Origin of the sequence: Microbacterium sp. YJN-G (assembly GCF_015040615.1) — a bacterium.
Taxonomy (GTDB): domain Bacteria; phylum Actinomycetota; class Actinomycetes; order Actinomycetales; family Microbacteriaceae; genus Microbacterium.
Window position 1 is genome coordinate 2,393,768 of sequence record NZ_CP060402.1, and the last position, 222,859, is coordinate 2,616,626.

Annotated in this window: 222 protein-coding genes, 8 tRNA genes, 3 rRNA genes and 1 other RNA gene (2 of these 234 cut by a window edge); 68 read left to right on the forward strand and 166 right to left on the reverse strand. The window is 69.1% G+C overall.

Annotation, left to right across the window (positions count from 1 at the left end; genetic code table 11):
- Positions 1-300, forward strand: the end of a protein-coding gene (locus H7694_RS11460; RefSeq protein WP_413782943.1) for an IclR family transcriptional regulator. The gene continues 495 nt to the left of window position 1, outside the view; only the last 300 of its 795 coding nucleotides appear in the window; its start codon lies beyond the left edge, outside the window; the stop codon is at positions 298-300.
- A gap of 100 nt (positions 301-400) precedes the next feature.
- On the opposite strand, the gene H7694_RS17805 is transcribed toward H7694_RS11460, so the two are convergent.
- The 5 genes from H7694_RS17805 to H7694_RS11480 form a co-directional block, all read right to left on the reverse strand.
- Positions 401-535, reverse strand: a complete 135-nt coding sequence (locus H7694_RS17805; RefSeq protein ID WP_264674905.1) for a hypothetical protein — start codon at positions 533-535, stop codon at positions 401-403.
- Positions 536-668: 133 nt separating this feature from the next.
- Positions 669-785: ribosomal RNA gene (rrf, locus tag H7694_RS11465) — 5S ribosomal RNA — on the reverse strand.
- A gap of 110 nt (positions 786-895) precedes the next feature.
- A 23S ribosomal RNA gene (locus H7694_RS11470) occupies positions 896-4,001 on the reverse strand.
- Positions 4,002-4,370: 369 nt separating this feature from the next.
- A 16S ribosomal RNA gene (locus H7694_RS11475) occupies positions 4,371-5,895 on the reverse strand.
- The 16S, 23S and 5S rRNA genes sit together here, the layout of an rRNA operon.
- A gap of 592 nt (positions 5,896-6,487) precedes the next feature.
- Positions 6,488-7,063 carry an NADPH-dependent F420 reductase gene (locus H7694_RS11480; RefSeq protein ID WP_193596629.1) on the reverse strand — a complete coding sequence of 192 codons (576 nt, stop codon included), beginning with the start codon at positions 7,061-7,063 and terminating at the stop codon, positions 6,488-6,490.
- A gap of 107 nt (positions 7,064-7,170) precedes the next feature.
- Here H7694_RS11480 and H7694_RS11485 point away from each other — a divergent pair, with 107 nt between their 5' ends.
- Complete coding sequence (locus tag H7694_RS11485; protein ID WP_193596630.1) at positions 7,171-7,656, forward strand: MarR family winged helix-turn-helix transcriptional regulator; 486 nt, start codon at positions 7,171-7,173, stop codon at positions 7,654-7,656.
- 61 nt (positions 7,657-7,717) lie between these two features.
- Here H7694_RS11485 and H7694_RS11490 read toward each other — a convergent pair.
- The 4 genes from H7694_RS11490 to galU all read right to left on the reverse strand — a co-directional run bounded on the left by H7694_RS11490 (position 7,718) and on the right by galU (position 10,297).
- Positions 7,718-7,790, reverse strand: a tRNA-Ala gene (locus H7694_RS11490).
- A gap of 26 nt (positions 7,791-7,816) precedes the next feature.
- Positions 7,817-8,707 (reverse strand): hypothetical protein, encoded by an 891-nt coding sequence (locus tag H7694_RS11495; protein ID WP_227468086.1) that lies wholly within the window; start codon positions 8,705-8,707, stop codon positions 7,817-7,819.
- A gap of 69 nt (positions 8,708-8,776) precedes the next feature.
- On the reverse strand, positions 8,777-9,376 hold the full coding sequence (locus tag H7694_RS11500; RefSeq protein WP_193599196.1) for a GNAT family N-acetyltransferase: 600 nt from the start codon (positions 9,374-9,376) through the stop codon (positions 8,777-8,779).
- Between the two features lie 39 nt (positions 9,377-9,415).
- The gene (gene galU / locus H7694_RS11505) at positions 9,416-10,297 is read right to left on the reverse strand and encodes a UTP--glucose-1-phosphate uridylyltransferase GalU (protein ID WP_193596632.1); all 882 of its coding nucleotides are present in this window, start codon (positions 10,295-10,297) and stop codon (positions 9,416-9,418) included.
- Between the two features lie 68 nt (positions 10,298-10,365).
- Here galU and H7694_RS11510 point away from each other — a divergent pair, with 68 nt between their 5' ends.
- The 3 genes from H7694_RS11510 to mscL are packed head-to-tail and all read left to right on the forward strand — an operon-like array spanning position 10,366 to position 11,681.
- Positions 10,366-10,962 carry a 5-formyltetrahydrofolate cyclo-ligase gene (locus H7694_RS11510; protein WP_193596633.1) on the forward strand — a complete coding sequence of 199 codons (597 nt, stop codon included), beginning with the start codon at positions 10,366-10,368 and terminating at the stop codon, positions 10,960-10,962.
- Positions 10,963-10,975: 13 nt separating this feature from the next.
- On the forward strand, positions 10,976-11,248 hold the full coding sequence (locus H7694_RS11515) for an FmdB family zinc ribbon protein (RefSeq protein ID WP_193596634.1): 273 nt from the start codon (positions 10,976-10,978) through the stop codon (positions 11,246-11,248).
- A 25-nt stretch (positions 11,249-11,273) separates the two neighbouring features.
- Positions 11,274-11,681, forward strand: a complete 408-nt coding sequence (mscL, locus tag H7694_RS11520) for a large conductance mechanosensitive channel protein MscL (protein WP_193596635.1) — start codon at positions 11,274-11,276, stop codon at positions 11,679-11,681.
- Between the two features lie 181 nt (positions 11,682-11,862).
- Here the strand turns inward: mscL and H7694_RS11525 are convergent, their stop codons facing one another.
- Positions 11,863-12,048 (reverse strand): hypothetical protein, encoded by a 186-nt coding sequence (locus H7694_RS11525; RefSeq protein ID WP_193596636.1) that lies wholly within the window; start codon positions 12,046-12,048, stop codon positions 11,863-11,865.
- The gene (locus H7694_RS11530; RefSeq protein ID WP_413782917.1) at positions 12,041-15,745 is read right to left on the reverse strand and encodes an AAA family ATPase; all 3,705 of its coding nucleotides are present in this window, start codon (positions 15,743-15,745) and stop codon (positions 12,041-12,043) included. The genes H7694_RS11525 and H7694_RS11530 overlap by 8 nt, the downstream gene beginning before the upstream one ends.
- 173 nt (positions 15,746-15,918) lie before the next feature.
- Here H7694_RS11530 and H7694_RS11535 point away from each other — a divergent pair, with 173 nt between their 5' ends.
- Positions 15,919-16,446 (forward strand): methylated-DNA--[protein]-cysteine S-methyltransferase, encoded by a 528-nt coding sequence (locus H7694_RS11535; protein ID WP_193596637.1) that lies wholly within the window; start codon positions 15,919-15,921, stop codon positions 16,444-16,446.
- Between the two features lie 165 nt (positions 16,447-16,611).
- Here the strand turns inward: H7694_RS11535 and H7694_RS11540 are convergent, their stop codons facing one another.
- Positions 16,612-18,231, reverse strand: coding sequence for a cation acetate symporter (locus H7694_RS11540; protein ID WP_193596638.1), 1,620 nt, complete (start codon positions 18,229-18,231; stop codon positions 16,612-16,614).
- Positions 18,228-18,575, reverse strand: coding sequence for a DUF485 domain-containing protein (locus tag H7694_RS11545; protein WP_193596639.1), 348 nt, complete (start codon positions 18,573-18,575; stop codon positions 18,228-18,230). The genes H7694_RS11540 and H7694_RS11545 overlap by 4 nt, the downstream gene beginning before the upstream one ends.
- Positions 18,576-18,688: 113 nt before the next feature.
- Between H7694_RS11545 and H7694_RS11550 the strand changes: the two genes are divergently transcribed.
- Both H7694_RS11550 and H7694_RS11555 read left to right on the forward strand, forming a co-directional pair.
- Positions 18,689-19,534: a LuxR C-terminal-related transcriptional regulator gene (locus H7694_RS11550; protein WP_193596640.1), complete on the forward strand. Its 846-nt coding sequence runs from the start codon at positions 18,689-18,691 to the stop codon at positions 19,532-19,534.
- An 88-nt stretch (positions 19,535-19,622) separates the two neighbouring features.
- The gene (locus tag H7694_RS11555; protein ID WP_193596641.1) at positions 19,623-19,964 is read left to right on the forward strand and encodes a histone-like nucleoid-structuring protein Lsr2; all 342 of its coding nucleotides are present in this window, start codon (positions 19,623-19,625) and stop codon (positions 19,962-19,964) included.
- Between the two features lie 254 nt (positions 19,965-20,218).
- On the opposite strand, the gene H7694_RS11560 is transcribed toward H7694_RS11555, so the two are convergent.
- The 4 genes from H7694_RS11560 to H7694_RS11575 form a co-directional block, all read right to left on the reverse strand.
- Positions 20,219-20,292 (reverse strand) — tRNA-Arg (locus H7694_RS11560).
- Between the two features lie 36 nt (positions 20,293-20,328).
- Positions 20,329-20,826: an HNH endonuclease gene (locus H7694_RS11565; protein WP_193596642.1), complete on the reverse strand. Its 498-nt coding sequence runs from the start codon at positions 20,824-20,826 to the stop codon at positions 20,329-20,331.
- A 319-nt stretch (positions 20,827-21,145) separates the two neighbouring features.
- Positions 21,146-21,997 (reverse strand): M23 family metallopeptidase, encoded by an 852-nt coding sequence (locus H7694_RS11570; RefSeq protein WP_193596643.1) that lies wholly within the window; start codon positions 21,995-21,997, stop codon positions 21,146-21,148.
- Positions 21,998-22,220: 223 nt separating this feature from the next.
- Positions 22,221-22,922 carry a metal-dependent transcriptional regulator gene (locus H7694_RS11575; protein WP_193596644.1) on the reverse strand — a complete coding sequence of 234 codons (702 nt, stop codon included), beginning with the start codon at positions 22,920-22,922 and terminating at the stop codon, positions 22,221-22,223.
- Positions 22,923-23,023: 101 nt separating this feature from the next.
- Between H7694_RS11575 and serC the strand changes: the two genes are divergently transcribed.
- Positions 23,024-24,133 (forward strand): phosphoserine transaminase, encoded by a 1,110-nt coding sequence (gene serC, locus H7694_RS11580; protein WP_193596645.1) that lies wholly within the window; start codon positions 23,024-23,026, stop codon positions 24,131-24,133.
- Between the two features lie 105 nt (positions 24,134-24,238).
- Here serC and H7694_RS11585 read toward each other — a convergent pair whose 3' ends face one another.
- Both H7694_RS11585 and H7694_RS11590 read right to left on the reverse strand, forming a co-directional pair.
- Positions 24,239-24,817, reverse strand: a complete 579-nt coding sequence (locus H7694_RS11585) for a DUF3027 domain-containing protein (RefSeq protein ID WP_193596646.1) — start codon at positions 24,815-24,817, stop codon at positions 24,239-24,241.
- Positions 24,801-25,181, reverse strand: coding sequence for a cold-shock protein (locus tag H7694_RS11590; RefSeq protein WP_193596647.1), 381 nt, complete (start codon positions 25,179-25,181; stop codon positions 24,801-24,803). Before H7694_RS11590 ends, H7694_RS11585 begins: the two co-directional genes overlap by 17 nt.
- 101 nt (positions 25,182-25,282) lie before the next feature.
- On the opposite strand from H7694_RS11590, the gene H7694_RS11595 reads away from it, so the two are divergent.
- The 3 genes from H7694_RS11595 to H7694_RS11605 are packed head-to-tail and all read left to right on the forward strand — an operon-like array spanning position 25,283 to position 28,921.
- On the forward strand, positions 25,283-25,558 hold the full coding sequence (locus H7694_RS11595) for a multidrug ABC transporter ATPase (protein ID WP_193596648.1): 276 nt from the start codon (positions 25,283-25,285) through the stop codon (positions 25,556-25,558).
- Positions 25,559-25,563: 5 nt separating this feature from the next.
- Complete coding sequence (locus H7694_RS11600) at positions 25,564-27,249, forward strand: helicase-associated domain-containing protein (protein ID WP_193596649.1); 1,686 nt, start codon at positions 25,564-25,566, stop codon at positions 27,247-27,249.
- A 31-nt stretch (positions 27,250-27,280) separates the two neighbouring features.
- Complete coding sequence (locus tag H7694_RS11605) at positions 27,281-28,921, forward strand: DNA repair helicase XPB (RefSeq protein ID WP_193596650.1); 1,641 nt, start codon at positions 27,281-27,283, stop codon at positions 28,919-28,921.
- 16 nt (positions 28,922-28,937) lie between these two features.
- Here the strand turns inward: H7694_RS11605 and H7694_RS11610 are convergent, their stop codons facing one another.
- Complete coding sequence (locus tag H7694_RS11610) at positions 28,938-29,081, reverse strand: hypothetical protein (protein WP_193596651.1); 144 nt, start codon at positions 29,079-29,081, stop codon at positions 28,938-28,940.
- Positions 29,082-29,111: 30 nt separating this feature from the next.
- Positions 29,112-30,089: an alpha/beta fold hydrolase gene (locus H7694_RS11615; protein ID WP_227468087.1), complete on the reverse strand. Its 978-nt coding sequence runs from the start codon at positions 30,087-30,089 to the stop codon at positions 29,112-29,114.
- A gap of 29 nt (positions 30,090-30,118) precedes the next feature.
- Between H7694_RS11615 and H7694_RS11620 the strand changes: the two genes are divergently transcribed.
- From H7694_RS11620 to H7694_RS11635, 4 genes are all read left to right on the forward strand, one after another.
- Positions 30,119-30,655 (forward strand): TetR/AcrR family transcriptional regulator, encoded by a 537-nt coding sequence (locus H7694_RS11620; protein WP_193596652.1) that lies wholly within the window; start codon positions 30,119-30,121, stop codon positions 30,653-30,655.
- Positions 30,656-30,713: 58 nt separating this feature from the next.
- On the forward strand, positions 30,714-31,406 hold the full coding sequence (locus H7694_RS11625; protein WP_193596653.1) for a response regulator transcription factor: 693 nt from the start codon (positions 30,714-30,716) through the stop codon (positions 31,404-31,406).
- A gap of 14 nt (positions 31,407-31,420) precedes the next feature.
- Positions 31,421-33,151 carry a sensor histidine kinase gene (locus H7694_RS11630; RefSeq protein WP_193596654.1) on the forward strand — a complete coding sequence of 577 codons (1,731 nt, stop codon included), beginning with the start codon at positions 31,421-31,423 and terminating at the stop codon, positions 33,149-33,151.
- A gap of 115 nt (positions 33,152-33,266) precedes the next feature.
- Positions 33,267-33,554 carry a WXG100 family type VII secretion target gene (locus H7694_RS11635; protein WP_193596655.1) on the forward strand — a complete coding sequence of 96 codons (288 nt, stop codon included), beginning with the start codon at positions 33,267-33,269 and terminating at the stop codon, positions 33,552-33,554.
- A gap of 250 nt (positions 33,555-33,804) precedes the next feature.
- On the opposite strand, the gene groL is transcribed toward H7694_RS11635, so the two are convergent.
- From groL to H7694_RS11655, 4 genes are all read right to left on the reverse strand, one after another.
- Positions 33,805-35,421, reverse strand: coding sequence for a chaperonin GroEL (gene groL / locus H7694_RS11640; protein WP_193596656.1), 1,617 nt, complete (start codon positions 35,419-35,421; stop codon positions 33,805-33,807).
- A gap of 129 nt (positions 35,422-35,550) precedes the next feature.
- Positions 35,551-36,138: a LytR C-terminal domain-containing protein gene (locus H7694_RS11645; protein WP_227468088.1), complete on the reverse strand. Its 588-nt coding sequence runs from the start codon at positions 36,136-36,138 to the stop codon at positions 35,551-35,553.
- A gap of 56 nt (positions 36,139-36,194) precedes the next feature.
- Positions 36,195-36,452: a DUF3263 domain-containing protein gene (locus H7694_RS11650; RefSeq protein ID WP_193596658.1), complete on the reverse strand. Its 258-nt coding sequence runs from the start codon at positions 36,450-36,452 to the stop codon at positions 36,195-36,197.
- Between the two features lie 9 nt (positions 36,453-36,461).
- Positions 36,462-37,457, reverse strand: coding sequence for a DUF2332 domain-containing protein (locus H7694_RS11655; protein WP_193596659.1), 996 nt, complete (start codon positions 37,455-37,457; stop codon positions 36,462-36,464).
- A gap of 51 nt (positions 37,458-37,508) precedes the next feature.
- Between H7694_RS11655 and msrB the strand changes: the two genes are divergently transcribed.
- Positions 37,509-37,913 (forward strand): peptide-methionine (R)-S-oxide reductase MsrB, encoded by a 405-nt coding sequence (gene msrB, locus H7694_RS11660; RefSeq protein WP_193596660.1) that lies wholly within the window; start codon positions 37,509-37,511, stop codon positions 37,911-37,913.
- Positions 37,910-38,632 (forward strand): nitroreductase family protein, encoded by a 723-nt coding sequence (locus tag H7694_RS11665; protein ID WP_413782918.1) that lies wholly within the window; start codon positions 37,910-37,912, stop codon positions 38,630-38,632. The genes msrB and H7694_RS11665 overlap by 4 nt, the downstream gene beginning before the upstream one ends.
- On the opposite strand, the gene H7694_RS11670 is transcribed toward H7694_RS11665, so the two are convergent.
- Positions 38,633-39,571, reverse strand: a complete 939-nt coding sequence (locus H7694_RS11670; protein WP_227468089.1) for a DMT family transporter — start codon at positions 39,569-39,571, stop codon at positions 38,633-38,635.
- A 57-nt stretch (positions 39,572-39,628) separates the two neighbouring features.
- Here H7694_RS11670 and H7694_RS11675 point away from each other — a divergent pair, with 57 nt between their 5' ends.
- Positions 39,629-40,282, forward strand: a complete 654-nt coding sequence (locus H7694_RS11675; protein ID WP_193596661.1) for an SOS response-associated peptidase family protein — start codon at positions 39,629-39,631, stop codon at positions 40,280-40,282.
- 24 nt (positions 40,283-40,306) lie between these two features.
- Here the strand turns inward: H7694_RS11675 and H7694_RS11680 are convergent.
- Together H7694_RS11680 and H7694_RS11685 are read right to left on the reverse strand one after the other, a co-directional pair.
- Positions 40,307-40,379: transfer RNA gene (locus H7694_RS11680), tRNA-Thr, on the reverse strand.
- A 63-nt stretch (positions 40,380-40,442) separates the two neighbouring features.
- On the reverse strand, positions 40,443-41,405 hold the full coding sequence (locus H7694_RS11685; protein WP_193596662.1) for a DsbA family protein: 963 nt from the start codon (positions 41,403-41,405) through the stop codon (positions 40,443-40,445).
- A gap of 214 nt (positions 41,406-41,619) precedes the next feature.
- On the opposite strand from H7694_RS11685, the gene H7694_RS11690 reads away from it, so the two are divergent.
- On the forward strand, positions 41,620-42,723 hold the full coding sequence (locus H7694_RS11690) for an ABC transporter ATP-binding protein (RefSeq protein ID WP_193596663.1): 1,104 nt from the start codon (positions 41,620-41,622) through the stop codon (positions 42,721-42,723).
- 104 nt (positions 42,724-42,827) lie between these two features.
- Positions 42,828-44,135 (forward strand): DUF4032 domain-containing protein, encoded by a 1,308-nt coding sequence (locus tag H7694_RS11695; RefSeq protein WP_193596664.1) that lies wholly within the window; start codon positions 42,828-42,830, stop codon positions 44,133-44,135.
- Between the two features lie 144 nt (positions 44,136-44,279).
- Here the strand turns inward: H7694_RS11695 and H7694_RS11700 are convergent, their stop codons facing one another.
- The 5 genes from H7694_RS11700 to H7694_RS11720 all read right to left on the reverse strand — a co-directional run bounded on the left by H7694_RS11700 (position 44,280) and on the right by H7694_RS11720 (position 49,216).
- Positions 44,280-44,921, reverse strand: a complete 642-nt coding sequence (locus tag H7694_RS11700; RefSeq protein ID WP_193596665.1) for an NAD(P)-dependent oxidoreductase — start codon at positions 44,919-44,921, stop codon at positions 44,280-44,282.
- Between the two features lie 58 nt (positions 44,922-44,979).
- On the reverse strand, positions 44,980-45,981 hold the full coding sequence (gene rlmB / locus H7694_RS11705; RefSeq protein ID WP_193596666.1) for a 23S rRNA (guanosine(2251)-2'-O)-methyltransferase RlmB: 1,002 nt from the start codon (positions 45,979-45,981) through the stop codon (positions 44,980-44,982).
- A complete protein-coding gene (gene cysS, locus H7694_RS11710) occupies positions 45,974-47,407 on the reverse strand; it encodes a cysteine--tRNA ligase (protein WP_193596667.1) in 1,434 nt (477 codons plus the stop codon). Before cysS ends, rlmB begins: the two co-directional genes overlap by 8 nt.
- 40 nt (positions 47,408-47,447) lie before the next feature.
- Positions 47,448-48,638 (reverse strand): 2-C-methyl-D-erythritol 4-phosphate cytidylyltransferase, encoded by a 1,191-nt coding sequence (gene ispD, locus H7694_RS11715; protein ID WP_193596668.1) that lies wholly within the window; start codon positions 48,636-48,638, stop codon positions 47,448-47,450.
- A gap of 95 nt (positions 48,639-48,733) precedes the next feature.
- Positions 48,734-49,216, reverse strand: a complete 483-nt coding sequence (locus H7694_RS11720) for a CarD family transcriptional regulator (RefSeq protein ID WP_193596669.1) — start codon at positions 49,214-49,216, stop codon at positions 48,734-48,736.
- Positions 49,217-49,371: 155 nt separating this feature from the next.
- Here H7694_RS11720 and H7694_RS11725 point away from each other — a divergent pair, with 155 nt between their 5' ends.
- Complete coding sequence (locus H7694_RS11725) at positions 49,372-49,866, forward strand: DNA modification methylase (RefSeq protein ID WP_227468090.1); 495 nt, start codon at positions 49,372-49,374, stop codon at positions 49,864-49,866.
- A gap of 83 nt (positions 49,867-49,949) precedes the next feature.
- On the opposite strand, the gene H7694_RS11730 is transcribed toward H7694_RS11725, so the two are convergent.
- Both H7694_RS11730 and H7694_RS11735 read right to left on the reverse strand, forming a co-directional pair.
- Entirely contained in the window at positions 49,950-50,633 is a 684-nt protein-coding gene (locus H7694_RS11730) for a response regulator transcription factor (protein ID WP_193596670.1), read from the reverse strand.
- Positions 50,630-51,850 carry a sensor histidine kinase gene (locus tag H7694_RS11735; RefSeq protein WP_193596671.1) on the reverse strand — a complete coding sequence of 407 codons (1,221 nt, stop codon included), beginning with the start codon at positions 51,848-51,850 and terminating at the stop codon, positions 50,630-50,632. The genes H7694_RS11730 and H7694_RS11735 overlap by 4 nt, the downstream gene beginning before the upstream one ends.
- A 185-nt stretch (positions 51,851-52,035) precedes the next feature.
- On the opposite strand from H7694_RS11735, the gene phoU reads away from it, so the two are divergent.
- Positions 52,036-52,743, forward strand: a complete 708-nt coding sequence (gene phoU, locus H7694_RS11740) for a phosphate signaling complex protein PhoU (RefSeq protein WP_193596672.1) — start codon at positions 52,036-52,038, stop codon at positions 52,741-52,743.
- Positions 52,744-52,831: 88 nt separating this feature from the next.
- Here the strand turns inward: phoU and H7694_RS11745 are convergent, their stop codons facing one another.
- Complete coding sequence (locus H7694_RS11745; RefSeq protein ID WP_193596673.1) at positions 52,832-53,575, reverse strand: phosphoglyceromutase; 744 nt, start codon at positions 53,573-53,575, stop codon at positions 52,832-52,834.
- A gap of 45 nt (positions 53,576-53,620) precedes the next feature.
- On the opposite strand from H7694_RS11745, the gene H7694_RS11750 reads away from it, so the two are divergent.
- The gene (locus tag H7694_RS11750) at positions 53,621-54,448 is read left to right on the forward strand and encodes a class I SAM-dependent methyltransferase (RefSeq protein ID WP_193596674.1); all 828 of its coding nucleotides are present in this window, start codon (positions 53,621-53,623) and stop codon (positions 54,446-54,448) included.
- Between the two features lie 79 nt (positions 54,449-54,527).
- On the opposite strand, the gene H7694_RS11755 is transcribed toward H7694_RS11750, so the two are convergent.
- The 3 genes from H7694_RS11755 to H7694_RS11765 form a co-directional block, all read right to left on the reverse strand.
- A complete protein-coding gene (locus tag H7694_RS11755; RefSeq protein WP_193596675.1) occupies positions 54,528-55,622 on the reverse strand; it encodes a YgfZ/GcvT domain-containing protein in 1,095 nt (364 codons plus the stop codon).
- A 47-nt stretch (positions 55,623-55,669) separates the two neighbouring features.
- The gene (locus H7694_RS11760) at positions 55,670-56,272 is read right to left on the reverse strand and encodes an FABP family protein (protein ID WP_193596676.1); all 603 of its coding nucleotides are present in this window, start codon (positions 56,270-56,272) and stop codon (positions 55,670-55,672) included.
- Between the two features lie 210 nt (positions 56,273-56,482).
- On the reverse strand, positions 56,483-56,776 hold the full coding sequence (locus H7694_RS11765; protein ID WP_193596677.1) for a hypothetical protein: 294 nt from the start codon (positions 56,774-56,776) through the stop codon (positions 56,483-56,485).
- 54 nt (positions 56,777-56,830) lie between these two features.
- On the opposite strand from H7694_RS11765, the gene H7694_RS11770 reads away from it, so the two are divergent.
- From H7694_RS11770 to H7694_RS11805, 8 genes are all read left to right on the forward strand, one after another.
- Positions 56,831-57,508 carry a winged-helix domain-containing protein gene (locus tag H7694_RS11770; RefSeq protein WP_193596678.1) on the forward strand — a complete coding sequence of 226 codons (678 nt, stop codon included), beginning with the start codon at positions 56,831-56,833 and terminating at the stop codon, positions 57,506-57,508.
- Positions 57,509-57,548: 40 nt separating this feature from the next.
- Positions 57,549-59,711 carry an RNA degradosome polyphosphate kinase gene (locus tag H7694_RS11775; protein ID WP_193596679.1) on the forward strand — a complete coding sequence of 721 codons (2,163 nt, stop codon included), beginning with the start codon at positions 57,549-57,551 and terminating at the stop codon, positions 59,709-59,711.
- A complete protein-coding gene (locus tag H7694_RS11780) occupies positions 59,708-60,646 on the forward strand; it encodes an NUDIX hydrolase (protein ID WP_193596680.1) in 939 nt (312 codons plus the stop codon). Before H7694_RS11775 ends, H7694_RS11780 begins: the two co-directional genes overlap by 4 nt.
- 158 nt (positions 60,647-60,804) lie before the next feature.
- The gene (pstS, locus tag H7694_RS11785; protein ID WP_193596681.1) at positions 60,805-61,905 is read left to right on the forward strand and encodes a phosphate ABC transporter substrate-binding protein PstS; all 1,101 of its coding nucleotides are present in this window, start codon (positions 60,805-60,807) and stop codon (positions 61,903-61,905) included.
- 100 nt (positions 61,906-62,005) lie between these two features.
- Positions 62,006-62,989, forward strand: coding sequence for a phosphate ABC transporter permease subunit PstC (pstC, locus tag H7694_RS11790; RefSeq protein WP_193596682.1), 984 nt, complete (start codon positions 62,006-62,008; stop codon positions 62,987-62,989).
- A gap of 1 nt (position 62,990) precedes the next feature.
- Positions 62,991-64,073, forward strand: coding sequence for a phosphate ABC transporter permease PstA (gene pstA, locus H7694_RS11795; RefSeq protein WP_193596683.1), 1,083 nt, complete (start codon positions 62,991-62,993; stop codon positions 64,071-64,073).
- Positions 64,074-64,099: 26 nt separating this feature from the next.
- Positions 64,100-64,879, forward strand: coding sequence for a phosphate ABC transporter ATP-binding protein PstB (pstB, locus tag H7694_RS11800; protein WP_193596684.1), 780 nt, complete (start codon positions 64,100-64,102; stop codon positions 64,877-64,879).
- Between the two features lie 201 nt (positions 64,880-65,080).
- Positions 65,081-65,971 (forward strand): type IV toxin-antitoxin system AbiEi family antitoxin domain-containing protein, encoded by an 891-nt coding sequence (locus H7694_RS11805; RefSeq protein WP_193596685.1) that lies wholly within the window; start codon positions 65,081-65,083, stop codon positions 65,969-65,971.
- 85 nt (positions 65,972-66,056) lie between these two features.
- On the opposite strand, the gene H7694_RS11810 is transcribed toward H7694_RS11805, so the two are convergent.
- The 5 genes from H7694_RS11810 to H7694_RS11830 all read right to left on the reverse strand — a co-directional run bounded on the left by H7694_RS11810 (position 66,057) and on the right by H7694_RS11830 (position 70,892).
- Positions 66,057-66,938 carry an aminodeoxychorismate lyase gene (locus H7694_RS11810; protein WP_193596686.1) on the reverse strand — a complete coding sequence of 294 codons (882 nt, stop codon included), beginning with the start codon at positions 66,936-66,938 and terminating at the stop codon, positions 66,057-66,059.
- Positions 66,939-67,132: 194 nt separating this feature from the next.
- A complete protein-coding gene (locus tag H7694_RS11815) occupies positions 67,133-67,762 on the reverse strand; it encodes a DNA-directed RNA polymerase subunit beta (RefSeq protein WP_193596687.1) in 630 nt (209 codons plus the stop codon).
- 34 nt (positions 67,763-67,796) lie between these two features.
- Positions 67,797-68,549 (reverse strand): anti-sigma factor domain-containing protein, encoded by a 753-nt coding sequence (locus H7694_RS11820; RefSeq protein ID WP_193596688.1) that lies wholly within the window; start codon positions 68,547-68,549, stop codon positions 67,797-67,799.
- A complete protein-coding gene (gene sigK, locus H7694_RS11825) occupies positions 68,546-69,145 on the reverse strand; it encodes an ECF RNA polymerase sigma factor SigK (protein WP_193596689.1) in 600 nt (199 codons plus the stop codon). Before sigK ends, H7694_RS11820 begins: the two co-directional genes overlap by 4 nt.
- Before the next feature lie 34 nt (positions 69,146-69,179).
- Positions 69,180-70,892, reverse strand: coding sequence for a cytochrome c biogenesis protein DipZ (locus H7694_RS11830; protein ID WP_193596690.1), 1,713 nt, complete (start codon positions 70,890-70,892; stop codon positions 69,180-69,182).
- 141 nt (positions 70,893-71,033) lie between these two features.
- On the opposite strand from H7694_RS11830, the gene H7694_RS11835 reads away from it, so the two are divergent.
- Positions 71,034-71,690, forward strand: a complete 657-nt coding sequence (locus tag H7694_RS11835; protein WP_193596691.1) for a fasciclin domain-containing protein — start codon at positions 71,034-71,036, stop codon at positions 71,688-71,690.
- Positions 71,691-71,835: 145 nt separating this feature from the next.
- Here H7694_RS11835 and H7694_RS11840 read toward each other — a convergent pair.
- A tRNA-Lys gene (locus H7694_RS11840) sits at positions 71,836-71,907 on the reverse strand.
- A 175-nt stretch (positions 71,908-72,082) separates the two neighbouring features.
- Between H7694_RS11840 and H7694_RS11845 the strand changes: the two genes are divergently transcribed.
- A complete protein-coding gene (locus H7694_RS11845; protein ID WP_227468091.1) occupies positions 72,083-72,910 on the forward strand; it encodes a serine hydrolase domain-containing protein in 828 nt (275 codons plus the stop codon).
- Positions 72,911-72,928: 18 nt separating this feature from the next.
- Here H7694_RS11845 and H7694_RS11850 read toward each other — a convergent pair whose 3' ends face one another.
- Genes H7694_RS11850 through H7694_RS11860 form a run of 3 tightly spaced genes read right to left on the reverse strand, consistent with a single transcriptional unit; the run spans position 72,929 to position 74,801 of the window.
- The gene (locus H7694_RS11850; RefSeq protein ID WP_193596692.1) at positions 72,929-73,576 is read right to left on the reverse strand and encodes an IMPACT family protein; all 648 of its coding nucleotides are present in this window, start codon (positions 73,574-73,576) and stop codon (positions 72,929-72,931) included.
- Positions 73,573-74,202, reverse strand: coding sequence for a DUF1697 domain-containing protein (locus H7694_RS11855; protein ID WP_227468092.1), 630 nt, complete (start codon positions 74,200-74,202; stop codon positions 73,573-73,575). Before H7694_RS11855 ends, H7694_RS11850 begins: the two co-directional genes overlap by 4 nt.
- Positions 74,199-74,801: an isochorismatase family protein gene (locus tag H7694_RS11860; protein WP_193596694.1), complete on the reverse strand. Its 603-nt coding sequence runs from the start codon at positions 74,799-74,801 to the stop codon at positions 74,199-74,201. Before H7694_RS11860 ends, H7694_RS11855 begins: the two co-directional genes overlap by 4 nt.
- A 463-nt stretch (positions 74,802-75,264) precedes the next feature.
- On the opposite strand from H7694_RS11860, the gene H7694_RS11865 reads away from it, so the two are divergent.
- Together H7694_RS11865 and H7694_RS11870 are read left to right on the forward strand one after the other, a co-directional pair.
- On the forward strand, positions 75,265-76,932 hold the full coding sequence (locus H7694_RS11865) for a sodium:solute symporter family protein (protein ID WP_227468393.1): 1,668 nt from the start codon (positions 75,265-75,267) through the stop codon (positions 76,930-76,932).
- A 1-nt stretch (position 76,933) separates the two neighbouring features.
- A complete protein-coding gene (locus tag H7694_RS11870; RefSeq protein WP_193596696.1) occupies positions 76,934-77,071 on the forward strand; it encodes a putative transporter small subunit in 138 nt (45 codons plus the stop codon).
- Positions 77,072-77,130: 59 nt separating this feature from the next.
- Here H7694_RS11870 and H7694_RS11875 read toward each other — a convergent pair.
- The 12 genes from H7694_RS11875 to H7694_RS11930 all read right to left on the reverse strand — a co-directional run bounded on the left by H7694_RS11875 (position 77,131) and on the right by H7694_RS11930 (position 89,083).
- Positions 77,131-77,202: transfer RNA gene (locus tag H7694_RS11875), tRNA-Thr, on the reverse strand.
- Between the two features lie 75 nt (positions 77,203-77,277).
- The gene (locus H7694_RS11880; protein ID WP_193596697.1) at positions 77,278-78,897 is read right to left on the reverse strand and encodes an acyl-CoA dehydrogenase family protein; all 1,620 of its coding nucleotides are present in this window, start codon (positions 78,895-78,897) and stop codon (positions 77,278-77,280) included.
- Positions 78,894-79,520, reverse strand: a complete 627-nt coding sequence (locus tag H7694_RS11885; RefSeq protein WP_193596698.1) for a TetR/AcrR family transcriptional regulator — start codon at positions 79,518-79,520, stop codon at positions 78,894-78,896. The genes H7694_RS11880 and H7694_RS11885 overlap by 4 nt, the downstream gene beginning before the upstream one ends.
- A 119-nt stretch (positions 79,521-79,639) precedes the next feature.
- The gene (locus H7694_RS11890; protein ID WP_193596699.1) at positions 79,640-81,154 is read right to left on the reverse strand and encodes an alpha/beta hydrolase; all 1,515 of its coding nucleotides are present in this window, start codon (positions 81,152-81,154) and stop codon (positions 79,640-79,642) included.
- 32 nt (positions 81,155-81,186) lie between these two features.
- Positions 81,187-82,344 carry a DNA polymerase III subunit delta' gene (locus H7694_RS11895; protein WP_193596700.1) on the reverse strand — a complete coding sequence of 386 codons (1,158 nt, stop codon included), beginning with the start codon at positions 82,342-82,344 and terminating at the stop codon, positions 81,187-81,189.
- A gap of 155 nt (positions 82,345-82,499) precedes the next feature.
- A complete protein-coding gene (gene tmk, locus H7694_RS11900) occupies positions 82,500-83,120 on the reverse strand; it encodes a dTMP kinase (protein ID WP_193596701.1) in 621 nt (206 codons plus the stop codon).
- On the reverse strand, positions 83,117-85,981 hold the full coding sequence (topA, locus tag H7694_RS11905; RefSeq protein ID WP_193596702.1) for a type I DNA topoisomerase: 2,865 nt from the start codon (positions 85,979-85,981) through the stop codon (positions 83,117-83,119). The genes tmk and topA overlap by 4 nt, the downstream gene beginning before the upstream one ends.
- A 128-nt stretch (positions 85,982-86,109) precedes the next feature.
- Positions 86,110-86,436, reverse strand: a complete 327-nt coding sequence (locus H7694_RS11910; protein WP_193596703.1) for a helicase — start codon at positions 86,434-86,436, stop codon at positions 86,110-86,112.
- An 88-nt stretch (positions 86,437-86,524) separates the two neighbouring features.
- The gene (locus tag H7694_RS11915) at positions 86,525-86,884 is read right to left on the reverse strand and encodes a TadE family type IV pilus minor pilin (RefSeq protein WP_193596704.1); all 360 of its coding nucleotides are present in this window, start codon (positions 86,882-86,884) and stop codon (positions 86,525-86,527) included.
- Positions 86,884-87,087 (reverse strand): DUF4244 domain-containing protein, encoded by a 204-nt coding sequence (locus H7694_RS11920; protein ID WP_193596705.1) that lies wholly within the window; start codon positions 87,085-87,087, stop codon positions 86,884-86,886. The genes H7694_RS11915 and H7694_RS11920 overlap by 1 nt, the downstream gene beginning before the upstream one ends.
- An 83-nt stretch (positions 87,088-87,170) precedes the next feature.
- The gene (locus tag H7694_RS11925; RefSeq protein WP_193596706.1) at positions 87,171-88,088 is read right to left on the reverse strand and encodes a type II secretion system F family protein; all 918 of its coding nucleotides are present in this window, start codon (positions 88,086-88,088) and stop codon (positions 87,171-87,173) included.
- On the reverse strand, positions 88,082-89,083 hold the full coding sequence (locus H7694_RS11930; RefSeq protein WP_193596707.1) for a TadA family conjugal transfer-associated ATPase: 1,002 nt from the start codon (positions 89,081-89,083) through the stop codon (positions 88,082-88,084). The genes H7694_RS11925 and H7694_RS11930 overlap by 7 nt, the downstream gene beginning before the upstream one ends.
- A 391-nt stretch (positions 89,084-89,474) precedes the next feature.
- Between H7694_RS11930 and acs the strand changes: the two genes are divergently transcribed.
- Positions 89,475-91,445, forward strand: a complete 1,971-nt coding sequence (acs, locus tag H7694_RS11935; protein WP_193596708.1) for an acetate--CoA ligase — start codon at positions 89,475-89,477, stop codon at positions 91,443-91,445.
- A gap of 126 nt (positions 91,446-91,571) precedes the next feature.
- Here acs and H7694_RS11940 read toward each other — a convergent pair whose 3' ends face one another.
- Both H7694_RS11940 and H7694_RS11945 read right to left on the reverse strand, forming a co-directional pair.
- On the reverse strand, positions 91,572-92,030 hold the full coding sequence (locus H7694_RS11940; RefSeq protein WP_193596709.1) for a RidA family protein: 459 nt from the start codon (positions 92,028-92,030) through the stop codon (positions 91,572-91,574).
- Positions 92,027-92,251, reverse strand: coding sequence for a hypothetical protein (locus H7694_RS11945; protein WP_193596710.1), 225 nt, complete (start codon positions 92,249-92,251; stop codon positions 92,027-92,029). The genes H7694_RS11940 and H7694_RS11945 overlap by 4 nt, the downstream gene beginning before the upstream one ends.
- Positions 92,252-92,334: 83 nt before the next feature.
- Here H7694_RS11945 and H7694_RS11950 point away from each other — a divergent pair, with 83 nt between their 5' ends.
- From H7694_RS11950 to H7694_RS11965, 4 genes are all read left to right on the forward strand, one after another.
- Complete coding sequence (locus H7694_RS11950) at positions 92,335-94,926, forward strand: transglycosylase domain-containing protein (protein WP_227468093.1); 2,592 nt, start codon at positions 92,335-92,337, stop codon at positions 94,924-94,926.
- The gene (locus tag H7694_RS11955; RefSeq protein WP_193596711.1) at positions 94,923-95,861 is read left to right on the forward strand and encodes a metallophosphoesterase; all 939 of its coding nucleotides are present in this window, start codon (positions 94,923-94,925) and stop codon (positions 95,859-95,861) included. The genes H7694_RS11950 and H7694_RS11955 overlap by 4 nt, the downstream gene beginning before the upstream one ends.
- Positions 95,862-95,951: 90 nt before the next feature.
- Positions 95,952-96,025, forward strand: a tRNA-Pro gene (locus tag H7694_RS11960).
- A 112-nt stretch (positions 96,026-96,137) separates the two neighbouring features.
- Positions 96,138-96,911: an HAD-IIB family hydrolase gene (locus tag H7694_RS11965; protein ID WP_193596712.1), complete on the forward strand. Its 774-nt coding sequence runs from the start codon at positions 96,138-96,140 to the stop codon at positions 96,909-96,911.
- Positions 96,912-97,382: 471 nt separating this feature from the next.
- On the opposite strand, the gene H7694_RS11970 is transcribed toward H7694_RS11965, so the two are convergent.
- The 18 genes from H7694_RS11970 to H7694_RS12055 all read right to left on the reverse strand — a co-directional run bounded on the left by H7694_RS11970 (position 97,383) and on the right by H7694_RS12055 (position 119,257).
- Entirely contained in the window at positions 97,383-98,663 is a 1,281-nt protein-coding gene (locus H7694_RS11970) for an alpha-hydroxy acid oxidase (RefSeq protein ID WP_193596713.1), read from the reverse strand.
- A gap of 53 nt (positions 98,664-98,716) precedes the next feature.
- The gene (locus H7694_RS11975; protein ID WP_193596714.1) at positions 98,717-99,436 is read right to left on the reverse strand and encodes a FadR/GntR family transcriptional regulator; all 720 of its coding nucleotides are present in this window, start codon (positions 99,434-99,436) and stop codon (positions 98,717-98,719) included.
- 250 nt (positions 99,437-99,686) lie between these two features.
- Positions 99,687-100,316, reverse strand: coding sequence for a thymidine kinase (locus H7694_RS11980; RefSeq protein WP_193596715.1), 630 nt, complete (start codon positions 100,314-100,316; stop codon positions 99,687-99,689).
- 10 nt (positions 100,317-100,326) lie between these two features.
- Entirely contained in the window at positions 100,327-101,796 is a 1,470-nt protein-coding gene (locus tag H7694_RS11985) for a malate:quinone oxidoreductase (RefSeq protein ID WP_193596716.1), read from the reverse strand.
- Between the two features lie 122 nt (positions 101,797-101,918).
- On the reverse strand, positions 101,919-102,992 hold the full coding sequence (locus H7694_RS11990) for an aspartate-semialdehyde dehydrogenase (RefSeq protein WP_193596717.1): 1,074 nt from the start codon (positions 102,990-102,992) through the stop codon (positions 101,919-101,921).
- Between the two features lie 267 nt (positions 102,993-103,259).
- Positions 103,260-104,546 (reverse strand): aspartate kinase, encoded by a 1,287-nt coding sequence (locus tag H7694_RS11995; protein ID WP_193596718.1) that lies wholly within the window; start codon positions 104,544-104,546, stop codon positions 103,260-103,262.
- A 148-nt stretch (positions 104,547-104,694) separates the two neighbouring features.
- Positions 104,695-105,645 (reverse strand): DMT family transporter, encoded by a 951-nt coding sequence (locus H7694_RS12000; RefSeq protein ID WP_227468094.1) that lies wholly within the window; start codon positions 105,643-105,645, stop codon positions 104,695-104,697.
- The gene (recR, locus tag H7694_RS12005) at positions 105,642-106,235 is read right to left on the reverse strand and encodes a recombination mediator RecR (protein WP_193596719.1); all 594 of its coding nucleotides are present in this window, start codon (positions 106,233-106,235) and stop codon (positions 105,642-105,644) included. Before recR ends, H7694_RS12000 begins: the two co-directional genes overlap by 4 nt.
- On the reverse strand, positions 106,235-108,841 hold the full coding sequence (locus tag H7694_RS12010; protein ID WP_193596720.1) for a DNA polymerase III subunit gamma and tau: 2,607 nt from the start codon (positions 108,839-108,841) through the stop codon (positions 106,235-106,237). The genes recR and H7694_RS12010 overlap by 1 nt, the downstream gene beginning before the upstream one ends.
- Before the next feature lie 112 nt (positions 108,842-108,953).
- Complete coding sequence (locus H7694_RS12015; protein WP_193596721.1) at positions 108,954-111,446, reverse strand: glycoside hydrolase family 65 protein; 2,493 nt, start codon at positions 111,444-111,446, stop codon at positions 108,954-108,956.
- Positions 111,447-111,513: 67 nt separating this feature from the next.
- Positions 111,514-112,245 carry an HAD family hydrolase gene (locus tag H7694_RS12020; RefSeq protein WP_193599204.1) on the reverse strand — a complete coding sequence of 244 codons (732 nt, stop codon included), beginning with the start codon at positions 112,243-112,245 and terminating at the stop codon, positions 111,514-111,516.
- Between the two features lie 87 nt (positions 112,246-112,332).
- Complete coding sequence (locus H7694_RS12025) at positions 112,333-113,553, reverse strand: acetate/propionate family kinase (RefSeq protein ID WP_193596722.1); 1,221 nt, start codon at positions 113,551-113,553, stop codon at positions 112,333-112,335.
- A complete protein-coding gene (gene pta, locus H7694_RS12030; protein WP_193596723.1) occupies positions 113,550-115,655 on the reverse strand; it encodes a phosphate acetyltransferase in 2,106 nt (701 codons plus the stop codon). The genes H7694_RS12025 and pta overlap by 4 nt, the downstream gene beginning before the upstream one ends.
- Positions 115,656-115,695: 40 nt before the next feature.
- The gene (locus H7694_RS12035; protein WP_193596724.1) at positions 115,696-116,262 is read right to left on the reverse strand and encodes a hypothetical protein; all 567 of its coding nucleotides are present in this window, start codon (positions 116,260-116,262) and stop codon (positions 115,696-115,698) included.
- A gap of 65 nt (positions 116,263-116,327) precedes the next feature.
- Positions 116,328-116,924: a rhomboid family intramembrane serine protease gene (locus H7694_RS12040; RefSeq protein WP_227468095.1), complete on the reverse strand. Its 597-nt coding sequence runs from the start codon at positions 116,922-116,924 to the stop codon at positions 116,328-116,330.
- Between the two features lie 148 nt (positions 116,925-117,072).
- Positions 117,073-117,169, reverse strand: an RNA gene (gene ffs / locus H7694_RS12045) — signal recognition particle sRNA small type.
- 7 nt (positions 117,170-117,176) lie between these two features.
- The gene (locus tag H7694_RS12050; RefSeq protein WP_193596725.1) at positions 117,177-118,781 is read right to left on the reverse strand and encodes a DUF5671 domain-containing protein; all 1,605 of its coding nucleotides are present in this window, start codon (positions 118,779-118,781) and stop codon (positions 117,177-117,179) included.
- Positions 118,778-119,257: a hypothetical protein gene (locus tag H7694_RS12055; RefSeq protein WP_193596726.1), complete on the reverse strand. Its 480-nt coding sequence runs from the start codon at positions 119,255-119,257 to the stop codon at positions 118,778-118,780. Before H7694_RS12055 ends, H7694_RS12050 begins: the two co-directional genes overlap by 4 nt.
- A 261-nt stretch (positions 119,258-119,518) precedes the next feature.
- On the opposite strand from H7694_RS12055, the gene H7694_RS12060 reads away from it, so the two are divergent.
- Genes H7694_RS12060 through H7694_RS12070 form a run of 3 tightly spaced genes read left to right on the forward strand, consistent with a single transcriptional unit; the run spans position 119,519 to position 123,922 of the window.
- Entirely contained in the window at positions 119,519-120,538 is a 1,020-nt protein-coding gene (locus H7694_RS12060; RefSeq protein ID WP_413782919.1) for an AAA family ATPase, read from the forward strand.
- 11 nt (positions 120,539-120,549) lie between these two features.
- Positions 120,550-121,734: a DUF58 domain-containing protein gene (locus H7694_RS12065; RefSeq protein WP_193596727.1), complete on the forward strand. Its 1,185-nt coding sequence runs from the start codon at positions 120,550-120,552 to the stop codon at positions 121,732-121,734.
- Entirely contained in the window at positions 121,727-123,922 is a 2,196-nt protein-coding gene (locus H7694_RS12070; protein ID WP_193596728.1) for a DUF3488 and DUF4129 domain-containing transglutaminase family protein, read from the forward strand. Before H7694_RS12065 ends, H7694_RS12070 begins: the two co-directional genes overlap by 8 nt.
- Positions 123,923-123,987: 65 nt before the next feature.
- Here the strand turns inward: H7694_RS12070 and H7694_RS12075 are convergent, their stop codons facing one another.
- The 7 genes from H7694_RS12075 to H7694_RS12105 are packed head-to-tail and all read right to left on the reverse strand — an operon-like array spanning position 123,988 to position 131,289.
- Complete coding sequence (locus tag H7694_RS12075; protein ID WP_193596729.1) at positions 123,988-124,881, reverse strand: rhodanese-related sulfurtransferase; 894 nt, start codon at positions 124,879-124,881, stop codon at positions 123,988-123,990.
- Between the two features lie 24 nt (positions 124,882-124,905).
- Positions 124,906-125,838 (reverse strand): nucleoside hydrolase, encoded by a 933-nt coding sequence (locus H7694_RS12080; RefSeq protein WP_193596730.1) that lies wholly within the window; start codon positions 125,836-125,838, stop codon positions 124,906-124,908.
- Positions 125,835-126,860, reverse strand: coding sequence for a carbohydrate kinase family protein (locus H7694_RS12085; protein WP_193596731.1), 1,026 nt, complete (start codon positions 126,858-126,860; stop codon positions 125,835-125,837). The genes H7694_RS12080 and H7694_RS12085 overlap by 4 nt, the downstream gene beginning before the upstream one ends.
- 5 nt (positions 126,861-126,865) lie before the next feature.
- On the reverse strand, positions 126,866-128,056 hold the full coding sequence (locus tag H7694_RS12090; protein WP_227468096.1) for a trans-sulfuration enzyme family protein: 1,191 nt from the start codon (positions 128,054-128,056) through the stop codon (positions 126,866-126,868).
- Positions 128,057-128,106: 50 nt separating this feature from the next.
- Positions 128,107-129,024 carry a carbohydrate ABC transporter permease gene (locus tag H7694_RS12095; RefSeq protein ID WP_227468097.1) on the reverse strand — a complete coding sequence of 306 codons (918 nt, stop codon included), beginning with the start codon at positions 129,022-129,024 and terminating at the stop codon, positions 128,107-128,109.
- The gene (locus H7694_RS12100; protein ID WP_193596733.1) at positions 129,021-129,998 is read right to left on the reverse strand and encodes a carbohydrate ABC transporter permease; all 978 of its coding nucleotides are present in this window, start codon (positions 129,996-129,998) and stop codon (positions 129,021-129,023) included. Before H7694_RS12100 ends, H7694_RS12095 begins: the two co-directional genes overlap by 4 nt.
- A gap of 4 nt (positions 129,999-130,002) precedes the next feature.
- The gene (locus H7694_RS12105; RefSeq protein WP_193596734.1) at positions 130,003-131,289 is read right to left on the reverse strand and encodes an ABC transporter substrate-binding protein; all 1,287 of its coding nucleotides are present in this window, start codon (positions 131,287-131,289) and stop codon (positions 130,003-130,005) included.
- Between the two features lie 113 nt (positions 131,290-131,402).
- Between H7694_RS12105 and H7694_RS12110 the strand changes: the two genes are divergently transcribed.
- Both H7694_RS12110 and H7694_RS12115 read left to right on the forward strand, forming a co-directional pair.
- Positions 131,403-132,260: a MurR/RpiR family transcriptional regulator gene (locus H7694_RS12110; protein WP_227468098.1), complete on the forward strand. Its 858-nt coding sequence runs from the start codon at positions 131,403-131,405 to the stop codon at positions 132,258-132,260.
- 36 nt (positions 132,261-132,296) lie between these two features.
- Positions 132,297-132,974, forward strand: a complete 678-nt coding sequence (locus H7694_RS12115; RefSeq protein ID WP_193596736.1) for a phosphoribosylanthranilate isomerase — start codon at positions 132,297-132,299, stop codon at positions 132,972-132,974.
- A 21-nt stretch (positions 132,975-132,995) separates the two neighbouring features.
- Here H7694_RS12115 and H7694_RS12120 read toward each other — a convergent pair whose 3' ends face one another.
- Positions 132,996-135,329 (reverse strand): transketolase-like TK C-terminal-containing protein, encoded by a 2,334-nt coding sequence (locus tag H7694_RS12120; protein ID WP_193596737.1) that lies wholly within the window; start codon positions 135,327-135,329, stop codon positions 132,996-132,998.
- Between the two features lie 218 nt (positions 135,330-135,547).
- Between H7694_RS12120 and H7694_RS12125 the strand changes: the two genes are divergently transcribed.
- The 3 genes from H7694_RS12125 (at position 135,548) to H7694_RS12135 (ending at position 137,754) form a co-directional block, all read left to right on the forward strand.
- Positions 135,548-136,018 (forward strand): Lrp/AsnC family transcriptional regulator, encoded by a 471-nt coding sequence (locus H7694_RS12125; RefSeq protein ID WP_193596738.1) that lies wholly within the window; start codon positions 135,548-135,550, stop codon positions 136,016-136,018.
- 62 nt (positions 136,019-136,080) lie between these two features.
- Positions 136,081-136,168 (forward strand) — tRNA-Ser (locus tag H7694_RS12130).
- A gap of 206 nt (positions 136,169-136,374) precedes the next feature.
- On the forward strand, positions 136,375-137,754 hold the full coding sequence (locus tag H7694_RS12135) for an FAD-dependent oxidoreductase (protein WP_193596739.1): 1,380 nt from the start codon (positions 136,375-136,377) through the stop codon (positions 137,752-137,754).
- Positions 137,755-137,760: 6 nt separating this feature from the next.
- On the opposite strand, the gene H7694_RS12140 is transcribed toward H7694_RS12135, so the two are convergent.
- The gene (locus H7694_RS12140; RefSeq protein WP_227468099.1) at positions 137,761-138,393 is read right to left on the reverse strand and encodes a GNAT family N-acetyltransferase; all 633 of its coding nucleotides are present in this window, start codon (positions 138,391-138,393) and stop codon (positions 137,761-137,763) included.
- Entirely contained in the window at positions 138,390-139,037 is a 648-nt protein-coding gene (locus tag H7694_RS12145; protein ID WP_227468100.1) for a phosphatase PAP2 family protein, read from the reverse strand. Before H7694_RS12145 ends, H7694_RS12140 begins: the two co-directional genes overlap by 4 nt.
- A gap of 62 nt (positions 139,038-139,099) precedes the next feature.
- On the opposite strand from H7694_RS12145, the gene H7694_RS12150 reads away from it, so the two are divergent.
- Complete coding sequence (locus H7694_RS12150) at positions 139,100-139,435, forward strand: cupin domain-containing protein (RefSeq protein WP_193596740.1); 336 nt, start codon at positions 139,100-139,102, stop codon at positions 139,433-139,435.
- A gap of 20 nt (positions 139,436-139,455) precedes the next feature.
- Here H7694_RS12150 and H7694_RS12155 read toward each other — a convergent pair whose 3' ends face one another.
- The 6 genes from H7694_RS12155 to H7694_RS12180 all read right to left on the reverse strand — a co-directional run bounded on the left by H7694_RS12155 (position 139,456) and on the right by H7694_RS12180 (position 147,542).
- Positions 139,456-140,685, reverse strand: a complete 1,230-nt coding sequence (locus H7694_RS12155; protein WP_227468394.1) for a multidrug effflux MFS transporter — start codon at positions 140,683-140,685, stop codon at positions 139,456-139,458.
- A gap of 339 nt (positions 140,686-141,024) precedes the next feature.
- Positions 141,025-142,179, reverse strand: coding sequence for a cystathionine gamma-synthase (locus tag H7694_RS12160; RefSeq protein ID WP_193596742.1), 1,155 nt, complete (start codon positions 142,177-142,179; stop codon positions 141,025-141,027).
- Positions 142,180-142,305: 126 nt separating this feature from the next.
- A complete protein-coding gene (locus H7694_RS12165; protein ID WP_193596743.1) occupies positions 142,306-143,700 on the reverse strand; it encodes a cystathionine beta-synthase in 1,395 nt (464 codons plus the stop codon).
- A 102-nt stretch (positions 143,701-143,802) separates the two neighbouring features.
- The gene (locus tag H7694_RS12170) at positions 143,803-144,771 is read right to left on the reverse strand and encodes a carbohydrate ABC transporter permease (RefSeq protein WP_193596744.1); all 969 of its coding nucleotides are present in this window, start codon (positions 144,769-144,771) and stop codon (positions 143,803-143,805) included.
- Positions 144,771-146,108, reverse strand: a complete 1,338-nt coding sequence (locus H7694_RS12175; protein ID WP_193596746.1) for a carbohydrate ABC transporter permease — start codon at positions 146,106-146,108, stop codon at positions 144,771-144,773. Before H7694_RS12175 ends, H7694_RS12170 begins: the two co-directional genes overlap by 1 nt.
- A gap of 105 nt (positions 146,109-146,213) precedes the next feature.
- Positions 146,214-147,542, reverse strand: a complete 1,329-nt coding sequence (locus tag H7694_RS12180; RefSeq protein ID WP_193596747.1) for an ABC transporter substrate-binding protein — start codon at positions 147,540-147,542, stop codon at positions 146,214-146,216.
- A 255-nt stretch (positions 147,543-147,797) separates the two neighbouring features.
- On the opposite strand from H7694_RS12180, the gene H7694_RS12185 reads away from it, so the two are divergent.
- Positions 147,798-148,802 (forward strand): LacI family DNA-binding transcriptional regulator, encoded by a 1,005-nt coding sequence (locus tag H7694_RS12185; protein WP_193596748.1) that lies wholly within the window; start codon positions 147,798-147,800, stop codon positions 148,800-148,802.
- 52 nt (positions 148,803-148,854) lie between these two features.
- Here H7694_RS12185 and rplL read toward each other — a convergent pair whose 3' ends face one another.
- Both rplL and rplJ read right to left on the reverse strand, forming a co-directional pair.
- Positions 148,855-149,238, reverse strand: coding sequence for a 50S ribosomal protein L7/L12 (gene rplL, locus H7694_RS12190; RefSeq protein WP_193596749.1), 384 nt, complete (start codon positions 149,236-149,238; stop codon positions 148,855-148,857).
- 48 nt (positions 149,239-149,286) lie between these two features.
- On the reverse strand, positions 149,287-149,775 hold the full coding sequence (gene rplJ, locus H7694_RS12195; RefSeq protein ID WP_193596750.1) for a 50S ribosomal protein L10: 489 nt from the start codon (positions 149,773-149,775) through the stop codon (positions 149,287-149,289).
- A gap of 351 nt (positions 149,776-150,126) precedes the next feature.
- On the opposite strand from rplJ, the gene H7694_RS12200 reads away from it, so the two are divergent.
- From H7694_RS12200 to H7694_RS12230, 7 genes are all read left to right on the forward strand, one after another.
- The gene (locus H7694_RS12200) at positions 150,127-150,423 is read left to right on the forward strand and encodes a hypothetical protein (RefSeq protein ID WP_193596751.1); all 297 of its coding nucleotides are present in this window, start codon (positions 150,127-150,129) and stop codon (positions 150,421-150,423) included.
- Positions 150,420-151,547 (forward strand): hypothetical protein, encoded by a 1,128-nt coding sequence (locus H7694_RS12205; protein WP_193596752.1) that lies wholly within the window; start codon positions 150,420-150,422, stop codon positions 151,545-151,547. The genes H7694_RS12200 and H7694_RS12205 overlap by 4 nt, the downstream gene beginning before the upstream one ends.
- Positions 151,544-152,173: a hypothetical protein gene (locus H7694_RS12210; protein WP_193596754.1), complete on the forward strand. Its 630-nt coding sequence runs from the start codon at positions 151,544-151,546 to the stop codon at positions 152,171-152,173. Before H7694_RS12205 ends, H7694_RS12210 begins: the two co-directional genes overlap by 4 nt.
- A 4-nt stretch (positions 152,174-152,177) precedes the next feature.
- Entirely contained in the window at positions 152,178-152,855 is a 678-nt protein-coding gene (locus H7694_RS12215; protein WP_193596755.1) for a hypothetical protein, read from the forward strand.
- Positions 152,856-152,937: 82 nt separating this feature from the next.
- Positions 152,938-153,615 (forward strand): YqaJ viral recombinase family protein, encoded by a 678-nt coding sequence (locus H7694_RS12220; RefSeq protein WP_193596756.1) that lies wholly within the window; start codon positions 152,938-152,940, stop codon positions 153,613-153,615.
- A gap of 189 nt (positions 153,616-153,804) precedes the next feature.
- Positions 153,805-155,472 (forward strand): MDR family MFS transporter, encoded by a 1,668-nt coding sequence (locus tag H7694_RS12225; protein WP_227468101.1) that lies wholly within the window; start codon positions 153,805-153,807, stop codon positions 155,470-155,472.
- Positions 155,465-155,959 carry a MarR family winged helix-turn-helix transcriptional regulator gene (locus tag H7694_RS12230; RefSeq protein ID WP_193596757.1) on the forward strand — a complete coding sequence of 165 codons (495 nt, stop codon included), beginning with the start codon at positions 155,465-155,467 and terminating at the stop codon, positions 155,957-155,959. Before H7694_RS12225 ends, H7694_RS12230 begins: the two co-directional genes overlap by 8 nt.
- Before the next feature lie 22 nt (positions 155,960-155,981).
- Here H7694_RS12230 and H7694_RS12235 read toward each other — a convergent pair whose 3' ends face one another.
- Entirely contained in the window at positions 155,982-156,866 is an 885-nt protein-coding gene (locus tag H7694_RS12235; protein WP_227468102.1) for a LysR family transcriptional regulator ArgP, read from the reverse strand.
- Positions 156,867-156,937: 71 nt separating this feature from the next.
- Between H7694_RS12235 and H7694_RS12240 the strand changes: the two genes are divergently transcribed.
- A complete protein-coding gene (locus tag H7694_RS12240; RefSeq protein WP_193596761.1) occupies positions 156,938-157,606 on the forward strand; it encodes a LysE/ArgO family amino acid transporter in 669 nt (222 codons plus the stop codon).
- Positions 157,607-157,629: 23 nt separating this feature from the next.
- On the opposite strand, the gene H7694_RS12245 is transcribed toward H7694_RS12240, so the two are convergent.
- The 13 genes from H7694_RS12245 to gabT all read right to left on the reverse strand — a co-directional run bounded on the left by H7694_RS12245 (position 157,630) and on the right by gabT (position 170,050).
- Positions 157,630-158,418: an amino acid ABC transporter ATP-binding protein gene (locus H7694_RS12245; RefSeq protein ID WP_193596762.1), complete on the reverse strand. Its 789-nt coding sequence runs from the start codon at positions 158,416-158,418 to the stop codon at positions 157,630-157,632.
- Positions 158,405-159,067: an amino acid ABC transporter permease gene (locus tag H7694_RS12250; protein ID WP_193596763.1), complete on the reverse strand. Its 663-nt coding sequence runs from the start codon at positions 159,065-159,067 to the stop codon at positions 158,405-158,407. Before H7694_RS12250 ends, H7694_RS12245 begins: the two co-directional genes overlap by 14 nt.
- Positions 159,068-159,070: 3 nt before the next feature.
- Entirely contained in the window at positions 159,071-159,922 is an 852-nt protein-coding gene (locus tag H7694_RS12255) for an amino acid ABC transporter substrate-binding protein (RefSeq protein ID WP_193596764.1), read from the reverse strand.
- A gap of 187 nt (positions 159,923-160,109) precedes the next feature.
- Positions 160,110-160,799: a 50S ribosomal protein L1 gene (gene rplA, locus H7694_RS12260; RefSeq protein WP_193596765.1), complete on the reverse strand. Its 690-nt coding sequence runs from the start codon at positions 160,797-160,799 to the stop codon at positions 160,110-160,112.
- Positions 160,800-160,810: 11 nt separating this feature from the next.
- On the reverse strand, positions 160,811-161,242 hold the full coding sequence (rplK, locus tag H7694_RS12265; protein ID WP_193596766.1) for a 50S ribosomal protein L11: 432 nt from the start codon (positions 161,240-161,242) through the stop codon (positions 160,811-160,813).
- Positions 161,243-161,452: 210 nt separating this feature from the next.
- The gene (gene nusG / locus H7694_RS12270; protein ID WP_193596767.1) at positions 161,453-162,532 is read right to left on the reverse strand and encodes a transcription termination/antitermination protein NusG; all 1,080 of its coding nucleotides are present in this window, start codon (positions 162,530-162,532) and stop codon (positions 161,453-161,455) included.
- Positions 162,533-162,574: 42 nt separating this feature from the next.
- On the reverse strand, positions 162,575-162,844 hold the full coding sequence (secE, locus tag H7694_RS12275; protein WP_193596768.1) for a preprotein translocase subunit SecE: 270 nt from the start codon (positions 162,842-162,844) through the stop codon (positions 162,575-162,577).
- Between the two features lie 41 nt (positions 162,845-162,885).
- Positions 162,886-162,958: transfer RNA gene (locus H7694_RS12280), tRNA-Trp, on the reverse strand.
- Positions 162,959-163,153: 195 nt separating this feature from the next.
- Positions 163,154-164,878 (reverse strand): ubiquinone-dependent pyruvate dehydrogenase, encoded by a 1,725-nt coding sequence (poxB, locus tag H7694_RS12285; RefSeq protein ID WP_193596769.1) that lies wholly within the window; start codon positions 164,876-164,878, stop codon positions 163,154-163,156.
- A 136-nt stretch (positions 164,879-165,014) separates the two neighbouring features.
- The gene (locus H7694_RS12290; RefSeq protein ID WP_193596770.1) at positions 165,015-166,376 is read right to left on the reverse strand and encodes an aldehyde dehydrogenase family protein; all 1,362 of its coding nucleotides are present in this window, start codon (positions 166,374-166,376) and stop codon (positions 165,015-165,017) included.
- Positions 166,377-166,474: 98 nt separating this feature from the next.
- Positions 166,475-167,950, reverse strand: a complete 1,476-nt coding sequence (locus H7694_RS12295) for an NAD-dependent succinate-semialdehyde dehydrogenase (protein WP_193596771.1) — start codon at positions 167,948-167,950, stop codon at positions 166,475-166,477.
- Positions 167,951-167,979: 29 nt separating this feature from the next.
- Complete coding sequence (locus H7694_RS12300) at positions 167,980-168,603, reverse strand: FAD-dependent oxidoreductase (RefSeq protein WP_193596772.1); 624 nt, start codon at positions 168,601-168,603, stop codon at positions 167,980-167,982.
- Positions 168,604-168,691: 88 nt separating this feature from the next.
- On the reverse strand, positions 168,692-170,050 hold the full coding sequence (gabT, locus tag H7694_RS12305) for a 4-aminobutyrate--2-oxoglutarate transaminase (protein ID WP_193596773.1): 1,359 nt from the start codon (positions 170,048-170,050) through the stop codon (positions 168,692-168,694).
- Positions 170,051-170,144: 94 nt separating this feature from the next.
- Between gabT and H7694_RS12310 the strand changes: the two genes are divergently transcribed.
- Positions 170,145-171,650, forward strand: coding sequence for a PucR family transcriptional regulator (locus H7694_RS12310; RefSeq protein ID WP_193596774.1), 1,506 nt, complete (start codon positions 170,145-170,147; stop codon positions 171,648-171,650).
- A 31-nt stretch (positions 171,651-171,681) separates the two neighbouring features.
- On the opposite strand, the gene H7694_RS12315 is transcribed toward H7694_RS12310, so the two are convergent.
- The gene (locus H7694_RS12315) at positions 171,682-172,386 is read right to left on the reverse strand and encodes an MBL fold metallo-hydrolase (RefSeq protein ID WP_193596775.1); all 705 of its coding nucleotides are present in this window, start codon (positions 172,384-172,386) and stop codon (positions 171,682-171,684) included.
- A gap of 77 nt (positions 172,387-172,463) precedes the next feature.
- On the opposite strand from H7694_RS12315, the gene H7694_RS12320 reads away from it, so the two are divergent.
- Positions 172,464-173,045, forward strand: coding sequence for a TetR/AcrR family transcriptional regulator (locus H7694_RS12320; protein WP_193596776.1), 582 nt, complete (start codon positions 172,464-172,466; stop codon positions 173,043-173,045).
- Positions 173,046-173,090: 45 nt separating this feature from the next.
- Here H7694_RS12320 and H7694_RS12325 read toward each other — a convergent pair whose 3' ends face one another.
- Positions 173,091-174,551, reverse strand: coding sequence for an XRE family transcriptional regulator (locus H7694_RS12325; protein ID WP_193596777.1), 1,461 nt, complete (start codon positions 174,549-174,551; stop codon positions 173,091-173,093).
- A 158-nt stretch (positions 174,552-174,709) separates the two neighbouring features.
- Here H7694_RS12325 and aceB point away from each other — a divergent pair, with 158 nt between their 5' ends.
- From aceB to H7694_RS12350, 5 genes are all read left to right on the forward strand, one after another.
- On the forward strand, positions 174,710-176,380 hold the full coding sequence (gene aceB, locus H7694_RS12330; RefSeq protein WP_193596778.1) for a malate synthase A: 1,671 nt from the start codon (positions 174,710-174,712) through the stop codon (positions 176,378-176,380).
- Between the two features lie 27 nt (positions 176,381-176,407).
- Positions 176,408-178,003: an isocitrate lyase gene (locus H7694_RS12335; RefSeq protein ID WP_193596779.1), complete on the forward strand. Its 1,596-nt coding sequence runs from the start codon at positions 176,408-176,410 to the stop codon at positions 178,001-178,003.
- 170 nt (positions 178,004-178,173) lie between these two features.
- Positions 178,174-178,638, forward strand: coding sequence for a ribonuclease E activity regulator RraA (rraA, locus tag H7694_RS12340; RefSeq protein ID WP_193596780.1), 465 nt, complete (start codon positions 178,174-178,176; stop codon positions 178,636-178,638).
- A 56-nt stretch (positions 178,639-178,694) separates the two neighbouring features.
- Entirely contained in the window at positions 178,695-179,153 is a 459-nt protein-coding gene (locus H7694_RS12345) for a hypothetical protein (RefSeq protein WP_227468103.1), read from the forward strand.
- Positions 179,154-179,204: 51 nt separating this feature from the next.
- Entirely contained in the window at positions 179,205-180,407 is a 1,203-nt protein-coding gene (locus tag H7694_RS12350; protein WP_193596781.1) for a pyridoxal phosphate-dependent aminotransferase, read from the forward strand.
- A gap of 177 nt (positions 180,408-180,584) precedes the next feature.
- On the opposite strand, the gene H7694_RS12355 is transcribed toward H7694_RS12350, so the two are convergent.
- The 8 genes from H7694_RS12355 to H7694_RS12390 all read right to left on the reverse strand — a co-directional run bounded on the left by H7694_RS12355 (position 180,585) and on the right by H7694_RS12390 (position 187,181).
- Positions 180,585-180,983, reverse strand: a complete 399-nt coding sequence (locus tag H7694_RS12355) for a VOC family protein (RefSeq protein WP_193596782.1) — start codon at positions 180,981-180,983, stop codon at positions 180,585-180,587.
- Positions 180,984-181,012: 29 nt separating this feature from the next.
- Positions 181,013-182,149 (reverse strand): UDP-N-acetylmuramate dehydrogenase, encoded by a 1,137-nt coding sequence (locus H7694_RS12360; RefSeq protein WP_193596783.1) that lies wholly within the window; start codon positions 182,147-182,149, stop codon positions 181,013-181,015.
- A 16-nt stretch (positions 182,150-182,165) separates the two neighbouring features.
- Positions 182,166-182,573, reverse strand: a complete 408-nt coding sequence (locus H7694_RS12365) for a MaoC/PaaZ C-terminal domain-containing protein (RefSeq protein WP_193596784.1) — start codon at positions 182,571-182,573, stop codon at positions 182,166-182,168.
- Positions 182,570-183,031: a MaoC family dehydratase N-terminal domain-containing protein gene (locus tag H7694_RS12370; protein ID WP_193596785.1), complete on the reverse strand. Its 462-nt coding sequence runs from the start codon at positions 183,029-183,031 to the stop codon at positions 182,570-182,572. Before H7694_RS12370 ends, H7694_RS12365 begins: the two co-directional genes overlap by 4 nt.
- 125 nt (positions 183,032-183,156) lie before the next feature.
- Positions 183,157-183,951 carry a sulfite exporter TauE/SafE family protein gene (locus H7694_RS12375; RefSeq protein ID WP_193596786.1) on the reverse strand — a complete coding sequence of 265 codons (795 nt, stop codon included), beginning with the start codon at positions 183,949-183,951 and terminating at the stop codon, positions 183,157-183,159.
- A gap of 119 nt (positions 183,952-184,070) precedes the next feature.
- Positions 184,071-185,618 carry a tripartite tricarboxylate transporter permease gene (locus H7694_RS12380; RefSeq protein ID WP_193596787.1) on the reverse strand — a complete coding sequence of 516 codons (1,548 nt, stop codon included), beginning with the start codon at positions 185,616-185,618 and terminating at the stop codon, positions 184,071-184,073.
- Positions 185,618-186,166, reverse strand: a complete 549-nt coding sequence (locus H7694_RS12385; RefSeq protein ID WP_193596788.1) for a tripartite tricarboxylate transporter TctB family protein — start codon at positions 186,164-186,166, stop codon at positions 185,618-185,620. Before H7694_RS12385 ends, H7694_RS12380 begins: the two co-directional genes overlap by 1 nt.
- Position 186,167: 1 nt before the next feature.
- On the reverse strand, positions 186,168-187,181 hold the full coding sequence (locus H7694_RS12390) for a Bug family tripartite tricarboxylate transporter substrate binding protein (RefSeq protein WP_193596789.1): 1,014 nt from the start codon (positions 187,179-187,181) through the stop codon (positions 186,168-186,170).
- Positions 187,182-187,351: 170 nt separating this feature from the next.
- On the opposite strand from H7694_RS12390, the gene H7694_RS12395 reads away from it, so the two are divergent.
- On the forward strand, positions 187,352-188,626 hold the full coding sequence (locus H7694_RS12395; RefSeq protein ID WP_227468396.1) for a PAS domain-containing protein: 1,275 nt from the start codon (positions 187,352-187,354) through the stop codon (positions 188,624-188,626).
- A gap of 134 nt (positions 188,627-188,760) precedes the next feature.
- On the opposite strand, the gene rplQ is transcribed toward H7694_RS12395, so the two are convergent.
- From rplQ to H7694_RS12430, 7 genes are all read right to left on the reverse strand, one after another.
- On the reverse strand, positions 188,761-189,435 hold the full coding sequence (rplQ, locus tag H7694_RS12400) for a 50S ribosomal protein L17 (protein WP_193596790.1): 675 nt from the start codon (positions 189,433-189,435) through the stop codon (positions 188,761-188,763).
- Between the two features lie 35 nt (positions 189,436-189,470).
- On the reverse strand, positions 189,471-190,460 hold the full coding sequence (locus H7694_RS12405) for a DNA-directed RNA polymerase subunit alpha (RefSeq protein WP_193596791.1): 990 nt from the start codon (positions 190,458-190,460) through the stop codon (positions 189,471-189,473).
- Between the two features lie 139 nt (positions 190,461-190,599).
- The gene (rpsK, locus tag H7694_RS12410; protein ID WP_071644012.1) at positions 190,600-190,998 is read right to left on the reverse strand and encodes a 30S ribosomal protein S11; all 399 of its coding nucleotides are present in this window, start codon (positions 190,996-190,998) and stop codon (positions 190,600-190,602) included.
- 27 nt (positions 190,999-191,025) lie between these two features.
- The gene (gene rpsM / locus H7694_RS12415; RefSeq protein ID WP_193596792.1) at positions 191,026-191,400 is read right to left on the reverse strand and encodes a 30S ribosomal protein S13; all 375 of its coding nucleotides are present in this window, start codon (positions 191,398-191,400) and stop codon (positions 191,026-191,028) included.
- Positions 191,401-191,599: 199 nt separating this feature from the next.
- Positions 191,600-191,716: a 50S ribosomal protein L36 gene (gene rpmJ / locus H7694_RS12420; RefSeq protein ID WP_071644008.1), complete on the reverse strand. Its 117-nt coding sequence runs from the start codon at positions 191,714-191,716 to the stop codon at positions 191,600-191,602.
- A gap of 65 nt (positions 191,717-191,781) precedes the next feature.
- Entirely contained in the window at positions 191,782-192,003 is a 222-nt protein-coding gene (infA, locus tag H7694_RS12425; RefSeq protein WP_018171468.1) for a translation initiation factor IF-1, read from the reverse strand.
- Between the two features lie 142 nt (positions 192,004-192,145).
- On the reverse strand, positions 192,146-192,823 hold the full coding sequence (locus H7694_RS12430) for a DsbA family protein (RefSeq protein ID WP_193596793.1): 678 nt from the start codon (positions 192,821-192,823) through the stop codon (positions 192,146-192,148).
- A 279-nt stretch (positions 192,824-193,102) separates the two neighbouring features.
- On the opposite strand from H7694_RS12430, the gene H7694_RS12435 reads away from it, so the two are divergent.
- Positions 193,103-194,077: a hypothetical protein gene (locus tag H7694_RS12435; RefSeq protein WP_193596794.1), complete on the forward strand. Its 975-nt coding sequence runs from the start codon at positions 193,103-193,105 to the stop codon at positions 194,075-194,077.
- A gap of 86 nt (positions 194,078-194,163) precedes the next feature.
- Here the strand turns inward: H7694_RS12435 and map are convergent, their stop codons facing one another.
- The 37 genes from map to H7694_RS12620 all read right to left on the reverse strand — a co-directional run.
- A complete protein-coding gene (gene map, locus H7694_RS12440; protein ID WP_193596795.1) occupies positions 194,164-195,012 on the reverse strand; it encodes a type I methionyl aminopeptidase in 849 nt (282 codons plus the stop codon).
- A 19-nt stretch (positions 195,013-195,031) separates the two neighbouring features.
- Positions 195,032-195,628: an adenylate kinase gene (locus H7694_RS12445; protein ID WP_193596796.1), complete on the reverse strand. Its 597-nt coding sequence runs from the start codon at positions 195,626-195,628 to the stop codon at positions 195,032-195,034.
- Positions 195,625-196,947 (reverse strand): preprotein translocase subunit SecY, encoded by a 1,323-nt coding sequence (gene secY, locus H7694_RS12450; RefSeq protein WP_193596797.1) that lies wholly within the window; start codon positions 196,945-196,947, stop codon positions 195,625-195,627. The genes H7694_RS12445 and secY overlap by 4 nt, the downstream gene beginning before the upstream one ends.
- 113 nt (positions 196,948-197,060) lie before the next feature.
- Entirely contained in the window at positions 197,061-197,651 is a 591-nt protein-coding gene (gene rplO / locus H7694_RS12455; protein WP_193596798.1) for a 50S ribosomal protein L15, read from the reverse strand.
- Positions 197,651-197,836 (reverse strand): 50S ribosomal protein L30, encoded by a 186-nt coding sequence (gene rpmD / locus H7694_RS12460; protein WP_193596799.1) that lies wholly within the window; start codon positions 197,834-197,836, stop codon positions 197,651-197,653. Before rpmD ends, rplO begins: the two co-directional genes overlap by 1 nt.
- A complete protein-coding gene (gene rpsE, locus H7694_RS12465) occupies positions 197,836-198,519 on the reverse strand; it encodes a 30S ribosomal protein S5 (RefSeq protein ID WP_179410073.1) in 684 nt (227 codons plus the stop codon). The genes rpmD and rpsE overlap by 1 nt, the downstream gene beginning before the upstream one ends.
- Positions 198,516-198,875: a 50S ribosomal protein L18 gene (rplR, locus tag H7694_RS12470; protein ID WP_193596800.1), complete on the reverse strand. Its 360-nt coding sequence runs from the start codon at positions 198,873-198,875 to the stop codon at positions 198,516-198,518. Before rplR ends, rpsE begins: the two co-directional genes overlap by 4 nt.
- 2 nt (positions 198,876-198,877) lie before the next feature.
- Complete coding sequence (gene rplF, locus H7694_RS12475; protein ID WP_193596801.1) at positions 198,878-199,414, reverse strand: 50S ribosomal protein L6; 537 nt, start codon at positions 199,412-199,414, stop codon at positions 198,878-198,880.
- A 6-nt stretch (positions 199,415-199,420) separates the two neighbouring features.
- Complete coding sequence (rpsH, locus tag H7694_RS12480) at positions 199,421-199,819, reverse strand: 30S ribosomal protein S8 (RefSeq protein WP_193596802.1); 399 nt, start codon at positions 199,817-199,819, stop codon at positions 199,421-199,423.
- 145 nt (positions 199,820-199,964) lie between these two features.
- Entirely contained in the window at positions 199,965-200,555 is a 591-nt protein-coding gene (gene rplE, locus H7694_RS12485; RefSeq protein ID WP_193596803.1) for a 50S ribosomal protein L5, read from the reverse strand.
- Positions 200,555-200,914, reverse strand: coding sequence for a 50S ribosomal protein L24 (rplX, locus tag H7694_RS12490; protein ID WP_193596804.1), 360 nt, complete (start codon positions 200,912-200,914; stop codon positions 200,555-200,557). Before rplX ends, rplE begins: the two co-directional genes overlap by 1 nt.
- Positions 200,915-200,916: 2 nt before the next feature.
- A complete protein-coding gene (rplN, locus tag H7694_RS12495; RefSeq protein ID WP_193596805.1) occupies positions 200,917-201,285 on the reverse strand; it encodes a 50S ribosomal protein L14 in 369 nt (122 codons plus the stop codon).
- On the reverse strand, positions 201,282-201,596 hold the full coding sequence (gene rpsQ, locus H7694_RS12500) for a 30S ribosomal protein S17 (RefSeq protein ID WP_193596806.1): 315 nt from the start codon (positions 201,594-201,596) through the stop codon (positions 201,282-201,284). Before rpsQ ends, rplN begins: the two co-directional genes overlap by 4 nt.
- Positions 201,596-201,913 carry a 50S ribosomal protein L29 gene (rpmC, locus tag H7694_RS12505; protein WP_193596807.1) on the reverse strand — a complete coding sequence of 106 codons (318 nt, stop codon included), beginning with the start codon at positions 201,911-201,913 and terminating at the stop codon, positions 201,596-201,598. The genes rpsQ and rpmC overlap by 1 nt, the downstream gene beginning before the upstream one ends.
- Positions 201,913-202,332 carry a 50S ribosomal protein L16 gene (rplP, locus tag H7694_RS12510; protein WP_179410064.1) on the reverse strand — a complete coding sequence of 140 codons (420 nt, stop codon included), beginning with the start codon at positions 202,330-202,332 and terminating at the stop codon, positions 201,913-201,915. Before rplP ends, rpmC begins: the two co-directional genes overlap by 1 nt.
- A complete protein-coding gene (gene rpsC, locus H7694_RS12515; RefSeq protein WP_193596808.1) occupies positions 202,332-203,078 on the reverse strand; it encodes a 30S ribosomal protein S3 in 747 nt (248 codons plus the stop codon). The genes rplP and rpsC overlap by 1 nt, the downstream gene beginning before the upstream one ends.
- A complete protein-coding gene (gene rplV / locus H7694_RS12520) occupies positions 203,078-203,476 on the reverse strand; it encodes a 50S ribosomal protein L22 (protein WP_193596809.1) in 399 nt (132 codons plus the stop codon). Before rplV ends, rpsC begins: the two co-directional genes overlap by 1 nt.
- A 38-nt stretch (positions 203,477-203,514) precedes the next feature.
- Positions 203,515-203,796, reverse strand: a complete 282-nt coding sequence (gene rpsS, locus H7694_RS12525; RefSeq protein WP_193596810.1) for a 30S ribosomal protein S19 — start codon at positions 203,794-203,796, stop codon at positions 203,515-203,517.
- 12 nt (positions 203,797-203,808) lie between these two features.
- Positions 203,809-204,648, reverse strand: a complete 840-nt coding sequence (rplB, locus tag H7694_RS12530; protein WP_193596811.1) for a 50S ribosomal protein L2 — start codon at positions 204,646-204,648, stop codon at positions 203,809-203,811.
- A gap of 20 nt (positions 204,649-204,668) precedes the next feature.
- Positions 204,669-204,989, reverse strand: a complete 321-nt coding sequence (gene rplW, locus H7694_RS12535; protein WP_193596812.1) for a 50S ribosomal protein L23 — start codon at positions 204,987-204,989, stop codon at positions 204,669-204,671.
- Complete coding sequence (gene rplD / locus H7694_RS12540) at positions 204,986-205,648, reverse strand: 50S ribosomal protein L4 (RefSeq protein WP_193596813.1); 663 nt, start codon at positions 205,646-205,648, stop codon at positions 204,986-204,988. The genes rplW and rplD overlap by 4 nt, the downstream gene beginning before the upstream one ends.
- 2 nt (positions 205,649-205,650) lie before the next feature.
- Positions 205,651-206,310, reverse strand: coding sequence for a 50S ribosomal protein L3 (gene rplC / locus H7694_RS12545; protein ID WP_193596814.1), 660 nt, complete (start codon positions 206,308-206,310; stop codon positions 205,651-205,653).
- Positions 206,311-206,318: 8 nt separating this feature from the next.
- The gene (gene rpsJ / locus H7694_RS12550; protein WP_193596815.1) at positions 206,319-206,627 is read right to left on the reverse strand and encodes a 30S ribosomal protein S10; all 309 of its coding nucleotides are present in this window, start codon (positions 206,625-206,627) and stop codon (positions 206,319-206,321) included.
- Positions 206,628-207,432: 805 nt separating this feature from the next.
- Entirely contained in the window at positions 207,433-207,645 is a 213-nt protein-coding gene (locus H7694_RS12555) for a hypothetical protein (protein ID WP_193596816.1), read from the reverse strand.
- Positions 207,646-207,796: 151 nt separating this feature from the next.
- Positions 207,797-208,990 carry an elongation factor Tu gene (gene tuf / locus H7694_RS12560; protein ID WP_193596817.1) on the reverse strand — a complete coding sequence of 398 codons (1,194 nt, stop codon included), beginning with the start codon at positions 208,988-208,990 and terminating at the stop codon, positions 207,797-207,799.
- Between the two features lie 172 nt (positions 208,991-209,162).
- Entirely contained in the window at positions 209,163-211,277 is a 2,115-nt protein-coding gene (gene fusA / locus H7694_RS12565; RefSeq protein WP_193596818.1) for an elongation factor G, read from the reverse strand.
- 79 nt (positions 211,278-211,356) lie between these two features.
- Entirely contained in the window at positions 211,357-211,827 is a 471-nt protein-coding gene (rpsG, locus tag H7694_RS12570) for a 30S ribosomal protein S7 (RefSeq protein WP_193596819.1), read from the reverse strand.
- Between the two features lie 5 nt (positions 211,828-211,832).
- Positions 211,833-212,201 carry a 30S ribosomal protein S12 gene (gene rpsL, locus H7694_RS12575; RefSeq protein ID WP_091703622.1) on the reverse strand — a complete coding sequence of 123 codons (369 nt, stop codon included), beginning with the start codon at positions 212,199-212,201 and terminating at the stop codon, positions 211,833-211,835.
- A gap of 249 nt (positions 212,202-212,450) precedes the next feature.
- Entirely contained in the window at positions 212,451-216,362 is a 3,912-nt protein-coding gene (locus tag H7694_RS12580) for an SCO7613 C-terminal domain-containing membrane protein (protein WP_193596820.1), read from the reverse strand.
- On the reverse strand, positions 216,359-216,574 hold the full coding sequence (locus H7694_RS12585) for a helix-turn-helix domain-containing protein (protein ID WP_193596821.1): 216 nt from the start codon (positions 216,572-216,574) through the stop codon (positions 216,359-216,361). Before H7694_RS12585 ends, H7694_RS12580 begins: the two co-directional genes overlap by 4 nt.
- Entirely contained in the window at positions 216,574-217,050 is a 477-nt protein-coding gene (locus H7694_RS12590; RefSeq protein WP_193596822.1) for a DUF2975 domain-containing protein, read from the reverse strand. The genes H7694_RS12585 and H7694_RS12590 overlap by 1 nt, the downstream gene beginning before the upstream one ends.
- 137 nt (positions 217,051-217,187) lie before the next feature.
- A complete protein-coding gene (locus tag H7694_RS12595; RefSeq protein ID WP_193596823.1) occupies positions 217,188-217,835 on the reverse strand; it encodes a spermidine/putrescine ABC transporter substrate-binding protein in 648 nt (215 codons plus the stop codon).
- A gap of 80 nt (positions 217,836-217,915) precedes the next feature.
- A complete protein-coding gene (locus H7694_RS12600; RefSeq protein ID WP_193596824.1) occupies positions 217,916-218,410 on the reverse strand; it encodes a hypothetical protein in 495 nt (164 codons plus the stop codon).
- A gap of 31 nt (positions 218,411-218,441) precedes the next feature.
- Complete coding sequence (locus H7694_RS12605; RefSeq protein WP_193596825.1) at positions 218,442-219,560, reverse strand: ABC transporter; 1,119 nt, start codon at positions 219,558-219,560, stop codon at positions 218,442-218,444.
- Between the two features lie 197 nt (positions 219,561-219,757).
- A complete protein-coding gene (locus H7694_RS12610) occupies positions 219,758-219,904 on the reverse strand; it encodes a hypothetical protein (protein WP_193596826.1) in 147 nt (48 codons plus the stop codon).
- A 198-nt stretch (positions 219,905-220,102) separates the two neighbouring features.
- Positions 220,103-222,016, reverse strand: coding sequence for a glycoside hydrolase family 13 protein (locus tag H7694_RS12615; protein ID WP_193596827.1), 1,914 nt, complete (start codon positions 222,014-222,016; stop codon positions 220,103-220,105).
- A 184-nt stretch (positions 222,017-222,200) separates the two neighbouring features.
- Positions 222,201-222,859, reverse strand: partial view of a sugar ABC transporter permease gene (locus H7694_RS12620; RefSeq protein ID WP_193596828.1) — the 3' portion only. It continues 298 nt past the right edge of the window; only the last 659 of its 957 coding nucleotides appear in the window; the start codon falls outside the window, past its right edge; it ends in the stop codon at positions 222,201-222,203.

Consider the following 222,859-nt stretch of genomic DNA (forward strand, 5'->3'; position numbering starts at 1 on the left):
CAGGTGCGCGCCCTCTACCCGGATCGGGCTGCCTTCACGGATCGCACCGGACGCGGGCCGACCAGCCCCGCCGCGCTGCGTGAAGTGCTGCGCGAGGTGCGTGCGGGCGGAGTCGCCACCGAGGACGGCGAGGTGACGCCGGGCTTCCGGTCGGTGGCCGCGGTAGTTCGCGACCACGCCGGCTGGCCGGCGGCAGCGGTCGCCGTGACCTGGGAGGACGTGCGGGAGACGGACCCGAGGGCTGCGGTCGAGGAGACGGCACGGATGCTGCAGGCGCGCCTGGGCTACGACCGGCGCTGACCGGGTTCTCACGCCTGCGGACACGCGGTCTGCGCAGACGGCGCAGGGCGCCGCAGCTCCCGGTCGAGTGCTGCGGCGCCCTGCGATGGCGGACTCGAGGTCAGCCGCCTGCACCCTTGCGGGGCTTGATGAAGGATTCCGGTTCGCGCTTCGCGCGCTTCTCGGCCCTCTTCTCCTTGATCGACAGTTTCGGGGCTTTCTTCCCCGTGCGTGCTTGCGGCGTCTTGCCGGCCATATGACTCGCTTCCCCTCTATCGGCTGGCGGGTGGTTGACCTTCGACCATAGCCCAGCCCCGGGGGAAGTCAATTCGGGATGCACGTTAACGCAAAAGAGCCACCCAACGATGGGTGGCTCTTTCACAGAAGAAGTCCGGCGGTGTCCTACTCTCCCACAGGGTCCCCCCTGCAGTACCATCGGCGCTGTGAGGCTTAGCTTCCGGGTTCGGAATGTGACCGGGCGTTTCCCTCACGCTATGGCCGCCGAAACACTATTGACGTGTATCAGGCAACTCACACTGTGCGTGTGGTTGTCGGTTCCCGACCGTACGTCGAGAACCACAAAGTGGACGCGTTCATCTCGCAGAAGAACAAAAGTGTTATCAAGTCATCGGCTTATTAGTACCAGTCAGCTGCACACGTTGCCGTGCTTCCACATCTGGCCTATCAACCCAGTCGTCTGGCTGGGAGCCTCTCCACCCGAAGGTGATGGAAGTCTCATCTTGAGGCCGGCTTCCCGCTTAGATGCTTTCAGCGGTTATCCATCCCGAACGTAGCTAACCAGCGGTGCTCCTGGCGGAACAACTGGCACACCAGAGGTTCGTCCAACCCGGTCCTCTCGTACTAGGGTCAGATCCTCTCAAACTTCCTACGCGCGCAGCGGATAGGGACCGAACTGTCTCACGACGTTCTAAACCCAGCTCGCGTACCGCTTTAATGGGCGAACAGCCCAACCCTTGGGACCTACTCCAGCCCCAGGATGCGACGAGCCGACATCGAGGTGCCAAACCATGCCGTCGATATGGACTCTTGGGCAAGATCAGCCTGTTATCCCCGAGGTACCTTTTATCCGTTGAGCGACAGCGCTTCCACAAGCCACTGCCGGATCACTAGTCCCGACTTTCGTCCCTGCTCGACCTGTCAGTCTCACAGTCAAGCTCCCTTGTGCACTTACACTCGCCACCTGATTGCCAACCAGGTTGAGGGAACCTTTGGGCGCCTCCGTTACTTTTTGGGAGGCAACCGCCCCAGTTAAACTACCCACCAGGCACTGTCCCTGAACCGGATCACGGTTCGAAGTTAGATATCCAGAGTGACCAGAGTGGTATTTCAACAATGACTCCACGAATACTGGCGTATCCGCTTCACAGTCTCCCACCTATCCTACACAAGCCACACCGAACACCAATACCAAGCTGTAGTAAAGGTCACGGGGTCTTTCCGTCCTGCTGCGCGTAACGAGCATCTTTACTCGTAGTGCAATTTCGCCGAGTTCGCGGTTGAGACAGTTGGGAAGTCGTTACGCCATTCGTGCAGGTCGGAACTTACCCGACAAGGAATTTCGCTACCTTAGGATGGTTATAGTTACCACCGCCGTTTACTGGGGCTTAAATTCTCAGCTTCGCCTTGCGGCTAACCGGTCCTCTTAACCTTCCAGCACCGGGCAGGCGTCAGTCCGTATACATCGACTTGCGTCTTCGCACGGACCTGTGTTTTTAGTAAACAGTCGCTACCCACTAGTCTCTGCGGCCACCACACCCTTTTCCCAGCAAGTGGGTATAAGTGGATGGCCCCCCTTCTCCCGAAGTTACGGGGGCATTTTGCCGAGTTCCTTAACCACGATTCTCTCGATCTCCTTGGTATTCTCTACCTGACCACCTGAGTCGGTTTGGGGTACGGGCGGCTTGAACCTCGCGTCGATGCTTTTCTCGGCAGCATAGGATCACCCACTTTTCATCCGCATCGTGTCTCAGCCTTGATGAACGGCGGATTTGCCTACCGTTCGGCCTACGCACTTGCACCAGGACAACCATCGCCTGGCTTGGGCTACCTTCCTGCGTCACACCTGTTAATACGCTAGCCGCACCAGCATAGGGTCGTGTGCTCCACCTCCCGGTGCCACCCGAAGGTGACGATGGAAGGCTTCGGACACTTAGCATCACTGGATTGACTTGGGCGGTTCTTCGCCGGTACGGGAATATCAACCCGTTGTCCATCGACTACGCCTGTCGGCCTCGCCTTAGGTCCCGACTTACCCAGGGAAGATTAGCTTGACCCTGGAACCCTTGGTCTTCCGGAGGACGTGTTTCTCACACGTCTTTCGCTACTCATGCCTGCATTCTCACTCGTGTGGCGTCCACGGCTGGATCACTCCGCCGCTTCACCCGCCACACGACGCTCTCCTACCCATCAACACGGCTGGACCACGAAGGCCTACCAAAAATGTCAATGCCACAACTTCGGTGGCGTGCTTGAGCCCCGTTACATTGTCGGCGCGGAATCACTTGACCAGTGAGCTATTACGCACTCTTTCAAGGGTGGCTGCTTCTAAGCCAACCTCCTGGTTGTCTAAGCAACTCCACATCCTTTTCCACTTAGCACGCGCTTTGGGACCTTAGATGGTGGTCTGGGTTGTTTCCCTCTCGACTATGAAGCTTATCCCCCACAGTCTCACTGCTGCGCTCTCACTTACCGGCATTCGGAGTTTGGCTGACGTCAGTAACCTGGTGAGGCCCATCGGCCATCCAGTAGCTCTACCTCCGGCAAGAAACACGCAACGCTGCACCTAAATGCATTTCGGAGAGAACCAGCTATCACGAAGTTTGATTGGCCTTTCACCCCTATCCACAGCTCATCCCCTCAGTTTTCAACCTAAGTGGGTTCGGCCCTCCACGACGTCTTACCGTCGCTTCAGCCTGGCCATGGATAGATCACTTCGCTTCGGGTCTAGGACATGCGACTGAATCGCCCTATTCAGACTCGCTTTCGCTACGGCTACCCCACACGGGTTAACCTCGCCACATATCACTAACTCGCAGGCTCATTCTTCAAAAGGCACGCTGTCACCCCTACTAAGGAGGCTCCAACGGTTTGTAAGCAAACGGTTTCAGGTACTATTTCACTCCCCTCCCGGGGTACTTTTCACCTTTCCCTCACGGTACTTGTCCGCTATCGGTCATCTGGGAGTATTTAGGCTTATCAGGTGGTCCTGACAGATTCACACGGGATTTCTCGGGCCCCGTGCTACTTGGGATACTCTTCACGCTGCACACGACATTTCGACTACGGGGCTGGCACCCACTACGGCCCGCCTTTCAAGACGGTTCGTCTATATCGTCACATCACGTTCACCACTCGGCAGAATGGTACGAAAAGTCCCGCAACCCCGGGCATGCAACGCCTGCCGGCTATCACACACACCCGGTTTAGCCTCATCCGCTTTCGCTCGCCACTACTCACGGAATCACTGTTGTTTTCTCTTCCTGTGGGTACTGAGATGTTTCACTTCCCCACGTTCCCTCTACCCGCCCTATATATTCAGGCGGGAGTCACCAGGTCGCACAAACGCCTGGCGGGGTTTCCCCATTCGGAAATCCTCGGATCAAAACTCGCTTATCAATTCCCCGAGGCTTATCGCAGATTGCTACGTCCTTCTTCGGCTCCAGATGCCAAGGCATCCACCGTTTGCTCTTAAAGACTTGAAATCACATGAGATGAGTCAGACCCAGGAAAAGATCTGACTCGGTTTTCTTTAAGATGCTCGCGTCCACTGTGTAGTTCTCAAAGTACGGGCGGTCCCCCAACCCCGAACCCCAACCGGGGAAACAGGAAAAGGGGCCTCGAGGTTCAGTCCCACCCACCCCCCGAAAAGAGAGCAGGCCGGCCCGGTCCCTCAGGACCCAACAGCGTGCAGCAGCCCCGCTCACCAACCCCCACGTTCCAGATCCGAAGACCGTACTAGCAGAAGTCAGCCGCGCTGACCGCATGTCAAATGTTCCACCCATGAGCTCCCGTCACACACATCCGGTGTGAATCGGGCTCTGTCAGAACCGAAGTCCTGCAGTGCTCCTTAGAAAGGAGGTGATCCAGCCGCACCTTCCGGTACGGCTACCTTGTTACGACTTAGTCCTAATTACCAATCCCACCTTCGACGGCTCCCTCCACAAGGGTTAGGCCACCGGCTTCAGGTGTTACCGACTTTCATGACTTGACGGGCGGTGTGTACAAGACCCGGGAACGTATTCACCGCAGCGTTGCTGATCTGCGATTACTAGCGACTCCGACTTCATGAGGTCGAGTTGCAGACCTCAATCCGAACTGGGACCGGCTTTTTGGGATTCGCTCCACCTCACGGTATTGCAGCCCATTGTACCGGCCATTGTAGCATGCGTGAAGCCCAAGACATAAGGGGCATGATGATTTGACGTCATCCCCACCTTCCTCCGAGTTGACCCCGGCAGTATCCCATGAGTTCCCACCATTACGTGCTGGCAACATAGAACGAGGGTTGCGCTCGTTGCGGGACTTAACCCAACATCTCACGACACGAGCTGACGACAACCATGCACCACCTGTTCACGAGTGTCCAAAGAGTTGACCATTTCTGGCCCGTTCTCGTGTATGTCAAGCCTTGGTAAGGTTCTTCGCGTTGCATCGAATTAATCCGCATGCTCCGCCGCTTGTGCGGGTCCCCGTCAATTCCTTTGAGTTTTAGCCTTGCGGCCGTACTCCCCAGGCGGGGAACTTAATGCGTTAGCTGCGTCACGGAATCCGTGGAAAGGACCCCACAACTAGTTCCCAACGTTTACGGGGTGGACTACCAGGGTATCTAAGCCTGTTTGCTCCCCACCCTTTCGCTCCTCAGCGTCAGTTACGGCCCAGAGATCTGCCTTCGCCATCGGTGTTCCTCCTGATATCTGCGCATTCCACCGCTACACCAGGAATTCCAATCTCCCCTACCGCACTCTAGTCTGCCCGTACCCACTGCAAGCCCGAGGTTGAGCCTCGGGATTTCACAGCAGACGCGACAAACCGCCTACGAGCTCTTTACGCCCAATAATTCCGGATAACGCTTGCGCCCTACGTATTACCGCGGCTGCTGGCACGTAGTTAGCCGGCGCTTTTTCTGCAGGTACCGTCACTCTCGCTTCTTCCCTGCTAAAAGAGGTTTACAACCCGAAGGCCGTCATCCCTCACGCGGCGTTGCTGCATCAGGCTTCCGCCCATTGTGCAATATTCCCCACTGCTGCCTCCCGTAGGAGTCTGGGCCGTGTCTCAGTCCCAGTGTGGCCGGTCACCCTCTCAGGCCGGCTACCCGTCGACGCCTTGGTGAGCCATTACCTCACCAACAAGCTGATAGGCCGCGAGCCCATCCCCAACCGAAAAATCTTTCCACCCACACACCATGCGGTGATGGGACATATCCAGTATTAGACACCGTTTCCAGCGCTTATCCCAGAGTCAGGGGCAGGTTGCTCACGTGTTACTCACCCGTTCGCCACTAATCCACCCCAGCAAGCTGGAGCTTCATCGTTCGACTTGCATGTGTTAAGCACGCCGCCAGCGTTCATCCTGAGCCAGGATCAAACTCTCCGTAAAAAAGAAATGCATACAACCCGGGGAAAAACCAGACCGCAGCGAGTTTGAAACTGACCAAAGAGACAAAATCAACTGACTTCATCCAATGCCAGGCCCGAAGACCTGGTCTTTGATCCAAAGGAATTCTCAACCGACCCAAAGGCCGGACGAGGATAATTTGGCATTTGACAAGTGCACGCTGTTGAGTTCTCAAGGATCGGACGCACCCACACACCCACCCGCAAGAGCAGGACGCGCAGGGCAACTTCACAATCTTATCCGCCCCGCCCCGGCTGTCAAATCGACGAGGCCGTGAGGATCAGGTGCGGTTCCGCTGCCCGGAGGGCAACTTCTCCATCTTATCCGTCTCGGCCGGCTTGTCAAATCGACGTTTCCCGGCGGGACAGCCACGCTCCGCAGCACAGGGCCGCTCATCAGAGGATGAGAAGGAGGTGGTGGTTCGCTGCTTGGAGGGGAGCGAGGCCTTCCGGCCTTCCGCTCAACCGCTTGGGGCGAACAAGTAATAATTTACGTGGATCCGGGCATCCCGGCAAATCCGTGCCGCATCCCGGGCGTGTCTCGCCTCCGGGATGCGGCACGGAACGTCCCGCGCTCAGCGCACGAGCGAGAATCCGGCGTTCCAGCCGATCTTCTCCGACGCCGCGAGAGTGAGCTGCAGGAACCCGAGAGCCTCGAGCTCGTGCGCGCGCGCGAGCGCTCCGGCGTCGACGGCGGAGAGTCCGCCGGCCTCGACCGCCGAGACGAGGGCGCGCTTGGCCGACTCGTCGTCTCCCGCGACGAGGACCGTGGTTCCCGCCTCTCCGACCACGCCCGAGACGAGCGTCGCCGCGAAGTTCGTGTTGAACGCCTTCACCACGCGCGCGGCAGGAAGCGCGGCTTGCAGCTCGGCGGCGGCGGAGCTGCCGGCCGGCACGACCAGCGCATCGACGGTCGTGAAGTCGAGCGGGTTGGTGATGTCCACGACGACCTTGCCGGCGAACTGGTCACCGTAGGCACCGGCGATCTGGCTCAGTGCGGGGTACGACACCGCGAGCACGACGATGTCGCCTTCGATCTGCGCACCCGCTCCCTCGCTGCCGATGTAGTGGATCGAGGCACCGCCGCGGGCGAACACGCCCCCGATGGCCTGGCCCATGTTCCCGTTGCCGAAGATGGTGATGGTGGTCATGATGACTCCTGTCCTGTGCACTGTGGCACGGCCGATCGGTTGTCTCTTCAACCTCTTGCTCGGAGACAACATGCTTGATGCGTCAACTATTCCCGTACGATGACGACATGAGCACATCGAGGTCGTTCACCCCTGACGAGCGCCGCACGTGGGCCCCGCTCACCGCTGTGCTCGAGCTCCTCCCCCGGCAGCTGGACGCGCAACTGCTGCGCGACGAAGGGCTCACCCACTTCGAGTACGCGACGCTGTCGATGCTGGCCCTCGCCGACGAGCGCCGGATGCGGATGAGCGAGCTCGCCTCGGGTGTCAACGCCACGCTGTCCCGGCTGTCGCACGTGATCAGCCGGATGGAGAAGCGCGGCTTCGTGCGCCGCGAGCAGGCACCCGACGACGCCCGCGCGACCGACGTGCATCTCACCGCCGAGGGTCGGCGGAAGGTCATCCGCGCCACTCCCTCGCACGTCGAGAACGTGCGGGCCTTCGTGCTGGATGCGCTGGATGCCGAGCAGCAGCGGCAGCTGCACGAGATCACGATGGCGATCCTCGGCCGGCTCGACCCCGATGGGCGGATGCTGGCCAGCCGGCTCGGCTGACGCGGAACGACGCGAGAGACGAAGAGGGCCCCGGCATCAGCCGGGGCCCTCATCACGTGCGTGGACCTAAGGGGATTCGAACCCCTGACCTCCTCGATGCGAACGAGGCGCGCTACCAACTGCGCCATAGGCCCGTGAACTCAGCAAGATTATCACGTCTTCAACCGGCCGCTCGACGCGCGAGCATCCGGCGCACGTGCGCCTCGATCTCGGCGTCGTCGACCACGCCCATCCGCGCATACGGCGATTCGGCGCCGGATGCCGCGGCCGGCGCGGGCAGTGCTGTCGGGGCCGGCGGCGCCAACTCCTCCGCGCGGCGGCGCAGCTCGGCACGGCGCTCGGCGAGGCGGCGCTGCTCCTGCGCATCGATCTGCGCCCGCGCGGCCTGCGCTCGGGAGCCGGTGACCGTGACCATCGGCTGGGGCAGTGCCCTGGGCGTCCACGACGCCGGTCCCTGATCGTGCAGCGGCGGCGACACACGCTCGGCCTGCGGCGCAGCATCCGCCGGTACGACGCGCCGGGCGACGTTCCGCGCGACCTGCGCCATCCGGACCAGCACCCAGACGCCGACGACGGCGAGCACTGCTCCGCCGGCGGCCAGCATCCAGCCGCCTGACGCGATGAACTCCCAGACGCCGAACCCGATCATGGTCGCCGCGATCACCAGGCCGGCGCTGGCCGTCTGGCGCAGCCGGCGGCGCGCCTTCGCCTGGCGCACGAGGGGGTCACGGCGGGTGGCCGCGAGCTCCTGGCGCAGACGCTCCAGCTCGGCGGTCTCCTTCTCGGCCTGCACGCGCTTGGCGAGCCTCTGCTGCTGCAGCGCGGTGCGCGCGGTCAGCTCGAGGCGCACCTCGTCGGGGGTCTCGCTCGTCTCGGCGAGCACGCGCAGCGCCTGGTTCAGGCGCACCGCGTTGCGTTCGGCGGCGTAGTACTGATGGCGGCCGCGCCAGGTGGGCAGGAAGTACAGCGCCCACAGCAGCACCGCGACAAGGACGATCACGCCCCCACTCAGCACCGGCCCATCCATGAAGACAACGGTAGGCGACGGCATCCGCCCTCCCCCGCTGCGGCGAGCGCGTGTCGTGCGACGAACGAGGTCACGAGCGACTCGGCACCCGCGTCACAGCGTCGCGGGCAGGGCCCCCGCCTCGGGCGGGACCCGGCCCTGCAGCCACCGGGTCAGCACGCCCTCGGGGACGTCCTCCCTGGTGAGCGCGAAGGCGTGATGGTCACGCCAGTCGCCGTCGATGTGGATGTACCGGCGCCGCAGCCCCTCGTAGCGGAATCCGAGCTTCTGCACGACCCGCAGAGATGCCTTGTTCTCGGGCCGGATGCAGATCTCCATGCGATGCAGCCCGAACAGGGTGAAGCTCGCGTCGGTGGCCATCGCCACCGCCGTCGGGGTGATGCCGCGGCCGGCGAAGCGCTCGCTCACCCAGTAGCCGATGGTCGCCGAGCACAGCGAGCCGCGCGCCACGCCCCAGATGTTCAGCTGTCCGGCGATCTCGCCGTCGTGCTCCATCACGAACGGGTAGCCGCCGCCGTCGCGGTACTGCTGCAGCAGCCGGCGGATGCTGACCCGCATGTCGAACGTCGCGATGCCGCCGGGGATCGTCGCCTCCCACGGCTCGAGCCAGGCACGGTTCGACAGCAGCTCGCGCTGCAGCGGGCGGGCGTCGCGGCTGCGGATCAGCCGCAGCCCCACCGCTCCGTGCTGCATCGGCTCCAGGGTCTCCAGAGGCATCGGGGGATCCTTGCGTCAGAGTCCGCCGGCGAATTCCTTGAGCCACGGGCGCAGATCCGGGCCGAGATCCTCACGGTCCACCGCGAGCTGCACGATGGCCTTGATGTAATCGGCACGGTCGCCCGTGTCGTAGCGCCGCCCGCGGAAGACCACGCCGACGACACCCGGACCGTCGGGGTCTGCCGCGAGCTCCTGCAGAGCATCCGTGAGCTGGATCTCGCCGCCCTTGCCCGGCGGGGTCCGCTCGAGGATCTCGAACACGGCGGCCGGCAGCACGTAGCGCCCGATCACGGCGAGATCCGAAGGAGCATCCTCGGCTGCGGGCTTCTCGACCAGCCCGGTCACCCGGATCGTGCCGTCGCCGCTCGTGCCGTCGACCTCGGCGACGCCGTACAGGTGGATGTGCGCGGGGTCGACCTCCATGAGCGCGATCACGGCCGCGCCGGTGCGCTCGTGCGCGGCGATCATCTCGGTGAGCAGCGGGTCGCGTTCGTCAATGAGGTCGTCGCCGAGCAGCACGGCGAAGGAGTTGTCGCCGACGTGCGTGCGGGCGCGCAGCACCGCGTGTCCCAGGCCCTTGGGCTCGCCCTGCCGGACGAAGTGGATGTCGGCGAGATCGCTCGACTTCATCACCCGCTCCAGGCGGCCGTGGTCGCCCTTCTCCTGCAACCGCACCTCGAGCTCGGGCACCGAGTCGAAGTGGTCTGAGATGGCGTTCTTGTTGCGTCCGATGATGACGAGGATGTCGTCGATCCCGGCGCTGACGGCCTCTTCCACCACGTACTGGATGGCGGGCTTGTCGACGACGGGCAGCATCTCCTTGGGCATCGCCTTGGTCGCCGGCAGAAAGCGCGTCCCCAGGCCGGCGGCCGGGATGACGGCCTTCATCTTGCTCATTCGGTCAGCATAGCCGTGGCTTCGTCTCGTCCGGAGGGCGGGCGCGCCCGTGACCGTATGATCGGAGCATGCCGACCGAAGCAGAGCAGCAGAAGCGCGCGCTGCGCGCCGAGCTGCGCGAACGACGACAGCTCCTCTCGGAGGCGCAGCGCGAAGCGGCGGCATCCGGGATCACCGCCCAGCTCGACGAGCTCGTCCGCGCGCACGGCGCCCAGTCGATCTCGTGCTTCCTCTCGTCGACCACCGAGCCCGACACCCGTGAGTTCATCCGCGGCGCCGTCAGCCGCGGCATCCGCGTGCTGCTGCCGATCACCCGCGCCGACGGGCTGCTCGACTGGGCCGTCTCCGACGACACCGAGGAGATCTCGGTGGGCCTGTTCGGCCTGCCCGAGCCCACCGGCGAGGTGCTGGGCCCGATCGCGGTCAACGACGTCGACCTCATGATCATCCCCGCCGCCGCGATCGATCGCAGCGGCACCCGCCTGGGCTGGGGCCGCGGCTACTTCGACAAGACGATCGGGTCCATGGAGAAATGCCCTCCCGTGTATGCCGTCATCTATGATTCGGAAGTACTCGATTCGCTGCCGCGCGAGGTCCACGACCAGCCCGTGGATGGCATCGTCACCCCGACGCAGACCATCACCCTGTCGCCCGCGCGGAACTGACAGGAGCCGCTCAATGCCCACCTACGCCTATGCCTGCACGGCCTGCGACCACCGCTTCGACGCCGTGCAGAGCTTCTCAGAGGACTCGCTCACCATCTGCCCCGAATGCGGCGGCGCGCTGCGCAAGCAGTACGGCACCGTGGGAGTCACCTTCAACGGGTCGGGCTTCTATCGCACCGACTCGCGAGGAAATGCTGGTGCGAAGAAGGCATCTTCGGCAACATCGAAGTCGGATTCTTCGACGGGCTCCACCCCGGCGCCTGCGAAGAGCCCGGCCTCGAGCTGAGGCCTCGACACCCACAGGGGGATCCATGCTCCAGGGATTCAAGGAATTCATCACCAAGGGCAACGTCATCGACCTGGCCGTCGCGGTGGTCATCGGCACCGCCTTCACCGCGATCGTCAACGCCGTCGTCTCGGCCATCATCACCCCGCTCGTCTCGCTGTTCTTCGATGCCGACGAGACCGGCAAGATCGGCATCCAGGTCGAGGGGATCTACGGCCAGACCGTGACATTCCCGATCGGCGAGCTGATCTCGGCGATCATCAGCTTCCTTGCTGTCGCCCTCATCGTGTACTTCGTGTTCGTGCTCCCGATGAACACCTGGAAGGAGCGTCAGGCAGCGCGGAACCCCGCCGTCGAGGAGGAGACCCTGCCCAGCGAGCAGGAACTGCTCATCGAGATCCGCGACGCGCTGCGCAAGCACGACGCGCCCTGATCCGGCCTGCTCTCGGAGCGCCCTGTCCCTTCGGGGGCGGGGCGCTTCTGCGTGAGCGGGGTGTGTTTGGTGCGGGGTGCTGCTGGGGCCCTTCGACAGGCTCAGGGATCCAGCGACTCCTGGGTTGCTGAGCCTGTCGAAGCACCCATTCCGACAACTTGCGGCTGGGGCGACGCGACGCTCAGTAGTGCGGGGGGACGTCGCGCAGCATCCGCTCGTCGTTGGGGCCCTTCTCGTCCGCCGGTGCCGGCGGGCGCTCCTCACGATCGTGAGGTTCGGAGGTCGTGCCGGGGACGGCAGTCAGGCGGGCGCGGCGCGAACCGGGGACCCGTACGATGCGCTGTCGGTCGTCGCCCTGCTCAGCCATCGAGATCGAGCGGCTGGGTGTCGTGGTCGGCGCGGACCGCGCCCTCTTCGATGCCGAGGACGGTGGCGATGCGCCGCGCGACCGTCGCCGGGTCGCTGTACAGATCGAAGGCGTGCACGCGCACATAGTGCCAGCCGAGCCGGCGCAGCACCTGCGGACGCAGGCGCAGGCTCTCGCGCAGCGACTCGTCACGCGACTCGGGGTCGGACTCGATGACGACCGCCCGTCCGCCGTGCTGAGCGACCAGGGGCAGCAGTCCGCGGTAGTCGACGTCGACGGATGCGCCCAGCCGGCGCAGCTCCTTCGCGAGGGCGAGGGTGAGCGGGTCGGCGAGATCCTCCAGCCGCGCTTCCCGGCCTCGCGCGGCGAGGCCCCCGAGGATCGACATCAGCGTCGAGGCGCCGTACTCGAGGCGTCCCTCATCGAAGGCCGAGGGACGGATGCACGACACGATCACCATCGAGCGGCGGGCGCGCGTCATCCCGACGGTGAGCAGACGCTCGCCGTCCTCCCGGGAGAGGTCGCCGAAGTCGCTGAGCACCCGGCCGTGCTTGGTCAGGCCGTACCCGAGCGAGAAGATCACGCGGTCACGGCTCTCGGCGACCGACTCCTCGAGGGTGAGCACCGCGAACGGCTCGGCCGTATCGCGTCCGACGAACTCCGCCACGTCCGAACGACCGGCGAAGGCGGATGCCACGGCGGCACGAACGCGCTCGGCGTGACGCCGGCTCGCGGTGACGACCATGAGCGACTCGGTCGGCCGGTGGATCGCGTGCTCGACCACGAGGGTCACGACGCGCGCGACCTCGGCATCCGGACTCTCGACCGCACCGGAATCGGGGTCGGGGGTGCCGACACCGCGCTCGACGTAGTCGACCGTGAGACTGCCGCGGCCCAGGTACGAGCCGGCCCAGGGCAGCGAGACGATCTCGCCGCCGTAGAAGGCGTCGTTGATGAGCTCGGCGAGGTCCTCGCCCCCGGCCCGGTAGCTGCGGGTCAGCGTCATCACCGGCAGCAGCTCGGCGAGACGCTCGAAGGCCGAGACGTCGTCGAACGGCACCTCAGGCTCCCACTCGGGCTCGGGCACGGTGGCGACGGCGAAAGGCGTCGGCCGCTGGGTGACCGGGTCGCCGAAGGCCACGATCTGACGGGCACGGCGGATCGCGGGCGCGGCCTCGGTGAGGTTGACGGCCGCGGCATCCACCAGCAGCACCGCATCGAACTCGACGGAGTCGGGGATGTCGGGCACCTGGTAGGGCGACGCGATCCAGACCGGGGCCAGCACGCGCACCAGGTCGGGGGCCGCAGAGACGATCTCGGCGGTCGACGCATCGGTGCTCTTCAGTGCGCGGCGCAGGTTCGAGGCCTGGTCGGGCTCATCGACGATCGCGATGCGCCACTGGTTGGCGAGATTCCATGCCAGCAGCGGCCCCGCCATCGCGGTGTGCGCCTCGTCCACGAGGCGGAAGTCCCGCTCCAGCCGGTCGACGACCGAGGTGTTCGCACCGAGCAGCGAGCGGTCATCCTGCAGTGCGCGCTCGAGCAGCGACTGCCACCACGCGAACTCCAGCTCGTCGGCGACCCGCTCTTCGGGCACGTGCCGCACGGAGAGGTCGGCGAGCAGGGGACGCAGCCCCAGGCCGGTGAGCGAGTCGCGGATCTCGGTGCGCTCGACGAGGTTGTCGAAGACGTCCGAGCGGGCGGCGAGCCCCGACAGCGTGCGCACCAGGCGTGCTACGGGCAGGTTCGCCAGCGGCTCCTTGCGGCCGAGCGCGACGTCAAGCTCGGCGAGCTCGGCCGAGACCCGCTGCCAGGCGACGTGCACGTCGGACAGGCCCAGCGGCACCTGCGGGGCGACGCCGGCGTCGACGTACTGCTGCCACTGCGCACGCTGCTGCTGGATGCGCAGCAGCGCCTCGTGCATCTCGCCGACCTGCGCGCCGGGGCGCACGTACTCGCGGGCCAGGCGCTTGAGACGACGGCGGTTCGCGGACGACATACCAGGGGCATCCCGGCGCGAGCCGTGCGCCTGGATCAGCTCGCCGAGCGGCCGCTCGAAGACGGTGGGGCTGAAACGGTCCAGCGAATCGCGCACCCCCTTGAGCAGCTGCAGGTACTCCCCGAGCTCGGCGATGGTGCCGAAGGGACGCATCCGCGTCTGCGCGATCAGCTCGTAGCCGCGCTCGAGAAGGGCGGGAACGCTCGTGCCGTGCAGTTCGCCGGCCAGCGCGTGTGCGCGCTGAGCGGCCTCGGTGCTCTCGAAGCTGACGCCGTACCACGGCGAATCGTCGGGTCCGAAGCGGAACTCGCCGAGCTTGGCGGCACGGGTCAGGGCCGCGGCGGCCTCGCGGCGGTCGCCGGCGAGGCGCTCGAGCGTCTGCATCGACAGTCGCGCCCCGGTCGACGGCGGTACCGGCAGCAGTGCGAGCCGGGTGAGGCGGCGGGTCGCGTCGATGACGGATGCTCCGGTGCGGCCGACCGGCTGGGTCAGCGCCCGGCGGTAGTCGCGCAGCACCGTGCGCAGTCGCACCAGCGCCTCGTCGACCTCGTTCGCCTTGGGCTGGGTCGCCTTCTCGCTGCGGGTGATGGAGCGGATGAGATCGCGGCGCACATCCGCCGGCGAGACGGCCAGTCCGTCCAGGCCGATGCCGGCCAGCCGGTGGCGCACGCCGTCGAGGGTCGAGCGCCGTGCCGAGACGACCAGCACACGCTTGCCTGCACGCACGAACGCGCCGAGTGCGTTGATCACGGTCTGGGTGCCGCCGGTGCCGGGCAGCGTCGAGACGACGAGCGAGTGGCCCGCGGCGATGCGCGCGAGCACGTCCTCCTGCTCGGCATCCGCATCCAGCAGAAGCGCCTCCGAGGCGGGGGCGCGGTCGTCGGGTCCGGCGATCGCGGGCGTCTCGCGTCGCACGGTGACCTGCTCGCGATCGGCGACGTGGCCGCCGAGGGCGTTGAGCACCGGGTGATCCAGGTCGACCATGTCGCGGACCATGGCGCCGGCGACGTCGGCGAAGGTCGAGACCACCAGGCGCGGGTGCACGGCGAAGGTGTCGATGGAGCTCGTGAGCGCACGCAGATGGTCGATCACGGGCTGCGGCTTGAAGATGCCGCTGTCGTAGGCGAGCGCGGCCAGTCCCGCGCCGTCGAGGGTCAGCCCGAAGTGGTCGCGGGCTGCGCGGATGAGCTCGGGGTTGACCTCGAAGGCCCCCTGCAGCTTCAGCTCGAAGTCGGCGTGATGGCGGCGGATCGCCAGCGGCCGCAGCAGCACGGGAGCGGAGAAATCGGCCCCGCCGACCCGCCAGCGTGCGATGCCGACCGCCAGGCGGACCGCGTCGATGCCGCGCACGGTGCGCAGCTCGGTGTTGCGGGCGGTGATCCGCTCGGCGGCCATGCGCGCCGTGCGCAGGCCGACCTCGTCGCGGAACAGGTTCGACAGCAGCGTCGATCGGCCGGTGATGAACTGCGGCAGGCTGCCGGGGTGGGCCTTGGAGATGTCGATCCCGGCCTCGGGGATGTCGGTGAAGGTGAGCAGCGGCGAGGCACCACCGAGATCGGCCGCCTCGGCGCGCAGCACGGTGCGCTGCGCCTCAGAGGCGTGCGCGATCTCGACGCCGGTCGACGAGTCGCTGAAGTCGCCGAGGCTCACTGCGGCGTCTCCCGCGGCCTCGGCGTCCTTGCTCTCTCGTCGCCACACAAGTCAAAGCCTAGGCGCGACATGCGCGGGCGCCGGTATTCCGGGCCGGTGCGCGCCGATTCCCGCGCGTTCGGCGTTCGAATCCTCCTGCACAGGTGACGGGTCTGGTGCAGTTGTGCACGGATGCCGGGATCAGCGGGCCGGCGATCCCGGCCCGGAAGCATGATGGGAGCATGAGTTTTCGATACGACTTCGCCCCGACGCCCTTCGGTGACGCTCTCGCGGTGTACTCGCAGGACGGGATCGTGAGCTTCGATCTCTCCGAGTCCGAGGATCCGGGTGTCCCCTGGCTGCTGGAAGGGGTGAGCCGGCGGCTCGGGCAGGTGCCCGAGCACTCCCCCGGTGTCGCGGACGAGCTCTCCGCCCTGCTGGCGGCGTACTTCGACGGCGAGCCGATCCGCTTCGATGAGCGGGTGCCCTTCGACTGGCGAGCGGTCGGGGGGTTCGCGCGGTCCGCCCTGCAGGCGGTGTGCGCCATCCCGTGGGCCGAGACCATGAGCTACGGCGAGGTGGCGGTGATCGCGGGCAGCCCGGGCGCGGCCCGCGCGGTGGGCACGGCGTGCCGGCTCACGCCGTTCTCGGTGATCGTCCCCGTGCATCGCGTGATCCGCTCCGATGGGACGCCGGGCCACTACGGCGCGCACCCCGAGCGCAAGCGCTTCCTGCTCGACCTCGAGCGCGAAGCCGCCTCGGCCTCATGACAGGAGCGGAGCCCGGCGAGTAGGCCGCCGGACTCCGCTCCTCAATATGGGATGCTGCTCAATACCGGCCACTGGTTCTTCTTCTTGCGGTCCTTCCAGTGGGAGGGGCCCCACGCCCCGGAGGCTCGGCCGGCGCGCAGCGACGGCGCGAGTGGGGCGTGGGGATCAGTGCTCGACGGCCTTCTCGGCGCCGTAGCCGGTGAGCGAGCGCACCTCCATCTCGGCCGCCAGCGCACGCGACTCCGTCGTCCTGGCCGTGACCGTCCCGATCCACCCGAGCAGGAAGCCCAGCGGGATCGAGATGATCCCGGGGTTGTTCAGCGGGAAGATCGCGATGTCGAGGCCGGGGATCATCGAGGTCTCGGTGCCGGAGAACACCGGCGAGATCACGATCAGCCCGATCGCCGAGATGAGTCCGCCGTACATGCTCCACACCGCCCCGCGGGTGTTGAACCTCTTCCAGAACAGGGAGTACAGGATCGTCGGCAGGTTGGCGGACGCCGCGATCGCGAACGCCAGTGCCACGAGGAACGCGATGTTCTGCCCCTGAGCGCCGATGCCGCCGATGATCGCCAGGATGCCGATCACGATCACCGTGCGACGCGCCACCTTCACCTCGCCGTTGGGATCGCTGACGCCCTTGCCGTCCTTGCCGCGCTTGATCACGTTCGAGTAGATGTCGTGCGCGAACGAGGCGGCGGCGGTGATGGTCAGCCCTGCCACGACCGCGAGGATCGTCGCGAACGCCACAGCCGAGATGAATCCCATCAGCAGCGGACCACCCAGAGCCTGTGCCAGCAGCGGCGCGGCGGAGTTGACCCCGCCCGGTGCCGCGGCGATCGCCTCCGGCCCCACCAGAGCACCGGCTCCGTAGCCGAGCACCAGGGTCAGCAGGTAGAACAGGCCGATCAGCCAGATCGCCCACACCACCGACCGACGGGCCTCCTTGGCGGTCGGCACCGTGTAGAAGCGCATCAGCACGTGCGGCAGTCCGGCGGTGCCGAGCACGAGCGCCATGCCCAGCGAGAGGAAGTCGAGCGGATTCGCGCCGTACTTCAGCCCGGGGCCGAGGATCTTCTCGCCCTCAGGCGACATCGCCACCGCACCCTCGAGCAGCCCGTTGAAATCGAACTTGTGCAGCGCCATGACCCACACGGTCATCGCGATCGCACCGAGGATCAGCAGCACGGCCTTCACGATCTGCACCCAGGTGGTGCCCTTCATGCCGCCGATGAGCACGTACACGATCATCAGCACGCCCACGACGGCGATCACGATCGACTGGCCGATCTTGCTGTCGATGCCCAGCAGCAGCGAGACGAGCGCACCGGCCCCCGACATCTGTGCGAGCAGATAGAAGAAGCACACCGCGAGCGTCGTGATGGCGGCCGCCATCCGCACCGGTCGCTGGGTGAGCCGGAACGCGAGCACGTCGGCCATCGTGAACTTGCCGGTGTTGCGCATGAGCTCGGCGACCAGCAGCAGCGCGACGAGCCAGGCGACGAGGAATCCGATGGAGTACAGGAATCCGTCGTAGCCGTTGAGCGCGATGGCCCCGCAGATGCCGAGGAAGGACGCCGCGGACAGATAGTCCCCGGCGATGGCGAACCCGTTCTGAGTGCCGCTGAACGAGCGTCCCGCTGCGTAGTAGTCCGCGGCGGTGCGGTTGTTGCGACTGGCGCGGATGACGATGAAGAGCGTCACCGCGACGAAGGCGCCGAAGATGGCGATGTTGAGGACCGGATCGTTCTGGGCCGCCTCCGCGGCCAACGGTGCCCGATTCATGCGCGCACCTCCGCCTTCTCGAGCTCTTCGCGGATCTCGGTCGCGACGGGATCGAGCTTGCGGTTCGCGAAGGAGACGTACGCCATGGTGATGGCGAACGTGGTCACGAACTGCCCGAGACCGAGCAGCAGGCCGACCGTGATGTCACCCCACACCCTCTGGCTCATGAACTCCGGTGCGAACGCGGCCAGCAGCACGTACGCGAAATACCAGAGCAGGAAGAAGGCCGCCATCGGGAAGACGAATGACCGCTGCATTCGCCTGAGTCCTCGGAACCTCTCCGATTCCTGCATCGCGATGTAATCGACTCCTGTACCGGATTCTTCTTCGATCCGATCTGTCATGAGGCCTCCTTGCCGCATGTCCGCTGCCGCGTGACGGCGCCACGCGAGTGGTATGGTCGACGCTACGAACGGGCGGACGACGCCGTCACCCCCGAAAGTTGGTATTCGCTGTAATGAGCAGGCACATCGGCTCCGCCGAGCAGCTCGTGGCCGACGGAGTGCACGAGCTGGCCCGCCGCACCCGGTTCCCGGTCGCCTTCGGCGGTCTCGTGGAGCACGGCGAAGTGTCCGTGACGACGATCTTCGGCAACCGCACGCACCACCTCGACGGACTGCAGGTGCGCCCCGAACGCGGGCTCGGCGGCCGCGCGATGATCGAGCTGCGACCGCGGATGACGAACGACTACCGCACGTCTCAGCAGATCACGCACGACTACGACGTGTACGTGCTCGGCGAGGGCCTGCGCACGCTGCTGGCGCTGCCGATCGTGGTCGATGGCCGCCCGCGCGGTGTGCTGTACGCCGGCGCATGGGAGGAGTCCCAGGTCGGCGGCGTGACGACGGCTCCGGCGATGAGCGTCGCCCAGCGCGTATCCACCGAGCTGCGGATCCGCGACGAGGTCGATCGCCGGCTGGGCGAGGCGCCGACGCGGCAGATGCTCGATGCGCCGCGCCAGGAGGAGCTGCGCGAGAGCTTCGCAGAGCTGCGCAGCATCGCATCCGACATCGCCGACGGCGACCTCCGCGACCGCATCCTCGCCGTCGAGCGCCGGCTGCTCGGAGTATCCGCCCCTGCGAAGCCGGCCACGGGCGCGGCGCCGGCCGTCCGGCTCTCGCGGCGTGAGATCGACGTGCTCGCCTGCGCGGCGATGGGTTCGACGAACGCGCAGATCGCCACCCAGCTCGGATTGCGCGAGGGCACCGTGAAGGCGTATCTGGGAGCGGCGATGTCCAAGCTCGACGCCTCGACGCGTCACGCCGCCGTCGCACGCGCCCGGCGTGCAGGGCTGCTGCCCTGAAACACCCCGGACCGTCCATTTCTGCGAATTGTCCTTCGCGGGCGGATATTTCTTGCTCTGCGCTAATTCTGCACATACGATCATCTGCATGGCTCGACGAATTGTGCATCAGCTTGTTGATGATATCGATGGCACCCTGCTGGAGGTCGGTGAGGGCGAGACGGTTCGTTTCTCTCTCAACGGCACCGCATACGAGATCGATCTGACGAATTCCCATGCGGACGAGCTGCGCGCAGCTCTCGATCCGTACATCAAGGCCGGTCGTCGCGCCTCTGCCGGTGGCGTGCGCGCCTCCGCTCCCCGTCGTCGCGCTTCGCGCGATTCCGAGGTCGGCGAGATCCGCGAATGGGCGAAGAAGAACGGCTTCAAGGTCTCGGAGCGGGGACGGATCTCCGCCGAGGTCATGGAGGCTTACCACGCGGCGAATTGATTCCGCGTATTAATGATGGCCGGTATCCTATTCGGGATGCCGGCCATCATCGTCTGCGCGGATAAGAGACGGTAAGGCGACCAGTGCGGATGCAATGGAAATGGGGCGGGTTCAGGGGGAGCATTTCGTGTGCCGGGGCTCGCGTCGTGCCCTCGCGTCCCCATCGGCCACTCCACGCGCCGCGCATCACGGAGGTCGGGTCACCTTCGGCAGGTCAGAGGGCCACCCTCCGGGCGGCCCTCTCTTGCGCGTCGTGCCCTCGACAGGATTCGAACCTGCGACCTGCCCTTTAGGAGAGGGCTGCTCTATCCGACTGAGCTACGAAGGCGCACGACAAGTCTAGCCGCGCGGCATCCGTCGTCGATCACGCGGCCAGCGCCAGGTACGGCTCCCAGCGCGGGTCGCCGCGCTCCGTGCCGCGGACGGTCCAGGCGGTGCCGTGCGGAGGGCGCGGGGTGAGGCGCAGCTCCCAGCCCATCTCCTGCGGGGTGCGGTCGCTCTTGACGTTGTTGCACTTCAGGCAGCAGGCGACGAGGTTCTCCCAGCTGTCGGCGCCGCCGCGCGAGCGCGGCAGGATGTGGTCCATCGTCGCGGCCTGACGTCCGCAGTAGCCGCAGCGGTGGTCGTCACGGCGGAGCACGCCCCGGCGTGTGACCGGCTGTCGTCGTGCGACCGGCACGCGCACGTACCGGGTGAGGAGGATCACGACCGGCCGCTCGTGCGCACCGCGTTCCGACCAGACCGGGTCGCCTTCGACGTGCTCGATCACGCTTGCTTTGTCGTTCATCACGAGCACCATGGCTCTCTTGAACGAGACCACCGTGAGGGGCTCGTATCCTGCGTTCAGTACCAGCGTGCGCATCGTCATCCTCTCGATCCGGCCGGGATGGCTTCCCGGCTCTCTCGACTCACACGACGCCGCGGGTGGCAGCGGTCGCAGGGATGAGAAAAGGCACTGTCTCAGAGACAGCGCCTTTCCTGCTCGACGATGCCGAGCCGTCCCTGCGGACGATGCCGATGAACCAGACGACCGAGCGCATCCATGGTTCGGATGCTCGGTATCTGCTCCATCGGCTCTCTCCCGCCCTACGACGACGCGTACAGGCTAGCCCATCCGTCTGAACGGTGAGGGAACCGCGACCGACGAGCGGACGTCGTGTCGAATGTGGAGGATGCCGGCGTCAGCCGGCGTTGACCCGCAGCCAGCCCATCGGCTCGACCAGCGAACCGTTGACCTTGACCTCGAAGTGCAGGTGTGCACCGTAGGAGCGGCCGGTGTTGCCGACCTTTCCGATGAACTGCCCGGGGCTGACGACCTGCCCGGCCGACACGGCACGGGTTCCGTTGGTCATGTGGCCGTAGAGGGTGGAGACCCGCTGGCCGCCGACGACCGAGTCGATGACGATCGCGACGCCGTAGCCGTAGTAGCTCTCGGTCGAGATGCGCACCACGCCGCCCGCGGCGGCGAAGATCGGCGTACCGGCGTTGGCGACCATGTCGGCGCCGTTGTGGCCGCTGTTGAGCGTGCGGCTGACGTAGTACGAACCGGCCGGCAGCGGGTAGCGCACCTGGCCGGATCCGGCGGCGACGAGTCGCAGATCCGCGTCGCTGACCCGGCTGCCACCGCTGGAGGCGACCCGGGCCGCCGCTGCGGCGCGCTTCTTCGCCGCTTCCTCGGCCTTCTTCTTCGCGATCTCGTCTGGTGTGGTCGCGGAGTAGGTGCCGCGGGTGAGCGGGGCTGCGGTCGCCTCGGACGCCACGACGAGCGACTGCGCGTCATCGACGGCCATCTGCTGCAGGGTGGCGGCGCCGGCGACGGCGGGCTTGGTGGCGGCGTACGCCGGCAGTGCGACAGCGGCGACGAGAGCACCGACGGCGGCGAAGATCGCGACCGTGCGCATGGGCTTCACACCGGATCGGGTCTTCGCGGTGCGGGTGGCGCGGGTTCGCGCCGGGTTCTTCTCGTTTTCAGCTGTCTCGGTTGTGGCGATGTCTGCGGCCAAAAGAAGGTCCTCCTGCGCCTCCGCGCTCATCGGGCAAGCGCAGGCTCGTCAGCAAAGTCGATTCTCGGGCACGTATGTCACACGGCACGTTGTGCGAACTGATCACGGAGACGACGAGCCAGGGAGGCGATCCCCGTGATTTGTCCCCGGCGGGCTTCTTCGCCGACGACCTCACCGAGGTTACCGGAAGATAACGATTCTGTCACCCTGTGAACCTGGCAATCCGTCGAGGCCACCGAGAAACCGCGTTTGATCAGGCGTTCTCGCCAACGAGGAAGATGTGCGCGGCGAGTTCGACGGGCAGTTCCAGCCCTTCCTCGCGCCCCTCCATCCGGATCAGCACGTAACCCTCGTTGTAGCAGTACTCCCCGCGTGCACCCGGGACGACGCCTGCCTCGCGCAGCTGCTCGAGCAGCTCGGGGTCGACCTGCGCGGGCTCGGCGAGACGGCGCACCGTGCCCTCGATGGGCTCGCCCGCGGCATCCAGCTTCTTCACGAGACCGATGACGCCGTCGTCGAACGACCGCGAGGCGATGTCGCCGAGCTGGTCGAGGCCCGGGATCGGGTTGCCGTACGGCGACTCGGTCGGGTGGCCGAGCAGCTCGACGAGGCGCCGCTCGACCTGCTCGCTCATGACGTGCTCCCAGCGGCACGCCTCTTCGTGCACGTAGGCCCAGTCCAGGCCGATGACGTCCGAGAGCAGGCGCTCGGCCAGACGGTGCTTGCGCATGACGTCGACGGCCTTGCGGCGGCCAGAGTCGGTGAGCTCGAGACGGCGGTCCTCCGAGACGACGACCAGGCCGTCGCGCTCCATCCGGCCGACGGTCTGCGACACGGTCGGCCCGGAGTGCCCGAGCCGCTCGGAGATGCGCGCACGCAGAGGGACGATCTTCTCCTCCTCGAGCTCGAGGATGGTGCGGAGATACATCTCTGTCGTATCGATCAGGTCGGTCATGCGGGCCCTCCGGAGGTTCTTAGGCAAGCCTACCTACTCCCCTGTCGTCGCGGCGCGTCACGCGAATCGAGCGAGGCCGGAGCGCGCCCTAGAATCTAGCCATGGCGATCGAGATCCCCCGTGAACTCCTGCCCGTCGACGGCCGCTTCGGGTGCGGTCCGTCCAAAGTGCGCCCGGCGCAGATCGAGGCGCTCGCCTCGGTGGGGTCGAGCCTGCTGGGCACCTCCCACCGGCAGGCGCCGGTGAAGGATCTCGTCGCCAGCGTGCGCGAGCGCCTGGCGGCGCTTTTCCGTCTGCCGGACGGCTACGAGATCCTGCTCGGCAACGGCGGGTCGACGGCGTTCTGGGATGCCGCGGCCTTCGGCCTGATCGAGCGCCGCAGCCAGAACCTGGTCTTCGGCGAGTTCGGAGGCAAGTTCGCCAAGGCCGCCGCGGCCCCGTGGCTGGAGGCGCCGGATGTGCGCAACGCCGAGCCCGGCAGCCTGACCGCCGCCGAGATCGTGGAGGGCGTCGACGTGTACGCCTGGCCGCACAACGAGACCTCCACCGGCGTCGCGGCCCCCGTGCAGCGCGTCGCCGCCGACGGAGCGCTGACCGTGATCGACGCGACAAGCGCAGCCGGCGGCATCGACTTCGATGTCACCCAGGCCGACGTCTACTATTTCGCACCGCAGAAGAACCTCGGCTCCGACGGCGGACTGTGGTTCGCCGCGGTCTCCCCCGCCGCGATCGAACGCATCGAGCGCATCGCGGCATCCGGGCGGTACATCCCCGAGTTCCTCAGCCTGAAGAACGCCGTCGACAACTCGCGCCTCAGCCAGACGCTGAACACCCCGGCGCTGACGACGCTGCACCTGCTCGACAGCCAGCTGGACTGGATCCTCGGCAACGGCGGCCTGCAGTGGGCCGCCGCCCGCACCGCGGAGTCGTCTGGCCTGCTGTACGACTGGGCCGAGGCATCGTCGGTGGCGACCCCGTTCGTCGCGGACCCTGCGCACCGCTCCCCCGTCGTCGCGACGATCGACTTCGACGACAGCATCGACGCCGCGGCGATCGCGAAGACGCTGCGCGCCAACGGCATCGTCGACACCGAGCCGTACCGCAAGCTCGGCCGCAACCAGCTGCGCATCGCGACCTTCGTGTCGATCGAGCCGGACGACATCCGTCAACTGGTCCGCTCGATCGAGCACGTGCTGGCCAACCAGGGCTGAGCCCCCACCCGCCGAAACCCCTCCTGACTGTCGAAACCCCTCCTGAATCGCGTGATTCAGGAGGGGTTTCGGCAATCAGAGGGGGTCTCGACGAAGAGTGAGAGGTCACTCTTCGTCGTCGGAGTCCTCGTCCGACTCGTCGTCATCCGACTCGTCGTCGTCCGAGTCGTCGTCGTCCGAGTCGTCGGAGTCGTCGAGCTCGTCGATGTCGACGCCGTCCAGGTCGCCGCCGTGCAGATGCGGCGAGCCGTCCTCGTCGAAGTCCGACGCGTCGAGGTCATCGACATCGTCGAGCTCCTCGTCATCGTCATCGCCCTCGGCATCCGTGCTCTCCGCATCGGAGTCCGCCGCCGCCTGCTCGGCGAGCTCGGCCTGGTGCGCCCGGTAGTCGGCCAGGCGCTCCGCCCACGGCACCCAGTCCGGCGCGAGCAGCGCGCCGTCGCCCGGCATGAGTTCGACCTCGAGCACGGTGGGCTCTTCGCCCTCGACCTGCGCGACGCTGACCGTCCAGTACCAGCCCGGGTACCCCGGAAGCCGGTTCTCGAAGCGCAGCGAGAGCGCGCCGCTCTCCTCGACCGTGTGGCCGGCGGCCGGGCCGACCGTGGAGGGCGCGGTGACCTCGTGCAGTGCGGCGAGCGCCAGCTCGCGCGCTGCCGAGGCGAGTTCGTCAGGCGTCGAGGTCATCGGCGACCTTGCGCAGCACGGCGGCGACGGTGCGACTGCGCCCCGCCGAGGGATAGCGTCCTCGTCGCAGTTCGCCGCCCAGCTCATCGAGCATCCGCACGACGTCCTCGACGATGATCGCCATGTCGTCTGCGGGCTTGCGGCTGGCCTTCGCCAGACTGGGGGGTGCGTCGAGCACCCGCACCGAGAGGGCCTGCGGTCCGCGGCGGCCATCGGCCAGCCCGAACTCCACGCGGGTGTTCTTCTTCACGGAGACGCCTTCAGGAAGGGCCGAGGCGTGCAGGAAGACGTCCTGGCCGTCATCGGATGCGATGAAGCCGAACCCCTTCTCGTCGTCGTAGAACCTGACCTTGCCGGTGGGCATGGGAGAACCTCGCTGAGTGAAACTGGGTGGAACGTCGCACGGCGGTGCGACACCTCCAGCCTACCCGTCCTGCCCAGCGCTCACGCGATACGCTGAGGGTGATGAGCACGCATGATGACCGCCCTGAGCCGGCGGCCGGACGATTCGATCGCCTCCTGGCCTACTCGGCGCTGATCCTGGCCGCACTCTCGATCATCAGCTTCTTCGCGATCATCATCGGCACCGCCACCGGCATGGATCAGAAGGCGTTCGGCACCGGCGTCTGGCCGGTCATCGCGGCGCTGCCCCTCTTCGGCCTCCCCCTCGCGTTCATCCTGATCATGGCGCTGCTGATCACCACCTACGTCCGCAAGGGGCGCGCGGGCAAGCGGTCCTGAGCCCGATGAGCACTCACGCGCGCCCGCTGGCCGACAGGCTGGCCGCGGCGAGCGATGCGCAACTGCAACGGCTGCTGGCCGTGCGCGCGGTGCGCGCGGATGCCGATTGGTCGGACTTCTTCGACGCCGCCGAGGCGCTGCTCGAACCGGCGTCCATCGAGCGCGGCCTCGCCGTCCTCACCGGCGCCGAGGCGCGGGCGCTGTGCGATGCGATCGACGGCAGAGCGGATGCCGCGGTGCTGAGCGAGCTCTCGACCCTGGGGTTCATCGGCGCAGGCGACCGGGTGCTCGCGCCCGTGGCCGCGATCGTCGCCGAGCTGCCGCCCATCGACGACGCAGCCAGCTCAGCTGAGACACCCGCGTCGGACGGCGCCGCCGCGCGCGCCGCCGAGCGGGCTTTCACGACGATCGGGGCACTGTCCGACCTGCTGCTGGCGGCGCGCACCGCACCTCTCGCCTTGGTCGCCACCGGAGCGCTCAGCGCCGGCGAGCGGCGCCGGTTCAGCGCCGCGGTCGATCTCGAGGATCTGCGCGAGATCGCCGCCCTGTCGGGACTGGCCCGCGCCGTTGACCGGGAGCTGCTGATCACCCGTGCCGCTGAGGAGTGGCTCGCCGCCTCGTTCGCCCCGCGCTGGGCCCGGGTCGCCGACGCGTTCCGCACGGCGCTGCCGGACGGCATCCGCTCAGGTCGCGGCTGGACGCCCATGGCCGGCTGGGACCGCGCGCACCCGTGGAACCCCGGCTGGCCCGCCCGTGCGACGCGGCTGCGCGAACTCGCCTTCCTGCTCGGGCTGCGTACACCCGAGGGCGGGGAGCCGGCCTGGACCGTGCCGCTCCGCCTCGGCGAGGATGTCGACACCTCGGCGCTGGAGGCGCAGCTGCCCACAGAGGTGGATCGGGTGTTCCTGCAGAACGACCTCACCGCGATCGCCCCGGGCCCCCTGCAGCCGGGTCTGGACAACCGGTTGCGCGCCATGACCGAGCACGAGTCGGCGGCACAGGCATCGTCGTACCGGTTCACCGTCGATTCGGTGTCGCGGGCGCTCGTGGAGGGCGAGACAGCGCAGAGCATCCGCACCTTCCTGCACGAGCTGTCGCTGACCGGCGTGCCCCAGCCGCTCGAGTATCTCGTCGCGCAGACCGCGGCGCGGCACGGGCTGGTGCGGGTCGGGCCGGATGCCGCAGGTGGCACCGCCGTGTCGAGCGCGGACGAGGATCTGCTGAGCGCGATCGAGATCGACCGGAACCTGCGCCCGATGGGCCTGGTCCGCGACGGCGACCGGCTCGTCTCGAGGGTCGGCGCCGAGACGGTCGCCTGGGCACTGTCGGATGCCCGCTACCCGGCCACGCTCGTCGATCGCGACGGGAACGGGGTCGCGGCGCAGCGGCACCGGATCGCACCGGCCGCCGGCCCTACCGGCGAACCGTATGCGGCGCTCATCGCGCGCCTGCGCAGCAGGCAGGGGCCGGATGCCGATGCGGCCTGGCTGGATCGTGAGCTGGAGGCGGCCGTCCGCGCCCGCGCGGTGGTGCTCGTCGAGGTGGCGATGCCGGACGGTTCGAGCCGCGAGCTGACGCTGGAGGCGTCGGGCGTGGGCGGTGGCCGACTGCGCGGACGAGACCGCGCCGCGGACGTGGAGCGGACGCTCCCGGTGCGCAGCATCCGATCGGTCCGGGTGCTGGAGGGCTGAGCCCCCGCATCCGCCGGTAGACTGGTCTGCTATGTCTGATGGCCCCCTGATCGTCCAGAGCGACCGCACCGTGCTGCTGGAGGTCGCGCACGCCGACGCCGAATCCGCGCGTCACGAGCTGGCGATCTTCGCCGAGCTCGAGCGGGCCCCCGAGCACATCCACACCTACCGCATCACGCGGCTCGGACTGTGGAATGCCCGGGCCGCCGGGCACACCGCCGACGACATGCTCGAGACCCTCGACCGCTGGTCGCGCTTCCCTGTGCCGCCGTCGGTGGCCGTCGACCTGCGCGAGACCGTCGACCGGTACGGGCGCCTGGTCATCGAGCGCGACGACGAGGGCGTGCTGATCCTGCGCTCCAGCGACCCGGCCGTGCTCACCCAGGTCGCGAACAACAAGCGCATCCAGCCGCTGCTGATCGGCCACCCCGCACCCGACGCCTTCGTGATCGACGCGTGGGCGCGCGGGCAGATCAAGCAGGAGCTGCTGAAGATCGGCTGGCCCGCCGAGGATCTCGCCGGCTACACCCCCGGCACGCCCCACGAGATCGATCTCGACGAGGACGGCTGGACGATGCGCCCCTACCAGCGCGAGGCCGTCGACGCCTTCGCGAAGGACGGCTCGGGCGTGGTGGTGCTGCCCTGCGGCGCCGGCAAGACCATCGTCGGCGCGGGCGCCATGGCGGCGACGGGCACCACGACGCTGATCCTCGTGACGAACACGGTCTCGGCGCGGCAGTGGCGCGATGAGCTGCTCAAGCGCACCTCGCTCACCCCCGAGGAGATCGGCGAGTACTCCGGCCAGGCCAAGGAGGTCAAGCCGGTCACCATCGCGACGTATCAGATCCTCACCGCCAAGCGGAAGGGCGAGTACGCGCACCTCGCGCTGCTGGATGCCCTGGACTGGGGCCTGATCGTCTACGACGAGGTGCACCTGCTGCCCGCTCCGGTGTTCAAGCTCACCGCCGACCTGCAGGCCCGTCGTCGTATCGGCCTGACCGCGACGCTGGTGCGCGAGGACGGCCGCGAGGGCGACGTGTTCAGCCTGATCGGACCCAAGCGGTTCGATGCACCCTGGAAGCAGATCGAGGCGCAGGGATTCATCTCCCCCGCCGCCTGCTACGAGGTGCGCGTCGACCTGCCGCCCGGAGACCGGCTCGAGTACGCGGCGGCGACCGACGACGAGCGCTACCGTCTGGCAGCATCCGCACCGGCGAAGATCACCGCGGTGCGCGAGCTGATCGCCAAGCACCCCGATGAGCGCATCCTCGTGATCGGGCAGTACCTCGACCAGCTCGAGACGCTGTCGCAGGCGCTGAACGCCCCGCAGATCACGGGAGCCACGCCGGTGGACGAGCGCGAGGAGCTGTACCGGCAGTTCCGCGAGGGCGAGATCTCGCTGCTGGTCGTCTCGAAGGTCGCGAACTTCTCGATCGACCTGCCCGAGGCCTCGGTCGCGATCCAGGTGTCGGGATCGTTCGGCTCACGCCAGGAGGAGGCGCAGCGCCTGGGGCGCCTGCTGCGCCCGAAGCAGTCGAACCACACCGCGAGCTTCTACACGCTGATCGCCCGCGACACGGTCGATCAGGATTATGCGCAGAACCGGCAGCGGTTCCTCGCGGAGCAGGGCTACAGCTACACGATCATGGATGCCGTGGATCTGGCCGCCTGAGCATCGCGGCGCCGGCTCAGGAGCCCTGCGGCTCGTCCTCCGGCCTCAGCCCGCATCGCCAGCACGGCGCCGACAGGTCGTCGAGCAGCGCCCCGCACTCGGGGCACACCTTCGACAGCCAGCAGGCGCTGTCACCGCCCTCGTCCGCGTTGCTGCTCATGCCATCGAGGCTACTCCGCCCGCGCTCGCTTCAGCCCTCGCGCTTCATCCAATCCAGCGCGAGGGCCGCCACCGCCTCCGGCGCGTCGTCGACGATGAAATGCGCGGCGTCATCGACGAACGCGAGCTCGAACCGATCGGCTTTCTCGGCGCTCTTACGGCTGATACGCCGGGCCGTGCCCTCGGCGAAAGGCCCATCCTCCCGCCCGAAGACGACGAGCGTCGGCGGATGCAGCCGCATGCGCTTGTAGACGCCGGTCATCAGCCGCATCGACACCGGCACCACCATCCCGCGATACATCGCAGCGACCGCGCGGCCCACTGCCGGATCCTGCTGCACGCGCAGATACGCGTCCACGGCGCTGTCACCGAGCGGCTTGGCCGCGTAGCGCGGACCGAACAGGTAGTCCAGCGGCCGCCCAGGGCGATGCATGATCAGCCTGGGCATGTGTGCGAAGGCGGGCATCACCTTCGGTGTGAACTCCATGAACCCGGGCGGAACGGACAGCTGGACGAGCGTGCGGACGCGCTCGGGATGCACGTAGGCGAGTTGCATGCCCGAGATCGCGCCCATGTCATGGCAGAGCAGGTGCGGCCGCTCGATGCCGAGAGCGTCCAGCACCGCGAGGACATCCTCCATCTGCGTGTCCGGCCCGAACTTCTGGTCGTCGGACTTCGTCCAGCCGGAACCGCGCAGATCGGGGCAGATCACCCGGTATCCCTGGGCTGCGACGACCTGCGCGACCCTGCGCCACTCCCACCAGTGCTGGGGGAAGCCGTGCAGCATGAGCACCGGGTCGCCCTCACCCACCGAGGCGACGTGGGCCCGCAGCCCGGGGGTCTCGACCATGCTGTGCTCGAACCCCGGCGCCTCGGGTAGAGGCGGCGTCCACTCGCGGCGGACGGACGTGTCCGAGGACCCCGGTGTATCCATGGCGAGCCTCCCAGCCGACCAGCCGGTCGTCGTCGACCGTGATCGCACTCTACTATGTTCGTAGTGATTTGTCACTACGAACATAGTGAGCCTAGGCTCGTCGCGTGAGCAGCACCCGCCATCGCGCCCTCGAAGCCGCCGTGGACCTCGTCGGCACCCACGGCATTCGTGCGCTCACACACGGCCGGATCGATGCCGCGGCTTCCCTTCCCCCCGGGTCGACCTCGAATCACTTCCGCACCCGCGCCGCGCTGCTCGCCGGTGTCATCGAGTGGATCGCCGAACGGGAACGCGCGGACGCCGGCATCCCCGACATCACCACCCGGGACGAGTTCGTCTCCGCGCTCAGCCGCATGATCGCGGCGCAGTCCGGCCCTCTCGCGGCGCGCACGCGCGCGCGTTACGCGCTCTTCCTCGAGGCCGACGACGATGCGGTGCGCCCGCTGCGCGAGCAGCGGGCGGGCATGGAGGCCTGGGTGCGCGGCATCCTCTCCCGCCTCGGGGGCGAGGATGCCGCCGGCCGTACCGCCTTCCTGATGGCCACGGGCGAGGGGCTGCTGCTGCACCGCCTCACGGTCGATCCGGATGCGCCCATCGAGGCCGTCGTGGCCCGTGCGATCGACGCGGCACTGGACGCCTGAGCGCCGCATCTCCGCAGACAATCAGCCACGGCATCGGCCGGATCACCATAATGGGGTCATGACTGATGCGCGAATCCTGGTCGTCGACGACGAGCCGAACATCCGCGACCTGCTCTCCCGGGGTCTCAGCTTCGCCGGTTTCAAGGTGAAGACCGTCGCCAACGGGGCGGCCACCATCTCGGCGGTCCTCGAGGAGGAGCCCGACCTGATCATCCTCGACGTCATGCTGCCCGATATGAACGGCTTCAGCGTCACCAAGCGCCTGCGCGGCGCGGGCTTCACGGCCCCCATCCTGTTCCTCACCGCCAAGGACGACACGCAGGACAAGATCGAGGGCCTGAACGCCGGCGGCGACGACTACGTCACCAAGCCGTTCGCCCTCGACGAGATCGTCGCCCGCGCGCAGGCGATCCTGCGCCGCACGATGCAGACCGATGAGGAGTCGCTGATCCGCGCCGGCGAGCTGTCGATGGATCAGGACACCCACGACGTCTTCGTCGGCAAGGTTCCGATCGAGCTGAGCCCGACGGAGTTCAAGCTGCTGAAGTACCTCATGCTCAACCCCAATCGCGTGCTGTCGAAGGCGCAGATCCTCGATCATGTCTGGGAGTACGACTTCAACGGCGACGCCGGCATCGTGGAGAGCTACATCTCCTATCTGCGCCGCAAGATCGACCCGCACACCGAGGAGTCGGTCATCCAGACCAAGCGCGGCTTCGGCTACATGCTGAAGGTCGGGAAGTCCGCCTGAGCGCGAGCGCGGGGATGAGCACCGGTTCCGACTCCGTCACCGTGTGGTGGCGCAGGATCAGCCTGCGCGCCAAGGTCACGGGCGTCACGGTCGCAGTGCTCGCCCTGGGTCTGGTGGTGGCAGGGATCGGCACCGTGCCCATCCTGCGCGGCGCGATGATCAACAACATCAACGCCCAGCTGCCGTCGCTGGCCACGACAGGTCAGGCCGAGCGCTTCTTCGACGTGTCGATCTCCGACGGCGGGCTCGTCTTCGACCCGGCTCCCGACGCACCCCGGTCGCCCGATTTCGCGGTCGCGTTCTACACGACCGAGGGCGAGCCGCTCGCGCAGGCCGGCGGACAGGCCGCCGACCGGCGCCCGGCGTTCCCCGAGACGTTCACGGTGCAGTCCGCCAAGGCCCGCGAGGATCAGGTGCTGACCCTGGATGCCGGGGAGGGCCTGGTCTACAACGCGGCGGTGTCGGTGCAGCCGCTGCAGAGCCTTCCGGGCATCAGCTACGTGCAGGTCGTCGCCCTGCCGCTGGATGAGGCCGACCGCATCGTCGGCACCTACTTCGCGGTGTACACCACGGTGGCTCTCGTGACGATCCTGCTCGCCGCGCTGCTGATCCGCGGCCTGGTGACGCTCACGTTCCGGCGGCTGGGACACGTCGAGTCCACCGCCATGGCGATCGCCGCGGGTGACTTCAGCCAGCGCCTGACCGACCTCGAGCCGACCACCGAGGTGGGTCGCCTCAATTCGGCGATCAACACCATGCTCGACCGCGTCGACCGGTCGATCGCCCAGCGCGACCGGACCGTGCAGAACATGCGGCGCTTCATCGGCGACGCGAGCCACGAGCTGCGCACTCCGCTGGTGAGCGTGCGCGGGTACGCGGAGCTGTACCGCATGGGTGCCATCAGCGGTGACGAGGACACCGCGCGGGCGATGGAGCGCATCGAGAAGGAGGCGATCCGGATGGGCGTGCTCGTCGAGGATCTGCTGGCCCTCGCACGCCTGGACGAGGAACGCGAGCGCGAACTCCAGATCGTGGCTATCGATCTGCGGCCGGTGGCACGCGACGCCGCCCTCGACCTGCGCGTGTCCGCACCGGGACGCAAGATCACGGTCGTCGACACCACCGCCGACCAGGCCGAGCGACCGCGACTGCGGCCGACCGCCCCACCGCCGCCGCCCGCCGTCGCACCCGTCACCGCCACCGGCCGCGCCGCAGGGGCCGGCCGGGCCGCGGGAGCCCTGGGCAGGCTCCGCCGTCGTCCCAAGCCCGCCGTCGTGCCATCGATCGACTTCACCGAGGCGACAGACGCCCCGGTACGCACTCCCCCGATCGTGCTCGGCGAGGAGAACAAGGTGCGGCAGGTGATCACGAATCTGCTCGGCAACGCCCGCCGGTTCTCACCCGAGGAGAGCCCGATCGAACTCGTCGTCGGCGTCGACCGCGCGCGCGGCGTGGGCACCATCGCGATCGTGGACCACGGCGAAGGCGTGCCGCCCCAGATCCGCGAGCACATCTTCGAGCGGTTCTGGCGGGCCGACACCTCGCGTGCACGCGAGACGGGCGGCGCAGGGCTGGGCCTGGCGATCGTGGCTTCGATCATCGAGTCGCTGAACGGCTCGGTGCGGGTGGACGAGACGCCGGGCGGCGGGGCGACCTTCGTCGTGTCGCTGCCGCTCGCCCCCGCCCAGGCGACGCCTGAGCACCTGCTCGAGGAGACCCAGCCTCTGGACCGGCTCGAGTTCTGAGCACTCCCCCTGCACAATCCGCAGCGGCCGGATGTTGTGCACAGCGGCCGGGGTTCGGCCGTCGGCGGCCTCTCGCACGCATTTAGTGTCGGAAGCCCGTCGAGAGGAGAATCCCATGTCCGTCTTCACCGTCGACACCGATGCGGTCCATTCCGCGCACAGTGCCGCCCGAGCCACCATGGAGCGCCTGCAGGCCGAGTCCGCGTCACTGATGGCGCAGCTCACCCAGCTGCAGTCGTCGTGGACCGGTTCGGCATCCAACGCCTTCCAGCAGTGCAGCGAGCAGTGGCGCGGTGCGCAGCAGCACGTCGAGCAAGCGCTCGCGTCGATCAGCACCGCGCTCGGCTCGGCCGCCAGCCAGTACGCGGACGCCGACCAGTACTCCGCCAGCCTGTTCCGCTGACACTCCCCACCCCTCCCATCCCGCCGAAACCCCTCCTGGTTGCCCATACCCCCTCGTATCAACGCGATTCAGGAGGGGTTATGGCATTCAGGAGGGGTTTCGGCGCACAGCACGGACGCAGTGCACGGACGCAGTGCGGAGACGCAGTGCGGAGACGCAGTGCGGAGACGCAGTGCGGAGACGCAGAACGCCCCCTGCCGAAGCAGGGGGCGTTCTGTCTGAGACGTCTCAGACTCCGGATCTCTTCAGATCAGAAGTCCATGCCGCCCGACGGGTCAGCCGGCATGGCCGGAGCCTTCTCGGGCTTGTCGGCGACGACGGCCTCGGTGGTAAGGAACAGGCCGGCGATCGATGCCGCGTTCTGCAGCGCCGAGCGGGTGACCTTGGCCGGGTCGATGATGCCCTGGGCGAACATGTCGCCGTACTCACCGGTGGCGGCGTTCAGGCCCTGGCCCGAGGGGAGCTCGGCGACCTTGTGCGCGACCACACCGGCCTCGAGACCGGCGTTGATGGCGATCTGCTTCAGCGGAGCCTCGATGGCGACGCGGACGATGTTCGCACCGGTGGCCTCGTCACCCTCGAGCTCGAGCGTGTCGAGAACCTTGGCCGACTGCAGCAGCGCGACGCCACCACCGGGGACGATGCCCTCCTCGACGGCCGCCTTCGCGTTGCGGACGGCGTCCTCGATGCGGTGCTTGCGCTCCTTGAGCTCGACCTCGGTGGCCGCACCCGCCTTGATGACGGCGACGCCGCCGGCGAGCTTGGCGAGGCGCTCCTGCAGCTTCTCGCGGTCGTAGTCGCTGTCGGTGTTCTCGATCTCGCGACGGATCTGGGTCACGCGACCCTCGATGGCGGACTGCTCGCCCGCGCCCTCGACGATCGTGGTCTCGTCCTTGGTGACGATGACCTTGCGAGCACGGCCGAGCAGGTCGAGGGTGGTGTTCTCGAGCTTGAGGCCGACCTCCTCGGTGATGACCTGGCCGCCGGTGAGGATCGCGATGTCCTGCAGCTGCGCCTTGCGACGGTCACCGAAGCCCGGAGCCTTGACGGCGACGGACTTGAAGATGCCGCGGATCTTGTTCAGCACGAGCGTCGCGAGAGCCTCGCCCTCGACGTCCTCGGCGATGATGACGAGCTCCTTGCCGTCCTGGATCACCTTGTCGACGACCGGCAGCAGGTCCTTGATGTTGCCGATCTTCTGGTTGGCGATGAGGATGTACGGGTCCTCGAAGACAGCCTCCTGGCGCTCTGGGTCCGTGACGAAGTACGGGTTCAGGTAGCCCTTGTCGAAGCGCATGCCCTCGGTGAGCTCGAGCTCGGTACCGAAGGTCTGCGACTCCTCGACGGTGACGACACCCTCCTTGCCCACCTTGTCGATGGCCTCGGCGATGAGCGCACCGATCTCGGTGTCGGCCGCGGAGATGGACGCGGTGGCGGCGATCTGCTCCTTGGAGTCGATCTCCTTCGCGCTGGCGAGCAGGTCCTCGGTGATGGCCGCGACGGCCTTCTCGATGCCGCGCTTGAGCGAGATGGGGTCGGCGCCGGCTGCGACGTTGCGCAGACCCTCGCGGACCAGTGCCTGGGCGAGGACGGTCGCCGTGGTGGTTCCGTCACCGGCGACGTCGTCGGTCTTCTTGGCGACCTCCTTGACGAGCTCCGCACCGATCTTCTCGTACGGGTCGTCGAGCTCGATCTCCTTGGCGATCGACACGCCGTCGTTCGTGATGGTGGGGGCGCCCCACTTCTTCTCGAGCACGACGTTGCGACCACGCGGGCCGAGGGTCACCTTGACGGCGTCGGCCAGGATGTTCAGGCCGCGCTCGAGGCCGCGACGGGCCTCCTCATCGAAAGCGATGATCTTTGCCATGAGTCTTTCGTCCCTCCCGGACGTAGGCGATGGGGTTTAGCACTCAGAGTGATCGAGTGCTAACACACAGTCTGGCACTCGACCCATGAGAGTGCAAGCCGCGCGAATGCGGTGTTCGCCCAGCGCGGATCAGCCCGCGGGGGTCTCCTCGCCGGCCCCAGGCGACGTGCTCGCGCCGTTCACGCGGTCCATGCCGATCACGACGGTCAGCTGCGGCAGCTCGGTATCGTTCAGCGCCGCATAGTGGTCGCTCTGCTCGGCCTTCACGCCGCCGAGGATCTCGGCGACGCCGAGCGCGGCTGACTCGTCGGCCTCGTCCACGTAGAACACTGTGGTCTCGTCGAACTCGGTCGTCGAGCCCTCACTGCCGAACACGGCATCCGGCTGCCAGCCCTGCGCGATCAGCGTCTCGCGGACGGACGCCACCTGACCCGCCTCGGTCGTGGCGTTCAGGATCAGCACCCGGTAGGACGTGTCGACCTCGGCGACGACCCCGGGCGCCGGCTGACCGGCCGGGTCGGCCGAAGGGAACAGGTCGATGCGGCCCATGAGCACGAGCGAGACGAAGATGCCGATGACGATGAGCACCACCGCCACGGCCGCCGACCACAGCAGGGTGATCGGTCCGTTGATCCCCGGCTGCTCGGCGCGGTGCGCGCCGACACGGCCGGTGGTGCGGGGGACGTCGTCGAATCGGTCGTGCGGGGCCTTTGACACCATCCGATGGTAACGGGCGCGGTCCGGGAATCTGCCCGGAGCGATGCCGGATGCCGTCAGCCGACGAATCCGCGCATGCGCGTCTGCCGCTGCCGGCCGCGCGCATCGCGCAGCCTGCGCAGCCGGCGCACGAGCAGCGGGTCGAACTCCAGCGCCTCCTCGGTGTCGATCAGACGCCCGAGCAGCTGGTAGTACCGAGCCGGGCTCATGCCCAGCTGCGCGCGGATCGTCTCCTCCTTCATGCCGCTGTGCCGCGGCCAGGCCGCTTCCAGCGTCAGGATCGCGCGGTCGCGATCGGAGAGGTCACCGAGCATGGCATCAGGCTACGCGGCGCCGGGCCCGCCGCCCGCACGCCACTCCCACCAGCGGCCCAGCGGATCGGCATCCGCCATCACCTCGCCGTCGAGCGCGACCGCGAAGCCGGCGAAGTCAGCCGGGTCGACCGGCGGTGTCCAGCCGTCGTGCAGCGCCGGCGGGTCGATCGTGATCCAGCGTGCGCCGGTGTCGCGGATGCCGCCGATGAGCGACTCACGCGCGGGCCGCGGCAGGTAGACGAGCATGCCAGGGGTGGTGATCACGAGCGTCGCCCCCGCGGGCGCCACGGCGACGGCCTCGCCCAGGCGCTCCTCGGCATCGCCCGCGATCAGCAGCGGCGGCTCCGCGGCGACGATGCCGGCCGCGGCGGCGATGCGGACCGCCCGTTCGGCCTCCCCCGGCCAGATCAGCGCGTCCATCCACGCGCGATCCGCGGGGCGGCGCACATCCACCGGCGCCAGGTCGATGCCGGCGCGCCAGACGACCTCGGGTGTGCGCAGGGCGGGCAGCGGGCCGCGCACCACGCTGGTGAGGACGACCGGCGAGGCGCCGTCCGCCGGGTCCAGGCGGGTCCTCTCGCGGCCGTCCTCGTCGACGAGGCGGTACGAGAACCGGTCGGGATAAAGGCAGAGTCCGGCCGCCGCGCCCAGCTCGAGCAGCGCGACCGGCCCCTCGATCCCGCTGAGCGCAGGAAGCAGCGCCGACAGGCGCAGCGGCTCGTTGGTCTGCACGGTGCGGCGCTCGCACTCGGCGACGACCTCGTCGGCGTGCGCGACCACGAAATCGCGCCACGCTCCGTATGCGGAGGCGACGGGAGCGCCGAGCAGCCGGGTGACGGCGAAGACGAGGGGCGGATGCCGATGCTGCGGCGTGATCCGCTGCAGCACCGCCCGCACTTCGTCGTCGTCGGCGACGCCTGTCGCCCAGGCCTCGTACACCGCGCTGCGGCCGGGGGCCTCTTCGCGGGCGAACCGTTCGTAGCGCTCGCGCACGGCATCCGTCATGCCTCCATTCTCACCGGCCCGAACGCCCCTCCGGCGCGAGAGAATGGAGGCATGTCGTACAAGGTGAACAAGACGGATGACCAGTGGCGCGCAGAGCTCGGCGATGAGCAGTACGCGGTGCTGCGCACGGCGGCGACCGAGCGTGCCTGGACCGGTGAGCTGCTGGATGAGAAGCGCGACGGACTGTACCGCTGCGGCGCCTGCGGCGAAGAGCTGTTCCGCAGCGGCACGAAGTTCGACTCGGGATGCGGCTGGCCGAGCTTCTACGAGTCGGTGCGCCCCGAGGCGGTCGAGCTCATCGAGGACCGCAGCCTGGGCATGGTCCGCACCGAGGTGCGCTGCGCCGCGTGCGGCTCGCACCTGGGTCACGTCTTCCCCGACGGGTTCGGCACGCCCACCGGCGACCGCTACTGCATGAACTCGCTCGCGCTGACCTTCGCCCCAGAGGAGTCGTGAGCGCACTCGAGGCCGTGCTGCGGCGCACCTCCTGGTCGAAGGTCACCGACGAAGCCCCGACGCACGAGCAGCTGCTGCCGCTGGTGGAGGCCGCCGGCCGGGTGGCAGACCACTCGTCGCTGCGTCCGTGGCGGCTGATCGAGCTGCGCGGCGACGATCGTCTGGCTCTCGGGGCGGCGATCGCGGAGGCAACCGGCGACGACAAGCCGTCGTCCAAGCCGCTGCGGGCCTCACTGCTCATCGCGGTGGTCGCCTCTTACCGGCGCAGCGAGAAGGTGCCGCGCTGGGAGCAGGAGGCCGTCGCCTCGGGCGTCGCCCACATGCTGAGCCTGCTGCTCGACGAGGCGGGATGGGGCGTGATCTGGCGCACCGGCGGATACACGCGGTCGGATGCCGTCGCCCGGGCGCACGGGCTGACGCAGGACGAGGCGCTGCTGGGCTGGCTGTACGTGGGCGGCAAGCCCGCGGGCAAGGACGCGGGGCGCCGCAAGCCGGTGGACGCCGCCGGACTGCTCACCCGGATGCCGTCGAGTGCCGGCGAGCTGCCCGGCGAGCCCGGCGATGAGAAGGCCGCGGGCGAGGGCGCCGTCCGGAGCAAGAAGGCCGACAAGAAGGCGAGGAAAGCCGCGAAGAAAGCGGAGAGGGACGCGAAGAAGGCGCGGAAGGCTGCGAACAAGGCGCGGAAGGACGCGAAGCGGGAGCAGCGCGAACGGGGCTGATCAGCGCCGCCGCCGTGGCAGGGCGACGAAGACGGATGCCACGGCGACGGCGAACATCGCGGTCAGCTGCCACAGTGCCGGACGCCCGGCCGTGGGCCAGAGCAGATCGATGACGATCGAAGCGCTGAGCTGGCCGAGCACGCTGCCCAGTCCCATCAGCAGCACCCCGGTGTGCGCGACCAGGAACGCGCCGAGCATGATGTAGGCGAAGCCGAGCAGGCCGCCGGCGTACAGCCACGGCTCGGAGGGCAGCGCCTGCGGCATCCCGCGCATTGCCACGCTGATGGCCGCGGCGACGACTAGCACGACGGTGCCGGCGAGGAAGCTCACCAGCGTCGCCGTCATCGGCGATGAGACCTTGCGGGCCAGCCGGCCGTTGGCGCCGGCCTGCCAGGCGATGCCCGCACCGGCGAAGAAGGGCAGCAGGAGCAGCCACAGCGGTGCGTCGCGCAGCACGTCGCCGCTCAGCGAGATGCCCACCGCGGCGAGCGCGAGCGCTCCCCCGGCCACCCGGCCCATCGTCACCGCGACGACGCCGGAGGGACCGAAGCCGATGCGGTCGAGCACGAGACCGTGCACGGTCTGCCCTGCCACGACGCCGACCGTGAACAGCGAGACGCCCAGCACACCCGCGACGACCCCCTGGGTGGTCACCGTGAGGGCGCCGCAGGTGCCGCCGAGCAGCATCCAGAAAGGGATGGTGCGGTTCCGGATGCCGCTGACCAGCCGGCTCATCGCGGCCCGCGTGGCCGGGAGTGCGGGCGCGAGTACGACGAGGAAGACCAGCCCGGCGAGGAACGAGAGGAGCCCCGCGATGATGCCGTCGTCCACACGGACGCCGAGAACGCCGTTGATGCGCGCCTGCACCGCGGTCATCACGCCGATCGAGATGGCGCCGCCGAGGGCGAGCCAGGTCGGGAGCGGGCGGGATTCGGTCACCGGGCAACGCTACCTTGTGCCTGCCGCGATGTCGGTGGCCACGACTAACCTGCGAGCATGTGCGCGAGCTACGGACTCGATCCCCGCTTCACGGAAGCGGAACTGCTGGCGGAGGCCGACGAGGCGGTGCTCGAGGGCCTGCGGTCGTGGGCCGAGACCAATGCCGGCGAGACGCTGCGACCGACCGGCCGCAACCTGAGGAATCTCAATCCGCTCGTCACCGCGGCCGATGGGCCGCCCGAGCTGCTGCAGGCCTGGTGGGGATTCCTGATCGACGGGCAGCCGGCGCGCTTCCCTTCCATCAATACCCGCTCCGAGCGGCTGCAGGATCGTCCCGGCGGCCTGCGCACCCGGGCGATCGTCCCGACCACGGGCTGGTTCGAGATGCAGAAGCCCGAACGCGTCTGGCACCGATTCGGACTCGGCTCCGGTGTGCTGTTCGGGATGGCGGCGGTGACGCAGCGTGGCCGCACACCCGACGGCGAATGGACCACCTGCTACTCGATCGTGATGCGGCCGGCTCCCGAGCATCTCGCCCACCTGCACGACCGCGTGCCCGTGCTGGTGCCGCCCACCTTCGCCGCGGACTGGCTCACCGGCGAACCCTCGCGCGAGCTCATGGACGAAGCGCTGATCGCCGCGGCATCCCTCGACTCCCGCGTCGCCGCAGAGCCGAAGGCGGATGACAAGGGCGACGGGATGCTCTTCTGACGCACGACATGCGTGCATCTGCAGAGCCGACTGCGGGACTCGAACCCGCGACCGCCTGTTTACAAGACAGGTGCTCTACCAGCTGAGCTAAGTCGGCGAACCGTCACAAGCATAGCGACGGCGGGGAGTGCTTCCCGACATCGATCGGGAGGCGGGCGAATCAGGAGGCAGGCGTGGTCGACGGGGTGGGCGTCGGAGTCGGGTCGACCGTGCCGTAGTACTGGTCGCTGGCCGTGGTCAGCACGAACTGCGAGAACTCGGCCGGGTCGTCCAGCGCTCCCACGTAGGCCTCGCCGCCGACGACGATGAGAGCCTCGTTGCTGAGCTTGAGGTCCTTCGAGCCGGGCAGCGGCCCCTCCAGCGCACGGGTCGTGGCGTCCTTCGCCCAGCCGACGAAGTCCTGCCCCTCGATGCACGAGCGCACCTGCTTGGCGTTCTCGACGCCGACGGCGACGGCCAGATCCGCCAGCTGCACGTCCGTGCGGCCGTTGCTGTCGATCGCGGGCTGGTCGGTGAGCAGCTCGTGGTTGTAATCGAAGAACCGGTCGGGCGAGTACGTCACCACGCAGGCGGCGGCGGATGCGGCGCGAAGCGAGTACTTCGTGCCGTTCGAGCTCGCCGTCAGCAGGGCCACCGGGTGGTAGGTGACGGTGACCGCCCCCTCCTTGATCCAGCCTGCGAGCTGACGGGCGTTCGCGCGCTCGAACTCGGATGCGCCCGCAGACAGGTAGTCGACGTAGATGTGGATGGGGGTCGGCTCAGCCGCACCCTCGGTGGGGGTGGGCGTCGGAGTGGGCGTGGTCGCCGTGCCCGCCTCGCTGGGAGTGGGGGCCGGGGTGCCCGGCGCCACGGCGCTGCCCGCAGCAAGCGTGACATCGCTGACGGTGACGCCGTCGTCGGTCATCCCCGTGGGCTTGAGCACCGGCTTCGAGATCGACGAGCCGACAGCGAGCGCGACAGCCGCGCCGATGGAACCGACCGCGACAGCCGCGACGACGCCGATGATGACACGGCGCATGATGCGCGCTCGCGACTGCTGGGCGTGCACGCGCTGCGCTTTCTCCCGCACCGCCTCGCGCGAGTTGCGAGCAGCAGGGACGTTCGGCGTTTCGTCGCTCGACATCGTTCCTCTTGAAGATCGGGTGGGACGGGTGATCCCGCGGCCGCGATGAGCGCGGCACCGGGTTCGATGTTAACCAGGGAGGCTGAGAAATACCCAGACGCGCCCGGGCATGCAATACTGATCTCGACCCGACGATGGGTCACGGTGGGCGTCTGCTCACCGCTTCCATTCACAACGGATCGTCCGGCACGTACCTGCCGGTGAAGGAGAAACAATGGCAACCGTTACGTTCGACGACGCCACCCGCCTCTACCCGGGCGGCACCCGCCCCGCGGTCGACAAGCTGAACATCGAGATCGCCGACGGCGAGTTCCTCGTTCTCGTCGGCCCCTCCGGTTGCGGTAAGTCCACGTCGCTCCGCATGCTCGCCGGCCTCGAAGAGGTCAACTCCGGCCGCATCCTCATCGGCGACCGCGACGTCACCGACGTGCCGCCGAAGGACCGCGACATCGCGATGGTGTTCCAGAACTACGCGCTGTACCCGCACATGACCGTCGCCGAGAACATGGGCTTCGCGCTCAAGATCGCCGGCGTCGGCAAGGAGGAGCGCGCCGCTCGCGTTCTCGAGGCCGCCAAGCTGCTCGACCTCGAGGAGTACCTGAACCGCAAGCCGAAGGCCCTCTCGGGTGGTCAGCGTCAGCGTGTGGCCATGGGCCGCGCGATCGTCCGCCAGCCGCAGGTGTTCCTCATGGACGAGCCGCTGTCGAACCTCGACGCGAAGCTGCGTGTGCAGACCCGTACCCAGATCGCTTCGCTGCAGCGTCGCCTGGGCGTCACCACGGTCTACGTCACCCACGACCAGACCGAGGCGCTCACCATGGGTGACCGGATCGCCGTGCTCAAGGACGGCATCCTGCAGCAGGTCGGCACCCCGCGCGAGCTGTACGAAACCCCGAGCAACGTCTTCGTCGCCGGCTTCATCGGCTCCCCCGCCATGAACCTGTTCGACGTTCCGCTCACCGAGGGCGGCGTGCAGTTCGGCTCGAAGGTCGTCTCGACCGAGCGCTCGGCGGTCTCCAAGGCGCACGGCGCCACGGTCACCGTCGGCATCCGCCCCGAGGACATCGTGGTCGCCCCCGAGGATGGCCAGGGCATCTCGGTCACCGTCGACCTGGTCGAGGAGCTCGGCGCCGACGGCTACCTCTACGGCCACGCCGACATCAACGGCAAGCGCACCGACCTCGTCGCGCGCGTCGACGGCCGCCGTCACCCCAACGCGGGCGACACGGTCGTGCTGGCCCCGGTGGCCGGCCACGTGCACCTGTTCGACATCGAGTCGGGCGAGCGCCTCAACGAGCAGCCGATCGTCTCCGCCTGATCACCGGCAACCGCGGCGCGGGTCGACCTTCCTCTGGTCGCCCGCGCCGCGGCGTTTCCGGATCACCGTCACCGGCAGTGCGAACCGCACCCCGAGGAGCAGACATGAAGAAGCAGTCGCTGCGCATCAGCGCGAGCACTGTCGACCCCGGCCTGCTGACGCTGCCGTGGTCGACGCCGCTGAGCCGATGGCCCTCGGAGCACATCGTGTCTCTGCCGAAGGGCCTCTCGCGGCACCTCGTGCGCTTCGCGGACCTCTCCGGGCGGGTCGTCGCGGTGAAGGAGACCACCGCCGAGATGGCGCAGCGCGAGTACGAGATGCTCGGCAGCCTCGCGCGTCTCGACGTGCCCTGCGTGAGCCGCGTCGCGGTGATCGCAGGACGGGTGGATGCCGACGGCAAGCCGCTGCCCGCCGCCCTGGTGACCTCGCATCTGCGCTTCTCGATGCCGTACCGCGCCCTGTTCACCCAGGTGCTGCGGCCCGACACCGCCAACCGCCTGGTCGACGCCCTGGCGCTGCTGCTCGTGCGGCTGCACACCGCCGGGTTCTACTGGGGGGACGTCTCACTGTCGAACACGCTCTTCCGCCGTGACGCCGGGGCCTTCGCCGCGTACCTCGTCGACGCCGAGACCGGCGAGCTGCACGAGGAGGGACTGACCGACGGTCAGCGGGCCTACGACCTGGATCTGGCGCGCACGAACATCGCCGGGGAGATCATGGACCTCGCCGCCGGCGGTCGCCTGGAGCGTGGCGTCGACGCGCTGGAGATCGCTGACGGCATCGTGTCGTCGTACCGGTCGCTGTGGGATGCGCTCACCGGCGAGGAATCGTTCTCCACCGCGGAGGCCTGGCGCATCACCGAGCGTGTCGAGAAGCTCAACGCGCTCGGGTTCGACATCGACGAGATGTCGATGGAGACGACCCCCGACGGCGCGCTCGTGCGGATCCAGCCGAAGGTGGTGGATGCCGGTCACCACCAGCGCCGGCTCATCCGGCTCACCGGGCTGGACGTCGAGGAGAACCAGGCTCGGCGCCTGCTCAACGACCTCGACGAGTTCCGTGCCCGGTCGAGCAAGAACCTCGCGGACGAGGAGCTCTACGCGCACGAGTGGCTCACGCGTGCGTTCGAGCCCGTCGTGCGGGCGATCCCCTACGACCTGCGGGCCAAGCTCGAACCCGCCGAGGTCTACCACCAGGTGCTCGAGCACCGCTGGTACCTGTCGCAGGCGCAGGGACGATCGGTGCCGCTGGCCGAGGTGCTGACGAGCTACATCGACGGCGTGCTGCGGCATCGCCGCGACGAGGCCACCATCATGGGCCCGCCCACCGAGACCATGGGCCTGCCGGTGATCACGGGAGCCGTCGAGGTCTCGTCGGACACGGCCGCGATCGACTGGCGCGACCTGGTCTGATCCCCACGCCCCACTCCGGTCGTCGCTTCGCGCCGTCCGGAGCCTCGGGGGCGCGTGGCCCCTGCTCAAGCCCGGCACCTTGCTGGCCGGGCCCCTTCGACGGGCTCAGGGACCCAGCGGGGCGTACCGTTCAGCGAACGAGGGTCAGTAGCCGACGGTGAAGCGCTCGCGACGGTGGTTGCCCTGCTCGATCTCGTCGATGACGGCGATCGCGAAGTCGGCGCCCGAGATCGTCGAGCTGCCGTCCTCGGCGCGCACGAGCACGTCGCCGCCGTCGCGGTACTTGCCGGTGCGCTCGCCCTCGGCCCACGGCCCGAAGACCTCGGCCGGGTGGATGAAGAACCAGTCCAGGCTCTCGTCGGACGCCTGCAGCAGCTCGAGCGAGTCGATGCCGACCTGAGCCTCGTGCCGGTACTCCTCGGGGAAGCCCTGGTCGAACAGGCGGGGTCCGCCGGCCGCGATCAGGCTGCCGCCGGCGCCGCCCACGACACCGAGACGCGTGGAGGTGCCCGACAGCTTCGCGACCAGGCCGCGGAGCGCGCCGAGGACCGCGTTCTCCATGTCGCCGCGCGGCGAAAGCGCCGAGACGACGGCATCCGCACCGTCGAAGACGTTCCCGAGCGCGTCGAGGTCGAGCACCGAGCCCTGCACGTACTGCACACCGTCGATCGGGGCATCCGGCGTCGTGCGTGAGATCACCACGACCTCGTGTCCTCGGCTCACCCCCTCGCGAGCGATGTGGGATCCGGCGTAGCCGGTGCCTCCGATGACGACGATGCGGGCCATGTGAGTTCCTTTCGTGCGCAAGCGCGGTTCGACAGATGCAAGTGCGCCGAGGCGGCTGCTATTCCCGCCCGGCCCTCACCGTGGAGACCTGGTACAGCGCCACCGATGCGGCGATGCCGGCGTTCAGCGATTCGGTCGCCGCCGAGATCGGGATCGAGACGATCTGGTCGCAGGTCTCGGTGACCAGGCGCGAGAGGCCCTTGCCCTCGGAGCCGACGACGATGACGACGGGGCGGTCGGCGAGCTCCAGGGCGGGCAGCGACACATCTCCCCCGCCGTCGAGGCCCAGCACGAACACGCCCTGCTTCTTGAACTCCTTGAGCATCGACGTCAGGTTGGCGGCGATCGCCACCGGGATGCGGGCGGCCGCACCGGCACTGGTCTTCCAGGCGGCCGAGTTCACGCTCGCCGACCGACGCTGCGGCAGGATCACACCGTGCCCGCCGAAGGCAGCGGTCGACCGGATGATCGCACCGAGGTTGCGCGGGTCGGTGATGCCGTCGAGGGCGATGAACAGCGGTGTCTGACCGCGGTCGATGACCTCTTCGAGCAGATCCTGCGGGTGCGCGTACTCGTACGGGGGCACCTTCAGCGCCACACCCTGGTGCACGCCGTCGAAGCCGGCCATCCGGTCGAGCTCCTGTCGGGTGACCTCGAGCACCGGGATCTCGCGGTGCCGGGTGATCGCCAGCATCTCCTTGACGCGGTCGTCCATCTCGACGCGCTGCGCGATGTAGAACGCAGTCGCCGGGATCTTCGTGCGCAGCGCCTCGAGCACCGAATTGCGGCCGGTGACGGTCTCGGTGTCATCCGACGCCTTCGATCCGCGCGCCTGACGGTTCATGCTCGACTGCGGCTTCTGCCCCGGCTTGCCCTTGCCGCCGGCTGCGGCGTAGCGTTCCGCGGCGGCCTTGCGCTTGCCGGCGACATGCCAGCTGCGGTCCTCCGCCTTCGGCGTCGGGCCCTTGCCCTCGAGCGCCTTGCGGCCGAGACCGCCGGTGCCCTTGGAGGCACCCTTCTTCTTGCTGTTGCCCGCTCCGGGGCGGCCAGGCTTAGCCATCGATACTCCAATGTGTTCCGTCCGGAGTGTCCTCCAGAGTGATTCCTGCCGCGCCGATCGCATCGCGGATGCGGTCGGCTGCGGCCCAGTCCTTGTCGGCGCGCGCCTGCGCGCGCTGCTCGATCATCGTCTTCACGAGGGTGTCGAGGGCGGATGCCGTCGTCCCCTCGCCCTGTGCATCCCGCCACTCGGGCGCGAGCGGGTCGATCCCGAGCGCTCCGGTCATGGCTGTCACGGCATACATCGCCTCGTGCACGGCATCCGCGTCTCCCCGATCGAGCGCGGCGTTGCCGGCGCGCACGGTCTCGTGCAGCACGGCCAGCGCCTGCGGCACTCCGAGGTCGTCGTCCATGGCGGTGCGGAAGCCCCCCGGGAGCACGTCGAGCGTCGTCACGCCGGACTCCGGTGCGCCGGCGCTCTCAGACCCCAGGGTGCGCACGGCGCGCTCCAGGAACGTGCGGATGCGCGCCAGCGCACTCTCGGCCTCGGCCCACGACGAGTCGGTCAGATCCAGGCTCGAGCGGTAGTGCGCGGCCGCGAGCGCGTAGCGGACCACCAGCGGGTCGTGCTGCGCCAGCACGTCTTCGGCGAGGGTGAAGTTGCCCAGCGACTTCGACATCTTCTGTCCGCCGACCGTCACGAGTCCGTTGTGCACCCAATAGCGGGCGAAGCCGTCGCCCGCGGCGGTCGACTGCGCGAGCTCGTTCTCGTGGTGCGGGAAGCGCAGGTCGAGTCCGCCGCCGTGGATGTCGAATTCGGCGCCGAGGTACCGCTTCGCCATCGCCGAGCACTCGATGTGCCAGCCGGGGCGCCCGGCACCCCAGGGGGATGACCACACGGCATCCGCCGGCTCGCCGGCCTTGGTGCCCTTCCAGAGGGCGAAGTCCTGCGGGTTGCGCTTGCCGCGCGGGTCCGCGTCGGCGGCCGCCTCCATGGCATCCACCGACTGATGGGTCAGCTCGCCGTAGGCGGGCCACGAGCGCACGTCGAAGTACACGTCACCCGAGCCGTCCGGCGCCGGGTAGGCGTGCCCTCGCTCGATGAGCGCGGTGATGAGCTCCTGCATCTGCGGGATGAACCCCGTCGCGCGCGGTTCGTACGTCGGCGCGAGGATGCCGACGGCGGCATACGCCTGCGAGAACTCCTGCTCGATGCGATAGCCGAGCGCCCACCACGGCTCGATCTCGGTGGCGTTGGCGATGACCTTGTCCTCGATGTCGGTGACGTTGCGCACGAAGGTGACGCGACCGTGGCGGAGCTCGAGCCAGCGGCGCAGGAGGTCGAAGCTCAGCGCGGCGCGCACGTGCCCGATGTGGGGGCCCGACTGCACGGTCGGCCCGCACACGTACATCGTCACGTTCGAGGGGTCGAGCGGAACGAAATCGCGCAGTTCCTGCGCGCGGGTGTCATACAGGCGGATCGTCACCGCACAAGACTACCGGGGGCGCGTGCTGTACGCCTGGGGGTCAGGATCGCGGGATGATCAGGGCGACGGCCGTCACCGCGATGCCCTCGCCGCGGCCGGTGAAGCCGAGACCGTCGGTCGTGGTCGCCGACACCGAGACGGATGCTCCGCCCAGCGCATCCGAGAGCGCCCGCTCGGCCTCTGCGCGACGCGAGCTGAACCGGGGACGGTTGCCCTGGAACTGCACCGACACGTTGCCGATCGCGAAGCCCGCATCGGCGAGCATCCGCGCGGTGCGCGCGAGGAAGACGTCGGCGTGCGCCCCCGCGTACTCGGGGTGGGAGGTGCCGAAATGCTGTCCGATGTCGCCGAGTCCGGCCGCACCGAGCAGCGCGTCGACGATGGCGTGCGCGACGGCGTCGCCGTCGGAGTGCCCGGACAACGGCTGCTCCCCCGGCCACTGCAGCCCCGCGAGCCACAGGTCACCGTCGCCGCCGAACGCATGCACGTCGGTGCCGACCCCGATGCGGGGGATCACGGGAGCGGATGCGGTGGAGCCGCCCAGCAGCAGTCTCGCCCGCTGCAGATCGGCCGGCGTCGTGATCTTGAAGGCGAGCGCGGAACCCGGGATGCGGTGCACGGCGCCGCCTGCGGCGGCGAACAGCGCGGCGTCGTCGGTGTGCTCGTCTCGGGATGCGAGGGCGCGCGCATAGGCCTCTTCGAGCGCCGCGCGCGGGAAGCCCTGCGGCGTCTGCGCAGCTGCCAGCACGGAGCGGTCGACGGCGGCGACGACGGCATCCCCGTCGATCTGCTTCAGCGTGTCGATGACCGCGAGCGCGGGGATCACGCCGGCGTCAGCGGTGACGGCGTCCGCGACTGCGTCGATCTGCGAGGGCGGCGTCAGCGCCCGGGCGGCGTCGTGCACGAGCACGATCCGGATGCCGTCGGCGAGGGCGGCGAGACCCGCCGCGACCGACTGCTGCCGCGTCGCGCCCCCGGTGACGACGGAGGCCCGCCATCCCCGCCCGCTGCCGGCATCCGCCAGCTCATCTGCCACCACCTGCTCGTGGCCTGCCGGGGCGACGACGATGACCTGCATCGGGTGAGCGGCGAACACGCCATCCAGCGCGTGGCGCAGCACGGAGCGGCCGTCGATGTCGACGAGCGCCTTCGGCGTGCCGGCGCCGAGGCGGGTGCCTGAGCCGGCTGCGACGATGATGATCGCGGTGGTGGGGGCCTCGTACTCGGTCACGCACACACGCTATCGCGCCGAGGACGGGTCGCCGGAATGCGAAGAGGGCGGATGCCGCAGCATCCGCCCTCTTCGAACTCCGGTGTCTTGGTGACTCAGGAGGCGAGCACCTCGTCGAGCAGGACGCCCGCCTTCTCCTCATCGATCTTCTCGGCGAGGGCGAGCTCGGAGACGAGGATCTGGCGAGCCTTCGCCAGCATCCGCTTCTCACCCGCGGACAGGCCGCGGTCCTGGTCGCGGCGCCACAGGTCGCGCACGACCTCGCTCACCTTGATGACGTCGCCCGACGCGAGCTTCTCGAGGTTCGCCTTGTAGCGACGCGACCAGTTGGTCGGCTCCTCGGTGAAGGGCGCGCGCAGAACCTCGAAGACGTGGTCGAGGCCCTCCTGGCCGATGACGTCGCGGACGCCGACCAGATCGACGTTCTCGGCGGGGACCTCGATGATCAGGTCACCCTGGGTGACGTTGAGCTTGAGATATTTCTTCGTCTCGCCCTTGATCACCCGTTCCTTGACCTCGATGATCGTCGCAGCGCCGTGGTGCGGATAGACGACGGTTTCGCCAACCTCAAAAAGCATAAAGACGTGTCCTTTCGGCAATCTCCAGGATACCACAGCGGATATGCACTAAGGTTCGCGCCGATGTGTTCGTACGCGCACTTCACCGGGTCCCGGGCGGCGGGCGCCGACCCACTAGACTGATCCCGGACACCCGTCGCACCTCAGGAGGATCCGTGATCTCGCGCTCTGCTGCGTCCATCGCTCCGCGTCTCTTCGCCGCTGTCGCCCTCGGCGCCACCGTGGCACTCGGCGCCACCGGCTGCACGTTCATCACGCACCAGGCGACGACGAACCAGTACCCCGCCTCCGACGGCGTCAACGTCGAGTCGACCGGTGGCCCCGTGCTGGTGCGCAACGCCCTCGTCGTCGCCACCGACGACGGCTCGGCCGGCAACCTGGTCGCGGCCCTGATCAACGAGAGCAGCGACAACGCGACCGTCACGATCGACGTCGCGGGCGAGCAGTTCGACGTGCGGGTCCCTGCCAACGAGCGCGTGAGCCTCGGCGCCGAGGACGAGCCGCTGCTGATCGAGAACCTCGATGTGAAGCCCGGCGCCACGGTCGAGGTGCTCTTCCGCTCCGGCGACGACGACACCGAGCCGCTGCAGGTGCCGGTGCTCGACGGCACCATGCCGTACTACGAAGACCTCGTGCCCGACGCGAGCTGATCGCGGCGCACAGCGCACGAGAGGAGGCCGGTCCCCGCGGGGACCGGCCTCCTCTGCATCCGGCGCGAGCGTCTCGCGCGCCCTCAGGCCTCGAAGCGGTACCCGAGCCCACGCACGGTGACGAGCATGACCGGTTCGCTGGGGTTCTGCTCGATGCGCGAGCGGATCCGCTTGATGTGCACATCCAGCGTCTTCGTGTCGCCGAAGTAGTCGCTGCCCCACACCCGGTCGATCAGCTGACCGCGCGTGAGCACGCGACCGGCGTTGCGCATCAGCACCTCGAGCAGCTCGAACTCCTTCAGAGGCATGTTGATCTCGCTGCCGTCCACGGCGACCGTGTGCCGGTCGATGTCGAGGCTGACCCGGCCGCCGTCGAGCACCCGCTCGTCGACGTCGGCCTCGGCCTGGGCGACGCGGCGCAGCACGGCCCGCATGCGCGCGAGCAGCTCGCGCGAGGAGTACGGCTTGGTGATGTAGTCGTCGGCGCCGAGCTCGAGCCCCACCACGATGTCGACCTCGGAGTCCTTGGCCGTGAGCATGATGATCGGCACGCCCGAGGTCTGCCGCACCTGCCGGCACACCTCGGTGCCCGGCATCCCGGGGAGCATCAGGTCGAGCAGGATGATGTCGGCGCCGCGTTCGCGGAACGCCTCCAGCGCACCGGGGCCGTCCTCGCTGATCTCGACCTCATAGCCCTCCCGCCGCAGCAGGTAGGCCAGCGGGTCGGCCAGGTCGGGCTCATCCTCGACGAGCAGGATCCGGGTCATGCGATGTCTCCGTTTCGGGGGGTTCCGCGCAGCGCTTGCTCGCTGCGGGCTCGCTTCTTCTTGGACTTCTTCTTGGACTTCTTCGAGTCGGGCTCGGGTGCGTCGATGCGCGGCAGCCGCATGGTGAACGTCGAGCCGCGGCCCGGTCGCGACCACACGCGCACCTCGCCGCCGTGCCGCTGCGTGGCGTGCTTGACGATCGACAGGCCGAGCCCGGTGCCTCCGGTGCGCCGGGAGCGTGCGTCGTCGGCACGGTAGAACCGCTCGAAGACCCGCTCACGATCGGCCTCGGAGATGCCGATGCCCTGGTCGGTGACGGCGATCTCGACGACGTCGCCGTCGATCTTGACCCCGGCGCCGACGCGGGAGCCACGCGGTGAGTAGACGATCGCGTTGGCGAGCAGGTTGCCGACCGCCTCGACGAGCACCTGCGCGTCACCGCGCACCCAGGCGCCGCGGTCTCCGCCGCGCTGCAGCACGACGCCGGCGGATTCGGCCTGCACGGCATGCGCCTCGATCGACGCGGTGACGACCTCGTCGACCGATACGGGTTCGTTCTGCGCGAGGCTCTCGGCCGCCTGCAGTCGTGACAGGCTCATGATCCGCCCGGTGAGCTGGCCGAGGCGCCCGGCCTCGGCGGTGATCCGGGATGCGAAGACGCGCACCTGCTCGGGGTCGTCGGCGGCCGACTCGATCGCCTCGGCGAGCAGGCTCACCGAAGCCACCGGCGTCTTGAGCTCGTGACTGGTGTTGGCGACGAAGTCGGTGCGCATCTGATCGAGGCGCTCGCGCTCGGTGACGTCGCGGATGATCAGCAGAGTCAGGCGGGCGCCGACCGTGCTGGCGCGCGCCGAGACGAGCCGCGGGTCGAGGGAGCCGCCGGCGGCGATGCGCAGCGTGTCGGTCTCGCTGATGCCGCTGCCTCGCACGCTGCGCACCAGCTGACGCAGCTCGCTGTTGTCGAGCACGGCGCCGGTGCGGATGCCGAAGCGCGAGGCCGCCTTGGTCGTGGCGACGACGAGTCCCGAGGCGTCCAGCACGCAGGCGGCGTCGTCCATGCTCGCGAGCACCTCGGTGATCCCTGCGGGGATGGCGGTCGACGTCTCCTGTGCGGCCTGCATGCGCACGCGGTACGCCCAGCCCACCAGCAGCACGACGCCCGCACCGATCACGACGCCGATGGCGAGGGCGAACAGCGCGAGCTGAGGCGTTGGCATGCCTCAAGAGTAGGGCCCGCCGGAACGGCCACCTGTCGTTCAGCCCGCCGTCATGCGGTGCGGGGGCGAGTATTCACGTTCTCGGCACCATTCGTTAACCTTCGATGGGGACAATCGACGCCGACCCGCGCGCGCGGGTCTGCTCGGCATCCCGCGCCGACCCCCCGACGAAAGGTTGCGCCGACATGCGCCAGGTCTTCCACCAGTCCCTCGAGGAGCTGCAGTCCCGTCTCGCCGAGATCGCCGATCTGGTGACGATCTCGATCGAGAAGGCGACCACGGCGTTCGCCGAGAGCGACGTCGCGCTGGCCGAGGAGGTCATCGCCGATGACGCGCGCATCGACGAACTCGCGGTCGCACTCGACGAGCAGGCGATCGAGATCCTCGCGCGTCAGCAGCCGGTCGCCCGCGACCTGCGCATCGTCATCACCGCCCTGCGCGTGAGCGCCTCGCTGGAGCGCATGGGCGACATGGCCGAGCACATCGCCCAGCTCGCCCGTCTGCGCTTCCCGGAGCGCGCGGTGCCCAAGGGCCTGAAGGGCACGTTCCGCCACATGGGTGAGCTCGACGTCGAGATCGCGCGCACCCTCGCCGACCTGCTGCGCACGCAGGATCTGCGCTTCGCCGACGCCATCCGCAACGCCGACGACAAGGTCGACGAGCTGCACGCCAGCGTGTTCGAGAAGGTGCTCAGCGACAACTGGAAGGGCGAGGCCACCGCGACCGTCGACGCCACGCTCGCCAGCCGGTACCACGAGCGCTTCGCCGACCACGCGGTCGCCGTCGCGAAGAAGGTCGTCTACCTCGCCACCGGTGACTGGGCGGTCGAGGAGGAGGACATCGCTCTCGCCGCCGAGGCGCAGGGCGCGGCACCCGAGGCATCCGAGAACTGACCGCCGAAACCCCTCCAGAATGCCGAGACCCCTCATGATCCGCGCGGATCATGAGGGGTCTCGTCGCTGTTGAGGGGGTTCGGCGGGGTTACTTCTTGCCCTGCGCGGCGACCGCGGCGGCGCCGGCGGCAGCAGCCTCGGGGTCGAGGTAGCGACCGGGCGCGGTGGGCATGTTGTTCTCGTCGAGCTCGTACACCAGCGGGATGCCGGTGGGGATGTTCAGGCCGGCGATGTCGTCGTCGCTGATGTTCTCGAGGTGCTTGACGAGGCCGCGCAGCGAGTTGCCGTGCGCGGTGACCAGCACCGTCTTCCCGGCCTCGAGGTCGGGCACGATCGCGTCGTTCCAGTACGGCAGCAGGCGGTCGATGACGAGCTTGAGCGACTCCGTGCGCGGGACCTCGCCGTCGATACCCGCATAGCGCGGGTCGTTCACCTGGCTGAACTCGCTGTCGTCGTCGAGCAGGGGCGGCGGAACGTCGAACGAGCGACGCCACAGCTGGAACTGCTCGGGGCCGAACTCCTCGAGCGTCTGCGCCTTGTCCTTGCCCTGCAGGGCGCCGTAGTGACGCTCGTTGAGGCGCCACGAGCGAGTCACCGGGATCCACAGGCGGTCGGCGGCGTCCAGCGCGATGTTGGCGGTCTGGATGGCGCGGCTGAGCAGCGAGGTGTGCAGCACGTCGGGGTGCAGTCCCGACTCGGCGAGCAGCTCGCCGCCGCGACGGGCCTCTTCCTTGCCCTGCTCGGTCAGGCGGACATCCACCCATCCCGTGAAGAGGTTGAGCTTGTTCCATTCGCTCTGGCCATGGCGGAGGAGGATCAGGGTGCGCGTCATGGCCCCAGTTTATCGAGGCGGCTCGCGAGGCGTGACAATGGAGTCATGAGAGGAACGTCGCCTGTCGGACAGCCGACCCGGGGGACGACGGGGACGAACCGGCTGCGACGGAACGACCGGTGGATCGCGGCATCCGACGCCTTCCGGAAGGCCGGCGACCCCCTGGTCGTCGACCTCGGCTATGGGGCGAGCGGGGTGACGGCGTTCGAGCTGGCGACCCGGCTGCGCCGGGTGAGGACGGATGCCGAGGTGCTCGGCCTCGAACTCGATCCGGCGCGCGTCGCCACGGCCCGCGCGCAGCTCGACGAGGTGCGCGCCGGGCAGACGTCGTTCGCCACGGAGCTGCCGGTGTCGTTCGCACGCGGCGGGTTCGAGGTTCCCGTGCCGGGCGGGCGCAGGCCCGCGGTCATCCGCGCGATGAACGTGCTGCGGCAGTACGGCGAGGACGATGTCGCGGCGGCGTGGCGGCAGGTGGCATCCCGGCTCTCCCCCGGCGGGATGCTGTTCGAGGGCACCTGCGACGAGATAGGCCGTATCGCGAGCTGGGTGGATGTGGCATCCGACGGCATCCCGATCTCGTTCACGATCTCACTGCGTCTCGCAGGGCTCGAGCGTCCGGGCATCGTCGCCGAGCGCCTGCCCAAGGCGCTCATCCACCGCAACGTGCCCGGCGAGCGCATCCACGCGCTGCTCACCGCGCTCGACCGGGAATGGGAGCGGACCGCGCCGCTGTCGACGTTCGGCGCGGTGCAGCGCTGGCTCGCTGCGGTCGCGGCGCTGAAGGCGCAGGGCGTTCCCGTGCAGGGCTCGAAGCACCGCTGGCGTCTGGGCGAGCTCACCGTCCCCTGGGCCGCCGTCGCGCCGGCGACCTGATCAGCCCCGCGCGTCTATATGTCACCAAGTGCCGAAATCCGGTGCGAATTACGGTACTTCGTGACAAATAGACGGAAGGTCAGTGGGCGTTGCGGGGGTCGTCGCCGAGCGGGCGGCGGGACAGGCGCGTCAGACGGGGCACGTCGGCGGTGGCGCCGGCGTCGGCGGGGACGATGACCTGCTGGGTCGCGGCGATGTCGACACCCTCCGAGCGGACGATGAGCTCTCCGACCGGCGCGCGGCGTGAGAGCACCGCCAGGGCGATCGGCCCGTCCTCGTGATGGATGGCGGCGGAGGTGATGTGGCCGACCTCGGCGTCACCGGCGAACACCGCATCACCCGGCGCCGGCAGCACGACGTCGCTGCCGTCGAGCAGCAGGGCGGCGAGGCGACGCGGCGGATGCCCGAGGTTGTGCACCTTCGCGACGGTCTCCTGCCCGCGGTAGCAGCCCTTGCTCAGGTGCACCGCGCTGCGGATCCAATCCGCCTCGTGCGGGATCGTGCGCTCGTCGACCTCGTGCGACCAGCGCGGACGCCAGGCGGCGATGCGCAGCGCCTCGGCGGCGAGCGCACCGGCGAACGGCTCGGTCAGCGACGCCGGATCCTCGACGACGGCGACGCTCCAGGCGTAGTCCGCACCGGGATGCGCGTCGACCGCCGCGTACTGGTGGCCTCCCGGCTGCACCTCGCGCCACGGGTCGCGCCAGATCAGCGGCACGCCGTTCGGAGCCGATGCGGCGACACGGGCCTCGGCGTCTCCCCCGGCGAAGAATCCGGCGAGCACGGCATCGGCGCGCACGGTCACCGTGACACGCGAGCGGAACACCATCCGCTGCAGCCAGGTGGCGAGCTTCTCGGCATCCGCGTCGTCGGCGATCAGCCAGACCGACGCGCCGTCCTCGAAGACGGCGGCGGCGTGCTCGACGCGGCCCTGCGGGTCGAGAACGAGCAGCTCGGTGCTGTCGCCCGGAGCCAATCGCGCGACGGACTGCGAGGTGATCGAGTCGAGCCAGCTCAGCCGGTCCTCTCCCGCGACCTCGATGAGCGTGCGGTCACCGAGCGGCACGATCGCCTGTCCTGAGGCGAGCAGGCGCTGCTCGATCATCGGGTTGCCGAAGTGGCTGATGACGTCGCCGTCGCGCACGGCGCCGGGGACGGATTCGAAGACTGTCATCTCAGACCTCTGCCATTCTCAAGACCGGACTCGGACCCTGGGCCGGGTCAGACCCTCGCCAGGCGTGCCGACGCGTGCGACTTCAGCGGCTCGCCGAATGCGGTGATGTCCCACGCCCACAGCAGGTGGCCGTCGACGAGACCGTACATGCGGGTCGCGGCCGTGTACGGCTTGGAGCCGGCGGGGCGGATGACGGCATCCGTCGCGATGTCGATGCGCGGGCCGGCGATGCGACCCAGGTACAGCTCGAGCGTGCCGTCGGAGTGCGCCACCGACGCCTCGATCGGGAAGCCGTCGCCGGTGCGCAGCCGCTCCACGTCGTCGACGGTGCGCTCGGCGCCCTGCGCCGCCGGCGGCAGCAGGGCGGGGCCGGGATCGGCATCCGTGCGCGGGCGTGCAAGGCGCCAGAAGCCGGTCTCGGCGAGCAGCGGGACGGGCTGGTCGCCGCCGTCGGCGCCGAGGAAGGATGCCGTGGCCGCGTAGTTCAGGAACGGACCGCCGTCGTGGCTGAAGCTCACGCGGTGCGTGAACTCGCCCTCATGGCGCCGCTCACCGGCGGTGTACTCGATGACACCGGTTCCCTCCCAGACTCCCAGCAGCCACGACAGCGGCGCGAGGTCGACCGGAAGGTCGACGGGCAGCTCGATCACGTCGGATCAGCGCTGCCCGCGGAAGAGGTTGACCAGCACGACGCCCGACACGAAGGCGATCGCAAGGCTCGCCAGTCCCAGCAGGCCGAGGAAGAAGATCTCAAGTGCGACGACGTCCATGACACCACTCTACTGTCTCGGCGGGCGCAGGCGGGCTCGGCGGGCACAGGCGGGCGTCGTGCGGGTCTCGAGACGGTCTCGGAACCGGCGTCAGACGGCGGTCACCAGCGCGGCGAGTCCGAATACGGCCGAGACGACCCCCATCACCACGAGTGAGCCGACGACACTGCTCGCCACGCGCACCGTGAAGCCTTGTGCGCGGCCGTATGCGAGCTGCACGGCGAACGACAACAGCACGATGGCGCCGAAGGCGATCAGCAGCCAGATGACCCTGTCGGCCTCGGGAAGCAGGATGCCCAGGGTGATCGCGACGACCACGGATGCCACCCACACGGCGATGACCCCGTGGAAGGCGTTGCGCGGCGCGAGGGCGGGTTCCGACATGGGGCCATCGTACTTGTCGACAACGGAGGTTTCGCTGGCAACTAGCATTGTCGCGTGGCCCAGCTGATCGAACTCAGCCCCGCTCCCGGCACGGAGCCGGTTCTCGGCGCGCTCGAGCTGCTGCCCCACGCGGTGCGACGGCATCCCATCGATCCCGGTCATCTGCTGTCTCTGCCCGAGGCCGACGCCATCCTCGTCGACGCGCGGAACGACCTCGTCGCCGCCCGGGCCGCCTGCCGGCTGATGCGCACGGCCGGAGTCGAGGCGCCCGTGCTGCTCGTGGTCACCGAGGGCGGGCTCAGCGCCGTCTCGGCCGACTGGGGCTTCGCCGACGTGCTGCTCTCGAGCGCCGGTCCCGCCGAGATCGACGCCCGCATCCGCCTGGCGCTCGCCCGCGCGCAGAGCGACGAGCCGGCGCACGTGCAGGCCTCGGGCATCACGATCGACGAGCAGTCGTACTCGGCGAAACTGCACGGCCGGCCGCTGGATCTCACCTACAAGGAGTTCCAGCTGCTGCACTTCCTCGCCACGCACCCCTCCCGCGTCTTCACCCGCGAGCAGCTGCTCAGCGACGTCTGGGGGTACGACTACTTCGGTGGCACCCGCACGGTCGACGTGCATGTGCGGCGGCTGCGCGCGAAGCTCGGTGAGTCGGAGCAGATCATCGGCACGGTGCGCAACGTCGGCTACCGCTTCAACCTTCATGACGAACATCAGCAGGACGACGACTGACTTCACACATCGGTCACCGCCGGGTGCAAGGATGTACCCCATGATCGAACCCGCACTTGCCGACGCCGGACTCGGGGATGCCGAGGACGATGACTTCGATGCGCATGAGGCGCCGGATGCCGATCTGCCCGACCACCGCTACCACGACCGCGAGCTGAGCTGGCTGGCGTTCAACCAGCGGGTGCTCGAGCTGGCAGAGGACGCGTCGCTGCCCGAGCTGGAACGCGCCAACTTCCTCGCGATCTTCGCCAGCAACCTCGACGAGTTCTTCATGGTGCGCGTCGCCGGGCTCAAGCGCCGCATCCTCACCGGCCTCGCCATCCCCACCAACGTGGGACGGGCGCCCGCCGACGTGCTCTCGGACATCTCGGCCGAGGCGCACGCCCTGCAGCTGCGCCACGCAGACGTGTGGACGCACCAGGTCAGGCCGGCACTGTCGGATGCCGGTATCGAGATCGCCGAATGGCACGAGCTCACCGATGCCGAGCGGAACACCCTGGGCGACTACTTCCAGGCGCAGGTCTTCCCCGTGCTCATGCCGCTGGCGGTCGATCCCGCCCACCCGTTCCCGTACATCTCGGGGCTGTCGCTGAACCTCGCGATCCGCATCCGCAACGCCCGCACCGGGCGGCAGGACTTCGCGCGCCTGAAGGTGCCGCCCATGCTCCCCCGCTTCGTCGAGGTGCCGGGTTCCGGTGAGATCCTGCGGTACATCCGCCTCGAGGAGCTCATCGCCAACCACCTCGACGACCTGTTCCCCGGCATGGAGGTGCTCGACCACCACGCGTTCCGCCTCACCCGCAACGAGGACGTGGAGATCGAGGAGGACGAGAGCGAGAACCTCATCCAGGCGCTCGAGGCCGAGCTGCTGCGGCGCCGGTTCGGCCCACCGATCCGCCTCGAGATCACCGACGACATGGATGACGTGACACTCGAGCTGCTCATCAAGGAGCTCGACATCACCGACCAGGAGGTCTACCGGCTGCCCGGTCCGCTCGACCTGCGCGGACTGTTCGACCTGGCCCGCATCGACCGGCCCGACCTGCGCTATCCGCCGCACCTGCCGACGACCGCCGTCGCGTTCCAGCCGGGCGACAGCAACGAGCGCCCTGACATCTTCAAAGCCATCGGCCGCGCCGACGTGCTCGTGCACCACCCGTACGAGTCGTTCGCGACCAGCGTGCAGGCGTTCCTCGAGCAGGCGGCGCGCGACCCGCAGGTGCTCGCCATCAAGCAGACGCTGTACCGCACCTCGGGCGACAGCCCCATCGTGCAGGCCCTCATCGACGCGGCCGAGGCGGGCAAGTCGGTGCTGGCGCTCGTGGAGGTCAAGGCGCGCTTCGACGAGGCCAACAACATCGTGTGGGCGCGCAAGCTCGAGAAGGCCGGTGTGCACGTCGTCTACGGCCTGGTCGGCCTGAAGACCCACTGCAAGCTCGCCCTCGTGATCCGCGAGGAGGACGGCGTGCTGCGCCACTACTCGCACGTGGGCACGGGCAACTACAACCCGAAGACCAGCCGCATCTACGAGGACTTCGGCCTGTTCACCGCTGACCCGCAGATCGGCAAGGACCTCACCCGGCTGTTCAACGAGCTCAGCGGCTACGCGATCGAGAAGAAGTTCAAGCGCCTGCTCGTCGCGCCCCTGCACCTGCGCAAGGGGCTGCTGCGTCACATCGACAACGAGCGCCGCAACGCCGAGGCAGGGCGTCCGGCCCGGGTGCGGATCAAGGTCAACTCGATGGTCGACGAGCAGATCATCGACGCGCTGTACCGGGCCAGCATGGCCGGCGTGAAGGTCGAGGTCTGGGTGCGCGGCATCTGCAGTCTGCGCGTGGACCTGCCCGGTGTCAGCGACAACATCACCGTGCGCAGCATCCTGGGTCGTTACCTGGAGCACTCCCGGATCTTCTCGTTCGAGAACGACGGCAACCCGATCGTCTACATCGGCAGCGCCGACATGATGCACCGCAACCTCGACCGCCGCGTCGAGGCACTGGTGCGCCTGTCGTCGCCGGATCACATCCGCGAGCTGCACGACCTGTTCGACCTGGCGATGGACCCCAACACCAGCTCGTGGCACCTCGTCGGCGGCGGGGTTTGGGAGCGTGCGGGGGATGCCGACGGCGAACCGCTGCTCGACATGCAGGACCGCACGATGTCGCTGGTGCAGCAGCGCCGCCGCAAGCGAACGGTCCGATGACCGACACCGCGGTCTTCGCTGCGGGTGCGGTGGTGTGGCGCCTGGTCGAGGACAAGCTTCGCGTGCTGCTGATCCATCGCACGAAGTACCGCGATGTGACCCTGCCCAAGGGCAAGGTCGATCCCGGTGAGATGCTGGCGCAGACCGCCGTGCGCGAGGTGCACGAGGAGACCGGCATCCGGGTGTCACTCGGCGTTCCGGTCGGCGTCAGCAGGTACTGGATGCGGCCCAAGCGGCAGAAGGTCGTGCATTACTGGGCGGCAGAGGCGACGGATGACGCCATCCGGGCGTCCACGTTCGTGCCCAACGGTGAGATCGCCGCCATCGAGTGGGTGAGCCTGAAGAAGGCGCGCGCGCGGCTGAGCTACCCGGTCGACGTGGAGATCCTGGAGAACTTCGCACGGCTCGTCGACGACGGGGTGCTGCACACCTTCCCGATCATCGCTCTACGACACGCGAAGGCCCTGTCACGGGCCGACTGGGACGGTGAGGATGCGGCCCGGCCGCTCACCGAGCGCGGGATGCGGCAGGCGAAGGCGATCGTCGGCCCGCTGCGGGCCTTCGGCGTTCGACGGATCGCCACCAGTGATGCGGCGCGCTGCCGGGAGACGGTCGCGCCCCTTGAGCGCCGGCTCGGCCGGGTGGCGAAGGTCACCCGCAGGATCAGCCAGGATGCCTGGGAGGCGGGCGAGGCCGACGTGCGCGCGGTGGTCGGGCACCGGGTGCGCTCCCGCAAGCCGGCGGTGCTGTGCAGTCACCGTCCCGTGCTGCCGACGATCCTCGCCGAGCTGGCCCTGGCCACCGGCACCGTCCGCGGATCGTACGTCGACAGCGCGAGCGCGCTCGACGTCGCCGGGTTCTCGGTCGTGCACCTGTCCGCCACCAATCCCGGCTCCGGGATCATCTCGATCGAGACGCACACGCCGAAGGTGTAGCGCGATCGGAGAGGCCGGCCGACGGCATCCGGGACTCTGGCCAGGATCTGTTCACCTTCCGTTCACCCGCGCGGGAGAGTCTCGTTAACCGGCGCTCCTAACGTCACTGTGTGCCCTGCACCGGGCCTCACACATTCCCCCGATCGAACGGATCCACAGTGAAGATCTCCCGCATCGCTCGTATCAGCGCCGTCGGCGCTGTCGCCGCACTCGCACTCGCCGGCTGCGCCGCGAACGAGCCGGCCGCCCCCGCGTCGTCCGAGGAGCCGTCCGCCTCGACCCTCGAGGGCACGCTGACCGCTTCCGGCGCGTCGTCGCAGGGTGCTGCGCAGCAGGCCTGGGTCGCCGAGTTCCAGAAGGCGAACCCGGGTGTGACCATCAACTACGAGCCCACCGGCTCGGGCACCGGCCGCGAGCGTTTCGCCGCGGGCGCCAGCGACTTCATCGGCTCGGACCGCGCGTACAAGCTCGACGAGTTCGCCGCCGGCTTCAAGACCTGCTCCTCGGACGCCATCGTCGAGGTCCCGCTGTACATCTCGCCGGTCGCCGTCGCGTTCAACCTCGAGGGCATCGACGCGCTCAACCTCGACGCGAAGACCATCGCGGGCATCTTCGCCGGCACCATCACCAACTGGAACGACCCGGCCATCGCCGAGCAGAACGCCGACGCCGAGCTTCCCGACCTGGCCATCTCGCCGGTGCACCGCTCCGACGACTCGGGCACCACCGACACCTTCACCTCGTACCTCAGCACGACCGCCGGCGACGTGTGGACCCACGAGCCCGACGGCGAGTGGCCGATCCAGGGCGGCGAGGCCGCACAGGGCACCTCGGGTGTCGTCCAGGCGATCAAGGCCGGCAACGGTGCGATCGGCTACGCCGACGCCTCGCAGACCGACGGTCTCGGCCAGGTGCACGTCGGCGTGGGCGGCGAGTACGTTGCGTACTCCGCCGAGGCCGCAGCCGCGCTCGTCGAGGCATCGCCGCTGGAGGAGGGTCGCGGCGCCGCCGACCTGGTCTTCGCCGTCGACGCCGCCGCCGCTCCGGCCGGCTCGTACCCGATCGCCCTGGTCAGCTACCTGATCGCCTGCGAGCAGTACGAGGACGAGAACACCGCCAAGCTCGTGAAGTCGTACTTCGAGTTCATCGCCAGCGAAGAGGGCCAGAAGGTCGCCGCCGACAACGCCGGCAGCGCCCCCATCTCGGAGGGCCTGCGTGAGAAGGTCCTCGCCGCCATCGACACGATCAAGGTCGGCTGAGATCACACCATCCTGAAACCCGATGCCCCCGCGCCCGATCCGGCGCGGGGGCATCGGGGGGTCAACCCCACTCATCCGAAAACACCCGAAAACGGAGAACATGAGCACGACGACCACCCAGGCGCCGCCGGCAGCTCCGGCCCCGCCCGCGCCCCCGGCACCCATCAAGGCCAAGCAGCGGCTCGGCGACCGCGTCTTCTCGGGCACCGCGCTGGCGGCCGGGATCATCATCCTGGTCGTGCTCGCGGCCGTGGCCGCGTTCCTCATCGTGCAGAGCATCCCGGCGTTCGCGCCGGACACGAGTGACAACCACATCCTCGCCGGTGAGTCGTTCTGGGAGTACGTCGGCCCGCTCGCGTTCGGAACCGTCTGGGCGTCGCTCATCGCCCTGCTCATCGCGACCCCGATCTCCATCGGCATCGCCCTGTTCATCTCGCACTACGCGCCGCGCCGCCTGGCCGGCGTGCTGGGCTACATCATCGACCTGCTCGCCGCCGTGCCCTCGGTCGTCTTCGGCCTGTGGGGCGGCCTGGTGCTCGCACCCATGCTGCAGCCGATCTACGCCTGGCTGAACGCCAACGCGAACTGGATCCCCATCTTCGGCGGTCAGGTCTCGTCCACGGGCAAGACGATCATGACCGCCTCGCTCGTGCTCGCCGTCATGGTGATCCCGATCATGACCGCCATCTGCCGTGAGGTGTTCCTGCAGACCCCGAAGCTGCACGAAGAGGCCGCCCTCGCACTCGGTGCGACCCGCTGGGAGATGGTGCGCATGGCCGTGCTGCCCTTCGCGCGCGGCGGCATGGTCTCGGCCGTGATGCTCGCCCTGGGCCGCGCGCTCGGCGAGACCATGGCGGTCACCATGGTGCTCTCCCCCGCCGCGGTCTACAGCTTCCTGGTGCTCACCGCCACCAACCCGACGCCCATCCCGGCGAACATCGCCCTCGCATTCCCCGAGGCGCATGACACCGGTGTGAACACGCTCATCGCGACCGGTCTGATCCTGTTCATCGTGACCTTCGCGGTCAACGCGGTGGCGCGCTGGATCGTCTCGCGCCGCGCCGAGTTCTCTGGAGCGAACTGACATGACCACGATCACCGCTTCGCCCGCCTCGGCATCCCTCACCTCCGGCCGGCTCGCACGCTGGGCGCCCTGGGCGCTGCTCGGCGGCAGCCTGCTCGTCTCCTTCGTCGTGTTCGGTGTCGCCTCGATCGGCGGCGACCTCGCCGACTTCAACATCGCGGGCGCCGTCATCGTCGGCGTGCTGCTCTACATGGTGCTGATCACCGTCGTCTCGGCCATCGCCGAGAACCGCCGCAACGCCATCGACCGGCTCATGACGGCGCTCGTCGCCACGGCCTTCACGATCGCGCTGCTGCCGCTGATCTCGCTGCTGTGGACCGTGGTCGCCAACGGCATCCAGCGCTTCGACGCGGAGTTCTTCAGCTTCTCGATGCGCAACATCGTCGGCGAGGGCGGCGGCATCGTGCACGCCATCTGGGGCACCGTGCTGATCACCCTGATGGCCACCGTGATCGCCGTGCCGGTGGGCCTGATGACCTCGATCTACCTCGTCGAGTACGGCCGCGGACGCATCGCGAAGGGCATCACGTTCTTCGTGGACGTCATGACCGGCATCCCCTCGATCGTCGCCGGTCTGTTCATCTACTCGGTGTTCGCGCTGCTCGTGCGCCCCGGCATCTCGATGGGCTTCATGGGTGCCCTGTCGCTGGCGGTGCTCATGGTGCCCGTGGTCGTGCGAGGCAGCGAGGAGCTGCTGCGCATCGTGCCGAACGAGCTGCGCGAGGCCGCCTACGCGCTCGGCGTGCCGAAGTGGCTCACGATCCTCAAGGTCGTGCTGCCCACCTCGATCGCCGGCATCACCACCTCGGTCATGCTCGCCATCGCCCGCGTGATCGGTGAGACGGCGCCGCTGCTGCTGACCGCCGGCTTCACCGCGAGCCTGAACACCAACCTGTTCAGCGGGCAGATGATGACCCTGCCCGTGTTCGCCTACAACTCGTACATGAACCAGGGCATGGCCGCCGACGCCTCGGTGGCCCGTGCGTGGGCCTCGGCGCTCACCCTGATCCTGATCGTCATGCTGCTGAACCTCGTCGCGCGTCTGGTCGCGAAGTGGTTCGCCCCGAAGACCGCCGGCCGCTGAGCCGCATCCGACCCGAAGGAACCCGAATGTCCAAGAGCATCGAAGTCAACGACCTCAACGTCTACTACAGCGATTTCCTCGCCGTCGAAGGCGTCTCCCTCGAGATCCAGCCGCGCAGCGTGACCGCGTTCATCGGCCCGTCGGGCTGCGGCAAGTCCACGTTCCTGCGCACGCTGAACCGCATGCACGAGGTCATCCCCGGCGCCCGCGTCGAGGGTGAGGTGCTGCTCGACGGCAAGGACCTGTACGGTCCGGGCGTCGACCCCGTGCTCGTGCGCCGTCAGGTGGGGATGGTCTTCCAGCGGCCGAACCCGTTCCCCACGATGTCGATCAAGGAGAACGTGCTCGCGGGCGTGAAGCTCAACAACGCGAAGATGTCCAAGAGCGACCAGGACGCCCTCGTCGAGAAGTCGCTGATGGGCGCGAACCTGTGGAACGAGGTCAAGGACCGTCTCGACAAGCCCGGGTCCGGCCTGTCGGGCGGCCAGCAGCAGCGTCTGTGCATCGCCCGCGCGATCGCCGTCTCGCCCGAGGTGCTGCTGATGGACGAGCCGTGCTCGGCTCTCGACCCGATCTCGACCTACGCGATCGAGGAGCTGATCGGCGAGCTGAAGAACGAGTACACGATCGTCATCGTCACGCACAACATGCAGCAGGCGAGCCGCGTCTCCGACAAGACCGCCTTCTTCAACATCTCCGGCACCGGCAAGCCCGGCAACCTGATCGAGTTCGACGACACCAGGACGATCTTCACCACCCCGTCCGTGCAGGCCACCGAGGACTACGTCTCCGGCCGCTTCGGGTGATCTCGGCCGGCCCTCGTGCCGGCTCACTGATGCCCAATGCCCTGCACGGCGTGTCGCCCCGTCGACACGCCGTGCAGGGCATTCATCGTCCGTGATCCGGCACCCCGACTTCTCCTGCACAGCCCGCGATCCCCGGCGAGTTATCCCCCATTGCCGGTTCTGCGCATCCGGGTGGGGTGCGTGCTGCCCGATGCTCGGACGATGTCATTCGTCCGCGCCGCAACCGCCTTCGCCCGCCTCGGCCCCATCGCACGAGCAGCTGATCTGCGCGCACGGGGCGTGACGAAGCGGGAGATCGCTCGGTCGGTCTCGACCGGCGAGATCCGCAGAGTGCGGTACGGCGTGTACGCCACCATCGATGCCGATGATTCCTGGGTCCATGCCGCTCAGCACGGCGGCACCCTGCGCTGCGTCACGGCGGGGCGGATGCTGGGACTGTGGATCCTCGAGGACACAGACGACCTGCATCTCTGGTTCGGCCACGCCGGCAACCCGCGCTCGTGCGAGCGGCACCCGTGCGAGCCTCGCCCGCATTGGGATGATGGTGAGAGCACGCTCGGCAAGCTGCCGCCCGTGCGCAACGTGCTCCTTCAGATCGCGCTGTGCGCCGGTGAGGAGACGTTCTTCTGCGCGTTGGAGTCCGCCCTGCGCAGATCCATGCTGCGAGTCGGGGACCTCCCGTGGCTGGCGGCGCGCGTGCCGCGTGCACTGCGCTGGCTGCTCGGCTTCGCACGGGCGGATGCCGACAGCGGGCTGGAGTCGCTCATCAGGCTGCGGCTGCACAGACTGGGGATCTCCGTGCGCACGCAGGTGCAGGTCGCCGGCGTCGGCGAGGTGGACATCGTCATCGGCGACCGCCTGATCATCGAGGCGGACGGCAAGCAGAACCACGACGACGGTGCGGGCGATCCGTCGCAGCCCCTGAGCTCGCTGCGGCATAAGGATCTGCTGCGTGATGCCAGGGCCGCTGCCCGCGGTTTCGAGACGCTGCGGTTCGACTACGCGATGATCGTACATGACTGGCCGACGGTCGAGGCTGCGATCCTGGCGAAGATCGCCGCAGGTGCGCATCTCTTCCCTGCCGCGTGCTGAATCACTGATGGTGCGACGCGCTCACGGCGCGTCGCACGGCCGACACGCCGTCCGCCCGCGCGGGCATCAGTGATCCGGCACCGGCTCAGTGCGGGGAGAGCAGGAAGGCGTTCAGCTCGTCGGTGAGGTCGGGGTCGGTCGGCAGCGGCGCGCCGTCGACGGCGGTGATGGGGGCGGCGAGACGGATGCTGGAGACCAGCCACGCGGCATCCGCCTTCATCAGATCCGTCGCCGAGAGGGTGCCGTAGCGCGTCGTGAATCCGCGCCGCTCGAGGTGCTCGAACACGGCGAGCTGCGTGGTGCCGTGCAGGATGCCAGCCGACGGCGCGGTGGTCAGGAACTCACCGCCCGACCGGATGATCAGGGATGCCGTCGGCGCCTCGAGCACGAACCCGTCACGGGTGACGAAGACCGCGTCGTCGGCTCCGCGCCGGCGGGCCTCGCGCAGCGCCGCCATGTTGACCGCGTAAGAGAGCGTCTTCGCCCCCAGCAGCAGCCACGGCGCCCGCTCCCCCGCCCCCAGGTCGTAGCCGCGGTCGAGGGTGGCCACGCGCACGCCGTCACGACGGACGGCGGTGAAGTCCGGGGCGGCGGCGACGGTGGCCCACGCGGTGGGCGCCGGTCCGTGCTCGACCCCGCGGCTGAGGATCAGCTTGATGACGGCCTCACCGGCAGGAGCGTGCACGGCGACCGCCGCGATTGCCTGCCGCCACTGCTCGAGGTTCGGCGCGGGCAGTTCGCAGATGCGAGCCGAGTGCGCGAGCCGCTGCAGATGCGCCTCGGCCTCGTTCGCGTGCCCGTCGATCACGCCGATCGATTCGAAGACGCCGTCGCCGCGCTGCGTGCTCAGCTCTCCGATGCTCAGCGCCGGAGCCGACACGTCCACCGGGGTGAAGGTGCCGCTGTAGTCGTCTCGGGTGTCGGCGACCTCGGCGGGCGCGATCATCAGGGCGTAGCGCTGTGACATGTCCACAGCTTAGGGCGGCGGGGAATACCCCCCCATGCACGACGCGTTACACTTGATCGGCCGGGCCGCATAACCCCGGGCTCCAATATTTGCCGCTGCGAGCGGCCTTCCGCCGAGAGGCGTTCTTGCGGCCCGGCTTCTTCATACCCGGGCCTCCGACTCAGGTCGGGTCGCTGCGCAGGTCAGATCGCCGCTCAGGTCAGGTCGCCGCGCCGCCACGAGCTGCCGGCCGCCGACAGGTCACCGGCGTAGGTCGCGAGCCGCAGCGCCCGGCGGGTCAGCTCGCTGGCACGATCGGGCTCGGTGGGCTCGCAGTCGTCGGCCACGTGCGTGGCTCCCGACGCCTGCACCCGGCAGTACGCCGCGGCACGATCGAGGGCGACCGAGAAGTCCCCGCGGAACACACCGCGCAGAATGGCATCGACCAGCTCGGCGAGCTCGTCGGGGGTCGCCGGGGCGGGGGCGCCCGCGATCGCGGCATCCGCGGTGTGCAGCTCGACGCGACCGCGCTCGTACAGCATCGCGGTCAGTGCCGGATCGGCACGGATCGCCGTCTGCAGCAGGTACAGCCGCCACAGCGCACCGGGCAGCGATCGCGCCGGTGCATGCGACCAGAGCTCGGCGACCTCGTCGATGCCGTGCTCGGAGGCGAAGGCCAGCAGCCGCTCGGTGATCACGCCGGAATCGTCGCGCCGGGCGCGCTCGAGCAGAGCGGATGCCGTGGCATGCGCCACGCGCGACTGCTCAGCCGCGTCCGCCGTTCCGACGATGTTGTCGAAAGCGCTCGTGGGCCGGCGGACGGGGCGATGGAACTGCTCGGGCATCCGTCCAGGGTACGCCCGGATGACCCGCTGCGGATCACGCCGTCGGGATCACGATGATCGGCTCGGTGGTCGGCGCGCCGGTTGGCGAGCCTCCCGCCTGTTCGACGGTCACCGCGATGACATCCCCCGCGTGCATCGGCACATCCAGCAGCGCCGTCGCGTCGCCGTCGTCCGCGTCGAACACCCCGGCGGGGATCGGGGTCTCGCCGCGCACGAACCACAGCTCGTACGTGCGGTCCTCGCCGAGATCGTCGAGTCCGGATGCCACCAGCACGGCCTTGCCGAGTTCACCCGACCAGTGCGCGGTGGCGGTCGCCCCGGACTCGAGACGCACCTCGGTCTGCTCGGCATCCGGTGCCGACCGGATCTCATCCAGCGCGACGACGGATGCCGGGCGCTGCAGCTGGGCGACGATGGCCGTCGTGGCCACGCCGGCTCCGGCCAGCAGCGCGAGTCCGGCCGCGAGGGCGAACAGCATCCGTCCCCATCGTGCGCGCTCGGGGCGGCTCTGCGGTTCGGCCGGTTCGGCCGGTGCCCCGCCGGAGGGCGGCTCCGCCGTCTGGGGGGTGCTCGCGATCCGGGCGAGCAGCTGCTCGCGCGCGGCCGCAGGCGGTGTCACGTCCTCGAGCGCGTCGGCGAGCGCCGACGCCGTGTCGAGGTCGTCGTCTGCGATCGCGCGCCATTCCGGATGCGCGGCGAGCGCGTCGCGGTAACGCCGCTCATCGGCATCCGACAGCGCACCGAGGGCATGGCCGGCGGTGAGCTCGGCGAAGTCCCGCTCGTTCATCTCGTCACCCCCATCTCGGCACGCAGCCGTGTCAGTCCGTCTCGCATCCTCGTCTTGATCGTCCCCAGCGGCACCGATGTCAGCGCGGCGATCTCGCTCTGACTGTAGCCGCCGTAATAGGCCAGGATCAGCGCCTCCTGCTGCGCCTCGGGCAGCGTCGCAAGGGCCCTGACGACGCGTTCGCCCTCGATCCTCGACTCCACCGTCTCCTGTACGACGTCGCGCTCCCCGCCGAGTTCGCGCACGCCCGCGCGCACGTCGCGATCGGCGCTGGACTGCGACGAGCGCACCCGGTCGACGGCCCGGCGATGCGCGATGGTGAAGACCCAGGATCGTCCCTGACCTCTGTTCGGAGCGAACCGCGAAGCGGATTGCCAGATCTCGAGGAAGACCTCCTGCAGCACCTCTTCGCTCTGCGAACGGTTGACCACGACCTTCAGGATCAGCGCGAACACCCGCGGCGAGAGCATGTCGTACAGCGCGGCGAATGCGTGCTGATCGCCGCGCGCGACGCGGAGGAGCAGGTCGGCGGCAGGATCACCGTACGACCCGTCCTCGGGTACCTCGACGCCATCGATCACCATCTCGACAAGCATGCCGCATCCCTCCCCCGTGCGAATACCACCGCAGTCATCCGAAGGTGAACGAGTACACCCGCACGCCGGGGTCGACCTCGATCGTCAGCGTGCCGGTTTCGGCGGCGCCGTCGACGACCGCGTACGAGCGGGGTGTGCCTCCGACCTCGATGGTGCGTTCGGCGCCGTCCGCATCGCGGACGGTGATCCGGCCGGTGCCGGCGAGGACCATGCGCACCTCCCCGGCACGATAGGAGAGCCGGATGCCGCCGGAGCCGGAGCCGGAGCCTGCGGGCGTCGCGTACTGAGTCTCGATCTGCCACGCGCCGCGCAGGGCGAAGCTGTCGGCGGGCTGCTGATCGGGGAACTCGAAGTCGCCGGGGCCTGCCGGGTAGCCGCCTGCGCCGCCGTAGTTGACCTCCTTCGCCGAACCGAGGAAGGTCTCGCGGGTCGTGGAGCCGACCTCGGGCGTGGAGTCGGCCACCTCGGTCGGCGCCGGAAGCGACACCTCGGGATCGGCGTCGACGAGCAGCCGGCGGATCATCTGCTCAGTCGCGGCATAGTTGCCCTCGCCGAAGGAGATGTGGCGCACCGTGCCCTCGGCGTCGATGAGATAGTGCGCCGGCCAGTATCTGTTGCGGTACGCGGTCCAGGTGGAGAGGCTGTTGTCGAGCGCGACGGGGTACTCGATCCCGAAATCGCGAGCTCCGGCGCGGACGTTCTCGGCCCGCTTCTCGAAGGCGTATTCGGGCGAGTGGATGCCGATGACCTGGAGGCCTGCATCGCGGTACGCCTCGTCCCAGGCCACGACGTGCGGGATGGAGCGCTGGCAGTTGATGCACGAGTAGGCCCAGAAGTCGATGAGCACGACCTGACCGCGCAGGTCGTCGAGGTCGATCGCACGTCCCTCCGGCGTGTTCAGCCACTGCTCGATGCCGCGGATGGCGGGGGCCGTGCCGCACTCCTCGAGCACGGTGGCGCCGTTCGTGCAGTTGTCGAGCTCACGGTTCTCGTCGGTGACCAGGCCACCGAGGTCGAGCGCGTCGCCGTGCTGCTCGGCCAGTCCCCGCTGCAGCCCGGACGTGTAATCGGGCAGCAGGCGCTGCAGCTGCTGCGGCAGGTTGAACACCAGCCCGATCGCCAGGGCGATCATCGCGATTCCCGCGGCGATGCGCAGTCCACGCTCGCGGGCGCGGAAGGCGCGGATCCGCTCGACCAGCCCACGGCCGGCGAGAGCGAAGGCGAGCAGGGGGACGGCGACCCCGACGGCGAAGGATGCCGTGAGCAGCACCGTGCCGATGCCGATCCGGCCGCTGCTTCCGGCGACGATGATCGCCGCGAGCACGGGGCCGGCGCACGGCACGAACACCGCCCCGAGCGCGAGCCCGACGCCGAAGCCCGAACCGCGGTTCTGCACCTCTCTGCGCGGGATCCACTGGAACGGCCTCTCGAGCAGCTGCTCGAGCTTCGGCACGATCAGGGCGATGCCCAGAAGCAGCAGCACGGCGATCCCGGCCCAGCGGATGACATCCTGAGGCAGGCGCAGCAGCCCCAGCAGCAGCGAGCCCAGGAGGGTGACCAGGCTGAAGCTCAGCATCAGTCCGAGGATGACCAGGTACGGCCTGCTGCGTGCCGCCGGTGCCGCCTCTCCGTCGAATCTCGCGGACTGGGCGCCGCCGGTGAGGAAGATCACCGGCAGCACGGGCAGGATGCACGGTGAGATTCCGGTGATGAGGCCGCCGAGCAGCCCGATGATGATGAGGTCCATGACCCGCCCTTCCGTCACGGGAGGTTCGGGGTCGGGGGCCGGATCGGATTGATCCGGATTCTCTCCGATCCGATTCCGGATGCGCTCCGAACAACCCTCGACGCCGCGGGAGGTCCGCGGCCCGGAACCCCGGAGGTTGAAATGCTCAGCACCAAGAAGAAGATCAGCGCCGCTCTCTCGCTCGGCCTCGCCGGCGTTCTCGTCCTGGCCGGCTGTTCGATGAGCGGCGAGCCCGAGACGCCCAAAGCGGAGCCGACGGCCCCCGAGACCTCGGAAGCAGCGCCCGAGACCATGGACCCGGCGGCGAACCTCGTCGGCCCCGGCTGCGAGGCCTATGCCGAGCAGGTTCCCGACGGTGACGGCTCGATCCAGGGCATGTCTCAGGACCCGGTCGCAGTGGCCGCGTCGAACAACCCGCTGCTCACCACGCTCGTCGCCGCGGTCAGCGGCCAGCTGAACCCCGACGTGAACCTGGTCGACACGCTCAACGGCAGCGAGTTCACCGTCTTCGCACCGGTCGACGACGCGTTCGCGGCGATCGACCCGGCGACCATCGAAGGGCTCAAGACCGACACCGACACGCTGACCTCGATCCTCACCTACCACGTGGTGCCCGGGCAGATCGAGCCGGCCGACATCGCAGGGATGCACAAGACGGTGCAGGGTGCCGAGGTCGAGGTGACCGGCTCGGGCGAGTCGTGGATGGTCGACGACGCCAACGTGATCTGCGGCGGCGTGCAGACCGCCAACGCCACGGTCTACCTCATCGACTCGGTGCTGATGCCTCCGATGCAGTGACTCCGATCCGCGTCCCATGGGAAGCGCCCGTCGATGCCCGTCGACGGGCGCTTCCCTGCGTGCGGACGCCTCCAGCCGGTGTCGGAGAGCGCAGCTATGGTCAGCGACACGACGTTCGAAAGGAGACGGATGAGCGCCGAAGATGTGCCCCCGGGGAATTCCGACATCCCGACCCACCGGTTAAAAGCCGGTTGCTCTGCCTCTGAGCTACGGGGGCAGATGCCGGATCAGAAGCGGTGCGGCACCTGCCAGAAGTCTAAACCACGGTCGGATTTCAACCGGAAGGCCGCCCGCTCGGATGGACGCACCGGGACCCGGTGGATCGGGTATGGGAGGATTCCAGAGCGGCAGGATGCTGATGCCCTGCCGACCACGGCGAACCCGGAGGAAGCATGACCGCCATGGACGACGCGCTCGCCCTCATCGACGGCTGGCCGGTCGAGAACGCCGCAGTCGCCGTGGTCTCGGCCGACGGCGCGATGCTCTCCGCCCGAGGCGATCAGCGGCGCCCCTACCGGCTGGCCTCGGTCACGAAGCTGCTCAGCGCCTACGCGGTGCTCGTCGCGATCGAGGAGGGCGTCTTCGAGCTCGACGACCCGGCCGGCCCGGAGGGGTCGACCGTGCGGCACCTGCTGGCCCACACCTCGGGCCTGGACTTCTCCGAGGACAAGGTCCGCGCCGAGCCCGGCACCCGCCGCATCTACTCCAACCGCGGCTTCCAGGTGCTCGCCGACACCCTCGCGGAGCGCTCGGGCATCCCGTTCGCCACCTACCTGCAGGAGGCCGTCTTCGCCCCGCTCGGCATGAGCGCGACGCGGCTGGAGGGCTCTGCGGGCGCCGGCGCCGTCTCCACGGCATCCGATCTCGTCCGCTTCGCCGCCGAACTGCAGCATCCTGCGCTCCTCGCCGCCGAGACCCTCCGGCTCGCGACCCAGGTCGCGTTCCCCGGCCTGGGCGGCGTGCTGCCGGGATACGGCAACCAGCGGCCGAATGACTGGGGACTCGGGTTCGAACTGCGCGACGCGAAGGACCCGCATTGGACCTCTGACGCGAACTCGCCGGCGACGTTCGGGCACTTCGGGCAGACCGGCACGTTCCTCTGGGTCGACCCGCAGGCGGGCATCGCCTGCGTCGCCCTGGCCGACCGCGACTTCGGCCCCTGGGCGATCGAGGCGTGGCCTCCCCTGTCGGATGCCGTGCTCGCGGCCGCGCGCGGCTGAACCGGCATCCTCCCCGTGTCAGCGGGGCACGTCGATGACGCGCTCGACGCCGGTCTCGCGCGCCTGCACCGTGCCGCCGGAGACGGCTGCGACCTCGGCGGCGAGCGCCGCGACGGCATCGCCCGGGGCCCACACCTCGAATCGGGCGGCGTCGTCCCACGCCGTCTCACCCAGCACCGCCTCGTGGCGTGCGACCCAGTCGCGCAGCACGTTGTCGAAGCGGCCGGCGTCGGCATGCGGCACGGGGACGACCACCTGGGCGAGCACTCGCCGGTCGACGAGCGCCGCGAGATCCAGCGCCTCGGACACTGCAGACGAGTACGCGCGCACCAGCCCGCCCGCGCCGAGCTTGATCCCGCCGAAGTAGCGCGTCACGACCGCGACGACATCGGTGAGCTCGCGGCGGCGCAGCACCTCGAGCATCGGCATCCCCGCCGTGCCGGACGGTTCGCCGTCGTCGGATGACCGGGCTCGGTCGCCGCGCAGCCCGGTGACCTGCGCGCTGCAGTTGTGCCGCGCGTCCCAGTACCGCTTCTTCACCGCCGCGATGATCTCGTCGGCCTGCTCCGACGACGACACCGGCGCCACATGCGTGAGGAACCGCGACTTGCGGATCACTAGCTCGTGGTCGACCGCCGCGGCGATCGTGGACGGATACCCGCTCACTCCGGCAGCCGCCCGATCGTACCGCTCTCGAGCTCGCCGCCGGTCAGCTCGACGAGCCGGCGCAGCGTCAGCAGGTTCCGCGCCGTTCCGGCCGTGCCGAGCGCCCGGTCGAGGACGGCCCGGGTGAGCTTCGTGCTCGCCGCCCCGCCGGTGCCGTAGTCGATCCACAGGTCCTGCCCCTGCAGGGCGACTCGCTCGCCGGGAAGCAGCTTCCCCTGCAGGGCTTGCACGGCACCGGCCTGCGGCTCGGACTCGAGGAACATGATGTGCAGCATCCTGTCGGCGGCGGCATCCGGGAACGGGTTCTCCGCCAGTGCCCGGACCAGCTCGTCGTGGGTGCGGGCGATCACGGGGGTGTCGACGTCGAAGGCCTCTCGGATCAGTGCCCGCACCTGCGCGCACACGGCGCCGAGCCCGCCAGGCCCGTCAGACCCATCGGGCCCGCCGGCTCCGTCCGGCAGATCGCACAGGACGTTGCCGCTGGCGATGTACGTGGACACCCCGGTCAGGTCGGTGCGCTCGGCCAGCAGAGCGCGCAGCTCGGCCATCGGCACGCGATTGCGGCCCGAGACGTTCACGGCGCGCAGCAGCAGCGCGCACCGCGCCGGCATCCCCTCGCCTCTCACGCGTCGGAGTCGACGGATCCGGCCGTCCCGCTCGTCGCGAGCTCCGCGCCGGCGTGTGCGAGCTCGGCGAGCGCCGCGGTGCTGGAGTCCTCGCCGACTCCCGCGACGAGGTCGGTGAGGATGCGGACGTGCATACCGTGCGCGATGGCATCGAGCGCCGACGCCCGCACGCAGTGATCGGTGGCGATGCCCACCACATCCGCCTCGGTCACCCCGCGCGCCGTGAGGATGGCGCCGACGGTCTCGCCGTCGTCGGAGACGCCCTCGAACATCGAGTAGGCAGGACGGCCCTGGCCCTTCCGCACATGATGGGTGACGGCATCCGTCGTCAGCAGCGGATCGTAGGCGGCGCCTTCGGTGCCTGCGACGCAGTGCACCGGCCACGAGTCCACGTAGTCGGGCTCGGCGGAGAAGTGCCCGCCGTTGTCGCCCTCGGCATCGTGCCAGTCGCGGGAGGCGACGATCACCGCGTACTCGCCCGCCCGGGCGGCGAGCAGTTCGGTGATGCCGGATGCTGCCGCGTCGCCTCCGGCGACCGCGAGCGCCCCGCCCTCGGTGAAGTCGTTCTGCACGTCGACGATGAGAAGTGCTCTGCTCATGCTCCGAGCGTACGCCGCGCGCGCGCATTTGACTTGCCCGCCCAGGTTGTTACCGTGGAGAGGCGGGCCGGTCACGCTCGCAGCGCTGCCGCCGTTCGCGAGCGCGCGCCCGCCTGGTGCTGATGCATCACTGGCAGGCGCGCCACGACTGCGCCTCGTCGTGAGCAGCGCCTGCGCTCCTGCCGGTTCCGTTCGGACGCTCTGCCGTCCGAGCATGCGCGCATCCCTCGACGGCGAGAGGGACGATCCGCGCGTGCCAGCTGACGAAAGGAACCGTATGCCGGCCTGCGCGAGACCCGCCCCTGACCTGCCCTTCTTCTCCCGACCTCTCAAGGCCACGCTGCCCTCCCGTTAGCGCTCTCCTGTCGCCCGCTCGCCGGCATCGATGCCGGCTTCTTCGACAAGAGAGAAAGAGAACGTGGAAAACCTGCAAACACTGGCGGGACCTGTCGTGGTCCTGCTCATGCTGCTGTTCTTCGGCGGCAGCCTGTACATGTCGTTGCGCATCCGCAAGCGCACCGAGAACGCCGACGGCTACATGACCGGCGGCGGACGCATCGGCTTCGGCATCTCGGCGGCATCCATGACCGCCACCTGGATCTGGGCGGCCTCGATGTATGCCTCGGCGACATCCGGCTACACCTACGGCATCTCGGGCCCCATCCACTACGGCCTGTGGGGCGCGCTGATGATCCTGCTGATCTACCCCTTCGGCCGCCGCATCCGCCAGGTCGCGCCCCGCGCGCACACCATCGCCGAGGTGATGTTCGCCCGCCACGGCCGCTCCAGCCAGCTCATGCTCGCCGGGTCCAACGTGCTCGGCAGCATCATCAGCCTGACCTCCAACCTCATCGCCGGCGGCGCGCTCATCTCGATGCTCTCGCCGTTCACGTTCACGCAGGGCATCATCGCCATCGGTGCGGGCGTGCTGCTGTACACGCTATGGTCGGGATTCCGCGCCTCGGTGCTCACCGACTTCGCGCAGGTGTGCGCGATGCTCGGCGCGGTGATCGTGATCATCCCGGTGGTGTTCTTCGCCGCCGGCGGTCCCGGCCTGTTCGAGGCCGGCGCCGCTCACGTGACCCCGCAGCAGGCGGACTTCTTCTCGTCCGACGCGTTCTTCAACCAGGGTGCGCCGTACATCGCCGCGGTGCTCGCCTATGCGATCGGCAACCAGACCATCGCACAGCGCCTGTTCGCCGTGCGCGAGGACCTGATCAAGAAGACGTTCATCACCGCCACCTTCGGCTACGGCGCCACGATCATCGGCATCGGGATGCTCGGGGTCATCGCCCTGTACGCGGGCATCACGCCAGCCGGCGGCGACGTGAACAACCTCATCCCGCAGATGGCCGCGACCTACCTGTCGCCGCTGCTGCTGTGCGTGTTCTTCGTGATGATCATCGGCTCGCTGTCATCCACGGCGGATGCCGACCTGACGGCCCTGTCGTCGATCGTGATGGCCGACATCTACGGCCAGAACATCGCCGGCAAGAAGAAGGCGAACCCGCGCACGATGGTGCTGATCGGCCGCATCACCATGATCGTGGCGATGGTGGCCGGGCTGGGCTTCGCGGGCAGCCAGCTGAACATCCTCGACCTGCTGGTGTTCGTCGGGGCGCTCTGGGGCGCGCTCGTGTTCCCCGTGATCGCGAGCTTCTACTGGAACCGGGTCACCAACCTCGCATTCTCGGTGTCGGTCGTGGTCGCGCTGGCCGCGTTCCTGCCCGTGCGCTTCGAGTGGATCCCGCTGGCGGGCCCGCTCGGCCTGGTCTCGGACGTGCTGGCGACGATCGGCATCGGCGTGGTGCTGGGCCTGATGGCATTCGGGTTCTTCGGCAAGCGCGTCGCGCTGATCGTGGGCACCGTCGCGACGCTGGCAGCCGCGCCGTTCTCGATCGGCTTCCTGCACACCTACCCGGTGCTGTCGGGGTCGCTGGTCGCCTACGCGGTCTCGACGATCGTGTGCGTGGCCCTCACCCTGCCGAGCAGGAAGCCCGACTTCGACTTCGACGTCATCAAGCAGCGCACCGGCGACTTCGACTCGATCGACACCGACGAGCTGAATCTCGAGCTCGCTCAGCTCACCGATGCCGAGAAGCCGCTGCCCGCCGAGAACGAGAGGAACTGACATGGACACGTCGACCATCGCACTGACCGCCTACGTGCTGGTGTGGCCGGTGATCGTGGCGGGAACGCTCACGATCATCGTCCGCGCCTTCGTGAAGGAGGCCAGGAAGGCCAAGGCGGAGGGCCGCTCGATCATCTGATCGGCGCCGCCCGCGACACGGCGAAGGGCCCGGGATGCTGCATCCCGGGCCCTTGTCTGAGCCACCTGTCAGGATCGAACTGACGGCCTTCCCATTACGAGTGGGATGCTCTACCACTGAGCTAAGGTGGCGTGCGCGGTGAACCGCGGCACGATGAACGATCCTACTATGCCGAGGCCGTCACCGCGAAACCGGGCGGCCGCTCTTCAGGCCCGGGCCGCGATCGCGGTGGCATCCGCTCCGGCGGGCAGCTCGCCGAACAGGAACCCGCCGGCCTGCTCGCCGAGCCGGGATGCGACGAACCCGTCCGCCACCGCCGCCGGTGCGTGCTGCACGAGCAGGGCACCCTGCAGTGCGAGGGCCAGTGCGCTGACCAGACCGCGGGCACGACCTTCGGGTGCAGCATCCGACCCCACCGAGCGCACCAGCGCGCGGGTGCAGTCCAAGTGCGCGTCGAGCCGGGCATCCGCGCCACGCGCCTGCGACACCTCGGCATAGAAGGCCTCGAACGCCGCCGGTTCGCGCTGCAGCGCCCGCAGCACGTCGAGGGCGATGACGTTGCCCGACCCCTCCCACACCGCCATCACGGGCTGCTCGCGGTAGCGCATCGCCAGCGGGAAGTCCTCGGTGTAGCCGTTGCCGCCCAGGCACTCCAGCGCCTCCGCCGCATGCGCGGGGCCGCGCTTGCACGCCCAGTACTTCATCACCGCGGTGCCCAGGCGCGCGAAGCCTGCATCCTGCGCTGTCGCGTCGTCATCGTAGGCGCGGGCCAGGCGCAGCGCGGCGGCGGTGACACCCTCGGCCTCGAGCTGCAGGTCAGCGATCACGCCGGTCATCGCGGGCTCGTCGATCAGCATCCGCCCGAACGCGGCGCGGTGGCGCACGTGCCAGGCCGCCTCGGCGACCGCCTGGCGCATTCCCGCCAGCGACCCGAGGATGCAGTCCAGCCGTGTGCGGGTGACCATCTCGATGATGGTGCGCACTCCGCGCCCCTCCGCACCGACCAGGTGCCCGAGCGCACCCGCGTATTCGACCTCGCTCGAGGCGTTCGACGCGTTGCCGAGCTTGTCCTTCAGCCGCATGATCTGCATCGCGTTGCGCGTGCCGTCTTCGCGCAGCCGTGGCACGAGGAAACACGACAGGCCGCCCGGTGCCTGCGCGAGCACGAGGAACGCGTCCGACATGGGCGCCGAGCAGAACCACTTGTGGCCGGTCAGTTCGTACCGGCCGCCGCCGATCGGTGTCGCGACCGTCGTGTTCGCGCGCACGTCTGATCCGCCCTGCTTCTCGGTCATCGCCATGCCGAACAGCGCGCTCGGCTTTGCGGGGATCAGGCGGCCGTCGTACGACCGCGACAGCAGCCGCGGCATCCACTCGGTCGCCAGCGCCGGATGCTGGGCGATGACGGGGACGACGGCATGCGTCATCGACACCGGGCAGGCGTGCCCTGGCTCGATCTGCGCGTACAGCATGAAGGTCGCCGCCCTGGCCACGTTCGCACCCGGACGGGGCTCGGCGAACGCCGCGGTGTGCGCGCCGTCGGCCACGGCCGCCGAGATGATGCGGTGATAGGCGGGGTCGTAGTCCACCTCGTCGATGCGATGACCCCAGCGGTCATGCGTGCGCAGCTCGGGCTTGCTCCGGTGGGCGCGGCGCGCGTCGTGCTGGAACTCCTCGGTGCCTACGCGGATGCCGGTGGCGTGCAGCGCCTCATCCGCCCAACCGGTGTCGTATCGCGCGACGCCCTCGACGAGGGCGGTGTTGGCCGCGTACTCGTCGATGTCCACGCGGGCGGGCGCCTGGTTGACGACCGCGTGGGTGCTCATCCCCGGCTCCGGGAACCCGGGTCGGATGCCGCAGGCGCGCCGACCGCGCGCAGGCACAGTGCGGTGATCGCCGCGACGACGGCATCCGGATCGTCCTGTTCGATCGGGACGGGCGCGATCGGGCCGGTCAGCGCCTCGCCGATCGCCCCGACGAGTCCCGCGGCGGTGATGCGGGCATCCTGGGCGGGGAATTCGCCGTCGCGCACTCCCTGCGTGACGATGTCGGTGAGGATGCCGACGTACCCGCGCCGGTAGGCGAGTCGTTCTTCGTTGATCGCCCGGCCGACGGGCTCGGCCAGCAGCGCCCACGCCAGCCGTCCGCCGCGCAGCGCGCGGGTCGCGAAGGTCTCGATGAGAGCGACCAGGCGGCCGGTGGCATCCCCGGGTTCGGCGGTCGTGATCGCCTGGTCGACCGCTGCCATCTCGGCGCCCGCGCAGCGGCGGAACACCTCGGCGAGCAGTTCTTCGAGTCCCGCGGCGTAGCTGTACAGCAGCCCGGCGCTCATCCCCGCCCGTGCCGTGACGGCCTTGACCGACGCCGCTCCGAAACCCGAGTCGCGCACGATGGCGGTGGCCGCCTCGACCAGCTCCTCGCGCCGGTCCGCCTCACGATGATGTGACATCCGCGCCTCCTCGCACCGGATCATCCGACACCGGAATTGAATCACGGTTCAATCAGGCGCGGCAACGCCGCGTCGTCGCCCAGCGGCTGCCGGTCAGCGTTCAGCCGGCCTGCCGCGACTCACTCGCAGCGCAGGCCGTCCTCCGGCACGGTTCCGTCGATGAGGAACTGCTCGACCGCGTCATCCACGCAGGCGCTGCCCTTGTTGTAGCCGGTGTGGCCCTCGCCCACGCGCGTGACGAGCACGCCGTTCTCGAGCTGCTCGGCGAGCGACTCGGACCACTGGTACGGCGTGGCCGGGTCGTTCGTGGTGCCGACGACGACGATCGGGCCCGAGCCGGATGCCGCGATCGCCTCGCGCACGCCGACCGGCGGGTACGGCCACACCTCGCACGGGTCGGGCCCCTGCCAGTACGGGGCGAAGGTGGGCGCCTTCTCCTCCAGCACCTTCAGCGCCGCGTCCTCGGCGGCCTTGTCGTCCTCGACGGGGTAGTCCATGCAGTTGTAGGCGCGGAACGCCTCGGCCGAGTTGTCGAGGTAGGTGCCGTCGGTATCGCGCGCGTTGTAGGTGTCGGCGAGCGCGAACATCACCGACGCGTCGCCCTGCAGCGCCGCGGTGAGCCCCTGGGTCAGATACGGCCAGCTCTGCTGGCTGTACATCGCGGTGATCACGCCGGTGACCATGGTGTCGACGGTGAGCATCCGGCCGTCGGCGTTCGGCAGCGGGTCGCGCGCGACGGTCGCGAGCAGGGCGCGGAAGTCGGCCAGCGCGTCGTCGACGGTGCCGTTGAACGGGCACTCACCCGTGTCGAGACAGTCAGCGAGATAGGCCCGCAGGGCCGATTCGAAGCCGATCGCCTGCGTCATCCCGACCTCGAGGCCGGGGACCGCGGGGTCGATGGCGCCGTCGAGCACCAGGCGCTGCGCCCGCTCGGGGTACAGCTTGGCGTAGGTGGCACCGAGGAAGGTGCCGTACGAGAACCCGATGTAATTCAGGGTGGTGTCACCGAGCACCGCACGGATCAGGTCCATGTCGCGGGCGGAGTTCACCGTGGTGATGTGCGGCAGGATGCCGCCGCTGTTCGCCTCGCAGGCATCGGCGTACGCCTGGTTGCGGGCGGTGAGCTCGGCCTCCCACTCGGGGGTGTTGCGCGGTTCGTCGATGACGCCGTAGTTGTACTCGTCCATCGCCTCGTCATCCAGGCACTGCACGGCCGTGGAGCGGCCGACGCCGCGAGGGTCGAAGCCGATCACGTCGAAGTTCTCGATCAGCTCGGGGCCGACCGCGTAGGTCAGGCTGTCGGCGACGAAGTCGAAGCCGCTGCCGCCAGGGCCACCCGGATTGATGAGCAGAGACCCCTGGTGCTGACCGGTCGCCTGGTGGCGCACGATCGCCAGCGAGATCTCGCCGTCGGCCGGGTTCTCCCAGTCCAGCGGTGCGGTGACGTCGGTGCAGTCGAATCCGGCGCCGCACGATTCCCAGGTCAGCTCCTGGGAGTAGTACGGCAGCAGCTCTTCGCTGACCCCGTCCGCGTCGGGTGTGCGCGTCACCGAGGCGGGCGCGTCGGGGATCTGTGCGTACAGGCAGCCGGTGAGGGCCACGGCGGCCGCCGCCAGCCCCGCCAGCACGGTCATCGTTCGGCGCGCACGGCGCCCTGCTCGGTGGATCACGGGGTCCTTCCGCTGGAGATGGTCACCAGAAGACTCTCGGTCGCCAGCAGCGGCGCGACATTGCGCTCCAGCGACTCGCGGGTGCCGGCGATGGCGTCGAGGGCGATGAGGGTGCGCTCGATCGGCCAGGCTGCGGCCACGGCGTCGAGCTCGGCGCGCAGCTCGCGGTTGATCAGCTCGCCGTCGCGGCCGAACTGCAGCATGACCACGTCGCGGTACAGCGACTGCAGGTCGGTGAGCACGCGATCGATGCCGTCGCGCAGGCTGCGGGTGGCGCGCTTGCGCTGATCGTCCTCGAGGGCGGAGATCTGCGACCGCAGCGCCGGAGGCACCGCCTGCCCATCGGCCACCCCGACCGTGCGCAGCAGGGCGGCCCGCTCGGCGGCGTCGCGCTCGGCGGTCAGCGCCTTGGCGTCGTCGGTGGCGGCCTGGATGATCTGGCCCGCGACCTCGACGGCCGTGCCGACACCGCGGACTCCGAGTACGGCGCGCAGTGTGTCGTCCCGGCGCCGTCTAGCCGCGTCGTCGGTGGCGAGGCGCTGCGCCATGCCGATGTGCCGCTGCGCGTGGCGGGCGGCCTGCTCGGCGGTGGCGTCGTCGACGCCCGTGCGCAGGGTGATCAGTCGGGCGACGTCGTCGACTTCGGGCTCGCGCAGGCGCAGCGCGCGCACGCGCGAGCGGATGGTCGGCAGCAGATCGGCCTCACTCGGGGCGCACAGCACCCAGACGGTCTGCTCTGGCGGCTCCTCGAGCGCCTTCAGCAGCACATTGGAGGTGCGCTCGACCATGCGATCGGCATCCTCGACGACGATGACGCGGTACCGGCCGGCGGACGGGGCGAAGTACGACCGCTCGACGAGCGCGCGTGCCTCGGCGATCGTGATGATGACCTTGTCGGTGCGCAGCGCGGTGACGTCGGGGTGGGTGCCGGCGAGCACCTGACGCATGACGGCCTCGTCACCCGGATGCTCGGCGACGAGCGCCGCGGCGAACGCGTGCGCGAGCGTCGACCGGCCGGAGCCAGGCGGCCCGGTGATCAGCCAGGCGTGCGAGAGCGCGGCCGGATCGGATGCCGCGTGCCGCAGCGTCTCGACGGCGGCATCCTGCCCCCACACCTCGCTCCACGGGAACGGAGCGAGCTGCGTGGTGGTCATGGGGTACAGCCTATCCGCGGCATCCGACGCCCCGTCGCTATGCCCCTCTCCCCACACGCCGAAACCCCTCGTGAGTGTCCACACCCCTCATGAATCGCGCAAATCACGAGGGGTCTCGACAACCAGGAGGGGTTTCGGCGGAGGTGGGGGAAGGGTCAGAGGAGGGGTGTGATGCGGGTGCGGACGAGTTCGGCGATCTGCTTGGGGGGCAGCGTCGCGTCGATGGTGAGGAAGCGTCCGGGCTCGGCGTCGGCCAGCCGCAGGTAGGCATCGCGCACGCGGGCGTGGAACTCCTCCTTCTCGGCCTCCAGCCGGTCGAACGGCTTGTCGTCCGCGTCGAGCCGATGCCGCGCCGCGGCCGGGTCGATGTCGAGCAGCACCGTCACGTCGGGCAGTGCGCCTTCGGTCGCCCACAGCGACAGGTCGCGCACCTGCACGGCATCCAGCACCCGTCCCGCACCCTGGTACGCGACCGACGAGTCGAGATAGCGGTCCTGGATGACCACATCGCCGCGTTCGAGTGCCGGGCGGACCACCGTGGCCACGTGATGCGCACGGTCGGCCGCGTACAGCAGCGCCTCGGCGCGCGGGGCGATCTCACCGCGGTGGTGCAGGACGATGTCGCGGATCAGCGTGCCGACCTCGGAGCCGCCCGGTTCGCGGGTGTGAAGCACAGTGCGTCCCTGGCCTGAGAGCCACTCCGCCAGCAGCGCGGCCTGGGTGGTCTTGCCCGAGCCGTCACCGCCCTCCAGGGTGACCCAGAGACCGTTGGTCACGACGAAGTCTGCTTCTTCGCCGCGGCGTTGGCCGCGCGGGTCGCCGCCGCCTTCTTGGCTGCGGCCGAGCGGGCCGCTGCCTTTTCGGCATCCGTCGCCGCCGCCTTCTTGGCAGGTGCCTTCTTGGCGGGCGCCTTCTTGGCGGGCGCCTTCTTCGTCGCGGCGGCCTTGGTCGTCGTGGCCTTCTTCGCACCCGCGCGACCGCGCTTGGGTGCGGGCCCCTTGGCGCGCTTGTCGGCGAGCATCTGCACGGCGATCTCGAAGGTGATGTCGTCGGGTGTCTGCCCGCGCGGGATCGTGACGTTGGTCTCGCCATCGGTCACGTAGGCCCCGAACCGGCCGTCGCGGATGCGGATGGGCTTGCCGCTGACCGGGTCGGCGTCGAACTCGGCAAGCGCACTGGATGCCTTGCGGGCACCGTACTTCGGCTGCGCGTACAGTTCGAGCGCCTTCTCGAGGGTCACGTCGAAGATCTGCGATTCGCTCTCCAGCGACCGCGAGTCGGTGCCCTTCTTCAGGTACGGCCCGAAGCGGCCGTTCTGCGCGGTGATCTCCTCACCGGAATCGGGGTCCTTGCCGACCACGCGGGGCAGGCTGAGCAGCTGCAGGGCTGTGTCGAGGTCGATGGTGTCGACCGACATCGAGCGGAACAGGGATGCCGTGCGCGGCTTGGGAGCCGCCTCCTTCTTCGCGCCTCGCTTGGGCTTGGGCGCCACGACCTCGCCGGTGGTCTCGTCGACGGCATCCTCGTCGGAGACCGGGTCGTTCTCCTGCACGTACGGGCCGAACCGGCCGTCCTTGACGATGACGACCTTGCCGTTCTCGGGGTTCTCGCCGAGAACCCGGTCGCCGGCCACGGGCGCGTCGATGAGCTCCTGCGCCTTCTCGGCGGTGAGCTCGTCCGGGGCGAGATCCTCCGGCACGTTGACGATGCGGGGCTTGGCCTCGGGGTCGGCGGGGTCGACGACCTCGAGGTAGGGCCCGTACTTGCCGAAGCGCAGCGTGGCGGTGTCGGTGATGCGGGTGGAGTTCAGGGCGCGGGCGTCGATCTCGCCGAGATTGTCGACCACCTGGCGCAGTCCGACCTGCGAGTCGGAGCCGTAGTAGAAGGACTTCAGCCACTCCACCCGGTTCTGCTCGCCGCGTGCGATCGCGTCGAGGTCGTCCTCGAGCGCCGCGGTGAAGTCGTAGTCGATCAGGTCGGCGAAGTGCTGCTCGAGCAGACGGACGACGCTGAACGCGAGCCACGTGGGCACCAGCGCCTGGCCGCGCTTGGTGGCGTATCCGCGGTCGATGACGGTGCCGATGATGCTGGCGAAGGTCGACGGACGGCCGATGCCGTGCTCCTCGAGCGCCTTCACCAGCGACGCCTCGGTGTAGCGGGGCTTCGGGGTGGTGCGGTGGCCCTTGGCCGCGGCATCCGACACCGCCAGCCGGTCGCCGACGGCGACGGCGGGCAGCGACTGGTTCTCGGCGGAGTCCTGCGCGTTGCGCTTCTCGTCGCGCCCCTCTTCGTAGGCCTCGAGGAAGCCCTTGAAGGTGTAGACGGTTCCGGATGCCGTGAACTCGAGCTTCTTGCCTGCCGCAGCCACCTCGATGGTCACCGTGGTGGTCTCGTACTTGGCGTCGGCCATCTGGCTGGCGACGGTGCGCTTCCAGATGAGGTCGTAGAGGCGCTGCTCCTCGCGGTCGAGGCCGGAGGCCACCGACGCCGGGGTGCGGAAGGTCTCGCCGGAGGGGCGGATGGCCTCGTGCGCCTCCTGCGCGTTCTTGCTCTTGGACTTGTAGACGCGGGGTTTCAGGGGCACCGCGGCGTCGCCGTAGAGCGCGACGGCCTGGCTGCGCGCGGCCTGGACGGCCTGCGTGCTCAGCGCCGTCGAGTCGGTGCGCATATAGGTGATGTACCCCTTCTCGTAGAGGCGCTGGGCGACGCTCATCGCCTGCTTCGCGCTCATCGAGAGCTTGCGTCCGGCCTCCTGCTGCATGGTGGAGGTGGTGAAGGGCGCGTAGGGGCTGCGGGTGCCGGGCTTGGCCTCGACCTTGCTGACGGTGCCGGTGGCTGCGGCGTCGACCGCGGTGGCGAGGGCTGTCGCGTCGGCCTCGGAGAGCACGACGACGGCCTTCTTGAGCTTTCCGGTGTCGTCGAAGTCGGTGCCCCGGGCGAGCTGTCCGCCGTCGACGCGCACCAGGCGCACGCCGAACGCCTGCCCCTGAGCGCTCGCGGACGAGGCCGCCTGCGCTTCGACGTCCCAGTACTCCGCCGAGACGAAGGCCATCCGCTCTCGCTCGCGGTCGACGATCATGCGGGTGGCCGCGGACTGCACGCGCCCGGCCGACAGGCCCGACTTGACCTTGTACCAGAGCACGGGAGAGACGTCCCAGCCGTAGAGCCGGTCGAGGATGCGACGGGTCTCCTGCGCGTCGACGAGCGCGAGATCCAGGTCGCGGGTGCGGCCGACGGCCGCCTGGATGGCGTCCTTGGTGATCTCGTGGAAGACCATCCGCTTGACGGGGACCTTCGGCTTGAGGGTCTCGAGAAGGTGCCACGCGATGGCCTCGCCCTCGCGGTCCTCATCGGTGGCGAGCAGGACCTCGTCGGCGGTCTTCAGCGCGCGCTTGAGCTCGGCGACGGTCTTGGTCTTGCGGTCGGAGACGACGTAGTAGGGGTCGAAGCCGTTCTCGACGTCGATCGAGTACTTCCCGTACGCCTGCTTGTCGGCGGCGGGGATGTCCTTCTTGTCGGCGAGGTCGCGGATATGGCCGACCGAGCTCAGCACCTCGTAGCCGTCGCCGAGGTACCCCTGAATCGACCGCATCTTCGTCGGGGACTCGACGATGACGAGCTTCTTGCCTTGTGCCAAGAGTGCGTCCTTTCTCCGAAGCACACCATACACACCGCCGTCCTGGAGGAGTCACAGGGTCACAGGGTCCACGGGGACGCGAGGTCTTCGGATGCCGGAGGGGACGGCGGCGAGGGATCATCGTCACCTCATCCCCCGGGTTGCCTTGCACGGGCGCGGGATGCGGCGACCAGACCAGCGTACGCGCTGCGCACCTCGACGGTCGCCGCGAAGTCGTCGAGAGTGCACGCGGACAGGCGTCCGCCGGCCGCCGCGGCGACCCGCGCGGCGAGCGCGCAGGGCTCCTCGCCGGTGACGATCGCGCCGGAGGCCGCGTCGGCGGCGGCCAGGGCGGCGGCATCGGCGGCCCCTGCTGTGCGCTGGGCGGTGACGGCCGCACCGCCCACGGCCGCAAGGCCCAGCGACAGGCTCGCGGCGACGGTCAGGATGCCGGCGGCCAGTGCGGTGCCCGCCATGATGGTCCTCCTCTCTCTTCCGGGATTCTCTGTTCGGGGATGCTCTGTTCGGGGATGCTCTGTCCGGGGCCGTGGTCTTCGGCGCCGTTCACAGTCCGCCCTCCAGCGCGCAGCTCTCTGCGCGCAGCGGGATGCTGATCAGTCGCCCGAACTGCACCTCGGCCGACGCGGCCGCGCAGACCAGGCCGTCCGCACGGTGCGCGCTCAACCGTGCTCCGCCGACTGCCCGTTGCACGACCCCGGCCGCCCGGTCATTGCTCTCTCCTCGCCCGAGCAGCCGGGCGGCATCGGCCGCGGCATCCTGCAGCGCCACCTGCTGGGCGGCGGCACTCAACGCACCGGCGCCCAGCATGAGGGCGAGCAGCACCGCGGGCAGGGCGACCGCCAGCTCGGCGGCGACCGACCCGCGCTCCCCAGCGGCATCCGGCGGCGAGGGCCGGCGCCGCATCACGACACCGTCAGCGCCCGCCGCACGAGGTCCGTGAGGATGCCCCGCACCTCATCACTGCGCATGATCACCACCAGCAAGCCGGCGAAGGCGACCGCTGCCATGGTGGTGATGGCGTACTCCGCGGTCGCCGCGCCGGATTCGTCCGCGAAGAGCCGCGCAGCGCGGCTGCGGGTCAGTTCGGGCAGCTCGTTCCCTGTCATGTCATTCCTTCTCTCTCTTTCTCTCGCGGGACGTCTCTCGTCCCGTGTCTCACGTCTCCGGCGATTCACGTCGGCGGCTCGCATCAGATCGGCAGCGGAGTGGAGCCGAGCACGCTCAGCATCAGCGGCGCCACGCCCAGCAGCAGGAAGGCGGGCAGGGTGCACGCGCCCAGCGGCAGCAGCAGTGACGACGAGAGCCGTGCCGCGCGCAGACGCCCCTGCACGCGCGCCTCGTGCCGCTGCTGCGCCGCGGAGGCTCGCAGCAGCGCACCGGCCGGCACTCCGGCGCTGCGCGAGAGCTCCAGCACGGTGTCGACGGCGCGGCGATCCTCCTCCGGCGCGGTCGAGGCGTGCTCGACCAGGCGCAGGGCGCGAGGGATCGCAGCGCCACCGGACAGGGCGACCGCGACCAGTTCGGCGTGCATGCCCGGGGTCTGCGGCCGAGGCTGCGCGGAGCGGACCAGGCGCCCCGTCCACAGCCGGGCCAGCAGCACCAGACCGATGCCCGCCACCAGGCACGCGATGCCGAACGGGTTCGTCACCAGCACCCCGACCGTGTCGAACCCGAGCGCGAACCCCAGCAGCAGTCCCGCGAACGGCAGCCACAGCAGAAGGCGCGCCGTCCCTGCAGGCTCGGCCAGCGCGATGCGCACATCGTCGGCCGCAGATGCGGCATCCTGCAGCGCCTCGGCGAGCGCGCGCAGCACTTCGGCCAGTGGTGCGCCGACGATCGAGGCGATCTCCCAGGCGGCGGCGACGTCCGACCAGGTGCCGCCCTCTTCGGCGATGGCGGTGGCCGGTTCCGCGCCGTCCGCGCAGCGGCGGCTCACCCGCACGGCAACGGGGTGGCCGGTGTCGGCGAGGTGCTGCCACGCAGTCTTCGGCCGCGCACCCGCCTGCAGCAGAACGGCCAGGGTGCGCACGGCGGATGCCGACTCGGCGGCCGCCGTCCCGGCATCCGGCTCCCGGCGACGCAGCCGCAGCCGCAGCCGGGTCACCATGGCGTCACCTCCTCGACAGTGAGGCGGTCACCGGCGAGCGCGAGCCGCCCGGCGTGCGCGATGTGACGGCGGCCATCGGCCGCCCGCTCCAGGTGCAGCACGATCGTGAACGCGCTCACCGCCTGACGCGCGAGCGCAACCGCATCCATCCCCGCCAGCGCTCCCAGCGCCTCCAGCCGGGCGGGCACGTCTGCCAGGCCGCTGGCGTGCAGCGTGCCGGCGCCGCCGTCGTGCCCGGTGTTCAGCGCCGTCAGCAGTTCGCGCACCTCCTCGCCACGGCATTCGCCGACGACCAGGCGGTCGGGCCGCATCCGCAGCGATTCCCGCACGAGGGTGGTGAGGGTGATCCGCCCCGCGCCCTCGAGGTTCGCCTGGCGGACCTCGAGCGACACGTGGTGCGGATGCCGAGGACGCAGCTCGGCGACGTCCTCGATCGTGACGATCCGCTCCCGCTCCCCCGCCTGCGAGAGCAGCGCGGTCAGCAGCGTCGTCTTGCCCGTGCCCGTGCCGCCGGTGATGAGGATGTTGGCGCGGTCGGCGACCAGGCGCCCCAGCCAGCTCCGCTGCGCCGGGGTGAAGGTGCCAGAGGCGGCGAGTGCGTCGAGGTCGGCGCCGAGCACCCGCGGAACCCGGATCGACAGCGCCGTGCCCGACGCCGCCACCGGCGCGAGCACCGTATGCACGCGGATGCCATCGTCGAGCCGCACATCCACGCAGGGCGACTGGTCATCGAGATGCCGGCCGCCGGCGGCGACCAATGCGACCGCGAGATCGCGCACCTCCCGCTCCGACGCATGCCACTGCGTGACGCGCTCGGCACCCTCACCCCGGTCGACGAACAGGCCGGTGGCCCCGTTGACGAAGATGTCTGTGACCCGCTCATCGCGCACGAACTCGGCGAGCGCACCGAAGGCCGGGTCGACGCTCTGCGGGACGGCCGGGTCGGCATGATGCGCCGCCGCGGTGCGCGGGCGGAGGACGAAGGGCTCGGGCATGCCACGACGCTAGGTCGCCGCCGCGACACCGCCGGGCCCGGATGCCGGGGACTGTGCACAACTGCGGAAGAAGCGTGACTGTGCAGGGGGAAGACCAGGCGCCGTATCGCCGCCGCCCCCGCCCCTACCCCGCGGGAGAACGTGAAGGGCGGCACCTCACGGGGGGAATGAGATGCCGCCCACGCGCAGGCCCGCAATCGGGGGTGTCGGGCGCGCTGAAGCCAGAATCAGATTCGGCTGAGGTCAGTGTATGCATGGCGATGGATCGACGCAAACGACACGCACTACCGACTTTCGACAGTAGGCCCGCCCCGCGAAATGCGGCTAGATTCACCGTGTCACGTGCGTGTTCCCGACACGACCATCAGCCCGCGCAAAGGAGCGAAGAGCCATGAGCAGCCAGATCGACCACCTCCTCGATGAGTCGCGGAAGTTCCCGCCGTCCGAGGAGTTCGTCGCCCAGACGATCGACGACCCCGCCCTGTACGAGCGCGCCCGCGCCGACCGCGAGGGCTTCTGGGCCGACCAGGCGCGCGAGCTCCTGCACTGGCACAAGCCGTTCACGCAGGTGCTCGACTGGTCGAACCCGCCGTTCGCGAAATGGTTCGACGACGGCGAGCTCAACGTCGCCTACAACTGCCTCGACCGTCACGTCGAAGCAGGCCTGGGCGACCGCGTGGCCATCCACTGGGAGGGTGAGCCGGGAGACTCCCGCCGCATCACCTACGCCGAGCTGACCGATGAGGTCAAGCGCACCGCGAACGTACTCGCCGACCTCGGCATCGGCCACGGCGACCGCGTCGCCATCTACCTGCCGATGATCCCCGAGGCTGTCATCTCGATGCTGGCCGTGGCGCGCCTGGGCGCCATCCACTCCGTCGTGTTCGGCGGGTTCAGCGCCGACAGCCTGCGCTCGCGCATCGACGACGCCGGCGCCAAGCTGGTCATCACCGCCGACGGCGGCTGGCGCAAGGGCAAGGTCTCGGCGCTCAAGCCCGCCGTCGACCAGGCCCTCAGCGACCGCAACGGCGAGGGCGAGCAGCAGACCGTCGAGCACGTGCTGGTCGTCAAGCGCGGCGGCAACGACATCGACTGGGACGACGAGCGCGACATCTGGTGGCACGACGCGGTGCCCGCGGCATCCGCCGAGCACGAGGCTCAGGCGTTCCCCGCCGAGAACCCGCTGTTCATCCTGTACACCTCCGGCACCACCGGCAAGCCGAAGGGCATCCTGCACACCACCGGTGGCTACCTCGCCCAGGCGGCGTATACCCACAAGTACGTCTTCGATCTGCATCCCGAGACCGACGTTTTCTGGTGCACCGCCGACATCGGCTGGGTGACCGGGCACTCCTACGTCACATACGGCCCGCTCGCCAACGGCGCCACCCAGCTGATGTACGAGGGCACCCCGGACGCCCCGCACCCCGGTCGCTGGTGGGAGCTGATCGAGAAGTACGGCGTGACGATCTTCTACACGGCACCGACCGCGATCCGCTCGTTCATGAAGCTGGGCCGGCAGATCCCGCAGAAGTTCGACCTGTCGAGCCTGCGCCTGCTCGGATCGGTGGGCGAGCCCATCAACCCCGAGGCGTGGATGTGGTACCGCGAGGTCATCGGCGGCAACCGCACCCCGATCGTCGACACCTGGTGGCAGACCGAGACCGGCGCGATCATGGTCAGCCCGCTGCCCGGCATCACCGCCACCAAGCCCGGTTCGGCGCAGGTGCCCGTCCCCGGCATCTCGATCAGCGTCACGGATGACGACGGCAACGTCGTCGGCAATGGCAACGGCGGACTGCTCGTGATCACCGAGCCGTGGCCCGCCATGCTGCGCGGCATCTGGGGCGACCCGGAGCGGTTCAAGGAGACGTACTGGGAGAAGTTCGAGAGCCAGGGCTACTACTTCGCCGGCGACGGCGCGCGCCTGGACGAGGACGGCGACCTGTGGCTGCTCGGCCGCGTGGACGACGTGATGAACGTCTCGGGCCACCGCCTCTCGACCACCGAGATCGAATCGTCGCTCGTCGCTCACGAGGCGACCGCCGAGGCCGCCGTGGTCGGCGCCTCGGACGAGACGACAGGGCAGGCGGTCGTCGCGTTCGTCATCATCAAGCAGAGCTACCTCGAGGCGCACTCCCCCGAGGGCCTGGCCACGCTGCTGCGCACGTGGGTGGGCGAGCAGATCGGCCCGATCGCCCGTCCGCGCGACGTGTACGTCGTCGGCGAGCTGCCCAAGACCCGTTCGGGCAAGATCATGCGCCGTCTGCTGCGCGACGTCGCCGAGGGCCGCGAGGTCGGCGACACCACCACCCTCGCCGACACCCTCGTGATGAGCACCATCACCAGCCAGGTGAAGTGATCCCACCCCGACCCCGCCGAAACCCCTCCTGAGCGCCGAAACCCCTCGTGAATCACGCGATTCACGAGGGGTTTCGACACTGCTGAGGGGTTTCGGCGCTCAGGGGAGCGCGTCGAGGGAGACGCGTCAGGCGAGGATGAAGGTGACCTCGACCTCGACGGGGCTGTCCAGCGGCAGCACGGGCACGCCGACGGCGGCGCGGGCGTGCTTGCCCGCATCGCCGAAGATCTCGCCCAGCAGCTCACTGGCGCCGTTGATGACGCCCGGCTGGCCGGTGAAGGACGGGTCGGACGCCACGAAGCCGCCCACCCGCAGCACGCCGGCGATGCGGTCCAGGCCGCCTGCGGCCTGCGCGGCCGCCGCGAGCGCGTTCAGCGCGCACGTGCGGGCGTAGCCCTTGGCGGCATCCGCGTCGACGCCGGCTCCGACCTTGCCGGTCTCGGGCAGCGCGCCGTCGGAGAAGGGCAGCTGACCCGAGGTGTAGACCAGTCCGCCGTGCACGACGGCGGGAACGTACGCCGCGACCGGCGCGGCGACGGCGGGCAGCTCCAGCCCGAGCTCGTCGAGGCGTGCCGCGACGCTCACTGCTGGCCGCCTTCGAACTGGCGCGACGCCTCGGCGGCTGCCGCGAGACCGGCGTTGGCGGCGCCCTCCTGAGTGACGGGGCGCTTGAAGTACGCGACCAGTCCGCCCTCGGGACCCTGCACGACCTGCACGAGCTCCCAGCCCTGCTTGCCCCAGTTGTTGAGGATGGCCGCGGTGTTGTGGATCAGCAGCGGCGTGGTCAGATACTCCCACGTGGTCATGGCACTCCTGGGTGTCGACGACGGTCAGATTCGGATGCTGCCGTCGAGGCTTCTATTCAGGGAACTCCCCTACGATCAAGCGTATGCCTCAAACGAATCGCACGGTGAAAGGTGTGCTCGGCGGACTGCTCGGCCTCGTCGGCCTGAGCGCGGTCGCCGGCGTGCTGGCGACCGCGGCCGTGACCCCGGCCATCGCCATCGCCGGCGTCACCGGATCCCAGGCCCTCTCGATCTTCGAGGAGCTGCCCGACAGCCTGACCCCGGGCACTCCGATGGAGCCCACGATCTTCTACGCCACCGGCACCGACGGCAAAACGTTCGAGCTCGCCCGGTTCTACGAGCAGAACCGCGTGCCGGTGACCTTCGACCAGGTCTCCCCCGTGCTGTACGACGCGATCCTCTCCAGTGAGGACAAGAACTTCTACTCGCACGGCGGCGTGAACCTCGGCGCCACCATCAAGGCGGTCATCGACAACGTGGCGGGCACCTCGTCGCGCGGTGCGTCGACCATCAGCCAGCAGTTCGTCAAGAACGTGCTGATCCAGAAGTGCGAGCAGGACGTCTCTCCGAACGAGGAGGACTACCAGGAGAAGCTGCGCGACTGCTGGTACGAGGCCACCCAGGCCACCGGCGCCGAGGGCATCGAGCGCAAGCTGCAGGAGATGCGCTACGCGATCCAGATCGAGAAGGACTTCTCGAAGAACGACATCCTGCTCGGCTACCTGAACGTGGCCAACTTCGGCGGTCAGACCTACGGTATCGAGGCCGCGGCGAACTACTACTTCAGCACCACCGCGAAGAACCTGACCCTCGAGCAGGCGGCGACCCTCGCCGGCGTCGTGCAGAACCCGAACCGGTTCCGCTTCGACCGCCCCGGCGGCTCGTGGACCGACGGTGACGGCAAGGCACGCAACAGCGAAGAGGACGGCTACGCGGATGCCAAGCTACGCCGCAACTACGTGCTCGACCGCATGCTCGCCGATGGCAAGATCACGCAGGAGCAGCACAAGGCGGCCACCGAGGCCGCCGTCGTCCCGCAGATCCAGCCCACCGCGCAGGGCTGCGGTGCCGCCGGAAAGCAGGGTTACTTCTGCCAGTACGTCAAGTCGGTCATCGAGGGCGACGAGGCGTTCGGCGACACGCGCGCCGAACGCCTGGACACGCTGCGCCGCGGCGGTCTGAGCGTCTTCACCACCCTCGACATGCGGGTGCAGCAGCCGGGCAACGACGCGATGGCGCAATACGCCCCCGTCTACCTCGAGGGCAAGAGCTTCGGCGCCTCCGGCGTGACCATCGAGGCCGACACCGGCCGCATCCTCGCGATCGTGCAGAACACCACCTTCAACGAGACCGACAGCGCCGACAAGGCCAAGGGCGAGACGAGCCTCGTCTACGCCGCAGACAAGGACCACGGCAGCGCAGAGGGCTTCCCGGGTGGTTCGACGTACAAGCTCTTCACGCTGGTCGAATGGCTCAAGCAGGGCCATTCGGTCAACGAGGTGCTCGACGGCCGCGTGCGCACGTTCACGGACTTCACCCGATGCGGCGATCCGATCAAGAACGACGACCTCATCAAGAACTTCGGCAACAACCGCGGTCGCGTCTCGAACGTGATGGACTTCACCCGCACCTCGCTCAACACCGGCTATCTCGCCATGGCGCAGCAGCTCGACCTGTGCAAGATCAACGAGACGGCGACCTCGATGGGCGTGCACTACGGCAACGGCAAGCCGGTCACCGAGCCCGCCGGCCCCGGTGACGCCCCGAACGACCCGTACCCCACGACCCTGGGATCGAAGTACATCGCGCCGATCCAGATGGCGGGCGCCTACGCGACCGTTGCGAACAAGGGCATCTACTGCACCCCGAAGGCGATCGACAAGATCGTCGGCACCGACGGCAAGGAGATGAAGCTGCCTGAGTCCTCCTGCACGCAGGTGCTCTCCCCCGAGGTCGCAGCCACGGCGGCGTACGCACTGCAGGGTGTGATGAACGGCGGCACCGGTGGCCCGGCCAACCCCTACGACGGCACGCCGCTGATCGGCAAGACCGGTACCCACGAGAACGCCGGCACGGCGATGGCCATGTCGAGCACCAAGGCGGCCACCTTCGTGTTCGCCGGCAAGGTGTCGGGCGCCGATTACCGGCTCAACCGGGAGTACTTCGGCGGTCGGGCTTTGAACACCGTCCGCTACACGGTCTCGAAGGCGCTGCAGCGCGCCGCCGACGAGTTCTACCCCGGCGGCCGGTTCCCCGAGCCCGACCGCGAGCTCACCCGCCGTGTGATGCGCGACCTGCCCGATGTCGTCGGACGCTCGATCGAAGAGGCCACCGACATCATCCAGGATGCCGGGTTCTCGGTGCAGGTCGGCGACCCGATCGACAGCACCGTGGGTGCGGGTCTCGTGGCGGCGCAGACGCCGGGTGCCGGCCAGGTTCCCAGCGGCACCACGGTCACGCTGAGTCCGAGCACCGGCAAGGCTCCGGCGGTCGATGTGCCCCCGGTGACGGGCGCCAAATTCGCAGCGGCCAAGAAGTCGCTCGAGGATGCCGGATTCACCGTCAGCGGTGATGGCTGCAAGGGTGGAGACACCGTGACCGGGCAGAACCCGGCCGCCGGTGCGGCCCCGCCCGGAACGGTCATCACGCTGACGTGCGAACCGGAGGACGATTGACCCCCCGACGCTCCGCACACCCGGCCCTCATCGCGCTCGGCGCGGTGGGGGCCGCCGGTGTCGCGGCAGCAGTCTGGGGCATCGGCATCGAGCGCTACCTCTTCACCGTCCGCGGGGTGAGCGCGCCGGCGCTGGCGCCGGGCAGTGCACCGATCCGCGTGCTGCACCTGTCCGACGCGCACATGGCTCCCTGGCAGCATCGCAAGCAGGACTGGCTGGCGTCGCTCGCGGCGCTCGAGCCCGACCTGGTCGTGAACACGGGTGACAACCTGGGCCACCGCGAGGGCCTGGACGGCATCCGACGCGCGTTCGCTCCGCTCGCCGGCATCCCCGGGGTCTTCGTGCACGGTTCGAACGACGTTCTGGCGCCGTCGCCGCGCAACCCCCTGCGGTACTTCGCGGGCCCGTCGAAGCGGGTGCACTCGCCCGAGATGCTCGACACCGACGCGATGGATGACTTCTTCACCGGCGAGCTGGGATGGACGTCGCTGAACAACGCGGCGGTCCGGATGGACGTCGCCGGCAGCAGCATCGACTTCCTGGGCGTCGATGACGCTCACCGCGACTGGGACGACCTCGGTGCGCTGCCTGCTGCCCTGGACGCGCTGGGACCGCGCCCGGAGGGCGCCTCGGTGCTCGGGGTCACCCACGCGCCGTACCGCCGGGTGCTCGACGGGCTCGTCGACCTCGGAGCGGATGCCGTGTTCGGCGGCCACACGCACGGCGGCCAGGTGTGCCTGCCCGGGTTCGGCGCCCTGGTGGCGAACTGCGACATCCCGCTCAAGCAGGCCAAGGGGCTGAGCACCTGGACCCACCGCGGTCGTACGGTGCCGCTGAACGTGAGCGCCGGCTGCGGGCACTCGATCTACGCACCGGTACGCTTCGCATGCCGCCCGGAAGCGACGCTGCTGACGCTCACCGCACGTTCTGCCTGAACCGGTGCGGAGCGGCTGCAGTGCCGCGCCCGGGAGGCTGCCGATTCGTCGTTGCGGCGCTTCGCATGTAGACTTGAACGGTTGCGAAAACGGGGTGTGGCGCAGCTTGGTAGCGCGCTTCGTTCGGGACGAAGAGGCCGCAGGTTCAAATCCTGTCACCCCGACAGTGAATGAGAAGGGATCCGCCGAAGGCGGGTCCCTTCTCTCATGCCCGGCGCCGTGCACGGCTGTCCGGCACCGGGCATCCTGAGCGCCCTCGACTATCCTGGACTCATCATGACTGCACCGCGCCTGGTCGCCTTCGACCTCGATGACACGCTTGCGCCCTCGAAGGGCCTGATCGACGACCGCATCGCCGCTCTGCTGCTGGCGCTGCTGCAGCGCGTCGAGGTCGCCATCATCTCCGGCGGCAACGAGACGCAGTTCCGCACCCAGGTGGTCGCGCAGCTCGAGGACGCCTCGGCATCCGATCTGGCCCGGCTGCACCTGCTGCCCACCTGCGGCACGCGCTACCTGCGCCACGACGGCACCGGGTTCAGCACGCTGTACGCGCACGACCTGACCGTCGCCGAGAAGACCGGCGCGATGGTCGCCCTGCGCGAAGAGGCCGAGCGCCTGGGGCTGTGGGAGAGCGAGCCGTGGGGCGAGATCCTCGAGGACCGCGGCTCGCAGATCACTTTCTCGGCGCTGGGCCAGCAGGCCCCGCGCGAGGCGAAGCACGACTGGGATCCGACCGGTGAGAAGCGCATGCAGCTGCGGGATGCCGTCGCCGCGCGCCTGCCCGAGCTCGAGGTGCGCTCGGGTGGATCGACGTCGATCGACATCACTCGTGCGGGTATCGACAAGGCGTACGGGATGCAGCGGCTGGCTGAGCACACCGGTATCGCCCTGTCCGAGATGCTGTTCTACGGCGACCGCCTCGACGAGGGCGGGAACGACTACCCGGTCCTTGAGATCGGGGTCCCCTCCGTGCCCGTGGAGGGCTGGCAGGACACCGCCGACAAGCTCGACGCGCTCCTCGAGACGCTCCCCGCGCCCGTCGGGCACTGAGGTCTTCTGCGGGCGTCCTGCTTGAGGGCGCCATATCCCGCGGGCATGTCCCACTTCTTGCGGGTCACGTCCCCGCACACCCGCAGCAAGTGGGACACGCAGTTGTGCCGTGTCTCAGAAAGGGCGGGTCCGGAGCATCCAGACCCGCCCTTTCTGAGACATGCGACCTCGTGTGGGCCTTCGCAGACGGCATCCGCGTACGGCATCCGGTACGGCACCCACGTGCCGGCATCCTTGGACGGCGCGCGTACGGCGTCCTCCAGCTGCTGACGGCATCCACTGGCCGCCGACCGCATCCACCGGCATGTCCCACTTCTTGCAGGTCACTTCCCCGCACACCCGCAGCAAGTGAGACATGCCGCCGGGCCGTGTCTCAGAAACGGCGGGTCCGGAGCATCCAGACCCGCCGTTGCTGGGACATGCGACGTGGTGGACGGCACCGGCACGCGGCATCCGCAGGCGTAACAGCTGTCAGCGCACGACCGACTCTGCAGCATCCGCGGCGACGGGCACAAGGCGCGACAGCTGCGTGACGTGCTTCGGCTCGAGCTCGGCGAGCGACGAGACTCCCAGCAGGCGCATCGTGCGCTCAATCTCGGTGCGCAGGATGGCGATGGTGCGGTCGACGCCCTGACGTCCGCCGGCCATCAGGCCGTAGAGGTAGGCGCGGCCGATGAGGGTGAAGTCGGCCCCCAGGGCGACGGATGCCACGATGTCGGCGCCGTTCATGATGCCGGTGTCGACCATGACCGTGAAGTCGTCGCCGACGGCCTTGCGCACGTGTGGCAGCAGGCGGAACGGGATGGGCGCACGGTCGAGCTGGCGGCCACCGTGGTTGGAGAGCACGATGCCGTCGACGCCGGCATCCTTGAGCCGCACCGAGTCCTCGACGTTCTGCACGCCCTTGATGACGATCTTGCCGGGCCACAGATCGCGGATGACGGCCAGGTCGTCGTAGCTGATCGTGGGGTCCATCGCGGCATCCAGCAGCTCGCCGACGGTGCCGCCGGTGGTGCTGAGCGAGGCGAACTCGAGCTTGGGGGTTGTGAGGAAGTCGAACCACCACCACGGCCGCGGGATGGCGTTGATGATCGTGCCGAGGGTCAGCTGCGGCGGAATGCTGAAGCCGTTGCGCTTGTCGCGCAGGCGCGCACCGGCCACCGGGGTGTCGACGGTGAACTGCAGAGTGTCGAAGCCGGCGGCGGCGGCACGGCGGGTCAGCTCATAGGAGATCTCGCGATCGCGCATGACATACAGCTGGAACCAGTTGCGGCCGGGTACCGGTCCCTGAGGCTCGCGAAGGGTGGCGGCCTTGACGCCCTCGATCGAGGTGGTGCCGAGCGTGGACAGGGTGAACGGGATGCCGGCGGCAGCTGCCGCACCCGCGCCCGCCACCTCGCCCTCGGTCTGCATGAGACGCGTGAAGCCGGTCGGCGCGATGCCGAACGGCAGCGCCGAGGGCCCGCCGAGGATGTCGACGCTGGTGTCGACGGTCGGCGCGGGCTTGAGGATGCCGGGGTGGAACTCGACGTCCTCGAACGCCTGTCGCGCGCGCGCCAGCGACAGCTCGCCCTCGGCGGCGCCATCGGTGTAGTCGAAGGCCGCCTTGGGGGTGCGCCGCTTGGCGATGTCGCGCAGGTCGTAGATCGTGAGCGCGGCGTCGAGACGGCGCTTGCGGCCGTTGAGCTCGGGCTTCTTGAACTTCATGAGCTCGAGCAGCTCGGCGGGGTTGGGCACCTGGCGCTGGACCATGGCGTTCCTCTCGTTCGGATGGACGGGCCGCACAGGCCCTGATCTGGTGGGTGTCAGTGCGTCTCGGGCACGAGGCCCGCGGCGCGGTAGTAGCCGGTGATGTGCGCGCGGATGTGGACGCGCGCGGCATCCGTCCTGCCCGCATCGATCGCGTCGACGATCTCGTGGTGCTCGGCGCGCAGTCGCGCGGCCATGGCATCCCAGTCCTCGATGCGCGCCGACCCCTCGAGCACGTACGACTCGATGGCGGTGCGCAGCCCCGCCATGGTGGCGGCGATGACCGTGTTCCCCGACGCCTCGGCCAGGGCGTAGTGCAGCTCGGCATCGAGGGCGAGGAACTCGGGCGCGGTGAGGCCGTCGGCATCCATCGCGGTGAGGATGCCGCGCACGCCGGCCAGGTCGCGCGCGGGGTCGGTGCTGAGTCGCTGCGCGACGGCGTCTTCGAGTACGAGACGGGTCTGCACGACATCCGCCAGCGGGAAGCCCTGTGCGGCCACTTGCAGGCGCAGCAGGGTCGACATGCCACCCGAGGGCGCCGCGATCACGATCGCGCCGGCCTGCGGTCCGGAGCCGGTGGCCGTGCGGATCAGGCCCATGACCTCCAGCACGCGCAGCGCCTCGCGGACGCTCGACCGGCCCACGCCGAGGTCGGCGGCGAGGTCGCGTTCGGACGGCAGCCGGTCACCGGGGCCGAGCACGCCCTCGAGGAGGTCGCTCTCGATGCGTGCGAGCACGGTGCGCCAGGCGCGCTGCGTCTCCGTCGTCTGCGGCATCCGTCCTCCTGTGGTCTGACCACAGAATAGCCGGTGTGGTCAGACCACGCAAACCCTTCCTTCCTCCCCACCACAAGTTGGGCAGGCCAGAACAGAGAGGGCGTAGGAGCGTTCCCGGAGCGAGCATCGGGGAGGGACCCGCGAAGCGGGAGGGGCCACCCGCTCTGCGAGCGGCGGGAACGCTCCGGAGCCCGTGCCCCAGACTCAGCGCAGGGAACACCCCTCCCCTCCGCCCCGCCTGATGCCGGCCTCAGCCCAGCTCGCCGCCGGACTCCTCCAGGTAGCAGTTGCCGCACAGCGACTCGTACGTCACCGACGCCCCGTCGATCGCCACCTGGTCGCCGGCGAACACGAAGCGCCCGTCGGCGACGCGGCCGTTGAACACGGCCTTGCGCCCGCACCGGCAGATCGTCTTCAGTTCCTCGAGCGAGTGCGCGATGGCCAGCAGCCGCGCCGAGCCCGGGAACGCGTGCGTGCGGAAGTCGTTGCGGATGCCGTAGGCCATCACCGGTATGCCGTCGAGCACGGCGATGCGGAACAGGTCGTCGATCTGCTCCTCAGACAGGAACTGCGCCTCGTCGATGAGCAGGCAGGCCACGTCGACGGGCTCGGTCGGAAGCAGCTCATCCTCGCCCTCGCGACGCACCCGCTCGCGTTGCTCGGCGAACAGGGCCCTGGCATCGTCATCCGGGCCGATCAGGAAGTCGACCTCGCGAGTGACGCCCAGGCGGCTCTCGATCTGCGAGGCGCCCTTGGTGTCGATCTCGGGCTTGGCCAGCAGCACGCGCTGCCCGCGCTCCTCGTAGTTGTAGGCGGCCTGCAGCAGTGCGGTCGATTTGCCCGAGTTCATCGCACCGTAGCGGAAGTACAGCTTCGCCACGGCCGGTCCGTCAGGCCGTGAGGGACAGGGCGGATGCGGTGGCGCTCATCGACTTCTCCGCAGCATCCGGGTCGTCGTTGAGCGTCTCACCCATCGTCGGGATGAGCTCGCGCAGCGCGGGCTCCCACCCGGCGTACTGCTCGGGGAAGCAGCGCTTGAGCAGCCCCAGCATGATCGGCACGGCGGTCGACGCTCCGGGGGAAGCACCCAGGAGTCCGGCGATCGAGCCGTCCTCCGAGGCGATCACCTCGGTGCCGAACTGCAGGATGCCGCCCTTCTTGGGGTCCTTCTTCATCACCTGCGCGCGCTGGCCGGCCTGGATCAGCGTCCAGTCCTCGTCCTTCGCAGTGGGCATGAACGTGCGCAGCCCGTCGACCTTCTTCGCGTGCGTCTTGACGAGCTCGCCGAGCAGGTAGGTGATGAGGTCGGGGTTCGCGAGGGCGACGCGCAGCATCGGCCCCAGGTTGTGCGGGCGCACCTGCGAGACGATGTCGAGCAGCGAGCCGTTCTTCAGGAACTTCGGGCTGAACGTGGCGAACGGGCCGAACAGCAGCGACGACTCCCCTTCGACGACGCGGGCGTCGAGGTGCGGCACCGACATCGGCGGTGCGCCGACGGATGCCTGCGAGTACACCTTCGCCTTGTGCTGGGCGACCACGGCGGGGTTGCTGGTCTTGAGGAACTGCCCGCCGATCGGGAAGACGCCGTAGCCCTTGATCTCGGGGATGCCGCTGTTCTGCAGCAGCTTGAGCGCCCAGCCGCCCGCGCCCACGAAGACGAAGCGGGCCTTGATCTCGCCGGGGGTGCGGCCGATGGTCTGGCGGTACTTGATCAGCCAGGTACCGTCCTGCTGGCGCTTCAGCGAGCGCACCTCGTGGTCGGTGTACACCCGGGCGCCAGTCGAGGCGAGGTGGTCGAACAGCTGATGGGTGAGCGCGCCGAAGTCGACGTCGGTGCCTGAAGGCACGCGCGTGGCCGCGAACGGCTCGCCCTTGCGGCGCTTCTGCATGAGCAACGGCGCCCACTGGTTGATGACGCGCGAGTCCTCGCTGTACTCGATGCCGGCGAACAGCGGCTCCTTCTTGAGCACCTCGTAGCGGGCCTTGAGATAGGCGACGTCCTTCTCGCCGCGCACGAAGGTCATGTGCGGCGTCGAGTTGATGAACGTCGAGGGCTCGTCGAGCACGCCGCGGGCGATGAGGTTCGACCAGAACTGGCGGCTCTGCTGGAACTGCTCGTTGATGCCGATCGCCTTGGCCGGGTCGAGAGGACCGTCGGTCTGCGGCATGTAGTTCAGCTCGCACAGCGCGGCGTGACCGGTGCCGGCGTTGTTCCAGGGGTTCGAGCTCTCCTGGGCGACGTCGCTGAGTCGCTCGTAGGCGACGATCTTCCAGTCCGGCTGCACCTCGCGCAGCAGCGTACCCAGCGTGGCGGACATGATGCCCCCACCGATCAGAACGACATCGACGGTTTCGGTCACCCGACCATCCTAGTCGCCAGATCCACTCCCCCCTTCGCCCGCCACCTTCCGTCTATTCGTCACGAAGTACCGGAATCCGGGCCGGATAACGCGACGAAGTGACGAATAGACGCAGAAACGGGTCAGGCGGAGGCGGGGACGAGGCGGCGGGTGAGCTCCTCGGCGATCTGCACGGCGTTCAGCGCCGCGCCCTTGCGCAGGTTGTCGTTGCTGATGAACAGCGCGAGACCCTTGCCCTCGGGGGCGGACTGGTCGGCGCGGATGCGGCCCACGAAGCTCGGGTCCTTGCCAGCGGCCTGCAGCGGTGTCGGCACCTCGTCGACGACCACGCCGGGAGCGGATGCCAGCACCTCGTACGCCCGTGCGGGAGTGATGTCGTTCGCGAACTCGGCGTTGATCGAGAGGGAGTGGCCGGTGAAGACCGGCACGCGCACGCAGGTGCCCGCCACGCGCAGGTCGGGCAGACCGAGGATCTTGCGGCTCTCGTTGCGGAGCTTCTTCTCCTCGTCGGTCTCGTTGTCGCCGTCGTCGACGACTGAGCCGGCCATCGGGATGACATCGAACGCGATCGGGGCGACGTACTTCTCCGGCTGCGGGAAGTCGATGGCCGAGCCGTCGTGCACCAGGCGCAGCGTGTCGCCCTGGGCGAGGACGCCCTCGACCTGTCCGAGCAGCTCCTCGGCACCGGCGAGGCCGGAGCCGGAGACCGCCTGGTAGGTGCTGACGATGAGGCGCTCGAGGCCGGCCTCGGCGTGCAGCGCCTTCAGCACGGGCATGGCCGCCATGGTGGTGCAGTTCGGGTTGGCGATGATGCCCTTGGGGCGCACGTCCATGTCATCCGGGTTGACCTCGCTGACCACCAGCGGCACCTCTGGGTCCATGCGCCAGGCGCTGGAGTTGTCGACGACGACCGCGCCCGCGGCGGCGAACTTCGGCGCGTAGGCGCGGCTCGCGGTGGCACCGGCGGAGAAGAGCGCGATGTCGATGCCGGCGGCATCCGCGGTCTCGACGTCCTCGACGATGACCTGCGCACCGCCGAACTCGATGGCCTTGCCGGCCGAGCGTGCCGAGGCGAACAGCCGCAGCTCGCGGATCGGGAACGCGCGCTCGGCGAGGATGTCGCGCATGACGGTGCCCACCTGGCCGGTGGCGCCGACGATGGCGATCGAGAATCCTGAGTCGGAGATACGGGTCATGAGGGTCCTTGGCGTGAAGACGATGCGCCAGGCTCAGCTCCAGGGTGCGGTTGCTGCGCCTGGCGCCGATGTCAGGGTTGCGGTGAGTCTACCTGCTCCCGGGCGGGTGGGGACGCGTGGTGACGAGGTCGCGGTCGGGCGCAGGGACGGATGCACGATGCGGGAACGGATGCACGACGGATTCGGCGATCCGGTCGTGCAGGTGTTCCCCGGTCGTGCAGGTGTGCCCCGGAGCACGGAGCGCGGAGCGCCTGAGCGTGGAGTGCCTCAGCGGCCGGTGCCGGCGTGGACGACGGCTTCGATCTCGCTGTCGAGCCCGTAGGCGCTGTGCACGGTGCGAGCGGCCTCGGCGAGGTCGTCGCCGCGCAGCACGACCGAGATGCGGATCTCGGAGGTCGAGATCATCTCGATGTTGATGCCGCCGGCGCTGAGCGCCTCGAACAGGATCTCCGACACACCCGAGTGGGTGCGCATGCCCGCGCCGACCACCGAGAGCTTGCCGATCTGGTCGTCGTGCAGCAGGTTCTCGAAGCCGACCTCGGACTGCTCGGCGGCGAGCGCCTTGATCGTGCCGGGGGCGTCGGCCTTGGGCAGCGTGAACGAGATGTCGGTGCGCCCGGTGGAGGCGGCCGACACGTTCTGCACGATCATGTCGACGTTGGCACCCGACTTCGAGACGATCTTGAAGATCTCGGCGGCCTTGCCCGGCACGTCGGGCACGCCGACCACGGTGATCTTGGCCTGGCTGAGGTCGGTGGCGACGCCGGCGACGATGGGTTCTTCCATGGCTGCTCCCTCGGATGCGCGAGGGTTCTTCATGCCCTCGGCCAGAACGTAGGTGCCCTCGGCCGACGAGAACGACGACCGGGCGTGGATGAGGACGCCGTGACGGCGTGCGTACTCGACGGCGCGGATGTAGAGCACCTTGGCGCCGTTGGCGGCGAGCTCGAGCATCTCCTCGCTGGAGACGTGGTCGAGCTTGCGGGCCCGCGGGATGATGCGCGGGTCGGAGGTGTAGATGCCGTCGACGTCGCTGTAGATCTCGCAGACGTCGGCCTTGAGAGCGGCGGCCAGCGCGACGGCGGTGGTGTCGGAGCCGCCGCGACCGAGGGTGGTGATGTCGCGGGTGTCGCGGTTGAAGCCCTGGAAGCCGGCGACGATGACGATCGCCCCCTCGTCGAGCGCCTCACGCAGCCGCACCGGGGTGACGTCGACGATGCGCGCCTTGCCGTGGTGGGAGTCGGTGATCATGCCAGCCTGGCTGCCGGTGAACGAGCGGGCCTCGAAGCCCATCGAGTGGATGGCCATCGCCAGCAGCGCCATCGAGATGCGCTCACCGCTGGAGAGCAGCATGTCGAGCTCGCGCGGTGCGGGGATGGGAGCGACCTCGTGTGCGAGATCGAGCAGCTCGTCGGTCGTGTCACCCATGGCGCTGACGGCGACGACCACGTCGTGCCCGGCGCGGCGGGTGTCGACGATGCGCTTGGCGACGCGCTTGATGCTCTCTGCGTCGGCGACGGACGAACCGCCGTACTTCTGCACGATCAGGGCCACGATCACTCCCGGGGACGATGGGCGGATCCGCCCACGCACATTCTACGGACGCGGCCTATGCCGTCGCAGGCATGTGACGGGTGGCTCACCTCTGCACCGGCCGCGCGGCTCAGATCAGTCCGCAGCGGCGCGCCGGAAGCGCTGCCGCTCAGCCTTCGACAGGCGGTGCGCCCGGGACCGTGAGCTCGGGGTCGGTGCGATTGCGCGGCGGCCGCAGGCGCCCTCCGGTGGCGGCGAGCCAGCATCCGGCCAGCACGATCGGGAACCCGAGCAGCAGACCGGGGGTGATCGGCTCGGCGAGCACGAGCGTGCCGAGGATGATCGCAACGACCGGGTTCACGTAGGTGAACAGCGGCGCGCGCACCGGCCCGACCTCGCGGATCAGCGCGAAGAACGCCACGAACGCGAGCGCGGTGCAGATCACGCCGAGCAGCCCGAGCGAGATCGTCGAGCGCAGGGTCGGCAGGTCATGCTGGGTGAGCAGCGCCGCCGGCAGGTATGCCAGGCCGATCGCGAACAGCGCGAGGGTGATCGTGCCCATGGAGGGGACGTCGGCGAGTTTGTGGGCGATGATGAACGGCGCGATCGCATACAGCACGGCGGTGAGCAGGATCTCGCCGATCGCGAAGGCGCTGGCCGGTCCGCTCGGGAAGAGTCCGGGGCCCGCGACGACGACCGCGACGCCGACGAAGCCGAGGAGCAGTCCACCCAGGCGCACCGGTGCGAGTGCTGAGCGGTCGCCGCGCAGCAGCGCGATGATCACCGCGAACAGCGGCACGGTGGCCACGAGCAGCCCGGTGAGCCCGGAGGGCAGCTGCGTCTCGGCGTGGCTGAGCAGCAGGAAGGGTCCTGCCATCTCGACGATGCCGAAGGCGAGCACCCAGGGCCAGTGCCGCCAGGCGGCTTTCAGTGCGCCGCTGCGGATCGCGAACGGCAGCAGCACCAGGGCGCCGAGCAGGGTGCGGGCCGAGACGACGGCGGGCGGCGAGTACGAGGCGACTGCCTCTTTGATGAACAGGTAGGTGATGCCCCAGACCACCGACATGACGGCGAAGAGGATCCAGCCCTTCCGGGTGAACCCGGCGTGCTGCGCGGTCACAGGCGGCGACGGCCCTCGAAGGCGCGCCCCAGCGTCACCTCGTCCGCGTACTCGAGGTCGCCGCCGACGGGCAACCCGGATGCCAGCCGCGAGACGGCGATGTCCATGCTCGTCAGCAGCCGGCTGAGGTAGCTGGCGGTCGCCTCGCCCTCGAGGTTGGGGTTGGTGGCGAGGATGACCTCCTGCACCGTCCCGTCTGCCAGGCGCGTCATGAGCTGGGCGATGCGCAGGTCGTCCGGTCCGATGCCGGCGATCGGGCTGATGGCGCCGCCGAGCACGTGGTAGAGCCCGCGGAACTCGCGGGTGCGCTCGATGGCGGCGACGTCCTTCGCATCCTCGACGACGCAGATGAGCTCTGCGCCGCGGCGCGGGTCACGGCAGATCGCGCAACGGTCCTGCTCGGAGACGTTGCCGCAGATCTCGCAGAAGCGCACGCGGGCGCGGACCTCGGTGAGCAGTTCCGACAGACGGGCGACGTCGAACGACGGCGTCTGAAGGATGTGGAATGCGATGCGCTGTGCGGACTTCGGGCCGATGCCGGGGAGCCGGCCGAATTCGTCGATCAGCTCCTGGACGATGCCGTCGTACATCAGTTGAACCTCGTCTGGGGCTGGAACGGCTCTTCGCGCAGGAACCTCGCGCCGAGCACCTGGCGGATCACGGCCTCACCGCGGCGCTCGACGCCGTCGTGAGCGGACGGCCGGGCACTCGCCACGGGCGCGGCGGGTGCCGGGCGTGACGCGGATGCCGCCTGCAGCGCGGATGCCTTCTGCTGAGGCGCGGCGTGCTGGGGCGCTGCCGCCTGGGACGCTGCAGCCTGGGGCGCGGCGGCCTGGGGCGCTGTGGCGGACGGCCGCTGCGGCGGCACGGCGCCACCCGGCTCGTCGTACTCGGGGTCGTAGGGCGGATCGTCGTCGTACGGCGGGTAGTCGTCCGGCGGCGGGGGCGCATCGACTGCACCGTCGCGCGGCAGCGACGGGGCGGACGCCGCTTCGGCATCCGCCGGTTCCTCGTCGACGGGGAACTGCTGCTGCACGGGTGCGGGAGGCGCGGCCACGGCGACTGCCGGCTCGGGTGCTGAGGTCGGGATGGGCGCGACGGCCCACTCGGTCACGGCGGCTGCCGCGGGTCGCGAGGCCGCCGCCGGGCGCGAGGTGGCCGCGAATGCCGACGGTGCGGATGCCGCGGAGTCGCGTTGCTGCCGCTCCGCTCCCCCGGTCTGCTCGGGGGCGCTCATCGGATTAGCCCAGCCGGCGGCCGGCGCGTCGTCGCCGTCGTCGGATGACGACCGATCCGGCGCCGAACCCGGGCGGGGTCCGCGCGGTGCGGCCGAGCCGCCGCCACCGCCGCCCGAAGGAGGCAGCGGAGCAGGGCGGTACTTCACGGTGACACCGAGCTCCTGCTCGATCGCCGTGCGCAGGTGGTCGGACGGGCCCTGACCGGGCACCGTTCCCTTGAAGCGCGGAACGTCGGACGGGCTCGCGAACCCGAGGGTCAGCACCTCGCTGTCGACGTCGTAGGCCAGCGGCTGGGTGCCCGTGGCCACCAGCCACGAGGCCCGGCTCACGCTCTCCAGACGCGTGAGCACGGCGGGCCAGGATGCCGCGATGCGCTCGAACGTGACCGGCCCCGCAGGTTCGGGTGCGGGCTCGGGCTGCGCAGGGGTGGTGCGCTCCCCCGCGCTCGGCGCGGAAGCGGTGAGAGCCTTCGTCGTCGCGGGTTCGTCCGCGGGTGCGGGGGTCGCGGTGTCACCCACCGGTGCCGGCGTCGACGGAGCGGATGCTGCGGACGGATCGGCTGCGGGAGCGGAACCCACCGGCGCGGCATCGGCCATCGAGGACGGCGCGGATGCAGGAGCCGGCACGGACGTAGCGGGAGCGGATCCCGCGGGCGAGGATGCCGCGGGCACGGGAGCCGCAACCGCCGTGGACACGGATGCCGCGGCAGGAGCGGGTTCGGAAGCCGCCGCCGGTGCCGCACCACGCCCGGCCCCCGTCGACGGTCCGGGAGCCGCAGGCGCCGCCGCGCGTGCAGGGACGCCCGCGTTCGGCGCGGCCGGCCGCGCAGCATCCGACGGCGCACCCGCGAGGACACGGGCGACCATGAGCTCCAGGTGCAGCCGGGGCGAGGTGGCTCCGGTCATGTCATCCAGCGCCTGGCTGACCAGATCGGCGGTGCGCGAGAGGCGAGCGGAGCCGAAGCTCGCAGCCTGCGCCTGCATCCGCTCCATCTCATCGGCGGGCAGTCCGCGCAGCACCGCCGAGGCGCCGTCGCCGACGGCCTCGATGACGATGAGGTCGCGCAGCCGTTCGAGCAGGTCGTCGACGAACCGCCGTGGATCCTGCCCGGTCTGCACGACGCGGTCGACAGCCGGGAAAGCGGCGGCGGCGTCACCCGCGGCGAGCGCGTCGACGATCTCGTCGAGAAGCGCGGCATGCGTGTAGCCGAGCAGCGCGACGGCGCGCTCGTAGGTGACCAGAGTCTGGGCGCCTGAGCCCGTCGAGGGATCGGATCCGGCGATGAGCTGGTCGAGCAGTGAGAGCGTGTCACGCGGCGAGCCGCCGCCGGCACGGACCACCAGCGCCAGCACGCCCTGCTCGACCTGCACGCCCTCTTCGCCGCAGAGCTTCTCGACGTACTCGAGCATCGCCGCGGGCGGCACGAGCCGGAACGGGTAGTGGTGGGTGCGGGAGCGGATCGTGCCGAGCACCTTGTCGGGCTCGGTCGTCGCGAAGATGAACTTGACGTGCGCCGGGGGCTCTTCGACGAGCTTGAGCAGGGCGTTGAATCCCTGCGGGGTGACCATGTGCGCCTCATCGAGGATGAAGATCTTGAACCGGTCGCGGCTCGGGGCGAAGGTGGCGCGCTCGCGCAGGTCGCGGGCGTCGTCGACGCCGTTGTGACTGGCCGCGTCGATCTCGACGACGTCGAGCGATCCGCCGCCGGAGCGCGAGAGCTCGACACAGCTGGGGCAGACGCCGCACGGGGTGTCGGTGGGGCCCTCGGCGCAGTTCAGGCAGCGGGCGAGGATGCGCGCCGACGTGGTCTTTCCGCAACCACGAGGACCCGAGAACAGGTAGGCGTGCCCGACGCGGTCACCGCGCAGAGCGGTCATGAGCGGATCCGTCACCTGGGACTGGCCGATCATCTCCCCGAAGGTCTCGGGCCGGTAGCGGCGGTAGAGGGCTGTCGTCACCCGTCCAGCCTACGGCGTGCCGCCGACATCGTGCCCCGCCCACCTCGGCATCCGCGCTGCCCCTCCCCGGCATCCGGCATCCCTGTCGGTGAAAGAGAAACAGAAAGAGAGGCTAGTCCTCGAAGACGCCGATGATCGGGATCGACGTGGTGGTCACCGGCACGGTGGGCGACATGAGGGTGCCGTCGTCACGGCGGGCATCCTCGAACTGCTGCAGCGTCGGCCGGCCCGGGCGCACCGGACCCTGATTCGCCAGCGCGACCGTGGCCGGGGCGCCGGCCCCGGCGCGGTGCGACGCACCCCGCACGCGGAACGTGACCGGGTCGCCCGAGCGCACCTCGACGTGCAGCACATCGCGGGTGACCGTGACGAGCAGGCTCGATCCCTGCCACTCGAGCGCGTACGAGAGCTCTGGCCAGTCGGCCGGAAGGCGCGGGTCGAAGCTCAGCTCGCCGTCATGATCGCGCATGCCGCCGAAACCGCTCACCAGCGCCGTCCACACGCCACCGGCGGAGGCCACGTGCACGCCGTCCGCCGCGTTGTGGTGCAGGTCGCCGAGGTCGACGAACAGCGCCTGCTGGAAGTACTCCAGCGCGAGGTCGCGGTAGCCGACCTCCGCAGCCATGATCGACTGCACGACCGCCGAAAGCGTCGAGTCGCCCGTGGTGAGCGGGTCGTAGTAGTCGAAGTCGGCGAGCTTCTGCTCGGCGGTGAAGTGGTTGCCCTGCAGGAACAGCGCCAGCACGACGTCGGCCTGCTTGAGCACCTGGAACCGGTAGATGACCAGCGGGTGGTAATGCAGCAGCAGCGGCCGCTTGTCGGCCGGCGTGCCCTCCAGATCCCACACCTCGCGCTCGAGGAACATCGCGTCCTGCGGGTGGATGCCGAGGCTGTCGCTGAACGGGATGTGGATCGCCTCGGCCGCCCTCTCCCACGCCTCGCGCTCCCCGGCGTCCAGCCCGGTGCGGTCGACGAGCGCGGCGTACGCCTCCGGGTCACGCTGCTGCATCTCACCGACGATGCGGGCCGCGAAGCGCAGGTTGTAGCGTGCCATCACGTTCGTGAACAGGTTGTCGTTGACGACCGTGGTGTACTCGTCGGGCCCGGTCACACCGTGGATGTGGAAGGTCGAGTCGCCGTTCGTGCCGCGCCAGAATCCCAGCGTCGCCCACAGCCGCGCCGTCTCGACGGCGATGTCCGCGCCCTCCCGGCACAGGAAGTCCTCGTCGTCGGTCGCGCGCACGTACTTGCCGAGTGCATAGGAGATGTCTGCGTTGATGTGGTACTGCGCGGTGCCGGCGGCGTAGTAGGCCGAGGCCTCTTCGCCGTTGATCGTGCGCCACGGGAACAGCGCCCCCGCCTCGTTCAGCTGCGCGGCCCGGCGACGCGCGGCCGGCAGCATCAGCACCCGCGCGCGCAGCGCGTTCTTCGCCCACAGCGGCGTCGTGTAGGTGAGGAACGGCAGCACGTAGATCTCGGTGTCCCAGAAGTAGTGCCCGCTGTACCCCGATCCGCTCAGGCCCTTGGCCGGCACGCCGCTGCCGTCGGCACGGGCCGACGCCTGGGCGAGCTGGAACAGGCACCAGCGAGTCGCCTGCTGCAGGTCGTCGTGGCCGCCGATGCGCACATCCGAGCGCAGCCAGAACGCGTCCAGCCATTCGCGCTGGCGCTGGAACAGCGCATCGACGCCCTCGACGCCGGTACGGTCGAGCGACCGGCGGCACCGGTCGACGAGTTCGCGAGGCGGCACACCGCGCGAGCTGTGGTAGCTGACGATCTTGCTGATGCGGATCGGCACCCCGGCCTTCGCCTGCACGCGGAACACGTTCTTGGCGATGTCGGGCTCGATCAGCGTGCGCGAGCTGTAGTCGTTCTCGGTCTCGATGACGTGGTCGGCGACCACGGCCACGGTCATGCCGGAATCGGTCACGCGATACGACAGCGCCGAGCGCATGTCGTCCTGCCAGTACTCGACCGGCTGCAGCACGCGCGCCGTGATGCGCTCGGCCTTGCGCGGGTCGAACCCGGCCCTGCGCTCGGACTTCGATGCCATCGGGTCGCCGGCGTAGATGCCCGCGCCGTCCTGGCGGTTCAGCATCTGACAGCTGATGGTCACGGGCGCGTCGGCGTTCTCGACGGTCACCTCGAGCCGCAGCACGGCCAGGTGCCGCTCGTCGAAGCTCACCATCCGCTCGTCGCGCATCCGCACCCGCTTGCCCGAGGGCGTCACCCAGACGACGGTGCGCTCGAGCACGCCGGTGCGCATGTCGAGCACACGGGAGTACTCGTGGATCTCGGTCTCGCCGAAGGTGAGCGGCTCGTCGTCGATGTAGACGCGCATCACCTTCGCGTCGGGTGCGTTGACGATCGTCTGACCCACCTCGGCGAAGCCGTACGCCTGCTCGGCGTGCCGGATCGGCCAGGTCTCGTGCAGCCCGTTGATAAACGTGCCGTGCTCGTGAGCGCCGCGGCCCTCGACGTGGTTCCCACGCAGGCCGAGGTAGCCGTTGCCGACCGTGAAGACGGTCTCGGACACGCCCTCCTCGTCGTAGCGGTTCTCGATGAGGCGCCAGGGATCTACGGGGTAGCGGTCGCGGTCGATCATGCGTTCTCCGGGGCAGGGATGGGGCAGGGGCGGGGCGTGCAGAGGTGGGATGCAGAGGTGCGGGGATTCAGTGCGCGGCGCCGGGCAGCAGACGCGCAAGATCATCGACGATACCGGTCGCGCCGGCCTCGCGCAGCGCATCCGGGCCGGCGCCGCGATCGACGCCGACGACGTCCGCGAAACCGGCCGCCGCGGCGGAGGCGACGCCCGCCACCGCATCCTCGACGGCGACGGCATCCGCGGGGTCGACGCCGAGCATCTCGGCACCCTCCCGGAACATGTCGGGCGCCGGTTTGGAGGCGAGATGGTCGCGTTCGGCGACCACGCCGTCGACGACGATGCGGAAGAACTCGCGGATGCCGGCGCTGCCGAGCACCTCTTCGGCATTCTTCGAGCTGGAGACGACGCCCATCGGCACCGCCGCATCCTGCAGGCTCTGCAGCAGCGCGAGCGATCCGGGATACGGGGCGATCCCCTCGCTGCGCAGCGCCGCGGCGAAGGCCGCGTTCTTGCGGTTGCCGATGCCGCACACGGTCTCGGCCTCGGGCGGGTCGTCGACCTGCCCCCAGGGGATCTCGATGTTGCGGCTGTGCAGCATGCTGGCGACGCCGTCGTAGCGCTTCTTGCCGTCGACATAGGCGAAGTAGTCGGCGTCGGTGTACGGCTCGGCGACGCCCCAGCGGGCGAGCACCTCGTCGAAGACGCGCTGCCAGGCGCGCATGTGCACCTCGGCGGTGGGCGTGAGTACGCCGTCCAGGTCGAAGAGCACGCCTGCGGCGCGGTGCAGGTCGGGGAGCATGTCAGTCACGGGACCTCCAAGAGCGAACGTGCAGCCTCCAGCCTAGTGAAGATGCCCGTGCGCAGAAGGGGCAGTTCGGTGGCCGCCTCAGATGGCGCTGAGCGTCTGCCGGGCGATCTCGAGCTCCTCATCGGTGGGGACGACGAGAACCTCGACCGCGGAGTCGTCGGTCGAGATGCGCCGGATGCCGCCGCGCTGGGCGTTGCGCTCCGGGTCGATCCGGATGCCCATGAAGCCGAGGGTCGCGAGCGCGTCGGCGCGCACCTCGACGGCGTTCTCGCCGACGCCCGCGGTGAACGAGATGACGTCGACGCCGCCGAGCTGGGCGATGTACGCACCGACGTACGCGCGCAGCCGGTGGATGTACACGTCGTAGGCGAGGGTCGCCGACTCCTCCCCCGCATCGCGGCCGGCGAGGATGTCGCGCATGTCGCTGTGCCCTGCCATGCCGAGCAGGCCGCTGCGCTTGTTCAGCAGCGTGTCCAGCTCGTCGGTGGTCAGGCCCGCCCGCCGGGAGAGGTGGAACAGCGCCGCCGGGTCGATGTCGCCGGAGCGGGTGCCCATCACGAGTCCCTCGAGCGGGGTGAAGCCCATCGACGTCTCGACCGAGCGTCCGCCGCGGACGGCGGTCATCGAGGCGCCGTTGCCGAGGTGCAGCACGATCTGGCGCAGCTCGCCCAGGTCGCGACCGAGGAAGGCCGCCGCGGCCTCGGAGACGTACTTGTGGCTGGTGCCGTGGAACCCGTAGCGGCGGATGCGGTGGTCGCGGGCGACCTCCGCATCGATCGCGTACGCGTAGGCGGACGGCTCCAGGGTCTGGTGGAAGGCGGTGTCGAACACGGCCACGTGCGGCACGTCGCCGAACACGGCCCGCGCGGCCCGGATGCCGGCCAGGTTGGCGGGGTTGTGCAGCGGGGCGAGCACCGACAGATCGTCGATGTTGATCTCGACGAGGTCGGTGATCAGGGTGGGCTCGAAGAAGCGCGCCCCGCCGTGCACGACGCGGTGCCCGACGGCGACCGGCGGGTTCTCATCGAGGCTCGGTCCGTGCTCGGCGAACTGCGCGAGCATCACCGCGAACGCCTCATGGTGGTCGGCGATGGGCCGCTCAGCGGAGTGCTTCGCATCGAGCATGGTCAGCACCGGCTGCCCGGGCTCTGCGACGACGCGCACCGTGTGCCCGACGATGCCGCTGTCCTGCCCGATGCGCTCGATGAGCCCGGCTGCGAGCTCGACCTCGCGCTGCGGGTCGATCAGGCTGTACTTCAGCGACGACGAGCCGCTGTTGATGACGAGCACGACGCTCACTGCTGCACTCCCTGTGCCTGGATCGCGGTGATCGCGACCGTGTTGACGATGTCCTCGACGAGCGCGCCGCGCGAGAGGTCGTTGATGGGCTTGTTCAGGCCCTGCAGCACCGGCCCGATGGCCACGGCGCCGGCCGAGCGCTGCACGGCCTTGTAGGTGTTGTTGCCGGTGTTCAGGTCGGGGAAGACGAACACCGTCGCCCGCCCCGCCACCTCGGACCCGGGCAGCTTCGCGGCGGCGACCGCGGCGTCGGCGGCCGCGTCGTACTGGATGGGGCCCTCGACGGGCAGGCCGGGTTCGCGTTCGCGGACCAGGGCGGTCGCCTCGCGCACCTTGTCGACGTCGGCTCCGCTGCCGGACTCGCCGGTGGAGTAGGACAGCATGGCCACCCGCGGGTCGATGCCGAACTGGCGGGCGGTGGCCGCCGACGAGACGGCGATGTCGGCCAGCTGCACGCTGGTGGGGTCGGGGATCACGGCGCAGTCGCCGTACACCAGCACCCGGTCGGCGAGCGCCATCAGGAACACGCTCGAGACGACGTCGACGCCCGGCTTGGTCTTGATGATCTCGAACGAGGGCCGGATGGTGTGCGCGGTGGTGTGCGCGGCACCGGAGACCATGCCGTCGGCGAGCCCGAGGTGCACCATCATCGTGCCGAAGTACGACACGTCGGTGACGGTGTCGGCCGCCTGCTGCAGCGTGATGCCCTTGTGCGCGCGCAGCCGCGCATACTCGGCGGCGAACCGCTGGACGTACTCGGGGTCGGTGGGGCTGAGCACCTGTGCTGCGGCGATGTCGAGGCCCAGCGCGGTCGCGCGGGAGCGGATGTCGGCCTCGTCACCGAGGATCGTGAGGTCGGCGACCCCGCGGGCGAGCAGGATCGCGGCGGCGCGCAGGATGCGGTCGTCGCCGCCCTCGGGCAGCACGATGCGCTTGCGCTGGCTGCGGGCGCGTTCGATGAGCCCGTACTCGAACATGAGCGGGGTGACCACCGACGACTCGGCGAGCCCCATCTCGATGGTGAGCTCGGCGATGTCGACGTGGGTCTGGAACAGTGCGAGGGCGCTCTGATAGCGCTGCGCCGCCTCGAGGCTCATCCGGCCGCGCGTGTTCATGATGCGCACCGCGGTGTCGTAGGTGCCGAAGTCGGTGGCGATGATCGGGATGCCGAGTTCGAGGCCATCGATGAGCTGCAGCACCGGATCGGGCAGCTCGAACGGCCCGTTCAGCACGATCCCGGCGATGTCAGGGAAGGTGCCTGATGCCGAGGCCAGCAGCGTCGCCAGCAGCGTCTCGCTGCGGTCGGCGGCGATGACGACGACCGCGCCGTCGGCCAGCCGCGGCAGCACGTTGACCATCGACATGCCGGCGATGACGATGCTGTACGCCTCGCGCTCGAGCAGCTCATCCGCGCCGCGGACGACCCTGCCGTCGAGGGCGCGCAGGATGCCGCGTATGGAGGGGGCGACGAGTGAGCGGTCCTCGGGGATCGCCCACACCGGGGTGCGCTCGTCGCGGAGCCCGTCGACGATGGCGGTCAGGTCGTCGGGTTCGGCACGGTTGACGATGATCGCGAACAGCTCGGCGCGCTCGGCGGTCAGCTCGCCCAGGGCGAGTGATGCCAGCTGCTGCACCTGCGCGGGTGTGCGGGCGGTGGTGGTGCCCAGCTGCTCGGCGTGGTCCTGCTGGTCGCGGCCCGAGATCACCAGCAGCACCGGCACGCCCAGGTTCGCGGCGATCCGCGCGTTGTAGGCGAGCTCGGCGGGGCTGCCGACGTCGGTGTAGTCGCTGCCGACGACCACGACCGCATCGCACTGGGCCTCGACGGCCTTGAAACGCGACACGATGGTGCCGAGCGCCCGTTCGGGGTGGTCGCGCACGTCGTCGTAGGTGACGCCGATGCAGTCCTCGTAGTCGAGGTGCACGCCGTCGTGCGCGAGCAGCAGCTCGAGCACGTAGTCGCGCTCCTCGGTGGAGCGTGCGATGGGCCGGAACACCCCGACGCGCGGCGAGACGCGCATCAGCGCATCCAGCACGCCCAGCGCGATCGTGGACTTGCCGGTGTGTCCTTCGGCCGAGGTGATGTAGATGCTGCGTGCCACGGTTCCAGCCTAATGACCGCACCCGTCGGCGGAACCGGGTCTATTCCGCTCGGCACGCACCGGAGAGGGAATCGACGACGGCGGCCGCATCATCGGCGAATCGGGCGTAGTGCTCGCGATCGGAATTGATCTGAACGCTGTGGATCGCGTGCGAGGGCGGCATCCGCTGCCAGTCCGGAATACGACCCAGACGGGTGAAGAACAGGGATGCCGCGGTGGCCGGGTCCATCCGCTGCTCGACGGTTCCCCACCAGGCCTGCTGCTGGAACAGGCCGATGCTCGAGGTGCGGCTGCCGTCGGGATTGGTGACGCCCGAGGTCTCCCAGTCGCCGTAGTCGATGTTGCGCAGCGAGCTCTCGCCCATCGCCGCCATCACCCCGATGATCTGCCCGTCGCGCTCGAAGCCGAGCTCGCGTGCGGTGCGGACGATCGTCGCCGCGTTCTCGAGCTGCTCGCCGCGCCAGCCGTCGATGCCCAGCGCCGGGAAGGATCCCGGCTCGTCGAGGCAGAAGGCGTCCGGGCGCGGCGCGGTGATCAGGCCGATCACGGCGAGCACGGCGGATGCGGCGAGCGCGGCGGATGCCGTGATCACGGCGATCCTCAGCATCCGTCTGCGTTCCCTGCGACGGCGGGCGCGGCGCCGGACTCGCGCCGCGCGCGTGCGGCGCTCGCTCACCGGCGTCGTTCGCCTCCCCGGCCGGCGAAGGCCATCAGCCCGCCGCCGACGGCGCCGAACAGGTGCGCCTGCCACGACACGCCGGCGGCGGCGCCGAAGATGCCGGTGAACATCGTCGCCCCGTACAGCACGACGACGATCACGGCGATGGCGGCGTACGCCAGCCGGTGCGCGATCCGTCCCGGTGCGATCACGCGCAGCACGACGTATCCGAAGTAGCCGAAGACGAGGACGGACGCGCCGACCGTGAGGGTGCCCGGCGTGTTGACGAGCCAGGTGCCGACGCCGCCGACCAGGGCGACCACGGCGGTGACGAGCCAGAAGCGGCCCGCGCCCTCGACCGCCACCAGGCAGCCGAGCACGAGCAGCGGCAGCGTGTTGCCGATGAGGTGCGCCCAGTTCGCGTGCAGCAGCGGGCCGATGATGAGCCCCGGCAGGCTGCCCGGATCCCAGGAGCGCAGTCCCCACACGACGAAGGTGCCCGGCAGCAGTGCGTCGGCGATGTGGATGCCCCACATCAGTGCGAGCAGCAGGATCGGCGCGCCGAAGCGCGTCAGCGCCGAGGTGCGCGGGGCGGGGGCGGGTGCGGTCACGGATCGATCCTGTCACGCCCACCTGTGCCCGGCCCTCGCTGGGTCCCTGAGGCTCTCGAAGGGCCCCAGCGAGGGCCGGGCACAGGTGGGGTGCTTCGACAGGCCCAGCAACCCATTACTCCCCGCGGCCCGGCGTCGCGCGGGCAAAAGAAAAGACCCTCCGCGCACCCGACAGAGCCCGGTTACCCTTGCTACGTTTCCGTCCTGGGGGAATTGGCCTGGATGCCGTCACGCGGAGAGCCGTCGAACAGTCTACCCCGACAGCGGCACCACCCGCGTCGCGCGCCCTGGCTCTGCGACGACGAGCGCCCGCTGCGCGGTCACCTCGCCCAGCCGCGTGATGACGGCCGCGGCATCCGTCTCCTCCCCGACCGCGCCGTCCTCGGCGGTGTGCCAGACGGTCACGCGAGCGCCGGTCTCCGCGCGGATCCGCGCGGCGAGCAGCTCGGAATCGGCGCCCGCCACGAGGACCACCCGCTCGACCCGGTTCGGCTTCGCGGTCGGCGGCGCGGCGGCCCGGTCGCGTCGCCACACCGTGAAGTGGTACGCGAAGACGAGCACGGTGGCGCTGAGCAGGCCGAACGGGGCGCGGATGCGTTCGATCAGCCCTCCTGGTGTGCCGGCGTCGCCGCGTGCGCCGAGGATCACCTCGAAGACGCGGTAGCCGATCAGCAGCAGCGTGACCAGCGCCACCACGGCGCTCGCACCGAAGACGACCACGAGGTACACGCGCCGTGCGATGTCGCCGGGTTCCTCCGCCGTGGCCGGACGTGCGGATCGCCAGATGAGCCACCACGCCGGTGCGCCGATGATGAGCGCGCTGATGCCTGCCAGCAGCAGCGTCCGCGGGTCACCGCCGACGAGAGCGGTGTCCAGGCTCGCCAGCAGCGCGTTCACGATGACGCCGAATCCGCTCGCGGCACCGATCAGCGCCACCCCCGAGACGGCGAGGCGTGCGGCTCCCTGTGCGCGCGCTCCGCGCCCTGGGAGCAGCCGCGTGTGCGCCACGCAGACGATGGCTCCGACGAGCGCGGCGCCGGTCGCGGTGCCGAGCGGCGCGATCAGCTGAGCGACGGGGTCGTCGTCGAACAGCAGGCGCAGCACGATGTGCAGCACGGTGCCGAGGCCGAACAGGGCGGCGGCGGCCGACAGGGCGACCACGATCACCAGCAGTACCTCGGCGAAGGCGCCGGGAGCGGTCCGGGCGCCTGCCCGGCCCCAGTGCCACCACCACACCAGCGCCCCGGCGATGCCCCAGACCAGTGCCTGCAGCACGGCGAGGTGCCACGGCCGGGAGTCGAACAGCTGCGGCGTCACCGTCGTCGCGGCCTCCGAGACCAGCACCGCGATGACCGTGGCGGCGCCGAAGGCCGCGACGGCGAGCCCGTACGGCGCCGACAGCTCGGCGCCGAGCGCCGGCAGGCGCGTCGGCGCCGTGGCCGGGCTGCGCAGCATCCGCTGATGCCATCCCCAGACCCCTGCCCACACGATCGCCGAGGCCACCGCGCCGGGTCGCCATTCGCCGTCGATCCCGGATGCCGCGGCCGTCGCGGCGGAGCTGACGGCGACGACCAGCGATGTCAGCGACATCGCCGCAAGATACAGCGCCCACACCAGCGACGCCCTCTCGGCGGAGTCTGCGAGCCGGCGGCGCTCCCACCACCACAGCATCCCGGCCAGCGGCGCGGCGATGAGCACGAAGGCGAGTGCCCTGGCCAGGCCCGCGGTGTCGGCCACGAGCACGGTGCCGAAGCCCAGAGCGCGCTCGATCAGCCCCGAGAGCCCGATCGCCGCGATCGTGACGAGGGCGAACAGCAGCGCGAAGACGATCAGGCGGCGCAGCACGTTGGCGGTCATGGCATCCCGCTCTCGGCGCAGATGACGAACTGCCAGGGCACGACGTCGAGCTTCCACAGTCCGTCGACCCGGGTGAGTGCGAAGACGGCATCGCTCTGGTACTCGTCGGGTCCGAACAGCCCGCCCCCGATCACCTCCGTGACGATCACCTCGACGCGCGCCGTGTCGCCGCGATCGGAGGTCCTCACCAGGGTGATCCGGTGGTCGGCCCCGCTGGTCTCCAGTCGATCGCAGTCCTCGGCATCCTCCGGCACGAGATGGCCGAGCGCCTGGTCGATGTCGCCGTCGACGACCGCCTGCGCGTAGCGCTGCACGACGCCTTCGGGCGAATCGGCCGGGTACGACTGCGCACCCTCGCGCGTGAACACCACGACGAGCGCGACGATCACCACCAGGACCACCGTGGCGATCAGCGCGATCAGCACAGCACTCGACCGCCGCACCTCGCGGCGGGGAACCGCCTCTTCATCGTTCATGCGCTCATGATCCCGCACGCGCCCGAAGCGGATGGGTCCGAGGTCCCATGGAGATCCCGGGTCGGATCGGATGATGCCGAGCCGGCCACCGAGGTGCCGCGGCGGGCGCCTGCGCCGCCACGCCCGTCGCGTCGAGCGCCCGGACCATGCCCCGATCGAGCAGAATCTACCCGCGTCACCCTCGCCGCTGCACAGCACCGCTCACGCCTGCCGCCGGGGTACTCCGATCCGGCCCGCGCACGGCTTGAGCGGGTTACGATCATGTCACGCACCGACGCGCACGAGAGGGCCCGCATGCACGAGCAGTCGACCGCTGAACTGATCACCGCCGAGCAGTTCGCCGAGCAGACGACGCGGATCATCGACGCGGTCTCGTCCGTGATCGACGGCAAGCACGAAGCGGTGCGCAGCGCCCTGATCTGCCTGTTCGCCGAGGGGCACCTGCTCATCGAGGACGTGCCAGGCGTCGGCAAGACGATGCTCGCGCGCGCCCTCGCCGCGAGCGTGGACGCCACGGTGCGCCGCATCCAGTTCACTCCCGACCTGCTGCCGGGTGACGTCACCGGCGTCGCCGTGTACGACCCGGTCGCGCGCGAGTTCGAGTTCAAGCGCGGTGCGGTGTTCGCCAACATCGTCATCGCCGACGAGATCAACCGCGCCTCGCCGAAGACGCAGTCGGCGCTGCTGGAGGCGATGGAGGAGCAGCAGGTCACCGTCGACGGTGCGACGCACCGCCTGCCCGACCCGTTCCTGGTCGTCGCCACCCAGAACCCGCTCGAGATGGAGGGCACCTATCCCCTGCCCGAGGCGCAGCGCGACCGGTTCATGATGCGCATCTCGATGGGGTATCCGGATGCCGCCGCCGAGACCCTCATGCTGCGCCAGCGCGAGCTGTCGAACCCGCTGGCGTCGATGACGCCTGTCACCGATGCGGCGACCGTGCGGCACCTGATCGCGTGGACCCGCCGCGTGCACGTGGCCGAGTCGCTCGAGGAGTACGCCGTCGCGCTCGCGCAGGCGACCCGCGCCGACCCGAGCCTGCACCTGGGTGCGAGCCCGCGCGCCACGCTGCAGCTGGTGCGGGCGGCGAAGGTGCGCGCGGCGCTGGAGGGACGCGAGTTCGTCGTGCCCGACGACCTCACCGAGCTCGTCATCCCGGTCTTCGCGCACCGGCTGCTGGCCGCGCGCGGCGTGCACCGGGCGGGCACGCAGCCCGTCGAGGCGGCGCTGCACCAGATCGTCGCCCGCGTGCCGGTGCCGTTCGCCGGCTCGCGCGTCTGAGCAGCACGGCCATGCGACGCCGGCCGCTGACCGCACGGGGATGGGGATGCCTGCTGTCGGGCATCCTGCTCGTCGTCGCCGCCAACGTCATCTCGGCGCGTCCTCTGCTCTACCTGGGCGTGCTGCTGGCCGCGCTGCCGCTGGTCTCGCTGCTCATCGTTCGCCTGCCGCGCCGGCGCGGCACCGTGTCACGGCAGATCGAGACCGATCTGCTGGCCGTCGGCGAGACCTCGCGGGTGAACGTGCGCTTCGAGCTGGTCGGTCTCGGCACCCCGAACGGGTTCTGGCGCGACACACTGCCGCCCGCCGTGCGCGGCGACGCCGAAGGAGACTATCCGGGCGACTCGTGGGTGCTGCGCTACGACCTCGAGGGCGTGCGGCGCGGCATCTCGACGCTCGGCCCGCTGACGCTGCACACCATCGACCCGTTCGGCCTGGCCCAGCGCGAGCAGGAGTTCGGTGAGACCCGCGCGATCACCGTCATCCCGCAGACCGTCGCGCTCGCCCCGCTGCCGACCAGGGTGGGTGCCGCCGGCGGCACCGCCCGCACCCGCTCCAGCCGCATCGGACAGGGCGCGGACAATCTGATCCCTCGCCCGTACGCGTCGGGCGACTCGCGTCGCCGCATCCACTGGCGCGCCACCGCGCACCGGGGCGACCTGATGGTCCGCCAGGAGGAGGAAGAGGCCAGCCCCGACGCCATGGTGGTGCTCGACCGCGCCGCCTCGCGGTGGGAGCGCCAGGGCGAGGAATCGGATGCCGCATTCGAGGCGGCCGTGTCGCTGTGCGCATCCGCCGCCCTGCGACTGGCGCAGGACGGCTACAGCGTCGACGTCGTCGACAGCGCGGGCTTCGCGCTGGGCGAGCTGCGCGGGCACGAGGACGACCGGGAGGACTTCCTCGTCGCGCTGGCGACGGTGAGCCCGCGCGGCGAGCCGCGCGATCTGCGCACCCTCGTCGGACCGAATCCGCCCGGGCCGCTGGTGCTCATCACCGGACGGCTGGACGAATCGGATGCCGAGCACCTGAGCACCGCCGGCGCCGCCGCCCCGCTGCTGTTCGCAGCATCCGCAGGTCCCGGCGCACTGTCGGCGGCGACCGCGCACGGCTGGCACGCCGCGTCGCTGACGGCATCCGATGACCTCTCCGAGGTGTGGGAAGACGCCCTGCCCGTGGCGAAGGCGGCTCATGGCTGACACCACCGCGCCGCGCGCACGCATCCGTCCCGGCCCGGTCGGGCCCGGGGTGCTGGCCGCGGGCGCCACGCTGGTCTCCGTGTGGCCGTACACGACCGCGGTGCTGCCGGGGCTGTGGACATTCGTCGCCGGCGCGGTCGTGATCGTCGTGGCCCTCACCGGCATCCTCGTGCGCCTGGCCACACGTGCCGTGCGCGACAGCATCCGGAACCCGGTCGTCCTCGTGCTACAGGTGCTCGCCGCGATCGTCGCGTGCACCGCGCTGCTCGTCGGCGAGACCGCGGTGGTCGGGCTGATCCCCACGACGATGTCGGTGCAGCTGATCGGCATCCGCCTCTCGCAGAGCATGAGCGAGATCGGCGAAGGCGTCGCACCCATCGCGGGCACCCTGCCGATGGCGACGCTGCTGGGTCTGGCATTCGCGGTCGTGGCGATCCTCATCGATCAGCTCGTCGCCCGCAGGCAGGTCGTGCTGGCCGTGGTGCTCACCTCGGTCGTCGGCGTCGCGCCGATGCTCATCTCGTTCAGCGGGGTGAACATGGCGTGGTTCCTGCTGCAGGCGATCATGATCCTCGTGCTGCTGCGCTTCGGCGCCCGCCACGACCGGGATGCCACCAGGGAGTCCTCGCAGCTGGTGGCGGCCTTCACCGGCGTGGTCGCGGTCGCCGCGGCGCTCGTGCTCGGCCCGATGCTGCCGGTGGCATCCGCGCTGCCGGGCACCGGGCCGATGCTGACCGTCAGCGCCGACCTGCGCCTGGGCGATGACCTGCGCCGACCCGAGGGGATCGAGGCGCTGACGCTCGTCACCTCCGCCGCCGCGCCGCCGTATCTGCGGATGGCCACGCTGTCGCGCTTCGACGGCGACGTGTGGCGGCCTGACCGCGCCGATCGCGTGCCGCTGCGCCAGGGATTCGGCGAGCGCGAGTGGGACGACCCGATCCGCACCGTCGAGAGCACCGTGTCGATCCGCGTCCTCGGGTTCTCCAGCGACCGGCTGCCGGTGCCGTACGCCGCCGAGCGGCTCAGCGGCACCGAGGGCGTCTGGTCGGCGGTGCCCGAGAACCGCACCGTGATGAGCCGCTCGCAGGATGCTGCGGGCGCCGACTACACCGTCTCGGTCGCCACCGCGGCACCGACGCTGGAACAGATCCGCGCCGCCTCGGCGGGCGGGATGCGGATGCCGCCGCTGCCCGACGAGCTGCCGCCGATCATCGCCGAGCTGGCGCGCGAGGTCACCGCGGGCGCGACCAACGACTACGACCGGCTGATCGCCCTGCAGGACTGGTTCCGCGGAGAGTTCGAGTACTCGCTCGACGCCCCTGTCGACGCCGGCTTCGACGGTACGGGGGCCGAGGCGGTGGCGACCTTCCTCGAGGAGCGCACCGGGTACTGCATCCACTTCGCCGGGGCCTTCGCGCTCATGGCGAAGACCCTCGACATGCCGGTGCGGATCGTCGTCGGCTACCTGCCGGGCGGCGCCACCGATCAGCGCCGCGACGACGACATCGTGTACTCGGTGTCCAGTGATCAGCTGCACTCCTGGCCCGAGGTGCACTTCCGCGACATCGGCTGGGTGCCGTTCGAGCCGACCGCGACGCTGGGTGTGCCGACCGACTTCATCGCCGCGGCCGCCGGCGGCGGCAGCGGCAGCGGTCCGGATGCCCCGGCTCCGACCACCGCGCCGACGACGGGACCGTCGGCCACGCCCACCAGCACCGCGGGAGCCGACCGCGACTCCGGCGGCGGGGGCGGCGGCGCCCTGCAGACGCTCGACCCGACCCCGGTGCTGGTGACCGTGCTGGGCGCACTGGCCGTGCTGCTGCTGCCCGCGCTGGTGCGCGAGCTGCGCCGGGCCGTGCGGCTCGGGCGCGCCCGCACCGGCGATGCCGTGGCCGCCTGGCGGGAGCTGACCGACACGCTCATCGATGTGGGCCTTCCCGCACCGCCGGCGCAGACCGCGCGGGCGCGCGCCGAAGACCTGGCGGCCAGGCGCGGAGTGGATGCCGAGGCCCTCGCCCCGCTCGTGCGGTCGGTGGAGTTCGCCAGCTACGCGAAGACGCGGCCGCACGCGGGTGACCTCGCCGCCCCGCTGCGCGTGGTGATCAATCACCTGATGGACGACCTCGACAAGCCGCGCTGGGTGCTGACCCAGCTGCTGCCGGCGTCGCTGTTCACCCGCCGCCGCTGAGCACGATGCTGGCGGGGACCGCGCCGGCGGGGCGCGCCGGCGGGTGCGGGTCGCGCGGGTGCGGGTCAGGCGGCGGCGTGCTCGGCGCAGCGCACAGTGTCGCAGCTGGCGCAGACGACGAACTGGCGCCGGCACGACGGGTCGGGGCAGTTCGCAGTGCGCTTGGTGGATGCCCCGCAGCCGGTGCACTCCCCGATCACCGCCGCGTGATCGGAGAAGTCGATCGAGCCGCGCTTGTCGAAGACATACAGCGAGCCCTCCCACAACCCGTCGTCACCGAACGCCTCGCCGTAGCGGACGATGCCGCCGTCGAGCTGGTACACCTCGCCGAAGCCGCGCGAGACCATCAGACGCGAGAGCACCTCGCAGCGGATGCCGCCGGTGCAGTACGTGACGACCGGCTTGCCCTTCAGGTCGTCGTAGGCGCCCGAGTCGAGAAGTCCGACGAAGTCGCGGGTGGTCTCGACGTCGGGCACGATCGCGTCGCGGAAGCGGCCGATCTCGGCCTCGAGCGCGTTGCGTCCGTCGAAGAAGACGACCTCGTCGCCGCGTTCGGCCATCAGAACGTGCAGCTGCTCAGGGCTCAGGCGTGCTCCCCCGCCGACGACGCCGTGCTCGTCGACAGCCAGCTCGCCGGGCGCCCCGAACGACACGATCTCGTCACGCACCTTGACGCTGAGCTTGGGGAAGTCGACGCTGTACCCGTCGTCGTCGAGGCCCGTGCCCTCGCTCCACTTGACGTCGACGTCCTTGAACGCCGGGTACTCGCGGAACCCTCGCAGCCACTTCTTCACGGCGGGCAGGTCGCCGCCGAGGGTGCCGTTGATGCCGTGCTCGGAGATGAGGATGCGCCCCCGCAGCTTCAGCGCCTCGCCCAGGTCGCGCTGCCACAGCCGGATCGCCTCCGGATCCGCGAGCGGCGCGAACGCGTAGAACAGCACGATCTTGGGGGTGGGCACCAGGAGATTCTAGGCGGAAGTCACTTAGGCGAGCGAGGCGACCGCATCCAGGATCATCCGCCAGAACCGATCCACATCCAGTTCCAACGCAATCGTGGCATTGTCAGGTCGATTGAGAATGCCGTGCAGATCGACGCTCGTCGCGCCTCGCGTCTCGGTCCCGAGCAGTTCGACATCCAGCCGGGATCGTACGGTTGTGACGACTGACGGATCCGCGAGAAGGGCGATCGTGATCGGGTCGTGAAGCGGGGCGTCGGGCATTCCCTCGGCGGCGTCGTATGTGGCGCAGAAGAAGTCCAGCAATTCGTGTCCGAACGCAGCCGTGTTCGTGCCGATCGCGCTGATCTGCTTCCGCACCTCATCGGTGATCAATGCCTGGTGGGAGATGTTCAGGCCCACCATAGTGAAGTCGATGCCGCTGTCCAGCACCAGCTGAAGCGCTTCGGGGTCCGTCCATGCGTTGAACTCGGCGTACGGTGTCGTGTTGCCACGTCCTGTCGAGCCCCCCATCCAGATCACACGCTCGGCCTTGGCGAGCACGTCTGGACGATCGCGAGCGAACTCCCCGATATTCGTGAGCGGCCCGGTGGCGACGATCGTGACCGATTCGTCGGAGTCCTCAATGACCTCCGTCATCAGGTCGAGGGCGCTTCTCGCGTCCAACGCCACGCTGGGAACCGGAAGATCCGGGCCACCAAGCGCGTTCGCCCCGTGGATCCAGTCGGCCGGATGCAATTCGCCGGTGAGAGGTGCGGCGGCGCCGGCGGCGATGGGTACTCCGCTGATCCCCGCGACGGTGCAGGCGATCCGGGCGTTCTGCGTCGTGTGGATCAGCTGCCCATTGCCGCCCACGGTGGTGATCGCTCGGAGGTCGATGTTCGGGTGCGCGGCCGCGAGCCAGATGGCGAATACGTCATCGTGACCAGGATCGCAGTCCAGGATGATCGGAGTGCTCATACCGCTCCGGCCTTTGCCTGCACGGCACTCGTGAGCTCATGGCGCAGCTCTGCCGGCAGAGCTGCGAGCGCTGTGAGGATGCCATCGAGGCTCGGGAGCCCGGCACCCGCACCCGGCACCCCGACAGCAGCTGCGCCGCAGGCGTTCGCCATCGCCGCAGTCCACCTCGGATCCTCGAATCCTCGAAGGAACCCGAAGATGAGACCCGCACTGAACGAGTCGCCCGCACCCGTCGTGTCGATGGCGCGCACCTCGGGCACCGGAGCACGGACGAATCCGTCGACCGTCAACAGCAGCGATCCCGACGCGCCGCCGGTCAGTGCCACCGTCGAGGGCCCGTAACCGGCGATCGCCTCCGCTGCCTGTTCGTCCGTCGCCTCGCCCGTGAGCAGCCGGGCCTCTTTCGTGCCGATGCTCACGACATCGACGTTCGCCAGGAAGGCGCGCAGCACATCTGGCACCGCCGCGACGGGATCGACGGGCACATCCAGCGACACTGTCTTTCCCGCCCGGCGCGCAGCGGTCGCGGCGGCTTCGGCCGCTGCCCGCTGCGGATCGGCCAGCAGCGCATAACCCGAAATGTGCACGTGCGAGGCACCGCACAGATCGGACGGCACGTCAGCACTCGTCAACTCGGCGCTCGCCCCGCGGTAGGCGAACATCGTCCGCTCACCGTCAGGGGTCACCGTGATGACGTTGAGCGAGGTCGGCTCGGTGCTGCTGCGCTGGACAAGACGCGTGTCCACGCCCACGGCAGTCAGCCCGTCGATGGCCTGCGCACCCCACTCGTCGTCACCGACGCAGGCGAGCATGGCGGATCGAACGCCCAGGCGCGTCAGCAGGACAGCCGTGTTCGCCGCCGATCCACCGAACCCCATGCGCTGTCGCGTCGCGACACCGTCTCCGCCTGGCTCCGGATAGGCGGGGATATCGAGGTGCAGGTCGACATTGAGGTCGCCGAGCAGCAGAACCTCGATCGGCTGGTCCTCGCCGCTCTGCTCCTCGATATCACTGACTGCCACGGATCTCAGTCTCCGAGCGCCTGCGCGAAGTCTGCGATCAGGTCCTTGATGTTCTCGATGCCGACGGAGACACGAATCATGCCCTGAGTGACGCCCATCTGCTGACGCTCCTCCTCCGGAATGTCGAGGAACGCCATCGTCGCCGGCAGCTGGGTGACGGTGCGCACGCCGCCGAGGCTCGCGGCGAAAGAGGCGAGCTTCAGGCTCTTGCACACCTGCGCCGCCTGCTCTTCCGTGTCGACGCTGAACGCCAGCATCGCGCCAGGCGAGTCAAGCTGCTCGCGGGCTGCCTCGTGCTGCGGGTGCGACGGGTGTCCGGGGTAGTAGACGCGCTTCACCTTCGGGTGCGCTGTCAGCCACTCGACGAGGGTCCCCGCGTTCTCCGTCATCCGCTCCACACGCAGCGGCAAGGTCTGGATGCCACGCAGCAGCAGCCAGGCGTTGAACGGCGAGAGTGCTCCACCGAGCTTGGTCAGCGTGTTCCAGCGGATCTGCTCCAGCCAATCCGCCGCCAGGATCTCAGAGTTGATGCTGATGATTCCGCCGACGGCGTCGTTGTGCCCGCCGATGAACTTCGTCGCGCTCTCCAGCACGATGTCCACACCGTGATCGTGCGGTCGGCAGACGATGGGGCTGGCGAAGGTGTTGTCGCAGATCACGACGATGCCGCGCTCGTGTGCGATGTCGGTGATCGCCCGCAGAGGCGCGACCTTCATGGTCGGATTCGCGATCGTCTCGACGTAGACCGCCTTCGTCTCAACGCGGATCGCCGCGCGCACCGCCTCGACGTCAGTCGCGTCGACGAAGGTCACGTCGATGCCGAAATCCTGGATGCGGTGATCGAAGAACTCGTGCGTCGAGCTGTAAGTGGTCAGGTCGACGACGATGTGGTCTCCGACACGCAGCAGCCCCAGCACCGCGTGCGACACGGCAGCCATGCCGGATGCCACTGCCAGCGCATCGGTGGCGCCGGCGATGAGCGCCATCTGATCGTCGAGCTTGTACTCGTTCGGGTTACCGCAGCGGCTGTAGATGTTCACTTCGCGGCGAGCGCCATCAACCACCCGGTCGTACGCATCGCCGTCGTACTGGTAGTTGGCTGACATGAAGATCGGATAGCTGATCGACTGTGTGCTCTCCTCGGGCGAGTAGAACACTGCGCGGCTCGCGAGGCTGAGTTCCTGCTGATTGTCCACGGATCTTCCTTTCGGTTTGACGGGTGAGGTTCCGGCGTTCGCCGGAGAGTTCATTGCTTGAGTGCACCGCTGGTGAGGCCACCGATGACGTGACGCTGGAACACCAGATATACGAGGAAGGATCCGAGCGCGGCCAACAGGATCGCCGCGAGCAGCACGGGATAGTTCGTCGTGCGCTCTCCCACGAAGTCGGTCAGACCCAGCGGGAGGGTCTTGTTCTCGGGACTGTTCAGAATCACCAGTGGGAAGAGGAAGTCGTTCCACACCCAGATGACGTTCACGATTCCGGTCGTGAACATCGCCGGCTTGGCGATCGGCACCATCACCCGAGCGAACACGGCGAGCTCCGATGCGCCATCGATGCGGGCGGCCTCGATGAGGTCGCGCGGCACGGTGGAGAAGAAGCCACGCATGATCAGGACGGAGATGGGCAGGTTGAAGGCGACGGTGGGAAGGATGACTCCCGGCAGTGTGTCGAGGAGCCCCAGCTCGCGAATGATCGCGACCAGTGGCACCAGGGCGATGTACGCGGGGATCGCCATCGCCACGAGCATGATCAGCTCGACCGCCGGCATCCACTTCGTGCGGTAGACCACGAACGCATAGCCTGCTGCCGTCGCGATGGCGACGGTGATGATGACGGATGCGAGCGTGACCAGAAGGGAGTTCCAGGCGTACAGGGCGAGTGAGCCGTCGGCAAGGGCTGCGGCGTAGTTGTCCCACTGCAGGGTCGATGGCAGTGACCACACCGACTGCTGGAATTCCTTGTTGGTCTTGAACGAGCTGTACAGCATCCACACGAAGGGGAACAGCACGATGACCAGGTGCAGGCCGAGCAGGGCGAGCACGGTGATCGTCCCCCATCCGAGGCGGGTGGGTGGCAGCTGTTCGCGTTCGTGTCGGCGCGGTCGCCGTGGTGAGCGCTTCGCATCGTCGGCGAGCACGACACTCATCGTCGCCTGACTCATCGCACGATCTCCTTGACTCTGCGGGCCTCGCGTGGCCGCGTCGCCGTGAGGACGAAGACGCCGACGATGACGGTCAAGACCAACTGTGCGATGCCGATGGCCGAGGCGTAGCCCGCCTCGAAGTTGCCGAACCCGGTCTTGAACAGGTAGGTGGACACGACGTCGGTCGCGTTGCTCGGGCCGCCGCGTGTCATGACGAATACGAGCGAGAAGGTCTTGAACGACGTGACCACTGCCAGCAGTACTGTCGCCTGCACGTTGGAGAAGATCATCGGCACGCTGATTCCGAAGAACGTGCGGAAGTGTCCGGCCCCATCCAGCGCAGCGGCTTCGTACACCGACTCGTCGACGTCTTGGAATGCGGCGACGAACAGCAGGATGTAGAGGCCCAGGTACGTGAGGTTCATCACGACCAGAACCGCGGGCATGGCGAAGTTCTTATCACCCAGCCAGCCCTGTGCGAGATCGTCGAGACCGATCAGGCGCAGCAGCCCGTTGAGGAGTCCGAAGTAGGGGTTGTAGACGAACTGCCAGAGCAGGCCGATGCAGATCTCGCTGATGACGACGGGGATGACGTACAGGAACATCGCGGCGCGCTTCAACCGCGGGATCACCCGCACCAGCCAGTAGGCGATCACCATACCCAGGCCCACCTGGAACACGATCGCGGCGAGCGCGATCAGGACGTTGTTCTTCAGCGAAGACCAGAACACGCCGTCTTCGGCGAGGCGAATGAAGTTGCCCAGCCCGATCCACTCACGCGGTGAGAATCCGTCCCACTTGAAGAACGAAAGCATCCCGGCATTGGCGAGAGGGTAGGCGACGAACAGCGCCAAGAACGCGAGCGCGGGAAGCAGGAAGCAGACGGCGATCAGGGATTCGCGTCGCTTGGCGCGATGCAGGCCATGTCGCCGGGCTCGATCCGGTGGGGCGCCCACTGTGAGCGCCCCACCGGATCGGACGTGATTCTGCACGGTATTACTCTCCGGCGTTGATGGCTGCGTTGATCTCGTCGGCGGCCTGCTTCGCGTCCACTGACCCTTCGATGAGTCCCTGCAGCGTCGAGTAGTAGACGGTGGTCGCCTTCGGCGGCAGTGCCGTGTCGTAGAAGGCGTCAAGGTGTGCGGACGGTTCGATGATGTCGGACACGATGCCCGAGAGCACGGGGCCGGCCACATCCGGCGTCGTCGCGCCCTTGAGCGTCACCATCGTCTTGCGGATCTCGACGTACTTCTTCATGACGTCAGGGCTCGTCATGTAGCGCAGGAACTCAACAGCCAGCGGCTTGTCCTTGGCCTTCTCGGACATCGCGAATGCGGCGGCGACTCCGGCGAGCGTGTCGGACTGGTCGCCGGCCCCGCCCGTGACGGTCGGGAACGGGAAGTAACCGAGCTCGAACCCATCCGGTGCATCCGCCGACATGCCGATCTGCCAGGTGCCGTTGAGCACCATCGCAGCCTGGCCGTTCAGGAACAGCAGGTTGGCCTCCTGGTCGGACATGCCGTTGGTCCCGGTGGGCAGGAGATTCTTCTTCGCCAGCGTCTGCAGCATCTCGGCGCCCGCGGATCCGAACGAGATGTCGCCGTCGCCATTGAGGAAATCGGTGACCTGGCCGCTCCCGGCGGTGCGCATCTGGCCGTACTGGAACCAGAAGGTGGCCGGCCAGCTGTCCTTGTTGCCCAACGCGACCGGGACGACGCCGTCGGCCGCGATCTCTTCGCTGAGGGTCAGGAACTCATCCCAGGTCGTCGGCGTGTCCCAGCCCTTGCTGTCGAAGAGCGCCTTGTTGTACCAGACCACAGCGGCATCGATGTCGATCGGCACGGCGTAGGTCGAGCCGTCGAAGCTCACCGAGTCCATCGATGCGTCGATGAAGCCGTCGCCCCAGCCTTCTTTCGCGAGTTCGTCGTCGAGCGCTGCGACCTGGCCGCTCTTCACGAATGCATTCAGAAATCCACCGGGAAGCGTGTAGAAGACGTCGGGCACATCGCCGGTCGACATCGCCGTCTGCAGCTTCGTCTTGTAGGAGGACTGCTCGGCCGCGACCTCTTTGATCTTCGCGTCGGGGTGCTTCTTCTTGAAGCCCTCCATCGCCCATTTCATGAACTCAACCTTGTCGTCCTGGCCGGCATAGGCATGCCAGATCGTGAGGGTTTCGTCGTCACCGCCACCCGAGGGCTCTGATGAAGCGCCGACGCAGCCGGACAGCGCGAGCGTTCCCACAGCGAGCGCGGCGATCGCGGCTCTGCGGACGTGGATGTTCATGGTGACTCCTTCGGACGGCACTGTCAGGGAAAGTAGTATCACCATATACTGACCTCACAGGTTGTGGTAGCACCACATTTCTCAAGATCAGCGTCGATCGGAGCGGAGGAAGCATGCACAGGGCGTCCCAGGACAAGGCAGGCGCACTTACGCGCTTGCGCGCAGCACTGCCCGGCCTGTCCACGACCGAGCAGCGGGTCGCAAGTTGGATCCTCACTCGTCCGGAACATCTGCTGGAGGCGTCGATGGTCGACGTGGCTCAGGCATGCGACGTCAGCGACACGACCGTCCTGCGCATGTGCCGCAACGCCGGGTTCGCCGGATACACCGATCTGAAGCTCGCGCTCGCACGCGACCTCGCAACACCGATGCAGCTCATCCACGACGACATCGCCGACGGCGACGACTCGATGACGATCGCGCGCAAGGTGTTCGCACGCGCCTCGCTCTCGCTGCAGGACACGGCGAATGTTCTCGACCCGGACGGGTTCGCTGCGGCACTACGTCTGCTCGAGAATGCGCGCAGCGTGCTCGTCGGCGGCGTCGGCACGTCCGGCGTGGTCGGCCAATCGTTCTATCAGCGCTGTCGTCGACTCGGCATCAGCTGCGACGCTCCGCAGGATTCACAGGTGCAGAACATCCACGCAGCCCTGCTCGGGCCGAGCGATCTCGTCGTCGCCATCTCATACTCCGGCGAGACCCGCTCCGTCGTCGGCATGGCCGAGCATGCCCGGAATGTCGGCGCGAGAGTGCTGGCCGTGACCGGAAATCGTGAGTCACATCTCGCCAAGGTCGCCGACCTCGCCCTGCAAAGCGTCTCGCACGAGACTCGCAACGAGCCGATCGCCGCCCGACTGTGCCAGCTCACACTTCTCGACGCGCTCTGCGTCGCCTACAGCCACCGCCATCTCGCCGACGTGCTGAGCAGAGAACAGCTCGCCGGCCAGTCCATCGTCGAGAGCTCGTTCTGAGCGCTCGCCCACTTCCCGAACAACGAGGAGTCATCCATGATCGTGCAGATCTACACCGCCCAGTCCGCTGCCGAAGCCGTTGCTCTGGCCGAGCACGGAGTGGATCACATCGGCCTCACTCCGACCACCGTCGGCCTCCCCGGTCAGATCAGCGAAGAAGTGGCTGCTGAAGCGGTCGCCGCACTGCGCGGACGCGCACGTTCCGTCGCGCTCAGTGTGGAGACGGAGCTCGATGAGATCGCCCGGATGGCAGCGGCCGTCCACCCCGACATCCTGCACCTGTGCGGTGAGATCGGCGCGGTCAGCCCCGACCAGGTGCGCACGCTTCGCGGGATGCTGCCCGAGGGCATGGAGATCATGCAGGCGATCGCGGTGGGCGCCGAGGGCGATCTTGCGATGGCGATCGAGTACGCCGCCGTCGCCGATTACCTCATCCTGGACTCGTACACGACCGACGTACAGGGAGTGGGCGCCGCCGGCGTCACCCACGACTGGTCACGCAGCGCCGAGATCGTCGCGAGTGTCGGCATCCCCGTCATTCTCGCCGGCGGGCTTTCGTCCGAGAACGTCGCCGACTCCATAGTGGCGGTGCGGCCGTGGGGCGTCGACTCCCTCACCCGCACGAACCGCCCTCTCGGCGAGGGGAAATTCGAGAAGGACCTCGACGCCGTCGCCGCATTCGTTCGCGGCGCCGCAGAGGTACCCGCGATCTGAGCGCGACCCGGCGACCTCGGCTCAGGCCGTCACGTCGAGCACCGCGCGCACGATGCTGTCCGCATCGATGCCGTGGTACCGATAGACGTCGGCGAGGTCGCCGGACTGCCCGAACCGGCTGACGCCGAGGTGTCGCGCGGGTACACCGTGCACTCCCCCGAGGAACGCCAGCGCGTGCGGATGCCCGTCGAGCACGGTCACCATAGGACGTGCGCGGTCTGACGGGAGCACCTGGTCGAGGATCCAGTCACTCCCCTCGCCCTGCCCGCCGCGCGCCTGTACTGCTTCGAACAGCAGCCCGGGGCTCGTCACGCAGACGATGTCAGCATCCACCCCGAGCACTGCGAGGCGGGTGGCCGCGTCGACAGCATCCGGAATCATCGCGCCCATCGCGGCGATCGTCGCGACCGGCTGCTCCGCGCTGCGCAGGCGGTAGCCGCCGGCGACGACCTGACGCCGACGGCGTTCCCGCGCGGCCGGGTCCACCGGGATCGCGGCGAGTGCCTGATCGACCCGCTTGGTCGACAGGCGCAGGTAGGCGGATCTGCCGCCGGGGCGGGCCATCTGCGACATGGCGGCGAGCAGCATCCACTCGACCTCCTGCATGAAGGCGGGCTCGAAGCTGATGCACTCGGGCTGCTCCAGGCCGATCGACGGGGTCTTGATCGATTGGTGAGCGCCGCCCTCGGCGGCCAGCGAGACCCCTGACGGCGTGCCGATGAGGATCGACTGGCCGCCCGTATACATGCCGTACGACCACGGTTCCAGCGCGCGCTCCACGAACGGGTCGTAGAGCACACCGATCGGGAACAGCGGTTGCCCCCAACGGCTCCAGGTGGTGCCGAGCTCGCTGACGAGGCTCACCAGGTTGACCTCGGCAATGCCCAGCTCGATGTGCTGGCCGCTCGGCCGCTCGCGCCAGTGCATGATGGTCTCGGGGTCGTCGGCGAACCAGTTCTGACGGTCGCTGGTCGACCAGACACCAGCCTTGTTCAGCCACCCCGCGAGGTTCGTGCTGCTGGAGACGTCGGGACTCGCAGTCACCACCCGTCGCGCGACCTCGGGTGCGGATCGGGTCAGATCCAGCAGCACCCGGCCGAGGGCGGCCTGGGTCGTACCGGTTCCCGAAGGGGTGCGGCCGAAATCGGCGGGAACCGTCGGCGGAGTCACGTCCACCACCGGATCCCGTCGCAACCGCTCGGCCGCCTCCGCGCACAGATGCCCCTCGGCGGAGTCGGGGTCGAAGCGCGCCCACGGTGCGGCAGGATCCATGCCCAGCTCGTCCGCAAGCTGATCGTACTGCTCGAAGGTCAGCAGAGAGGAGTGATTCTGCGGATGCCCCGCCGTCGGAAGCCCATGGCCCTTGATCGTGTACGCGATGATGACCGTCGGGCGGGTGTCGTCGATCTGCGCGAAGGCGGCGCGCAGCACTGCCAGATCGTGCCCGCCGAGGTTGCGGATCGTGCTCACGAGTTCGTCGTCGCCGATGGCGTCGAGAAGAGAGCGGATGCCGGCTGCGGCAGTATCCGCTCCTGGCAGCCGCTGCCGCAGCTCATCCGCCGGACAGCGCAGCAGACGCTGGAATTCGGCGTTGGGCATGTCGAGGATACGGGCGCGCAGCGCCTCGCCGCCCGGGCGACGGAACAGCTCCTCGAGTTGCCCGCCGAACGGTACGGTGATGACCTGCCATCCGGCAGCGCCGAACATCCGCTCGATCTTTCCCGCCGCGATGTTCGGCACGACCCGGTCGAGCGACTGGCGGTTGAGGTCGATGATCCAGACGAGCTCGCCGAGGTCTGGCACGTGCGGGTCGAGCAGAGCCTCCCAGATGGCCCCCTCATCGAGCTCGGCATCGCCGACCAGGGAGTACTGGCGTCCGTACGACGGTGTTCCGGAGACCGACGACGCATAACGACGCGAGATCGCACCCCAGATCGGGGCCGTGGCGCCGATGCCCACGGAGCCCGTGGAGTAGTCGACGGTGTCGGGGTCCTTCGACCGGCTCGGGTAGCCCTGAACTCCGCCGAACCTGCGGAGTGTGGTCATGTGCTCCTCGCCGATCTCGCCGAGCAGGTAGTTGATGGCATGCAGCACAGGCGATGCGTGCGGCTTGACCGATACGCGGTCTTCGGCGCGCAGCTGCTCGAACCACAGCGCTGTCATGATCGTCGCGATGGACGCACTCGATGCCTGATGGCCGCCGACCTTCAGGCCAGAGACGCTGGCACGAACACGGTTCGCGTGGTGGATCATCGACGTCGCGAGCCACAACACCCGCCGCTCGATGGTGGCGAGCGCAATGAGATCGGAGGTGGGGGACCCAAAGGGTTCGGCGGGAGCGATGGCGATAGGCATATGGCGGATTCCTTGAATCTGAGGCGCGGCGGCTTCGCCGTTCCTCATCGCGTTCCGACCCTCTTGGGGTGCGGGAGCTCCCGATTCGGGTTGCATCGGGAGCTGGCCGGGAGATAGGCAGATGGTTCCGCCATTGGATCAAGACCGTCCGTGGTGCACAATAGGCAGCATTCAAATCGAGCAGAACGCGCAAATCTAAGTTTCAACAACGACAGGACATGATCACAGTGGCACGCAACCGCCTGGCCGACCGAACCGACCGCAGCCTGCTTCGCGAACTCATCCGCAATCCCAGCAGCACCACCCTCGCCTTGGCTGAGGCAACCGGTCTGGCCAGGAACACCGTGCGCGCCCGTCTCGTCCGATACGACGAGGACGGCACGCTGCGCTCCTTCCAGCGACGCATCGATCCTGGCGTGCTCGGCTACCAGCTGAGCGCCTATGTCGTCACCAGCGTGACCCAGCGCAAGCTCGACCGCGTCGGGGAGTCGCTCGCCGCGATCCCGGAGGTCGTCGAAGTGCTCGGTCTGTCAGGCATCACCGATCTGATGATCCGCGTCGTCGCCCGAGACGCCGACGACCTCTACCGCATCGCGGGGCGCATCCTCGACGTCGACGGCGTGAAACGCACCACGACCGGCCTGGTCATGCGCGAGATGGTCGCATACCGCGTCGAGCAGCTGCTCTGACCCTCGACCCGGGGCGGTTCATCGGCGCTCCGCCCATCGGATAGGATGGACAGGTTGTTCCTGGTGACGTGTCCGAGCGGCCGAAGGAGCACGCTTGGAAAGCGTGTGTTGTGCAAGCAACCGCGGGTTCGAATCCCGCCGTCACCGCCAATGGTCCGAGCCCTGGGACGAAGTCCCGGGGCTCGGACCATTTCCGTGGCGGTTGGCACTTCGGGCAATAGGGCCGCACGCGGCCGGAGGCTCCGCGCGCCGCCTGCCCGCACGACGCAGGCCGACCTCCGCGACGAGGCGTTGTGCGGAGCGGCCGCGAGGGACTCCGATCCCGCCGTCGAGCGCACCAGCCTAGAGTTTCCCTCATGGCTGACATCGATGTGGACGTGCTCGTCATCGGATGGGGAAAGGGCGGCAAGACCCTCGCGGGAGCGCTCGGTCGCAAGGGACGATCCGTCGCCCTCGTCGAGCAGTCGAAGGCGATGTACGGCGGCAGCTGCATCAACATCGCCTGCATCCCGACGAAGGACCTCGTGCACAGCGCATCCGAACGCCGTCCCGAGGACGACCCGCAGGCCTGGTTCTCCGCCGCCGTCGGCGGCCGCGATGCGCTGACCGAGAAGCTCCGCGCCCGCAATCACGCGATGCTCGCCGAGGTCGCCACCGTCACCCTCATCGACGGCCGCGCCCGCTTCACCGGCGCGCACGACGTGCAGGTGACCGCGGGCGAGGACACGCTCACCGTGCACTCCGACACGATCATCATCAACACCGGGACAGAGCCGGCCGAGCCCCGGTTCCCGGTCGACAGCACGCGGGTGTTCGATTCGACCACGATCCAGCACGTCGATCCGCTCCCCGAGCGTCTGGTCGTGGTCGGCGGCGGATACGTCGGCCTGGAATTGACGGGGATGTTCTCGAAGTTCGGCTCGCAGGTCACGATGATCGACCACGGCGAGACGTTCATGCGGAACGAGGATCGCGACGTGGCGGATGCCGCCCGCGCCCTGCTCAAGGAGTCGGGCGTGCAGGTCATCCTCGGCGGCGATGTGCGCAGCATCCGCGACGAGGCCGGCAGCACGACCGTGGAACTCGCCGTCGGCGACAAGACCCGCACCCTCACGACGGATGCCGTGCTCGTCGCGGTCGGCCGGCATCCGGTCACCGCTGAGCTCGGACTCGACGCCGCGGGCGTCGCGCTCGACGAGCGCGGCTACGTCGTCGTCGACGACCGGCTGCGCACGTCGGTCCCGCACATCTTCGCCGTCGGCGACGTCAACGGCGGACCGCAGTTCACCTACATCTCGCTGGACGACAACCGCATCGTCATGGACGAGCTGAACGGACCGGGCACACGATCGACCACGGACCGCACGGCGGTGCCGTACACGGTCTTCCTCACCCCTCCGCTCGGCCGCGTCGGCATGAACGAGGCCCAGGCGCGCGAGAGCGGGCGGCGCGTCCTCATCGCCGCGAAGCCCATCGTGGACATCGCCGCGATGCCGCGCCCGAAGATCGTCGGCGAGACCCACGGACTCATCAAGGTGCTCATCGACGCGGACTCCGACCTGGTGCTGGGAGCCGCAGTCTTCTCGATCGACGCGCAGGAGGTCATCAACCTCATCGCCCTCGCCATGCGCCACGACGTGACGGCCACCGAACTGCGCGACAGCATCTGGACCCATCCTTCGAGCACCGAAGCGCTCAACGAGGTGCTCGCCACGACCCGCCCCCTGGACGCCTGAGCCGGATCAGCCGAAGAGCACGCCGTACATGGTGCTGCCCGGCCCCGACTCCAGCCGATGCATGCCGATCCGTTCATAGAACGCGCCGGCACCGGTGTTCTCCGGATTCATCCCCAGGTGCAGGCCCGGCACGCCGCGTCGGCGCAGCTCGGTGAACAGCGTCTCGATCAGTCGGCGTCCGAGTCCCTGTCCCTGCGTCTCGGGTAACAGATCGATGTGCAGGTGCGCCGGGTACTGCGTCGCATGCGCCTCACGGCCCGGTGCTCGACTGCTCGCGTAGCCGAGCATGCCGTCCTGGCGGGTCGGCTCAGCCTCCCCCGACAGCGGGTAGCGGGCCTCGACGCCCGGCCACCACTCATCCCGGAACCACGTCTCGAAGGCCTCGGTGTCGTCCGTCGACACGATGTAGCCGATCGTGCGTCCGTCGGGCGATTCCACGACCCAGGCGAGATCCGGATGCCGCTCCACGTACGGCACGGCGAAGATGTCGCCCCACAGCCGGTCATCGTCGAACAGGCCGGTGGCGTCGGCCCCGGCATCCGCCGTCCTCACGCACACCTCGTACATCGCGTCACGGTCGGAGGGCAGGTAGGGGCGGATGCGGGACACGGCTGCGCCGGACTCGGCCGGCTCGGTCATGGAAGCTCCTTCTCGCTCGATGCGGAGACCGTGGCGTCCCGGGAAGGCAGGGCCCATCGCCCCAGCACGGCGGCCACCAGCAGGGCTGCGGCCGCGCCGATCAGCATCCCGCCGATCGTGTCGGTGAGCCAGTGCACGCTGAGGATCGTGCGCGACAGGGCCATCGCCAGTGTCCAGATGATGCCCGCGATGACGATCCACCGTTTTCGGAAGATGATGATCAGCACGACCGCGATGGTCGCCGCGTTGGCCGTATGCCCCGAGGGGAATGATCCGAAATCCGAGGGCACCAGCAGGTCCTCCGGCCGCGCGCGCCCGAAGATCTCCTTGATCAGCTGCGTCAGGCCGACGCTCACCAGGAAGGTCACCGCGGCGTAGACCGCGGCCCGCCATCGGCGCATCGCCGCCAGCATCCCGAGAAGCAGCAGGGGCACCAGGAACGTGGCGACCCAGCCTCCGCCGATGATGTTCAGCGCGTAGGCGATCGATAGCATCCAGGGCTGCCGGATCTGCACCATCAGCCGGTCCCAGCTGGGATCCAGCCCGTCGACCGCTCCTCCGAAGAGGACGACGACCACCCACCCCAGGACGACGGCGGCGGCCAGCAGCGCGCCGCCCGAGATCAGCATCCGAGTTCGGGTCATCGTCCTATTCTGCCTGTCACCGATCCGCCCGCCCTGCATGCGACCGGGGATACGCTCTGATCATGAGCTTCGCCACCTCCCACCTGCTCCTCGCGGCATCCGCCGGCGACCTCGTCGCCTCGCACCCGGTCGAGGAGGGGCGCGTGCGTCCGCACCGCACCCTCGACGGCGACGGGTTCAAGATCCGCACTCTGGTCATGGATGCCGGATCGGTGCTGCGCGAGCACAAGGCTCCCGTGCCGATCCTCGTGACCGTCATCTCCGGGCGCATCCTGTTCCGCGTCGCCGGAGTCGAGTACGACCTCACCGCCGGTGGGACCATCCAGGTCGCGGCATCCGAGCCCCACGAACTGGAGGCCGTCGAGGCCTCGCACGTGCTGCTCACCCTGATGGGCTGACCCGCTCCCGTGCGCCCGGCTCAGGGGGCGAGCATCGCCACCGTGCGCGGACGCACGATCAGCCACAGCGCCAGGATCGCGATCACCGCGCAGCCGACCATCACGATCGCCATGGTCGTCGCAGTGATCCCCGAACCTGTCGAGATCAGACCCACGGCGGGCGAGATGATCGCGGCGACGCCGTTGTTGCTGGCGCCGAGCACGGATGCCGCGGTGCCGGCCGCCTTGCCGTGCCGGTCCAGTGCCAGCACCTGCACGCACGGGAAGGTGAATCCGCAGGCGGTCATGAACAGCCACAGCGGGATCACCGTGCCCCAGAACCCGGCTCCGACCTGGTCGCAGACGATGATCGCCGTGCCCGAGATCAGCAGCATCACGGTCGAGAACGCCATCACCCACTGCGGGCCGAAGCGCGCCGCCAGTCGCGAGGCCGCCTGCACCCCGCCGACCACGCCGATCGAGTTCGCCGCGAACAGCAGGCCGTATGCCTGCGGGTCGAGTCCGTGGGTCTGCTGGAACAGGAACGGCGAAGCCGAGAGGTAGGAGAACAGGCCCGAGAAGGTCATCCCGCCGATGATCAGCACGCCGACGAAGACCCGGTCCGAGAACACGCTGCGATAGCGCTGCAACACGGTGCTCGATCCGCGCTCCTGACGCCGCTCGCGCGGCAGGGTCTCGGGCAGCACGATGAGGGCGGCGACGAGCATGACGAACCCGTAGCCGGCGAGCACGACGAAGATCCCCCGCCATGGCATCACCGCGAGCAGGGCCGAGCCGATCAGCGGCGCGACGACCGGTGCGACGCCCGAGACCAGGGCGAGGCGCGACAGCATCACCACCAGGCGGCGTCCGCCGAACAGGTCACGCACGATCGCCATCGCCACCACGCCGCCGGCCGCGGCGCCGATGCCCATCACCACGCGCGCGCCGCCGAGCAGGATCAGATCCGGCGCGATGGCCGCGGCGACGCTGGCGAGCACATGCAGCGCGGTCACCGAGATGAGCGGCACCCGCCGGCCGACCTTGTCGCTGAGCGGGCCGACGACCAGCTGCCCGATCGCGAAGCCGATCATGGTGCCGGTGAGGGTGAGCTGGATCATCGCCGCCGAGGTGGCGAAATCGGCCTCGAGCTGCGGGAACGCGGGCAGGTACAGGTCGATCGTGAACGGCCCGAGCGCGGTGAGCGCCCCGAGCAGGATGATGTACAGCACCCGGCGGGCTGCGGGAATCGCATCCCCGGGGTGCAGCATGACCGGCGCGGTCGCCGGGTCGGAGCCGAGCGTGCGGATGGCTCCGGTGGGCGTGGACGTGCGGATCGTTCCGGTGATGATGCGGAGGCTGCCAGTGGGAGTGCGTTCGTCGGTCACGCGGGACTTTCACAGAGAAGGCGGATGCTGCGCCGAAACGATTCGACGCGCGAGAAGTCTCCTATGTTACTCGCACGGCTCCCGCCCTTCGCACCCCGATCCTGCGTCCCGCGTCCCGAACGCCAAGCCGCGAGAAACCACATCGGCCGCGAGAAACCACGCGTGCGCGTGTTTCTCACGCGGAATGTGGTTTCTCGCGGGAGGGCGGAGCCGACGCCGGGGTCAGCGGGCGATGCGGCCGAGTGCCTCATCGAGGTCGGCGATGAGGTCGGAGACGTCTTCGATGCCGACCGACAGTCGCACCACGTTCTCCGGCACGGCCAGCGCCGTGCCGCGCACCGAGGCGTGCGTCATCTCGGGCGGGTAGCCGATCAGCGACTCGACGCCGCCGAGGGATTCGGCGAGCTGGAACAGCGAGGTCGACTCGGCGAGCGCGCGGGCCGCCTCGGGCCCCGCGCTCAGGCCCAGCGACAGCATCCCGCCGAAGCCGCTCATCTGCCGGGCGGCGATCTCGTGGCCGGGGTGCGATGCCAGACCCGGGTAGAACACGGTCTCGAACTCGGGACGCCCGGCCGCCCACTCGGCGATCGTCTGCGCGTTCTCGCTGTGCTGGCGCACCCGCACGGCGAGCGTCTTGATGCCGCGGGTGGTCAGCCACGCGTCCAGCGGGGCCGAGACGGCGCCGACGGCGAACTGCTGGAACTTCACGGCCTCCGCGAAACGGTCATCGCCCAGCACCACGGCGCCCCCGAGCACGTCGGAGTGCCCGCCGAGGTACTTGGTCGTTGAGTGCACGACGATGTCGGCGCCGAGAGCGAGCGGCTGCTGCAGCGCCGGCGAGGCGAAGGTGTTGTCGACGACGAGCACCGCACCGGCGGCGTGCGCGATCTCGGCGACCGCCGCGATGTCGACGATCTTCAGCAGTGGGTTGCTGGGGGTCTCGAGCCAGACGATCTTCGTCTCGGGGCGCAGCGCCGCGCGGACGGCATCCGGGTCCTGCAGCTCGACCGTGGTGGTCTCGATACCCCAGGGGGCGAGCACCTTGGTGAGCAGCCGGTAGGTTCCGCCGTACACGTCGTTGCCGAGCACGACATGGTCACCGGGGCGCAGGATGCCGCGCAGCAGCGCATCCTCCGCGGCCAGGCCCGACGCGAACGACAGTGCCGAGGCGCCGCCTTCGAGGGCGGCCAGCTGGGTCTCGAGCGAGGAGCGGGTCGGATTGCCGGCCCGGTTGTACTCGTAGCCCTCGCGGAAGCCGCCGATGCCGTCCTGCACGTGGGTGGAGGCCTGGTAGATCGGAGGGATGATCGCACCGGTGACGGGGTCGGGCGCCTGCCCGGCATGGATGGCTCGGGTGGCGAACGCGCGGTCGGTCATGACACTCCTCGTTGCAGGTCGGTGGCGGTCATCCCACGGTACGCCCGGATGCCGCGGCATCCGGCATCCTGTTACCGTTCGCGACGTCGGCGGCCCCTGTGAGGGGGCGAGGCAGCGCGGGGCGCGTCAGCGGGCGAGATAGGCGAGCAGATCCTGGCGGGTGAGCACAGTGTGCGGGCGGCCGTCGACCGTGACCAGCAGCGCATCGGCGTCGGCGAGCGCCGCGCGCGCCTGCGCGACGGGAGTGTGGATGCCGATCAGCGGCAGCCGCTCCCCCACATGCGCGCCGACCGGGTCGGCCGGCTGCGCCTCGCCGCGGAACAGCAGGTCGAGCAGCCCCTTCTCATCCACCGTGCCGACGACCTCGCCCATCATCACCGGCGGTTCGGCGCTGAGCACGAGCAGCTGCGAGACGTCGTACTCGCCCATGATGCCGATCGCCTCGAGCACGGTCTCGTCGGGGTGCGTGTGCACGAGCGCGGGAATGGCCCTGCCGGTCTCCTGCTTCTGGCGGATCACCGTGTCTCGCGCCGCCAGCACATCGGCGACCGTCTCACCCTCGTCGACCTCGTTGAAGCCGTAGGAGCGCATCCACGAATCGTTGAAGATCTTGCCGAGGTAGCCGCGCCCGCCGTCCGGGAGCAGCACCACCATCACCGCGTCCGCGGGCAGCTCACGTGCCGCGCGCAGGGCGCCGACGACGGCCATCCCGCTGGAGCCGCCGACCAGGATGCCCTCCTCGCGGGCCAGCCGGCGCGTCATGGCGAAGGCCTCGGCATCCGTCACCACGACGATCTCGTGCGGCACCTGCGGGTCGTAGGCTCCCGGCCAGATGTCCTCGCCGACGCCCTCGACGAGGTACGGGCGGCCGGTGCCGCCGGAGTACACGCTGCCCTCGGGATCGACGCCGATCACCCGGACTCTGTCATCCGAGACCTCGCGCAGGTAGCGGCCGGTGCCGGTGATCGTGCCGCCCGTGCCGACGCCGGCGACGAAGTGCGTGATGCGACCATCGGTGTCCCGCCAGATCTCGGGCCCTGTGGTCTCGTAGTGGCTGCGCGGACCGTTCGGGTTCTCGTACTGGTTCGGCTTGAACGCCCCCGGGATCTCGCGGGCGAGCCGGTCGCTGACGCTGTAGTACGACTCCGGGCTGTCGGCCGGCACCGAAGTCGGGGTCACGACCACCTCGGCGCCATAGGCGCGCAGCACGTCGATCTTGTCGGAGCCGACCTTGTCGGGCACGACGAACACGCACCGGTAGCCGCGCTGCTGGGCGACCAGAGCGAGGCCGACCCCGGTGTTGCCGCTGGTCGGCTCGACGATCGTGCCGCCGGGCTTCAGGTCGCCCGACGCCTCGGCGGCGTCGATGATACGGCTGGCGATGCGGTCCTTCGCCGAGCCGCCTGGGTTGAGGTACTCGAGTTTGACGAGCACGGTGCAGGCGATGCCGTCGGTGACCCGGTTGAGCCTGACCAGGGGCGTGTCGCCGACGAGGTCGACGATGTTCTCGGCATAGCGCATGGGTTCAGGGTAGACGCGCGGATGCCGGATGCTGGGCGTGTGTTTCGGCGGGGCTGGGCGTCTGGGGCCCTTCGAGAGCCTCAGGGACCCAGCCCCTGCCAGTCAGCCCTTCGTGGCGCCGGCGAGCAGGCCGCGGACGAAGAAGCGCTGCAGGGCGAAGAACACGATCAGCGGCACGATGATCGAGATGAACGTACCGGCCGACTGCAGGAACCACCGGTTGCCCCATGTTCCGGACAGCGAGTTCAGCGCCTGGGTGATCGGCAGGGCGCCCGGCGAGGCGAAGATCGTCGCGACCAGCAGATCGTTCCACACCCAGAGGAACTGGAAGATGCCGAACGAGGCGATTGCCGGCATCGCCAGCGGCAGGATGATGCGGAAGAACACCTGGCCGTGACCTGCACCGTCGACGCGCGCGGCCTCGACGATGTCACCGGGGATCTCGGCGATGAAGTTGTGCAGCATGAACGTCGCCAGCGGCAGTGCGAAGATCGCGTGCGCGATCCAAACCCGCGCGAAGCTGAACTCGACGTCGTTCAGCGTCAGACCCGGGAAGACCTGCACATCGCCGATGGTCAGGCCGCTGGAGAACAGGCTCAGCAGCGGCACCAGGGCCATCTGCAGCGGCACGATCTGCAGCGCGAACACGAACACGAACAGCATGTTGCGACCCTTGAAGTCGATCCATGCGAACGCGTAGGCGGCGAGCGAGGCGAGCGCGATCGGGAACACCGTGGCCGGGATCGTGATGGCCAGCGAGTTCACGAACGCCGTGGCGAGAGTGGTCGACGTGCCGCCCGCGTTCAGCGCCTCGAAGTAGTTCTCGAGCGTGAACCGCGGGTCGGTGAAGACTGTCCACCAGCCCGTGGACTGGGTGTCGGCGCCCGGACGGAACGAGGTCACGAACAGGCCGAAGGTGGGGATCGTCCAGAACACCGCGATGATGACCGCGGCGAGGGTCGCGCCCTTCGATGTCAGCTTCTTGTGCGCGATGGCCTCGTTGCGGCGCGTGTCGCGGGCGACCTGGCGCTTGGTGCGAGTGTCCGTCACGACGGCTTCGGTGGCGGTCATCAGCGGATCTCCCTCTGCTTGGTCAGCGATCGGGCGTTGTAGACGATCAGAGGCAGCACGAAGATGAACAGCACCACGGCGAGCGCCGACGAGTGGCCGTAGCTCTGGAAGCGCTGCTGCTGGTTGACCATCTCGAAGCCGAGCACCGAGGTCTCGTCGCGGCCACCGGTCATCACGGCCACGATGTCGTACACCTTCAGCGACATGATGGTGATCGTCGTCAGCACGACGATCAGCGACGAGCGGATGCCGGGCACCGTCACGTTCGTGAACCGCTGCCACGCGTTGGTCCCGTCGAGCTCGGCGGCCTCGATCTGCTCGGTCGGCACCGCCTTGATCGCCGCCGAGAGGATGACCATCGCGAACCCGGTCTGGGTCCAGATGAACACGATCAGCAGCATGAACGTGTTGATCACCGGCTGCACCGCGAGCCAGTTCACCGGGTCGCCGCCGAACATGGTCACGATCGCGTTCAGCAGACCCAGCTGGTCACCCTGCCGGTAGTCGTACATGAACTTCCAGATGATGCCGGCGCCGACGAACGAGATCGCCACCGGCATGAACACGAGCACCTTCAGCACCTTCTCGCCGCGGGCCCGGTCGATGAAGACGGCGTACGCGAGGCCGACGGCGACCGAGATCGTCGGAGCCAGCAGCGCCCAGATCAGGGTATTGATCACGGATGACGTGCCGACGGGGTTCGTGAACACCCAGATGTAGTTCTCGAGGCCGACGAAGTCGGTGCCGGTCTTGTCGAAGAACGACTTGAAGAACGTCGCGACAGCCGGGTAGATGAGGCCCAGCAGCAGCATCACCGCGGCCGGGGCCATGAACAGGATGAGCTGGAAGAGGTAGCCGGCTCCCTGTCGCGAGCGGAAGTCGGCGAAGAACAGCAGACCGCCCGAGAGCAGTGCGATCGCGACGACGTAGAGCACGGCGTTCGAGTACGGGCGCAGCATCATGAAGGCCAGCACGGGGATGGCCAGGCAGGCCACCAGCCGCATGATGAAGTACCCCCTGCCGGGGCGCGGCGCGTACTCGATGAGCACGAGCACGACCGCCACGGCGAGCCCGAAGGCGAGCAGCACGACCGGGATCTGCAGCAGCGGATGAAGGTCGCCCATCCAGACGAAGAAGGTGTTCAGCGAGACGGGCCCGAGTGCGATGCGGGCCGGATCCTCGGCCGGGGCCGAGAAGATGAGCAGAAGCAGCACCGCGGCGATGAGCACGAATCCGGCGACCACGATGACGCGCGTGATCGTGCGTCCCTTCGCGTCGACGCCGTGTGTCGTCTGCGGCAGTTCTGTCGTCTGCGTGTCCTCGATGACTTGAGACATAGATAGCCCTTCTGGTGATGCGGGTGCGGGGCCGGGCATGTGCCCGACCCCGCCCCCGTCAGCAGGTTGCGCTCAGACTAGCGCTGTCCGCCGGTTCTCGAACGGTCAGTTCTCGTAGCCGGCCTGGATGTCGCTGAGCACCTGGTCGGTGGCCTTGCCGTCGATCCAGTCGACCATGCCCTTCCAGAAGGATCCCGAACCCACCGTCGACGGCATCAGGTCGGATGCGTCGAAGCGGAACACGGTGGCGTCGTCCTGCAGCACGCCCATGGCCTCCTGCAGGAACTCGCTGCCGGCCAGACTCGGGTCGGCGTTCTTGTTCGCGGAGATGACGCCGCCCAGTTCGACACGGGCGTCGGCGAACTCCGGCGATGCCATGAACTCGAGCACCTTGACGGTGGCCTCGTCGTCGTTGAAGGCCGCGACGAACTCGCCGCCACCCTCGACCTGCAGCTCGCCCTCGGTCATGCCGGGCATGATGAACGCGTAGACGTCGCCCTCGGGGCCGACCTCAGGGGTCGCGCCGTCGGCGGTCTTCACATCGAGGAAGTTCGCCGACAGGAACGAAGCCTGGTGGGTGAGCGCGCAGGTGCCGTCGGCGACCTTGGCCGCGACATCGGCGAACGCCGTGGAGTTGATGCTCTTCACGCCGCCGAAGCCCGCGTTGACGTACTCCTCGTTCAGGAGGATCGTGCCGACCGCGTCGAAGGCCTCCTTGATCTCGGGGTCGGTGAACTTCACATCGCCCGCGACCCACTGGTCGTAGACCTCGGGGCCGGACTGGCGCAGCACCAGGTCCTCGATCCAGTCGGTTCCCGGCCATCCCGAGGCCTCACCCGATGCGAAGCCTGCGCACCAGGGCACCTCGCCCGACTTCTCCTTGATGGTGTCGGTGAGCGTGAGCATCTCGTCCCATGTCTTCGGGACCTCGACCCCCCACTCGGCGAACTTCGCCGGCGAGTACCAGACGTAGCCCTTCAGGTTGGCCAGCATCGGCGCCGCGTAGAAGGTGTCGTCGAACGTGCCGTACGCCTTCCAATCCTCAGACCAGTTCTCATCGACGGCGCTCTCCACGCCCTCGGGTGCGGGCATCACCTTGCCGGTGTCGACGAGCGTCTTCAGCAGGCCCGGTTGCGGGACGATCGCGATGTCCGGGGCGTCGCCACCGGTCACCTTGGTGACGATGTTGCCCTCGAAGCTCTTGTCGCCGGTGTACTCGACCTTGATGCCGGACTCCTCCTCGAAGGCCTCGAACGCCTTGTTCAGGTCTTCAGCCTCGGTGCCGGTGATGCCTCCCGAGATGCGGACGGTCGCACCTTCGCCGCCGTTGCCCCCGCCGCCCGGTTCGGCCTCCGCGCATCCGGTCAGGGCGATTGCGGTCGCACCGACCAGTGCCAGGGGAGCGAGCAGGCGGTATCGCTGTGACAGAGCCATGTGTTTTCTCCTCTTCGGGTCGTCCGTCCCTCGAAGGCGCCCAGTCCCGCGGGCGTTGAGGAACCGATTCCAGGCCAACCTACTTGGCGAAGCACTCCGGGCACAATGGGGACACAGCAACATTCGGCCAACCGTTGCGCAGACGTGATCCGGGCTGTGAGAGCGCTCCCAAAGATCGCGACATGGAACCGGTTCCCTTCGTGGATGGATGCCGGTACCCTGAGCGGAGCCGACCCACCCGAAACGGAAGACCGGATGACCACCATCGCCGATGTCGCCGCCCGTGCCGGCGTCTCCAAGGCGACGGCGAGCCGCGCCCTGAGCGGCGGCGGTTACGTGTCCGCCGTCACGCGCGAGCGGGTGCGCACCGCCGCACGCGAGCTGGCGTACGTCGCGCACTCCTCGGCGACCAGCCTCGCCACGGGCAGGAGCTTCTCGGTCGGCGTCATCATGCCCGAACCGGACCGGTGGTTCTTCGCCCAGCTGCTCAGCGGCATCCAGGACGAGCTGTTCAGCTCAGGCTACGACCTCGTGCTCTACGGCATCCAGGAAGGGTCCTCCGAACGACGCAGGCTGTTCGAACAGGTCCTCCCCCGACGTCGGCTCGACGGCATCCTCGCAGTCGGGATCCAGCCCAGCGCGCACGAGCTGCGGCGGCTCGTGCAGGTCGGCTCACCGCTGGTGACGATCGGGGCCTACAGCGAGGATGCCAGCGCGGTGTCGATCGACGACGTCGCGGCCGCGCGCATCGCGACCGAGCACCTCATCGATCTCGGTCACCGAGACATCGTCTTCCTCGGTGCCAGGTCGGATGCCGCCACGCACGCGTACGGCGATCAGCGACGCCTCGAGGGATACATGGCGGCGATGGTCGACGCCGGCCTGGAGGCGAGCATCCGGCACGCACCCGGCGGGTCGACGATGCCCGGCGGCTACGAGGCGGCGGTGCGGACGCTGGGAGACCGGCAGAACCGGCCGACCGCGTTCGTCGCGGTGTGCGACGAGGTCGCGATCGGCGGCATCATCGCCACGAGGAGACTCGGACTTTCCGTGCCCACCGAGATCAGCATCGTCGGCATCGACGACCACGTGCACGCCGAGATGTTCTCGCTGACCACCGTGCGACAGCATCCGCGCGCCCAGGGGGTCGCCGCCGTCGGACTGCTGCACCGCCGGATGGCGGATCCCGAGGCGGAGCCCGAGCGCATCGTCATGGCGTCGGAGCTGGTGGCGCGCTCGTCCACCGCCGCACCGCGCTGACGACGCAGGAAGGCCCCGGGGCGAACCCCGGGGCCTTCGCGATGAAGCGTGATTACTTCAGGTTGACCGTAGCGCCGGCCTCTTCCAGAGCGGCCTTCGCCTTCTCGGCGGTCTCCTTGTTGACGCCCTCGAGGACGGCCTTCGGAGCACCGTCGACGACGGCCTTGGCCTCGCCGAGGCCCAGCGAGGTGAGCTCGCGGACGGTCTTGATGACCTGGATCTTCTTGTCGCCGGCGGCCTCGAGGACGACGTCGAACGAGTCCTTCTCCTCCTCGGCCTCGGCCGCACCTGCGCCACCAGCAGCGCCGGCGACGGCGACGGGGGCGGCAGCGGTGACGTCGAACTTCTCCTCGAACGCCTTCACGAACTCGCTGAGCTCGACAAGGGTCAGACCGGCAAACTGCTCCAGCAGCTCCTCAGTGGTGAGCTTCGCCATGATTTATCTCCTAATAGATGGGGTTTGTGTGAAGAAGACGCTGGTCGCTCACGCGGCCTCGGCGGTCTCCAGCTTTTCGCGAAGCGCGTCGATGGTGGCGGCAGCCTTGCCCATCGTCGCCTTCATCATGCCCGCTGCCTTCGCCAGCAGAACCTCACGGCTCTCGAGCGAGGCGTACTTGTTGACCTCGTCGGCGTCGAGGGTCTTGCCCTCGAAGACGCCGCCCTTGATCACGAGAAGCGGGTTGGCCTTGGCGAAGTCACGCAGAGCCTTGGCGGTGGCGACGAAGTCACCGTGCACGAACGCGACAGCCGACGGACCCTTGAGCTCGTCGTCCAGCGTCGTGATCCCCGCGTTGTTCGCGGCGATCTTGGTCAGCGTGTTCTTCACCACGGCGTATTCCGCGTCCTGACGGATGCTCGTGCGCAGCTGCTTGAGCTGGGCAACCGTCAGACCGCGGTACTCGGTCAGCAGGACGGCGTTCGAGTTCTCGAAAGACTTCGTGAGCTCGGCAACCGTTGCATCCTTCTGCGCCATGGTCACTCCTTACGTGTACGGACGCCACGCGGATGCGGGACGTCGACCTCGACCACCCGCAGCTCAAGCAAAAACGCTCCGGCGCAAGCGCACGGAGCGTGGATCTCGAGGAGAAACTCTCTATGACACCTGCGCGGGCCCCTGCTCAGCAGTGCTTCGATCGACCTGCGCTCACGCGCACGACGATGACCGGCGGTCTTCGGTTGGGATCAACTCTACGGCATCCGCCCGCACCGCCCAAATCCGCTCCGCACCGCCGCGCCCCATGGGTAGTTCTGCCCGTCGCGACGCGCGTGCGGGTTCGCTACCGTGAGCATCCTGAGGGCAGTCGAGGGGGAACGAGGAAGCATCGTGGCAGACGTCAGCCTGGATTACGGCGCCATGGAGGCGAGCATCCGCGCCTACAAGAGCATGCGGTCGATGCTGGACGGGGCGACCAGCGCACTCGGGTCGGCATCCGATGCCGCGGTGCCGCAGCGCGAGCTGCGCGATCGTCTGCACGAGCTGCACGACGCCTGGGGCGGCGGCATCGACAAGCTGGCACGCTTCTCGGAGGACGCGCACGGCGGCCTGACCACCGTGCTGGATGCCTTCCGCAGCTTCGACGAGGATGTCGCGGCGAGCATGGAAGAGGGGCAGCAGGCATGAGCGGCTTCCCCGCGCTCGGCTTCGATCCGGCACCCGGCGACCTCGCACTGCTCGAGGGCTTCGTCGACAATCTCCGCGCCGGCGCCGACGGCGTCGACGATGCGCTGGCCGTGCTCGACGGCAGCGACGAGACCACCTGGACGGGGCTGGCCGCCGACGCGTTCCGGGCCAACCAGTCCGAGGAGTTCCGCCCCCGTCTGGTCGACTCGGGCCGGGCGCTGCGCTCGTCGTACGGCACGCTGTCGACCTGGGTGGACGAGCTCGCCGAGTTCCAGCGACAGGCGCGCCGCCTGGAGGACGATGCCGCTGCGGCGCGGGCGACGGTGTCCAGCCGCGAGGGGGCACGCGACGATGCGTCCTCAGCCGCCGGCGACGAGGGCGCGGATCCGGATGCCGTCCGCGATGCGACGCGGGCGCTCGCGCTGGCACAGGCCGACCTCACCGCGCTGCTCGAAGAGGCCCGGCGACTCAAGGAGGCGGTGTCTCAGCGTGCGACCGAGATCGCGACTCTCCTGGAGGAGGCGCGCGACGACATCGGGCAGTACGCAGGCAACTGGTTCTCCAATGCGTGGGACGACGCGGTCGACTTCGCCGACAAGTTCATGGAGTACGTCGTCCCGATCCTCGAGGACATCCTCCGTGCGGCTCTGCCGATCATCAGCCTGCTGTCGTTCGTGTTCCCCGCGCTCGCCCCGATCGCGCTGGGCATCTCGATCGCCCTGGTCGTCATCGACGGACTGCAGGCGCTGACCGGGCGCGGCTCGTGGGGCGACTTCGCGATCGGCGTGGCCGGCCTGGCACTCGGCTTCGCCGTCTCGGGCATGACCGGCGTGCTCGGCCAGGGAACGAGCATGCTGCGGATCAACATCCCCACCATCGGACCGAACCTGGCGATGGCGGGCGGCGGCGCTGCCGCGGGTGGGATGGTGACCGTCGCCTCGCTGTCGGTCAGCACCTCTGCACTGACCAGCACGACGTTCTGGGCCGCGACGACCGCGAACGACATGTACTCCAACAGCAAGGACTTCGTCGAGAGCTTCGGCGGCCCGTGGTCGAACCTCATCGAGCGCGGGCGGAACCTCGTGGACGGCGAGGGCCCGCGCACGGATGAGGAGCGGGCATGACGACGGGTGCCGACACCGCCGTGAAGGACACCGCCGTGACAGACGTCGTGTGGCAGCGCCTGCCGCAGGGGTGGATCGAGTTCCGCGCGTTCGGAGACGAGACCCCGGCCCAGTGGTGGCAGCGCTATCTGGCCAGTGGTGAGGGCTGGCTGACCGATGAGGCGCGCGACATCCTGACGGCGGGCTTCGAGCGCGGTATCGTACTATTCGCCGATTCGGCGTTCGACTTCGCCGGCATGCACCTCGAGGTCGGTGAGCGGCCGGCGGTCTGGTTCCTGTCCACGCAGGTGGTGCGCGGCACCCCGGATGCTTCGCGCGACGCCGACCGTTCGCTGGCGTATCTCGCGGCCGCCAAGCTGGGCGCCGCCGGATCGAGCACCTCGTTCACCGCATCCGACGGCCGCACCGGGCTGATCGCCTTCGGCCTGATCGGCACGCCGGTGCAGGGGATCATCGCCGTGGGCGAACTCGCGCTGCCCGAGCAGCGGGGTGTCGCTCTTGTCACGGGGATGGCCTCCAACCCCGAGCGCTACCAGGACCTGCTGATCCGGGTCGCCTTCGCGCTCGACACCACGCTGGTGCTCCCAGCGGGCCAGACGCCCCCGGACCTGGAGACGGCAGAATAGCGACATGGCCTTCCGACTGATCCGCGACGACTCCCGGCGCTATCTCGACCCGACGCCCGAGGCGACCGGAGGCAGGGCCGAGGCGCAACGCGCGGTCGAGGTCCTCGGAGCGGATTATCTGCGATGGTCCCGGGTGGGCCTGGGCCTGCTGGGGTTCGTCGGCGCGGTCATCGGCGCCTCAGGATTCGGCCTGATCGCCGACGCGATCGCGGGAGGCCACCCTGCCGTGATCACGGCGTTCGCGGCGACCATGGGCACCGCACTGCTGGCCGTGCTCGCCGCGTCGCTCTGGCTGCTGATCCGCCTCGCGACATCCGGCAGCCGCCTCGTGCGCGCACTGGCCGCGTGGCTCGCCGGCCCCTATCGCTCCGGTCAGCTCGCATCGTCCTGGGCCGGTTGGCTGCACACCCGCCTGCTCCTGTTCCGGCCGGGGGTGTTCGTGCGTATCGCCGCAGCCTCCTGCGCGGCCCTGTTCGGCGCGTACGCGACGTACGCGTTCCTCTCGACGTTCGCCGCGCCGTCCCCGGCGCTTCTCGCTCCGGGGCTCCTCATGTACGGATGCTGGGCCGCGACCGCATTCACCGTTTCGGTCGTGCTGTTCGCCGGCAGCATCCGCCTCGTCAACGGCCGCGCGCAGGCGGACCGCGTCTGGCGGTCGGTGCGCGACGGCGCGATCCGCTGACCGGATACTGTCCGACCGCACTCGTCTCGCACCTCGGCGTGTGGGTCAGCGGCGAGGCCAGGACGCGGGTACCCTCGACAAGGTGACCCCGGAACTCGAAGCACGCATCGTCGCGGATTCCCGTGACCGCGTCGCGTGGCTCCGGGCCCGGGCTCGCGGGATCACCGCCACCGACGTCGCCGGACTCTCCGGAGACGCCTCGATCACCCGGGCGGCCGACGCGAAGCTCGGCGCCGGCCCGCGCTTCGGCGGCAACGCCTACACCGACCACGGCCGGCGGCGCGAGCCGGAGATCGCAGCCTGGGTGGCTGCGACGCACGGCATCCTGCCCTCTTCGGCGCTGTTCCACGCCGAGATCGAGAAGCGGCACCTGGCCACCCCCGACGGCGTCTGCGTCGACGGCGAGGGTCGGGTGCTGCTCGCCGAGATCAAGACGACCAACAAGTCGTGGCGCACGATCCCCCGCACCTACCTGCGGCAGGTCTGGTGGCAGCAGCACGTGCTCGGCGCCGAGCGGACGCTGTTCGTGTGGGAGGAGCACGACGACTTCAACCCCGTGCACGACGAGCCCCGCAGCGTGTGGATCGACCGCGACGAGAAGGAGATCGGCCGCCTGGTCGTCCTCGCCACCCGGCTGATCGACGAGCTCTATCACCGCACGACAGGCCAGGCTCCGCCGTCGCACGCCGCGGCGGCCTCCAGCCGCCGCTCCTCGCTGCGCGAGCGCGACATGTTCCGCGCCCTCGCCCTCTCGGACTGACCCGAACCGCCGGCACCCTGAATGCTGCCCCGTCGGCACGCCACTTCGGCGCGCCCGGCCGATCTCCGGCGACCCTGCGGACCTGCCGGCCTGCGGGCCTGCGGACCTCCCCCGGCGCCCGCCCTGATTAGTTGATGAAAATCAACCATCGACTTATAGTTGACGATTGTCAATCAATACAGGAGTCAGATGAGTTCGCCCTCAACCCCCGCCATGTCCCATCGCCAGGTGCTCGAAGCGCTCTCGGGCCTGCTGCTCGGCATGTTCGTGTCGATGCTGTCCGGAACCGTCGTCTCGACCTCGCTGCCCGTCATCGTCAGCGAACTTCAGGGCGACCAGAACGCGTTCACCTGGGTGGTCACCTCCACTCTGCTGACGACCGCGATCGCCACGCCGATCTGGGGCAAGCTCTCCGACCTGTTCAACCGCAAGATCCTCATCCAGCTCGCGCTGGTGATCTTCGTGGCGGCGACGGCGGCGGCCGGGTTCTCGCAGGATGCCGGGACGCTGATCGCGTTCCGCGCCGTGCAGGGCGTCGGGGCCGGTGGCCTGGCGGCGCTCAGCCAGGTGATCATGGCCGACATCATCAGCCCGCGTGAGCGCGGCCGCTATATGGGCCTGTTCGGCGCGGTGATGGCGCTGGCCACCGTCGGCGGCCCGCTGCTGGGCGGGTTCCTCACCGACGCCGCCGACTGGCGCTGGAACTTCTACGTCGCCATCCCGTTCGCGATCGCCGCGCTGATCATCCTGCAGCTCACCCTCAAGCCGGTTCCGCCCACGCGCGACCGCGTCCGCATCGACTACCTCGGCATCGTGCTGCTGTCGATCTCGGTCTCGCTGCTGCTGGTCTGGGTGACCAGCGCAGGCACCTCGTTCGACTGGTGGAGCCTGCCGACCATCCTCATGGTGGGCGGCGCGCTGGTCACTGGCATCCTGTTCGTCGTCGTCGAACTGCGCTCGCGCGAGCCGCTCATCCCGCTGCGGATGTTCCGCGACCGCACGTTCACCCTCTCGGTGCTCGCGTCGATCGCCATCGGCATCGCGATGTTCGGCACCTCGGTGTTCCTGAGCCAGTACATGCAGATGGCCCGCGGCGCGACGCCGACCCAGGCCGGACTGATGACACTGCCGATGATCGGCGGCCTGCTGGTCGCGTCGATCGTGGTCGGCGGCCTGATCACCCGGCACGGCAAGTGGAAGGCGTTCGTGGTCACCGGCACCGTGCTGACGATCGCCGGATCGCTGCTGCTGTCGACTCTGCAGTACGACACGAACTTCGTGCTCGTGTCGGTCTACATGCTGCTGCTGGGCGCCGGAGTCGGCATGACCATGCAGAATCTCGTGCTGATCGTGCAGAACACGTCCCGCCCCGAGGATCTGGGCGCCGCCAGCGCCGGGGTGACCTTCTTCCGCAGCCTCGGCGGCACCGTCGGGGTCTCGATCATGGGCTCGATGCTCGGGGGCACCGTGCTCAGCCTGTTCGATGGCCGCAAGCAGGATGTCGCCGCGGCGATCGCCTCGCTCGGCGAGAAGGGGCAGGCGATCGCCGCCCAGCTGCAATCCGGTGTGCTGCCAGAGGTGAGCAGGCTGCCCGAGGCGATCCGGGTGATCGTCGAGGACATCTACGCGCAGGGCATCGCAGCATCCTTCCTGATCGCCGTGCCGTTCGCGGTGCTCAGCCTGATCGCCGTCGTGTTCCTGCCGAACATCCCGCTCACGCGGATGACCACGCAGGAGCGCCTGCAGGCCTCGGAGACCGACCTCGCCACGATCGCCACCGGCGAGGGCATGGCGGCGGTCGGGCCGACAGGAACGACGCCCGCGCAGGCCGACCCCCGGGAGAACCGCGATGTCTGATCGGGTCGAGGGCGAGGGACGTCGGGTGGATGCCGACCGCGACCAGGCGATGCACGACCTGGAGCACGAATTCGCGGCGCTGTTCGCGCGGGTGCGGCGCATGTACCTGGAGTACGCCGCCCGGCTGGCGCCCGGCCTCTCCCCCGGCGCGTACAAGATGTTCAGCGTGATCACCTCCGCCGAGCGCGTGCGGCCCTCCGAGCTCTCGGAGCGGATGATGGTCGACAAATCGCTCGTCAGCCGGATGCTGCGCGAACTCGAGGCCCACGAGCTGATCGAGCGGATGCCCGACCCCGAGGACCGCCGATCGAGCTTCATCGTGGCCACGGCATCCGGGCAGGAGCGTCTCGCCGCCGTGCGCGCGCAGGATGACCGGCGGCTGCGCCGCAGCCTGGAGGCATGGGACATCGACGACATCCGCAGTCTCACGCACCTGCTGCACGCGCTCAGCGCCGGTGAGGCTCCGGGCTCGGCCGGTTCCTCCTGACCCGATCACCTTCCCGGGCGGCTCAGAGCGGTGAGAGCACCCGCTGCGCCTCGGCGGCGACCTCACCGGCGATGGCATCCAGCAGCGCCGAGCGCAGGTTCCACTGCTGCCAGTACAGCGGCACGCGCGTGGGCGGCCCGCCGAGCTCGACCAGATCGGCGGTCGCCTGGGGGGCCGGGATCAGCCCCCACCCCAGCCCCAGCCGCACCGCCTGGGAGAAGTCGTGGGATGCCGGCACATAGTGCCGGGGCACCGACCAGGGGTCCACTCCCCGCGCCCGCAGCCAGTCGTGCTGCAGCGTGTCACGGCGGTCGAAGTCGACGAACGGCGCGGCGTGCAGGGCGTCGGCGGTGACTCCGCCCGGAAGCCACCGCTCGATGTATTCGGCGGTCGCCATGGGCCGGTACTCGAGCACACCGAGGGGTGTCACCGCACAGCCTCCGACGGGCGCGGATTCGCTGGTGACCGCGGCCATCACCTCGCCCGACTCCAGCAGCCTGGCCGTGTAGTTCTGGTCGTCACGGTGCAGGTCGACGTCGACCGGGTGCGTGCGGGCGATGCGTGCGAGCGGGGCGAGGAACCAGGTGGCCATGGAGTCGGCATTCACGGCGAGAGGCACGCGCAGCCGGGGAGTGCGCTCGTCGGAGTCGCCGAGGCCGAAGGCGGTCATGGCGTCGTGTTCGAGCAGCTCGACCTGCCGTGCCAGCCTCACGAGCGCCTCACCGGCCTCGGTCGCCCGCACCGGCCGGGAGCGCACGACGACGACCCTGCCGAGCTGCTGCTCGACGGTCTTGATGCGCTGGCTGACCGCGGAGGGAGTGATGTGCAGCCGGCGCGCGGCCGCATCGAAGCTGCCCTCGTCGAGGACGGCGGCGACGGTGGCGGCGAGCTGGGCGTCGATCCTCACATAAGAGATGCTAATGCTGCTGCAGTTCTCTTCGCTGGTGTTCATGCGGGGCGCGTTCTAGCGTTGATCCCGTGCTCACCGTCCTCTCCGGCCTCGGCCTCATGTTCTCGCTCATCATCGCCGTCGGCGCTCAGAACGTGTTCGTGCTGCGCCAGGGCCTGCGACGCGAGCACGTGCTGCCGGTGGTGCTGATCTGCGCAGCATCCGACGCCACGCTGGTGCTCGTCGGCACGGCGGGCCTGGGATACCTCGTCGGCGAGCTGCCGTGGCTGATCACCGCCGCGCGCTGGCTGGGCGGCATCTCGCTCGTCGTCTACGGCGCCTTCGCCGCCCGCCGCGCCTGGAAGGCCGGCGGAGAGGCGCTCGTCGCCGAACCGGCCGGCGACGGCGGCCGGGACGATCGGATGCCGGCCTCCGGCGGAACCGTCACGATGACGCGCTCCCGCCTGGCGCCGGTGATCCTTGCGACGCTGGCCTTCACGTGGCTGAACCCGAACGTATACCTCGACACCGTGCTGCTGATCGGCGGGATCGCTGCCACGCACGGCGACGAGCGCTGGCTGTACGCATCCGGGGCGATCATCGCCAGCATCACCTGGTTCTTCGCGCTGGGGTTCGGCGCCCGTCACCTCGGGCGCTGGCTGCGCACACACCGCGCGTGGCGCATCCTCGACACGGCGATCGCCGTGCTGCTGGTGATCATGGGCATCGGGCTCGTGCTGCCCGTGTTCACCGGCTGAGCGCGGGGCCTGTGCCCAGGGGCTCAGTCCCCGTCGAGGGGACGCAGGATCCTCGTGAGGAACCGCTGCGTGCGCTCGTGCCGCGGCGCCGTGAACACCTGGTCCGGCGGGCCCTCTTCGACGACCACGCCGCCGTCCAGGAACAGGACGTGATCGGCGGCCTCGCGGGCGAAGCTCAGCTCGTGGGTGACCACCACCATCGACCACCCCTCGTCGGCGAGTTCCTTGATCACCAGCAGCACCTCGCCGACCAGCTCGGGATCCAGTGCACTGGTGGGTTCGTCGAACAGCAGCAGCTCGGGGCGCAGGGCGAGCGCGCGCACGATGCCGACGCGCTGCTGCTGCCCTCCGGAGAGCTCATGCGGATAGGCGTCCTCGCGGCCGGCCAGGCCGACCCGGGCGAGCAGGTCGCGCGCCTCGGCGATTACCTCGGCCCGCGGCCGACGCTGCACGCGCGACGGCCCCTCGATGACGTTCTGCAGCACGGTGAAGTGCGGGAAGAGGTTGTGATGCTGGAACACCATCGCCGACCGGTCGCGCAACGCGTACCGTTCGCGCGCGTCTATGCCCTTCGCGAAGTCGGCCGGCGGAGCCCCATGGATGGCCAGCGTCCCGACATCCGGGATCTCCAGGCCGTTCAGCGAGCGCAGCACGGTGGTCTTGCCCGAGCCGCTCGGCCCGATGAGCACCACCACCTCGCCGCGATGCAGCGTCAGGTCGATGCCCTTCAGCACCTCGACGCCGCCGAAGCTCTTGCGCAGTCCGCGTGCGCTGAGCAGGGGCTCCTGGCCCGATGACCTAGCGCGCGACATGACGATCCAGCCTCTTCTCCAGCAGATTCTGCAGCCCCGAGAGCACGAGGCAGAACACCCAGTACACCAGGGCCGCGGCGAGGTAGACGGTCATGAACCGCTGGGTCGCCGATGCGATCTGCTCGCCGACCCGGAACAGCTCGGTGACGAGGATGAGGGATGCCAGTGAGGTGTCCTTCACCAGCGAGATGAACGTGTTCGACAGCGGCGGAACCGACACCCGGGCCGCCTGGGGCAGGATGATCCGCCGCAGCGTCCTGGCACGCCCCATTCCGACCGTGTAGGCGGCCTCCCACTGGCCCTTGGGCACCGAGAGGATCGCCGCCCGCACGACCTCGGCCGCATATCCGCCGACGTTCAGCGAGAACGCGATGATCGCGCTGGGCCACGGATCGACGAGCAGGCCGATCGAGGGCAGGCCGTAGAAGATCACGAACAGCTGCACCAGCAGCGGCGTGCCCCGGATCACCGAGATGTACCCGCGGGCGATGCCCGAGAGCACCCGGTGCTCGGAGATGCGCATGAGGGCGACGCCGATCGCGATGAGCAGGCCGAGCGCGAACGAGACGACCGCGAGCGGGATCGTCGCGGTCGCCCCGGCCAGCGCGAGTGGCGCCAGCGAGCTGAGGAAGAGCTCCCAGCCGTCCATCTGCTACTGCGAGACGTCGTCGCCGAAGTACTTCTCGCTGATCTCGGCGAGGGTTCCGTCGGCGCGCAGCTCGTCGAGCGCACCGTCGACCGCGTCGACGAGCGCCTCCTTGTCCTGGGTGAACACGAAGGCCTGCTCACCGGCCTCCTCGGTCTCGGCCGCGATCTTCAGGCCGGTCGGTCCGTCGGTCTTCTCGTAGTCGAGGAAGGTGAGCTTGTCGTTGACGGTGGCGTCGACGCGGCCCTGCTGCAGCAGTGCGACCGCCTGAGCCCAGCCCTCCACCGCCTCGACGTTCGCGCCGGCCTCGGTGGCCAGCTCGTACCAGTTGCTGGTCAGTGACTGCGCGGTGGTCTTGCCCTTGAGGTCGTCGAACGACGAGATGGAGTCGTCGTCCTCGGTGGTGACGATGACGCCGCGCGAGACCGTGTACGGCTGGCTGAACAGGTACGAGGCCTTGCGCTCGTCGTTGATGGTGACCTGGTTCGCGATCACGTCGAAGCGACCGGCATCCAGGCCGGCGAAGATCGCATCCCACTGCGTCTCCTGGAAGACGATCTCGAGGTCGAGCTTCTCGGCGACGGCCTCGATGATCTCGACGTCGTAGCCGGTGAGGTCGCCGGTGCCGCCGTCCGCGTGGAAGCTGAACGGACGGTAGGTGCCCTCGGTGGCCACCGTGAGCGTGCCCTCGGTCACCAGGCCGAGGTCGCCCGATCCGCCGGTCGAGTCCGATCCGCCGGTCGAGTCCGATCCGCCGGCGGGGGCCGAGCCGGACGGCGCGGGAGTGCTGCTGCATCCGGCCAGAGCGGCGGTGGCGAGGGCGAGGGCGGTGACGGCGACGGTGATGCGGCGGACCATGTTCTGATCTCCTGGATGCTCGGGTGGCGGTGCCGGTTGCGGCACTCGCTCAACGCTACGCCGCCTGGGGCGCGGATGGCGCATCCTGTGACGCCCGATGTCACCGCGACGGTGCGGCATCCCCCGCGAATGCGGAAGACCCCCGGACCGATACGGTCCGGGGGTCTTCCCGAGTCCTGCGGAGGGCTCAGATGGCGTTGACGTCCAGCGGGATGCCGGGGCCGAACGTGGTCGACACGGCGCCCTTCTGGATGTAACGGCCCTTCGAGCTCGACGGCTTCAGACGCACGATCTCCTCGAGAGCGGCGTTGATGTTCTCGTTGAGCTGCTCAGCCGAGAACGAGGCCTTGCCGACGATGAAGTGCACGTTGGCGTGCTTGTCGACGCGGAACTCGATCTTTCCGCCCTTGATCTCCTCGACGGCCTTGGCCGGGTTCGGGGTGACGGTACCGGTCTTCGGGTTCGGCATCAGGCCGCGGGGGCCGAGCACCTTACCCAGACGACCGACCTGGCCCATGAGCTCAGGGGTCGACACGGCTGCGTCAAAGTCGGTCCAGCCGGCCGCGACCTTCTCGATGAGCTCGGCGCCGCCGACCTCGTCGGCGCCGGCGGCGATGGCGGCCTCAGCAGCCGGGCCGTTGGCGAACACGATGACGCGGGCGGTCTTGCCGGTGCCGTGCGGGAGCATGACGGTGCCGCGCACCATCTGGTCGGCCTTGCGGGGGTCGACCGAGAGCTTCAGCGCGACCTCGACGGTCGAGTCGAACTTCGCCGAACCGGTCTCCTTCGCCAGAGCGACGGCCTCGGTCGGGGTGTAGAAACGGTCTGCCTCGATCTTCGCGGCGGCAGCCTGGTATGCCTTGGACTTGGTAGCCATTGTTATCTCCCTCAGCCCTCGACCGTGATGCCCATGGAGCGGGCGGTTCCGGCGATGATCTTGGACGCGGACTCGATGTCGTTCGCGTTCAGGTCGGCCTGCTTCTGCTCGGCGATCTGACGGACCTGCTCAGCGGTGATCTTCGCGACCTTGACCGTGTGCGGGGTGGCGGAGCCCTTGGGCACGCCTGCCGCCTTCTTGATCAGCTCGGCTGCCGGCGGGGTCTTCAGGATGAACGTGAAGCTGCGGTCCTCGTAGACGGTGATCTCCACGGGGATGACGTTGCCGCGCTGCGACTCGGTCGCGGCGTTGTACGCCTTGCAGAACTCCATGATGTTGACGCCATGCTGACCGAGCGCGGGGCCGATCGGCGGCGCCGGGTTGGCTGCACCGGCGTTGATCTGAAGCTTGATCAGGCCGGTCACCTTCTTCTTCGGTGCCATTTTCTTTCCTTTCGTCGACCGGATGCCGGTGAGCATCCGTTCTCCCGCAGATCCGGCATCTCCGGACCGCGGTTCGCCTGTGCGTCCTTCGACAGGGTCAGGAACCCATGCCGCGACGCACAAACCACATAATCTTACCCGATCCGGCGGGATGCCGGGAACGAAGAACGGCCGCCCCGAGGGGCGGCCGTTCGTGGTGAGCTCGAGTGCTCAGAGCATCTTGGTGACCTGCTCGAACGAGAGCTCCACCGGAGTCTCGCGCTCGAAGAGCGAGACGAGCACGGTGAGCTTGCCGCTCGCGGCGTTGATCTCGCTGATCGTGCCGGGAAGACCCGCGAACGAGCCCTCCTTGATCGTGATGGTCTCGCCGATCTCGAAGTCGACCTCGGCCGCCATCGGACGGGCCACGGCGACGCCGCCCTTGGAGGCGATGGACTTCGCGGTGGGGACGTCCTTGACCTCGACGAGCGCCTTGAGCATGTTGAACGCCTCTTCGAAGCGCAGCGGAGTCGGGTTGTGGGCGTTGCCCACGAAGCCGGTGACACCGGGCGTGTGGCGCACGACCGACCAGGTGTCTTCGTTGAGCTCCATGCGCACGAGCACGTAGCCCGGGATGCGCACGCGGGTGACCATCTTGCGCTGGCCGTTCTTGATCTCGACGACGTCCTCCATCGGGACCTCGATCTGGTAGATGTCGTCCTCGACCTCGAGCGTCGACTTGCGCTGCTCGATGTTGGCCTTCACCTTGCGCTCGAAGCCGGCGTAGGAGTGGATGACGTACCACTTGCCCGGCAGCATCCGCAGGTCGGCGCGGAAGGCCTCGTACGGGTCCTCCTCGTCAGCGGTCTCTTCGGCCTCAGCGCCCTCGCCGGTCTCGTCTGCGGAGACGGCCTCGTCGGCGGACTCCCCGTCCGCCGGCTGCTCGTCGCCGTTCACGTCGGGCCCGTCGTAGGGCGTCACCTCGTCAGCGGCCGCAGCCTCTGCATCGGCGGTCTCTTCCGCCACAGCGTCGTTGAGGACCTCGGCGGCTGCTTCAGACTCAGCCGCTTCGTCCAGGTTGAGAGCGTCGTTCACGATCGCGTCCGCCTCCGGGTCTTCGATGTCGATGTCGTCGTCGGTGTCGTCGTATTCCTCGTCGTCGCCGCCCTCGATGTGCAGGGCGACGCGCTCGGCCGATGCGGAGGACTGCTCCTGCTCGGCGAGGACGTTGCCCTCCTGGGCCTCGTCCTCTTCGCTGGACTGCTCGGCCGCGGTGGCCCAGTCTGCGTCGTCGGAATATCGTTCAGACACGTTGCTTCTTTCCGTTCACTGCGACGGTCCGTCGCAGATGCGTCAGCTGCCGGGTACCCCGAACACGATGTGGGTCACGTAGCCGAAGAGCGAATCGAAACCGTAGACCAGGCCCATGACGATGAGCACGAAGACCAGGACCACGAGAGTGAACTTGATCAGCTCCTTGCGGGTCGGGGTGACGACCTTGCGCAGCTCGCCGATGACCTGCCGGAAGAACAGCGCGATACGGCCGAAGAAGCCCAGCTGCTTGTCACGCAGGGAGTACGAACCTGCTGCGACGATATCGCCGCGAACGTCGTCCTGTTCCATCGTGCAAGTACCTTTCGTGAGCCAGCATGTGCGCTGACGCGCAGGGCGGACAGGAATCGAACCTGCAACCTGCGGTTTTGGAGACCGCTGCTCTGCCAATTGAGCTACCGCCCTAGAGACCGGATGGCCTCTGGGTCTGCGCCCTCCGTGTGCCGGTGAAGGCACGGTGAAGGATGCAGACAACTGCCCCTCAAGTGTACGGCATCCGATCCCTCGGGCCGAACCGGCGCGACTCCCGCGTGAGTCGCGCCACGGAATCGGCGGCGGCCGACGCCGCCGCACGACGGCGGCGGACGCCGCCGCGAACCGTCAGAACAGCTGTCGCCAGTTCGCCCTGGCGAGGTCGAGCAGCTCGTCACCCCGGCCCGACATGACCGTGCGGATGGCGTACAGCGCGAAGCCCTTGACCTGCTCGGCGCTGATCGACGGCGGCATCGACAGCTCCTGCCGTTCGGTGACGACGTCGAGCAGGGCGGGCCCGTCGTGGGCGAGCACCTCGGCCACGGCATCCAGCAGATCCTCCGAGCGCTCCACCCGGCGAGCGAAGATGCCCAGCGCCTGCGCGACGGCCGCGAAGTCGGGGTTGTCGAGGTCGGTGGCGTAGGTCACGAACCCCGCAGCCTTCATCTCGAGCTCGACGAAGTTCAGCGAGGAGTTGTTGACGACGATGACCTTCACCGGCAGCCGGTTCTGGGTGAGCGTGATCAGCTCGCCGAGCATCATCGCCAGTCCCCCGTCGCCGGCGAGCGCGATCACCTGCTGATCGGGCCGCGCGACCTGCGCGCCGATCGCGTGCATGAGGGCGTTGGCCATCGACCCGTGGTTGAACGAGCCGATCAGGCGGCGCTTCTCGGTCATGCTGAAGTACCGCGCTGCCCACACGGTGGGCGAGCCGACGTCGGCGGTGAGGACGGCGTCGGATGCCGCGGCCTCGTCGATCAGCCGGGCAAGGTACTGCGGGTGGATCGGCGCCTTGCCGCGTGAGGGGACCGCGAGATCGTCGAGTTTCGCGCGGGTCTTGCGGTAGTGCTCGGTCGCGTCGTCGAGGTGGGCGCGGTCGGACTTCGCCTTGATCCGTGGCAGCAGCGCCTCGGCGGTGGCGCGCACGTCGCCGACCATTCCGAGATCGAGCGGATGCCGTCGGCCCAGGTGCGCGCCCCGGATGTCGACTTGGATGGTGGTGACGCCGTCCGGGTAGAACTGCGTGTACGGGAAGTCGGAGCCGAGGATGAGCAGTGTGTCGGCGTCCTCCATCGCCCGGAAGCCGGAGGCGAAGCCGAGCAGACCCGTCATGCCGACGTCGTAGGGGTTGTCGTACTCGATGAACTCCTTGCCGCGCAGCGCGTGCACGACCGGGGCTGCGAGCCGGTCGGCGAGCGCGATGACCGCATCGTGGGCGCCCTCGACACCCGCGCCGGCGAGGATCGTCACCCGGCGGGCGCCGTTGAGCAGCTCGGCGGCCCGCTCGAGCTCGTCCGGCCCCGGAACGATCACCGGGCGCGTGCGCGGGATCACCGCTGCCCGGTCGCCCTCGATCTCGGCGAGCGCGACGTCGCCGGGGATGACGAGCACGGCCACCCCGCGCTCCTCGATGGCGGCGCGCATGGCGATCTCCATCAGGCGCGGCATCTGCGACGGATCGGCGACGTACTCGGCGTACACGCTGCACTCGCGGAACAGCTCCTGCGGATGCGTCTCCTGGAAGTAGCCGGTGCCGATCTCGACGGTCGGGATGTGCGCGGCGATCGCGAGCACGGGCACACGCGAGCGCTGCGCGTCGAAGAGCCCGTTGATCAGGTGCAGGTTGCCCGGCCCGCAGGAGCCCGCCACGACGGCGAGATCGCCGGTGAGCGCGGCATCCGCGGCCGCGGCGAACGCGGCCGATTCCTCATGGCGCACGTGCACCCAGCGGATCGTGCCGTCCTTGCGGAGGGCGTCGGTGAACCCGTTCAGCGAATCGCCGGGGATGCCGTAGACCCGGTCGATGGCGTTGGCGCGGAGCGTGCGGACGATGTTCTCGGCGACGGTGACCATGGCTCGACCTTACGCCCGACCCGACGGTTCATCGCAGGTAGGAGAAGGCGCGGGGGTAGGACCGAACCCGTGGATTCTGTCCTACCCCCGCGCTTTCTCCTACGCTCACGCGAAGGCTGCTGGATGACAGAGGCCCCTAGGCCTTGCGGATGAGCTTCTTGTTCACGAACTCGTCAGCGGCAAGCAGCCCCATCTCACGCGACGTGCCGCTGCGCTTCACGCCGCCGAAGGGCAGCTCGGGGCTGTCGGCGAGGACGACGTTGACGTAGACCATGCCGGCCTCGATGCCGTTCGCGACCCGCTCGGCCTGCTCGGGATCGGTGGTGAACACGTATGACCCGAGGCCGAACGAGGTGTCGTTGGCGAGCGCGACGGCGGCGTCCTCGTCGGCGACGCGGTAGACGACCGCGGCGGGGCCGAAGAGCTCCTCGCTGTACACGTCCATGTCGGCCGTCACGTCGGCGAGCACGGTCGGTGCGAAGAACGCCCCCTGGCGGGTGCCGCCGGTGAGCACCGTGGCACCCTGCTCGACGGCCGTGTCGATCTGCTGCTGCAGGCGCTCGGCGGCGGCCAGCGACGACAGCGGACCGAGCACGGTGTCCTCCTCGGTCGGGTCCTGCGCGGTGACCGAGGCGAGCGAGGCGACGAACTTCTCGGTGAACTCCTCGTACAGGTCGTCGACGATGATGAATCGCTTGGCGCCGTTGCAGGACTGGCCGTTGTTGTCCAGGCGCGCGTCGACGGCGTTCTGCACGACGGCATCCAGATCGTCTGCGGAGAGGACGATGAACGGGTCGGAACCGCCGAGCTCGAGCGCCACCTTCTTGAGGTTGCGGCCCGCGGCCTCGGCGACCGCGGCGCCGGCTCGCTCGGAGCCGGTGACCGAGACGCCGTGCACGCGCGGGTCGGCGATGATGCTCGCGGCCTGCTCGTTGGTGGCGTACAGGTTCACATAGGCACCGTCGGGCAGTCCGGCATCCCGGTAGATGGACTCCAGGGCCGCCGCCGACTCGGGGCACTGCGGTGCGTGCTTGAGCAGGATCGTGTTGCCGATCGCCAGGTTCGGCGCCGCGAAGCGCGCCACCTGGTAGGCCGGGAAGTTCCACGGCATGATGCCCAGCAGTGCGCCCAGCGGGGCACGGCGCACCACGGCGGTGCCGTCGCCGAGGATGTCCAGCGGCTGGTCGGCCGTGATCCTGTCGATGTTGTCGGCGTAGAACTCGATGATGTCGGCGGCGAACTCGACCTCGCCGACGGCGGCGGCGATCGGCTTGCCCATCTCGCGCACGATGATCGCGCCGAGCTCGTCCTTGCGGTCGCGGTGCAGCTGCGCGATGCGGCGGATGACGTCGGCGCGCTCGGCCGGCGCGGTCGCGGCCCAGGTGACGGCGGCGGCGGCCGCGCGGGCGACGGCATCCTCGATCTGCGCATCCGTGAAGGTGTCGTAGGTGGCGAGGGTCTCGCCGGTGGCGGGGTTGACGACGGCGTAGTCGGTCATGTCGTGTCCTCTCTCAAGCCCGTCTATCTGTCACAAAGTGTCGATATCGGTGTCCGATAACGACACTTCGTGACAAATAGACGGAACGTACGGTCAGGTCAGGAGTTGGGGATCAGGGTGTACTTGGTGGACAGGTACTCGTGGATGCCTTCGAAGCCGCCTTCGCGACCGACACCCGACTGCTTCACGCCGCCGAAGGGCGCTGCCGCGTTCGAGACGACACCGACGTTCAGGCCCATCATGCCCGTCTCGAGAGCGTCGATCATGCGGTGGCCGCGCCCGAGGTCCTCGGTGAACACGTACGACACCAGGCCGTACTCGGTGTCGTTGGCCAGGCGCACGGCCTCGGCCTCGTCGGCGAAGGTCGCGATGGCCAGGACCGGTCCGAAGATCTCCTCGCGCAGGATCGCGCTGCCGGCGACGACGTCGGTGAGCACGGTCGGCTCGTAGAAGGTGCCCGCGCCCTCGAGCGCGTTCCCTCCGGCCAGCAGGCGGGCGCCGCGGTCGACGGCGTCGCCGACCAGCTCGGCCGCCTTGGCGACGGCATCCCCGTCGATCAGGGGGCCGATCGTGACCCCCTCTTCGGTGCCGCGGCCGATCTTCATCGCCTGCACCCGCTCGGTCACCTTGCGGGCGAACTCCTCGGCGACGTCCTGGTGCACGATGAACCGGTTCGCGGCCGTGCACGCCTGCCCGATGTTGCGGAACTTCGCCGCCAGGGCCCCGTCGACCGCCTTGTCGAGGTCGGCGTCCTCGAAGACGACGAACGGCGCATTGCCGCCGAGCTCCATCGAGACGCGCAGGATGCCGTCGGCGGCCTGGGCGATGAGCTTGCGGCCGACCTCGGTCGAGCCGGTGAACGACAGCTTGCGCAGCCGCGGGTCGGCGATGATCGGGCCCGACAGGGCGCCCGAGCGGGAGGTCTGCACGACGTTGACCACGCCGGCGGGCAGGCCCGCCTCTTCGAGCAGCTTGGTGAAGAAGATCGTGGTGAGCGGGGTCAGTGCCGGCGGCTTGATCACGACGGTGCAGCCGGCGGCGAGCGCGGGGGCGATCTTGCGGGTGGCCATCGCGAACGGGAAGTTCCACGGGGTGATGAAGAACGAGGGGCCGACGGGGCGCTGCGAGACGACCATGCGCCCGGTGCCCTCGGGATTGGTGCCGTAGCGTCCGCTGATGCGCACGGCCTCCTCACTGAACCAGCGCAGGAACTCGCCGCCGTAGACGACCTCGCCGCGGGCCTCGGCCAGCGGCTTGCCCATCTCGAGGGTCATGAGCAGGGCGAGGTCCTCCTTGTGCGCCTGCACGAGGTCGAACGCGCGGCGGAGGATGTCGCTGCGGGTGCGGGGTGCGGTGGCCGCCCACGACTCCTGCGCGGCGGCTGCGGCGTCGAGGGCGCGGATGCCGTCGGCCGGGGTCGCGTCGGCGATGGAGGCGATGACATCGCCGGTGGAGGGGTCGCGCACGTCGAAGGTGCGGCCCTCATCGGCATCCACCCACCGGCCGCCGATGAAGAGCCCGCCCGGGACCCGGGCGAGAAGCTCCTGCTCGTTGGTTGCGAGTGCACTGCTCATGTTGTTCTCGATTCTGTGGGGATGGACGTTCAGGGGTGGAGGCCGGCGGCGAAGTCGGGTTCGCCGCGTGCCGCGCGCTGCGCACGGCTGGCCTCGATGACGGATGCCGCGGCGTCGCGTCCGCGGCGCAGGGCGGCGGCGAGGGTGCCGCCGTCGGCGTGACCCGGTGAGCCCGGGGCGCCCGGTGCGCCGGCGGCGCCGGTCAGAATGCGGATGACGTCGGCGGAGGCCGCCACGGCGTCCGCCCCGCCCGCCACGGCGGTGTGGGCGGGGACGATCGCGAACCGCGCGCGGACGGTGAGTCCGTCGGAGTCGGCGACGACGCCCTGCTCGTTCCAGGTGACGGCGTCCACCGGATGGTTCAGCAGCACGTCCGCGCCGAGCCGCTCCGCCAGCAGCAACGGCACCTGCGCCGGCTCGTCGTCGGTGTCGTCGTCGAGCACGGAGTCGAGCGCGAGCGCCCGGATGGTGCGGCGCAGTTCGTCAGGAGCACCGTCGGATGCCGCAGGTGCTGCGGCGGGATCGCCGACGTGACCGCGCGCCTCGAGGACGGCGACCGACAGTCCGGCACGGCGCAGGTCGTCGGCGGCCGCCAGGCCTGCGGCACCCGCGCCCACTATCACGACGTCGCGGCTGATCTCCTTCGCGATCATCCGATCTCCTTCGATTCGTGGGCGCCGGGGGATGGGGGTGTGCCGGCCGCGATCCGTGATCCCCCGACCGGGATCGCGGCCGACGGTCTCACTGCTGCGCGAGCGCCTCGGCCAGGACGTCGAGCCCCTCGTTGAGGAGGTCGTCGCCGATCGACAGCGGCGGCAGGAAGCGGATGACGTTGCCGAAGGTGCCGCAGGTGAGCACGATCACCCCGGCGGCCACGCAGGCGCGCGCGACCGCGCCGGTGAGGGAGGCATCCGGCTCTCCGGTGGCGGGATCCACGAACTCGGCGGCGATCATGGCGCCGTGACCGCGCACGTCTCCGATGCGCGGGTCGGCGGCGGCGAGGGCGCGCAGGCGGTCGAGCAGGATGCCGCCGATGCGCTGCGCGCGCTCGACGAGCCCCTCGTTCTCGAAGGCGTCGATGGCGGCGAGCGCGGCGGCGCACGCGATCGGGTTGCCGCCGTAGGTGCCGCCGAGTCCGCCCGCGTGTGCGGAGTCCATGATCTCGGCGCGGCCGGTCACGCCCGCGAGCGGGAGGCCTGCGGCGATGCCCTTGGCCGTGGTGATCAGATCGGGCTCGATGTCGAGGATCTCGCTGGCGAACATCGCACCGGTGCGGGCGAAGCCGGTCTGCACCTCGTCGGCGATGAAGACGACGCCGTTGGCGCGGCTCCAGTCGACGATGGCCTCGAGGAAGCCGTCGGCCGGGACGATGAAGCCGCCCTCGCCCTGGATGGGCTCGATGATGACGGCGGCCAGGTTGTCGGCGCCGACCTGCTTCTCGATGAGGGTGATGGCGCGCTTGGCGGCCTCGGCGCCGGTCAGGCCGTCGCGGTACGGGTACGAGCCGGGGACGCGGTACACCTCGGGGGCGAACGGCCCGAAGCCCGACTTGTACGGCATGGACTTCGCGGTGAGGGCCATGGTGAGGTTGGTGCGGCCGTGGTAGCCGTGGTCGAAGGCGACGACCGCCTGACGGCCGGTGTGCTTGCGGGCGATCTTGATCGCGTTCTCGACGGCCTCGGCGCCCGAGTTGAACAGTGCGGTCTTCTTCGCGAACGATCCCGGGGTGAGGCGGTTGAGGGCCTCGGCGACCTCGACGTACGACTCGTAGGGCGAGACCATGAAGCAGGTGTGCGTGAACTGCGCGACCTGGGCGCTGACCGCGGCGACGACCTTGGGGTGCGCGTTGCCGACGCTGGTCACGGCGATGCCGGAGCCCAGGTCGATGAGCGAGTTGCCATCCGCATCCAGCACGACTCCCCCGCCGGCCGCGACGACCGAGACGGGCATGGAGTGTGCGACGCCGGCGGCGACGGCATCCGCCTTGCGGGCGAGGATCGCCGCCGAGCGGGGGCCGGGCAGTTCGGTGACGACGCGACGGACTTGCTCGAGGGTCGGTCCGCCTACGGGCGCTGTGGAGGTCTCGTCGATGAGGGTCATGAGGCGAGGTTAGGCCGACGGCATCCCGAAATCATTCGCCCGCTCGTACAATCGGTATGACTCTTTCGCCAGCTCGTACATCGAGGAGGATGCCGTGGAGCCGACCGCCGCACCGACGCTGCGCACCCTGCTCGAGCGCGCGGAGCTGCGGCTGCGGCTGCTCTCGGATCCGGATGCCCTGCCCGCCGACGCACTGGAGCGGCCGGTGCGGTGGGTGCACAACTCCGACCTCACCGACCCCACCCCGTTCCTCGCCGAGGATCTCGTGCTGCTGACCACAGGCACCCAGCTCTCCGACCACGACGAGGACACTGCGGCATACGTCGCCCGTCTCGCGCATCGTGGCGTGCTGGCGCTGGGGTTCGGCTCGGGTGTGCACCGGGTGGGGGTGCCCGACCAGCTCGTCGCCACGTGCGCGGACGCCGGCATCGCCCTGTTCGAGGTGCCCTACGACGTGCCCTTCATCGCCATCGCGCGCGCCCACGCCGAGGCGATCGCCGCGCAGGCCTACGCCAGACGCACCTGGGCACTCGAGGCGCAGCGCGCACTGGCGATCGCCGCCCTGCGGCCCCGCGGGCTGGAGGCCACCCTCACCGAGCTCTCGCGGCGGCTGGGCTGCTGGGTGGGCATGTACGACAGCTCGGGAGCGATCGTGCATGAGCACCCCGTCGCCCTCGCCGCCGGGGCGGATGCCGTTGCGGCCGAAGTGGCCGAGCTGCTCGCACGCGGCGGCGCCGCCAGCCGCACGATCGAGGACGGCGACGAGGTCTTCACCCTGTTCACCTTCGGGCGCACCGGCCGGCTGCGCGGCGTCATCGCGATCGCGGCGGCCGCGCTCGACCCCGAGACCCGCGCCGTGGTCACCTCGGTGATCGCCATGGCAGGCCTGGCCCTCGAGCAGAACGCACAGATGTCGCGCGCCCGGCGCCGGCTGCACACGCAGGTGCTGGCCTCGCTGCGAGCCGACGATCCGGCCCTCGCGCGCCGGGTGCTCGGAGCGCTGCCCGCTGCGCCGATCGTCGTCGCCGTGACCGAGGCGCCGCGCGCAGAGGCGGTCATCGACTGGTGGGAGCGACGCCGGGCGGATGCCGGCACCGCCTCGTTCATCGCCGAGGGGCCCGAGGGCCTGACCATGTGCGTCGAGGCGGCCGACGAGAGCGCCTTCGACGAGCTCGCCGCACGATTCGAGCTGCGGATCGGGGTGTCGGGGCCGTGGGAGTACAGCGGCTTCTCACAGGCCCACGCACAGGCGCTGGCCGCGCTGCGGCGGGGTGCGACCGGCGCCGTCCGTTATGCGGAGGCGGCCTCGGGCGGGGTGCTCGATGCCCTGACCGGCGACGAGGCGCGCCTGATCGCGCGTACGCGCCTGGCCCCGCTGCGCGACCACGACGCCGCCGGCGGCGAGCTGGAGCGCACGCTGGTCACCTGGCTCGAGCACGACGCGCACAGCGAGCAGACCGCGGCAGCCCTCGGCATCCACCGTCACACCCTGCGCTCGAGGATCGCGCAGGCCGCGAGTCTGCTGGGTCTGGACCTGTCGTCCTTCCCGGCCCGGGCCGAACTGTGGGCGGCGCTGCGCGCCGCCGGCGCGACCCGCTGAGCCGTCGCGGGCGCGCGATCCTCGGGCCGGCTCAGCGATCCCCGGCGAGTTCTTCGATCAGCCGGGCCGCGGTGCCCTCGAAGATCGGACCGTGTCCGGGGATCATCCGCCGCTCGGGCAGCGACCTCAGTCGCTCCAGGCTCCCCGGAGTCTGCCCCGGGTCGTCGCTGAACGGGCCGATCGCGACGGCCGCGACTCCCGTGAGGACATTTCGCGTGGTGATGGCATCCCCCACGAACACGGCATCCACGGCCGGGACGCGAACGGCGACCGAGCCCGGCGAGTGGCCGGGCAGCCCGATGATCTCGGGCGCACCGGGCAGGTCGAGCACCTCCCCGTCGCGGAAGGTGCGGACCTCGCCCACGTGCCGGGGGCGCAGGGCGCCGCGCCGCAGTCCGGCGGCCAGGAACTGCAGGATCGCCCGCAGCCGCCAGGCGCCGCCTGCCGCGTGCGACTTCTCCTCTCCGCGGGCGCGGGCGGCATCGGCCTCGTGCACGTGGATCGGGATGCCGTGCTCGGCACGGAGCCACTCGGCGACGCCGATGTGGTCGATGTCGCCGTGGGTCAGCACCACGCCGCGGATCTCGGTGAGCGAGCGGCCTGCGGCATCCAGTGCCCGGCGCAGCGCCCGGCGATCGCCGGGCAGCCCGGCGTCGACGAGTGTGATCCCGGCATCGGTGACGATGGCGTGCATGGCGACGAGGTCGTCGCCGATCCGGATGAGTTCTGCGTTCATGATCGCTACGCTATGTAGCTTTGAAGGCTATTGTCAATAGCTTTAGAATGACGACAGGTCGACGATGGGAGGAATGCATGCCGGCACCGCTGCGCGTGAGCCAGGAGGAGCTCGTGGCCGCCATCCGGCGCATCGCCGAGCAGGACGGGATCGACGCCGTGACGATGAGCTCGGTCGCCGCCGCCGTGGGCATGCGCACGCCCAGTCTGTACAAGCGCGCCGCTCACCGGCACGAGCTTCTGCGCCTGGCCGCCGACGACGCGGCGCGGGAGCTCAGCACCTCGGCCGCCGCGTTCTCCTCGAACGGCGCCGATCCCGACCGCGACCCCGCGACCGTCCTGACCGGGCTGGCGCGCACATTGCGGGCCTACGTGGCGACCGCTCCGCGCGTCTCGGCGCTGCTGTTCGCGGCGCCGTCCGAGCAGGCCGCGCCGTCGACGGCATCCGCTGAGCCCATCCTGCGTACCCTGCTCGACGCGGTCTCGTCCGCCGTTCCGGGCGATCCCCTGCCGGCCGCGCGCACCTTCACCGCCTGGATCTTCGGCTTCTGCACCATGGAGCAGGCCGGCGCCTTCCGCCTCGGCGGCGACGTCGACGAGGCGTTCGAGTTCGGACTCGACGCCCTGCTCGCCGCGATCGGGGCTCGGCGGCAGCACTGACACGCGACGCACGCGACGCCCACCGCGCACGGTTACGGTTGCGGCTCAGCGCGGGGCGTGCGCCTCGAGGAACTCGTACACGTCGGTCGTGTCGACGCCGGGGAACGACCCCGTCGGCAGGGTCGCGAGCAGGGTGCGCGGGGTGCGCACGTTCGGCCAGGACTGCTCGCGCCAGCGCTGCTCGAGTTCGGCCGGTGCCCGACGGCAGCAGGTCTCGACCGAGTGCTTCGACACTCCGCGGTTCGGGGTGTCGCGGCCGACGAACCACTTCGTGTCGTCGAAACGCACGCCCACGCTGACCGAGTGCAGCCCTTCGCTCGAGGGCTCGACCCGCGCGGTGCACCAGTACGTGCCGTTGCCGGTGTCGGTGTACTGGTAGTACGGGTTGAAGCGGTCGTCGACGTCGAAGACGGTGCGGCTGGTCCACCGCCGGCAGCACATCTGCCCCTCGATCGACCCCAGCCTGTCGGTCGGGAAGTTCACGTCGTCGTTCTCGTACGCCTTGGTGATGGTGCCCGACTCGTGCACCTTCAGGAAGTGCACCGGGATGCCGAGGTGCCGCGTCGCGAGGTTGGTGAAGCGGTGCGCGGCGGTCTCGTAGGAGACCGAGTAGGCGTCGCGGATGTCCTCGACCGAGATGGCGCGCCGCGACTTGGCATCCTGCAGCACCGGCACGACGTGCGCCTCGGGGATCAGCAGCGCCCCGGTGAGGTAGTTGGTCTCGACCCGCTGGCGCAGGAACTCGGCGTAGCTGCGCGGCTCGGCATGGCCGAGGATGCGGCTCGACAGCGCCTGCAGCACCGCGGTGCGCGCGTCGCCGCGGGCCGGGATGCTGCTGGCGAGGTACAGCCGGCCGTTGGCCAGATCGGCGACGCTGCGCGTCGACTGCGGCAGGTCCGGGGCGTAGTGCAGGGTGAAGCCGAGGTGCGCGGCGATCTCGGACGCGGTGCGCTGGGTGATCGGCCCGCCGGGATGCCCGACCGCGGCGAGGATCTCGGCGGCCTTCTGCTCGAGGTCGGCGAAGTAGTTGTCCTGCGTGCGCATGAGATGGCGCAGCTCGAGGTTCGCGCGGCGCGCCTCCTCCGGCGTCGCGGCACGCTCATCGCGCAGCCGCTCGATCTCTCCGTGCAGCGCCAGCATCGCATCGATCGCGTCATCGGACAGCGACTTGCCGATGCGGAACGACGGGATGCCGAGGGCACGGAAGGTCTGCCCCCTCATGGCCCGCTCGAGGGCGATCTCGCGGGTGGCGCGGTCGTCGAGCGGTTCACCCTCGAGCAGCCCGTCAAGGGTGGTGCCGAGCACCTTCGCGATGGTCTGCAGCAGGGTGAGCTTGGGCTCGCGCTTGCCCGTCTCGAACATCGACACCTGGCTGGGTGCGCGGTCGATGCGGCCGGCGAGCTCTTCGAGCGTCATCCCCCGCGCGGTGCGCAGCTGGCGGATGCGTCGCCCGATGGTCAGCGCATCGGAATCGTCGCTCGTCTCCTGGGCCTGGCTGAGGGTCATGCCGCGCAGTCTGTCACAGAAACAGAAATACGCGCAAACTTCTCCCCCGTTTTGGTCTTCAGCGACCCGGTTCTTCTCGCAGAGTGGATGCCAAGCCACCCGGCCACCTCGACACCCGATACCCGGTGCCGACCGACATCCCACGGAGGAGAAAGATCATGACCACCCCCACTGCGTCACCGGCCGCCCCGACCCGGACCGTCGGCACCGCCGTCTCGACCGAGAAGGGCCCGACGCTGCGCATCACCGGACCGATGCACGACCGGTTCGACGAGATCCTCACCCCTGAGGCGGTCGCCTTCCTCGCCGAACTGCACCACCGCTTCGCCAACCGCCGCCACGACCGCCTCGCCGACCGGATGCGCCGGCGCTTCGAGATCGGCAACGGCCACGACCCCCGTTTCCGCGACGACACCGCGCACATCCGCCACGACGCCGACTGGCGCGTCGCCGGTGCCGGCCCCGGCCTGGAGGACCGCCGGGTGGAGATCACCGGTCCCACCGACCCGAAGATGACCATCAACGCCCTCAACTCCGGCGCGCGGGTGTGGCTCGCCGACCAGGAGGACGCCACCAGCCCCACCTGGAGCAACGTCATCGGCGGCCAGCTGTCGCTGCGCGACGCCATCCGCGGTGAGCTGTCCTTCACCAGCCCCGACGGCAAGGAGTACCGCGTCACCGCCGAGCGCACCCCCACCATCGTGATGCGCCCGCGTGGCTGGCACCTGGTCGAGAACCACATCGAGTTCATCGACCGCACCGGCCGCACGATGGCCGCCTCGGGATCGCTCATCGACTTCGGCCTGTACTTCTTCCACAACGCCCAGGCCCTGATCGACGGCGGCCGCGGCCCGTACTTCTACATCGCCAAGCTCGAGTCCAGCGAAGAGGCCAGGCTCTGGGACGACGTGTTCTCGTTCAGCGAGGAGTACATCGGCATCCCGCACGGCACCATCCGCGCCACCGTGCTCATCGAGACCCTGCCCGCCGCCTTCGAGATGGAGGAGATCCTCTACGAGCTGCGCGACCACTGCGCGGGCCTGAACGCCGGCCGCTGGGACTACATCTTCTCGATCATCAAGAACTACCGCGGCCGCGGCGCCCGGTTCGTGCTGCCGGACCGCAGCGAGGTCACCATGACCGTGCCGTTCATGCGGGCCTACACCGAGCTGCTCGTGAAGACCTGCCACCGGCGCGGTGCCTACGCCATCGGCGGCATGAGCGCCTTCATCCCGAACCGCCGCAACCCCGAGGTCACCGAGCGGGCGCTCGAGAAGGTCGCCGCCGACAAGAAGCGCGAGGCCGGCGACGGCTTCGACGGCACCTGGGTCGCGCATCCCGATCTCATCCCCGCCGCGCAGGCCGAGTTCGACGCGGTGCTCGGTGAGCGCCCGAACCAGATCGACCGGCAGCGCGACGACGTCGAGGTGACGGCCGAGCAGCTGCTCGACCTGCGCATCGGCCGTTCCATCACGGCCAAGGGCGTCGCCGACAACGTCTCGGTGGCGATCCGCTACATCGAGGCCTGGCTGCGGGGGCTGGGCGCCGTGGCGATCGACGACCTCATGGAGGATGCCGCCACGGCGGAGATCAGCCGCTCGCAGGTGTGGCAGTGGATCCACCAGGACCGCCGCACACAGGAGGGCGAGCGGATCACCGTCGAGTACATCGAGGGCCTGATCGACCAGCTGCTCGCGCAGACCCCGCGCGTCGAGGGCGATCGCTTCGACGACGCCGCCGACGTGTTCCGCGACGTGGCGCTGAAGCCCGAGTTCCCCTCGTTCCTGACGCTGCCCGCCTACTCGCGCTTCCTGCGCGAAGCCGACTGACCGTACGCCCACCACGAAAGACACGACATGACTCACTACCAGGACGACATCGACGCCATCCAGGAGCTGAAGGACGCGAACGGCGAGGGCTGGCGGGCCATCGACCCCGAGGCGGCCGCACGCATGCGGGCGCAGAACCGCTTCCGCACGGGGCTGGAGATCGCGCAGTACACGGCCGACATCATGCGCCGCGACATGGCCGAGTACGACGCCGACTCGTCGGTCTACACGCAGTCGCTCGGCGTGTGGCACGGCTTCATCGGCCAGCAGAAGCTCATCTCGATCAAGAAGCACCTGAAGTCGACGAACAAGCGCTACCTCTACCTCTCGGGGTGGATGGTCGCCGCGCTGCGCTCCGAGTTCGGCCCGCTGCCCGACCAGTCCATGCACGAGAAGACGTCGGTGCCCGCGCTGATCCAGGAGCTCTACACCTTCCTGCGCCAGGCGGACGCACGCGAGCTGGATCTGCTCTTCACCCAGCTGGATGCCGCCCGCGCGGCCGGCGACGACACCGCCGCCGAGTTCATCCAGTCGCAGATCGACGGCTTCGAGACGCACGTCGTGCCGATCATCGCCGACATCGACGCCGGCTTCGGCAACCCCGAGGCGACATACCTGCTCGCCAAGAAGATGATCGAGGCCGGCGCCTGCGCGATCCAGATCGAGAACCAGGTCTCGGATGAGAAGCAGTGCGGCCACCAGGACGGCAAGGTGACCGTGCCGCACGAGGACTTCCTCGCGAAGATCAACGCGGTCCGCTACGCCTTCCTCGAACTCGGCATCGACAACGGCATCATCGTCGCCCGCACCGACTCGCTGGGAGCGGGTCTCACGCAGAAGCTCGCGGTCTCGCAGCAGCCGGGTGACCTCGGCGACCAGTACAACGCCTTCCTCGACGTCGAGCAGATCACCGAGGACGAGCTCGGCGACGGCGACGTGGTGATCAAGCGTGAAGGCCGGCTGCTGCGTCCGAAGCGCCTGGCCAGTAACCTGTACCAGTTCCGCCCCGGCACGGGTGAGGACCGGGTGGTGCTCGACTGCATCACCTCGCTGCAGGGCGGCGCCGACCTGCTGTGGATCGAGACCGAGAAGCCGCACGTCGAGCAGATCGCCGGCATGGTCGACCGCATCCGCGAGGCCATCCCGAACGCGAAGCTGGTCTACAACAACAGCCCCTCGTTCAACTGGACGCTCAACTTCCGCCAGCAGGCCTACGACCGCCTCGCGGCCGAGGGCGGGGACGTCTCGGCGTACGACCGCGACCGGCTGATGAGCGCGGAGTACGACGACACCGCGCTCGCGCGTTTCGCCGACGAGATGATCCGCACGTTCCAGCGCGACGGCTCCGCCCGCGCCGGCATCTTCCACCACCTCATCACCCTGCCGACGTACCACACGGCGGCGCTGTCGACCGACAATCTCGCCAAGGGCTACTTCGGCGAGGAGGGGATGCTGACCTACGTGCGTGACGTGCAGCGCCAGGAGATCCGCCAGGGCATCGCGACGGTCAAGCACCAGAACATGGCAGGCAGCGACCTCGGCGACAACCACAAGGAGTACTTCGCCGGTGACGCCGCGCTCAAGGCCGGCGGTCAGCACAACACGATGAACCAGTTCAGCTGACACACCTGCAACGCCCTTCGATCCCCACACCCCACTCCGCCCGCCGCTGACGCGGCGGGCGGAGCCTCGGGGGCGCGTGGGCCCGGCTCAGGACCCAAGTGGGTCGCTGAGCCTGTCGAATGGGTCGCTGAGCCTGTCGAAGCGCCCGAACTCAGAACGAGGAGTCCCGAATGACCTCCACCGCCGACCTCTACGACCAGCACGGCGACGCCCTGCAGTCCCTTCCGCTGCAGCTGCGCTCGTTCGGAGCGCGCACCTCGTTCGAGGGCCCGATCCGCACGGTGCGCTGCTTCGAGGACAACGCGCTGGTGAAGCAGCTGCTCTCCTCCCCCGACGACGGCGCCGTGCTCGTGGTCGACGGTGCGGGATCGCTGCAGACGGCGCTGATGGGCGACATGATCGCGCAGCTGGCCGTCGACAACGGCTGGGCCGGTGTGGTGATCAACGGCTGTGTGCGCGACAGTGCGGTCATCGCGACCATGCCGCTGGGGGTGAAGGCGCTGGGCACGAACCCGCGCAAGAGCGGCAAGCAGGGCACGGGCGAGGTCGACGTCACCGTGGAGTTCGGCGGCGTCTCCTTCCGCCCCGGCGCCCGGCTGTACGCCGACGAGGACGGCATCCTCGTCGAGCGCTGAGCGCTGAGCGCCGGCAGCCGGGAGCCGCCGCCTCCCACCGGGCGTACCCTGGGGGCATGAACTCGGATCGCCTGAGCGGGATCGCCACAGCCCGGCGCACTGTGCACGACGGGATCGTCGACGAGTTCCTGCACAACCACCGCGGCGGGGCCCGGCTCCTGGCGGTCGCCGGGGCGGATGCCGCCGGTTCCGCGGCCTTCGCCGACGATCTCGCCCACGCCTTCACCGAACACGGAGTCGCCGCGGCATCCGTTCTCCAGGAGGGCCGGGGCGAAGAGGCGCTGCGGGCCGAGGTCGTTTCGCCGCTGCGGGCCGCAGGAGCGGATGCCGTGACGATCGTCGCCGGCGACGCCTCCCTGCTCGCGGGACGCACCCGCTGGCTGTGGCACTCGAGCGTCTGGCTGGCCGCAGGCGATGAGCTGGTCGAGACCGAGGCGGATGTGATCGTCGACGTCGTCGATCCTCAGCATCCGTCACGCCGCTTCGCCGACTTCTGCCAGTGCGACGTCGGATAGGCCCCGAGACGGGGAGGGCGTGTCAGCGACCGGCCGAGTACGATCGAGATCGTGACCGAACGCGCCCCTCTCTCCCGCAAGCTCTCCGCCATCGCCGAGTCCGCCACGCTGAAGGTTGATGCGAAGGCCAAGGCCCTCAAGGCCGAGGGCAAGCCCGTCATCTCCTACGCCGCCGGCGAGCCCGACTTCGCGACGCCGCAGTTCATCGTGGATGCCGCGGCCGAGGCACTCGCCGATCCGGCGAACTACCGCTACACCCCGGCGCCCGGTCTGCCGGCGCTGCGCGAGGCGATCGCCGCGAAGACGCTGCGCGACTCGGGCCTGGAGGTCTCACCCAGCCAGATCATCGTGACCAACGGTGGCAAGCAGTCGGTGTACCAGGCGTTCCAGGCGGTGGTGAACCCCAGTGACGAGGTGCTGCTGCCCGCGCCGTACTGGACCACCTATCCCGAGGCGATCCGTCTGGCCGACGGCATCCCGGTCGAGGTGTTCGCCGGCGCCGACCAGGACTACAAGGTCACCGTCGAGCAGCTCGAGGCCGCCCGCACCGACCGCACGACCGTGCTGGTGTTCGTCTCTCCGTCGAACCCGACCGGTTCGGTGTACTCGCCCGAGGAGACGAAGGCGATCGCCGAGTGGGCACTCGAGCACGGCATCTGGATCATCTCCGACGAGATCTACCAGAACCTCACCTACGACGGCGTGAAGGCGACGTCGGTGGTGCAGGCGCTGCCCGAGGTCGCGAACCAGACCATCCTCGTCAACGGCGTCGCCAAGACGTATGCGATGACAGGCTGGCGGGTGGGCTGGATGGTGGGTCCGCCGGATGCCATCAAGATCGCGGGCAACCTGCAGTCGCACCTGAGCAGCAACGTCAACAATGTCGCGCAGCGCGGTGCCATCGCGGCGCTGAACGGCCCGCAGGACGAGGCCGAGCAGATGCGTGAGGCCTTCGACCGTCGTCGCCGCCTGATCGTGTCGGAGCTCTCGAAGATCGACGGGCTCGTGGTGCCGAACCCCACCGGCGCGTTCTACGTCTACCCCGACGTGCAGGGGCTGCTGGGCCGCGAATGGGGCGGCGTCACACCCACCACCTCGCTGGAGCTGGCCGACCTGATCCTCGAGCAGGCCGAGGTCGCGGTCGTCCCGGGTGAGGCCTTCGGCCCGTCGGGCTACATCCGCATGTCGTACGCCCTCAGCGACGACCAGCTGCTCGAGGGCGTGCAGCGCCTGCAGCGCCTGTTCGCCTCCTGACCCGCGTCACCTCTCCTCTCCTCTCTTCTCCTCTCTTCTCCTCTCCGGCATCCGCCGAAACCCCTCACCACCGCCGAGACCCCTCCTGATTCGCGTGAATCACGAGGGGTGTCGGCACGCACGAGGGGTTTCGGCGGAAGGTGCAGGGGATGCCGCACAGCGCGGCAGCGGGGCGGCTTAGCCCTGGTGGCCGATCAGCCAGTGCACCCCGTAGCGGTCGACGACCGTGCCGTCGTGGTCGCCCCAGGGCCGCTTCTGCAGCGGGTCGATGACCTCGCCGCCGTCGGCGAGTGCGTCGAACCACGACGACAGCGCGCCGGGATCGGCCGTGCCGAGCAGTGAGAAGAACATGCCGCGCATCGACACGGTGTCGTCGCCGGACGCGGCATCCGACCCCGCGAGTTCGACGGGCCCGTCCACGAGCATGCCATGCGCGATCGCGTCGCCGGGACCGTCGGCACGGCCGGCCTCGGCGTAGGTGAACAGGCGCACCTCGCCGCCGAACGTCGACGCGTAGTAGCGCAGCGCGTCGGCCGCGTTGCCGGGAAAGAGAAGGTAGGGAATCAGTCCGCTCATCCCGCGAGTGTACGGCGGTTGCGGGATGCCTACAGATCCACGCCGATCAGCACGGGTTCGGGCTGCAGCAGCAGGCCGAACTCCGCGTGCACGCGGCTCTGGATGAACCGTGCCAGTTCGCCGAGCTCGACCGCAGTCGCACCGCCGCGGTTCGTGAGTGCGAGAGAGTGCTTGGTCGAGGTGGACGCGCGAGAGCGCGGCAGCGTGAACCCCTTCCCGATTCCTGAGTGCTCGATGAGCCACGCCGAGCTGACCTTCACGAGCACCTCCGGGCGCTCGGCGCGCGGCGAGAGGCCGGCGTAGGTCTCCAGCGGGATCACGGTGAACGTGTCGAGGTCGGGCTCGACCGGCCAGCGCGGGCACTCCGCGGGCAGCGCGCGGGCGATGTGCTCGGGGACGATCGCGTTCTGGAAGAACGACCCGGCGCTGTGCGTGTCGGGGTCGCTCTCGTCGAGCAGCATCCCCTTCGCCGCCCGGGTCTGCAGGATCCGCTCGCGCACCCACGCCAGCGGCACCGGTTCGAAGCCGTCGAGCCCGAGGGCGCGACGCAGCTGCTCACCGCGGATCACCCGTCCGGCGTCGCCGGTGACGGCCAGGTCGAGGGTCACCGAGAGGATGACCGCGCGACGCCCCTGCGCCTCGCCGTAGTGGTGCTTGAGCACGGAGGTGCGGAACCCCAGCCCCAGCTCGGATGCCGGCACGACGACGGGCTCGTCGGCGTGCTCGTCGAGCAGCTCGACCTCGACCAGGGTCTCCTGGATCTCCTGCCCGTACGCGCCGACGTTCTGCACGGGTGCGGCCCCGACGGTGCCGGGGATGCCGCTCATCGCTTCGATACCGGCATAGCCGCGCTCGACGGCGTACGCGACGAGCGCGTCCCAGTTGTGCCCGGCCTGCACCCGGAGGCGGATGCGTCCCTCGTGCGGGGAGGGCAGCTCCTCGATGCCGGAGGTGAGGATGCGGATGACCGCGCCGTCGAACGGCTCGTCACCGACCAGGAGGTTCGAGCCCCCGCCCAGCACGAACCACTCCTCGCCGGTGGCCCACACGTCGTGCAGGGCGTCGATGAGCTCGGCGCGCGTCGTCGCCTCCAGCATCCGGACGGGTGCGGCGCCGGTGCGCAGGGTCGTGAGATCGCGCAGTGGGATCGGGGTGACCTCGGTCATCTCGGTACGCGACATCTCAGAGCGCGACGCGCAGCTGCGCCTTGACGAGAACGGTCGTCTCGCCGGCCCTGACGGTGAGATCGATGCGTGCGGAGCTCTCGTCGACTGCGCCGACCTTGGCCAGCACGTGCACGTCGGCGCCGGTGTCGGGGTCGACGACGACGGGCTTCGTGAAGCGCACCCCGTAGTCGATCAGGCGCGCTTCGGCCGGGAGGGCTGCGATGACGGCGGAGGAGGCGAGGCCCATGGTCAGCATTCCGTGGGCGAGCACCCCGGGGAGACCGACGGATGCGGCGACGTCGTCGCGGTAGTGGATCGGGTTGAAGTCGCCGGATGCGCCGGCGTAGCGCACCAGCGACTCGCGCGTGAGGTGCACGGTGCGCTCGGCGACGACGTCGCCGACGGTGAAGGTCTGCGCGTTCACTCGTCGTCTCCCTCGGACTCGGAGCCGACCAGCAGGACGCTGGTGGCGGTGACGACGTGATCGCCCTCGGCATCCGTGATGGTCGCCTCGCTCGTGATCATCGCGTTGCCGCCGAGCGCGCGGATGCCGGTCACCGCCAGTCGCGCGGTCAGCTCGTCGCCCGCGACGATCGGCCGCGTGTAGGCGAAGCGCTGCTCGGCGTGGATCGTGCGGGCCAGCACGATGCCCGAGTCGGGCTCGGCGAGCAGCTGCTGCAGCGTGAGATCCTGGATCACCATCGCGAAGGTCGGCGGGGCGACGACATCCGCGTAGCCTGCGGCGCGTGCCGACTCGACGTCGGTGTGCTGCGGGGCGTCGGCGAAGACGGCGCGGGCGAACTCGCGCACCTTCTCACGACCGACGAGGTAGGGGGCGGTGGGCGGGAACTCCCGGCCGACCAGATCGTTGTTCACGGGCACCCCTCGATCCTAACCGGGTGGCCCGGGCGGCTCCTCGGCGTCGCCCGGGAGAATACGGGGATGCCTCTGGTCACGGCCCGCCGATGCCGCTGCGCGGGCCGGGCGGATGCCGTTTCAGCGGCGCGTCAGCGGCCGCGGCCGCGGATCGCCTTGATCGTCATCTGCACGGCGATGACGAGCAGGTAGACGGCGAAGAGGATGTTGCCGGTCAGCGGCTCGATGAGGGTCGCCAGCCAGGCGCCCAGGGCGGTCATCGTGCAGGCCGAGAGCCCGATGATGCCCGCGGCGAGCAGGTCGACGTTGCGGTGGCGCAGGTTGCCGATCGTGCCCGAGACGGCCGTGGGGATCATCATGAGCAGCGACGTGCCCTTGGCGACCAGGTCGCTGGTGCCGAAGACGAGCATCAGCACCGGCACGATGATCACTCCCCCGCCGACGCCGATGAGACCGGCGATGACACCGGTCAGCATCCCGACCAGGGCGAGGCCCACCCCGTTGACCCAGCCGAGTTCGAGCACCGCGTCGCGCGAGGGGATCACGAGGAACAGGCTCACCATCACGACCACCACGAACGCGACGAAGCCCCAGCGCAGCGCGGTCTGCGAGATGCGCGGCATCAGCCTCGACCCGATCTGCGCGCCGACCACGGCGCCCGCGGCGAGGATCAGGGCGGGGATCCACGCCACCGATCCCGTCATCGCATAGGAGATCACGCCCACGCTCGCGGTCGGCACGATCGCGGTGAGCGAGGTGCCCGCCGCCAGACGCTGGTCGAATCGCAGCATGAGCACGAGCAGCGGGACGATGACCGTGCCGCCGCCGACGCCGAACAGACCGGAGAGCAGGCCGGCGGTGAGCCCGATGAAGACGTAGGTGATGTAAGCGCGGGGCTCACGGGTGATCGCGGAGTCCTCATGCATCCGTTCAGGATATCGTCGCGAGCCGCCACCGCCCGCGCACGTGTCCGGTCTGCCGGTCGTCGCCAGGGCGGGCGTGGGCCGTCGCACCGACCGGCGCACGGTCGGCCGGCGCGGACGGGTCACACCTCCTGATCGGCCTTGATCGGCACGGCGATCGTCTCGGTGAGCTGCTGTTCGTAGCGCCGCTGACGCCGGCGCAGCCACAGTCCACCGAGCACCAGCAGGGCGAGTACGCCGTACGCCGCGGCGGCGAAGGGCTGCATGACCAGGGTCGACAGGTCGCCCTGGCTCAGCTGCAGCGCCTTGCGCAGGTACTCCTCCCCCATGGGGCCGAGGATCATCCCGACCACCAGCGGCGCGACCGGGTACCCGTACCGCCGCATGAAGTAGCCGAGCGCCCCGATGATCACCAGGATGAGGATGTCGACCGTCGAGAAATTCAGCGCGTACGCCCCGAAGGCCGCGAACAGCAGGATGCCGGCGTACAGGTACGGTCGCGGGATCTGCAGCAGCTTCACCCACATCCCCACCAGCGGCAGGTTCAGCACGATGAGGATCACGTTGCCGAGGTACAGGCTCGCCACCAGCGCCCAGACCAGCTGCGGCTGTGACTCGAACAGCAGCGGCCCTGGCTGCAGGCCGTACGCCTGGAACGCGACGAGGATGATCGCCGCCGTCGCCGTGGTCGGCAGCCCGAGCGTCAGCAGCGGGACGAGCACGCCCGCGGCCGCGGCGTTGTTGGCGGACTCGGGCCCGGCCACGCCCTCGATCGCCCCTCTCCCGAACTCGGCCTTGTGCTTGGAGAGCCGGCGCTCGGTCGCATAGGAGAGGAAGGTGGCGACATCCGCTCCCCCGGCGGGGATGGTGCCGATCGGGAAGCCGATCGCCGTGCCGCGCAGCCAGGGCCGCCACGACCGCTTCCAGTCCTCCCGCGTCATCCAGCTGCGCCATCCGCGGGTGACGGGGATGACGTCGATCGAGCCGTGCCGCAGCTTCGCCGAGATGTACAGGGTCTCGCCGACGGCGAAGAGCCCGACCGCCACCAGCACGATGTCAACGCCGTCCGAGAGGGGCAGCAGGCCCAGTGTGTAGCGCTGCTGGCCCGACAGCAGGTCGGTGCCGACGAGGCCGAGGAACAGGCCCACGCCCAGCGACAGCATCCCGCGCGGCACCGAGCTGCCGATCAGGGCGCCGACGGTGATGAACGCGATCATGATCAGGGCGAAGTAGTCCGCCGGCCCCAGCCCGACCGCGAACGACGCGAGCACCGGGGCGAGCAGCGTGAGCCCGACGGTGGCGAGTGTGCCGGCTACGAACGAGCCGATCGCGGCTGTCGCGAGCGCCGCGGCACCGCGACCGAGCCGCGCCATCCGGTTCCCCTCGATGGCCGTGACGATCGACGCCGACTCCCCTGGGGTGTTCAGCAGGATGCTGGTCGTCGACCCGCCGTACATGCCGCCGTAGTAGATGCCCGCGAAGGTGATGAGCGCCGCGGTCGGGTCGAGCGTGTATGTCAGAGGCAGCAGCAGGGCGACCGTCATCGCGGGGCCGATGCCCGGCAGCACGCCCACGGCGGTGCCGATCAGCACGCCGAGGAATGCGAAGACGAGGTACTGGGGCTGCATCGCCGTGGCGAGCCCCTCCATCAGCAGGGTCCAGCTGTCCATCAGAACATCCCTCCCAGCCAGCCGAGCGCCGGACCCCAGGGCAGCGAGAGTCCGAGCAGCCCGCCGAAGACGACCTGCACGATCAGGCCGATGACGATGCCGACCACGAAACCGAGCCACCAGCGGCGGGCCCCGAGCGTCCAGGCGATGATGCCGAACAGCACAGCCGCTGCCGGCATCCAGCCGACGACGTCGATCAGCAGCAGGTGGGCGATGAGGGCACCGGTGATCTTCGCCAGGGTGAACCAGTCGGTGCGGGCGGCCGGGTCGATGTCCTCGGCATCCTCGACCTCGGCGCGCTCTCCGCGCAGCACGCCGATGAGGACGGCGACGGCCGAGCCGAGCAGGACGATGGAGACGAAGATCGGGAAGACCGTCGGCCCGACGGTCGCACCGACGGGTACGCGGATGCCGAAGACGCCGGCGAGCGCGAAGACGCCGAGGGCGAGCATGAGCAGGGCGAAGACGAGCTCTCCGACGGGAACCCGCCGGGCGGACCGGGTGTTCACCTCGGTCCGCCCGTTCGCCCCGGTGACCGGGGCGCGCATGTCAGATCAGCCCGATGTTCTCGAGCGTGCCGGTCACGTCGGAGATGTTCTGCTCGATGAAGGCATCCAGCTCGTCGCCGGTGAGGAACGCGTCGGCCCAGCCCTTGGTCTCGAGCTCGCTCTGCCAGGCGTCCGAGTCGTGCATCTCGGCGACGATCCGCTCGAGCTCGGCGCGCTCGGCATCCGAGATGCCACCTGGGGCGATCACGCCGCGCCAGTTGGTCAGCACGACGTCGTAGCCCGCATCGGTGATGGTCGGCACGTCCGGCAGCTGGGCGGCCGGTTCCGCTCCCGAGACGGCGAGGGCGCGCATGGTGCCCTTCTCGATGTGCTGCTGGAACTCGCCGATGCCCGAGATGCCCGCGTCGACCTTGCCGCCGATGATCAGCGACACCGCCTCGCCACCGCCGGCGTTGGGCGTGTAGTTCAGCTTCTCGGTGATCTCGGCGCCCTCCAGGCCCGCCGCCTCGAGCAGCAGGCCGGCGAGGATGTGATCGGCGCCGCCGGCGGAGCCGCCGGTGACCGTGATCTCCTGGCCCTTGTCGACGATGTCCTCGACGAGCGCCTCCAGCGTGTCGTACTCCGAATCGGCGGGCACGACCACGACGAGCGCCTCGTCGGTCAGCCGTGCGATCGGGGTGGTGTCCTCCAGGCGCACCTGCGAGGCGTTCGTCTCGATCGCACCGACCATGACCAGCCCGTTGACCATGAGCGTCGCCGGGTCCTTCTCGTTGCGCAGCTGGGCGAGACCGATGGTCCCGCCTGCGCCGCCGACGTTGGTCACCGGCGCGGTCGTGACGATGCCGTCATCCGTGAGCACCTTGGCGATCGCGCGGCCGGTCTGATCCCAGCCGCCGCCGGGGTCTGCGGGGACGATGATCGAGACGTCCGTGAAGCTGGCCTTCTCCGCCGCGTCTCCGGCGGCGGGGGTGCCTGCAGTCTGCGACGAGCATCCGGTGACGGCGAGGGCTGCGGCGGCCGCGATCGCGATCAGTGCACTGCGTGTTCTCTTCATTGCGCTCCTCCTTGAGCGGTGTCGGGATTGCTGACGAACGTAGGCCGACCGGTGGCCGCGATTCTGCTTCCGAAACCATTGGTCGGGGTTTCGGAACTATTGGTCGCGGATATCCCGTGTACCCGCTTCTGCGCACTCGCGCGGGCAGGGACAATGGCTGAGTGGCCTCGATGATGAAGCGCGCGTCGACGATGACGCAGGGCGGCGGGATGCCGCGGGATGGCCGGATGCCGCTGCGGGTGCAGCTGATCCTGCTGCAGGCGCTGATCGTCGCGCTCGTCACCCTGATCGCCGGCGCGACGGCCGGCGTCATCCAGGAGCGCACCGTGCGCAACGCCTACGAGGACCGGATGCTGGCGGTCGCCCAGTCGATCGCGACGATGCCGATCATCCTGAACGCGTTCGACGACGCCGATCCGGCGACGACGATCCAGCCCCTCGCGGAGGCCATCCGCGAAGCATCCGACCTGACGTACGTCGTGATCGCGGATGCCGACGGCATCCGCTTCTCGCATCCGAACCCCGCTCGCATCGGGCAGCGCGTGTCGACCGACCCGTCGGTGCCCCTCTCGGGCGAGATCTACATGGGCACGCAGACCGGCACGCTCGGCACCACGTGGCGGGTGAAGGTCCCGATCTTCCAGGACGACGAGGTGATCGGCACGGCATCCGTCGGCATCCTCGAGTCGGAGGGCGTCGGCGAATTCGCCGGCAACCTGGCCTGGATCATCGGCGCCATGCTCGCCGCCGTGGTCTTCGGCGTGTTCGGAGCCGCGTGGGTGACGGCGGTGATCCGCCGCCGCATCCACCTGCTCGAGCCGCACGAGATCACCGCGCTGGTGCGCAATCAGGAGACCACCCTGCACGGGCTCAGCGAGGGTGTGATCACCGTCGGCGCCGACGGCATCATCACGCTGGTCAACGACGCCGCCGCGCGGCTGCTGGGAGCGGATGCTCTGCAGCTGACCGGTGCTCGGGCCGCCGACGTGCTGGATGCCGAGCTGCTCACGGTGCTGCGCGACGGGGAGGATGCCGGACGCCCGGTGATCTCCGGCGACCACGTGCTGGTGGCGCGCAGTACCGGGGCACGGCTGGACGGTGAGACGGTGGAGGCGACGCTGCTGCTGCGCGACCACACCGAGCTGCACGACGTGGTGCGCCGCGTCGAGGCGGCCGACGCGATCATCGCGTTCCGCCAGCGTGCGGGCCTGCCGAAGGGGCTCAGCCCCGAGACGCTGGAGCGGGTGGCGACGGCGCTCGCGGAGCATCCCGACGCCTCGGCCACCGAGATCGGCGAGGTGCTCTCGATCTCACGCGTGAGCGCGCGGCGCTACCTCGAGCACCTTGCCAGCACCGGTCGGGCGATCCGCTCACTGGACTACAGCACGAAGGGGCGCCCCGGCACGCGCTACCGCACGAACGATCCGGTGAGTGCAGGGCACTGAGGCTGCAGGGCACTGAGGCGGAGCCGTCGGCGGCTGCTGGAACCGGCGGGGCCGGCCGTTGCCGACCGCCCCTAGGACGAAGAGGCCCGCCGTCCCCGGAAGGGGACGACGGGCCTCTCACTGAGTGCTGTGGCTTACTTGCCGGCCTCGGTGAAGCCTGCGGCCTCGGCAGCCTCCGCGGTGCGGAACCACACCTCGGCGACGGTCTGCTCGTACCACTGGCCATCCGGGCGGTGGAACTTCATCGAGTCCTTGTTGCCCTTGATGTCGAAGCCCTCGGGAGCCGAGCCGTCCTCGAGAGGAGCGGCCGAGTCCTCGCCGAACTCGCCGTCGACGAGCGCTGCGGGAGCGGCGGTCTCCTCGACGGGAGCCTCCTCGGCCTTCTCGGCCTTGGCGGGCTTCTCAGCCTTGGCGGCGGGCTTGGCGGCCGCCTTCTTCTTGGGCGTGACGGGCTCGAGGACGAGCTCGATCACGGCCATGGGGGCGTTGTCGCCCTTGCGGTTGCCGACCTTCGTGATGCGGGTGTAGCCACCCTCACGCTCGGCGACGAGCGGCGCGATCTCGTTGAAGAGGATGTGCGCGGCGTCCTTGTTGGAACGCAGCACGGTCAGCGCGCGACGGCGGGCGTGCAGGTCGCCGCGCTTGCCGAGCGTGATGAGGCGCTCAGCCAGCGGACGAAGGCGCTTCGCCTTGGTCTCGGTCGTCTTGATCGACTTGTGAACGAAGAGCGCGGCGGCGAGGTTCGCGAGAAGAAGGCGCTCGTGTGCGGGGCCGCCTCCGAGGCGGGGACCCTTGGTGGGCTTGGGCATAATCGTCTAACTCCTGGTCAGAAAGAGGTCGGGTTTCAGAAGGACTCGTCTTCGTTGCCGCTGTAGAAGTGGGCGCCGTCGAAACCGGGCACCGAATCCTTCAGCGACAGACCGAGCGAGACGAGCTTGTCGCGCACCTCGTCGACCGACTTCTGTCCGAAATTGCGGATGTTCATCAGCTGCGTCTCGGAAAGGGCGACCAGCTCCGAAACGGTGTTGATGCCCTCGCGCTTGAGGCAGTTGTACGAGCGCACCGACAGATCGAGGTCCTCGATCGGCATGGAGAGCTCGCTGGAGAGCACAGCCTCGACCGGCGCGGGGCCGATCTCGATGCCCTCGGCCTCGACGTTCAGCTCGCGGGCGAGGCCGAACAGCTCGGTGAGGGTCTTGGCTGCGGATGCGACGGCGTCGCGCGGGCTGATCGCCGACTTCGTCTCGACGTCGAGGACGAGCTTGTCGAAGTCGGTGCGCTCACCGGCACGGGTGGCGTCGACGCGGTAGCTGACCTTGAGCACCGGCGAGTAGATCGAGTCGACCGGGATCTGGCCGGCCTCGGCGTACTCGTTGCGGTTCTGCGCCGCCGACACGTAGCCGCGGCCGCGCTCGATGGTGAGCTCGAGCTCGAAGCGAGCCGTGTCGTTGAGCGTGGCGATGACCAGGTCGGGGTTGTGCACCTCGACACCCGCCGGAGCGGAGATGTCGGCTGCGGTGACCTCGCCGGCGCCCGTCTTGCGCAGGTACGCGGTGATGGGCTCGTCGCGCTCGCTGGAGACGACCAGCTGCTTGATGTTGAGGATGATCTCGGTGACGTCCTCCTTCACACCGGGGATCGTGCTGAACTCGTGCAGCACGCCGTCGATGCGAATGGTGGTGACCGAAGCGCCGGGGATCGACGAGAGCAGGCTGCGGCGCAGCGCGTTGCCGATCGTGTAGCCGAATCCGGGCTCGAGCGGCTCGATCACGAACCGGCTGCGGTTCTCGGAGATCTTTTCCTCGGTGAGAGTGGGACGCTGTGCGATGAGCACTATGTGTTCCTTTCGATCACATGCCCGCTATATGACATGTGTGGGTGAGGTCTTTAGTTGAGAAGTCTTCGGGCGACTGTGCCCCGCTGGGTCCCTGAGCTTGTCGAAGGGGCCCCAGCAGGGCAGCAGTCGAGCGAGATCAGACGCGACGACGCTTCGGCGGACGGCAGCCGTTGTGCGCCTGCGGGGTGACGTCCTGGATGGACCCCACCTCGAGGCCGGCGGCCTGCAGCGAGCGGATCGCGGTCTCGCGGCCCGAACCCGGACCCTTCACGAAGACGTCGACCTTCTTGACGCCGTGCTCAGCGGCCTGGCGGGCAGCGGACTCCGCTGCCATGCCTGCGGCGTACGGCGTCGACTTGCGCGAGCCCTTGAAGCCCACGCCACCGGACGAGGCCCAGCTGATGACAGCGCCGGACGGGTCGGTGATCGAGACGATGGTGTTGTTGAACGTCGACTTGATGTGGGCCTGGCCCAGCGCGATGTTCTTCTTCTCCTTGCGGCGCGGCTTGCGCGCGGCGGCCTTGGGTGCAGCCATGAAAGTGTTCTCCTATTCCCTGGCCGCTTAGCGGGCCTTCTTCTTGCCGGCGACGGTGCGCTTCGGGCCCTTGCGGGTACGGGCGTTGGTCTTGGTGCGCTGACCGCGGACCGGAAGGCCACGACGGTGGCGGAGGCCCTCGTAGGAGCCGATCTCGACCTTGCGGCGGATGTCTGCGGCGACCTCGCGGCGCAGGTCACCCTCCACCTTGTAGTTGCCTTCGATGTGGTCACGGAGGGCCACGAGCTGGTCGTCGGTGAGGTCCTTGACGCGGATCGACTCGTCGATCTCGGTCGCCTTGAGGATCTCGACGGAGCGGGTACGGCCGATGCCGTAGATGTAGGTGAGGGCGATCACCACGCGCTTGTCACGCGGGATGTCAACGCCGGCAAGACGTGCCATGCGGTTCTCCTGGAGTGTTGTGGAGGTGTGGAGCAGCATCCGTTCCCGGGCCTCCGCCCCGAGGTGTCCGCTTCAACCGGGCCGATGAGCCCGCTCAACTGGGTTGCTGAGCCTGTCGAAGCATCCGATGCTGCCTGTTTTTCGATATCGAGTTGTTCAGGTGCCGGGTCGGATGCCGAAGCACACGACCCGACCCCGCTCAGCCCTGGCGCTGCTTGTGGCGCGGGTTGCTCTTGCAGATCACCATGACACGACCGTGACGACGGATCACGCGGCAGTGGTCGCAGATGGGCTTGACGCTGGGGTTGACCTTCATGATGTTTCCTGTTCGCTGTCTTCACCGGGCAGGCGCGGTCGCCTGGGGTGTTACTTCTCGGCCGATCAGCGGTAGCGGTAGACGATGCGGCCGCGGGTCAGGTCGTAGGGGCTGAGCTCCACGACCACGCGGTCCTCGGGGATGATGCGGATGTAGTTCTGCCGCATCTTTCCGGAGATCGTTGCCAGAACCTTGTGTCCGTTGGAGAGCTCAACGCGGAACATCGCGTTGGGCAGCGCCTCGGACACGACGCCCTCGATCTCGATGACACCGTCTTTCTTAGCCATAGCCTCGCTGACGCTTCTGCAGATCGGCCGATCTGCGGTGGATGGGTGATGAGTGATGCCGCCTTACGCGGACACGCCGAGATAAGGCGCAAGGCACCAAAGATCTATGTTAGACCGTGTCGGCGCGTCCGGCAACTCGGCGTCAGGCGATGGCCTTCAGGTACTCGTCGACCTTGGTGAACATCTCCTGCAGCGTCTGACCCTCGACGACCTCGCCGTCCAGCTCGATGGTGGGCGTGCCCTGGATGTCGTGGGCGTTCGCCTGGGCCGCCGGGTACTTCAGGTAGGTGCCGTCGGCGATGCAGCTCTCGGCGCCGGCCGCGCCGACCTCCTCGGCGTAGGCGACCAGCTGCTCGTCGGTCAGGCCGGGGGTGTTCTCGGCGGGCTGGTTCTCGTACAGGGTAGCGATGTACTCGAGCGTCTTGTCGGCGTCGGACTCGGCGACGCAGTAGACGGCCGCGGCGGCGCGCGAGGAGTAGTTCGTGCCCTGCGAGAAGCGGTCGAGGATCGAGATCGGGTGCACGTTCAGGGTGATCTTGTCATCGGCTGCGAGCTCGGTCAGCTGGTCGGCGAAGGTCTGCTCGAAGGCGTTGCAGGCCGGGCACATCAGGTCGATGTAGGTGTCGACGACCTTGTCGCCCTCGCCGAACGAGATCGCACCGGTCTCGGCGTTGATGATGGCTCCCTTGGGCGCGGGGCCCGCGTCGTTGGCCTGGTTGTTCATCCACACCACGACTCCCCCGAGGGCGACCAGCGCCACGACGACGGCGATGGAGATTCCGATGGCGAACCAGTTGGGCTTGCTCTGGGCCTGGGCCATGACAGTCCGATCTTTCTGCAGGAAAAGGTCACCCCAATTCTGCCCGGCTCACGCTATGCCTGCCATGTGAACCACACCCTCCTCCCGCCCCTCCCCTTCCCCTTCCCACGAGACTTGCCTTCCAGCACGAGACTTGGCTCCAGACGCACTGTCTCGTGCCGGAAGGCAAGTCTCGGCCGTCGGATGACTGTTCTCCACAGACGCGAGGCGTCGGCCACTTGCCCACAATGCATGGAACGGCGCACAGGTCCGCGGGGTGGGTGCGGTGAGGATGACGGGATGCTGCTGCTCACAGACCGCGCCGTGCGCGAGTGCCCCCTGCCGCTGATCACCCGCGATGAAGCCCGGATGCTGGGGACGACACTCGGCCGCACCACCCATGTCAGGCTCCGCCGCGGCATTCACGTGCGACGCGCCGAGTACCTCGACCTCAAGCCGTGGGAGCAGTACGCGGTCCGCGTGCATGCCTTCATCCGCAAGCATCCGGATGCTGTTCTGTGCCTCGAGTCCGCCGCGGTGCTGCATGGGCTTCCGCTGTTCAGGCATCCGCGCGACATCCACGTGTTCGACCCGGACGCCCGAACGTCGCAGCGCTTCGGAGACGTGTGCGTGCATGCCAGCGCCGATCCCCGCGACGTGGTCCGAATCGCCGGGGCCGCTGTCACCTCGCTTCTGGACACCGTCGCCGACCTCGCTCGGGTGACCGCGCCGGCACGCGCCCTGGCCGTCGTCGACAGCGCGATCTCTCCTGCCCAGGGCGGGGATCTGCTGATCGATGCGATCCGCGAGCGAGTCGGCGAGCAGCAGAACGGCAGGGGCCGTGCCCAGCTGCGCTGGGTGTGCGACCGCGCCGACGGACGCTCGGAGTCACCCGCGGAGAGCGTGAGCAGGGCGGTGATCGAGTGGTGCGGCTACGAGGAGCCTCAGCTGCAACACGAGTTCCGGTACGAGGGCTCCCTCGACCGCGTGGACTTCCTCTTCCCCACTCGACGCACCATCGGAGAGGCCGACGGATGGGGCAAATACAGGCTGGACGATCCGGAAGCAGCCGCGCAGAATCTGCGCGACGAGAAGCGAAGGGAGGACCGACTGCGCCGTCACGGGCATCCGTTCGCCCGGTGGGATCTCACTGCGGCCTGGCGCGTGACCCCACTCACCGACGCGTTGCGCGCTGCTGGCCTGACCCCGAAGCATCCGACGCAGTCCGCCATGCTCGCGACCCTCGCCCGCGGCAACCGCGATCGACGCTCCTGACCACGAGACTTCTCATTCAGCATGAGACAGGCCTCAGGGAGCCAAGTCTCGTGCTGGAAGGCAAGTCTCGGCGAAATAGCGGCGGATCAGGCGAGAGGGGTGGGGGTGACGCCGAAGGCGGCGAGGGCGGCTGCGCCGCCGTCGGGGGCGGTCAGCACCCAGATGCCGTCGGCGTGGCGTGCCACGCTGTGCTCCCAATGCGAGCCGTCGGTACCGTCGACGGTCGAGACGGTCCAGTCATCGTCCTCGACGAAGGTCGCCTCTCCCCCGGCTGTGACCATCGGCTCGATGGCCAGCACGAGGCCGGGGCGCACCTCGGCGCCGGCATCCGGGGTGCGGTAGTTGAAGACGCTCGGCGCCTCGTGCATCTTGCGTCCGATGCCGTGCCCGACGTACTCGCGCAGGATGCCGTAGGTCTCGCCCGAGACCTCGGACGGCCCCTGCGCCTCGATGTACTCCTGGATCGCCGCACCGATGTCGCCGATGTGCCTCGCGGTCGCCATCGCGGCGATGCCGGCCCACATCGAACCCTCGGTGACCCGCGACAGCTCCTCACGGCGCGCGACCAGCTCGGTACGCGCCGGGTCGGGGGCGACGAAGGTCACGGCACTGTCGCCGTTCCAGCCCTGATACTGGGCGCCGCAGTCGATCGAGATGATGTCGCCCGGCTCGAGCACGCGGTCGCCGGGGATGCCGTGCACGACCTGCTCGTTCACCGAGATGCAGGTGGTGTGCCGGTAGCCGCGCACGAGCTGGAAGTTCGACTCCGCTCCGCGCGCGACGATGGCTCGCTCGGCGACGGCATCCAGCTCGCCCGTGGTGACGCCTGCGCGCACCAGGGGACGTACGGCATCCAGCGCCGCGGCCGTGATGAGCCCCGGCTCGATCATCGATCGAAGCTGCGCGGGGGTCTTGTAGATCGACCTGCGGAACATCGTCACATCTGCGGCCGGCTCAGACGAGCTGGCCGATGCCCCGAGCCGCGAGCGCGGTCGAGATGCGGGCGGTGATGTCGTCGAGCGAGCCGACGCCGTCAATGCGGTCGACGATGCCGCGCTGCTCGTACACCGAGATGATCGGCGCCGTCTCGTTCTCGTAGATGTCCAGACGGTGCGCGATCGCCTCGTCCGTGTCATCCGACCGGCCCTGCTCGGTCGCGCGCAGGCGCAGCCGCTCCAGGCTCTCCTCGCGCGGCACGTCGAGCAGGATCACGGCGTCGAGCGCGGCATCCGAGTCGGCCAGGAATGCGTCGAGGTGACCGACCTGCACGGTGTTGCGCGGGTAGCCGTCGAGCAGGAAGCCGCTCGCCGCATCATCCTGCGACAGCCGGTCGCGCACGATCTCGCTGGTGAGCTCGTCGGGGACGAGGTCGCCGGCGTCGAGGATCGCGGTGACTTTCTTGCCGAGGTCGGTGCCCTCCTTGATGTTCGCGCGGAAGATGTCACCGGTGGAGACCACGGGGATGCCGAGGGCCTCGGCCACGCGCACACCCTGGGTGCCCTTGCCCGAGCCCTGCGGGCCGACGATCAGCAGTCGTGCGGTAGAGGTCATCGGAGGAGCCCTTCGTAATGGCGCTGCTGCAGCTGCGCGTCGATCTGCTTCACCGTCTCGAGACCGACACCCACGATGATGAGGATCGAGGCCCCGCCGAACGGGAAGTTCTGGTTCGCCTGCACGGTCGCCAGCGCGATCAGCGGGATCAGCGCGACGATGCCGAGGTAGAGCGAACCGGGGAACGTGATGCGGGTGATCACGTAGTCGAGGTACTCGGCCGTGGGACGGCCGGCACGGATGCCGGGGATGAACCCGCCGTACTTCTTCATGTTGTCGGCGATCTCGACCGGGTTGAAGGTGATCGCGACGTAGAAGAACGTGAAGCCGATGTTGAGCAGGAAGTAGATCAGCATGTACAGCGGCTGGTCACCCGAGACGAGGTAGGTGGAGACCCATGCGACCCAAGCCGGCGGCTCGCTGCCGTCGGTCGGGGTGTTGAACTGCGCCACGAGCATCGGCAGGTACAGCAGCGACGAGGCGAAGATGATCGGGATCACACCCGCCATGTTGACCTTGATCGGGATGTACGTGTTGGTGCCGCCATAGGTGCGACGGCCCACCATGCGCTTGGCGTACTGCACCGGCACGCGGCGCTGCGACTGCTCGACGTAGACGATCAGCGTCATCACGACCAGGCCGACGGCCATCACCAGCAGGAAGGTCTCGAAGCCCTTGGCCTCCCAGATGCCCCACATCGCGGCGGGGAACGTGGCGGCGATCGAGGTGAAGATCAGCAGCGACATGCCGTTGCCGATGCCGCGCTCGGTGACGAGCTCGGCCATCCACATGATCAGGCCGGTACCGGCGGTCATCGCGATGATGATGAGCAGCTGCGCCCACCACACGTCGTTGGTGAGCAGGTTCATGCAGGCCGCGACATCCGTCTGGCCGAAGAGCTGACCGCTGCGGGCGACCGTCACCAGGGTGCTGGACTGCAGCAGCGCGAGGGCGATCGTCAGGTAGCGGGTGTACTGGGTGAGCTTGCTCTGACCCGCCTGGCCCTCCTTGTGGAGGGTCTCGAAGTGCGGGATGACCACGCGCAGCAGCTGCACGATGATCGTCGCGGTGATGTAGGGCATGACGCCGAGCGCGAAGATCGACAGCTGCAGCAGCGCCCCGCCGGAGAACAGGTTGACGAGTCCGAGAAGGCCATCGGCGCCCGCCGTCGTGGCGAGACACTGCTCGACGTTCGGGAAGTGCACGAACGGAGCCGGCACATTCGAGCCCAGGCGGTACAGGGCGATGATGCCGATGGTGAAAAGGATCTTCTGCCGCAGATCAGGCGTGCGGAAGATTCGCGCGATGGCGCTAAACAAGGGCGTTCCTCCTGAAGGGGTTGCCGTACGTCGAAGGACGGCCGAAAGTCCAGGGTAACGCACAGGAGGGGTCGGAGAATCTCCGACCCCTCCTCGCGTTGATCACCGGCGTGTCAGTTGACGGTACCGCCGGCAGCGACGATCTTCTGCTCCGCACTGCCCGAGACCTTGTCGACCGAGACCGACAGCTTGACCGAGATGTCGCCGTCGCCGAGGACCTTGACCTTCTCGTTCTTGCGGACGGCGCCCTTCGCGACCAGGTCGCTGACGGTGACGTCGCCACCCTTCGGGTAGAGCTCGGCGAGCTTGGCCAGGTTCACGACCTGGTACTCGACGCGGAACGGGTTCTTGAACCCGCGCAGCTTCGGGGTGCGCATGTGCAGCGGCATCTGCCCACCCTCGAAGCCGATGCGCACGGTGTTGCGCGCCTTGGTGCCCTTGGTACCGCGACCGGCGGTCTTGCCCTTCGAGCCCTCACCGCGACCGACACGGGTCTTGGCGGTGTTGGCGCCGGGGACCGGACGCAGGTGGTGCACCTTCAGGACAGCCGGACGCGAGGCCTCTGCCTCGGCATCCTTCTTGGCCGGAGCCTTCTTGGCGGCGGACTTGGCCGGAGCGGCCTTGGCAGCGGCCGGCTTCTTGGCGGCGGCCTTCTTCGGAGCGGCCGCGGCCTTCTCCTCGACGGCTTCGTTCTTCTCAGCCATTAGTCGATCTCCTCAACCTTGACGAGGTGAGCGACGGTGCGGACGTAACCGCGCGTCTGGGCGTCGTCGGGACGGACGACCGAGTCGCCGATCCGCTTGAGGCCGAGCGAACGCAGCGTGTCGCGCTGGTTCTGCTTCTCACTCACCTTGGACTTGATCTGCGTGACCTTGAGGCGCTCAGCCATCAGGCACCTACCTTCTGCGCGGCGGCGGCAGCAGCGGCCTTCGCCTCGTTGCGGATGATGATCTCCGGCACGACGGCGTCGTAGTCGAGACCACGGCGCGCGGCGACGGCACGCGGCTCCTCGAGACCCTGCAGCGCCTCAACGGTCGCGTGCACGATGTTGATCGTGTTCGACGAGCCGAGCGACTTCGACAGGACGTCGTGGATGCCTGCGCACTCGAGGACGGCGCGGACCGGACCACCGGCGATGACACCGGTACCGGCAGCGGCCGGACGAAGCAGCACGACACCGGCGGCTGCCTCACCCTGCACGGGGTGCGGGATGGTCGAGCCGACGCGGGGCACGCGGAAGAAGTTGCGCTTGGCCTCTTCGACACCCTTCGAGATCGCCAGGGGGACCTCGCGGGCCTTGCCGTAGCCGACGCCCACCAGACCGTTGCCGTCACCGACGACCACGAGAGCGGTGAAGCTGAAGCGACGACCACCCTTCACGACCTTCGAGACGCGGTTGATGGTGACGACGCGCTCCAGGAACTGGTTGTCGCCACGGTCGCGCGAGTTGCGGTCGCGGCTCTGGCCGCGGTCGCGTCCGCCACGACGGCCGTCACGCTGCTCGCGCTGCGGCTCAGCCTGAGCCTCGGCAGGAGCGGTTTCGGTCACTTCGTTCTCCTTGTTGTCACTCACAGTGCCAGCCCCCCTTCACGGGCGCCATCGGCGATGGCCGCGACGCGACCCGCGTAGCGGTTGCCGCCACGGTCGAACACGGCCTCGGTGAAGCCGGCGGCCTTGGCGCGCTCGGCGAGGAGCTCGCCCACCTTGCGGGCCTTGGCGGTCTTGTCACCGTCGAAGGAACGCAGGTCGGTCTCGAGCGTGGATGCGGATGCCACGGTGTGGCCCTTGCTGTCGTCGACGAGCTGCACGAACACGTGGCGCGCGGAGCGGTTGACGACCAGACGCGGCCGCAGGTCGGTGCCGACGATCTTCTTGCGAAGACGGGCGTGGCGACGCGAGCGGGCGGCGGACTTGGACTTGACAGCCATGGTTACTTACCAGCCTTTCCGGCCTTGCGACGCACGACCTCGCCGGCGTAGCGCACACCCTTGCCCTTGTACGGCTCGGGCTTGCGGATCTTGCGGATGTTGGCAGCGGCCTCGCCGACAGCCTGCTTGTCGATGCCGCTGACGGTCACCTTGTTGGCGCCCTCGACGGTCAGGGTGATACCTGCCGGCGGGTCGACCACGACCGGGTGCGAGAAGCCCAGCGCGAACTCGATCGAGCTGCCCTTCTGCTGCACGCGGTAACCGGTGCCGACGACCTCGAGGCCCTTGGTGTAGCCCTCGGTGACGCCGATGATGTTGTTGTTGATGAGCGTGCGGGTCAGGCCGTGGAGCGACCGCGACTCACGCTCGTCGTCGGGACGGGTGACCAGAACCTGGTTCTCCTCGACCGCGACCTCGATGGGCTTGGCCACCTGCAGGGTGAGCTCACCCTTGGGGCCCTTCACCGCGACCTCACGGCCGTCGACCGAGATGGTCACGCCCGTGGGGATGTCGATGGGAAGTCGTCCGATACGCGACATGTCAGATCACCACACGTAGGCGAGAACTTCTCCGCCCACGCCCTTCTGCTCGGCCTGACGGTCCGTGAGAAGACCGGAGGAGGTGGACAGGATGGCAACGCCCAGGCCGCCGAGGACCTTGGGCAGCTCGGTCGACTTCGCGTAGACGCGGAGACCGGGCTTCGACACGCGCTTGATGCCGGCGATGGAGCGCTCACGGTTGGGACCGTACTTGAGCGACAGGGTGAGGTTGCTGCCCACGCGAGCGGGAGCGATCTCGAAGCCGGCGATGTAGCCCTCCTGCTGGAGGATCTCGGCGATGTTCGTCTTGAGCTTGCTCGACGGCATCGTCACGGAGTCGTGGTGCGCCGAGTTCGCGTTGCGCAGACGGGTCAGCATGTCTGCGACCGGGTCTGTCATTGTCATGGTTGTCTTCTTTCGATCAAGAGGTTTCGACGCCCGTTACACGGACGCCGACCTGCGTGAACACACAATCTTCAATTGTACGGGGTGCGCGGCGTGCGCTTCGACAGGCTCAGCGACCGGCTGGGTCGCTGAGCCCGTCGAAAGGTCACGCTGCGGCGTCGGCCGACTTGAACGGGAAGCCGAGCGCCTTCAGCAGCGCGCGACCCTCGTCGTCGGTCTTGGCCGTGGTCACCACGGTGATGTCGAAGCCGCGGACGCGGTCGATCTTGTCCTGATCGATCTCGTGGAACACGCTCTGCTCCTGGAGACCGAAGGTGTAGTTGCCGTTGCCGTCGAACTGGTCGGCCGACAGACCGCGGAAGTCGCGGATGCGCGGCAGGGAGAGGTTGACCAGGCGGTCCACGAACTCCCACGCACGGTCACCGCGGAGGGTGACGTGCGCGCCGATGGGCTGGCCCTCGCGCAGCTTGAACTGCGCGATCGACTTGCGTGCCTTGGTCACGATCGGCTTCTGGCCGGTGATCTTGGTGAGGTCCGCAACAGCGCCCTCGATCACCTTGCTGTCGCGAGCCGCCTCGCCGACACCGGTGTTCACGACGACCTTGACCAGTCCGGGAATCTGCATGACGTTCGCGTAGCCGAACTGCTCCTGCAGAGCCTTCTTGATCTCGGTGTTGTACTTCGCCTTCAGGCGGGGCTGGATCTTGCCAGCCGCCGCGGCGTCAGTCGCTGCCATCAGAGGTCCTTACCTGACTTCTTCGCGTAGCGCACGCGGACCGTGCGCTTCACGCCGTCCTTGACCTGCTCCTCGACACGGTGGCCGACGCGGGTCGGCTTCTTGGTCGAGGGGTCGACGACGGCGACGTTGGAGATGTGGATCGGGGCTTCGACGGTCTCGATGCCACCGGTCTTGGTGCCGCGCTGGGTCTGGCCGACACGGGTGTGCTTGGTGACGTAGTTCACGCCCTCCACCACGATGCGGTTCTGCTCGACGAGGACCTCGAGGACCTTGCCCTGCTTGCCGCGGTCGCCGCCCTTGTCCTGCTTGCGACCGGTGATGACCTGAACCAGGTCGCCCTTCTTGATGTTCGCCATGATCAGATGACCTCCGGGGCGAGCGAGACGATCTTCATGAACTTCTTGTCACGAAGCTCACGACCGACCGGTCCGAAGATACGGGTGCCGCGGGGCTCCCCGTCGTTCTTCAGGATGACGGCGGCGTTCTCGTCGAACTTGATGTACGAGCCGTCGGGACGGCGCGTGGACTTTGCGGTGCGGACGATGACGGCCTTGACCACATCGCCCTTCTTGACGTTTCCGCCCGGGATCGCGTCCTTCACCGTCGCGACGATGGTGTCGCCCAGACCCGCGTAGCGGCGGCGCGAGCCACCGAGGATGCGGATCGTGAGCAGCTCCTTCGCGCCGGTGTTGTCGGCGACCTTGAGGCGGGACTCCTGCTGGATCACTTGGCCTTCTCCACGATCTCGACCAGACGCCAGCGCTTGGTGGCGCTGAGCGGACGGGTCTCGCTGATCACGACGAGGTCGCCGATGCCGGCGGTGTTGTTCTCGTCATGCACCTTGCGCTTCTCGGTACGGCGGATGACCTTGCCGTACAGCGGGTGCTTCACGCGGTCCTCGACCTCGACGACGATGGTCTTGTCCATCTTGTCGCTGACGACGTAGCCGCGCTGCGTCTTGCGATATCCGCGCGCGCTGGCGTCGCGGACATCGTGCTCGCCGTGCTCGACGGCGTCAGCAGTCTTCTTCTCAGCCATTACTCGGCCTCCTCCTTGGGCGCGTCGACAGCCTCATCGGCCTTCTTCGCCTTCGCCTTGGACGCCTTCTTCGCCGGAGCCTCGACCGGAGCGGGCGTCGCACGGATGCCCAGCTCGCGCTCGCGGATCACGGTGTAGAGGCGCGCGATGTCGCGCTTGACGGCGCGGATGCGGCCGTGGCTCTCCAGCTGGCCGGTGGCCGACTGGAAGCGGAGGTTGAACAGCTCCTCCTTGGCCTTGCGCAGCTCCTCGACGAGGCGCTGGTCTTCGAACGTGTCGAGCTCGGCGGGTGCGAGCTCCTTGGTGCCGATCGCCATTACGCGTCGCCCTCCTCGCGCTTGATGATGCGTGCCTTGAGCGGCAGCTTGTGAATGGCCCGGGTGAGGGCCTCGCGTGCGAGCTCCTCGTTCACGCCCGCGACCTCGAAGAGGACACGGCCCGGCTTGACGTTGGCGACCCACCACTCGGGCGAACCCTTACCGGAACCCATGCGGGTCTCGGCAGGCTTCTTCGTGAGCGGACGGTCGGGGTAGATGTTGATCCACACCTTTCCACCACGCTTGATGTGACGGGTCATCGCGATACGAGCGGACTCGATCTGACGGTTGGTCACGTAAGCGGGGGTCAGGGCCTGGATGCCGAACTCGCCGAAGGAGACCTTCGTGCCGCCGGTCGCCTGGCCCGAACGCTTCGGGTGGTGCTGCTTGCGGTACTTGACCTTGCGAGGGATGAGCATTATGCCGACGCTCCTTCTGCGACAGGCGCCTCGTTACGCGGAGCGCGACGACGGTCGCCACGCTCGCGCTGCGGCTTCATGTTGGCCTGCTCGCGTGCGAGTTCCTTGTTGGTGAGATCGCCCTTGTAGATCCAGACCTTCACGCCGATGCGGCCGAAGGTGGTCTTGGCCTCGTAGAAGCCGTAGTCGATGTTCGCGCGCAGCGTGTGCAGCGGCACACGACCCTCGCGGTAGAACTCCGAGCGGCTCATCTCCGCGCCGCCGAGGCGGCCGGAGACCTGGATGCGGATGCCCTTGGCGCCGGCGCGCTGAGCGCCCTGCAGACCCTTGCGCATCGCGCGACGGAACGCCACACGAGCAGACAGCTGCTCGGCGATGCCCTGCGCGACGAGCTGAGCGTCGGCCTCGGGGTTCTTGACCTCGAGGATGTTCAGCTGGATCTGCTTGCCGGTGAGCTTCTCGAGGTCGCCGCGGATGCGCTCGGCCTCGGCGCCGCGGCGGCCGATGACGATGCCCGGACGTGCGGTGTGGATGTCCACACGCACGCGGTCGCGGGTGCGCTCGATCTCGATGCCCGAGACACCGGCGCGGTCGAGCTGCGTCTGCAGCAGGCGACGGATCTTGATGTCCTCGGCGACGTAGTCGGCGTAACGCTGGCCCGGCTTCGTCGAGTCCGAGAACCAACGCGACACGTGGTCCGTGGTGATGCCGAGGCGGAAGCCGTACGGGTTGACCTTCTGGCCCATTACTTGCTCGCCTTCTTCGTCTTGGCCTCCGCAGCCGCCTCAGCGACCTCGGGGGTGGCCAGCACGACCGTGATGTGGCTCGTGCGCTTCTTGATCTGGAACGCACGACCCTGAGCGCGGGGCTGGAAACGCTTGAGCGTCGTGCCCTCGTCGACGTACGCGTTCTTCACGTACAGGTCCTGCTCGTCCAGGTACTCACCGTCGCGATCGGCCTTGACCTGTGCGTTCGCGATGGCAGCGTGCACGAGCTTGTAGATCGGCTCGCTGGCGCCCTGCGGGGCGAACTTCAGAATGGCCAGTGCTTCCTGCGCCTGCTTGCCCTTGATGAGCGCGACGACACGACGAGCCTTCTGAGGGGTCACGCGGATGTGCTTGACGCGTGCGATGGAATCCACCATTGTTCTCCTCCTCTGCTTCTCTCCAGAGCGTCGCCGCGTCAGCGGCGACGACCCTTCTTGTCGTCCTTCTCGTGGCCGCGGAAGGTGCGGGTGGGCGCGAATTCGCCCAGCTTGTGGCCGACCATGGTCTCGGTCACGAACACGGGGATGTGCTTGCGACCGTCGTGGACGGCGATCGTGTGACCCAGCATTGCCGGGATGATCATCGATCGGCGAGACCAGGTCTTGATGACGTTCTTCGAACCGGCCTCGTTCTGAACGATCACCTTGCGAAGCAGGTGCTCGTCGACGAAGGGGCCCTTCTTAAGGCTGCGTGGCATCTTCCTCTACTCCTACTTGCGCTTCTTGCCGGCGTTGCGGCGACGCACGATGTACTTGTCGCTTTCCTTGTTGGCGTGACGGGTGCGACCCTCAGCCTGACCCCACGGGGAGACCGGGTGACGACCACCGGACGTCTTGCCCTCACCACCACCGTGCGGGTGGTCGACCGGGTTCATGGCGACACCGCGGACGGTCGGGCGGACGCCCTTCCAGCGCTTGCGGCCGGCCTTGCCCCAGTTGATGTTCGACTGCTCGGCGTTGCCGACCTCGCCGATCGTCGCACGGCAGCGCGCGTCGACGTTACGGATCTCGCCCGAGGGCAGACGCAGCTGGGCGTAGGGGCCGTCCTTCGCGACCAGACGCACCGAGGCGCCGGCCGAACGGGCCATCTTCGCACCGCCGCCCGGACGCAGCTCGATCGCGTGGATCACGGTACCGGTGGGGATGTTCTTCAGCGGCAGGTTGTTGCCCGGCTTGATGTCGGCGCCCGCGCCCGACTCGACGATGTCGCCCTGCTTCAGCTTGTTCGGCGCGAGGATGTAGCGCTTCTCGCCGTCGAAGTAGTGCAGCAGCGCGATGCGTGCGGTGCGGTTGGGGTCGTACTCGATGTGAGCGACCTTGGCGTCGATGCCGTCCTTGTCATTGCGACGGAAGTCGATGACGCGGTACTGGCGCTTGTGGCCACCACCGATGTGGCGGGTGGTGATGCGGCCCTGATTGTTGCGACCACCGGTCTTCGAGAGCGGACGCAGCAGCGACTTCTCCGGCGTCGATCGGGTGATCTCGGCGAAGTCGGCCACCGACGAACCGCGGCGACCCGGGGTCGTGGGCTTGTACTTGCGAATAGCCATTATCTGTCCTTATCCCCCGGTCAGCCGACTGCCGTGAAGATGTCGATGGAACCCGACTTCAGCGCGACGATGGCGCGCTTGGTGTCCTTGCGCTTGCCGGTGCCGAAACGGGTGCGGCGGGCCTTGCCGACGCGGTTGATCGTGTTGACCGAAGCCACCTTGACGCCGAAGATCTTCTCGATGGCGAGCTTGATCTCGGTCTTCGAGGCGCGGGGGTCCACCAGGAAGGTGTACTTGCCCTCGTCGATCAGGCTGTAGCTCTTCTCGGAGACGACCGGGCCCAGGATGATGTCGCGCGGGTCCTTGTTCAGGGCCGTTGCGAGGGTGTTCTGCTCAGTCATGCCGAGACCTCCTCGGTTGCGCCGGTCTTCGATGCGATGAACGCTTCGAGGGCGGCCTTGGTGAAGACGATGTCGTCGGAGACGACCACGTCGTAGGCGTTCAGCTGGTCGTAGCTGAGCACGTGCACGTTCGGCAGGTTGCGAACGCTCTTCACGGTCAGCTCGTCGCTGCGCTCGATGACGACGAGCACGTTCTTCGGGCCGGCGACGGCGGCGAGCAGGCCCGCAGCGGTCTTGGTCGAAGGGGTGCTGTCGGCGACGAAGGCCTCGACGGCGTGCAGGCGCTCACCGCGGAAGCGATCGCTCAGCGCGCCCAGCAGGGCGGCCGCGATCATCTTCTTGGGGGTGCGCTGCGAGTAGTCGCGCGGCTTCGGGCCGTGGACGATGCCACCACCGGTCATGTGCGGCGCGCGGATCGAGCCCTGACGGGCGTTACCCGTGCCCTTCTGCTTGAAGGGCTTGCGACCGGCACCGGAGACCTCACCGCGACGCTTGGTCGAGTGGGTGCCCTGGCGTGCTGCGGCGAGCTGCGCGACGACCACCTGGTGGATCAGCGGGACGTTGGTCTTGACGTCGAAGATCGCGGCAGGCAGCTCGATGGAGCCGGCCTTCTTGCCGTCGACCGCGATGACGTCGAGCGCGAGAGTGGAGTCAGCCATGTTCAGGCACCCTTCACTGCGTTGCGGACGAAGACGATGCGACCACGCGCGCCGGGGACGGCGCCCTTGACGAGCATGAGTCCCTTCTCGGCGTCGATGGCGTGCACCGTGAGGTTGAGGACGGTCACGCGCTCGCCACCCATACGGCCGGCCATGCGCATGCCCTTGAAGACGCGGCTCGGGGTCGACGATGCGCCGATCGAGCCGGGCTTGCGGTGGTTGCGGTGTGCACCGTGCGAAGCCGAGACGCCCTTGAAGTTGTGGCGCTTCATGACACCCGCAGTGCCCTTGCCCTTGCTCGTGCCGACGACGTCGACGAGCTGGCCGGCCTCGAAGGTGCCGTCGACCGTGAGCTCCTGGCCGAGGCTGTAGTCAGCGGCATCCGCGGTGCGGATCTCGGTGACGTGACGGCGCGGCGTGACGCCGGCTGCCTCGAAGTGAGCGGTCAGCGGCTTGTTGACCTTGCGGGGGTCGATCTGGCCGTAGGCGATCTGAACGGCGTTGTAGCCGTCCTTCTCGGGGGTGCGAAGCTGGGTGACCACGTTCGGGGCCAGCTCGATGACGGTGACGGGAACGAGCTTGCCGTTCTCGTTCCACACCTGGGTCATGCCGAGCTTGGTGCCGAGCATGCCCTTGGAGATCTTTGCGTTGATGTCAACCATGTCGGACCTCAGAGCTTGATCTCGATGTTGACATCGGCAGGCAGGTCGAGACGCATCAGCGAGTCGACGGCCTTGGGCGTCGGGTCGACGATGTCGATCAGACGCTTGTGGGTGCGCATCTCGAAGTGCTCGCGGCTGTCCTTGTACTTGTGGGGCGAACGGATCACGGCGATCACGTTCTTCTCCGTCGGAAGCGGCACCGGGCCGACGACAGTCGCGCCCGCACGGGTCACGGTGTCGACGATCTTGCGCGCCGACGTGTCGATGACCTCGTGGTCATACGACTTCAGGCGAATGCGGATCTTCTGTCCCGCCATTGTCTGCTCTCTCTCTATAAGCGTCTTACCGTCCGGGGCCGGGTGACCCTGGGGCATTGGACGCACGTCGGCGCTGTTCGCGCCTCGGCACTTCGCTTCTCGGACATGGAGGACCTGAGTCCCGGAGCCTGTCGAAGGTGCTGCACCACTGTTCTGCTGTCATCCCGCACGCCGGAGCGGGCGGATCCCGACTCCTGCCATGCAGGCACAACAGGACCTCCGTGAAGAGGTGTCGGATTGTGCGTTCTGCTGTCCGCGGCCTAGAACCCTGCGCACGCTCCTCGGAGTGCGCCGCCTATGCACTGTCGTGACAGTGATCCCGCGCATCACGAAGAGCGCAGGAATGTGGAACCTGTCTATTCTGCCATGACGGATTCGGGTACTGCAAACCCGGGCGTGTCGCGCCTGCGTGCCGCGCCCTCACGACGCTGGGTGGAGCATCCCCACGCCCCACCCAGCGTCAGGGGAGGCCCGGTGGGAGGGGAGCCACCGGGCAGGAGGCAGCCGGCGAGAAGGGATGCCGGCTGCCTCGCTCAAGGGCGCGACACGACGGTCGCGCAGACATGACGATGCATCCGTGGACATCCCACGTGACGAGCACGATGTTCCCCAAGATGAATCCCCATTCATTCGGATGCTGTGCTCCAGCATCCTGTGCCGCTGTTTCCCCAGGCGGCGTTGTCATTCTAGAGCAGGATGCGCTCCCGTGGTGAAGAGTTCCAGGAACGCGTCGGCGGCGCCGCCGACGACGAGGAAAGGCGGCGCACCCCGTGGGGTGCGCCGCCTTCGCTGAGACTGCGTGGGATCACTCGTCGCCGACGCTGCGGTCGACGTTGTCGCGGATCTCGTCGATCTTGTCGGCCGAACCGGGGGCGAGCTTCTTCGCGAAGTCGGCGACACCGTCCAGGACCTTGTCGCTGATGTCCTCGGCCTGCTCGCTCTTGACGACTTCGGCGATCTTGTCCTTGTTCTCCTCGTACAGATCCTTGCCCTTGTTGACGATGTCATCGATTGCCATGAGTGTCCTCCCCCGTCGAGATGCGCAGGGCTGCGCAACTACAGTTCTACGCGACGCGGCCGGGATGCGGTAGTCCCCGGATCGCGCAGCATCCCGGACACGACGAAGGGGCCGGACCCGCAGGTCCGACCCCTTCGTGAGAAGCAGAAGCTTACTTCGTGACCTTGGTCACCGTGCCGGCGCCGACGGTGCGGCCACCCTCACGGATCGCGAAGCCGAGGCCCTCCTCCATGGCGATCGGCTGGATCAGCTCGACCGACATGTCGGTGGTGTCGCCGGGCATGACCATCTCGGTGCCCTCGGGCAGCGTGATGACGCCGGTGACGTCGGTGGTACGGAAGTAGAACTGCGGGCGGTAGTTCGTGTAGAACGGGTTGTGACGGCCACCCTCGTCCTTCGAGAGGATGTAGGCGGTGCCCTCGAAGTTGGTGTGCGGGGTGATCGAGCCCGGCTTCACGACGACCTGACCGCGCTCGACGTCCTCGCGCTTGGTGCCGCGGAGCAGCAGACCACAGTTCTCGCCGGCCCAGGCCTCGTCGAGCTGCTTGTGGAACATCTCGATACCCGTGACCGTGGTCTTCTGCGTCGGGCGGATGCCGACGATCTCGACCTCGGAGTTGATGGCCAGGGTGCCACGCTCGGCGCGGCCCGTGACGACGGTGCCACGACCGGTGATCGTGAAGACGTCCTCGATCGGCATGAGGAACGGCTTGTCGCGGTCACGCTCCGGGTCCGGAACGCTGTCGTCGACGGCCTGCATGAGCTCGAGGATCTTCTCGACCCACTTCTCGTCGCCCTCGAGCGCCTTCAGCGCCGAGACCTGCACGACGGGAGCGTTGTCGCCGTCGAAGCCCTGCGACGAGAGCAGCTCGCGGACCTCGAGCTCGACGAGCTCCAGGATCTCCTCGTCGTCGACCATGTCGCTCTTGTTCAGGGCGACCAGCAGGTAGGGCACGCCGACCTGCTTGGCGAGCAGGACGTGCTCACGGGTCTGCGCCATCGGGCCGTCGGTGGCGGCGACCACGAGGATCGCGCCGTCCATCTGAGCGGCACCGGTGATCATGTTCTTGACGTAGTCGGCGTGGCCGGGGGCGTCGACGTGCGCGTAGTGGCGCTTCGGGGTCTCGTACTCGATGTGCGAGATGTTGATCGTGATGCCGCGCTGACGCTCCTCGGGAGCCGAGTCGATCGTCGCGAAGTCACGCTGAACGTTCGTCTCCGACGGGTACTTGTCTGCGAGCACCTTCGAGATGGCCGCCGACAGCGTGGTCTTGCCGTGGTCGACGTGACCGATCGTTCCGATGTTGACGTGCGGCTTGGTCCGCTCGAACTTGGCCTTGGCCACTGGGTCCTCCTCAGGACGTTCGTGTAGAGATGGCCGGGCACTGGATTGTGACCGGCTCCCTACGGATTTCGGTTTCTCAGTTTAGTGGAGAGTGAATGTGAAGTTGTGGGGGTTCCGGTCAGCCTGGGCCCCTGAGCCTGTCGAAGGGCCGCAGGCCGACCGGATGAAGGGCTTACTCGCCCTTGGTCTTCTGGATGATCTCGTCGGCGACGGCCTTCGGGACCTCGGCGTAGCTGTCGAACTCCATCGAGTAGACAGCACGGCCCGAGGTCTTCGAGCGCAGGTCGCCGATGTAGCCGAACATCTCCGACAGCGGCACCGACGCACGCACGACCTTGACGCCCTGGGCGTCCTCCATCGACTGGATCTGGCCACGACGCGAGTTCAGGTCGCCGATGACGTCGCCCATGTACTCCTCGGGCGTGCGCACCTCGACGGCCATCAGCGGCTCGAGCAGCACGGGGTTCGCGCGGCGCACGGCCTCCTTGAAGCCCATGGAGCCGGCGATCTTGAACGCCATCTCCGAGGAGTCGACGTCGTGCGAGGCACCGTCGATCAGGATCGCCTTGACGCCGACCATGGGGTAACCCGCGAGGGCACCCGTGGCCATGGCGTCCTGGAAGCCCTGGTTCGTCGGCTCGATGTACTCGCGCGGGATGCGGCCACCGGTGACCTTGTTCTCGAACTCGTACGTCTTCTCGGCGGTCACCTCGAGCGGCTCGATGGTGAACTGGATCTTCGCGAACTGACCCGAACCACCGGTCTGCTTCTTGTGCGTGTAGTCGTGCTTCTCGACGGCCTTCTTGATCGTCTCGCGGTACGCCACCTGCGGCTTGCCGACGTTCGCCTCGACCTTGAACTCGCGCTTCATGCGGTCCACGAGGATGTCGAGGTGCAGCTCGCCCATGCCCTTGATGGTCGTCTGACCGGTCTCGGGGTTCAGCTCGGTGCGGAAGGTCGGGTCCTCCTCGGCGAGTTTCTGGATCGCGGTGCCCAGCTTCTCCTGGTCGGCCTTGGTCTTCGGCTCGATGGCGACCTCGATGACGGGCTCGGGGAAGGTCATCGACTCGAGGACCACCGGGGCGGCCGGGTCGGCGAGGGTGTCACCGGTGGTGGTGTCCTTCAGGCCGATGACGGCGTAGATGTTGCCCGCGGTGAGCGAGTCGACCGGGTTCTCCTTGTTGGCGTGCATCTGGAAGATCTTGCCGATGCGCTCCTTCTTGCCCTTGGTCGAGTTGACGACCGCGGAGCCGGAGTCCAGGTGGCCCGAGTACACGCGCACGTAGGTGAGGCGACCGAAGAACGGGTGCACGGCGACCTTGAACGCGAGAGCCGAGAACGGGTCGTTGGCGTCGGGGTGACGCTCGATGACCTTCTCCTCGTCCTTCGGGTCGTGAGCCTCGATGGCGCCCACGTCGAGCGGGTTCGGCAGGTAGTCGACGACCGCGTCCAGCATCGGCTGCACGCCGCGGTTCTTGAACGCCGAGCCGCACAGGACCGGGTAGATCTCGTTGGCGACGACCAGCTTGCGGATGGCGCCCTTGATCTCGGCGATCGTGAGCTCCTCACCGCCGAAGAACTTCTCGAGCAGCGCGTCGTCGGTCTCGGCGACGGTCTCGAGCAGCTGCTGACGGTACTCCTCGGCCTTGGCCTGGAGGTCGGCGGGGATCTCCTGCACCTCGTACGAGGCGCCCATCGTCACGTCACCCTTGGCGTCGCCGGGCCACACCAGGGCGCGCATCTCGATGAGGTCGATGACGCCGACGAAGTCGCTCTCAGCGCCGATCGGCAGCTGCAGCACCAGCGGCTTGGCGCCGAGGCGGTTCACGATGGTGTCGACGGTGTAGTAGAAGTCGGCGCCCAGCTTGTCCATCTTGTTGACGAAGCAGATGCGCGGGACGTTGTACTTGTCGGCCTGACGCCACACGGTCTCGGACTGGGGCTCGACGCCCTCCTTGCCGTCGAACACGGCGACCGCACCGTCGAGCACGCGGAGCGAGCGCTCCACCTCGACAGTGAAGTCCACGTGACCGGGGGTGTCGATGATGTTGATCTGGTTCTTGTTCCAGAAGCAGGTCACGGCGGCAGACGTGATCGTGATGCCGCGCTCCTTCTCCTGCTCCATCCAGTCCGTCGTCGAGGCGCCGTCGTGGGTCTCGCCGAGCTTGTGGTTGACACCCGTGTAGAACAGGATGCGCTCGGTGGTGGTGGTCTTGCCGGCATCGATGTGCGCCATGATGCCGATGTTGCGGACCTTGCTCAGGTCGGTGAGCACTTCTTGTGCCACGGGGGTTCCTCCGGGATGGTTCAGGAACGATCAGAGAGTGAGGGAGCGGATGCCGCGGTGGCGGCATCCGCTCTGCCCTTTACCAGCGGTAGTGGGCGAAGGCGCGGTTCGACTCGGCCATCTTGTGGGTGTCCTCGCGGCGCTTGACCGCGGCACCCAGACCGTTCGAGGCGTCGAGGATCTCGTTCTGCAGACGCTCGGTCATCGTCTTCTCACGACGGCCCTTCGCGTAGCTGACCAGCCAGCGCAGCGCGAGGGTGTTCGCGCGGTGCGGCTTGACCTCGACCGGAACCTGGTAGGTCGAGCCACCGACGCGGCGGCTGCGGACCTCGAGTGTGGGGCGCACGTTGTCGAGCGCCTTCTTGAGCGTGGCGACCGCGTCCTGGCCGCTCTTGGTCTCGACACCGCGGAGGGCGCCGTAGACGATCGACTCGGCGAGCGACTTCTTGCCGTCGACGAGGATCTTGTTCACGAGCGAGGTGACGATCGGTGCGCCGTAGACCGGGTCGTTGACGACGGGGCGCTTCGGGGCGGGACCCTTACGAGGCATCTAACTCAACCCTTCTTCGCGCCGTAGCGGGAACGAGCCTGCTTACGGTTCTTGACAGCCTGGGTGTCGAGCGCACCCCGGACGATCTTGTAGCGGACACCGGGAAGGTCCTTCACACGACCACCGCGCACGAGCACCAGCGAGTGCTCCTGCAGGTTGTGGCCCTCACCGGGGATGTAGGCGGTGACCTCGGTGCCGTTGCGGAGCTTCACACGAGCGACCTTGCGCATCGCCGAGTTCGGCTTCTTCGGGGTGGTGGTGTACACGCGGGTGCACACGCCGGCCTGCTGCGGGTTCGACTTCAGGGCGGGCGCCTTGGTCTTCGCGACCTTGGGCGAGCGGCCCTTGCGAACCAACTGCTGAATGGTTGGCACGTTCTCTCCTAGTAGTGCTGCACGGTGACAGCGTGATGGGTTTCACATCATGACCCACCGGCACAGCGGAACCGCTCTGCCTTTGGTGTGATGGGTATGCCGTGGAGGCGAACCGGCGGTGCCGGCGCCCTGCATGCGCGCACAGCAGTGCGCACACCCGATCAAGTGTAATCCGGCGTAACCACACCGGTCAAATGCCGCAAGGCGCCACGCCGCTCAGTTCGGATCCGGCTCAGCGCAGATCCCTTTTCAGCGCAGATCCCGCACGCGTGCCACCACGCCCATGCCCGCGCCCTCTCTGCGCTCCCCCGCGACGGCGATGATCAGCAGCACCGCGCCCATCGTGGCCAGGGTGATCCACCACGGCATGGATTCTATGCCGCGGCCGAGCTGCACCGAGAAGACGAACACGTTCTCGATGGGCAGCACGACCAGCCCGATCACGAACGGCGCGGCCAGACGGCGGGCCGCGCCCACCAGGATGGCGGCCAGGGCGATGCCCATCACGAGGATCGCCCGCCAGGTCAGCGGATCGGTGAAGGTCGAGACGACGGATGCCGACAGCATGACGATCAGCCCGGGCGCCAGCAGCGCCCACGAGCCGCGCCAGCGGTGCGGCCAGTCGTCGAGCCGGGCCGGGGCGGTGTCGTGCGTCTGCCGCATCGCCAGCGCTCCCGCTGCGAGCAGGAACGCCCCGAGCGGCAGGGAGAACATCTCCACGCGCAGTTCGCGCGGGCTCCACGCCACGACCGCCGTGATGAAGGAGATGCCGAACAGCACCCACACCGGGGGCAGCGGCGACGAGGAGTCCGCGATCGTGCGGCGCGTTGCGCGCACCATGACGACGAGCCAGCACAGCATCAGCGTCCACATCCCCCAGATCGCGAACCAGTCCTCGGCGATCGCGGACCAGGTTCCGGCTGCGAAGGCGAGTGCCGCGGGCACCGTCACCCAGCGCGAGGTCGCGAGCCGGCCCGGGAGCGATGCGGCGGATGCCGCAGCCCCGGATGCCGCAGCACCGGATGTCGCAGAGCCGGATGTCGCAGAGCCGGCGGATGCCGCGGACGCGCCGATCGTGCGTGCATCGGAGCGCAGCATCCGCGCCGTCGCCAGCAGCACCAGCGCGGCGAGGGCACTCATGCCCACGCAGAGCAGGAAGACCCCGGCGTCACCGCCGAGCACCGGCGAGGCGTCCAGGCCGCTCCCCCAGCGCACGGACTGCGTCGTGCCGCCCAGCGCGGCGGCGGATGCCAGCAGCGCGGCCGGCGTGCGCAGCGGGCGCAGTCGGCGCAGCGGAGTGCGTGCGCCGCGACCCAGCACGACGGCGACACCGAGCAGGGCCCAGCCGGCCGCGAGCAGTCCGTGCGCCCGCCAGGGCACGGCATCCGTCCCGGCCCCGGCGACGAGCAGCACCAGCACCGGCACGATCGCCCCGGCGAGCCCCGCGGCGAAGAGGGCGGTGGCGCGCGCACTGCGCAGAGTCAGCAGTACCGCCACCAGCACCGCGCCGAGCGCGGGCGGCAGCAGGTACGCCTCGGGCAGCTCGACCCCGTTCAGCGCCCACAGCGACCAGAGTGCCCCGGTGAAGGCCGCGCCGGCCACCCACCAGCCGTAGCGGCGTCCGGCCAGCAGCGAGGTCAGAGCGGCACCGACGCCGAGGATGATGAGCACGAGGCAGGCGGTGCCGAACCCCGCCGCCTCGCGCACGAGGGCGAGACCCACGGCGATCGCCGCGGTGAGCAGCGCCGAGGCCTCGATCGCGACGCGTGCGGCATCCGCCGTCGTCTTCATGCGCCCACGTGCGACGAGTCCGTCGCGGATCAGCGCGCCGGACGGCAGCACCAGTGCGACGAGCAGGGCGATGACCGGCAGCACGACCGGCGATCCGCTCTGCACGAGCAGCTGGGCCCCCAGGCACAGCACGACCACCGCGAGCGACGGGACGAGCATGGCGGCCGCGAGCGTGCGCACCACCACGGTGAGCCCCGCGCGGCGGGTGAGCAGCAGCGACAGCGCGAGCACGAACATGAGTCCGGTCGACAGTGCGGTCCAGCCGCTGCGCTCGAACACCACCTGCACGACCGCGATCGTGAACGGCACGGTCGCGACCACGAGGATCGCCTGCCAGTTGCGGGCCGCCACCGCCGGGACGAAGGTCGCGACGATCGCGCCGAGCAGGCCCGCCGAGGCGGTGAGGCACAGCAGTGCTATGCCGCCGACGCCGGTCAGCGCGTTGCCGGTCAATGACAGTGCGGTGGCCACGAGTGCGAGCGCGTACCCGTACCCGGCCCCCACGTGCAGGAAGCGCGAGGGGCGAGGGATGGTGCGGGCGACCACCGCCAGCACGGCGATCGCCGCGACACCTGCCACGGGTACGAGCTGGCGGTCCTGCCAGGACAGCGGCACCGCCAGCAGCAGGGCGGCATGCGCCCCGACGACGAGGATGCCGCGGACGGATGCCGGTACGAGGTTCTTCCTCACGACGATCACGCCCGCTGCGACAGCCGTCACCGCCAGCAGCACGCCGATGGCCGCGGGCAGGATCAGCACGTGTGCGGCGGCGAGGGAGAACAGTGCACCTATCGCGTACAGCGCACAGACCACCTGCGCGGCGCCGCGCAGCACCCGCACATCGGCGCGGTGCCGGGCGCAGAGCGCGAAGGCCCCGAACCCTGCCGAGATCACCGCGAGGGCGATGATCTGCGGCCAGCCGCCCGGCCCGAGCACCGGCCCGGGCGCGACGACGGCGCCCGCGGGCGCGCCCACCGAGCTCAGCACCGTGGTGCCGATCATCGCGGCGTACAGAACTGCCGGGGCGCTGGTCACGCCGGCGGCGAGCCCGGCGCCCACGGCGAGCGGCAGACGCGGAGTGCGCCGTGGCAGGGGCACGAGAGCACCCACGATGAGCATGACCACGGCACCCGCCGGCACGATCGCGAGGATCCATTCGAAGGCGCGGTCGCCGTGCACGAGGCTCGACGCGGCGAAGGCACCGGCGGCCACGCCGAGCACGCCGGCCACGGCGCCCCACACGCCCGGCATGGCCTGCGCCGCGGCCAGCACCGCGTGCACCGCGAGCACGCCGAGCACGACGGCGATGGCGATCGGTTCGGCGTCCGCGAACAGGATCCGCGCGACGGCGAGCACCGCGACGACCAGCTGCACGGCGGTGAGAGCGGCGACCTCGGGCGCGAGGGCGCGCCGGACGGGGCGCGGAGCGGCATCCGGTTCGGTCTGAGCCGTCTCGCGAGCGGGGAACCGCGGTGCGAGACGCGGGAGCAGGGCGATCAGGCCGGTGGCGGCGAAGCCGGCCGCCGCCAGCAGAAGAGCGGCAGGCAGTGCGGTCTGCACGGCGAAGCACAGCAGCGCCGGCACGGATGCCAGGGCGGGGAGGGCGGCCCAGAGCCAGATGCGGATGCGAGCGCGCAGCGCCGCCGCGAGCAGCAACCCGCCCGCAACCGCGGTCGCGAGGGCCGCGGATGTCCAGGAGGCGGCGTCGTCTGCGAAGGACCCCGCCACGGCCTGCACATCGAGGCCGACGAACACCAGGCCCAGTCCCCCGACAGCCTCGGCCGAGGACTGCAGGCGGCGCCGGGCGAGCAGCCACGCGCCGGCCAGGAACGCGAGCGTCACCACCCCGATGATCGTGCTGCGCACCGCGCGGTCGGCGAGTTCGGGGTTGAAGAAGGTGAACACGATCGCCGCGACCGCGAACAGTGCCGCTCCCGCCGTGGCGAGCACCGACTGCAGGCTCGCGCCATCGTTCGCCGGCGCTCCGGCCCCGCGCCCTGCCGGCCGCACTCCTTGCCCGTGAGAAACCACATTCTGCGTGAGAAACCCTGCCTGCGCGCGTTTGTCATGCGCGATGTGGTTTCTCACCGAGGGGCCGGACAGCGAGGGGCCGGACGGCACGGGGGCGCCGGCGGCGGGGGCGGATGCCGCGGGGACGGCACGGGGGATGCGCAGCCGGGCCGCCTCGCGCACGCGCAGTGCGTCCACGGCGACGCGCGACGCGTGCCACAGCGTGGCACCCTGTGCCCCCGCCAGGTCCGCGCCGCAGCGCGGGCAGCGCCCGCTCATCAGCGGCGCCGACTCGCAGACCGGGCAGGTGTTCGCATCCTGCAGCCGCGTGATCGCGGCATCCGCCCATCCCCCGCTCATGACGCGTCCTCCTCGACGTAGCGCAGGATGTCGCCGGGCTGGCACTCGAGCACCCGGCAGATGGCATCCAGCGTGGTGAAGCGCACAGCCTTGGCCCGCCCGTTCTTGAGCACGGCGACGTTCGCCGGGGTGATGCCGATGGCATCGGCGAACTCCTGAACGCTCATCTTGCGGCGGGCGAGCATGATGTCGATGTCGATGACGATGGGCATCAGACCACCTCGGAGAGGTCCTGCTCGAGCTGCAGCGCCTTGCGCAGCAGCCCTCGCATCACGCCCACCAGCAGCGCGAGCGAGAGACTGACGACGATGCCGAAGACGGCGAGGATCAGGATGCCGGGATTCACCGCCCGGCCGAGCGAGAGCACGATGTACGAGGCGATCAGCAGCAGTGCCGCGATCAGCATCGTGGCGATGATGATGTCGACGTAGCGGAACGCGCGAGGGCTGAAGATGCGGTCTGCACGCACGAGCGAGAGCAGCGCGAACACGCACAGCAGCACGGTCTCGACGAGGGCGAGGAAGAGCACGGCGCCGATGATGCCCGGAATCCGCAGGTAGGCGAGGTCGGGGTTGCGCAGCGCGGTCTCGGCCGCCACCCCGGGGATCATGATGATCTGCACGAACAGCAGCAGGGCGATCAGGACGACGATCAGGCCTCGGAGCACGAGGGTGGCGACGGGCTGCATGGCATTCCTATCGAAAGACGACAATTATCTATCGAAAAACGATAGCCAGTCGGCATGACGGCGGACAAGCGGATGCGGTCGATTCCCAGGATCCGCGGCCGTGACCGTGAGACTGCGTGGCCGGACAGCCGCTCGCGCTACAGGCCGTCGGGGTCGAACGGCGAGTCGAGCGCCTCGCTCAGCTCGGCGAGCATGAGCTCGATCTGCGGCTCGACGTACTGCGAGATCGCCGCCTGCACCCGCAGCCGGTGGCGCAGCAGCAGCCCGCAGATCTCACGCCCGATCATGTTCGCGTAGTCGTCGGCGAGGGCGACCTCCTGGCGCAGAGCCGCCTTCGCCTCGTCGCTCAACGGCGGCAGGGGCGGCAGCTCGGCCGCGGCCTCGTCGGCCATCCCGGCGACGGTGAAGAGGAACGGCGCGCCCGGCACGGGGTCGGGGTCCAGCGGCATCCCCTCGAACTCCGGGTCGAGCCCCTCGGCCGGGCGGTATGCGCGGGACCGGTTGCGGGCGGCCTGATGGTCGAGCTCGGCCTGCAGCATCGGCAGATTGCGCGCGGTGTACTCGGCGACGGCCTGATCGACGATCGCCTTGATGCGGGTCGACATGCCGTGCTGCACCCCGTGCGGCACGTTCGCCCCGATCCCGGCAGCCGAGAGCACGGGCGATCCCAGGCAGCGGCGGCAGGGAGCGACCCGGCCGCGGTGCGTGGCGGGAGCCCACCTCGGCACCCAGCGCAGCCACGCCTCAACGGCCTGGCTGACCTGGGTTTCCAGTGACCTCTCCACGCATACAGAGTACGGCCGTGAGCGCGAATCGGCGCGGGTTCATGGCGTGTTGCCCGCTCACTCGCCGTCGCTCGTCACCGTCACTCCTCGTCGCGGTCCTCCCACGGCCAGCGCAGGGCGCGGGCCCGCGTGCGGCGCAGCGCGATCGCGATCCACGCCCCGATCAGCGCGGCCAGCAGCACGATCAGGCTGGAGCCGCGCACCACCAGCTGCGACACGGCGGCGGATGCGGCGGCGAGCCCCGCACCGCTCAGCAGCGCGGCCAGCCACACGACGGCGAGGTGCGCCAGCACCGTGGCCAGCCCGACCGGGATGACGGCCGGGAACGGCGGATGCCGCCGGGACAGCACCGTCCACAGCATCCAGGAGAACACCCCGATCGCGGCGATCATGCCGACGATCGCCGGCCAGGAGTCGAGCCCTTCGACCGTCAGGATGTCGAGGTCGGCGTAGAAGGTCAGCATCCCGAGCCCGAGGATCGCCAGCGACGCGAATGCGGCGAAGCCGATCACCACCGCCAGGAACGCGGAGACCCCCTGCGGCGCGGGGCCGTGGGGGTCTCCGGTGGTGGTCATAGCGCCACCCTACGCTCAGTGCGGGGCGCGGTCAGCGCATCGCCGAGGGGCCTGCCTCGAGCGTGCGCTCGTACTCGGCCTGGGCCTCGGCGTTCAGGGCCTTCTTGCGGGCGCCGCTGCGTGCCACCCAGGCGCCGAACCAGATGGTCAGCTCGCGGGCGAACACGAATGCGGCGATGGCCAGCGGTGCCCACAGCTGCTCGCCGATCAGCTCGGCCGACTCGCTGGGGGTGATCCGCCAGAACGGAGCCTGGAAGAGCTGACCGAGCAGGTGACCGCCGTAGGTGGCCAGCGCGACGAGCAGGCCGAGCGTGACCCACTTGCCCCAGCGCGCGCGGTTGACGAACGCGCCGAGCAGCCAGAACGACAGGAAGAACACGGCCACGGGCACCCAGAACGACCAGGTCGTCAGCGGCGCCAGGGCCGCCGTGCCGATGTTCTCGAGCGTCACGTCGCCGGCGAGGGCGCCGATGCCGAGGATCGCGCCGAGGTACAGCACGGCGAAGGCCACGGTCGCGACCAGGCCGATAGCACCGGCGGTGCCGCGGTTGCCGAGCTCGCGGGGCGGCTCGGGGGCCTGCACGAAGATGGGCTGCGGCGGCGCGGGAGCCGGCGCCACGACGGCCGTCGGCTCTGCGGGCAGCACCCGGGTCTCGGCGGATGCCGCAGACGGCGCGTAGGCGTCGTCCGCCACCGTGTGCACGGGCGCCTCCTCGGTGCGGAGGTCGTCACGGCCGGCATCGCGGTCGCGCCACTCGTCGTCGGAGCGGGCGGCGACGTCATCGCGGTCGTCGTCGCGCACTGTGGCGGCCGGGGTCGTCAGGGGCTCCGAGACGGGGGTGCCGGCGGCGTCCGTCTCGGATGCGACGACGGGCCGCTCTTCCACCGAGGGCACCGCGTCGTCGCCGGACGCGACCGGCGTGGTGCGCGTGTCGTCGCCGGGGGCCGGCTCGCTGGTGAAGGTGCCGGGGAAGTCGCGCTCGGCGGCCTCGAAGGCTGCGTGGTCAGGGTCGACGTCGTCGGCGCCGGAGTCCGTGCCCGGTACGTCGGCACGGGCCGCGGCTGCGGCGTCGAGTCCCTCGTTGGCACTGCCGACGACGTCCTCGACGTCCTTCGGCTGCTCGTTCTTGGGAACCTCGGGGTCGCTCATGGCTTCCGCCTCTCCTGAATGGGTGCACAGCGAGGGTAGCGCCCGCGGAATCCCGCATGACGGAGGCATGCCGACGTGTCGTCGGTCTGGTGGCGGAGCCCGCGCGTGTCGCGGCCGCTCGAGCGGCGGCCGTGCCGTACTCTCAGCCCGGCGCCTCGCCGCCGAGCGGTCCGCCCGAACAGCCAGCCGCCGAACAGTCAACCACCGAAGAGTGAGCCGACGACCGCGATCAGGTCGGGACCCATCGGCAGCGACAGCCAGAGCAGCCCGCCCACGACGGCTGCGCACAGGATGCCCACGATCCAGCGGGCAACCGGGTCGCTCCCGTCCGCACGTGCCGTCATGGCCAGAGGCTACGCCCGCGGGTCACCCGGACACGGCATCCCGGCGACCGTGTCGCGCCGCTCCCGCGCCGCGGTCAGGCCGCCACCCCTCCCCTGAGCGCGAGAAACCACATTCATCGTGAGAAACCCGCGCAGAACGGGTTTCTCGTGGCGAATGTGGTTTCTCGCGAGGGTGGAGGTCAGCGGCGGGGGCAAACGTCAGGGGAGGGAGACGCCGGGGAGGGACCAGACGGCGAAGGCGGGGCCTTCGGCCGCGAGCGCCACGGCGCCGTCGGATGCCACCGCCAGGGTCGCATCTCCGAAGAGCGCCTCCGCGGCGGCGGCACCGGGCAGGGCGCCGGGGGCGAGTTCGGCATCCGCTCCCCCGCGCGTGGCGAGCACGAGGATGCTCTCCTCGGCGCTCTCGCGCACGAACACCACGGTCTCGTCATCGGCGTGCAGCCAGCGCATGCCACCCTCGCCCAGCACGGGATGCGCGCGGCGCAGTCCGATCAGCTCGCGGTACAGCGCGAGGCGTTCGGAGAGCTCGGGTTCGTCCTGCCGCGACCACGGCATGGGCGTGCGGCTGGCCTCGCCGTCGGCGCCGGTGAGTCCGAACTCGTCTCCGGCGAAGACCACCGGCACGCCCGGCATGGTCATCGACAGGCCGACCGCGACGGGCACCGCACCCGCCGCGGCATTCGTCGCGAAGCGGCCGGTGTCGTGGGTGTCGAGCGGCTGCATGTTGCCCAGCCGCACACGCCACGGGATGCCGGCGGTGAATCGGGTCACGGCATCGGCGAACTCGCGCGCCGTGTACCGCGGGATGCCGCCGATCGGCTGCCCGAAGAACCACGGCTCGGTGCGCTCGTCCCCCTCGGCGGTGAGGTAGGGCTCACCCGTCGGCTCGCTGAGCCAGCCCCACAGCGGCCGGGTGAACGAGGGGTAGGTCATGGCGCCGTGCCAGCCGTCGCCCTGCAGATCGCTGGCGGCGTCGTTGGTCGACTCGCCGAGCAGGATGGCATCGGGGTTGATGCGCAGCATGGTCTCGCGCAGCAGCGAGCGCACCTCGGCGTTCAGGTCGACGTCGCCCAGGCGCCCGGTCATGTTCGCGACGTCGATGCGCCAGCCGTCGAGCGAGTACGGCGGCTTCAGCCACTTCGCCACGACCGAATCTTCGCCGGTGATGAAGCGCTCGCGCAGCGCCGGCGATGCCCAGTTGAACTTCGGCAGCGTGGGGGTGCCCAGCCACGACTCGTACTGCGTGTTCGCGTCGTCGGTGAAGTAGTAGAAGCTCTCGGTCTCGGCACCGGGGTTGCCGAGCGCCTGCTGGAACCATTCGTGCCGGTCGCCGGAGTGGTTGCTGGTGAGATCGCCGATGACCCGGATGCCGCGGGCGTGCGCCTCTTCCACGAGCCGCGCGTACGCCTCATCGCCGCCGAGCAGCGGGTCGACCGAGTCGAAGCTCGCGGCGTCGTAGCGGTGGTTGGAGCCTGCCGGGAAGACGGGGGTCAGGTACAGCAGGTCGACGCCGAGGGCGACCAGGTGGTCGAGGCGCTCGATGATGCCAGGGATGTCGCCGCCGTAGAACTGCTGCGAGCGGCCGGGCATGACCGGGTCGACCGCGGCATCCCACTCCGCCGGGATGGCCCACTCCGGGGTCGGATGCCGATCGGCCTGGGCCGACCGGGCGAAGCGGTCGGGGAACACCTGGTACATCACCGCTCCGTGCAGCCACGCCGGCGGGGCCGGGTTGGCGACGAGGGCGAAGTCCTCGGCATCCAGGGTCTCGAGGGTGTGGATGCCGGTCTGGTTCACCCATTCGACCCGCCCGTTCTCGTGCAGCAGCACGAAGCGGTAGCCGTGGCGGGGGTTGCGCACCGCGATCGGCGCCTGCCACCAGTCCCAGCCGTCGGCAGACCCGATGCGCTCGGCGTCGGTCCACTCCGGCTCGTGGTCGGGGTTGGAGCGCGTGCGCACGGCGGCCAGCGGGCCGTACCCTTCGGGCACGCGCAGGCGCACGATCACCGTCTCGCCCAGCTGCGGGGCGTCGTTCGAGACGTACAGCGGCGAGCCGTCGTGGTGCGGGAGGACGGGACCGGTGAGAGTGCCGGTGATCGATTCGGGGGTCATGTCAGGCCTTTCGTGGATACGGCGGTGCACCCGCCGGGAGTCGACGTGGTTGCACGGCCGTGGCCATGACAGAGCCCCTGGATTGTTCTTCGGTTGTGAAGTCTGCCACGCGCCGGCGACATCGGCGCGCCGCCCGCCGGCATCGCGGCGCGGGCCGGCGACATGCGCCGGCCCACGGCATCCGCTACTTGACGCTGCCGGCGGTGAGACCGCCGACGATGTACTTCTGCAGGGCGAGGAACAACGCGACCGGCAGGATCGCGGCGAGCACGGCGCCGGCGGCGAACACGCTCCAGTTCTTCGAGAACTCGTCGGCCACGAAGCGGTACAGGCCGACCGCGAGGGTCTGCTTGTCGGGGTCGATGAGGATGACGCTGGCGAGCACGAACTCGCTCGAGGTGCCGATGAAGCTCAGCAGGCCGACGACAGCGAGGATCGGGGCGACCAGGCGCAGGATGATCGTGAAGAAGATGCGGGCGTGCCCGGCGCCGTCGATCTTCGCGGCCTCGTCGATCGACGCGGGAACGGTGTTGAAGAACCCGTACATGAGGTACGTGTTCGCACCGAGTGCGCCGCCCAGGTAGACCATGATCAGGCCGATCTGGGTGTTCAGGCCGATCGCCGGGAAGATGTCGCTGATGGTCACCATGATCAGGAAGATCGCGACCATCGCGAGCATCTGCGGGAACATCTGCACCACCAGCAGCGCGGTGAGGGTGAAGCGGCGGCCGGTGAACCGCATCCGCGAGAAGCTGTAGGCCGCCAGGGCTCCGAGCAGCACCGTGAGCGCCGAGGTGACCAGTCCGATCACCAGGGTGTTCACGAACCAGGCGCCGTAGGGCT

Excerpts from the sequence above, each read along its gene's own strand:
- H7694_RS12605 (WP_193596825.1), bottom strand. The coding sequence starts at position 219,560 with ATGAGCGACCCCGAGGTTCCCAAGAACGAGCAGCCGAAGGACGTCGAG.
- H7694_RS11815 (WP_193596687.1), bottom strand. The coding sequence starts at position 67,762 with ATGCCCGAGCAGTTCCATCGCCCCGTCCGCCGGCCCACGAGCGCTTTC.
- H7694_RS12355 (WP_193596782.1), bottom strand. The coding sequence starts at position 180,983 with ATGAGCGGACTGATTCCCTACCTTCTCTTTCCCGGCAACGCGGCCGAC.
- H7694_RS11685 (WP_193596662.1), bottom strand. The coding sequence starts at position 41,405 with ATGTCGAGCGACGAAACGCCGAACGTCCCTGCTGCTCGCAACTCGCGC.
- rplD (WP_193596813.1), bottom strand. The coding sequence starts at position 205,648 with ATGGCTGACTCCACTCTCGCGCTCGACGTCATCGCGGTCGACGGCAAG.
- H7694_RS11515 (WP_193596634.1), top strand. The coding sequence starts at position 10,976 with ATGCCCACCTACGCCTATGCCTGCACGGCCTGCGACCACCGCTTCGAC.
- rpmC (WP_193596807.1), bottom strand. The coding sequence starts at position 201,913 with ATGGCGATCGGCACCAAGGAGCTCGCACCCGCCGAGCTCGACACGTTC.
- pstA (WP_193596683.1), top strand. The coding sequence starts at position 62,991 with ATGACCACGATCACCGCTTCGCCCGCCTCGGCATCCCTCACCTCCGGC.
- rpsH (WP_193596802.1), bottom strand. The coding sequence starts at position 199,819 with ATGACAATGACAGACCCGGTCGCAGACATGCTGACCCGTCTGCGCAAC.
- H7694_RS11735 (WP_193596671.1), bottom strand. The coding sequence starts at position 51,850 with ATGCCAACGCCTCAGCTCGCGCTGTTCGCCCTCGCCATCGGCGTCGTG.
- H7694_RS11920 (WP_193596705.1), bottom strand. The coding sequence starts at position 87,087 with ATGACAGGGAACGAGCTGCCCGAACTGACCCGCAGCCGCGCTGCGCGG.
- H7694_RS12065 (WP_193596727.1), top strand. The coding sequence starts at position 120,550 with ATGCGACGCCGGCCGCTGACCGCACGGGGATGGGGATGCCTGCTGTCG.
- infA (WP_018171468.1), bottom strand. The coding sequence starts at position 192,003 with ATGGCTAAGAAAGACGGTGTCATCGAGATCGAGGGCGTCGTGTCCGAG.
- H7694_RS12430 (WP_193596793.1), bottom strand. The coding sequence starts at position 192,823 with ATGGCCCAGGCCCAGAGCAAGCCCAACTGGTTCGCCATCGGAATCTCC.
- rpsC (WP_193596808.1), bottom strand. The coding sequence starts at position 203,078 with ATGGGCCAGAAGGTCAACCCGTACGGCTTCCGCCTCGGCATCACCACG.
- H7694_RS12210 (WP_193596754.1), top strand. The coding sequence starts at position 151,544 with ATGACGACGGGTGCCGACACCGCCGTGAAGGACACCGCCGTGACAGAC.
- H7694_RS12035 (WP_193596724.1), bottom strand. The coding sequence starts at position 116,262 with ATGCTGAGGATCGCCGTGATCACGGCATCCGCCGCGCTCGCCGCATCC.
- H7694_RS11585 (WP_193596646.1), bottom strand. The coding sequence starts at position 24,817 with ATGACCTCGACGCCTGACGAACTCGCCTCGGCAGCGCGCGAGCTGGCG.
- phoU (WP_193596672.1), top strand. The coding sequence starts at position 52,036 with ATGCGCCAGGTCTTCCACCAGTCCCTCGAGGAGCTGCAGTCCCGTCTC.
- H7694_RS12120 (WP_193596737.1), bottom strand. The coding sequence starts at position 135,329 with ATGCCTATCGCCATCGCTCCCGCCGAACCCTTTGGGTCCCCCACCTCC.
- H7694_RS12300 (WP_193596772.1), bottom strand. The coding sequence starts at position 168,603 with ATGATCGCGAAGGAGATCAGCCGCGACGTCGTGATAGTGGGCGCGGGT.
- H7694_RS11510 (WP_193596633.1), top strand. The coding sequence starts at position 10,366 with ATGCCGACCGAAGCAGAGCAGCAGAAGCGCGCGCTGCGCGCCGAGCTG.
- H7694_RS11565 (WP_193596642.1), bottom strand. The coding sequence starts at position 20,826 with ATGCGCACGCTGGTACTGAACGCAGGATACGAGCCCCTCACGGTGGTC.
- H7694_RS11655 (WP_193596659.1), bottom strand. The coding sequence starts at position 37,457 with ATGACGGATGCCGTGCGCGAGCGCTACGAACGGTTCGCCCGCGAAGAG.
- H7694_RS11610 (WP_193596651.1), bottom strand. The coding sequence starts at position 29,081 with ATGAGCAGCAACGCGGACGAGGGCGGTGACAGCGCCTGCTGGCTGTCG.
- recR (WP_193596719.1), bottom strand. The coding sequence starts at position 106,235 with ATGTACGACGGCATCGTCCAGGAGCTGATCGACGAATTCGGCCGGCTC.
- H7694_RS11755 (WP_193596675.1), bottom strand. The coding sequence starts at position 55,622 with ATGACAGTCTTCGAATCCGTCCCCGGCGCCGTGCGCGACGGCGACGTC.
- rpsK (WP_071644012.1), bottom strand. The coding sequence starts at position 190,998 with ATGGCTGCACCCAAGGCCGCCGCGCGCAAGCCGCGCCGCAAGGAGAAG.
- H7694_RS12095 (WP_227468097.1), bottom strand. The coding sequence starts at position 129,024 with ATGAGTCAGGCGACGATGAGTGTCGTGCTCGCCGACGATGCGAAGCGC.
- H7694_RS11775 (WP_193596679.1), top strand. The coding sequence starts at position 57,549 with ATGATCGAACCCGCACTTGCCGACGCCGGACTCGGGGATGCCGAGGAC.
- H7694_RS11880 (WP_193596697.1), bottom strand. The coding sequence starts at position 78,897 with ATGAGCACCCACGCGGTCGTCAACCAGGCGCCCGCCCGCGTGGACATC.
- H7694_RS11635 (WP_193596655.1), top strand. The coding sequence starts at position 33,267 with ATGTCCGTCTTCACCGTCGACACCGATGCGGTCCATTCCGCGCACAGT.
- H7694_RS12205 (WP_193596752.1), top strand. The coding sequence starts at position 150,420 with ATGAGCGGCTTCCCCGCGCTCGGCTTCGATCCGGCACCCGGCGACCTC.
- H7694_RS12175 (WP_193596746.1), bottom strand. The coding sequence starts at position 146,108 with ATGTCTCAAGTCATCGAGGACACGCAGACGACAGAACTGCCGCAGACG.
- acs (WP_193596708.1), top strand. The coding sequence starts at position 89,475 with ATGAGCAGCCAGATCGACCACCTCCTCGATGAGTCGCGGAAGTTCCCG.
- groL (WP_193596656.1), bottom strand. The coding sequence starts at position 35,421 with ATGGCAAAGATCATCGCTTTCGATGAGGAGGCCCGTCGCGGCCTCGAG.
- H7694_RS12060 (WP_413782919.1), top strand. The coding sequence starts at position 119,519 with ATGTCACGCACCGACGCGCACGAGAGGGCCCGCATGCACGAGCAGTCG.
- H7694_RS12115 (WP_193596736.1), top strand. The coding sequence starts at position 132,297 with ATGATCGTGCAGATCTACACCGCCCAGTCCGCTGCCGAAGCCGTTGCT.
- H7694_RS12180 (WP_193596747.1), bottom strand. The coding sequence starts at position 147,542 with ATGGCTCTGTCACAGCGATACCGCCTGCTCGCTCCCCTGGCACTGGTC.
- H7694_RS11895 (WP_193596700.1), bottom strand. The coding sequence starts at position 82,344 with ATGACCACCACGCAGCTCGCTCCGTTCCCGTGGAGCGAGGTGTGGGGG.
- H7694_RS12250 (WP_193596763.1), bottom strand. The coding sequence starts at position 159,067 with ATGGACGGCTGGGAGCTCTTCCTCAGCTCGCTGGCGCCACTCGCGCTG.
- rplB (WP_193596811.1), bottom strand. The coding sequence starts at position 204,648 with ATGGCTATTCGCAAGTACAAGCCCACGACCCCGGGTCGCCGCGGTTCG.
- H7694_RS11965 (WP_193596712.1), top strand. The coding sequence starts at position 96,138 with ATGACTGCACCGCGCCTGGTCGCCTTCGACCTCGATGACACGCTTGCG.
- H7694_RS12390 (WP_193596789.1), bottom strand. The coding sequence starts at position 187,181 with ATGAAGAGAACACGCAGTGCACTGATCGCGATCGCGGCCGCCGCAGCC.
- H7694_RS12140 (WP_227468099.1), bottom strand. The coding sequence starts at position 138,393 with ATGACCGAGCCGGCCGAGTCCGGCGCAGCCGTGTCCCGCATCCGCCCC.
- H7694_RS11835 (WP_193596691.1), top strand. The coding sequence starts at position 71,034 with ATGCTCAGCACCAAGAAGAAGATCAGCGCCGCTCTCTCGCTCGGCCTC.
- galU (WP_193596632.1), bottom strand. The coding sequence starts at position 10,297 with ATGAGCAAGATGAAGGCCGTCATCCCGGCCGCCGGCCTGGGGACGCGC.
- H7694_RS11970 (WP_193596713.1), bottom strand. The coding sequence starts at position 98,663 with ATGGTCCAGCGCCAGGTGCCCAACCCCGCCGAGCTGCTCGAGCTCATG.
- H7694_RS11600 (WP_193596649.1), top strand. The coding sequence starts at position 25,564 with ATGAGCACTCACGCGCGCCCGCTGGCCGACAGGCTGGCCGCGGCGAGC.
- H7694_RS11730 (WP_193596670.1), bottom strand. The coding sequence starts at position 50,633 with ATGACCCGGATCCTGCTCGTCGAGGATGAGCCCGACCTGGCCGACCCG.
- H7694_RS11535 (WP_193596637.1), top strand. The coding sequence starts at position 15,919 with ATGAGTTTTCGATACGACTTCGCCCCGACGCCCTTCGGTGACGCTCTC.
- H7694_RS12585 (WP_193596821.1), bottom strand. The coding sequence starts at position 216,574 with ATGCCCATCGTCATCGACATCGACATCATGCTCGCCCGCCGCAAGATG.
- rplC (WP_193596814.1), bottom strand. The coding sequence starts at position 206,310 with ATGGTTGACATCAACGCAAAGATCTCCAAGGGCATGCTCGGCACCAAG.
- H7694_RS11950 (WP_227468093.1), top strand. The coding sequence starts at position 92,335 with ATGCCTCAAACGAATCGCACGGTGAAAGGTGTGCTCGGCGGACTGCTC.
- H7694_RS12610 (WP_193596826.1), bottom strand. The coding sequence starts at position 219,904 with ATGACGGCACGTGCGGACGGGAGCGACCCGGTTGCCCGCTGGATCGTG.
- pstC (WP_193596682.1), top strand. The coding sequence starts at position 62,006 with ATGAGCACGACGACCACCCAGGCGCCGCCGGCAGCTCCGGCCCCGCCC.
- rplF (WP_193596801.1), bottom strand. The coding sequence starts at position 199,414 with ATGTCGCGTATCGGACGACTTCCCATCGACATCCCCACGGGCGTGACC.
- H7694_RS12325 (WP_193596777.1), bottom strand. The coding sequence starts at position 174,551 with ATGACCCTCAGCCAGGCCCAGGAGACGAGCGACGATTCCGATGCGCTG.
- H7694_RS12185 (WP_193596748.1), top strand. The coding sequence starts at position 147,798 with ATGACCACCATCGCCGATGTCGCCGCCCGTGCCGGCGTCTCCAAGGCG.
- H7694_RS12110 (WP_227468098.1), top strand. The coding sequence starts at position 131,403 with ATGCACAGGGCGTCCCAGGACAAGGCAGGCGCACTTACGCGCTTGCGC.
- H7694_RS17805 (WP_264674905.1), bottom strand. The coding sequence starts at position 535 with ATGGCCGGCAAGACGCCGCAAGCACGCACGGGGAAGAAAGCCCCGAAA.
- pstB (WP_193596684.1), top strand. The coding sequence starts at position 64,100 with ATGTCCAAGAGCATCGAAGTCAACGACCTCAACGTCTACTACAGCGAT.
- H7694_RS11500 (WP_193599196.1), bottom strand. The coding sequence starts at position 9,376 with ATGCAGCACGGAGCGGTGGGGCTGCGGCTGATCCGCAGCCGCGACGCC.
- rplX (WP_193596804.1), bottom strand. The coding sequence starts at position 200,914 with ATGGCGAACATCAAGAAGGGCGACCTGGTTCAGGTCATCACCGGTCGC.
- rplW (WP_193596812.1), bottom strand. The coding sequence starts at position 204,989 with ATGACTGAGCAGAACACCCTCGCAACGGCCCTGAACAAGGACCCGCGC.
- H7694_RS12380 (WP_193596787.1), bottom strand. The coding sequence starts at position 185,618 with ATGGACAGCTGGACCCTGCTGATGGAGGGGCTCGCCACGGCGATGCAG.
- H7694_RS12345 (WP_227468103.1), top strand. The coding sequence starts at position 178,695 with ATGAACTCGGATCGCCTGAGCGGGATCGCCACAGCCCGGCGCACTGTG.
- serC (WP_193596645.1), top strand. The coding sequence starts at position 23,024 with ATGGCGATCGAGATCCCCCGTGAACTCCTGCCCGTCGACGGCCGCTTC.
- H7694_RS11885 (WP_193596698.1), bottom strand. The coding sequence starts at position 79,520 with ATGTCACATCATCGTGAGGCGGACCGGCGCGAGGAGCTGGTCGAGGCG.
- gabT (WP_193596773.1), bottom strand. The coding sequence starts at position 170,050 with ATGACCCTCATCGACGAGACCTCCACAGCGCCCGTAGGCGGACCGACC.
- H7694_RS12170 (WP_193596744.1), bottom strand. The coding sequence starts at position 144,771 with ATGACCGCCACCGAAGCCGTCGTGACGGACACTCGCACCAAGCGCCAG.
- rplO (WP_193596798.1), bottom strand. The coding sequence starts at position 197,651 with ATGGCTGAGAAGAACGAAGCCGTCGAGGAGAAGGCCGCGGCCGCTCCG.
- rplR (WP_193596800.1), bottom strand. The coding sequence starts at position 198,875 with ATGGCTGTCAAGTCCAAGTCCGCCGCCCGCTCGCGTCGCCACGCCCGT.
- H7694_RS12335 (WP_193596779.1), top strand. The coding sequence starts at position 176,408 with ATGACTCACTACCAGGACGACATCGACGCCATCCAGGAGCTGAAGGAC.
- rplK (WP_193596766.1), bottom strand. The coding sequence starts at position 161,242 with ATGGCACCGAAGAAGAAGGTGACCGGCCTGATCAAGCTTCAGATCAAC.
- H7694_RS11820 (WP_193596688.1), bottom strand. The coding sequence starts at position 68,549 with ATGAACGAGCGGGACTTCGCCGAGCTCACCGCCGGCCATGCCCTCGGT.
- H7694_RS12385 (WP_193596788.1), bottom strand. The coding sequence starts at position 186,166 with ATGCGCGCCCCGGTCACCGGGGCGAACGGGCGGACCGAGGTGAACACC.
- rplP (WP_179410064.1), bottom strand. The coding sequence starts at position 202,332 with ATGCTCATCCCTCGCAAGGTCAAGTACCGCAAGCAGCACCACCCGAAG.
- H7694_RS12590 (WP_193596822.1), bottom strand. The coding sequence starts at position 217,050 with ATGCAGCCCGTCGCCACCCTCGTGCTCCGAGGCCTGATCGTCGTCCTG.
- rpsG (WP_193596819.1), bottom strand. The coding sequence starts at position 211,827 with ATGCCTCGTAAGGGTCCCGCCCCGAAGCGCCCCGTCGTCAACGACCCG.
- rraA (WP_193596780.1), top strand. The coding sequence starts at position 178,174 with ATGACCTCCACCGCCGACCTCTACGACCAGCACGGCGACGCCCTGCAG.
- H7694_RS11865 (WP_227468393.1), top strand. The coding sequence starts at position 75,265 with ATGCTGCTGTTCTTCGGCGGCAGCCTGTACATGTCGTTGCGCATCCGC.
- rplJ (WP_193596750.1), bottom strand. The coding sequence starts at position 149,775 with ATGGCGCAGAAGGATGCAACGGTTGCCGAGCTCACGAAGTCTTTCGAG.
- H7694_RS12105 (WP_193596734.1), bottom strand. The coding sequence starts at position 131,289 with ATGAACATCCACGTCCGCAGAGCCGCGATCGCCGCGCTCGCTGTGGGA.
- rlmB (WP_193596666.1), bottom strand. The coding sequence starts at position 45,981 with ATGGCTAAGCCTGGCCGCCCCGGAGCGGGCAACAGCAAGAAGAAGGGT.
- H7694_RS12615 (WP_193596827.1), bottom strand. The coding sequence starts at position 222,016 with ATGACCCCCGAATCGATCACCGGCACTCTCACCGGTCCCGTCCTCCCG.
- H7694_RS12290 (WP_193596770.1), bottom strand. The coding sequence starts at position 166,376 with ATGACCGACTACGCCGTCGTCAACCCCGCCACCGGCGAGACCCTCGCC.
- H7694_RS11650 (WP_193596658.1), bottom strand. The coding sequence starts at position 36,452 with ATGCTCGGTGACCTCTCCGATCGCGACCGCGCGATCCTGACGCTGGAA.
- H7694_RS11630 (WP_193596654.1), top strand. The coding sequence starts at position 31,421 with ATGAGCACCGGTTCCGACTCCGTCACCGTGTGGTGGCGCAGGATCAGC.
- H7694_RS11485 (WP_193596630.1), top strand. The coding sequence starts at position 7,171 with ATGAGCACATCGAGGTCGTTCACCCCTGACGAGCGCCGCACGTGGGCC.
- sigK (WP_193596689.1), bottom strand. The coding sequence starts at position 69,145 with ATGCTTGTCGAGATGGTGATCGATGGCGTCGAGGTACCCGAGGACGGG.
- H7694_RS12445 (WP_193596796.1), bottom strand. The coding sequence starts at position 195,628 with ATGACCTCTACCGCACGACTGCTGATCGTCGGCCCGCAGGGCTCGGGC.
- H7694_RS11595 (WP_193596648.1), top strand. The coding sequence starts at position 25,283 with ATGAGCACGCATGATGACCGCCCTGAGCCGGCGGCCGGACGATTCGAT.
- H7694_RS11890 (WP_193596699.1), bottom strand. The coding sequence starts at position 81,154 with ATGACCGTGCTGGCGGGGCTGGCGGCGGCCGCCGTGGCCCTCACCGGC.
- rpmD (WP_193596799.1), bottom strand. The coding sequence starts at position 197,836 with ATGGCTGAGCGCCTCAAGGTCACGCAGATCAAGTCCAAGGTGAGTGAG.
- H7694_RS12600 (WP_193596824.1), bottom strand. The coding sequence starts at position 218,410 with ATGACCACCACCGGAGACCCCCACGGCCCCGCGCCGCAGGGGGTCTCC.
- H7694_RS12150 (WP_193596740.1), top strand. The coding sequence starts at position 139,100 with ATGAGCTTCGCCACCTCCCACCTGCTCCTCGCGGCATCCGCCGGCGAC.
- H7694_RS12580 (WP_193596820.1), bottom strand. The coding sequence starts at position 216,362 with ATGAGCGGGGGATGGGCGGATGCCGCGATCACGCGGCTGCAGGATGCG.
- H7694_RS12230 (WP_193596757.1), top strand. The coding sequence starts at position 155,465 with ATGTCTGATCGGGTCGAGGGCGAGGGACGTCGGGTGGATGCCGACCGC.
- H7694_RS11805 (WP_193596685.1), top strand. The coding sequence starts at position 65,081 with ATGTCATTCGTCCGCGCCGCAACCGCCTTCGCCCGCCTCGGCCCCATC.
- rpsM (WP_193596792.1), bottom strand. The coding sequence starts at position 191,400 with ATGGCACGTCTTGCCGGCGTTGACATCCCGCGTGACAAGCGCGTGGTG.
- H7694_RS12070 (WP_193596728.1), top strand. The coding sequence starts at position 121,727 with ATGGCTGACACCACCGCGCCGCGCGCACGCATCCGTCCCGGCCCGGTC.
- H7694_RS11870 (WP_193596696.1), top strand. The coding sequence starts at position 76,934 with ATGGACACGTCGACCATCGCACTGACCGCCTACGTGCTGGTGTGGCCG.
- H7694_RS11695 (WP_193596664.1), top strand. The coding sequence starts at position 42,828 with ATGAAGAAGCAGTCGCTGCGCATCAGCGCGAGCACTGTCGACCCCGGC.
- rplV (WP_193596809.1), bottom strand. The coding sequence starts at position 203,476 with ATGGTGGATTCCATCGCACGCGTCAAGCACATCCGCGTGACCCCTCAG.
- H7694_RS11750 (WP_193596674.1), top strand. The coding sequence starts at position 53,621 with ATGAGAGGAACGTCGCCTGTCGGACAGCCGACCCGGGGGACGACGGGG.
- H7694_RS11570 (WP_193596643.1), bottom strand. The coding sequence starts at position 21,997 with ATGAGCGCGGAGGCGCAGGAGGACCTTCTTTTGGCCGCAGACATCGCC.
- rplQ (WP_193596790.1), bottom strand. The coding sequence starts at position 189,435 with ATGCCCAAGCCCACCAAGGGTCCCCGCCTCGGAGGCGGCCCCGCACAC.
- poxB (WP_193596769.1), bottom strand. The coding sequence starts at position 164,878 with ATGGTCACCGTCGCCGAGAACATCGTCCGCACGCTCCGCGCCAACGCC.
- H7694_RS11545 (WP_193596639.1), bottom strand. The coding sequence starts at position 18,575 with ATGACAGATCGGATCGAAGAAGAATCCGGTACAGGAGTCGATTACATC.
- H7694_RS11765 (WP_193596677.1), bottom strand. The coding sequence starts at position 56,776 with ATGTCGGAACCCGCCCTCGCGCCGCGCAACGCCTTCCACGGGGTCATC.
- H7694_RS11550 (WP_193596640.1), top strand. The coding sequence starts at position 18,689 with ATGAGCAGGCACATCGGCTCCGCCGAGCAGCTCGTGGCCGACGGAGTG.
- map (WP_193596795.1), bottom strand. The coding sequence starts at position 195,012 with ATGTTCCGCAGGTCGATCTACAAGACCCCCGCGCAGCTTCGATCGATG.
- H7694_RS11525 (WP_193596636.1), bottom strand. The coding sequence starts at position 12,048 with ATGGCTGAGCAGGGCGACGACCGACAGCGCATCGTACGGGTCCCCGGT.
- H7694_RS11495 (WP_227468086.1), bottom strand. The coding sequence starts at position 8,707 with ATGCCGTCGCCTACCGTTGTCTTCATGGATGGGCCGGTGCTGAGTGGG.
- H7694_RS11830 (WP_193596690.1), bottom strand. The coding sequence starts at position 70,892 with ATGGACCTCATCATCATCGGGCTGCTCGGCGGCCTCATCACCGGAATC.
- H7694_RS11605 (WP_193596650.1), top strand. The coding sequence starts at position 27,281 with ATGTCTGATGGCCCCCTGATCGTCCAGAGCGACCGCACCGTGCTGCTG.
- H7694_RS12155 (WP_227468394.1), bottom strand. The coding sequence starts at position 140,685 with ATGCTGCACCCCGGGGATGCGATTCCCGCAGCCCGCCGGGTGCTGTAC.
- msrB (WP_193596660.1), top strand. The coding sequence starts at position 37,509 with ATGTCGTACAAGGTGAACAAGACGGATGACCAGTGGCGCGCAGAGCTC.
- H7694_RS12055 (WP_193596726.1), bottom strand. The coding sequence starts at position 119,257 with ATGAACGATGAAGAGGCGGTTCCCCGCCGCGAGGTGCGGCGGTCGAGT.
- H7694_RS12160 (WP_193596742.1), bottom strand. The coding sequence starts at position 142,179 with ATGACCGACCGCGCGTTCGCCACCCGAGCCATCCATGCCGGGCAGGCG.
- H7694_RS12295 (WP_193596771.1), bottom strand. The coding sequence starts at position 167,950 with ATGAGCAGTGCACTCGCAACCAACGAGCAGGAGCTTCTCGCCCGGGTC.
- H7694_RS11945 (WP_193596710.1), bottom strand. The coding sequence starts at position 92,251 with ATGACCACGTGGGAGTATCTGACCACGCCGCTGCTGATCCACAACACC.
- H7694_RS11915 (WP_193596704.1), bottom strand. The coding sequence starts at position 86,884 with ATGCGGCGCCGGCCCTCGCCGCCGGATGCCGCTGGGGAGCGCGGGTCG.
- H7694_RS11860 (WP_193596694.1), bottom strand. The coding sequence starts at position 74,801 with ATGAGCAGAGCACTTCTCATCGTCGACGTGCAGAACGACTTCACCGAG.
- H7694_RS11720 (WP_193596669.1), bottom strand. The coding sequence starts at position 49,216 with ATGCTTTTTGAGGTTGGCGAAACCGTCGTCTATCCGCACCACGGCGCT.
- H7694_RS12435 (WP_193596794.1), top strand. The coding sequence starts at position 193,103 with ATGCTGCTGCTCACAGACCGCGCCGTGCGCGAGTGCCCCCTGCCGCTG.
- H7694_RS12015 (WP_193596721.1), bottom strand. The coding sequence starts at position 111,446 with ATGATCGACCGCGACCGCTACCCCGTAGATCCCTGGCGCCTCATCGAG.
- H7694_RS11910 (WP_193596703.1), bottom strand. The coding sequence starts at position 86,436 with ATGGCGGGCACCGCACTGGCCGCCGGCATCCTGACCGTCGCCGCGAGC.
- rpmJ (WP_071644008.1), bottom strand. The coding sequence starts at position 191,716 with ATGAAGGTCAACCCCAGCGTCAAGCCCATCTGCGACCACTGCCGCGTG.
- H7694_RS12165 (WP_193596743.1), bottom strand. The coding sequence starts at position 143,700 with ATGCGCTATGCCGAGAACATCGTCGACCTCGTCGGCGACACGCCCCTG.
- rpsJ (WP_193596815.1), bottom strand. The coding sequence starts at position 206,627 with ATGGCGGGACAGAAGATCCGCATTCGCCTGAAGTCGTATGACCACGAG.
- H7694_RS12125 (WP_193596738.1), top strand. The coding sequence starts at position 135,548 with ATGATCACAGTGGCACGCAACCGCCTGGCCGACCGAACCGACCGCAGC.
- H7694_RS11700 (WP_193596665.1), bottom strand. The coding sequence starts at position 44,921 with ATGGCCCGCATCGTCGTCATCGGAGGCACCGGCTACGCCGGATCCCAC.
- H7694_RS12080 (WP_193596730.1), bottom strand. The coding sequence starts at position 125,838 with ATGAGCACTCCGATCATCCTGGACTGCGATCCTGGTCACGATGACGTA.
- H7694_RS11780 (WP_193596680.1), top strand. The coding sequence starts at position 59,708 with ATGACCGACACCGCGGTCTTCGCTGCGGGTGCGGTGGTGTGGCGCCTG.
- H7694_RS11590 (WP_193596647.1), bottom strand. The coding sequence starts at position 25,181 with ATGCCCACCGGCAAGGTCAGGTTCTACGACGACGAGAAGGGGTTCGGC.
- H7694_RS12395 (WP_227468396.1), top strand. The coding sequence starts at position 187,352 with ATGATGAAGCGCGCGTCGACGATGACGCAGGGCGGCGGGATGCCGCGG.
- H7694_RS11745 (WP_193596673.1), bottom strand. The coding sequence starts at position 53,575 with ATGACGCGCACCCTGATCCTCCTCCGCCATGGCCAGAGCGAATGGAAC.
- H7694_RS11555 (WP_193596641.1), top strand. The coding sequence starts at position 19,623 with ATGGCTCGACGAATTGTGCATCAGCTTGTTGATGATATCGATGGCACC.
- H7694_RS11990 (WP_193596717.1), bottom strand. The coding sequence starts at position 102,992 with ATGACCCGTATCTCCGACTCAGGATTCTCGATCGCCATCGTCGGCGCC.
- H7694_RS11625 (WP_193596653.1), top strand. The coding sequence starts at position 30,714 with ATGACTGATGCGCGAATCCTGGTCGTCGACGACGAGCCGAACATCCGC.
- H7694_RS12315 (WP_193596775.1), bottom strand. The coding sequence starts at position 172,386 with ATGAACGCAGAACTCATCCGGATCGGCGACGACCTCGTCGCCATGCAC.
- H7694_RS12145 (WP_227468100.1), bottom strand. The coding sequence starts at position 139,037 with ATGACCCGAACTCGGATGCTGATCTCGGGCGGCGCGCTGCTGGCCGCC.
- H7694_RS11810 (WP_193596686.1), bottom strand. The coding sequence starts at position 66,938 with ATGTCACAGCGCTACGCCCTGATGATCGCGCCCGCCGAGGTCGCCGAC.
- rplL (WP_193596749.1), bottom strand. The coding sequence starts at position 149,238 with ATGGCGAAGCTCACCACTGAGGAGCTGCTGGAGCAGTTTGCCGGTCTG.
- rpsQ (WP_193596806.1), bottom strand. The coding sequence starts at position 201,596 with ATGGCTGAGAAGAAGACTGCTGACGCCGTCGAGCACGGCGAGCACGAT.
- H7694_RS12320 (WP_193596776.1), top strand. The coding sequence starts at position 172,464 with ATGCCGGCACCGCTGCGCGTGAGCCAGGAGGAGCTCGTGGCCGCCATC.
- H7694_RS11575 (WP_193596644.1), bottom strand. The coding sequence starts at position 22,922 with ATGACCGACCTGATCGATACGACAGAGATGTATCTCCGCACCATCCTC.
- H7694_RS12375 (WP_193596786.1), bottom strand. The coding sequence starts at position 183,951 with ATGCATGAGGACTCCGCGATCACCCGTGAGCCCCGCGCTTACATCACC.
- rplA (WP_193596765.1), bottom strand. The coding sequence starts at position 160,799 with ATGGCTACCAAGTCCAAGGCATACCAGGCTGCCGCCGCGAAGATCGAG.
- H7694_RS12360 (WP_193596783.1), bottom strand. The coding sequence starts at position 182,149 with ATGACCGAGGTCACCCCGATCCCACTGCGCGATCTCACGACCCTGCGC.
- H7694_RS11480 (WP_193596629.1), bottom strand. The coding sequence starts at position 7,063 with ATGACCACCATCACCATCTTCGGCAACGGGAACATGGGCCAGGCCATC.
- H7694_RS12020 (WP_193599204.1), bottom strand. The coding sequence starts at position 112,245 with ATGCTCCCCGACCTGCACCGCGCCGCAGGCGTGCTCTTCGACCTGGAC.
- H7694_RS11675 (WP_193596661.1), top strand. The coding sequence starts at position 39,629 with ATGTGCGCGAGCTACGGACTCGATCCCCGCTTCACGGAAGCGGAACTG.
- mscL (WP_193596635.1), top strand. The coding sequence starts at position 11,274 with ATGCTCCAGGGATTCAAGGAATTCATCACCAAGGGCAACGTCATCGAC.
- H7694_RS11930 (WP_193596707.1), bottom strand. The coding sequence starts at position 89,083 with ATGCCCGAGCCCTTCGTCCTCCGCCCGCGCACCGCGGCGGCGCATCAT.
- rplE (WP_193596803.1), bottom strand. The coding sequence starts at position 200,555 with ATGGCAGCGACTGACGCCGCGGCGGCTGGCAAGATCCAGCCCCGCCTG.
- H7694_RS12245 (WP_193596762.1), bottom strand. The coding sequence starts at position 158,418 with ATGTCGCGCGCTAGGTCATCGGGCCAGGAGCCCCTGCTCAGCGCACGC.
- H7694_RS11540 (WP_193596638.1), bottom strand. The coding sequence starts at position 18,231 with ATGAATCGGGCACCGTTGGCCGCGGAGGCGGCCCAGAACGATCCGGTC.
- H7694_RS11690 (WP_193596663.1), top strand. The coding sequence starts at position 41,620 with ATGGCAACCGTTACGTTCGACGACGCCACCCGCCTCTACCCGGGCGGC.
- H7694_RS11845 (WP_227468091.1), top strand. The coding sequence starts at position 72,083 with ATGACCGCCATGGACGACGCGCTCGCCCTCATCGACGGCTGGCCGGTC.
- H7694_RS12255 (WP_193596764.1), bottom strand. The coding sequence starts at position 159,922 with ATGGTCCGCCGCATCACCGTCGCCGTCACCGCCCTCGCCCTCGCCACC.
- H7694_RS12555 (WP_193596816.1), bottom strand. The coding sequence starts at position 207,645 with ATGGCAATCGATGACATCGTCAACAAGGGCAAGGATCTGTACGAGGAG.
- H7694_RS12225 (WP_227468101.1), top strand. The coding sequence starts at position 153,805 with ATGAGTTCGCCCTCAACCCCCGCCATGTCCCATCGCCAGGTGCTCGAA.
- aceB (WP_193596778.1), top strand. The coding sequence starts at position 174,710 with ATGACCACCCCCACTGCGTCACCGGCCGCCCCGACCCGGACCGTCGGC.
- secE (WP_193596768.1), bottom strand. The coding sequence starts at position 162,844 with ATGGAACAGGACGACGTTCGCGGCGATATCGTCGCAGCAGGTTCGTAC.
- H7694_RS11975 (WP_193596714.1), bottom strand. The coding sequence starts at position 99,436 with ATGCCGCAGACGACGGAGACGCAGCGCGCCTGGCGCACCGTGCTCGCA.
- rpsS (WP_193596810.1), bottom strand. The coding sequence starts at position 203,796 with ATGCCACGCAGCCTTAAGAAGGGCCCCTTCGTCGACGAGCACCTGCTT.
- H7694_RS11925 (WP_193596706.1), bottom strand. The coding sequence starts at position 88,088 with ATGGTGACCCGGCTGCGGCTGCGGCTGCGTCGCCGGGAGCCGGATGCC.
- H7694_RS12215 (WP_193596755.1), top strand. The coding sequence starts at position 152,178 with ATGGCCTTCCGACTGATCCGCGACGACTCCCGGCGCTATCTCGACCCG.
- H7694_RS12050 (WP_193596725.1), bottom strand. The coding sequence starts at position 118,781 with ATGACCGCCAACGTGCTGCGCCGCCTGATCGTCTTCGCGCTGCTGTTC.
- H7694_RS12135 (WP_193596739.1), top strand. The coding sequence starts at position 136,375 with ATGGCTGACATCGATGTGGACGTGCTCGTCATCGGATGGGGAAAGGGC.